The sequence below is a fragment of the Micromonospora sp. WMMD754 genome (assembly GCF_049315235.1).
GTDB classification, from domain to species: domain Bacteria; phylum Actinomycetota; class Actinomycetes; order Mycobacteriales; family Micromonosporaceae; genus Micromonospora; species Micromonospora sediminicola.
Window position 1 is genome coordinate 2,360,992 of sequence record NZ_CP186058.1, and the last position, 223,363, is coordinate 2,584,354.

Genomic DNA, 223,363 nt, shown 5'->3' on the forward strand with positions numbered 1-223,363 from the left:
GGCGTCGACCTGACCGTCGCGGTGGGCGAGTGGGTCACCGTCATCGGACCCAACGGCGCCGGCAAGTCCACCCTGCTGCGCGCCGTCGGCGGTCTGCTCACCGGCGCGGGCGAGGTCGCCCTCTTCGGTACGCCGATCCGCGCGCTGCGTCGCCGTGACCGGGCCCGGGTGGTGGCCACCGTGGCGCAGTCCCCGGTGGTGCCGGCCGGCATGTCGGTCTTCGACTACGTGCTGCTGGGCCGCACCCCGTACATCCCGCCGCTGGGCCGCGAGTCGGCCGCCGACCTCGCCGCCGTCCACGACGTGCTGGACGGGCTGGACCTGGGTGGATTCGGCCGGCGTGAGCTGGCCACCCTCTCCGGCGGGGAGCGGCAGCGGGTCTTCCTGGCCCGGGCCCTGGCCCAGGGCGCCACGCTGCTGCTGCTCGACGAGCCGACCAGCGCGTTGGACATCGGGCACCAGCAGGAGGTGCTGGAACTGGTCGACCAGCTCCGCCGCGAGCACGACCTGACCGTGCTCGCCACCATGCACGACCTCTCCGTCGCCGGCGAGTACGCCGACCGCCTGGTGCTGCTCGCCGACGGTCGGGTGGCCGCCGCCGGCCCACCCGAGGAGGTGCTCACCGAGGACCTCCTGGGCCTCCACTACCGCGCCCACGTCCGCGTCCTCCCCGGCCCGCACGGGCCGCACGTGGTCCCGCTCCGCCGGCGGTAGAAGGAAGGGCCCCTTCTTAACGCCTCCAGTAGAGGAAGGGCCCCCTTTTAACGCCACCTGTTAAGAAGGGGCCCCTCCTTACACGGGGGCGGTCAGCGGAGGGTGGAGACGGAGAAGAGGGCGCCCTGGGGGTCGCGGAGGGCGGCGCTACGGCCGGCCGGGTTGTCGCGGGGCGGGACGAGGATCGTGCCGCCCAGCTCGGTGGCCCGGGCCGCGGTGGCGTCGGCGTCCGCCACCGCGAAGTAGACCGTCCAGTACGCCGGCAGGTCGGCCGGCAGCGGCTCGGCCTGCGGCAGCATGCCGGCGACGATGCGGGCGCCGCAGCGCCACCCGACGTAGGCGACCGGCCCGGTCGGTCGCTCCTCGGGATGCCAGCCGAAGACCAGCGCGTAGAACTCCCGCGCGCCCTCCGGGTCGGGCGTGACCAGTTCGTTCCAGCACATGGCACCGGGCACGTTGAACAGCTCCGCCCCGCGCATCGCCATCGGCTGCCAGACGCTGAACACCGCGCCCGCCGGGTCGGCGAGCACCGCCATCCGGCCCTGCCCGGCGACGTCGAACGGGGAGACCACCACCTGCCCGCCGGCCGCCTCGACCCGGGTGGCCACCAGGTCGGCGTCGTCGGTCGCCACGTACGTCGACCAGATCGGCACCTGGTCCGGCGTGGCGGGCGGTCCGGCGCCGGCGACGGCCTTGCCGTCCTTGAGGAAGACCGTGTAGCCGCCGGCGTCCGGTTCGGTCGAGACCCGTCCGGTCCAGCCGAACAGCTGCGGGTAGAACCGTCTCGCGTCCTCCAGGCCGGGGGTGGCCAGGTCGGTCCAGCAGGGCGTGCCGGGCTCGACGCCGTTCACGGTTGCCCCCTCTCGCCGGGGCGGCCCCCACTGGCCCGCCTGCCGGCATCGTGGCACCGTCGGATCGACCCTCGGGCCGGAACCGGACAAAAGGTCAGCTGAAGCGGCGACCCTCGTCCCGCCGGTAGGCCCAACCGGCCACCGCGGCGAGCGCCACCACCCAGACCACCAGCATCACCAGCGCCCGGGGATCGGGCTGCCAGTCGGTGACGGCCGCCCACATCAGCTCGACGGCGCCCCGGGTCGGCAGGTAGGGGGCGATCGCCTTGATGAAACCGGGTGCGTCGTCCGGCCCGGAGAGCAGGCCGCCGCCGAAGGCGAGTGGGAAGAAGACCACCTGTGCCACCACGATCGCCGCCTTGCTCGGCAGCGAGTAGCCGATCGAGAGGCCGAGCAGCGTGAACGGCACCGAGATCACGGCGACGGCGCCGAGCCCGAGCAGGAACTGCGGCGCGGTCACCCGGGCCGCGGTCGCCACCGCGGCGATCACCACCACCGGGACCATCGACAGGTACGTCAGCACCAGGCCGGCCAGGATTCGCCCGGCCAGCCGCGGCGCCGGCCCGGCCGGCAGGGTCCGGGTGTACGGGTTCCAGGGCTGATCGCGATCCTCGGAGACACCCACGCCGTACTGGAAGATGTTGGCGGTCATCACGGCGAACGTGACCATGGCGGCGGTGGCGTAGCTGGCCCCGGTGGGGTCGTCGCCGGCGAACGGCACCACGAAGAAGAGCATCGAGGCGGCGGGGAAGAACGCACTCCCCACCACGGCCACCGGGACCCGGAGGATCTCCATCAGCTGGTAGCGGGCGTGGACGAGGGCGAGCGGCACGGCGGTCTCCTAGACGGCGGGGGTGGGCGCGGGCCGGTCGTCGGCGGTGATGGCGAGGAACGCCTCCTCCAGCGAGGTGGGGCGGACCTCCAGGTCGCGGAACGCCACGCCGGTGGTGACCAGGTCCCGGACGAGCTGGTCGGCGTCGGCGGTGAGCAGGTGGACGCGCCCGTCGACGCGTTCGGTGGCGACCACCCCGGGCAACGCCGGCAGGTCGTCGGCGACCAGGCTGACCCGGCGCACGCCGACGATGCCGCGGATCGCCGCCACCGAGTCGTCGGCGAGCACCCGGCCGTGGCCGATCACCACCACCCGCTGCGCGAGCGCCTCCACCTCCTCCAGGTAGTGGCTGCTCAGCAGCACCGTGCCGCCCTCGGCGTGGAAGCCCCGGATCGCCTCCCAGAGCGCGTGCCGCGCCTCCACGTCCAACCCGGTGGTCGGCTCGTCCAGCACCACCAGCCGAGGCCGGCCGACGAACGCCAGCGCCACCGCCAGCCGGCGTCGCTGGCCGCCGGAGAGACCGCCGGTCTGCCGGCGCACCTGGTCGGTGAGGCCGAAGCGGTCGAGCAGCTCGCCCCGGGGCACCGGGTCGGGGAAGTGCGCGGAGACGAAGTCGACCACCTCGCCGACCCGCAACGTGCCGGGCAGGCCGGTCTCCTGCGGGGTCACGCCGAGCTGCCGTCGGCTCGCCGGGTCGCGGGGGTCGCCGCCGAGCAGTTCGACCCGGCCGGCGGTGGGGCGGCGCAGCCCCACCAGCAGGTTGATCAGCGTGCTCTTGCCGGCGCCGTTCGGGCCGAGCAGGCCGACCAGCTCCCCGGCCCGGACGGTCAGGTCGACCCGGTCCAGCGCCAGCACCTCGCCGTAGCGGCGGCTCACCTGTTCGGCGTGGGCCAGGATCATCGGCGGACTCCTCGGGCGAAGGAACGTGCCTTCTCTGTCTACCGTGTGCACGCCAGTCGCACCGCCCCCTGCCGGGGTGTGCGCATCACCTAGTCTGGTGGCGCCGTCGAGGGCGACGGTGGTTTCCGACCGGACACTGGGGAGGGTCTGTGACCAGTCCGAGCAGGAATCTCGACGTCCAGCCGGAGGCGCTGACGGCGTTCGCCGCCGCCTCCCGGGACCGGGCCACCCGCTTCCGCGAGCTGCACCGGTTGTTCGGCGACGGGCACGTGGCCCGGCACTCCTTCGGCGTGATGCCCGCGTCGTTCAGCCTCGCCGCCGCGTACACCGAGCAGTTCGAGGCCTGCCTGGAGGGGTTGGCGGACGGCGCCGAGGTGATGGCCGACATCGCCGAGGGGCTGACCGACACCGCCGCCGCCTACACCGGCACGGACGTGGCGACCACCGACATGTTCACGCCGGGCGCCTGAGGGGGCGGGATGAGCACCGAGGCGCTCCAGCGCAACAAGACCTACTTCGAGCAGATCGTGTCGGGCACACCCGATCCGTTCAAGCCGCTCTCCAACGCGGTGCTCTGGCCGTTCGAGCAGCTGCTGGAGCTGGTCGCCGGTGAGCCGGACGACCTGATGCGGGCGGCACAGCTGGCGCTGACCACCGGCGAGGCGGTCCGGCAGATCGCGGGTGACCAGGTCGCCGACCGGGCCCGCCTGCGCGGCGCCTGGGACGGCGACGCGGCGGAGAAGTTCCACGCCTCGATGGAATCCGTCGAGCAGGCGATCGAGGAGCTGGCCAAGGGGCTGGACGGCACCAAGGAGGTGCTGGTCGACGCCGCGAACGCGGCGGTCGACGCGTTCAACCTGCTGGTCGAGCTGATCCTCGAGTTCCTGCTCTGGTTCCTCACCGAGGTCATCATCGCCGCGGTGGCGGCGGCGCTGAGCGCCGGCGTGACGCTGGCCGCCACCGTCGTCCGGGTGCTGGCCAGGCTGGCCACCACCGTCGGTCGCATGGTCAAGATCGTGGCCCGGTTCGCGGAGATCCTCACCAAGCTGGTCACCAAGCTGGAGAAGGTCGCCGAGCTGCTCACCCGCTACCGCAAGCTGGTGATGGAGCTGCGCAAGGCCAAGAAGGCGTACAAGGCGTGGAACAAGTCCGGCTACACGAAGGAGGCGTTCGCGTTCAAGATGAAGCGCACCGCCATCCTGTTCCCGGGCAAGTTCGCGATCAACCAGGCGTCCCCGGTGAACATCCCGGGCATCGGCGGCGCGCTGCTCGACACCGGGGTGGGCCTGCACGACGTCTCCGACGGCCACAAGGACCGCAACTACCTGGTGGACGGCACCTACCGCGAGGACCTCGGCCCGTACACCAAGGGCGTGCAGAACGTGTTCGACTCGATCGTGAACTGAGAGGCAGCCATGACGTTCCCGGCCCTGGACCGGATCGAGGCGCTGGCCCGCAACCTGGACGGGTGGCAGCGTGAGCTCGGCGCGCGGATGGCCGAGCTGGAGCAGAGCAGCGCCGAGGGCGTGAGCGACTCCGGCCTGGTCACCGTCGTGGCCGCCGCCGACGGCAGGATCCTCTCCACCGAGATCAACGCGCGGGCCATGCGCTTCGACTCCTACACGTTGGCCGAGGAGTTGACCGCCGCGGCGAACCGCGCGCAGGAGGCCGCCGCCGCGCGGGTGCGCGAGATCGTCGGCGAGGTGATGGGCAACGCACCGGCCGCGGAGCGCCGCACCGACGACGGCTACGACCACGACCGATACTGAGCCGATGGACGAGACCAGATACCGCGAGCGGATCGACCGGCTCGTCGAGCCGGGCGAGCACGTGCTGGCCCACGCCAAGGCCGATGTCGGCGGAGGGCTGACCCCGCCACCGCCGCCGGAGCCGTCGCCCACCGCCGGGGCCGGCCGGCGGACCGTCGGGTCCGTGCTGCTCAACGTCCTCCTGCCACTGGCCACCTGGGACCGTGGCGACCGCCTGGTCGACCTCGTCGGCTGGGGGATCGCCGGTCGCGGCGCCGCCGGCTCGACCGCCTCCCGCCTGCACCGGGCGATCAATCCGCCCCGCCCGGACGGCGCGGTCCGGGAGACCCTGCTCGCGGTCACCGACCGGCGGCTGCTGGTCTGCCGCACCGGCCCGGTGGCGTTGCTCGGCGGGCGCGATGCCGAGGAGCGGGCACTGGCCGAGACCGAGGTGGCGTGGTCGGCCGCGCGGTCGCAGGTCGCCTCCGCCCGGGTGGGCTGGCACCGGCTCAACCCGAAGCGGCTGCGGATCGATTTCGCCGACGGATCCTGGCTGTCGTTCACCGTGCCGATCGCGGAGTCGGGTCGCCCGCTGCGCGGGGTCGCCGCCGCGCTGTCGGCCTGACCGCTCCGGGACGCGGTCGCCCGACGCCCGTCGGGCCGACGGACGCCGGTCGGCTGACCGATGCCGGTCGGGCTGAGCGATGCCGGTCGGGCCGACGGACGCCGGTCGGGCTGAGCGACGCCGGTCGGGCTGAGCGACGCGGCCGGCAGCCACGGGCGCGGGTGACCGACGTCAGGCGACTCAGCCGGCCAGCGGCGCGGGCAGCGGCTCGCGGTGCAGCACCGCCAGCCCGGAGACGGCCCGGGTCAGCACCACGTAGAGGCGGTGCAGGCCGCGCGGCTCGGCGGCCACGATCGCGGCCGGCTCGACGACCACGACGTGGTCGTACTCCAGGCCCTTGACCAGCGTCGCCGGGACCACGGTGACCCGCGCCGCGGCCTCGACGTCGTCGGCGGTCGCGGTCTCGACGCCCGCCTCGGCGAGGGCCGCGCGGAGGGCGTCCACGGTGGAGTCGGCGGCGATCACACCGACCGAGCCGTCGTGCGCGAGCGCCGCCCGCACCTCGGCCACCGTCGCGGCCGTCAGGTCCTCGGCGGTACGCACGTCGAGCGCGCCGTCGTGGCGCAGCGACCGGGCCGGGGGTACGTCGACGGCGAGCGCGGGCAGCAGCCTGTTCGCGAACGCCACCACGGCGGCCGGCACCCGGAAGCCCACGCTCAGCGGCACCACCGCCGCGTCCGGCTTGCCCAGGTGCGCCAGGGAGTCCCGCCAGTCGGTGGCCGCCCACGGCGCGGTGCCCTGGGCCAGGTCGCCGAGGAGCGTGATCGAGCCGTGCTCGCTGCGCCGGGCGATGGCCCGGCACTGCATCGGGGAGAGGTCCTGCGCCTCGTCGACCACCACGTGCCCGAAGCCGGCGGGCCGCTCCAGCAGCCCGGCCACCTCGTCGACGAGCACCGCGTCCGCGGCGGTCCACCGGGTCGCCTTCGCGGTCCGCGCCACCTTCCCGGAGCGGAACAGCTCCTGTTCCGCTCCGGTGAGCAGGCCGTCGGCGGCGGCGGCGAGCGCGTCGGCGTCGGTGCGCAGCCGGTGCAGCAGCCCCTCCGGGGTGAGCGCCGGCCAGACCGCGTCGAGCAGATCGGTGACCGGCTTGATCCGGCTCATCCGGCGCAGCCAGGCGTCGCTCGGTGACTCCGCCCGGCGTGCCTCGGCCTGGCGTTGCAGCAGTCCCACCACCCGGGCCCGGACCCGTTCCCGGCCGACGGCGTAGGGCAGTCCCTCCTGCCGCGTCTCGGCGACCAGCCGGTGCAGCGGGTCGAGCCCGATCCGCCACCGGAACGAGCCGTCCGAGACCATGATCGGCTCGGTCGGCGTACCGATGTGGGCGTCGACGGCACGGCGCAGCACCTCGGCCATCCGCACGTCGTGCTTGAGCGTCGCGGCGGCCGGGTCATCGACCGCGCGGACCGGCACCCGGGCGACCAGGTCCTCGACCGTGGCCTGCTCGACCTCGACCTCGCCGAGCGCGGGCAGCACCGCCGCGATGTACGACAGGAACGCCCGGTTCGGCCCGACGATCAGTACGCCGGACCGGCGCAGCCGCTCCCGGTGCAGATAGAGCAGGTACGCGGCGCGGTGCAGCCCGACCGCCGTCTTCCCGGTGCCCGGCGCGCCCTGGACGCAGATCGAGTCGGCCAGGTCGGCCCGGACCAGCTCGTCCTGCTCGGGCTGGATGGTGGCGACGATGTCCCGCATCGGGCCGACGCGGGGGCGTTCGATCTCGGCGGTGAGGATCCGGCTGGCGGTGCCGAGTTCCTCACCCCGGTCCAGGTGCTCGTCCTCGAAGCTGGTGAGCACGCCGGCGCTGAACCCGAACCGGCGGCGCACCGCGACGCCCTGCGGGTCGCGGGCGCTGGCCCGGTAGAACGACCGGGAGACCGGGGCCCGCCAGTCCAGCACCAGCGGCTCGCCCCGCTCGTCGGTGACGTGCCGCCGCCCGACGTGGTAGTCCCGCCCCGCGTGGTCCGGGTCCGTCTCGCCGAAGTCGAGCCGCCCGAAGAAGAGCGGGGTGGTGGGGTCGTCGGCCAGCTCCTTGACCCGGCGGGCCATGTGCCGACCGAGCTGCTCGGCGGTGTAGGCGTCGCCGGCCACCTTGTCGCCGGTGGCGAAGAGCGCCTCGGCGCGTTCCCGCATCCGGCGCAACGCGGCGCGGGACGTGTCCAGGTGGGCGCGCTCGGCGGCCAGATCGGCGTCGAGGGTCGTGGCGTCTTCCAGTTCTGTTGCGGGCACTGTGAACTCCCAAGGCTCAACATGATGCTCGCTCGCGTGTCCGGGGCGGTTGGCCTGCTCCCGGCGCGGGGACGTCCGCTGCGGTGCGTGCTCACCGCGGCCGTCGGGCGGCCGTCCACGTTACGGCCCTCCAGCCGCCGGCGCCACCGAATTACGGCTGATGAAAGGTGGCATGATGCCCGGACTGCGGTTCGTTCATCGCCAGGTTGATCTTCCGGTAGGTCCACCGCCCGCCGTCCGGCGCGAAGTAGAGGGCGGTGTTCCACCAGGCGCCGTCGTCGTGCAGCAGTGAGCCGCAGAAGAGGTGGACGGCGTGCTCCCGGGCGAGTGCCGCCAGCCGGGAGATGCCCCGTTCGAGAGCGTGGAGGTCGAGACGCGCCAGGGGGGACAGGTCCGGGGCGTACCCGGAGAGTGCACCCTCGGGCAGGAGCACGATGTCGCCGGGCCGGGCGGTGGCCACGACCTGGGCGATGCCGGTCAGGTTGCGGGCCACGTCCCAACCGGTGGGGACCTGGCCGATGACGACGGACGTCCGCATGGTCGGTGCCCTTTCGACGGTGATCGGACAGCCTAGGCGGCGCTGTGCCGGGGCGTCGTCCCCGAATGTCGGCGGGGACGTGCGGACGGCAATCATGGAGGCATGACGGAGGCGCGGCCCGAGCGGCGCCGGGTGACGATCAGCGACCCGCAGGTGATGCGGGCGCTCGCGCACCCGGCCCGAATGGCGATCATGGAACACCTCAGCGCGGTGGAGGGCGGTGTGACCGCCACCGAGTGCGCCGAGATCGCCGGCCTGTCGCCGAGCGCGACCAGTTACCACCTGCGCGAGCTGGCGAAGTTCGGCCTGGTCCGGGAGGCGCCGGGTCGAGGCGACGCACGGGAGCGGGTGTGGGAGGCGGTCAACGCGTCGTACTCGGTCGACGCGGGGCCGGACGCCGACCCGGACACCCGGGCGGCCGAGGCGGCGCTGGTCGAGGCGCACCTGGTGCGCGACGCCCAGCGGGTCCGGGACTGGCTGCGCCGCGCGCCGGACGAGCCGCGCGAGTGGTACGAGGCGACCTGGCTCAGCGACAGCGTGCTGCTGCTGACTTCGGAGGAGTTGGTCGAGGTCAACCAGGCGATCCAGGCGCTGATCGCGCCCTATCGGCAGCGGGCCCGGACCGATCCGCCGGCTGGGGTTCGCAAGGTCGCGATGCAGTACCGGGCGATGCCGATCGACTGAGCCTGGGTCTTGCGCGCGGCAGGTGTGAAGGAATATTTTCGAAGTATGTCCTTCACATCTGACGGCTCGCGCTGGTCCGACGTCTGGCTGGCCACCGTCGCCCGGGGCGTCTCCAGCTGCGGCGACTTCCTCGCGGCCACCGCGCTCACGCTCGCGCTCCAGTCCGCCGGGGCCGGTGGCCTGGCCGTCTCCGGGCTGCTGCTCGCCGCGACGCTGCCGCTGGTCGCACTCGCCCCGCTGACCGGCCGCCTCGCCGACCGGGTGGACAGCCGGGTCCTGTTGGTCACCGCCGGCCTGGTCCAGGCGGGGATCTGCGTGGCGCTCGCGTACGCGCGGGACCCGGTCCTGGTCATCGCGCTGGTGGCGCTGCTCGCCACCGGGCTCGCGGTCACCCAGCCGGTGCTCGCCGCGTTGGTGCCGGTGATGGTCCGACCCGCGGACCTGCCCCGGGCCGGCGCGCTCAACCAGACCGCCGGCACGCTGGGCGCGCTCGCCGGGCCCGCGCTGGCCGGGCTCCTCGTCGGTCAGTTCGGCACCCGGGTGCCGCTGCTCGTCGACGCGGGCACCTACCTCGCGCTGGTGGTGGCGGGGTTGCTCATCCGTACCCGTCGGGGTGGGCGTGGGTCGACGGCGGCCGGGGCCGCGACGGCGGTCACGCCCGCGTGGCGGCTGCGTCGCGACCCGCTGCTGATGGTGATGGTCGGCAGCGTCGCCGCGGTGGTCGGCGCGGTCGGGGCGATCAACGTGATCGAGGTCTTCTTCATCCGGGAGACGCTGGACAGCTCCACCACCGTGTACGGGCTGGTCACCGGCGCGTGGACGCTGGGCATCGTGGTCGGCGCCTGGGTGTTCGCCCGGGTTGCCCGGCGGCTCGCCGACGACGGCGCGCTGCTCGGGGCCGGGCTGGCGCTGCTCGGCGGCTGCTGCCTGGCGGTGCTCGTCTCGGCGGCGGTGCCGGTGGCGTGGCTGCTCGTGCCGGTCTGGCTGCTGGGCGGCGTGGCCAACGGTGGCAACAACGTCTTCGACCAGCTGCTGCTGGCGCGCCGGGTGCCCGAGGAGGCCCGGGGCCGGGCGTTCGCGGTCTTCGGCGCGGCGGTGCAGGGCGCCGGGATGGGCGGCTTCCTGGTCGGCGGCCTGCTCCTGGAGGTGGCCGGGCCCCGGCCGCTGGTCGCCGGCTGCGGGGTGGCCGGCCTGCTGGTGGTCGTCGCGCTGGCCGGGCCGGTCCGCCGGGCGGTACGCGCCGACCGCGCCGCCGCCCCCGTCGCCGCGCCGTCCCCGGCGGGGGTGGGCGGTTAACCGGGGCCCCCTCCTCTACCGAATGCGTTAACAGGGGGCCCCTCCTTCCCCCCCCGGTGCGGCATGAACCACTTACCGGCCGGCCCGTGGGGCGGGGCGGGGGCGGCGGGGATACGGTCGGGACATGGCCGACCGCATCGCCCGCCCCCGGGTGGGGCACATCCAGTTCCTGAACTGCCTGCCCATCTACTGGGGTCTGATGCGGTCCGGCGCGCTGCTCGACGTCGACCTGCACAAGGACTCGCCGGACCGGCTCAGCGCCGACCTGGTCGCCGGTGACCTCGACATCGGCCCGATCACGCTGGTGGAGTTCCTGAAGCACGCCGACGAGCTGCTGCTCCTGCCCGACCTGGCGGTGGGCAGCGACGGCCCGGTGCTCTCGGTCAACGTGGTGTCCACGAAGCCGCTGGGTGAGCTGGACGGCGCCCGGGTGGCGCTGGGCTCCACCTCGCGTACCGGGGTGCTGCTGGCCCAGATTCTGCTCGCCGAGCGGCACGGGGTGCGCCCGGAATACTTCCGCTGCCCGCCGGACCTGACCCAGATGCTGCTGGAGGCCGACGCCGGGGTGCTGATCGGCGACGTGGCGCTGCGCGCGCTGTACGAGGCGCCGGGCAAGGGCCTCGCGGTGACCGACCTGGGTCAGGCCTGGCACGACTGGACCGGGCTGCCGATGGTGTTCGCGGTCTGGGCGGTACGCCGGGAGTTCGCCGCCGCGCATCCCGGCCTGGTCAAGGAGGTGCACGAGGCGTTCCTGCGTTCGCGTGACCTGTGCCTGGCCGAGCTGGACCAGGTCGCCGAGGCGGCGGCCCGCTGGGAGCCGTTCGACGCGGCCACCCTGGCCACCTACTTCCGCACGCTCGACTTCTCGTTGGGCGAGCGGCAGGTGGCCGGGCTGCGCGAGTTCGCCCGCCGGGCGGCCGCGTACGGGGAGGTGCCGGCGCTGCCGGCGGACGGCCCGGAGTTCTTCCAGGGCTGAGTGCCCGGGGCGCGGGTCAGGTCGCCGGGCGCAGCAGCGCCTCGGTGATCTGCTCGCAGGCCTTCATGCCGTAGTCCCACCCGCCGACGCTGAACGGGCTCTTGACCATCACGCCCATGGTCCAGGTGTCACCGATCGCCAGGCAGTTGACGTGGTATTCCTTTTCCTTCTGCCGGTCGATCCACCCGTTCTTGATGGCGATCTTCTTCTGCTCGCCGGCGGGGAACGCCTTGCGGATGCCGAAGTCGCCGGCGCCGCGGACCAGCCGCATCTCGTTGAGCAGCCACTTCGTCCACTTCGGCCCGGCCGCCCGGCCGTCGTCGATGCAGAGTCCGAGCCGCGCGGTGTCGCGCGGGGAGAGCAGCGTCCGGCTCCAGCCGCCGTCGGCGGCCACCTTGCTGTCGGTCAGCTTGCACATCGAGATGAGCCGCTTGATCGACGCCGCGCTGCCCACGCTCTCGTAGAACTCCTGGGCCCGGGTGTTGTCGCTGTCCCGGATGATCTTCGTGGCGTCGGCCAGCTTGGCGTCGCTCGGGGTCTTGCCCGCCTCGGCGCTGCGGCGCAGGTAGTCGGCGACCACCCACGCCTTGATCAGCGACGCGGTGGTGCTCGTCTCGCCCATGTTCGTCGAGCCGATGATCTTCCCGGTCCGCTTGTCCAGGACGGACCAGGCGTACCAGCCCTTGAGGTCGAGGTCGTCGAGGTCCTGGGCCGCGAACGGCAGGGGTTCCAGGGACGGCGACGGGGCGGGTCGGGGTCGGGCGTTGCGGTCGGTGGGCTGGGTGGTGGACCGGTCGCCGGCCACGTCGGGGTGTGCGGTGGAGGTCGTCCGTAACGGCGAGCCGGGCACCAGCCGCAGCGAGAGGACCAGCAGGCCGACCAGGGCCAGGGCCACGGCGCTGAACGCCAGCGGCCGGCGGTGGCTGCCGGGCCGGCGGCGGGCGCCGGCCATCAGAGCTTCCCGACGGGTTGCTGCGGCACCTTGAGCGCCGCGCCGGGCTGCGGGGTGACGAGCTGCGTGGCGACGCTCGCGCACACCTTGGCGCCGTAGTCGAGGCCGTTCTTCTGCGGGTAGCGCATCATCACGGACAGGGTCCAGTCGTCGGTGATGGCCAGGCAGTTCACGTGCCACTGCACATCGGCCCAGAGCATGGTGAAGCCGTTCTTGATGCTGACCGGCCCCTGCGCCTTCACCGAGGCGGGCAGGCCGTCGATGATGCCCCAACGCCCACCCTGCACGGTGACACTCTTCTGGTCCTTGACGCCGCCCCGGACCTTCGTCATCTCGCTGAGCACGAAGTCGGTCCACTTCGGGCCGGCGGCGCGGCCGTCCCCGATGCACGTGCCCATCCGCACCGCGTCACGCGGCGACATCTGGGTGTACGCCCACTTCGCCGACGTGGATTCGAGCTTCGTGTCGGTCAGCTTGCAGACCTTGATCATCCGTTCGAGCACCGGCCGGCGCTTGCCGGCGTTGTAGAGCGACTCGGCCGCGTTGTCGTTGCTGTCCCGGATGGCGGTGACGACCTGCTGCCGCCGCTGGGCGCTCAGCGGCTTGTCGCCGAGCTGGCGCAGATAGTCGGAGACGATCCACGCCTTGATCATCGACTCGGTCGAGTTCGTGGACGTCATGTTCTTCGCGCCGGTGATCCGGCCCGTCTTGCGGTCCATCAGGGCCCAGGAGAAGAACTCGCCCTTGAAGTTCACCGAGACCGGGGCGTCGGCCAGCGTCGGGGCCGGCGGCGCGGTCGGGCTCGGCGCTGGCACCTGCTGGCCGCCGCCGATGCCGCCGAGGCCGCTTCCGCCGTCGCCGCCGGAGAGCTTCGCGTACGCGGCGGGGACCAGCATGACGCCGCCGATGAGGACCGCCACGATGGCGAGCACCATGGTCACGCGAGGTCGCATGAGTGGGTGAGCTCCAGATGTCTGGCCGGGGGGACCGGCGCTTCCGCATGTCTTCGGCCCCGTCGCCACAAGGCCGGGGGACGGTGGCCTGAGCTGTGGCGATCAACGGCAGCCGATCGGTGTGCCGGGGGAAGTCTACTTCCGGACCGGCCGTACGCCAGACTCCGACGCCCGCCGACTCGCCGGGTGGGCGGGACATTGAACCGCTATGCCGCACTTGGGGGGTTTCATCTTTGGCAAGTGGTCGACGTCACAGACGTTTTCCCAGGTCAGCCGCGACCACGGCGGGCGTCCGCCCGGTCACCGAAGGTGGCCGGGGAATCCTGTTACACCCTCTGGTGTCACGCGTCGCGAGCTGTAACACTGGCCTCATGTATGGCAACGACTTCGCCCCGCCCGAGGACGGTCCGGGCGGCGGCCTGCTCGGCGAGGTGGAGGCCGCGGAGGCGGCGCTGCGCGAGGCGGCGGCGCGCGCCCGGCGCGGCGGCCCGGCACCGGACGAGGACGTCGAGGCGTACTTCACCGACGTCATCGGCGCGGACCAGAAGATCGAGCCCCGGGACTGGATGCCGGAGGCGTACCGCAAGACGCTGATCCGGCAGATCGCCCAGCACGCGCACTCCGAGATCATCGGAATGCAGCCGGAGGGCAACTGGATCAGCCGGGCGCCGTCCCTCAAGCGCAAGGCCATCCTGCTGGCCAAGGTGCAGGACGAGGCCGGCCACGGCCTCTACCTCTACGCCGCCGCCGAGACGCTCGGCATCAGCCGGGACGAGCTGGTGGACCTGCTGCTCGACGGCCGGCAGAAGTACAGCTCGATCTTCAACTACCCGACCCTCACCTGGGCCGACGTCGGGGCCATCGGTTGGCTGGTGGACGGCGCGGCGATCGTCAACCAGGTGCCGCTGTGCCGCTGCTCCTACGGCCCGTACGCCCGGGCCATGATCCGGGTCTGCAAGGAGGAGTCGTTCCACCAGCGGCAGGGCTACGAGATCCTGCACACGCTGGCGCACGGCACCCCGGCCCAGAAGGCGATGGCCCAGGACGCGCTGGACCGCTGGTGGTACCCCTCCCTGGCCATGTTCGGCCCGCCCGACGGGGACTCGACGCACAGCGCGCAGTCCATGGCCTGGAAGATCAAGCGCTTCTCCAACGACGATCTGCGCCAGCGCTTCGTCGACATGTGCGTCGGCCAGGCGGAGGTGCTCGGCCTGACCATTCCGGACCCGGACCTGCGCTGGAACGACGAGCGGCAGGCGTACGACTACACCCAGCCCGACTACGCCGAGCTGATGCGGGTCATCAAGGGTGACGGGCCGTGCAACCGGGAGCGGATGACGCACCGGCGGCGGGCCCACACCGACGGCGCCTGGGTACGGGAGGCCGCCGCGGCGTACGCCGCGAAGCAGGCCCGGACGAAGGAGAAGGTCGCCGCATGAGCAAGGAATCCTCGCCTCTGTGGGAGGTCTTCGTGCGGGCCCGGCGGGGCCTCTCGCACACCCATGTCGGCAGCCTGCACGCGCCCGACGCGGAGCTGGCCCTGCGCAACGCCCGCGACCTCTACACCCGTCGCCAGGAGGGCGTCTCCATCTGGGTGGTGCCGGCGAGCGCGATCACCGCGTCCAGCCCGGACGAGAAGGACGCGTTCTTCGACCCGGCGGCCGACAAGGTCTACCGCCACCCGACGTTCTACGAGGTGCCGGACGGGGTGGCACACCTGTGAGCAGCGTCTTCGGCTTCACGCTCGGCCTCGGTGACGACGCGCTGGTCGCGGCGCAGCGGCTCGGCGAGTGGACCTCCCGCGCGCCGGAGATGGAGGAGGACATCGCGCTGGCCAACATCGCCCTCGACCAGCTCGGCGCGGCCCGGCTGCTGCTCACGTACGCGGGCGAGCTGGAGGGCGCCGGCCGGGACGAGGACGACCTGGCCTACCTGCGCGACGACCGGGAGTTCCGCAACTGCCTGCTGGTCGAGCTGCCCAACGGCGACTTCGGCGTGACCATGGCGAAGCTGTTCTTCCTCGCGGCCTGGCAGCTCCCGCTCTACACCGCGCTGTCCGGTTGCGGGGACGACCGGCTGGCCGCCGTCGGCGCCAAGGCGCGCAAGGAGTCGGCGTACCACCTGGACCACGCCTCGCTCTGGGTGAAGCGCCTCGGCGACGGCACCGACGAGTCGCACCGTCGCATGCAGGACGCGGTGGACGAGGTCTGGCCGTACGTGCACGAGCTGTTCGTCCCGGACCCGGCGGCGCCGGTCGACCCGACCACCCTGCGGGCCGACTTCGACGCCACCGTGGCCGCCGTGCTGGACGAGGCCACGCTGACCCGCCCGGAGACGAGCTGGACGCCGGGTGGCGGCCGGGACGGCGTGCACACCGAACACCTCTCCTACCTGCTGGCCGAGATGCAGGTGCTGCACCGCGCCCACCCCGGAGCGCGCTGGTGAGCGATGTCAGGGCGGCCGTGGCGGCGGTGGTGGATCCGGAGATCCGGGTCATCACCATCGACGAGCTGGGCATCCTGCGCGCGGTCGAGGAGGAGCCCGGCACCGGCCGGGTCCTGGTCACCATCACCCCCACCTACACCGGCTGCCCGGCCATGGACGTGATCCGCGCGGACATCCGCCGCGCCCTCGCCGCGGCCGGGCATCCGGACGCCGAGGTCCGCACGGTCTACAGCCCGGCCTGGAGCACCGACTGGATCTCCGACACCGGCCGGGCCAAGCTCGCCGCCGCCGGCATCGCGCCGCCCGCCCCGCGCGGCGACGACACCGTGGTGCCGCTGACCCTGGCGGTCCGCTGCCCCCGGTGCGGATCGCCGGACACCACGCAGGTCAGCCGGTTCGGCTCCACCGCGTGCAAGGCGTTGTGGCGCTGCCGTTCCTGCTCCGAACCCTTCGACCACCTGAAGGCGCTGTGACTGTCACCATCACCCGGCCGGTCCGCCGCCGGCCGGTCTTCCACCCGTTGCCCGTCGCCGCCGTCGACCGGCTCACCGACGACTCGGTGTCGATCACGTTCGCGGTGCCCGAGGAGCTGCGGGAGACGTTCGCGTTCTCCGCCGGGCAGCACCTCACGGTCCGGCGTCCGGCGAGCGCCGCCGACCCGGAGGCCGGGGAGGCGCGACGGTCGTACTCGATCTGCTCCACGCCGGACGAGCTGGCCCGGCACGGCCGGTTGCGGATCGGGGTGCGCGAGGTCCCGGGCGGGGCCTTCTCCGCGTACGCCTGCGGCGCGCTGCGCGGCGGCGACACCGTCGATGTGCTGCCCCCGCTGGGGCACTTCACCTCCGCGTTCGCGCCGGACCGGGTCCGCCGGTACGGCGCGGTGGTGGCCGGCTCCGGCATCACCCCGGTGCTCGGCCTGGCCGCGACCGCGCTGGCCGTCGAGCCGGGGAGCACCGTCACCCTGGTGTACGGCAACCGCACGGCGAACACGGTGATGTTCGCCGAGGAGCTGGCCGACCTGAAGGACCGCTACCCGACCCGACTGCACCTGGTGCACGTGCTGTCCCGGGAGATGGGGGAGTCGGCGCTGCTGTCCGGGCGGATCGACGCCGACCGGCTGACCCGGCTGCTGGACACCGTCGTGCCCGGCGACGAGATCGAGGAGTGGTTCCTCTGCGGCCCGTACGGGATGGTGGTGGACGCCAAGGCGGTGCTGGCCGGTCGCGGGGTGCCCGACTCGGCGGTGCACACCGAGCTGTTCCACGTGGATGCCCCGCCGGAGCCGGTCCGCCGGGAGACCGACCGGCCCGGCGCCGGCGCCGAGGTGACGATCCTGCTGGACGGCCGCTCGTCGAGCTTCACCATGGGTCGGGACGAGCGGGTGCTGGACGCGGCGCTGCGGGTGCGTGGTGAGCTGCCCTACGCCTGCAAGGGCGGGGTCTGCTCGACCTGCCGGGCCAAGGTGACCGAGGGTGAGGTGACCATGGCGCGCAACTACGCCCTGGAGCCGGACGAGGTCGCCGCCGGCTACGTCCTGACCTGCCAGTCCAGCCCGGTCACCGACAAGTTGACCGTCGACTACGACGCCTAGCGGCAACACCACAAGGTGCCGTGGCGCCGCGACCCCCGAACCCGACGCGGCGCGCCACGTCCATTTCTTGTCCGAACGGTTCGGACAGCGGTAACCTTCAACTGCCAGGGGCACTAGCCCCGTGGAAGTGGACCCGGCAGCCTTCCGGACGGTGGGTGGGCCGGGTCTCGCGCTGTCTGCGCCTCGTCAGACCTGTCGCGACTCACTGACCATGCGACGGATGGAATTCCTCCAGCGCCCGCCTTTGGCCCAGCACCACGCCAGCGCGTCGGGGATGGCCAGCAGGCACTCCTCGTGAGCACGCAGCTGGTCGTAACGCAGCCTCCCGTCCACCCCGTACTTCCTGACCTGCTCGAAGAGCAGGCGTCGATCGGCTTGGAAGGTCGAGTCGTCGCGTTCCAGGACGAGGCGCGCAGCCCCGATCTTTGCCGCGTGCTCCACCAGAGAGACGAGGCATGCCTCGCGAGCGACCCTGGCGTTGCGATGGTGCTTCGCGTCGAAGATGACGGCGTGCGCGGAGAGCGCGAGAAGCCCGTCGACGATCTGACGGCGCCGGTCGTCCCTCTCCTTGTGGCAGTGGATACGGCGTTGGCCGGGCAGGATGAGATCACGAATCGACCGGCGCGCAGCGGTCAGATCGGCCGGGTGCATGACCACGGCGGCGACAAGAAGCCCTCGCTCCTTGGTCTCGTCGACGAAGACGTGCGCGGTCATGGGACGAGGTCGCCTTCCTGTCGCTGCTCAGACCTGGTCAGGCGTTGACGATTTCCCTGATGCGGTCGAGCTTCTGCCGGGCGGTCAGGCCGGCGGGGTTCTTGGTGCCGATGACGTCCAGCTCTGCTCGGACGTCACAGTCGTCCGGCTGTAGGACGGCATCGATCACACGCGCTCGAGGGCCGCCGTCCCGGACGTAGATCCAGACCGTCTGCGACTGCCGTGGCTCGGCGTTGAGCGCCGCGTCGAGCCGGTGGGAGGGGAAGAAGCCGAGGCCGGTCGCCCTGAGTGTGTCGGCGATCTCGGCCAGGACCCAGCGGCCGAGCTTGCGGTAGCCCAATTCGGTCCGCAACTCGCCGAGGGTCGCTTCCGTTAGTCCTCCGTCCGCTCGGCAACGGGCGGCGATGCCTTGAGCGGTTTCCGTCTCGCTCACATCCCACTCCAATGCGTCGATGGATCTCGACAAGATGATGCGAGATGCTGAACATCTTGTCAACGACCACCGAAAATTTTATATCGATCTTGGTAATATGATTGGGCAGGTGGGTTCGGCTCACACCGGAGGGCCCGGTACGGCGGCATCCACTGGTGGCGACGTAGGCTCGGGGATGTGACGGCGAACCGGGAGATCGACGACATCCTGCAACGCGGCGCGGACGGCGGGCGGATCACGCCCGAGGAGGCCCTGCTGCTCTACACCGACGCGCCCTTCCACGCGCTGGGCGAGGCGGCCGACGCGGTCCGGCGCCGCCGCTACCCGGACAACATCGTCACGTACCTGATCGACCGCAACATCAACTACACGAACGTCTGCGTGACGGCGTGCAAGTTCTGCGCGTTCTACCGGGCGCCCAAGCACTCGGAGGGCTGGACCCACCCGACCGAGGAGATCCTGCGCCGCTGCGGCGAGGCGGTCGAGCTGGGCGCCACCCAGGTCATGCTCCAGGGCGGGCACCACCCGGACTACGGCGTGGAGTACTACGAGGAGCTGTTCTCCTCGGTCAAGAAGGCCTACCCGCAGCTCGCCATCCACTCGATCGGGCCGAGCGAGATCCTGCACATGGCGAAGGTCTCCGGCGTGAGCCTGGACGAGGCGATCGCCCGGATCAAGGCCGCCGGCCTGGACTCGATCGCCGGCGCCGGCGCCGAGATGCTGCCGGACCGGCCGCGCAAGGCGATCGCGCCGCTGAAGGAGTCCGGCGCCCGCTGGCTGGAGGTCATGGAGCTGGCGCACCGGCAGGGCCTGGAGTCGACCGCGACCATGATGATGGGCACCGGCGAGACCAACGCCGAGCGGATCGAGCACCTGCGGATGATCCGCGACGTGCAGGACCGCACCGGCGGCTTCCGGGCCTTCATCCCGTGGACCTACCAGCCGGAGAACAACCACCTGAAGGGCCGCACCCAGGCGACCGCGCTGGAATACCTGCGGCTGATCGCGGTGGCCCGGCTCTTCTTCGAGACGGTGCCGCACCTGCAGGCGTCCTGGCTGACCACCGGCAAGGACGTGGGCCAGCTCGCGCTGCACATGGGCGTGGACGACCTCGGTTCGATCATGCTGGAGGAGAACGTCATCTCCTCGGCCGGTGCCCGGCACCGGTCCAACCTGCACGAGCTGATCGGCATGATCCGCTCGGCGGACCGGATCCCGGCCCAGCGCGACACCCTCTACCGCCGGCTCGCGGTGCACCACACGCCCGCCGACGACCCGAGCGACGACCGCGTGGTGTCGCACTTCTCGTCGATCGCGCTGCCCGGCGGCGGCGCCGGGAAGTCACTGCCCCTGGTCGAGGTGAACTGACGCGGCTCCACCGTTCGGCTGGACGGCCCGTCGTTTCCGGTGAAGCTTCGGCGTGGATCTCGACGGGCCCGTCGGCGGGCCGCTAACGTGCCCGCTCGGCACCGTCCATCAGGGCCGCGAGCTGCCAGGTAACAGGTCGGCGGCGACCCGGTCGAGGGCGGTACCGCGCGCCGTCGCGGCGACTACGCTGGCGGCGTCCGGCGGACCGTCGTCCTCCATCGGCCCATGAGGGCCGTTCACATAACGCACCGCGGCAAGGGCGGGATGGGTGACCATCCCGCCCTTGCTGTCGGTGGCGGTCAGTGGGAATTGCAACCGTACGGCGCTGGCGCGTCGATGCGTCGCTCCGGTACCGTCCGTTCGTTCCGTGCCTGATCGGCACGTCCCTACCCCCGGGGGAACCATGACCTTCCGATACCGCTCCACGCTGGCCCGCGCCGGCGTGGTGGCCCTGCTCTCCACCGCCGCGCCGGTCGCGTTCGGCGTGCCGGCGCAGGCGGCCGACCTGGCCGACCTCGTCCTCGCCCCGATCAGCACCGGGCTGGCCAGGGGCGTCGAGGCGGCCCAGGCCAAGCCGGTCAAGTTCACCGTCACCAACGTCGGCACCGCCACCGCCAAGGACGTCAGCGTCCGGGTCAAGGTGGACGATCTCAACCCGAAGCGGGTGGGCTACCTGCGCCCGGCCGGCTGCCGGGTGGTCTCCCCGCAGCTCTTCGACTGCCTCCTGGGCGACGTGCCGGCCGGCACCAGCGAGGACTTCGGCATCCCGCTGTTCAGCACCGGCGGCAAGGGCGACGGCGGCGTGCTGACCGTCGGCGTCTCCACCACCACCCCGCAGCCGAACACCGCCGACGACATCGTCGAGCTACCGATCCGGGTGACCAAGCCGGGTTACGACCTCACCGCCTGGGTGCAGGACATCCAGGACAACGTCGTGGTCAACGGCGCGGTGCGGGACGAGCCGGACCTGAAGCCGGTGCGTCGGGGCAGGACGGTCCCGCTGGACTGGGCGGCCTACAACCACGGCAGCCAGTCGGCCACCGGTGTGGTCTACGGCCTCACGCTGCCCGCCGGGGTCGCCTTCGTCGACCTGCCGGAGGGCTGCGTGCGCCAGGAGGTGCTGGGCAAGCAGCAGGCCGTCTGCGAGGACGCGGGCGCGGTGATCCGGCCCGGCCAGTACTACACCGCCGGGGTCACCGTGCGCGTCGGCGACGACGTGACCGAGACCGTGCTGCACGAGGGCGACTTCTTCGCCTACGGACTGGACCGCGCCGAGGGCACGCCGGACGAGGCGCCCAAGGCCGCCAGCCAGGCGCAACGACGCACCTTCGCCGAGGTCGACGAGCTGGACAACCACACCATCTTCGAGGCCTTCGTCGACCTGTCCGCCGAGCCCACGCCCGGCCCCAGCGGCACTCCGCAGCCGACGCCGACCGCCGAGCCGACCCCGAGCGGCGGCGCGACCGCGGTCCCGACCCCGACCCCGACCGCGGGTGGCGGCAGCGGCGGTGGCTCCGGTGACGGCGGCCTGCCGGTGACCGGTGTGCAGGTGGGCCTGATCGGCGGCATCGGCGCGGTCGTCCTCGCCGCCGGTGCGGCGCTGATGATGCTGTCCCGGCGCCGCAAGGTGGTCCTGGTCGCCCCGACCGAGGAGCGCACCGAGGACTGACCGGAGACGGTTGCCTGACGAGGGCGGGGTGGGCGACCACCCCGCCCTCGTCGCGTACCCGGGGGGAGCCGGGGCCGGCATGGCTGGCAGAGTGGAGGGGTGAGCCGTACCCCGCAGGGCCAGCGCGCCAGCCTGGACAAGCAGCCGCACGAGGTCGCCGCCATGTTCGACGGTGTGGCGGCCCGCTACGACCTGACCAACACCGTGCTCTCCTTCGGGCAGGACCGGTCCTGGCGGCGGGCCACCCGGGCGGCGCTCGGCCTGCGCCCCGGCGAGCGGGTGCTGGACGTGGGCGCCGGCACCGGCGTGTCGACCGAGGAACTGGCCCACTCCGGGGCGTACGCGGTCGGCGCCGACCTGTCGCTGGGCATGCTGCACGCCGGCAAGCGCACCCGCCCGGCGGTGCCGCTGCTGGCCGGGGACGCGCTGCGGCTGCCGTTCGCCGACGCCAGCTTCGACGCGGTGACCATCTCCTTCGCGCTGCGCAACGTGAGTGACACCGACGCCGCGCTGCGCGAGCTGGCCCGGGTGACCCGGCCGGGCGGGCGGCTGGTGGTCTGCGAGTTCAGCACGCCGGTGAACCCGGCGTTCCGCACGGTCTACCTGTCGTACCTGATGCGGTCGCTGCCGGCGGTGGCCCGCGCGGTGTCCAGCAACCCCGACGCCTACGTCTACCTCGCGGAGTCGATCCGGGCCTGGCCGGACCAGGCCGCGCTGGCCGCGCGGATCGGTGCGGCCGGGTGGGGCCGGGTGGCCTGGCGGAACCTGACCGGCGGCGTCGTCGCGCTGCACCGCGCCGTCCGGGACTGATCCCTCGGTCGACTCAAACCGACCATTTCGTGAATATCCGGTTCTGGTCTACTTTGTCCCGTAGGCTCGCCCCCATGACGGGATCGGACCAGGTCGCCACCGACGACGACGCCGCCGAGCTGATCGCCCAGCTCAGGGAGTTGGCCGGGGCGGATCCCGCGGACGTCCGTCAGGTCGTCGCCGAGGTGCTGGCGGCGCTGGACCGCGCGGCCGGGGGCGCGCTGCGCGACCACCTGCCCGAGGCGATCCGGCTCGACGCCGGTCTGGGGCCGGCCACGCCGGCCCGCCCGTGACCGATATCCACATCCTTACCGGCGGGTTTCCGTGAAGTTAGGCACCCCTGGTCGCATACAGGTGTAACGCCGGTCATAGACTCCAACCCGATCGGCTTGTGAAGCATTTCACGAGCATGCGGGAGGAGGCGCGGATGACCGCGGTGGAGAACGACGCCGACGTCATCGTCGTGGGCGCCGGTCCCGGAGGATCGGCCACGGCGTACCACCTGGCGCGGCACGGCGTACGCGTGCTGCTGCTGGAGAAGACGGAGTTTCCCCGGGAGAAGGTCTGCGGCGACGGGCTCACGCCCCGCGCCGTGCGGCAGCTGATCCGGATGGGCGTGGACACCTCGCCCGAGGCCGGCTGGCTGCACAACAAGGGCCTGCGGGTGATCGGCGGTGGGGTACGCCTGGAGCTGGACTGGCCCGACCTGGCCAGCTTCCCCAACTACGGCCTGGTCCGGACCCGGCTCGACTTCGACGACCTGCTCGCCCAGCGGGCCGTCGCCGCCGGCGCGAAGCTGCGCACCGGGGTGAACGTCCTGACCCCGGTGCTGGACGCGGACGACCGGGTGATCGGCGTGCAGGCCGAGGTCGGCCCGGACAAGGAGCCGGCCACCTTCCACGCGCCGCTGGTGGTCGCCGCCGACGGGGTCTCCGGCCGCTTCCCGCTCGCGCTCGGGCTGACCAAGCGGGAGGACCGGCCGATCGGTGTCGCGGTCCGCCGCTACTACCGCTCGCCCGCCAAGCACGACGACGACTACCTGGAGTCCTGGCTGGAGCTGCGGGCCAAGGGCAACGACGCGCTGCTGCCCGGCTACGGCTGGATCTTCGGCCTCGGCGACGGCCGGGTGAACGTCGGCCTGGGCGTGCTCAACTCCTCCTCCGCGTTCGGCAAGACGAACTACCGGCGACTGCTCACCGACTGGCTGGCCAACACCCCGGAGGACTGGGGGATGACCGACGAGGCCAACGCGGAGGGCCCGATCCTCGGCGCCGCGCTGCCGATGGGCTTCAACCGGGTCCCGCACTACACCCGCGGCGTGCTGCTCGTCGGCGACTCCGGCGGCATGGTCAACCCGTTCAACGGTGAGGGCATCGCGTACGCGATGGAGTCCGGCGAGCTGGCCGCGGAGGTCGCGGTGCAGGCGCTCGCCCGCCCGGCCGGCGCGGAGCGGGAGCGGGCGCTGATGGCCTACCCGCAGGAGCTGAAGGCCCGCTTCGGCGGCTACTACCGGCTCGGCGGCATCTTCGTGAAGCTGATCGGCCGGCCCGAGGTGATGCGTCTCGCCACCAAGCACGGCATGCCGCACCCGATGCTGATGCGCTTCGTGCTCAAGCTGCTGGCGAACCTGACCGACCCGCGCGGCGGGGACGCGATGGACCGGGTCATCAACGCGATGACGAAGGCGGCCCCGGCCGTGTAGGAGACCACCGGCCCGGGGGCGTGCCCACGGGACGGACGGAGATCGACCCCCGCCGACCGAGGTCGTGAGGGACGTGAATAGTGTGATTTCGGCCAACCACCGAGGTCAGGGAAGGACGAGCAGGGGACAACGATGACGCTCTCTCCTTACGCACCCATCATCGGGCTGTTCGCCCTCGCCGCGGGGTTCGCGCTGTTCTCCGTGGCCGCCGCCCGATTCGCCGGCCCCCGGCGTCTGAACAAGGCCAAGCTCGAGGCGTACGAGTGTGGCATCGAGCCGAGCCCGCAGCCGGTCGGCGGCGGCCGGTTCCCGATCAAGTTCTACCTGACGGCGATGCTCTTCATCGTCTTCGACATCGAGATCATCTTCCTCTACCCCTGGGCGGTCTCCTTCGACGCCCTGCCGATCTTCGGCTTCGTGGAGATGGTCCTGTTCATCGTCGCGGTCTTCGTCGCCTACGCCTACGTCTGGCGGCGCGGCGGCCTGGACTGGGACTGAGGAGGTAGCAGATGGGCATCGAGGAGAAGCTTCCCTCCGGCGTCCTGCTCACCAGCGTCGAGAAGCTGGTCAACTGGTCGCGGAAGTCGTCCGTCTGGGGCGCCACGTTCGGCCTCGCCTGCTGTGCCATCGAGATGATGGCGGCCGGCGGCCCGCACTACGACATGGGCCGCTGGGGCATGGAGGTCTTCCGCGCCTCGCCCCGGCAGGCCGACCTGATGATCGTCGCCGGCCGGGTCAGCCAGAAGATGGCCCCGGTGCTGCGGCAGATCTACGACCAGATGGCCGAGCCCCGCTGGGTCATCTCGATGGGCGTCTGCGCCAGCAGCGGCGGCATGTTCAACAACTACGCGATCGTGCAGGGCGTCGACCACGTGGTGCCGGTCGACATGTACCTGCCCGGCTGCCCGCCCCGGCCGGAGATGCTCATCGACGCGGTGCTCAAGCTCCGCGAGAAGATCATGTACGAGCCGCTGGGCCCGAACGGTCGCAAGATGCTGGAGGCCCGCAAGGAGCGCGGTGACGTCCCCGTCGTGCCGTACGGCTCGATGCCGTCGTCGTACCGCAACGACAAGGCCCGGCGCGCCGAGTGGACGAAGGCGGTCCGCGAGGGGCGCGAGGAGCAGTTGCGGATCGAGAACTGGATGAAGGCGCAGAACCACCTCCAGACGCAGGGGGGCCCGAAATGACCTCGCCGAACGACCGGAACAACGACGGCGGGGTGCCGGTACCGACCACCCCCGCCGGGGCCAGTTCCACCGCGCCGGCCGAGTACCCGCCGGCCTCCCCGGCCGGCCGGGGCATGTTCGGCAACCAGGGCACCGGCGACGTCTCCGGCTACGGCGGCCTGGTCCGCCAGCGCAAGCCCATCGAGGAGGCCGCCCGGCCGTACGGGAGCTACTTCGACGAGGTGCGGGACGCGCTGGAGGAGGCCTACCCGGCCTTCGGCGACGCGATCGAGAAGGTCGTGGTCGACCGGGGTGAGCTGACCCTGCACGTGCGGCCGGAGCGGATCGCCGAGGTCTGCCAGGTGATGCGCGACGACCTGTCGCTGCGCTTCGAGCTCTGCTCCTCGGTGTCCGGTGTGGACTACCTGGGCGCCGACGAGCGCCGGCTGCACGTGGTCTACCAGTTGACCTCGATGACCTACCGCCGGCAGGTCCGGCTGGAGGCCGCGGTCTCCGCCGAGGACCCGCACCTGCCGAGCGTCACGGCCGTCTACCCGACCGCCGACTGGCAGGAGCGGGAGGCGTACGACATGTTCGGCATCGTCTTCGACGGCCACCCCAACCTGACCCGGATCCTCATGCCGGACGACTGGGAGGGGCACCCCCAGCGCAAGGACTACCCGCTCGGCGGCGTCCCGGTGGAGTACAAGGGCGCCGAGATCCCGCCGCCGGACCGGAGGAGGTCGTACCAGTGACCACGTCGAACTACGCGACCGAGCGCGAGACCACCGAGGGCAAGGTCTTCACCGTCACCGGTGGCGACTGGGACCAGGTCGTCTCCGGCACCGACCCGATCAACGACGAGCGGATCGTCGTCAACATGGGTCCGCAGCACCCGTCCACGCACGGCGTGCTCCGGCTGATCCTGGAGCTGGAGGGCGAGACGGTCCGCGAGGCCCGCTCGGTCGTCGGCTACCTGCACACCGGCATCGAGAAGAACCTGGAGTACCGCAACTGGGTCCAGGGCTCGACGTTCGTGACCCGGATGGACTACCTCTCCCCGATCTTCAACGAGACGGCGTACGCGCTCGCGGTGGAGAAGCTGCTCGGCGTCACCGACGAGGTGACCGAGCGGGCCACCACGATCCGGGTGCTGATGATGGAGCTGAACCGGATCTCCTCGCACCTGGTCTGGCTGGCCACCACCGGCATGGAGCTGGGCGCGATCAACATGATGTTGTACGGCTTCCGCGAGCGGGAGTACATCCTCGACATCTTCGAGACCATCACCGGCCTGCGGATGAACCACGCGTACGTGCGGCCGGGCGGCGTGGCGCAGGACGTGCCGGACGACGCGATCCGCAAGATCCGCGACTTCCTGGCGCTGATGCCGAAGAAGCTCAAGGAGTACGAGAACCTGCTCTCCGGCCAGCCGATCTGGATCGAGCGCACCACGAACGTCGCGGTGCTCGACGTGACCGCCTGCCTGGCGCTCGGCGTGACCGGCCCGGTGCTGCGCTCCGCGGGCCTGGCCTGGGACCTGCGCAAGACCATGCCGTACTGCGGCTACGAGACGTACGAGTTCGACGTGCCGACCCACACCGACGGTGACGTGTGGGGTCGCTACCTGGTCCGACTGGCGGAGATCCGCGAGTCGCTGAAGCTGGTCGAGCAGGCGCTCGACCGGTTGAAGCCGGGCCCGGTGATGGTGTCCGACAAGAAGATCGCCTGGCCGGCGCAGCTCGCCATCGGCGTCGACGGCATGGGCAACTCGCTGGAGCACGTCGCGAAGATCATGGGTCAGTCGATGGAGTCGCTGATCCACCACTTCAAGCTCGTCACCGAGGGTTTCCGGGTTCCGCCGGGCCAGGTGTACGTCGGCATCGAGTCGCCCCGCGGCGAGCTGGGCGTGCACGCGGTGTCCGACGGCGGCACCCGGCCCTACCGGGTGCACTACCGGGAACCGAGCTTCATCAACCTCCAGGCCCTCCCGGCCATGGCCGAGGGTGGCCTGATCGCCGACGTGATCGCCGGCGGCGCCTCGCTGGACCCCGTGATGGGTGGTTGTGACCGATGAGCTTTTCCGAAACGACCCGCGTCCGGGCGCGGGAGATCATCGCCCGGTATCCGGCGGACCGGTCGCGTTCGGCGCTGCTGCCGCTGCTGCACCTGGTCCAGTCCGAGGAGGGTTACGTCTCCCCGGCCGGGGTCGAGTTCTGCGCCGAGGTGCTCGGGCTGAACAAGGCCCAGGTCGGCGCGGTCGCCACCTTCTACACCATGTACAAGCGCAAGCCGAGCGGTGACTACCTGGTCAGCGTCTGCACCAACACCATGTGCGACGTGCTGGGCGGCCAGGCGGTCTACGACACGCTCGCCGAGCACCTGGGCGTCGGGCACGAGGAGACCACCGCCGACGGGAAGATCACCCTGGAGCACGCCGAGTGCCTGGCGGCGTGCGACTACGGCCCGGTGATGACCGTCAACTACGACTTCTTCGACAACGTGGAGCCGCAGGGCGCGCTCGGCGTGGTGCAGGAGTTGCAGGCGGGTGGCCGGCCGATGCCGACCCGGGGCGCGCGGCTCTGCACGCTGAAGGAGATGGCGGTCCAGCTCGCCGGCTTCGCCGACGAGCGGGACGGCGCGGTGGCCGACGGCGGGCCGGGTGCGCCCACGCTGCGCGGCCTGCGCCTGGCCGAGGAGCACGGCATCGCGGTGCCGGGCTTCGACCCGAAGACGCCGATCCGCAGCAAGGCCGAGGCCGACCGGGCCGCCGCCGAGGCCAAGGCGAAGGCCGAGGCCGAGAAGCCGGCCCCCGCGCCGGAGCCGGCCAAGGCCGAGCCGGCCAAGGCCAACACCGCCGGCAACGCGGGCGCGGCCGAGCCGGCGACGCCCGCGGCGGCCAGCGGCAGCACCGCGCCGGATGTGAAGGCGCCGGACGACAAGTCGCCGCAGGTGCGTACCGCCGAGACCCGGCAGCCCGACGCGCGGACCGCGGTGGCGGACGCGCCGGGCACCAAGGTCCCGGTGGACGGCCCGGCGCCGGCGCCGCGCGACGCGCGGGCGGCGGAGGCCGCCGGCGTGGCGGCGAACCCGCCGGCCGGCGACGGCAAGCCCGCCGGCGACGCGGCCGGCGCGCAGGAGCGCAACCTCAAGGAGGCGGAGGCCGGTACGGACGCCGACGGCGCCGACCCGGCGGACGCGAGCGGAACGGGGGTCCGGAAGTGACCACTCCTCGGCCGGAGACGTTGGCCAAGCTCACGCCGGTGCTCACCAAGCGCTGGCTGTCGCCGGACGCCTGGCGGCTCGGCACCTACGAGAAGCTGGACGGCTACGCCGCCCTGCGCAAGGCGCTCAAGGCGCACCCGGACGACCTGATCCAGCTGATCAAGGACTCCGGGCTGCGCGGTCGGGGCGGCGCGGGCTTCCCGACCGGTCTCAAGTGGGGGTTCATCCCGCAGGGCGACGGCAAGCCGCACTACCTGGTGGTGAACGCCGACGAGGGCGAGCCGGGCACCTGCAAGGACCTGCCGCTGATGACGCACGACCCGCACGCGCTGGTCGAGGGCGTGATCATCGCGTCGTACGCGATCCGGGCCAACCGGGCGTACATCTACATCCGCGGCGAGGCCGTGCACGCCGCCCGGCGGCTGCGCAGCGCGGTGGCCGAGGCGTACGCCAAGGGCTACCTCGGCCGGAACATCCTCGGCTCGAAGTTCGACCTGGAGCTGGTGGTGCACTCCGGCGCCGGGGCGTACATCTGCGGCGAGGAGACCGCGCTGCTGGACTCGCTGGAGGGCTTCCGGGGCCAGCCCCGGCTGCGCCCGCCGTTCCCGGCGACCCACGGCCTGTACGCCAGCCCGACCGTGGTCAACAACGTCGGCACCATCGCCAGCGTGCCCTACATCGTGCTGGGCGGCGCGGACTGGTGGAAGACCATGGGCACGGAGAAGTCCTCCGGCCCGATGATCTACTCGCTCTCCGGCCGGATCGCCAACCCCGGCCAGTACGAGTGCTCGATGGGCATCACGTTGCGCGAGCTGATCGAGCTGGCCGGCGGGATGAAGCCCGGACACGAACTGAAGTTCTGGACCCCGGGCGGCTCGTCGACGCCGCTGCTCACCGCCGAGCACCTGGACGTGCCGCTGGACTTCGAGGGGGTGGCGGCGGCCGGCTCGATCCTGGGCACCACGGCCACGCAGATCTTCTCCGACCAGGACTGCCCGGTCTACGCGACCTACCGGTGGCTGGAGTTCTACCACCACGAGTCGTGCGGCAAGTGCACCCCGTGCCGCGAGGGCAACTACTGGATGGTCCGGGTCTACCGGCGGATCCTGTCCGGCCAGGGCACCCACGAGGACCTGGACACCCTGCTCGACACCTGCGACAACATCCTCGGCCGCTCGTTCTGCGGTCTGGGTGACGGTGCGACCAGCTCGGTGACCTCGTCGCTGAAGTACTTCAAGCAGGACTACCTCGACTACATCGAGGGACGTACCGCTCCGAAGCTCTCCGACAAGCAGCTGGTTGGAGCCCACTGATGACGGACGTAGCCAAGCAGACCGAGACCGTCACGCTGACCATCGACGGCGTCGAGGTCACCGCGCCCAAGGGAGCGCTGCTGATCCGGGTCGCCGAGCAGTTGGGCACCGAGATCCCCCGCTTCTGCGACCACCCGCTGCTGGCCCCGGCCGGTGCCTGCCGGCAGTGCCTGGTGGAGGTGGAGGGCCAGCGCAAGCCGGTCGCCTCCTGCACCCAGACCGTCGCCGACGGCATGGTCGTGCGGACCCAGCTCACCTCGCCGGTCGCCAAGAAGGCCCAGGAGGGGGTGATGGAGCTGCTGCTCCTCAACCACCCGCTGGACTGCCCGATGTGCGACAAGGGCGGCGAGTGCCCGCTGCAGAACCAGGCCATGTCCACCGGCCGCACCGACTCCCGCTTCCACGAGCACAAGCGGGAGTACCCGAAGCCGCTGCCGATCAGCACCCAGGTGCTGCTCGACCGCGAGCGCTGCGTGCTCTGCCAGCGGTGCACCCGGTTCTCCGAGGAGATCGCCGGCGACAAGTTCATCGACCTGATGGGACGCTCCTCGCACGAGGAGATCAACATCTACCGGGACGACGCGTACGGTGAGGAGGGCGACGAGGGGGATGTTCCCTTCAACTCGTACTTCTCCGGCAACACCGTGCAGATCTGCCCGGTGGGCGCGCTGACCGGCGCGCAGTACCGCTTCCGGTCCCGCCCGTTCGACCTGGTCTCCTCGCCCAGCGTCTGCGAGCACTGCTCGGCCGGGTGCGCCCAGCGCACCGACTGGCGGCGGGGCAAGGTGCTGCGCCGGCTGGCCGGCGACGACCCGGCGGTGAACGAGGAGTGGAACTGCGACAAGGGCCGCTGGGGCTTCCAGTACACCCGCGCGTTCGACCGGCTCACCACCCCGCTGGTGCGGGACGAGAAGACCGGTGAGCTGCGCGAGGCGTCCTGGAGCGAGGCGTTCGCCCGGGCCGCCGAGGGGCTGCGCGCGGCCCGCGACGGCGGCACCGGCACGGCGGTGCTGACCGGCGGCCGGCTCACCGTCGAGGACGCCTACGCGTACGCGAAGTTCGCCCGGGTGGCGCTGCACACCAACGACATCGACTTCCGGGCCCGCCCGGTCTCCCGCGAGGAGGCCGACTTCCTGGCCAGCAACGTTGCCGGGGTCACCGACGTGACCTACGCGGACGTGGAGAACGCGCCCGCGGTGGTGCTGGTCGGCCTGGAGCCGGAGGAGGAGTGCCCGATCCTCTTCCTGCGGCTGCGCAAGGCGTACCTGAAGAAGAAGCTCACCGTCTACGCGATCGCGCCGTTCGCGACCCGCGGCCTGGAGAAGCTCGGGGCGAAGCTCGCCCGGGTGGTGCCGGGCGAGGAGGCCAGCGTGCTGGCCGAGCACGCCACGGTGGCCGAGGCGCTGGGGCAGCCGGGCGCGATCCTGATCGTCGGCGAGCGGCTGGGCGCGGTGCCCGGCGGACTCTCCGCGGCGGCGGACGTGGCCCGGCGTACCGGAGCCCGCCTGGCCTGGGTGCCGCGGCGCGCGGGTGACCGCGGCGCGGTCGACGCGGGCTGCCTGCCCAACCTGCTCCCCGGCGGTCGCGTGGTGACCGAGCCGGCCGCCCGCGCGGAGCTGGGCGAGGCGTGGGACATCCCGGCCGGGGTCATCCCGAGCCAGGCCGGCCGCGACACCGACGGCATTCTGAACGCGGCGGCCGACGGCCGCCTCGGCGCCCTGGTGGTGGCCGGGGTCGACCCGGCCGACCTGGCCGACCCGCGCCTGGCCGAGACTGCCCTGGACGCGGTGCCGTTCCTGGTCAGCCTGGAACTGCGGATGAGCGCGGTGTCGCGGCGGGCGGACGTGGTCTTCCCGGTCGCCCCCGTGGTCGAGAAGGCCGGCAGCTTCCTCGACTGGGAGGGCCGGCTGCGCACCTTCGAGAAGGTGCTGGACACCGGCGCGATGACCGACGGCCGGGTGCTCGACGCGATCGCGGCGCAGCTCGACGTGCGGCTCGGCGCCGGCGACGTGCCGAGCGTGCGCCGCGAGCTGGGCGCGCTGCCCCGGACCCGGGTCGAGCGGCCGTCCGCGCCCTCGGTCGAGCCGGCCACCGTGCCGCAGCCCGGCCCGGGCCAGGCCGTGCTGGCCACCTGGCACCAGCTCGTCGACCTGGGCAGCCTCACCGACGGCGACGAGCACCTCGCCGGCACCGCCCGCCCGCCGGTGGTCCGGCTGGGCAAGGGCACCGCCGAGGCGCTCGGCGTGGCCGACGGGGACCCGGTCACGGTCGGCACCGACCGCGGCGCGGTCACCCTGCCGGCGGCGATCACCGAGATGCCGGACGGCGTCGTCTGGCTGCCGACCAACTCACCCGGCTCGACCGTACGCCGCAGCCTCGGCGCGACGTCCGGTCACGTCGTCACGGTGACCGCGGCGCCCGTCGCCGCGGACGCCGCCGCGCGCCCGGGTCCGCTCCTCAACACCGGGGGTGTATCCCAGTGAACGCCGTCATCCTCGCGGCGCAGGACCCGACGCTCGCCGACTTCGGCCGGGACCCGTGGTGGCTGGTCCTCGGGAAGATCGTCTTCGCGTTCGCCTTCGGCCTGCTGGCCACGCTGCTCGGCGTCTGGTTCGAGCGGCGGGTCGTCGGCCGGATGGCGGTGCGGCCCGGCCCCAACCAGGTCGGCCCGTTCGGCCTGCTCCAGACGCTCGCGGACGGCCTGAAGATGGCGTTCAAGGAGGACATCCTCCCGCGCGCCGCCGACAAGGTGGTCTTCTTCTTCGCCCCGACCATCTCGGTGATCTCCGCGGTCACCGCGCTGTCGGTGATCCCGTTCGGCCCGAAGGTGAGCATCTTCGGCCACTGGACGCCGCTGCAGGTCACCGACGTGTCGGTGGCGGTGCTGGTGATCCTGGCCTGCTCCTCGATGGGCGTCTACGGCATCGTGCTCGGCGGGTGGGCCTCCGGCTCGACGTACCCGCTGCTCGGCGGTCTCCGGTCCAGCGCCCAGATGATCTCCTACGAGGTCGCGATGGGGCTGAGCATCGTGGCGGTGTTCATGACCGCCGGCACGATGTCGACCAGCGGGATCGTCGCCGCGCAGGGCGACGCCACGCAACTGAGCATCGGCGGGTTCGACCTGCCCGCCCCCGGCTGGTACGCGATCCTGCTGCTGCCCAGCTTCATCATCTTCTTCATCGCCATGGTCGGCGAGACCAACCGGGCGCCGTTCGACCTGCCGGAGGCGGAGTCGGAGCTGGTCGCGGGCTTCATGACGGAGTACAGCTCGCTGAAGTTCGCGCTCTTCATGCTCTCCGAGTACGTGGCGATGGTGACCATGTCGGCGGTCACCACCACGCTGTTCCTCGGCGGCTGGCGGGCCCCCTGGCCGATCACGCTCTGGTCGGGCGCCAACGAGGGTTGGTGGCCGATGCTGTGGTTCTTCGGCAAGGTGATCCTGCTGGTCTTCGTGTTCGTCTGGCTGCGCGGCACGCTGCCCCGGCTCCGCTACGACCAGTTCATGCGGTTCGGCTGGAAGGTTCTGCTGCCGATCAACCTGGTCTGGATCCTGGTGCTCGCCGGGCTGCGCTCGATCGAGGACTGGCAGACCAACGACCGGCTGCTCGCCACCGCCATCGGCGCGGGCGTGCTGCTGCTGGCCACGCTCTTCTGGCCCAGCAAGAAGAAGCAGCCGAAGCCGTCCCCGCAGGAACAGGTGGACAGCCGGCCGTACGGCAGCTTCCCGCTGCCCCCGATGGATCTTCAGGTTCCGCCGAGCCCCCGCACCCGGCGCGTGGTCGCCGAGCGGGAGCCGGCCAACGTCGTCGCCGGCTCGGACTCCAGGGAGGTGTGACGTGGGCGCGATCACCGGAACGTTCAAGGGCTTCGGGGTCACCTTCTCGCACATGTTCAAGAAGGTCGTCACCACCGACTACCCGTTCAAGCCGCCGGTCTCGGCGCCGCGCTACCACGGGCGGCACATCCTCAACCGGCACCCGGACGGGCTGGAGAAGTGCATCGGCTGCGAGCTGTGCGCCTGGGCCTGCCCGGCCGACGCGATCTACGTGGAGGGTGGCGACAACACCGAGGAGCAGCGCTTCTCCCCGGGTGAGCGGTACGCCAGCACCTACCAGATCAACTACGCCCGGTGCATCTTCTGCGGGCTCTGCATCGAGGCCTGCCCGACCCGTTCGCTCACCATGAGCAACGAGTACGAGCTGGCCCGGGACAACCGGCAGGACCTGATCTTCACCAAGGAGCAGTTGCTCGCGCCGCTGCTCGAAGGCATGGAGCAGCCGCCGCACCCGATGCGGCTGGGCGACAGCGAGAAGGACTACTACGTCGGCGCGTTGACCAACCCGGGCACCTCGGCCGGCGCCGAGCACTCGCCGATGGGCCCGGGCCGGTACCAGGTGGAGGAGCACCCCGGCGTGACCTTCCCCGGCGCCGAGCAGGCCGCGCAGCGGTCCGAGGCGGGCAAGGGAGCAGGGGCATGACCACACAGACGGTGCTCGCCGCGGCGGGCGACGTGACCGGGGGTGAGGAGGTCACCTTCTGGATCCTCGCCCCGCTGGCCCTGATCGGGGCGCTCGGCATGGTGTGGGCCCGCAACGCGGTGCACTCCGCGCTCTGGCTGGTGCTGACCATGCTCTGCCTGGGCGTGTTCTACGTGCTCCAGGCCGGGCCGTTCATCGGCATGGTGCAGATCATCGTCTACACCGGCGCGATCATGATGCTCTTCCTGTTCGTGCTGATGCTGGTCGGCCGGGACGCGTCCGACTCGCTGATCGAGACGCTGCGCGGCCAGCGGGTCGCCGCGGTGGTGCTCGGGCTCGGCTTCGCCGGCCTGGTCGGCACCGGCCTCTACCGCGCGCTCGACGGCGTGCGGGCGGCCGGGCTCGACCAGGCGAACGCCGAGGGCAACGTGCAGGGCATCGCCCGGCTGCTCTTCACCAAGTACGTCTTCGCCTTCGAGTTGACCTCGGCGCTGCTGATCACGGCCGCGGTGGGCGCGATGGTGCTGGCGCACGTGGAGCGGCGCAAGGAGGACCGGATGGACCAGGTCGCCACCATGAAGGCGCGGTTCCGGCCCGGCAACTACCCCGGCCCGAAGCCCGGTCCGGGTGTCTTCGCCACCTCCTCCTCGGTGGCCACGCCGGCCCGCCTGCCGGACGGCCGGCTCACCGACCGCGGCATCCCGGAGATCATGCCGGTACGCGAGCTGACGGCCGAGGAGACCGCACTGAAGGGCACGGACAAATGACGCCGGACTACTACCTGATCCTCGCGGCGGTGCTGTTCACCATCGGCGCCGTCGGCGTGCTGGTCCGACGCAACGCCATCGTGCTGTTCATGTGCGTCGAGCTGATGCTCAACGCGGCCAACCTGACGCTCGTCACGTTCAGCCGGATCAACGGTGACCTGAACGGCCAGATCATGGCGTTCTTCGTGATGGTGGTGGCGGCGGCCGAGGTCGTGGTCGGGCTCGCGATCATCATGGCGATCTTCCGGACCCGGCGCTCGGCCAGCGTCGACGACGCCAACCTGCTGAAGTACTGAGGGGTCTGCGGTGGAACAGACTGTGGAATTCGCTACTGCGGATGGCCTGCTGGGCAGCGTCTGGCTGCTGGTGGCGATCCCGCTGGTCAGCGCGGCGGTCCTGCTGCTGCTCGGCCGGCGGGCCGACCGCTGGGGCCACTGGCTGGGCGTGGCGGCCATCGGCGCCGCGTTCGTGCTCGGCCTGACCTACTTCTTCCAGCTGCGCGGTCTGGAGAACAAGCAGGTCGAACAGAGCCTCTGGCAGTTCATCACGGTCGGCGACCTGAAGGTGGACTTCGGTCTGCTCTTCGACCCGCTGGCCGCGGTGTTCGTGCTGCTGATCACCGGGGTGGGTTTCCTCATCCACCTCTACGCCGTGGAGTACATGGCGCACGACGAGGGCCGGCGCCGGTTCTTCGGGTACTTCAACCTGTTCGTCGCCGCCATGCTGCTGCTGGTGCTCGGCAACAACTACGTGATGCTCTACTTCGGCTGGGAGGGCGTCGGCCTGGCGTCGTACCTGCTGATCTCCTTCTGGTACGGCCGGCCCAGCGCGGCCACCGCCGGCAAGAAGGCGTTCCTGATGAACCGGGTCGGCGACGCCGGCCTGGCCATCGGCATCTTCGTCATGTTCGCCATGCTCGGCACCACCCAGTACGACGAGGTGTTCAACGGGGTCGGCTCGCTGACCTCCACCACGGTGCTGGTGCTCGGCCTGCTGCTGCTCCTGGGCGCGGCCGGCAAGTCCGGCCAGTTCCCGCTCCAGGCCTGGCTGCCGGACGCGATGGAAGGCCCGACCCCGGTGTCCGCGCTCATCCACGCGGCCACCATGGTCACCGCGGGCGTCTACCTGATCGCCCGCTCCAACCCGATCTTCTCCGCCAACGAGACGCTCCAGCTCGTGGTGGTCAGCGTCGGCGCGCTCACCCTGCTGATGGGCTGCGTCATCGGCGCGGCGAAGGACGACATCAAGCGGGTGCTGGCCTGGTCCACGGTGAGCCAGATCGGCTACATGTTCCTCGGCGTCGGTCTCGGCGGCGGCGCGTACGCGCTGGCCATCATCCACCTGCTGGCGCACGGCTTCTTCAAGGCCAACATGTTCCTCGGCGCCGGCTCGGTCATGCACGGCATGAACGACCAGGTGGACATCCGCCGCTTCGGCGGACTGTCGAAGTACATGAAGATCACTTGGCTGACGTTCATGATGGGCTGGCTGGCCATCATCGGCATCCCGCCGCTCTCCGGCTACTTCTCCAAGGAGCCGATCATCGCGTCCGCGTTCGAGCGGGAGGGCTGGACCGCCTGGCTGTTCGGCGGGGCGGCGCTCCTCGGTGCCGGACTCACCGCGTTCTACATGACCCGGCTGTTCGTGCTCACGTTCCACGGCCCGAAGCGGTGGACCGAGGACATCGAGCACCCGCACGAGTCGCCGAAGCTCATGACGATCCCGCTGATCCTGCTCGCCGCCGGTTCGGTGGTGGCCGGTGGTCTGATGACGCTCAACGACGGCGTGGTGTCCTGGCTGACCCCGGTGCTCGGCGAGGAGGCGGGCGGCGAGGCGCACGGCGTGCTCTCGCACACCGTGATCACCATCCTCTCGATCCTGATCACCGTGCTCGGAGCCGGGCTGGCCTGGTTCCTGTTCCGCACCGGCACGGCCACCGAGCCGCAGCCGGCCGGCGTGGTGGTCACCGCCGCCCGCCGCAACCTCTACACGGACGCCTTCAACGAGGCGGTCTTCGAGAAGCCGGGCATCTTCCTCACCCGGGCGCTGGTGTTCCTCGACAACCGGGGCGTCGACGGGCTGGTCAACGGCCTCGCCGCCGCCGTGGGTGGGGGCTCGGGCCGGCTCCGGCGGCTGCAGACCGGCTTCGTGCGGTCGTACGCGACCTCGATCCTGACCGGCGCGCTGCTCGTGGTGGCGGCGTTCCTGGCGGTGCAGGCGGGGTGGCTGGCGTGATCGACAGCAACGCGGCCGCCCCCGCCGGCGGGCCACGCAGTCACGACGGAGGTAAGGCCGAATAATGTCCAACTTCCCGTTCCTCTCGGTGCTGACCGTGGCGCCGCTGGTCGGTGCCCTGGTGGTGGCGTTGCTGCCGCGCAGTCGGCCGGACCTGGCCAAGCTGGTGGCGTTCGGCTGGTCGCTGCTGGTGCTGGTGCTCTCGGTGGTGATGTGGTTCGCCTTCTCCGCCGGCGGTGACCGGTTCCAGTTCCGCGAGTCGTACCCGTGGATCCCGAACTGGGGCGTGCGGTTCACCTTCGAGGTGGACGGCATCGCGCTGGTCATGCTGATGCTGATCGCGATCCTGGTGCCGCTGGTGATCCTGGCGTCCTGGCACGACGCCGAGTCGTCCAAGCGCTCTGTGCCCGTCTACTTCGCGCTGCTGCTCGTCCTCGAGTGCACGATGATCGGCGTCTTCGCCGCCGCCGACGTCTTCCTGTTCTACGTGTTCTTCGAGGTCATGCTGGTGCCGATGTACTTCCTGATCGGCAGCTACGGCGGCCACCAGCGGCAGTACGCGGCGGTGAAGTTCTTCCTCTACTCGCTGGTCGGCGGTCTGTTCATGCTGGCCGCGGTGATCGGCCTCTGGGTGGTCGGCGGGAAGACCTTCGACTGGCAGGCGCTGAGCCAGGCGGAGTTCGCCACGAACACCGCCCGCTGGCTGTTCCTCGGCTTCTTCATCGCCTTCGCGATCAAGGCGCCGTTCTTCCCGTTCCACACCTGGCTGCCGGACGCCGGTGGCGCCGCCCCGGCCGGTGCGGCCGCGCTGCTGGTCGGCGTGCTGGACAAGGTCGGCACGTTCGGCATCCTGCGCTACTGCCTCCCGCTGTTCCCGGAGGCGTCGCGCTGGTTCGCGCCGTGGGCGCTGGCGCTGGGGGTCATCGGCATCATCTACGCCGCGCTGCTGGCGGTCGGCCAGAACGACCTGAAGCGACTGGTGTCGTACACCTCGATCGCGCACTTCGGGTTCATCGGCGTGGGCATCTTCGCCTTCACCACCCAGGCCGGCACCGGCGCGGTGCTCTACATGCTCAACCACGGGCTCGCCACCGGCCTGCTCTTCCTGGTGGTCGGCATGCTGATCGCCCGGCGCGGTTCGGCGCTGATCAGCGACTTCGGCGGCGCGGGCAAGCTGGTGCCGGTGCTGGCCGGCGTGCTCTTCTTCGCCGGTCTGGCCTCGCTGGCGCTGCCCGGCACCGCGCCGTTCGTCTCCGAGTTCCTGGTGCTGATCGGCACGTTCACGGTCAACAAGCCGGTCGCGGTGATCGCCACGCTCGGCATCATCCTGGCCGCCGCGTACGTGCTGTGGATGGTGCAGCGCACCACCCAGGGCACGCTGAACCCGGCGCTGACCGAGGTCGAGGGCATGCGTCGGGACCTCACGCTGCGCGAGAAGGTCGTCGTCGCGCCGCTGATCGCGCTGATCGTGCTGCTCGGCTTCTATCCGAAGCCGGTCACCGATGTCATCAACCCCGCCGTCCGGGCGACCATGCAGGACGTCGGCAAGTCCGATCCCGCCCCTGAGGTCGGCAGCGTCCAGGAGGCTTCGAAGTGAGTGAACTGAAGCTGCCGTCGATCGACTACGCGGCGCTCGCTCCCATCCTGATCATGTTGGGCGCGGCTCTGGTCGGCGTCCTGGTCGAGGCGTTCGTGCCGCGCCGCCTGCGCAACGGGGTGCAGCTCGGTCTCGCCCTGCTGGCGGTGCTGGCCGCGATCGCCATGGTGATCCTGAACTCCGACGACCGGCTGATCACCGCCGGTGGCGCGATCGCGGTGGACGGGCCGACGCTGTTCCTCCAGGGCGCCATCCTGGTCCTGGCCGCCATGGCGCTGCTGCTCGTCGGCGAGCGCACGGTGGAGCGGGGCGGCGCCTTCGTGGCGCACGCCGCGGTCACCGCCGAGTCGCCCGAGGACCGCAAGCAGGCCGAGGGTGTCGGCGGCGCCACCGAGGTCTACCCGCTGATGACGTTCGCCATCGGCGGCATGCTGATCTTCGTGGCGGCGAACGACCTGCTGACCATGTTCATCTCGCTCGAGGTCTTCTCGCTGCCGCTCTACCTGCTCTGTGCGCTGGCCCGTCGCCGGCGGCTGCTGAGTCAGGAGGCGGCGATGAAGTACTTCCTGCTCGGCGCGTACGCCTCGGCGTTCTTCCTGTTCGGTGTCGCCCTGATCTACGGCTTCACCTCCGGGATCCCGGGCCGGGGGGCCGGCGTCGACTTCGCCACCGTGCACGCGGCGGTCGGCCAGTCCTCGTCCAGCCAGGTGCTGCTCTTCGCCGGCATGGCGCTGCTCGCCATCGGTCTGCTGTTCAAGGCCGCCGCCGCGCCGTTCCACGTCTGGACGCCCGACGTCTACCAGGGCGCGCCGACGCCGGTGACCGGCTTCATGGCCGCCTGCACCAAGGTCGCCGCGTTCGGCGCGCTGCTGCGGGTCTTCCACGTCGCCTTCGCCGGCGCCGCCTGGGACTTCACCCCGGTGCTCGGCGTGGTGGCGGTGCTGACCATGCTGGTCGGCGCCGTGCTCGCGGTCACCCAGACGGACATCAAGCGCCTGCTGGCGTACTCGTCGATCGCGAACGCCGGCTACCTGCTGGTGGGTGTCCTGGCGCCGACCAAGTCGGGGCTCTCCGGCACGATGTTCTACCTGGCCGCGTACGGCTTCTCGGTGCTCGCCGCGTTCGCCGTGGTGACGCTGGTGCGGGACGCCGACGGCGAGGCCACCCACCTGTCCCGCTGGGCCGGGCTGGGTCGACGCTCGCCGTTCTTCGCGGCGGTCTTCACGTTCATCCTGCTGGCCTTCGCCGGCATCCCGCTCACCAGCGGCTTCACCAGCAAGTTCGCGGTGTTCGGGCCGGCGCTGGAGGCGAACCAGGCGTGGCTGGTGATCGCCGGCGTGCTGACCAGCATGGTGCTGGCGTTCCCGTACCTGCGGGTCGTGGTGATGATGTGGCTCTCCGAGCCGGGCGAGGCGACCCCGACGGTGGCTGTGCCAGGCGCGCTCACCTCCGCGGCCCTGGTCATCGGCGTGCTGGCCACGCTGGTCCTCGGCGTGGTCCCCGGGCCGCTGCTCGACCTGACCACCGGTGCTGCCGAATTCGTTCGATGACGGAACGGATCCTCCGGGGGCCGGTACGCCGTGGCGTGCCGGCCCTCGGCCTCCATCCCCCTCGCCGAGCAGGTCGAACGGGTGTGGCATGGTTGAAGACGTGGTGAACCCGGCTGGCGAGCATTCAGGTCAGTTCGGCGCGCTCGGCCTGCACCTCGCCGACCCGCGCGTCGAAGCCTCCGTGCTGGGCGTGCTCGACCGGGTCGAGGCGCACCTGCGGGCCAGCGTGGCCAGCGCGGACCCACTCGTCACCGAGGCGGCCCGGCACCTGCTCCAGGCCGGCGGCAAGCGGTTCCGCCCGTTGCTGGTGGCGCTGGGCGCCCAGTTCGGCGACCCGGAGGCCGCGCAGGTCGTCCCGGCCGCCGTGGTGATGGAACTCACTCACCTGGCGACGCTCTACCACGACGACGTGATGGACGAGGCGGCCGTGCGGCGGGGCGCCCCGAGCGCCAACTCCCGCTGGACCAACTCGGTGGCCATCCTGGTCGGCGACTACCTCTTCGCCCGGGCCGCGGACATCGCGGCCGACCTGGGCCCGGAGGCGGTCCGGTTGCAGGCGCGCACGTTCGCCCGGCTGGTGCACGGCCAGATCGCCGAGACGGTCGGGCCGCGGGACACCGACCCGGTCGCCCACTACCTGCACGTGATCGCCGAGAAGACCGGTTCGCTGATCGCCACCTCGGCCCGCTTCGGCGGCATGTTCGGCGGCGCGTCCCCCGAGCACATCGAGGCCCTGGCCGGATACGGCGAGATCATCGGGGTGGCGTTCCAGCTCTCCGACGACCTGCTGGACATCGCCAGCGAGTCGGTGGAGTCCGGCAAGACGCCCGGCACCGACCTGCGCGAGGGCGTGCCGACCCTGCCGGTGCTCTACGCGCTCGCCGCCGACGACTCGGACGCGGCCAGCGTGCGGCTGCGGGAGATCCTGGCCACCGGGCCGCTGGTCGACGACGCGCTGCACGCCGAGGCGCTGACCCTGCTCCGCGAGTCCCCGGCGCTCAAGCGCGCCCGGGAGACGGTGCGCAGCTACGCCGAGGACGCCCGCGCCCGCCTCGCCCCGCTCCCCGAGGGCCCGGCCCGCCGCGCGCTGGAATCTCTCTGCGACTACATCGCCGACCGCACCAGCTGACCGGTCCGGCCGCTCCCCGGGCCGCCCGGCCGGATCCGTCGCTCCCGAGCCGGCCGGGCCGGAACACCGAGCTGACGCCGCGGCAAGCGTTCGCCGCCACGGCCCGCTCCGCGGAGGTGGCGGTGAGGGCTGCCGGGTCACCGGGACCAGCGCCCGCGTCGGCTTCTCCACCGTCACGGAACGTAGTCCCCGCAGGGACGAGAACGCGTTTTGCGCGATATACCGCTGAGTCATAAATATGACCAGGCGGTATATCGCACGAATGTGGCGTCTTTCTTGTTGGGGCGGCCGGTCGCCGGCACCCCGCCCCCTTGCGGCGCCAGGGCATCCCAGGGATCACGCCCGCTGGCCCGGTCCGCCCGGTGCAGGCCGCCCGTCCGGGCACGCGCCCGCTCGAAACCAACGCCCACCCGCGCTACGCCGACCCCAGCGCCCACCCCGGCGCAACGCCCACCCCGCGCCACGCCCACCCCGCGCCACGCCCACCCGGCGCTACGCCCACCCCCGGCTACGCCCTACGTCCACCCCGCGCTACGCCCACCCCGGTGCCACGCTCGTTCCGGCCCCTCGGCCCGAAGGCGGCCCCGGGCGCGGCGGGGCGCGGCGCGACACCCCGGGCGGCCCGTGGCAGGTCCCGTCGAACGCGCCGCACTCCCGGAGGGGCCGGTCAGGCGGTGCGGGACAGGCGGCGGGCACCGAGGAGCATGAGCAGGGCGGCCAGGAGCATGGCCACGGCGGCGGTCAGCCACATCGCGGGGTAGCCGGCGGCGCCGGCCACCGTGCCGAGGCCGAGCGGTCCGAGGCTGCCGCCCGCGTACACCCCGGTCTGGGTGATCGAGGTGGCGGCGGCCGGGGCCTGCGGATGGAGGCGGACCACCGCGAAGTTCATCAGCCCGGGCCAGGCCCAGCCGAGACCGAACCCGAGCACCACGCCGGCGACCAGCGGCACCGGGCCGGCCACCGCCAGCAGGACCAGGCCCACGGCGCCGGCCACCAGCAGCCCGGCGATCAACCCGACATGCCCGCTCGCCCGTCGGTCGGCGAACCAACCCACCCCGATCCGCGCGACCACGCACACCGCGCTGCCGAGCGTCAGGGTCAGGCCGGCCAGGGCGGGGGAGAGCCCGCGCGCGGCCGACGAGTCGACCAGGAACGTGCCCAGCGCGTTCGCCGCGGCCGCCGCCAGCGTCGCGGCCAGCCCCACCACCACGAGCGGCCCCCGCCCGCCTCCGCCGCTCCCGGGGGCGGCGCGGCCGTCCCGGTTCCGCTCGGACCGGGGTACGGCCGGGAGCGCGGCCAACGCCGCCCCGGCGGCCGCGACGAAGGCCCAGCGCCATCCCGCGGTGAGCGCGACCGTGGGCACCGCCACGCCCGCCAGCAGGGTGGAGACCGGGATGGCGGCCTGCTTCACGCCGAAGGAGAGGCCCTGCCGCCGCGCCGGCACGTGCGCGGCCAGCGCGGCGTTGCTGGCGAGCTGGCCGAGGGCGTTGGCGGCGGCGCCGACCGCGAGCAGCGCCACCAGCACCGGGTACGACCGGGCCAGCGCCGCCACGGCCAGCAGCGAGCCGGCGGAGAGCAGGATGCCGGCCCGGGCGACCGGGGCCGGCCCGTACCGCTCGACCAGGGCGCCGGAGGGCACCGAGGCCAGGGCGCTGACGCCGAAGTAGACCGAGACCGCCAGGCCCAGGCCGGCGGGGCTGAAGCCCAGCTCGTCGCCGAGCTGCACGGCCAGACCGCCGACCAGGAAGACCGGCAGGACGCAGGCGACGGTGGTGACGGTGGCGCCGGCGCCGACCCGGACCGCTCCGCCGGCCGACGCCGGAGCGGTTCGCGAAATTGTTTCGGTCATCGTCGCCAACCTACGCCTGTCGCGTTTTGGCTGCTGATCGTGTCTGTCGGTGCACGGTGGGTGTCCGGTGATCTGGCATCCTCGATCCGAACAGGCATTTCGCACTCGGCCTGTTTTTCATATGGTGTAAGTCCCCGGCGGCGGAGGTGGTTGTGCGCGACCCCCTGGCGGAACCTTCGGACCTGATCCGCAGCGTCTCCCGCGCGCTTCGAGTGCTCGAGTCGGTCGGCCGTGCGCCGAGAGGGCTCACCGTGAAGCAGATCGCCCGCCGCTGCGAGTTGACCGTCGCCACCACCTACCACCTGGTGCGCACGCTGGCCTACGAGGGCTACGTGATCCGGCGCGAGGACGGGACGTACATCGTCGGGCTGGAGGTGGCCGACCGCTACCGCGAGCTGGTCACCGCGTTCCGGGGGCCGCCCGCGGTGGGCGAGGCGCTGCGGCGCGCCGCCGTGGACACCGGCTGGAGCCACTACCTGGGCCGCTTCGTGGGTGGGCAGGTGGCGGTGACCGCGTCCGCCGAGGGGCCGCGCTCACCGTTCATGGAGGACCTGGTCCCGGGCTTCGACGAGGGCGCACACGCCACCGCGCTCGGCAAGAGCCTGCTCGCCACGCTCACCGCCGAGCAGCGCTTCCGCTACCTGCGCGAATACGGCATGCGCCCGTTCACCACCGCCACCCTGACCACGGTCGAGGCGTTCGAGGCCGACCTGGCCGCCGGCGACCGGCGCGGCATGCAGTTGGAGCTGGGGCAGTTCCGGCAGGGCGTGGCCTGCGCCGCGGTGCTGGTCACCCCGGACAAGGACATCGAGCGGCGGGTGGTGCTGGCCTGCGCCCTGCCGGCCGGCGAGATGATGACCTCCGCCCGGGTGGTCCGCGCGAAGCTGCTCACCGCCGCGCGCTCCATCGCCGACGGGATCGCCACCGAGAACTGATCGGGCCGCCGCCGGTGGGTCCGACGACGGCCCGTCAGCGGGTGGGTCCAGCGTCGGACCCACCCCGGGGATGGCTCAGCTGCCGACCGGGCCCCCGTCGAGGCGCCAGGTGACCACCACGCCGGGCTTGGCGAAGTCGCCGTCCGGCCAGGTGGAGGCCGGGTTCTCCACCGAGGCGCCGGAGATCTCGCCCGGGTGCTGCACGGCCACGAAGACCGACCGGTTGTCCTTGGTGATGAACGGTCCGCAGGTCTCCGCGCCGAGCGGCACCGTGAGGAACTGCTTCAGGTGCCCCCGCTCCGGGCCCTCGACGGCGGTGGCGAAGAGCCCGTCGTTGCTGCCCAGGGCGTTGCCGTCGGTCGAGATCCAGAGGTTGCCGGTGGCGTCGAAGGCGACGTTGTCCGGGCAGGAGATCGGGGAGACCTTCGACTTGTCGTACCCGGCGAAGTAGGTCGAGGCGTCCGCCGGGTCGCCGCAGACGATCGGCAGCGACCAGGCGAAGGTGTCGGCGGTGTTGTCGCCCCGGTCCTCGACCAGCTCCAGGATCTGCCCGTGCTTGTTGGCGTTGCGCGGGTTCGCCTCGTCGGCCGGCGCCTTGCCGGCCTTGCCCCGGTCGGTGTTGTTGGTCAGCGCGACGTAGACCTTGCCGGTGAGCAGGCTCGGCTCGACGTCCTCGGGACGGTCCATCTTGGTCGCGCCGACCTTGTCGCCGGCCAGCCGGGTGAAGGTGAGCACGTCGGCGGCGGTCATGCCGTCGACGTACGAGCGGTTGCCGCTGACCAGCTTGATCCAGCGGCCCCGGCCGCCGAAGCCGCCGTCCGCGGGAAGCGTGCCGCTGCCGTCGATCTCACCCGGGCTGTCGCCGGTCAGCGCCGCGACGTAGAGCGTGCCCGACTCCAGCAGCGTCAGGTTGTGCTTGCGGGCCACCCAGGAGTTGCCCGGCATGAACTTCTTGTCCGAGACGAACTTGTAGAGGTAGTCGAAACGCTCGTCGTCGCCCATGTACGCGACCACGTGCCCGCTGCGGGCCACGATGACGTTCGCGCCCTCGTGCTTCACCCGGCCCAGCGCGGTGTGCTTGCGCGGCCGGGCCTGTGGGTCGAACGGGTCGATCTCGACCACCCAGCCGAACCGGTGCGCCTCGTTCGGGTGCTTCGCCAGGTCGAACCGCTCGTCGGCCCGGTCCCACTTGCGGCTGCCGCTCGGGTAGCGCACGTCGGTGGGGATGCCGTAGCGGGCCAGCTTCGGCTTCAGCTCCTCCGGCGCGCCGTCGCCGCCGACGAAGTACTGGTTGAAGTTCTCCTCGCCGGAGAGCACGGTGCCCCACGGGGTGACGCCGCCGGCGCAGTTGTTCAACGTGCCGACGACCGTGCGGCCCTTCGGGTCGGCGGCGGTCCGCAGCCAGGCCGAGCCGGCGGCCGGGCCGGTCAGCTCGAACTTCGTGGCCAGCGCGGTGACCCGGCGGTTGTACTCCCGCCGGCCGCGCCGTGCCGGCCGCCACTGCCCGGTGTTCTCCACCCGCTCCAGCTCGACCACGGACATGCCGTGGGCGGCCATCGCCACCCGCAGCTGCTCCACGGTCAGCGCGTCCTGGCCGGTGAAGCCGGGGAACATCAGGTCCTCGTTGGTGTACTCGTGGTTGACCACGAGCAGCGCGCGCTTGCGGTCGATCGGCAGCACGCCGACGAAGTCGTTGTTGTAGCCGAACTGCTTGGCCTGCGCGGCGGCGCTCTGGTGGCGCACGTCGAGCGCGGGCGCGCCGGGGACCACCTCGTCACCCCACTTGATGACCACGGCGTGGTCGTACCCGTTCGGCACGACCAGCGTGTCCAGCTTGTTCGGCGGGATCGGCTTGAAGGTCAGCGCGCCGCTGCCCGGGCGTGCGGTCGCGGCGACGGCCTCGTCCGTGCCCGGGGCGGTCGGGGTGGCGGGCGCGGCGGCGGCCGGGGCGGCGCCGGCGAGCGCGCCGGCGGCGGCGCCGCCGAAGCCGAGCACCAGCGCGCCGACCGCGCCGGCCCGGACCACGCCGCGCCGGGTGACCTCGGCGTCGACCAGGTCGCCGAGGTACGGGTTGTCGGTGGGGTTGGGCACCGGGTGGTCGCAGGCGTTGCCGCACCGGTACAGACAGGTCATCGCGTCGCGGCTGCCGTGGCGGGTGCCACCCAGCAGCGGGAGCAGGCGAGGACGGTCGCTCATGAGGTGGAGCCTCCTGATCGGACGTCGGAAGGCGCACACGGGCGATCGGCCCGCGCGCGTACCTGCCGGACGGTGCCAGGGTGCGGTGAGCGGGTGTCGGCCCGAATGTGAACCGGACGTGAACAGCTCCGGCCTGACCTGCGGCTGAACCGTTCGGCGTCACGGCACGTATGGAAGAGCGGACGCACCGCCCGCCACGGGCGGACGCATCGTCGGTCTCCCCGCCGCCGGAAGCGAGGTACCGCCATCAGTGACCACGACGCCCAGCTGCTGCGCGCGCTGCACGACGAGCACGCGGACGCGCTGTTCGCGCACGCCCTGCGACTGGTCAACGGCGATCGGCCGCGCGCCGAGGACCTGGTGCAGGAGACGCTGCTGCGGGCCTGGCGGCACCCGGAGTCGCTGGATCCGCGGCGAGGCTCGGTCCGCGCCTGGCTCTTCACCACGGCGCGGAACCTGGCCATCGACGCGTGGCGTCGCCGCTCGGCCCGGGTCGGCGAGGTCTACACCGACGAACTGCCCGAAACCGCCGAGACGGTCGACGAGACGGAGCGCGCGGTGGAGGCGTGGACGGTGGCCGAGGCGCTCAACCGGCTGAGCCCGACCCACCGCGAGGTGCTGGTCGAGTGCTTCTACCAGGGGCGGTCGGTGGCGGAGGCGGCCGCCCGGCTGGGCGTACCGCCGGGCACGGTGAAGTCGCGCACCCACTATGCGCTGCGCTCACTACGGTTGGTGCTGGCCGAGATGGGGGTGACCGGATGACCCGCTGCGAGTTCGCGCACGACGACGGGGCTTACGTGCTGGGCGCCCTCGCCCCGGCCGAGCGCGCCGCCTACGAGCGGCACCTCGCCGGCTGCGCCGCGTGCCGGGAGGCGGTCGCCGAGATCGCTGTGCTCCCCGGCCTGCTGGGCCGGCTCGATCCGGCCGGGCTGGAGCAGTTCCTGGAGGTCGGGCCGGAGACCAACCGGGTGCCCGCGCTGCTCGACGCCGCGCGGGAGCGGCGGCGCCGCGAGTGGTCCCGCTCCCGCCGGCGGTACGCGGCGACCGCGCTCGCCGCCGCGGTGCTGGCGGTGCTCGCTGGTGTCGGCGTGACGCTGGTCCGGCCGCCGGCCGAGCCGGCCACCCGGCAGGTGGCGCTGACCGCCATGCGACCGGTGGCCGGGACCGCGCCGGTGCACGCCGAGGTGGGGCTGACCGAGACGCCCTGGGGCACCGAGGTCACCATGCACTGCGGCTACGACCGGCGGGCCGGGCACCGCGAGGCGTACACGTTCCGACTGGTGGCGCACGGCCCGGACGGCGCGACGGAGCAGATCGGCTCCTGGCTGGCCGCCCCCGGCGACGACCTGCGCTTCTCCGGCGTCACCCGGTTCACCAGGGGGGAACTGGTCCGCCTGGAGCTGCAACGAGGCACCGAAACCCCCGTCCTCGCCTACGACCTCCGCTGACCCGCCCTCCGCCCCGCACTGCGGCGATCTTGCACTTTGGGCCCTCGGTTCGGGCGCATCACCCCTTTCGTCCGGGCCGGAAGTGCAAGATCAGCGCGTGGGGGTGGGGGTGGGGCGGGGGGTGGCGCGGGTGCGGCGGGTGTTTCGGAGGGCGTCGGCGGTGAAGACCAGGAGGGCCAGCCAGACCAGGGCGAAGCCGGCGAGCCGGGCCGGGGGCATCGGCTCGTGGAAGATCAGCACGCCGCAGCCGAGCTGGAGGATCGGGGCCAGGTACTGCAGCATGCCCACGGTGGACAGCGGCAGCCGGTTCGCCGCGCCGGCGAAGAGCAGCAGGGGGATCGCGGTGGCGGCGCCGGCCAGCACCAGCAGCGCGGTGTGCCCGGCCGAGACGTGTCCGAACGTCGAGTCGCCCCGGGCCGACAGCCACGCCAGGTACGCCAGTGCCGGCAGCGCCAGCACCGCCGACTCGACGAAGAGCCCCTCCACCGCGGGCAACCCGAGCCGCTTCTTGACCAGGCCGTAGCCGGCGAAGCTGAACGCGAGCGTGAGCGCCAGCCAGGGCAGCCGGCCGTAGTCGACGGTGAGGACCGCCACGGCGAGCGCGCCGACGCCCAACGCCGCCCACTGCCCGGGGCGCAGCCGCTCCCGCAGCGCTACCACGCCGAACAGCACCGACACCAGCGGGTTGATGAAATAGCCGAGCGCGGTCTCCACCACCCGGTCGGAGTTCACGCCATAGATGTAGGTGCCCCAGTTGACCGCGATCAGCGCGGCCGCGAGCGCGATGCCGGCCAACGCGCGGGGTCGCCGGGCCAGCGTGCGCAGGAAGCCGACGTGGCGCATCGCGGCCAGCAGCAGCGCCACGAACGCCACCGACCAGACGATCCGGTGCGCCAGGATCTCCACCGGCCCGGCCGGCCGAAGCAGCTTCAGGTAGATCGGGAAGAAACCCCAGAGCAGGTACGCGCCGACGCCGTACAGATAACCGAGGCGGAGCTGGTTCACCCGTCCACCGTAAGGTGCGGATCGGGCTCCTGATCCTTTCCGGTGATGGGCGTCACCCGCTGGTCCAGCTCCATGTAGCGGTCCGCCGCCACCGGCTGGAACCCGAGCTTCCCGTACACCCCGTGCGCGTCCAGCGTGGCCAGCAGGATGCGGCGTACGCCCAGCTCGGCCAGGTGGTCGCGGACGCCGCCGGCCAGCCACGTGCCCAGCCCGCGACCGCGTTCGGCCCGGTCCACGTAGACGTCGCAGAGCCAGGCGAAGGTGGCCCGGTCGGTCACCACCCGGGCGACCGCGACCTGCCGGCCGTCGCCGGGCCGGTAGACGCCGAAGCCGATCGAACCGGCGAACGCGCGGGCGACCGTCTCCCGCTCGCGCCCGAGTGCCCAGTAGGCGTCCGTGGCGAGCCAGGCGTGCACCCGGTCCAGGTCGAGCCGGTCCGGGTCGGTGCTGAGCTGGTAGCCGTCGGCGCGGGTCACTGTGAACACCCGGCCGACGTTAGTGCCGCCGCCCGGGTCGCTCGCCAGCCAATTCCCGCTCGCTGGCCCGGCCGGCGTCGTGGGCGCCGGCCGGGCTCGCCGGGCCTCAGTCGCGGTCGAGGACGGCGCCGAGGATCCAGGTGACGATGCCGACGAAGAGCGCGCCCAGCACCGCCGCCGGCCAGAACCCGTCCACGTGGAAGGGCAGCCCGGCCTCACCGGCGATCCAGCTCGTGAGCAGGAAGAGCAGCCCGTTCACCACCAGCGCGATCAGGCCGAGGGTGAGCAGGTAGAAACCGCAACCCACGGTCTTGATGATCGGCTGGAGCACCGCGTTGACCACACCGAAGATCACCGCGACGAGGACCAGCGTGGTCACCGTCTCGGTGGCCGAATCGGAGTCGAGCGTGATGCCCGGGATCAGCAACGTGGCGAGCCAGAAGGCCACCGCCGTCGTCGCCACCCGGATCAGTAGACCCTTCAGGAAATCCATGGCGGGGATCGTGCCACGCCCGTTCCCCGCGCGGAACCCGTGCGACCGGCTCAGCGGCGGGTCGGACGACCGACCAGCTGCGACTCGACCGGCGTCGGCGAGAGCAGCGCCCAGCGCAGTGCCCGCCGGTTGACCACCGCCACCATGTCGTCGCGGATCCGGGTGAGCCAGTCGGCGGAGCCGCCCAGGCCGAGCGCGGTGCCGGCCAGGGCGGCCTCGGTCGGGTCGAGGGGTTGCAGGACGGCGAGGTCGGCGCGCGCCAGCGTCGGGGCGTCCGCCGGGGTCAGCTCGTCGCGGACCACGAGCACGGACTGCCAGGCCGCCGCCGGACCGACCTCCGGCGGCACCGGGCCGGCGTCGACCACCAGCAGCAGCGGGCGCAGCGGCGACCCGGGCGCGCCGCCGGCCGGCCGCCCCGGCGGGAGCAGCGGCACCCCGCCGGCCGGCGCCCCGAGCCCGCGCACGAACCTCTCCCAGGTGCGCGGCCGCGTGGTCTGCACCGCCACCCGGGCGCCGAGGGCCAGCGCCCGCAACACCAGCAACTGCGCGGCGGGCACCCCGCCGACCAGCACCATCCGGGTCGTCGCGGGCCGGAACAGACGTACGGTGAGCGGGCCGCCGCGGCGGTTCGCGCCCACCACCAGCCCGCACCCCCCGAACGGCAGGTCCAGACCCGTCGGCGGCGACCCGGTCGCGGGCACGCCGGCACCGCCGACCGCCAGTGGCAGGGTCGCGGCCAGCCCGGCCAGGTGCTCGCCGTCCAGTCGCCGCAACTCCGCGCCCGCGTCTCCGGCCACCCGGCGCAGCGCCCGCTCGGCCAGCGTCAGCGCCGGCACGTCGTCGGCGGCGACCCGCACGGTCAACCCGGCCGGCGCCGGTGCGGAGCCGGTGTGCGGGCCGACGCAGAGCGCGACGGTGGTGGCGGTGCCCGGAGTGGCCAGCAATCGGGACAGCAGGCCCCGGGCCGCCTCGCCGCGTGGATCGGGCCACCGGCGCAACCGCCAGGTGGCCTGCGGCAGCCCGCCCACGGTGAGCAGCGGCCACGTCTCCCGGACCGGTGTGCCGGCCTCGTGGTGGGCCATCTCGGCGACCACCCGCAGCGCCGCCGGCGCCCCCAGGGGATGTCCGCCGAGCGGGCCGAGCCGGCGGGCCGTGCGTCGGACGGTGCCGGCGAGCGCCCGCAGCAACTCGTCGTCCGACCAACCGTCGGTCCGGAGCACCCGGATCGCCAGCACGACCCGGGTCCGCCCGGCGATCCGGCCGTCGGTGAGCTGCCGGTAGGACGTGCCGGCCGGACCGGCCGCGACGGCGGGCGTCGGTGCGGGCGACGCCGAGAGGACCAGTTGCAGCCGGACCGGCGGACTCTCCGGACCCGCCGGGGGAAGCAGGTCGAACGGGGACGGCAGGGCCTCCGGGCGGTCGCCGAGCAGATCGTCCGGATCGCCGAGTTCCAGCAGCGCGGTCAGCCCGGCCGCGTCGTGCAGCACGGCGGCGGGCCCGCCGGCCAGTTCCGCGGCCTGCACCACCGTGCCGGGAGCGACCAGGTCGAGCAGCGCCGCCGGATCGGCGGCCGGCGGCAGCGCACGCCGACGGCTCAGGTGGGCGGCGCCGACGCCGAGCCACTCGTGCAGCCAGCGGCCCCGGACCCGCACCCACGCGGCGGGCAGCAGCAGCGTGGCCAGGAGCAGCGCGACGGCGGTCACCACCACGCCGCGCCCGACCGCGGCCACCAGCACGGCCGCCGCGACCTGGGTCGTCACGACCTGACCGGCGCGCACCACCGGTGCGCTCACCCGGGTCCACTGAGGAGGAGCGCTCGGCGAGGGTCGCTCGGTCGTGCTCGCGGTCACCGCACCTCCCCGCCCGGTCCGCCCTGTGACGCCGCCGTGGCTCATGGTAGTGGGAGCGTTGTCCACAGGGGAGGCCCGGGGGGTAGCAGAACTGAAGTGAGACGGCTACCGTCAGCGACGAAATCGTCGTTCGCGCGTCCCGCCGTCCCTCTTCCCCCTCCGGGGACGGCGGGCGCGCACCGGCGAGTCCACGGTGGTCACACGGTGACCGACCACGACCGAGGAGACGAGGTGACGTCCGGGATGTCCCAGACCCAGGCAGAAGCCGCGGTGATGCAGCAGACCGCCGGGAGGTTCGAGCAGGTCGACCAGTCGCTGCAGACCATGTTGAGCGGCCTGATGGCCGAGCTGGAGGTGCTGCAGCAGGCCTGGCGGGGCGCCGGCGGGCGCTCGTTCGAGCAGGTCAAGCAGCAGTGGGCGCAGGACCAGGCGACCCTGCAGCGGGCCCTGCGCGAGACCGCCACGGCGATCCGCACCGCGGGCCGGCACTACGACGTCTCCGACACCGAGGCCGCCGGCCGGGTGGCGGGCACCAACCGCGGCATCCAGCTGCCGCTCTGACCATCGGAAGGATCGAACCCATGGAGCACGGTGTGCTGGTCGTCAACTTCGCCGCCCTGCAACAGGCCGGCGCGGACATCCAACGGGCGCTGACCACTCTGGAGAGCCAGCTCGGGCAGCTCGAACGGGACGCGGCGCCGCTGGTGTCGAGCTGGACCGGCGCGGCGCGGGAGGCGTACGAGCAGCGGCAGGCCCGGTGGCGGGCCGCCTCGCAGGACCTGCAGGCGATGCTGCGGGACATCAAGCTCGCCGTGGAGGACTCCGCGGCCGACTACCTCGACACCGAGAAGCGCAACGCCAACCTGTTCCAGTGAGCCCCGGGCGCGGCCCGGGTGCGGTCCCGGGCCGCGTCCGGTGATCAGGCCGGGCCGGCCGGGTGCCAGCGCCGCCGCGCCCCCCGGGGCAGCACCACGGCCAGCAGCGCCGCCAGCGCCGCCGCCCCGCCGGTCACGCCGGCCACCAGCAGTGCCCGGTCCCGGGCCGTGGCGCGACGGGACCGGCGGTCGAGCGCGGCCGGATCCGGCCGCTCGGCCGGCAACGCCGCGCCGGCACGAGGGCGGGCGGGTGTCTCCCCGGGCGACTCGGTCACCGCGCGGTACGGGTTGAGCACCCCGGCGCCGTAGCCCTCGCCCCGCCCCGGCGCCGGATCGGCGCCGGCCACGATCCGCCCGGCGACCCCGGCCGCGTTCAACCCGGGGCGATACTGCCGCAGCAGCGCCGCGGTGCCGGACACGAAGGGCGTGGCATAGCTGGTCCCCTCCGCCCGGTGGTGGCCCTGCCGGGGCGCCGCCATCAGCACCTCGCTGCCCGGGGCGACCAGGTCGATGTAGGGGCCGGTCTGGGAGAAGGCCGCGCGTGCGCCGTCCCGGCCGATCGCGCCCACGCCGAGCACCCCGTCGTACGCCGCCGGGTACGGTCGGGGGTCGCCGCTGTCGTGCAGGTTGCCGGCGGCGGCCACCACCACCACGTCCCGCCGCACCGCGTAGGCGATCGCGGCCCGGACGGCCGGGTCGTCCGCGTACAGCACGACGGACAGGTTGAGCACGTCGGCGTCGTGGTCCACCGCCCACCGGATCGCCCGGGCGAAGTCGGCCGCGTCGACCGTACGCCCCGACTCCCGCCCCTCGACCACCTGCTGCTCGCTCACCCGTACCGGGAGGACGCGCGCGTCCGGCGCGAGCCCGCGGAAGGCGACGCCGGGGCGCGGCGCGGCGGCGATGATGCTCGCCACGCCGGTGCCGTGCCCGGCGCAGTCCCGGGTGCCGTCGCCCCCCGGGTCGAGGAAGTCGGCGCCGTCGAGCACCCGGCCGGCGAGCTGCGGATGCGACCGGTCGACCCCGGAGTCGACCACCGCGACGACCACGCCGGCGCCGGTCGCGAGCGGGGCGAGCCGGTCCGGCGCGTACCGTTGCTGGGGCCACGGTTGCTCGGCCACCGGGCGGGCGGGCGCCGGCGGCGCCGCGCATCCGGACGGGGCGCGGGCCGCCGCCGGAGCGGCCGGCAGGCCGGCGACGAGGAGGATCGCCAGGGCGGCCAGGGCCGGGCGGACGAGGGGCCGAGACATCGACGACCTCCGTAACGTGTCGACTCCGGAACGGGATGTTAGCGCCTCGCCGAGGTCACGGCCGACCGTCGATGGCCAGGCATTGTGATCTTGTTACCACCTTGTAGGTTGTAGGCGATGCCTGTGGCCTGTTCGCGGAAGGAGAGGTGGCCGTGACCGGATGGGAGCCGGCCACCGAGGCCGAGGTGGCGATGCGGGACGCGCTGCGCGCGCAGGACCAGCAGCAGTACTTCCGCGTACTGACCCGCGTCGATCTGGTGCTGCCGGTCGCCGGCGGCTCGACCGCCGGGTGGGGCACCTGGACCTCCAGGGGTCGCACCCACGTGTTGGCCTTCACCTCCGTCGCCGCGCTACGGGCCAGTCTGGGTGAGAACGCCGGGGCGACGCGCGTCGTGGCATACCCCGACCTGGCCGCCGGCTGGCCCAACCAGGAGTGGTGGTTGGCGGTCGATCCGGGGCTGCCGATCGAGGGCTACCTGCCCGCCTGGTACGTCGCGCAGCTCGCTCGGGGAGACGTCCGGCTGCCCGGGCGGACCATGGGCGCCCGAGCCCGCCTGGATCGGGTGGAGAGCGCGGCCCGGGCCGCCCGCAACGGGGTTCCGGAGACCGCACGGGAGGCGCCGTTCCCCCGGGTACCGGCCGCTCCCGCGCCGCCGCCCCCGGTTCCGCCGACCCGTGGTGGCCGGGTGGCGGAGGCCGAGGAGCCCTCCACCGTGCCGATGCGGACCGTGCCGGTCCTCGGTCGCCGCGTACCCACCGTGCCGCCCCGCCGGAGAACGCCGGAGGCGCCCGAGGCGGGCCGGCCCGGCTCGGGCGACGAGCCCGGCTCCGACGCCCTCGACGGCTGGCTCACCGACCTGCGTCGGCGGCCGGACGAGCCGGACCCCTTCGCCGCCGGACGGGACGCGTCGGTGGACGATCCGCCGGCGGCTCCCGCGCCGCCCCCGGCCCGCTCCTTCTTCGAGCCCTCCTCCGGGCGCTCCAGCCGGCGGCCCTCGCCGCTGGACGCGCCCCGCCGGTCCGCCGAACGGGCGACGCCGCCGTCCCGGTTCGCCGGTGGCCAGCCGTTTCCCCGCCGCCGGCCGCTGAACGAGCCGGTGCGGGAGGATCCGACCCGGGCCTTCCCGATCGGGGCGGACCAGCCGCCGCCGGCATCCCGTCCGGACGACCCGACCCGGCCGTTCCGGCCGGCCCGCCCGGCCGAGGACGCCACCGCCACGCTGCCCCGGCGGCACGCCGGCCCCGCCGCGCCCGCGCCGGACCAGTGGGCCGGGGAGAATCCGGTCGCCGACCTCGCGGAGGCGGAGGAGTTGCCGCCGTCGGTCGCCGAGCCGGTGTCCGCGCCGCCGACGCCTCGGCGTGACTTCACCCCGATCGTCATCGAGGGCACCGTCATCGAGGCCCGCGACCTGACCGAGCCCACACCGGCCTGGTCCCCACCGCGCGCCGATCCCGTGGTCCCGGTTCCGGGTGGCGACGCGGCGGCGGCCTGGGTGGGCGCCACGGACCCGACCGTGCCGCTCCCCGTCGACCCGGTGGTCGACGACACCGCCGATCTCGCCGCCCACCTCGACGCCACCGGCACGGACGAGCCGGTCGACGGCACGTCGCCGTTCGACCGGTCCGGCGTCGGGGACGAGCCGACGACGCCGCTCTCGCCGGCGGCCGCGCCTCCGGTGTCGCTCTTCGAGCCGTCGTCGGGGGCCGCACCCTCGTTCGCGTCGACGGCCCCCTTCGGGTCCACCGCTGCCGAGCCGACGACGGCGTTCGAGACCGCGTCGGCCTTCGAGCCGACGACGGCGTTCGAGACTGCGTCGGCGCAGCCCACGGCAGCGTTCGAGCCGACGACGACGTTCGAGCCCACGGCGGCGTTCGAGCCGACGACGACCTTCGAGCCCACGGCGGCGTTCGAGCCGACGACGACGTTCGAGCCGACGACGCCGTACGGGGCCGCGTCGGCGTTCGGGCCGGAGTCGACGACGGCGTTCGAGTCGCCGGGCTCGGGTGAACCGACGGTGTCGCTGTTCGAGCCGCCGTCGTCGTCGGCCGACCCGACGGTGTCGTTGTTCGAGTCCACGGCCCCGCTCTCCGAGCCGTCGAACGGCGCCCCGGCCCCGCTGTTCGAGCCGCCGACCGAGCCGCTGTTCCCACCCGACCCGTCCCCCGCCGAACCGGACACCACGTCGCTGCTCGGGACGCCGACACCCGAGTCGACGTCGGTGCCGGCCGAGCCTCCGGTGTCGTGGTCCGCCCGCTCCGATGTGGAGGACGGCTCGCCGCGCTCCACCGCCTCCGAGCGGTCGGTCGACGAGCCGACGTCGGCCGGCGCGACGACGCCCCCCGCCGGGCGGCCGGAGTTCGTGCCGGCGAACGAGGTGGAGGAGGAACTGCTCGCCGCCGCCGGCAGCGGAAACACGGACGGCTTCCTCACCACCCTGCTGCTGGCCCGGGTGCTGTTGCCGGTCGCGCCCGAGTCGGTCCCCGGCAGTAGGCCGGGCGACCCCGGCTTCGTCTGGCACACCCGGTCGATCGACGGCGGCACGTACGTCGTGGCCTACACCTCGCCGGAGCGGCTCGCCGAGCACGCCGACGGCCCGGTCGACACCGTACGGGTCAAGTTCGTCCAGCTCATCCGTCGGTGGCCGGACGCCGCCTGGTCGTTCCTGGTCAACCCGGGCAGTCCGGTCGGTGCGGCATACCCGGGGGAGCAGGTTCTCGCGCTCGCCAACTGGGCCGCCGAGGTGGGCCTCGGCGACGAACCGGAGCCTCCCGCCGCCGCGCCGGCCCCGGCGGCCGAGCCCCGACCGGCGGCGCCGCCGACGGACCCGAGCCTGCCGGTGACCATGCAGAAGGCGATCGCGGCGAGCCAGCTCGCCTACTACCTGGAGCGGGGCTACGACCGGGTGTCCGGGTTCGTGCACCGGGCCGGTGAACTGGCCCACCTGCGGACCCCGGCGGAGCTGTACGACGCGCTCGGCCTCGGCCATCCCGGCTCGCCGTTCTCCCGGGACGACGAGGAGGTCTACCTGCTGCGCTGGCCGGCCCACCGGCCCAGCCTCTACCGGATCCCGTACGGCGGGCAGAACGAGGCCGCCATGCGGGCGATGGAGGGCTGGGTGATCGAACGGTCCCCGTTCCGCGGCAACGGCTTCGCGCCGGGGGAGAGCACCGACGTGGTGGCGGAGTTCAAGGTGGACAGTGCCCGGCTGCCGCACGGGGCCGAGCTGTGGCGCGTCGGCGCCGACGCCGCCGCCCGGCTGGTCGCGGTCCTCGACACGGACGCGCTGGTGTGGCGGAAGGCGGACGAGGCGTGACCCGCGACGGGTACGTGGCCCGCTGGCGGGGGCGGGAGTACCAGGCCAGCCCGGACGGGACCGACGTCCGCCTCTACCAGCCCGAACCGGACGACGGTTTCGCCGAGGTACGCCCCGGCCGGTACGTCCGGGTGGTGCCGGCCGCCGAGGTGGAGGACCTGGCGTACGTCCGGACCACCTGCACCTGGCAGGGGCAGCCGTTCATCGTGCTGGCCGAGCACGAGGGCTGGCTGCGTGTGGAGTACACCGGTGGACGCTGGCCGGTGGCCGAGGCGATGGGGTTGGAGGCGTTCGACTTCGGCGTCTACCAGGGGTGGGCGCCCGCGACCGAGGTGGCCGACCTGGGCGAGCAGCGGGTCTGAGTCAGGACTTCGCCCAGCGCAGGATCTCGCCGAGCACCACATCGCGGGCCTCCACGTGCGGGAAGTGGCCCACGTCGTCGAGCAGCCGCCACTCGTACGGGGCGGTGACGTAGCGGCCCGAGCCCTGCGCGGTGCGCGGCAGCGAGGCCCGGTCCAACGCGCCGTGCAGTTGCAGGGTCGGTGTGACCAGTGGCTTCTGCATCAGCTTCACGAACCGGTAACCGTGCAGCCGCAGCACCGAGCGGAACGCCCAGCGGTAGCCCTCCATGGCGCAGAACGCGGCCTGCGGGATCTGCATGGCCACCCGGCAGCAGCGGGCGTAGTCGGCGAAGTCGGGTCCGTCGACCCAGCGCGGCCCGCCCCACCGGCGCAGCATCTCCTCCACCTCGGCGGCGCCGTCCCGGGTCAGCACGTGCTCGTAGCGGGGGAGCTGGAACTTCAGCGTGGCGGTGGCCGAGGTGAACTGGCCGCGCGGGTCGGCGAAGATGGCGGCCCGCAGCCGGAGCGGGTGCGGTGCGCCGAGCACCACGAGCCGTCGGACCAGGGTGGGGTGGAACGAGGCGGCGGTCCAGCCGATGAGCCCGCCCGCGCCGGTGCCGACCACGGTGGCCGACCGTTCGCCGAGCGCGCGGATCAGGCCGGCGACGTCGGCGGCCAGCGTGTAGCCGTCGTACCCCCGGGGTGGCTTGTCGCTCGCGCCGTAGCCGCGCAGGTCGACGGCGACCGCGCGGAAGCCGGCGTCGGCGACCGCCGGGAGCATCTCGCGCCAGGCGTACCAGTATTCCGGGAAGCCGTGCAGGAAGAGCACCATCGGGCCGGTGCCGGCCTCGACGACGTGGAACCGGCTGCCGTTGGCGCCGACGAACCGGTGCGTCCACGGCCCCTCGGGCAGGACGCAGGACTCGTCGGCGAACCCGCCGCGCTGGTCGGTCATGGGGCACAGCCTAGGGCCGGCAGTCGCCCGCCGGCCCCGCAGGTGCCCAGGATCAGGGGATTCTCCGGGAGAACCCGCCGGAGGGCGGGCCGGCGACGGTCGTCGCCGGCCCGCGTCGCTCAGCGGAGGTAGGTGGCGAACACCCGGTTCGCCACCGCGTCGCCGGTGGCCAGGCCGGCGTCGGCGTCCCAGCGGTAGTGCACACCCAGCCAGAGCCGGCTCAGGGCGTTCTCGTTGGCGGCGGCCGAGAAGGAGGTGAAGGTGCGCTGCACCCCGACCGCCTTGGGGTCCTCGGTGGTCGCGGTGAAGGTCACCGCGTCGGTGCCGTAGAACCGCTTCATGATGCCCGCCCAGGCCCCGGCGAAGGTGGCGTGGCCGGAGATGTACGCCGGGAAGTTGGGCGAGAAGTGCGTGCCGTCGGCGGCCGTGGAGAGCGGCTGCCAGGCGGCGTTCGGCGTGGTCGCGGCGTTGCCGTCGTCCTGCGGCTCCTCGATCGCGGTGTCCGGGCGCCACAGGTCGATGGTGGTCTCGTACTTGGCGTCCCAGGCGGCGATGGCCGCGTCGGCCATGGCCATGGCGACCAGCGCGAAGAGCTTGATCGTCGGGGTGCCCTTCGCCTTGGCGATGACCTGGGTGTGGGCGAAGAGCTGGCCCGGGGGCTTGTAGGTGCCGTCCAGGTCGTTGGCCCAGAAGAAGGCCGCCTGGGTCTGGTCCGCCGTGCGGGTCGATCCGGTGGCCGCGCCCAGTTCGCGGACGTCCTTGACCTGGGCCGCGTACGCGCTGCTGGTCAGCATCGTGGTGATGGTGCTGAAGCCACCGGGCAGCGAGGGCCGGAACTGCGAGCCGGAGGTCAGCCCGAACGGCTTCACCCGGCCCCAGTTCGGGCTGGCCGCGCTGGTGCCCGCCTCGGTGGGCCGCCACTGGCCGGCGACGATGGTCGGGGTGTACGCGGTGTTGTTCGCCGAACCGTCGTTCGCTCTGGCGTTGATCATGTTCTGTGCCGCGCCCTCACCGACGCTGGTGCTCCAGCCCTCGGGTCCCGGGGAGCCGACCGGGGGGTAGACCCGCGAGCCCTGGTAGTCGGCGGTGAAGTCTCGGCTGGGGAAGACCGACTGCAGCACCTTGAACGCCGCCATGTCGACGTTCATGTCCACGTCGTAGCTGAAGTTGGGGACCGGGGCGACCCGGGCCAGGTAGGTCGGTCCGCTGGACAGCGAGGCCGAGGCGTCGTACATGGCGAGGTGCATCATGGCGCCGGCCCGGGACAGGACGGTGGGCGGGCCGCCCACGGCCCGGTAGGTCTTGAGCAGGACGTTGTTCCAGTAGATCGTGTGGTCGAATCCGGCCGGTACGGCGGCGGCCGGGGCCTGGACGGCCACCAGCCCTCCGACCAGGGTGACGGCGCTGAGCGCGAGTGCGGCGAGCCGCCGCAGAGACGTCCTTCGCAAGGTGATCCTTCCCCGATGACCGATGGAACTTCCATCGACACACATCGATCATGCGGGGTGCTGGTGGCGCGGCGGCAGGGCAGAGTTGCCCGCGTCCGCAAGCTGCAAGATCAGATCCAGCCGCGTCGGACGGCGGCGATGCCGAGGGTCATCCGGTTGGTGGCCCCGAGCTGTTCCTCCAGCAGCTCGAAGTGGCGCCGGACCCACCGGGTGCTGCGTCCGAGGCTGCGGGCGATCGTGTCGTCCTTCGCCCCGACCGCCGCCAACCGCAGGATCTGGAGCTGAACCTCCGACGGGCGGTCGTCGCCGGTCGAGCGGCGCGCCCCCAGTGGGAGGGCGTCCGCCCAGGCCGCCTCGAAGAGCTGGGCTCCCAGCGCGACCAGCTCCGGGTGGCGCATCAGCAGTCCCGCCGGCCCGGCGGGCTGCTGGAGGGAGAACAACGCGACCCCGTCGGCGAGCTGCATGGTGGTGCCGAGGCGGGGCAGCACCCGGACCCGGTGCGCCGACCGCACCGCCTCCTCGGCCGCCTGCCGGTAGGCGGGATCCTCCAGCCGGGCCTGGCCGACGACGCTGCGATGACCGGCGTCGCCAGGGCTCGGGAGGGGGTGCGCGTGCGGTTCCCGACCGACCCGGTCCCCGTGCAGGAGACGGCAGCCCTCCGTGTCCCGGGCGCACAGCCGCGCGGAGAGCCGGCGGAACTCCCCGGCGTCCGGCACGCCGTCGACCAGGAGCGTGGTGCCCGCCTCCCGGGTCGCGCGGCTGGTCCACCGGGCCAGCTCGGCGCCGGCCTCGGTGAGTTGGCGCTGGGCCCGGTCCAGATCGTGCTGACTGGCGGCGATGGCCTGTCGCAGCTCGTTCAGGAGTGACACGTTCCGGACCGCCGCGGCGTCGCGACCACTGTCGTTCGATGGGTTCTCGGTGTCGTCGGACAACACTTCCGTGGACATGGCCGCCACCCCCGTGGATGACGGGGGCCGGTGGCCGACGTCCTCGTGAGACGGCGGCGTGGCTGGCCCCCGAACCAGACATCCACGAGCATGGTTTCCTGTGTCATCCGGGTCAATGGGCCGTTCTGCCGTTGCCCGCACCGACCGGGTGTGCTTTGGGTGCGCGTGTCCTCACCCGGGGTGATCGGCTACTGGCCGACGACCCGCATCGGTACGCCGGGGCCGCAGTCGACCGAGCGGTCGCGCGAGGCGAGCCGCAGCGTGACGAAGTCGCCCTCGCGCAGCTCACCGGCCTCCGGGCCGTGCACGGCGTACTCCCGTCCGTTCTCGTCGACCAGGCCGTAGCACGGGCCGGGACCGCCACGGGTGATCCATCCGGCGACGACCCCGGTGGGGCGGTTGTCGGTGGGCTTCTTCGGCGGCCCGGCGGGGCGCCGCAGAGTGGGCAGCTCGGTGGCGGAGAGCGGGGTGGGGCGGTCGGCGGGGGCGCCGCTGGCGGCCGGCGCGTCCACCGCCGGGGTGGGCGGCGCGGCCGGTGCGGCAGAGGTGGGCGGCGCGGCCGGGGTGGACGGCCGGGTCTCGTCGGGCACGGATCCTCCGTTCCCGGCGCAGCCGGCGGTGGCGAGCAGTGCCACCGCGAGGGCGGCCGGTAGGGCGGTGCGAGGCGTCACCCGGATGGGACGCGGCCGGGGGTCGGTCGGTTCCCCACCGGAAAGGGCGATGCCCGGGCGGTCAAGCGCCCGGGCATCGCTGTGGTGCGTCGATCCGTTGATCAGGAGATGCGGATCTTCATCGAGGTGCCGTTCTGCTCCACCACGCGGATCTTGACCCCGTTGTTCGGGACCTTGACGCCGTGGTTCGGCAGCTCCGGGAACCAGTACTGCTTGCTGTCGTCGAACACCGGAGCAGCGGCCTGACCGCGGATGTACTGCGGCTGGCTATTGATGTGCAGGGTGAACGAGTCGGCCTTCTTCAGGCTGAACGGCGCGTCGTAGACCTGGACGCGGGCCCGCCAGGGCTGCCCGGTCAGGTTGTAGAGCGGCCGCGGACGCGAGTCGATGTACAGGTTCCGACCCTCACCCGGGTGACCACCCGGGTTGGCCGCCGACGCCGGAGCGGTGTTGTTGTCCGCCCAACGCAGGTTCCAGTACGAGATCAGCAGACCCTCCTGGTACGCGTAGTGGTCCACGTAGTCCGGGCGGGTGTTCGCGTAGCCGAAGTAGTACGGGCCGGTCTTCAGGTACTTGTCGTACGAGACGTACGACCGGTTGCCGGCGATGTAGTAGTTGTCGAACTTACGGGTGTAGGTCTCCTCGACGATGCTCCAGCCGGCGAGGGCCCAGTCGCCCGCACCCGCCTCGGCGCCGTCGCTGAGCAGCGTCTGCCCGTCGGCGGTCACGGTGATGGCGTCACCGAAGAAGCCGCCCTCGGAGACACCGCCGTCCGTCTGGTAGCGGAGCCGGAACTGCACGACCTTGCCGGCGACCGCGTCCATCGGGATGTTGATGTCGACCCACTGGTTGTCACTGGAGCCGTCCAGGGCGAAGCGCCCGGGCGAGATCTCCTTGAGCGCCTTGCCGTTGGCCGTACCGGGGAGCGTGGCCCAGGTCTGACCACCGTCGGTGGACGCCTCGAAGAAGAGGTAGTCGTAGTCCTCTTCGATGCTGTAGCGACCCTTCATCGACAGCGCGGCACTGCTCTTCCCGGTGAGGTCGAGGGTGCGCGTCATCGTGGTGTTCAGGTCGTCCGCGTTGCCCGAGAAGAACTGCTTGGTGCCCTCGAACGGCTTGCCGTTGTCGAAGGTGTACTCGCGCTGCGGAAGCACGACCACGGCAGCCTGCGCCTTGGCCGAGTTGTACTCCTGCGGCCCCAGGTTCAGGGTCCGCTTCTGACCGGCGACGACCGTCTCGTAGTCGAGCCAGCCGAGCTGGAGCTTGTTCCAGGCGCCCAGGTCGCCACCGCGCTCGCCGATGCCACCGTCGTTCTTCGCGCCGAGCCGGCTCTGGGCCATCAGGGTCCAGTGCTCGTTGTTGTTGTCGGCGCTGGTGCCCACGTTGTAGTCGTCCGGCAGACCGAGGTCGTGGCCGTACTCGTGGTAGAAGACGCTGCGGCCGCCGTTCTCCGGCTGGATCGTGTAGTCACCGATCCAGACGCCGGTGTTGCCGATCTGGGTGCCGCCGGCCGGGAAGTTCTCCGGGCCGGTGCTGCCCTGGTCGCTGGCGAACGCGTACCACCGGTGGCTCCAGATGGCGTCCTCACCCTGGTAGGGGTCACCGTCGGCCTGGTCGCCGCCGGCGTGGACGATCTGGAAGTGGTCGATGTAGCCGTCCGACTCGTTGAAGTTGCCGTCGGCGTCGAAGTCGTAACGGTCCCACTGGTCCATCGACTTGACGTCGGCCGCGATCTCCTCGTCGGAGCGACCCTGCGCCTTCTGGTCCTCGACCCACTGGTTGGCGGCGTCGCGGACCAGGGCCCAGGTGTTGGTGCAGACGTTCGAGGCGCACGGGTAGCCGTCGGAACGGCCGTAGCGAGCCTCGTTGTACTTCACCTTCACCCAGTTGGTGACCTCGCCGTCGACGCTGTACCGGCCCGAGGACTGGGCCTCGTAGTACTGCTTCAGCGACTCGTCACCCGGCTTGGTGCCGAAGTACAGCTGCCGGTAGTGATCGGCGCTGAAGTCCGGCTGCCAGACCGTGGAGTTGTCCACCGCCCGGTTGGGCTGGGGGATCTCGTTGACGCGCGGACCGTCGAACCGGGACGGGCCCGGGGTGTCCGGGTCGGTGTCCTGGTCCGGGTAGTTCGGGTGCCGCTCGTCGCCGAACTCCGCAAGGATGACGAAGATCTTGTCAGTCTGCTTGCGGGAGAGCTCGACGTACTGGTCCTTCACGGGACCCTTGCCGGCCCTGGTGCTCTTGGCGGACCTGCCCGCCGCGGCACCCTCGGCAGCCTGCTCGCCAACCTTGACGACCGTGCTGCCGTTGATCTTCTGGGCCTTCGCCCTGCCGGAAAGGACCTCGCTCAGGCCCTCCTGGCGCAGCGCGCGCCGCTTCTCTTCGAGCGGGTTGGGCAGGTCGTGCTCAGCCTGCGCAGGCTCGGCCACCGACGGGGCGGCGGCCGGGAGCTTCGGCGTCGGCGCGGCGCTGGCGGACGTGCCCGCCATGAGCCCCGTCGCGGTCAGCGAAAGCCCGAGCAGACCCACTGCGACTTTGCGCACGTGGTACCTCCGGTGTGAGGGAACCGGCCCAACTGGGGGTACGGGCCGGTGGAACGTCCCACAAGTGGGACCCTTGGTGAACATAGACACTGCTGGGACCGGTGGGAAGATGTGTGCGTCGATTTGTAGCAACTTTTTGTTGGTGACGCCGTTGCCCGTCACACGTCGATCTGTTGCCGACGCGCTGACCAGCGCCGATGCCCACTGAGGTCGGCACAGCGAAGGTCATGGATACAAAAGGGCCGGGAGCGCTTCCGCTCCCGGCCCTTCGGTCTTCCGGCCCGTTCAGCTCATTTTTCGGTCATTCCGGTTCCGGTTTGGCGTCTCCGATTCAGCCCTTCGGCGGAACCACGAACACCGTCGCGTACGCGTTGTCCTTGGCGGCCCGCACGAGCACGATCGAGGTGCCGTACGCGACACCCGCGTCACGCGGGTTGCCGGTGCCGAGCACGATCGCGCCGCCACCCAGCTCCTCGCCGTACCAGTCGGTCGCCGGGGAGCCGTCCGGGTTCACCACCCGGGTCGTGTACTGCTGGTTGCCCCGGGACGGAACGACCACCGAGGCGTCGTTGTCCCGGGCGTACGGCGCGCCGTCCCGGATCTCGATGCCCGGGTACCAGCCCTTGGCGTCGGTGAACGCCCGCACCGGGGACTGCGCCGGGAACTTCGTGCAGTACGCGCTGTACGGCTCGTCCGCCGCCTCCAGGCACTCCTTGAACGGGTACGTCGGCTGGAGCGAGAAGGCCGCGTTGGACGACTGCGGGCGGCTGGGCAGGTTGTCCAGCACCGACGGGTCCTTCTCGGCCGCGGTCCACTTGCGGCGCAGCGGGTCGTTGTGCGAGTCGACGATCAGCAGCCCGCCCTTGGCGCCGTAGCTGGGCAGCGCGGTCATCTGCCCGGTGACGTGGTTGACGTCGCCGAGCTGGGTGTCCCGGTACCAGACCAGCATGCCCGGGGCGTTGTAGGCGATCCGGTCGACCTTCCACGCCTCGTGCGAGTAGACGGTGTCGTAGGCGTACTTCAGGCCCTTGTCGAAGCCGTCGAAGTTGCGCCACTCGGCCAGGTAGTAGTGCGACTTGACCTGGGTGCCCGAGTCGACGTGCCAACCCGCGCCGCTGGTGTCGGTGAAGGTGCCACCGGTCTGGGTCCAGCCGGCGGTGCCGCCCTCGACGTCGTCGCTCCAGGTGGTGGCGCCGCCGCCGGTCACCGAGAAGTCGTCGGCGAACCAGCCGCGCTCCACGAACGCCTCGTCGGTCGCGTACCGCAGGCGCACCTGCACGGTCTGCCCGGCGTACGACGACAGGTCGACGTAGTCGTGCCGCCAGCCGTCGGTGGCGCCGGTCAGGCCGTACTTCTTGTTGCCGAAGTCGACCATCCGCCCGTTCGGGTCGGCGTAGCCGTCGTCGGTGGTGACCAGCGCGCCGGAGGCGTCGTACACCTTGCGTTCGGTCCAGGTGGCGCCGCCGTCGGTCGAGACCTCGACGAAGCCGTAGTCCCAGTCCTCCTCGATGACGTAGTTGTTCCACATCCAGAACTTCGCGTCGGCGGCGTTCGGGACGGTCACCGTCCGGCTCAGCTTGACGTCCGCCCAGTTCTGGTCGGCGCCGGAGTACCACATGTTCCCGCCGCTGTGCGGCTCGGCCAGCGTGATCACCTTGTCCGGCAGGTCGATCTTGATGCCGTCCTCGGTGCCGACCGGCGTACGCGAGGTCTGCCCGAGCTTGACCAGCTTGGCCCGGTCGCCCGGCCCGAACGTCTTCGGCTCGGCCCAGCCGAGCACCCACTTGTCCCAGAGACCCATGTGGGTGGGGAGCGCCTGGAAGATCTCGCCGGAGTGCGAGCCGGACGCCATCAGGTCCCAGAAGTCGACGTCCGAGTCGGCGTTGCCCGAGGTGTCGTAGAGGTCCGGCAGACCGAGGTCGTGCCCGAACTCGTGGGCGAAGACGCCGACGCCGGCGTCCTCCGGCTGCACGATGTAGTTCGACACCTTCAGGTTCGTGCCGGGGATGGTGTAGCCACCGGCCACGGTGGAGGAGTGCGCCCACACCGAGTAGATGCCGACGTCGCCGCCGCCCCGGGACTTGCCCTGGTTGGCGTGCACCAGCACCAGGTGGTCGATCACGCCGTCCGGCTCGTGATAGTTGCCGTCGCCGTCGCGGTCGGCCTGGTCCTCGATGTCGTAGTCGGCCCACGGGAAGTTCGGGTCGGCGGCGGCCAGCGCGTCGATCGCGTCGGTGGCGAGGCGGCCGGCGCCCTGCGGGTTGTCCGGGTGGCCGTTCATCGACTGCTCACGCCCGGCGACCCAGTTGCCGTTCTCGTCCTGGAAGCAGCGCGAGGCCGCGTACCAGCCCTCCGAGTGCGGCACCGTGATCCACGGGCTGGCCTGCCCGTCCACGGTGTACGCGCCCTTGGACATCTCCAGGTACATGTTGTGCATGGTCCGCCCGGCGAGGCTGATGCCCGGCTTGCCGTCCGGCCCCTTGAGGTCCTTGCGGACCCGCTCGGTGATGCCCTTCTTCGTGTAGAGCATCTTGTCGTAGTGGGCCGGCGAGAAGTCCGGCACCCACATCGAGTTGTTGTCCTTGTGCGGCAGCGTGGCCGGGTTCGGGATGGTGTTGTGCCGCGGCCCGTTCTGCACCGTGCCGGGCACGCAGGTGCGGTCCTCGAAGACCGTCTTCGGGACCATCACGTCGGTGAAGTCGTCGTTGGCCTTGTCGTTGAACTCGACAAGCAGCGTCAGCAGCTTGGCGGTCTGGGTGCTCTTGGCCTGCTTGATCTTCCGCGGGCTCTGCCCGGTCCGGATCGACTTGGCCTCCAGCTTCGCCAGCTCCCGCGCGGTCATCGGGTTGCCGCCGGCGTACTTCCGGTCGTAGGCGCGGGCCTCGTCGGCGGGGGAGGAGAAGACCCCGTCCCGACCCTTGGTCTCCTTGCCGCTGGTGTCCGGCTGCACCTCGGGCTCGGCGTAGTTGATGTAGTACTCGTCCGCCCCGATGGTGGCCGGCGCGGACCGGGACGGCTGGGCCGCCGCGCTGCCCGTCACGGTCAGCGACGTGGCCGCGAGGGCGATGGCGGGCAGCGCGACGAGTAGGCGTCTGCGTGCCCTGGACTGCGAAATGGGGAGCATGCCACTCCGTTCGTAGGGAATGGTGAGGGACCGGCCGTCTCAGTGACAGATGTCGAATTCCGCCGGTGCGGCTGAACGTAGTCGACCGGGCGCGGCATAGACAGGGGTGAACAGGCCCTCTGCCCGTTCAGGTCAGTGCCTCCTCCGCCGATCGACCAACCCGGTCCCGGGTACGACGAGGGGCGGGCCGCCGTGGCGACCCGCCCCTGGTGTTCCGCGTCGGTCAGTCCTCGTCGGACTTGCCCCCACCCATCCCCGAGGAGATCATCTCCATCACCGAGGAGTCCTGCAACGTGGTCACGTCACCGAGCGACCGGTTCTCCGCCACATCCCGCAGCAGCCGTCGCATGATCTTGCCGGAGCGCGTCTTCGGCAGCTCCGGCACCAGCATGATCTGCCGTGGCTTGGCGATCGGGCCCAGCGTCTTCGCCACGTGGTTGCGCAGCTCGGCGATGAGCTGCTCGCCCGCGTCACCGGAGGTCTCCGCGCTGCCGCGCGGAATGGCGAACGCGACGATCGCCTGGCCGGTGGTCGGGTCGGTCGCGCCGACCACCGCCGCCTCCGCCACCGACGGGTGGCTCACCAGCGCCGACTCCACCTCCGTGGTGGAGATGTTGTGGCCGGACACCAGCATCACGTCGTCCACCCGGCCGAGCAGCCAGATGTGCCCGTCGTCGTCCTTCTTCGCGCCGTCACCGGCGAAGTAGACCCACTCGTCGCCGGTGTTGGCGCCCGCGCCGAACCGGGACCAGTACGTCTCCAGGAACCGGTTGTCGTCGCCCCAGATGGTCCGCAGCATCGACGGCCACGGCTCCTTGAGCACCAGGTAGCCGCCACCACCGTTGGGCACCGACTGGCCCTGGTCGTCGACCACGTCGGCGACGATGCCGGGCAGCGGGCTCATCGCCGAGCCGGGCTTCGCCTCGGTCACGCCGGGCAGCGGCGAGATCATGATGGCCCCGGTCTCGGTCTGCCACCAGGTGTCGACCACCGGCAGCTCGCCGCGGCCGACGTGCTGCCGGTACCAGATCCACGCCTCCGGGTTGATCGGCTCGCCGACGCTGCCGAGCAGGCGCAGCGACGACAGGTCGTACCCGGCCGGGATGTCCTCGCCCCACTTCATCATGGTGCGGATCAGCGTCGGCGCGGTGTACAGGATGGTCACCTTGTACTTGTCGACGACCTCCCAGAACCGGCCCTTGTGCGGGGTGTCCGGGGTGCCCTCGTACATGACCTGGGTGGCGCCGTTGGAGAGCGGGCCGTAGACGATGTAGGAGTGCCCGGTCACCCAGCCGATGTCGGCGGTGCACCAGTAGACGTCCGTCTCCGGCTTCAGGTCGAACACCGCGTGCATGGTGTACGACGCCTGGGTCAGGTAGCCGCCCGTGGTGTGCAGGATGCCCTTCGGCCGGGCGGTCGTGCCGCTGGTGTAGAGGATGAACAGCGGGTGCTCGGCGTCGAACGGCTGCGCCTCGTGCTCCGGCGACGCCGTCTCCACCGTCTCGTGCCACCAGTGGTCCTTCGCCGACCAGGCGACCTCCTCGCCGGTCCGCCGCACCACCAGCACGTGCTCCACCGACGGGCAGTTCGCCACCGCCTCGTCCACCGTCGGCTTGAGCGCCGACGGCTTGCCCCGGCGGAAGCCGCCGTCCGCGGTGATCACGACCTTGGCGCTGGCGTCCTGGATCCGGTTGGTGAGCGCGTCGGCCGAGAAGCCGCCGAACACCACGCTGTGGGTGGCGCCGATCCGGGCGCAGGCGAGCATCGCCACCGCCGCCTCCGGGATCATCGGCAGGTAGATCGCCACCCGGTCGCCGGCGGTCACGCCCAGCTCGGTCAGCGCGTTCGCCGCCTGACAGGTGAGCTTGTGCAGGTCGGCGTAGGTGACGGTACGGGTGTCGCCCGGCTCACCCTCCCAGTGGATCGCGACCTTGTCGCCGAGGCCCGCCTCGACGTGCCGGTCCAGGCAGTTGTACGCCACGTTGAGCCGGCCACCGGTGAACCACTTCGCGAAGGGCGCGTTCGACCAGTCGAGCACCTGCTCCCACGGCTGGGCCCAGGCCAGCCGGCCGGCCTGGCGCTCCCAGAAGGCGAGCCGGTCGGCGGCCGCCTCGTCGTACGCCTCCGCGGTCACGTTGGCGTTCGCGGCGAGCTCGGCCGGCGGCGGGAACTGGCGCGTCTCGTTCAGCAAGTTGGCCAATGCCTCGCTCATGCGGTGACTCCTTCGTCGCGTGACCTGCGTCTCCTACTCCCGGGAAGGTTAGTCCCGGCCCCGCCGGGCCGCGACCGCCCGCCCCGCTCCGCGCGCTCAGCGGCGCCCCCTCCGCGCTGAGGTGTAAGGAAGGGCCCCCTGTTAACGCTTCCGGTAGAGGAAGGGTCCCCTCTTAACACCCCGGGCGTACGAGGGGCCCGGCGGTCGCTAGCGTGACGATGTGACCACCGATCCGCTCGCCCCGCTGCTCGCGCTCGCCGACGTCGCGCCCGCCGTCGATCGGGCCCGCGACCTGGTCGACCAGGCCCACCGGCACCGGGCGCTGCGCCGCCAGGGCGGGCAGGTCGCCGCCGAGGTCAGCCTCCGTTCGGCAGTGGCCAGCGCCGCGCTGGAGGGCCGCGACCACGACCGCGAGGAGGTACGCGCCGGCACGGTCACGGACCCGGTGCTCCAGGGCGCGCTGCGGGTGGCCGGCGCGCTGCCCGGGCTGAGCGACCTCTGGACCAGGGCCCCCCGGCAGGTGCTGGCCCGGCTGCACGTGCTCGCCGCCCGGGACGTGCTGACCGAGGAGGAACTGGGCCGCCCGGTCGCCGACCCCGTGGTGGCGGCCCGGCTCGACGGCCTCTCCGGCCTGGTGGCCGGGGGCACGAAGGTGCCGCCGCTGGTGCTCGCCGCAGTGGTGCACGGCGAACTGCTCAACCTGCGCCCGTTCCCGGGCCCGTCCGGCGTGGTGGCCCGGGCCGCCGCCCGCCTGGTGCTGATCTCCACCGGGTTCGACCCGCGTGGGCTGGTCGCGGTGGACGTCGGGCACCGCGAGCGGGAACCGGAATACGTCGGCGCGGCCGGCGCGTTCGCCACCGGCACCCCCGACGGCCTGCGCTCCTGGCTGCGCCACTACATGACGGCGGTCGAGGTCGGGGCGGACCAGATCACGCTCATCGGCGACGAGATCCTCGCCGCGTCCTGACCTCCGGCCCGGCGGCCCTCAGGCGGTGGGCGCGGCGGCGCGGGTGCGGCGGTGCCGGCCGTACCAGGCGATGCCGATGGCCACCCCGACGCCCACGCCGAGCGCCGCCGCCGCGACCGGCACCGCCGGTCGCTCGCGCAGCCGGCGGCCCAGCGGGATCGGGTGCCGGAACTCCAGCACCGGCCAGGCGTTCTCCACCGCCAGCTTGCGCAGCGCCCGGTCCGGGTTGACCACCGTCGGATGCCCCACGCACTCCAGCAACGGCCGATCGCTGTACGAGTCGGAGTACGCGTACGAGTCGCTCAGGTCGTAGTCACGCTCCAGGGCCAGCTCGCTGACGCCCTCGACCTTGCTCGGCCCGGCCGCGTAGAACTCGACCTCGCCGCTGTAGCGGCCGTCGACCACGGCCATCCGGGTGGCGATCACGTCGGTGACCCCGAGCAGTTCGCCGATCGGCCGGACCATCTCCTCGCCCGAGGCGGAGACCAGCACCACGTCCCGCCCGGCCGCCTGGTGCTCCTCGATCAGGGCGGCGGCCTCGGCGTACACGTAGGGGTTGATCAGCTCGTGCAGCGTCTCCGCGACGATCTGGCGGACCTGTTCCACCGGCCAGCCCTTGCAGAGCGTGGCCAGGTAGTCCCGGGTCCGGGCCATGGTCTGCTCGTCGGTGCCGCCCAGCCGGAACATCAGCTGCGCGTACGCCGACTTGACCACGTCACGCCGAGTGATCAGCCCATCCCGGTAGAACGGCCGACCGAACGCCAGGGCGCTCGACTTGGCGATGACGGTCTTGTCGAGATCGAAGAAAGCGGCACTGCGGCCCACGGCGCGAAAGTCTAGCCGGACAGGCCCGGTGGAGCCGCCCGGCCGGGGTCAGGAAGACCGAGGTGCACCCGCCGGAGTGACGGCGGTCACATCCGTTGCGGTGGGAATTAGCTTTGCGTGGAGTGAACACCACTCGACGTATAAGGGTCCGCTGCGGCATGCTTGTCCTCACGACAGGAGTTCACGTCCCGTCGCCGCAGGCCCTCGGCGGTTGCACCCCCCGTGACCGCTGAGTCGGTTCGGCTCGACCCCCCCGGAGCCGAACCACAGACGACCCCCGTCTCCCCCCGACGGGGGTCGTCCCTTTCCGGGCTGCACCGCTTGTCGCCTCCCGCCACCGTTACTCCGAAGCCGGGCCGCAGTGGCGGACGGCTGTGATCGCCGGTCCGATCTGTCACATCGTGGCGCGCTGTCTCGACCTCTGGGTGCACGGTTCCGCCGACACCAGGGAGAGGCATCCATGTTCGCCGCGTATGTCACGGTCACCGTCGTCGCCGCCGTCCTCACCGGCTCCGCGGCCGTGACCTATCTGGCCGGCCACCCGTACCCGAAGACCCAGCTGGACATGAAGCGCCTGCCCCACTCGTGGGCGCCGGTGCTGGGCGCGCTGCTCGCGGCGGGTTCGTCGGGGTTGCTGGCCGGGTTCGCCGTGCCGCTGCTGGGCACGCTCGCCGCCGGCGGTCTGGTGCTCTACTTCGTCGGCGCGTTCGTCGCCCACCTGCGGGTGGGCTCCCGCCAACTCGTCGGACCGGCCGTGTTCCTCGCCGTCTCGGTGGCTGCCCTGGTCCTGGGCCTCGGTCACCGCGGCCCGTGGTGATCCGCCGCGTCAGGTGGCAACGGTGGTTGAGCGCGACCGGATGACCCGGGCGGTCGTCAGCGGACCACGGCGCGCAGCGTCTCCCGCGCGGGTTCGAAGCAGACCAGGGCCCGCCCGCGCTCGTCGGTCACCACCCAGGGATGCCCCACGTACGTCTGCTGCCGGTGGGTCTGCCCCGCCTGGAGCACCGCGTACCGGCGGCGTTGGCCGTCGTAGTCGAGCCAGTACACGACGACGGGCGCCGTCCGGGCGTTGACGAAGTCGACGAACGTCTCCGGCCCGCCGCCGCTGGAGCGGAGCGTGGACTCGCGGGACGCCGGGAGCGGGGTGAGTTCACCGGGCCGGGGCGCGGGCGGCCGGGCGCTGGTGACCGACGGCCTCGGCGCCGGTGGGCGGCCGGTCGGGGTGGTGCGGCGGGGCGGTGCCGGCGGCCGGGTCGGCAGCGCGGCGCGGGTGGAGAGCGACACCGGCGCCGGCGAGTACGAGTCGGTCGGCAGCTCGGCCGCCGACGTGGGGTGCTCCGGGGACGCCAGGATCGCCTCGCCGCCGATCGGCGGGGGCAGGTCGGGGCGGCGGGGCATGGCGAAGTAGGTGAGCGCCCCGGCCAGCACCACGACCACGATGCCGACCGCCACGGAGGCGCGCGTGGCCGGTGACAGGTCCCGCAGCCAGGCATCCCTGTCGGCCGGCCGCGCTGCCCGGGCGTGACGCCGGGCGGGCGGGGTTCCGGTGCCGTGCGGTGGATCGGTCATGGCCTCGATTCCACGAGCCGGTGCCGTCCGTGTCGCGGCAGGGGGATCCGATTATGCGCGACGGGCGAGGGCGGACGTCAATGGCTGGCGGTGCCACCCGCCCTGTCCGGTGGGCCCGGGTGGACCGACCGCCCGGCCAGCGCTTTCGGACGATCGCCGCCGTCGGGTCGCGCGCCCGTCCTTAGCAGATCCACTCGTTCGGCGCGGTCTGTCCACAACCACTTCCGTCATCCACAGGGGAGCGCCGGCGGGAGGCGCCGACCCGTCCTGGTGGGCAGGCTCCTGCACGGCACGTCCGAGTCCGACCGATGGAGGCCGCCATGCCGCCCCGCACCCCGCTCCCGCCGTACCGTCGCCTGCCCCTGCTCGTGACGGCCGACGGTGACCTGCTCGACGAACTGCTGCGGCTCGCGGCCGCCGGCGGCACCGAGGTCGAGCTGGCGGCCGACCCGGCCGCCGCGCGGGCGCGCTGGGCGCCGGCCCCGCTGGTGCTGGTCGGCGCCGACCAGGCGGTGGCCTGCCTGCGGGCGCGCCTCCCGCGCCGCCCCCGCACGGTCCTGGTCGGTCGCGCGGGGCAGCTCGACCCGGGTACGGAGCTGGCCGAGTTGCTCGGCGCCGAACACGTGGCGACCCTGCCCGCGGCGGAACCGTGGCTGGTCGACCGGCTCGCCGAGTGCGCGGTCGGGCCGGCCGGAGCGGCTCCAGGACGGGTGGTGGCGGTGCTGGGCGGGCGTGGCGGGGCCGGGGCGAGCGTGCTCGCCGGCGGGCTGGCCGTCAGCGCCGCCCGGGCTCGGCTGCGCACCCTTCTGGTCGACGCCGACCCGTTGGGCGGTGGGCTCGACCTGGTGCTCGGGTGGGAGCAGCTCGACGGGCTGCGTTGGCCCGAGCTGGCCGGCGCCGACGGTCGGGTCGACCCACCGTCACTGGTCCGCGCCCTACCGAGCCGGGGAGATCTGGTGGTGCTCTCGTGGGATCGGGGCGACCTGCGGCACCTGCCGGCCGAGGCGATGGCCGCCACCGTCGACGCCGGCCGGCGCGGGCGCGACGTGGTGGTGCTCGACCTGCCCCGGCACCTGGACGACGCGGCCGTGATCGCCCTCCAGGCCGCGGATCGCGCGTTCCTCGTGGTCCCGGCGGAGCTGCGGGCCACCGCCGCCGCGGCCCGGGTGGCCGCCGCCGCGGCCCCGCACTGCGCCGACCTGGCGGTGATCGTGCGCGGTCCGGCGCCGGGCCGGCTACGCGCGGCCGAGGTGTCCCGCGCACTCGGTCTGCCCCTGGCCGGCACGCTGCGGCCCGAGCCCGGTCTCTGCCGAGGGCTGGAACGGGGCGAGGCCCCGGGCGCCACCGGCAAGGGCCCGCTCGCCGCGCTGTGCCAGCGGCTCGTCGACGAGCTGACCGGCCGGTCCGAGGCGGGTGCGGCGTGACCGGCCCCGCCCGCCCGGCGGAGCTGGCGGTCCGTGTCCGGCACCGGTTCGTCGCCGAGGACGCTCCGGTCACCGCCGCCGCGGTCGTCTCCGCCGTACGCGCCGAGCCGTCCGCCGGTGTGCTCGGCGACACCAGCCTGCTGCGGATCGCCGACCGGGTGCACGACGACCTCGTCGGCGCCGGCCCGCTGGCGCCGCTGCTGGCCGACCCGGAGGTCACCGACGTGCTGGTGAACGGCGTCCGGGTCTGGGTCGACCGGGGGCGGGGGCTGCACCAGGTGGCCGTGCCGCTCGGCACCGTCGACGACGTACGCCGGCTGGCGCAGCGGCTGACCTCGGCCGCCGGTCGCCGGCTGGACGACGCCTCGCCCTTCGCCGACGCGCGGCTGCCCGACGGCACCCGGCTGCACGCGGTGCTGCCGCCGGTGGCGACGGACGGCCCCTACCTCTCGCTGCGCACCTTCCGCCAGCGGCCGTTCACCCTTGACGAACTGGTCGCCCGGGGCACCGTGCCGCGTCCGGTCGCGCCGCTGCTCGACGCCGTGGTCGCCGCCCGGCTCGCGTATCTGGTCAGCGGTGGCACCGGCTCGGGCAAGACCACGCTGCTCAACACGCTGCTCGGGCTGGTGCCCGGCACCGAACGGATCGTGCTGGTGGAGGACGCCGCCGAGCTCCGACCGGTGCATCCGCACGTGATCGGGCTCCAGGCGCGCACCACCAACGTGGAGGGCGTCGGGGCGGTCGGGCTGGGCGACCTGGTCCGGCAGGCGCTCCGGATGCGACCGGACCGGCTGGTGGTCGGCGAGTGTCGGGGCGCCGAGGTGGTCGACCTGCTGGCCGCGTTGAACACCGGCCACGACGGCGGGGCGGGCACGTTGCACGCCAACGCCCCGGCGGACGTGCCGGCCCGACTGGAGGCGCTCGGGATGCTCGGCGGGCTGCCACGGGTGGCGCTGCACGCCCAGGTCGCGGCCGCCCTGCAGGTCGTCCTCCAGGTACGCCGGACCGGCGAGGGTCGGGTGCTCGACTCGATCGGCCTGCTCCTGCCCGAGGGGGCGGACCGGGTGGTGACAGTCGTGCCGGCCTGGACCCGGGGACGGGGTCTCGGCCTGGCCGCGCGGGCCCTCGGCAACCTGTTGCGTGAGCGGGGCGTGTCCGTGCCGCCGATCCTCCGCGTCGCCTGGCCCGGCCCGTCGTGACCGGCGGGCTCTGGCTGGTGGTCGTGCTCCTGGCCGGCGCCGCGGCGACCGTCGCGTGGCCGGCTCGCACCGGCCGGATCCGGCGACGCGCGATCCTCGGCCTGCCGCCCGGCCTCGGACCTTCGCCGGCCGGCGGCCGCACCCCACCGGTGGTCGACCGGGCTGCTGACGCGCAAGGCCGCCGCCAGGCCACCGACCCGCACGCTTCGGGATCCGACCCCGGCCCGGACCCGCACGGGTCGGGATCCGGCCCCGGTCCGGACCCGCACGGGTCGGGATCCGGCCCCGGTCCGGACCCGCACGCTTCGGGACCCGGCCCCGGTCCGACACCCGTCCGGTGGCCGTTCGGTCCGGCGCTCCCCGCCCGGCACGCGTTGCCGCTGGCGGCGCTGCTCGGCGGCGGGACCGGGATGCTGCTCGGCGGCCCGGTGGCCGCACTGGTGCTGGCCGCCTACGGCACGCTCGCGGCCCGGGCGGTGTTGCGACGGCGTACCCGCAGGGCGGCCGACCTCGCGCACCGCCGCGACCTCGACCGGCTCGGCGCGGTCGCCGCCGACCTGCGGGCCGGCCTGCCCGTCGGCGGGGTGCTCGACGACGGTGAGGGGCGTACGGCCCGACTCGCCCGGGCCGCGGTGCGGCTGGCCGACCGGACCGGTGCGCCCCTGGCCGAGTTGCTCGAACGCGTCGAGGCCGATGCCCGCGCGGCTGACCGGGGTCTGGCTTCGGCGGCGGCCCAGGCGGCCGGCGCCCGGGCGACGGCGTGGCTGCTCGCCGCGCTGCCGCTCGGCGGGATCGGTCTCGGCTACGCCATCGGCGTCGACCCGGTGGCGGTGCTCCTGCACACCCCGGTGGGCGGCGGCAGCGCCGTGGCAGCCGTCGTTCTCCAGGTCGGCGGGCTCCTCTGGGCGGAGCGGCTCGGCGCGGGGCCCGGGCGGGCGGCGTGATGCCCCGGCAGGCGGTCGCCGTGGTCTGCCTCGTCGGCGCCGCGGCACTCCTCGGCGTGGCCGGGCCGGTCGTCCGGCCGGTCCGGCGGCTGCGCCGGCTCGCACCCGCTCAGGTGGCGGCCCGTCCGCCGTGGTGGCCGGACCGGGTCCGGCGTGCCGCGATCCTGGGCGGGGCGGCCGTGTCCGTCGTCGTCGGCGGCTGGGCGGGCCTGGTCGCCGGGCTCCTGGCCGGTGTCGCCGCCGACCGTCTGCTGCGCCGGATCGAGCCCCGTGCCGCGCGGGAGCGGCGCCTGCGCGAGATCGCCGACCTGCCGCTCGCCGCCGACCTGCTGGCCGCCGCGCTCCGCGCCGGCGCTCCGGTCGACCGCTCGGCGCTCGCGGTGGCGGAGGCGCTCGGCGGGCCACTCGCGGACCGGCTGGGCCGGGTGGGCCGCACGATGGGCCTGGGCGGTACGGCCGCCGAGGCGTGGGCGCACCTGCGCACCGTCGTCGGGGCGGAAAGCCTGGTCCGGGCGGCGGTCCGCTCCTCGAACAGCGGCGCCGCGCTGGCCGGCGCGCTCACCCGACTCGCCGATGACCTGCGGGCCGAGCGGTCCGTCGCCGCCGAGACGGCGGCCCGGCGCGCGGGTGTGCTCATCGTGCTGCCCCTGGGGCTGTGTTTCCTGCCCGCCTTCATTCTCGCCGGTCTGGTGCCGGTGATCGTCGCCGTCCTCGGCGACGTGCTCTGAACCATCGAGAAAGGACGTACGAGATGCGCAGACTCCTCGCCCGCCTGCGGGGTGACGCCGGCATGAACACCGCGGAGTACGCCGTGGGCACGCTCGCCGCGGTCGCCTTCGCCGGGATCCTGTTGAAGGTGCTCACCTCCGGAAACGTGCAGTCCGCGTTGACCGCGGTGATCGACCGGGCCCTGAAGTGACCGGGCGCCGGTGGGCCGGCCGGCGGTCCGGTCGGCGTACGGGTGCTCCGACGCCTCCGCTGGCCGTCGCGGTGCCGGGTCCCGGCCCGGCCGGTCGGCGGCGCTCGCGGGAGCGCGGATCGTTCACCGCCGAGCTGGCGGCCGGCCTGCCGGCGTTGATGCTCCTTCTCGTCGCCGGGCTCAGCGCGGTCGACGCGGTCACCACCCGGGCGGCGTGTCTCGACGCGGCCCGGGAGGCGGCGCTCGCCGCCGCGCGCGGTGGGTCGGGGTCGACCGTCGGCGCCCGTCACGCCCCCGCCGGCGCGGCGGTGACGGTGAGCGTTGCCGGCGACCAGGTGACCGCGTCCGTCCGGGCGCCGGTCCGGACGTTCGGCGCGCGACTGCCCGGGCTGACCGTGTCGGGTGTCGCGGTGGCCGCCGTGGAACCCGGCACGCCCGGGCCCGTGTCGTGAGGCCGGGAAGGTCGTCGTCTCCGACCCGACACGCGTCGGCCGAGCGGGGCGGCGCGACGGTGTGCCTGCTCGCGATCGGTCTGGTGTTCGTCCTCGTCGGGCTGTTCGGGGCCGGGCTCGGCGCCGCCCGGTGCGCGCGTCACCAGGCTCGCGTCGCGGCCGACTTCGGCGCGCTCGCGGGGGCCGTCCGGGTGCTCGACGGCGTCGACGCCGCCTGTGCGCGGGCTGCCGTGCTGGTCTCGGCCAACGGCGGCCGACTGGCCGCGTGCCGGGTCGACGGGCTCGACCTGATCGTCACGGCTCAGGTGCGGGTGGTGCCCCTGCCCGGGATGGCCCGCGTCGCCGCGGCCACGTCGCGGGCCGGCCCGGTCCGGGCCGTCGACGGGTGAGAACCGGCCCGGCCGGCGGCGCGTGTGGTGGTGCCGCGCCGCCGACCGGGGCGGAGGATCAGCGGGACTGGAGGGCGTCCAGGCCGACCGCCATGGCGATGACCAGCCGACGGTCGATCTGCGGGTGCTGGATGTCGACGACGTACCGGTCGCGCAGGCCCCACTTCTTGTCGACCGAGAACACCGGCTGACCGCCGGCCAGGAAGTCGAAGTGGTAGGGCAGCCAGGAGAGCGAGTCGACGAAGCGGCGCAGCAGCGCGACCGGCAGGCTGCGCTCCTGCCCGGTCGCCGCCGGCAGTCCGGGCTGCTCGACGTGCCAGGTGGAGCGCAGCAGCGACTGGGCGAAGTCCTTGCGGAACAGGCCGATGGGGGTGCCGGCGTGATCGGTCACGTCGTAGGTGGCGCCGAGGTCGAGCCGCTGGCGGGCCTTGAAGCCGAGGAGGGGGTACTGCTTGGTGTCGTCGGTGTAGATGGTCACCTGCTCTTTGAAGGCGAGCCGCTTCTGCTGCGCGAACGCGAGCAGCCCGCCCTCGGAGCCGTCCGGTGCCACGGCGTGCACCTCGTACTGGTTGACCATCATCCGGATCCGCTGACGGACGATGAACCGGTGCTGGGCCTGCAGGTTGTCGAGCGACATCTGATCTCCTTCGAGGGGTCGCCGGAGTCTCGCACAGCGTCGCGACCACCGCCCGCCCGCACGTCGACGCGCCCGCCCGCGCCGGGTCGATGCCCGTCCGCGCCGGGCTGGCGCCTGTCGCGCCCGGGCCGGTCCGGCTCGGCGGGGTGGGCCGTTCGCCCTCCCCCCGCGACCGGTCCGGCCACGCGGTCGAGCGGTGTGGACCCCACCACCGTGGCGAACCGGCAGGTGATGGGGTGGGTGACCACAACGCGCGGTCAGCGTCCGCCGTCGACCGTGGCCTTCATGGCCCAGCTGTTCAGCACCTGGTGGATGCCGCGCAGGCGTTCGTTGATCTGTTCCAGCCGCTCGGCCTGGGCCAGGTTCGCCAGCGCCGTGCCCAGCGCGATCTGCTGGTCCGGGGTGAGGTTCTCCTGGTCGATGGTGTAGAGCAGCTCGACGGTCTCGGCGATCGTGTCGGCCACGGCGGCACCTCCGGCGGGACGGGTCTGGTTTCCTCGGCGCTACCGAAATGATGCATGGAAGCGCTCCCATGCATCAATGCCCCGAGGCTGCCACGCTCATGCACGCGTCCCACCCACCAGACTTCGGTACGGCACTCGCATGATCCACACCGGCTCGGCGATGTGGCGGGGTCGGCGGCCAGTCGATGTCGCCACTTCCCCGAGGTGGCGGCCGGTGAGGCCGGTCAGTCCGAAGCGCCGGACCCGGTGGGTGAGGGGAGAACCGTCCGTTCGCCCTGCCGCGGCAGCGTTCCGCTCCGGCCCGCGCCCGGACCGTCACCCCCCGGCCGGCCCGCGCCCGGACCGTCACCCCCCGGCCGGGCCTCGCCCGGACCGTCGCCCCCGGGCCGGCCCGCGCCGGCCGTGGCGAGGTTGGCGAGCACCACGTCGAGAACCTTGACCGCCTCCGGCTTGGCCAGCGGGTTGTTGCCGTTGCCGCACTTCGGGGACTGGACGCAGGATGGGCAGCCGGTCTCGCACCCGCACTCGACGATCGCGTCCCGGGTGGCGCGCAGCCAGGCGGCGGCCGTCCCGTAGGCCCGCTCGGCGAAACCCGCCCCACCCGGGTGGCCGTCGTAGACGAAGACGGTCGGCGCCTCGGTGTCCGGGTGCAGCGCCGTGGAGAGGCCGCCGATGTCCCACCGGTCGCAGGTCGCCATCAGCGGCAGCAGGCCGATCGCGGCGTGCTCGGCGGCGTGCAGCGCGCCCGGTACGTCCGCCGCCTCCACACCGGCGGCGGCCAGCGACCCGGGGGAGAGTGTGAACCAGACCGCGACGGTGCGCAGCTCCCGCGCGGGCAGGTCCAGCGGGCGGGTGTCGATCACCTCACCGGTGGCGATGCGCCGCCGCTGGTACGACACCACCTGGCTGGTCACGTCCACCTCGCCGAGGAACAGCCCGACCGGGCCGGCGTCGACGTACGAGCGGACCGAGACCACTGACAGCGAGGTGACGTCGCGGGCGTGGGTGGACCAGTCGGGCTCCTCGGCGTGCACGAGCGCGCACCCGTCGGCCAGGTCGAGGGAGTCGACCACGTAGGAGACGCCCTGGTGCAGGTAGACGGCGCCGGTGTGGAGCAGGAAGTGCGCGGACCCGCCGTCGACGGTGCCGAGCAGCCGGCCGGTGGACTCCTCCACCACGCAGACCGGGGCGCCGCCCTCGCCGCGCAGGTCGACCTCGGGGCGTTCCCGATGCCGCCAGTACCAGCCGGTGGGCCGCTGCCGCAGCGCCCCCGCCTCGACCAGCGAGTCCACCGCCTCCTTCGCGCCCTCGCCGAACAGGTCCAGGTCGGCCGGGGTGAGCGGGGCCTCGTGCGCGGCGCAGGCGAGCTGCGGCGCGAGCACGTACGGGTTGGCCGGGTCGAGCACCGTCGCCTCGACCGGCCGCCCGAACAACGCCTCCGGGTGGTGCACCAGGTAGGTGTCGAGCGGGTCGTCCCGGGCCACCAGCACCGCCAGGGCCTCGTCCCCGGAGCGCCCGGCCCGGCCGGCCTGCTGCCAGAGCGACGCCCGGGTGCCCGGCCAGCCGCAGATCAGCACCGCGTCCAGCCCGACCAGGTCGACGCCGAGTTCGAGCGCGTTGGTGGAGGCGAGGCCGAGCAGGTCGCCGTGCAGCAGCGCCCGTTCCAGCTCCCGGCGTTCCTCGCGCAGGTAGCCGGCCCGGTAGGCGGCCACCCGGCCACCCAGCCCGGGCACCGCCTCGTCGAGCGCCCGGCGCGCGTTCGCGGCGACCACCTCGGCGCCCCGGCGGGACCGGACGAACGCGAGCGTGCGTACCCCCTCGACCACGCTGTCGGCGAGCAGGTCGGCGGTCTCCCGCAACGCGGAGCGCCGGACCTGGACGAGGTCGGCGTCGACGGACGCGTCGGTGGGCGGCAGCAGCGGCGGCTCCCAGAGCGCGAACGTCACCCCGCCGCGCGGCGAGGTGTCCTCGGTGACGGCGGTGACGGGCAGGCCGGTGAGCCGCCCGGCCGCCGTCGCCGGGTCACCCGACGTGGCCGAGGCCAGCAAGAAGACGGGGGTACGCCCGAAGCGGGCGCACTGCCGGCGCAACCGCCGCAGCACGTGGGCGACGTGTGAGCCGAAGACGCCCCGGTAGGTGTGGCACTCGTCGACCACCACGTACGCGAGCCGGCGCAGGAAGCCGGACCAGTGCGCGTGCCCGGGCAGGATGCCGTGGTGCAGCATGTCCGGGTTGGTCAGCACGAAGCGGGCGTGCCGGCGGATCCACTCCCGTTCGGCGCGTGGCGTGTCCCCGTCGTAGGTGGCCGGGCGTACCCCGTCCAGCTCCAGGCCGGCGACGGCGCGCAGCTGGTCGGCGGCGAGCGCCTTGGTGGGGGCCAGGTAGAGCACGGTGGCGCGCGGGTCGGCGAGCAGCGTGCCGAGCGCCGGCAGCTGGTAGGCCAGGGACTTGCCGGACGCCGTGCCGGTGGCCACCACGACGTGCTGGCCCGCGTACGCCAGCTCGGCGGCCTCGGCCTGGTGCCGCCACGGGGCGGCGACGCCGCGGCGCGCGAACGCCGCCCGCAGGTCCTCGGGTGCCCAGCCGGGCCACGGGACCGGCTCGCCCGCGCGGGCCGGGACCCGCTCGACATGGGTGACCGGATCGGCGGCGTGCCGCAGCCGCAACCGGTGCAGCAGCTCGGCCGGCGCGCGCCGGGGGCCGGGCCTGTCGTCGGTCACGTCCTGCACTCTCGCACTGGTGTTCGGAATTGGGAACCGCAGGGTGGGGGTATGGGGAGGGCCTTGACCGGTGACCCGAGGGGGTCGCACGGCGGGGATGGTTAGATGCCCAGGAGAGTTTACCGAGGAGGGGCCGATGGAGCTGTCGCTGGCGACCCGCACCGTGGGGGAGCACACGGTGCTCGAGGTCGGCGGTGAGGTGGATGTCTACACCGCCCCCCGCCTGCGTGAACGACTCCTGGAGCTGATCGACGGCGGGGCCCGCCGCGTCGTGGTGGACCTGGGTCGGGTCGACTTCCTCGACTCGACCGGGCTCGGCGTGCTGGTCGGCGCGTTGAAGCGGCTGCGCGCGGCCGGCGGCTCGTTCGCCCTGGTCTGCGACAAGGAGCCGCTGCTCAAGATTTTCCGGATCACCGCACTGGACCAGGTCTTCCCGTTGCACCCGACGGTCGACGCGGCCATCGCCGCCGACACCACCGGCGCGTGATGGCCACCGTCAAGCTGTCCTTCTCCCCGGCCCCGGTGCACGTGCGCACCGCCCGTCTGGTCGGCGTCGCGGTGGCCCGGCGGGCCGGCGTGCGCGAGGACCTGCTCGACGAGGTGCGCCTGGCCATCGGTGAGGCGTGCACCCGGGCGGTGGCGCTGCACCGGCAGTACGGGCTGGCCGAGCCGGTCTACGTGGAGATGTCCGACGGCGGCGGCTACTCGGTGCGGGTGGTGGACCGGGCCCCGATCGAGGCGGGCCTCGGGCTGGCCGCGCTCGGCCCGGACGAGCTGGCGAAGGAGTCGCTCAGCGAGGACGCGCTCACCACCGGGGTGGGCTTCGCCCTGCTCGCCGGTTTCGTGGAGGACCTCCAGGTCCGCCCGGTCGACGACGGTGTCGGCACCGAGGTCCGGATGGCCTGGCCGGCCGGCCGCCCCTGACCCTGTCCGATCGCAGGCCGCGTTCCCCGTCGGGGAGCGCGGCCTCGTCGTGTCGACCGCCCTATATATCAGATTTCCTCGCATAACACAGTTACGAAGATCATCGAGACACGGTGCCCCCTCGGTGTGACCCTCACCACGCCGGAGGGCTACAGTACCCGGGTTGTCAGCAAGTGATCGCTGCCCGCAGCCAGCGGAAACGGGTGGATGGCGCGCGCTGGCGAGTTCGCATCCAGGCGTCGGCCCGTGCGTCTCCACGAGCCGGCGCGAGTGTTCGGTACAGGAGGACATAGATGTCCGGGACCTTGGCCGCCGACGGCGGCGCCCTGTCCCTTACCGGAGCCAACGTGACGTACGTCGTCATCGCCGCGGTCATCGCGCTGGTGGCGCTCGTCTTCGCGGCCGCCCTCACCAGGGCGGTCCTGGCGGCCGGTACGGGAACCACCAACATGCAGGAGATCTCCGGGGCGGTGCAGGAGGGCGCGTCCGCGTACCTGCTGCGGCAGTTCCGCACCCTGGCGATCTTCGTGGTGATCGCCGTCGTGCTGCTCTTCCTGCTGCCGGTGCACGACACCGACGGCAACGAGACCCTGGTGAAGATCGGCCGGTCGGCGTTCTTCGTGGTGGGTGCGCTGTTCAGCGCGTTCATCGGCGGCGCCGGCATGTGGCTGGCCACCCGGGCCAACCTGCGGGTCGCCGCGGCCGCCCGGGAGCGCGAAGGCGGGCGCGAGGGCGCCATGAAGATCGCGTTCCGCACCGGCGGCGTGGTCGGCTTCCTCACCGTCGGCCTCGGCCTGTTCGGCGCGGCGCTGGTCGTCATCCTGTTCCGGGGAGACGCCCCCACCGTGCTGGAGGGCTTCGGCTTCGGCGCCGCGCTGCTGGCCATGTTCATGCGGGTCGGCGGCGGCATCTTCACCAAGGCCGCCGACGTCGGCGCCGACCTGGTCGGCAAGGTCGAGCAGGGCATCCCGGAGGACGACCCGCGCAACGCCGCCACCATCGCCGACAACGTGGGCGACAACGTCGGCGACTGCGCCGGCATGGCCGCCGACCTGTTCGAGTCGTACGCGGTCACGCTGGTCGCCGCGCTGATCCTGGGCCGCGCCGCGTTCGGCGAGGACGGCCTGGTCTTCCCGCTGATCATCTCCACCATCGGCGTGCTGGTCGCGATCGTCGGCGTCTTCATCACCCGGCTGCGCACCAGCGACCGCAACGGCCTGACCGCGATCAACCGGGCCTTCTACCTCTCCGCGGTGATCTCCGCGGTGCTGGTGGCGATCGCCGCGTTCGCGTACCTGCCGGCGACGTTCGGCGAGCTGGAGGGCGGGCTGACCGACGTCGACCGCAACCCGCGGCTGGTGGCCATCGGCGCGGTCGTGATCGGCATCGTGCTGGCCGCCGCGATCCAGGCGCTGACCGGCTACTTCACCGAGACCAACCGGCGCCCGGTGCAGGACATCGGCAAGAGCTCGCAGACCGGCGCGGCCACCGTCATCCTCGCCGGCATCAGCATCGGCCTGGAGTCGGCGGTCTACTCCGCGCTGCTCATCGGCGCCGGCGTGTTCGGCGCGTTCCTGCTCGGCGGCAGCTCCATCACGCTCTCGCTGTTCGCGGTCGCGCTGGCCGGCACCGGCCTGCTCACCACCGTCGGCGTCATCGTCGCCATGGACACGTTCGGCCCGATCTCCGACAACGCGCAGGGCGTGGCCGAGATGTCCGGCGACATCGACGAGCACGGCGCGCGGACGCTGACCGAGCTGGACGCGGTCGGCAACACCACCAAGGCGATCACCAAGGGCATCGCGATCGCCACCGCGGTGCTGGCCGCGACCGCGCTGTTCGGCTCCTACACCGACACCCTGCGGACCTCGTACGCGGACGCGGGTGTGGGCGACGTCGGCACCGAGATCCTCAACGCGCTGAACGTGGCCAACCCGCGCAACCTGGTCGGCCTCATCATCGGCGCCGCGGTGGTCTTCCTCTTCTCCGGCCTGGCCATCAACGCGGTGTCCCGCTCGGCCGGCGCCGTGGTGATGGAGGTACGGCGGCAGTTCCGCGAGCTGCCCGGCATCATGGACCGCACCCAGCGGCCCGAGTACGGCAAGGTCGTGGACATCTGCACCCGGGACGCGCAGCGCGAGCTGATGACCCCCGGCCTGCTGGCCATCCTGGCCCCGATCGCGGTCGGCTTCGGCCTCGGCCCGGGCGCGCTGGCCTCCTACCTGGCCGGCGCCATCGGCGCGGGCACGCTGATGGCGGTCTTCCTGGCCAACTCCGGTGGCGCCTGGGACAACGGCAAGAAGCTGGTCGAGGACGGCGCGTACGGCGGCAAGGGCTCCGAGGCGCACGCCGCCACGGTCATCGGCGACACCGTCGGCGACCCGTTCAAGGACACCGCCGGTCCGGCGATCAACCCGCTGATCAAGGTGATGAACCTGGTCTCGCTGCTGATCGCCCCGGCCGTGGTGGCCTGGAGCGTGGGCGAGGACAAGAACCCCGCGCTGCGCATCACGATCGCCGTGGTGGCCGCGCTGATCATCGCCGCGGCGGTGGTGTTCAGCAAGCGCAAGGGTGTCGCCATGGACAACTCCGACAGCGGTGCGGGCACCCCGGACCAGCGGCCGGAGACGGTCAACGCCTGAGTGACACGACGGTTCCCGGTCGGCCCCGGCCGGCCGGGAACCGTGCCGTCCGGCGGTCCCGTGCACGAAACCTGACCGGTGGCGGTTCCTCCCGGAGGTCGTACGCTGCAACGCATGCGTACGCGCCGGGCGGCAACCGCCGGAAAGCTCACGGTGGTCCTGGCCACGCTGGTTCTCGTCGTCGCCGGGTGCGGTGGTCCCAGCCCGCGCGCCTGGGCGGCGTCGGTCTGCCAGGCGCTCACCCCCTGGCGGGCGGAGATCTCCAAGCTCACCAGCAGCACCCAGCAGCAGATGACCGCGCAGACCACGCCGGCGCAGGCCAGGGAGAACCTGGTCCGGCTGTTCGCCGGCGCCGCAGAGGCCAGCGAGACGGCCCGGCGCAAGGTCGAGGAGGCGGGCGTGCCGGAGGTCGAACACGGCGACGAGGTGTCGGCCGGGTTCCGCGGCTCGCTGAGCAAGATGCGGGACGCGTACGGGCGGGCCCGGGACACCATCGACGGGCTCGACACCGCCCAGGCCGGTCCGTTCTACGACGGCGTGCGCGCCGCCGTGGACACCCTGAACAAGGAGTACGACGCGAGCGCGCTGGACACCAGCAAGCTCAACTCGCCCGAACTGAAAGAGGCCTTCGACGAGGTCCCGGAGTGTCGCTGACCCCTCCCACCCCGAACCCGGCCCGCCAGCCCTCGCTCTTCTCCACCGAGGCGGCCGACCCCGCGCTGGCGGATCTCGCCGGCCTGCTCGCCGGGCCGGGCGAGGTGGTGCGGATGGGCGGCACCGCCCGGATCTCCGTGGTGGTGGACGCCGCCTGGCGGGTGCATGTGCTGGTGGCCGAGCTGGGCGCGCGGGGCGTGCCGGCGAGCTGGGAGCCGACCGGGGACGGCCGGCACCGGGTGCGCACCGCGTACTCGACCACGCTGGCGCCGCTCGCGCGGGCCTGGCTGCGCGGTGCGGCGAAGCGGCCGCCGGCCCGGTTCCACCTGGACGGGCGGCGGCTGCGGCTCTGGGCGGCGGCGGCCGGGACGGCCGAACCGGCCGGGTTCCGGCTCCGGCTCGGCCCGGACGACGAGCCGTGCTGGCCGTCGGTGCGGGCGGCGCTGGCGGCGGTCGGGCTGCCGGCCGCGTTCGTCGAACCGGGCGAGGGCGGGCCCGCCTACCGGATCGGGGGACGCCGGGTGAACCGGCTCGCGGAGCTGGTCGGGGAGCGTCCGCCGGCCGCGCCGGCGGCCGAGTGGCCGGGCCCGCACGGCTGATCCACCGGCGCAACCCCACCGGCTGTCCGATCCCGGACATGCCCGGCGGTGGTTTGGGCCGGAAAACGACCGGTGCCCCCTCCGCCGGGGGTGCGCGATCGTCACAGTGACCCGCCCGGTGCCCTACCCACGGTGTACGGTGGCGCCGTCCGGCAGGGTGCGGCCGGGGCGCCGGGGGAGGCGGCCCGTTTGCCGCCCACGAAACCCGGGACGCGGACGGCGCGTTACGTTGGACATCCGGACCGCCGGCGGTCCGGAGGGGCGAAACACGGCCCGAAGCGGGCATGGCGTAGGAGTGAGGTCGGGGAGAGACGTGCCGAGCAACGCTGGAACCACCCGTCTGGTCATCGTCGAGTCACCGGCGAAGGCCAAGACGATCTCGGGCTACCTCGGCCCGGGGTACGTCGTGGAGGCCAGCTTCGGCCACGTCCGGGACCTGCCCCGCAACGCCGCCGACGTGCCGGCCAAGTACAAGGGTGAGCCCTGGGCCCGGCTCGGCGTCGACGTCGACAACGGCTTCCACGCGCTCTACGTGGTCTCCGCCGACCGCAAGCAGCAGATCAGCAAGCTGGTGAAGCTGGCCAAGGAGGTCGACGAGATCTTCCTGGCCACGGATGAGGACCGCGAGGGCGAGGCGATCGCCTGGCACCTGGTGGAGACGCTCAAGCCCAAGGTGCCGGTCAAGCGGATGGTCTTCCACGAGATCACCAAGCCGGCCATCCAGGCCGCGGTGGCGAACCCCCGGGAGATCGACCGCGACCTGGTGGATGCCCAGGAGGCGCGGCGGATCCTGGACCGGCTCTACGGCTACGAGGTCTCCCCCGTGCTGTGGAAGAAGGTCATGCCGAAGCTCTCGGCGGGCCGGGTGCAGTCCGTGGCGACCCGGATCGTGGTCGAACGGGAGCGCCAGCGGATGGCGTTCCGCACCGCCGAATACTGGGACATCCTGGCCACCCTGGCGGTGGCGAAGCCGGGCGAGGGGCCGCGTACCTTCAACGCCACCCTGGTCGCGCTGAACGGCGACCGGATCGCCACCGGCAAGGACTTCGAGCCGACCACGGGCCGCGTCCGCGCCGGCGCCGGCGTCGTGCACCTCGACGAGAGCGGGGCCCGAGGGCTGGCCGCCCGCCTCGCGGACCGGCCGTTCACGGTCACCCGGGTCGAGGAGAAGCCCTACCGTCGCCGCCCGTACGCGCCGTTCATCACCTCCACGCTCCAGCAGGAGGCGGCCCGCAAGCTGCGGTTCTCGTCGCAGCAGACGATGCGCACCGCGCAGCGCCTGTACGAGAACGGCTACATCACCTACATGCGTACCGACTCGGTGAACCTGTCGGAGACCGCCATCACGGCGGCCCGCCGGCAGATCGTCGAGCTGTACGGCGAGCGCAGCGTGCCGCCGGAGCCGCGCCGGTACACCGGCAAGGTGAAGAACGCCCAGGAGGCGCACGAGGCGATCCGCCCGGCGGGGGACAACTTCCGCACCCCGGGCGACGTGGCCAAGGAGCTGTCCGCCGAGGAGTTCAAGCTCTACGAGCTGATCTGGCGGCGCACCATCGCCTCGCAGATGACCGACGCGGTCGGCTCCAGTGTCTCGGTGCGCATCCGGGCCGTCTCCTCCGCCCAGGAGGAGGCCGACTTCGGCGCCACCGGCAAGACGATCACCGACCCGGGCTTCCTGCGCGCGTACGTCGAGTCGAGCGACGACGAGAACGCCGAGGCGGAGGACGCCGAGCGGCGGCTGCCCACGCTGGTCAAGGACCAGCCGCTGACCGCCGACGAGCTGGCCGCGCAGGGCCACCACACCCAGCCGCCCTCGCGTTACACGGAGGCGTCGCTGGTCAAGGCGCTGGAGGAGCTGGGCATCGGCCGCCCGTCCACCTACGCGTCGATCATGCAGACCATCCAGGACCGCGGATACGTGGTGAAGCGCGGCCAGGCCATGATCCCGTCGTTCCTGGCGTTCGCGGTGATCGGGCTGATGGAGCGGCACTACCCGCGCCTGATCGACTACGACTTCACCGCCAGCATGGAGAACGAACTGGACGAGATCGCCGGCGGCGACCACGCCGCCGTCGACTTCCTCACCTCCTTCTACTTCGGCAGCGCCAACGGCACCGGCGACCAGGCCATCGCGCACGCCGGCGGGCTGAAGAAGCTGGTCACCGAGAACCTCAGCGAGATCGACGCGCGCAGCGTCAACTCCATCCCGCTGTTCACCGACGACGAGGGCCGCGAGGTCGTCGTCCGGGTCGGCCGGTACGGGCCGTACCTCCAGCGCGAACTGCCGGGCGGCGAGCAGGTCACGCCCGCCGGTGAGGGCGAGGAGGGCGGTTCGCAGGGCGACCGGGCGCCGATCCCGGAGGGCCTGGCGCCCGACGAGCTGACCCCGGAGAAGGTGCACGAGCTGTTCCTCGGCGGCGGCGGTGAGCGCAAGCTCGGCGACGACCCGTCGACCGGTGAGCCGATCCTGCTCAAGTCCGGCCGGTTCGGCCCGTACGTGGCCAGCGGCGAGCGCAAGTCGTCGCTGCTGCGCTCGCAGTCGCCGGACAGCCTCACCCTCGACCAGGCGTTGCAGCTGCTCAGCCTGCCCCGGCTGGTCGGCGTGGCCCCGGACGGCGTGGAGGTCTTCGCCAACAACGGTCGCTACGGCCCGTACGTGAAGCGGGGCGAGGAGTTCCGCTCGCTGGAGTCCGAGGACAAGATGTTCACGGTCACCCTCGACGAGGCGCTGGCCCTGCTCGCCGCCCCGAAGACGCGTGGTCGTCGCGCCGCCGCGCCGCCGCTGCGGGAGATGGGCGCCGACCCGCTGACCGAGAAGCCGCTGGTGATCAAGGACGGGCGCTTCGGGCCGTACGTGACCGACGGCGAGTTCAACGCGTCGTTGCGGCGCGGGCAGACGCCGGAGGAGCTGACGCTGGAGCAGGCGTCGGAGATGCTCGCCGAGAAGCGGGCGAAGGGTCCGGCCCCGAAGAAGAAGGCGGCGAAGAAGGCCGCCCCCGCCAAGAAGACCACCGCGGCGAAGAAGACCACGGCGGCGGCGAAGAAGACCACAGCCGCCAAGAAAACCCCCGCGAAAAAGGCCGCCCCCAAAAAGGCGACCTCCACCCCGAAGGAGTGACCTTGGTACGGGGGCGCCCCTGGAGGGGCGGGTCCGTACCAAGATCTCAGCCGGGCCAGCCTGCGGATCGCAGGGCGGCACGTAATTGGGTGAGCACGCGGGTGGGGTCGTTGCGGACGGCCCAGGCGGGGAAGCGGAGTACCCGGTCACCGGTGGCCCAGACGTCGTTCTGCCGCTGCATGTCCGCCCAGGCGCTCTTCGGGTCGAGGTGCTGCCCACCGTCGATCTCCACGTGCACCCGCCACCGCTCGAACCAGACGTCCAGGTAGCGCCGCCGCCCGGTGGCGTCACGCCGGACGACCTGGAGGGACGGTTCGGGTAGACCGGCGCGCCGGACGAGATCGAGGAAGTCGAGTTCGGCGAGGGAATGGGCACCGCCGGCCGCGTCCGTGGCGGTCGCCAGGATCAGCCGACGCCGCCGTGCGCGAGGGAGCCGTTCCAGCACCCGATGCAGGTCGTCGCCCCAGACCAGGCGTTGCTGGAAGCCTGCCGCGATGACGGCCCGTGCCTCCTCGTCGGTCGCCGCCCACTGGGCCGCGTCGACGAGCGAGCGGGCCGGCATGGTCCGGCGGGGCTTGCCGACGTCCAGCACGTCCGACGGCGGCAGTGCGGTGGTGCGGTGGACCCGAACACCTGGCGGCAGGGTTCTCGTCTGGTGCCGGGCGGGCAGCAGAAGATGCACCAGCCGGCTCTGGTAGCGCCGTAGCCCCCACGCCTGTGCTGCGGTGAGTCCACCCAGCGTCGCGGCCGGTCCCGCCGCGAGCACCGCCACCCAATGCCGCTCTCTCGGACCCACCGGCCCGTTGTGGGTGACGTAGACGCGCCGGTGCACCTGCCGCCAGCGCCCGCTGCCGAGCCGGTGCCGAATCGCCTTCTCGGACAGGAACCGTCGAGCCTGCGTCGCTTCGAGCACCCGTTCCTGATGGAACAGCAACCAGCTCAACTCGTCCGCCTCATCCCCCGGCCACTCCACACACGTATCCCACCCCCTGTCCCGTCGTCACTGCTGTCCCTGTGGACAGCCGTCGAGATCTTGGTATGGGAACGCCCCTCAAGGGGCGCCCTCGTACCAAGATCTGGTCAGGAGCCGAGGACCTGGCGGAGGTAGGGGTTTGTGAAGACGTTGTTCGGGTCCAGGCGGGTGCGGACGGACTGGAAGTCGGTGAACCTCGGGTAGGCGGTGGCCAGGGACTCCGCGTTCCGCCAGTGCAGCTTGCCCCAGTGCGGTCGCCCACCCAGCTCGGTCGCCACCTGCTCGAACGCGCGGAAGTACGGCTCGTACGGCATCCCCACGTACTGGTGCACGGCGATGTACGCGGAGTCCCGGCCGAAGGAGTGGGACAGCCAGATGTCGTCGGCGGCGGTGAACCGCACCTCGACCGGGAACAGCACCTTGAACGGCATCCGGTCCACGATCCGGCGCAGCTCGGTCAGCGCGGTGGGCAGCGCGTCGCGGGGCAGCCCGTACTCCATCTCCACGAAGCGGACCCGGCGCGGGGTGCAGAAGACGTGGTCGGAGCGGCCGGTGTAGGTGCGTTCGGTGAGCGCGCGGGCGGAGACGGCGCTGATCCGGGGCGCGAGGGCGGGCACGGCGCGGCCGAGCCGGCAGGCGCCGGCGAAGACGGTGTTGGACAGGAACTCGTCGTCCAGCCAGCCGCGCCAGCGGGGCAGCGGCCGGTCGTCGGCGGGTACCCGGTCGTTTGCCTTGACCTGCACCCGGTCGGTGTAGGGGAACCAGTAGAACTCGGCGTGGTCGTGCCGCTCGTGCAGGCCCGGGAGGTCGTCGAGCACCTCGGCGAGCGGGGCCGGCCGCTCGTGCGCGCGCAGCACGAAGGCGTCCACGCAGCGCAGCGTGACCTCGACCAGCACGCCGACCGCGCCGAGCCCGACCCGGGCGGCGTCGAACACGTCGCGGTGTTCCTCGGCCGAGCAGCGCAGCACCTCACCGGTGCCGGTGACCAGCGTCAGCGCGGTCACGAAGGTGGAGAGGCAACCGAGCCTGCCGCCGGTGCCGTGGGTGCCGGTGGAGAGCGCGCCGGCGATGGTCTGGGCGTCGATGTCGCCGAGGTTGGGCATCGCCAGCCCGTGCCCGGCGAGCAGTTCGTTGAGGGTGTGCAGCGTCATCCCGGCCGGTACGGTGACCAGGCGGCGCGCCACGTCGACGGTGACGTCGGTCTCCAGGTCGGCGAGGTCGAGCCGGTGACCGTCGGCCACGGCGGCGGCGGTGAAGGAGTGACCGCTGCCGATCGCCCGGACCGTCCGGCCGGCGGCGCCGGCCTGGCGGACCGCCTCGGCGACGTCGTCGACCGTCCGGGGACGCGCGGTGAGGAGCGCCGTGCTGTGCTGGTTGCCGGCCCAGTTGGACCAGGCGACGGGGGTACCGGTCATGACGGCCACTCCTCGACATGAATATGAACTGAATTCATATCAGGAACGTTGTGCCTGGTAAATACCGCAATCGAGCCCGGCTCGTTGTACCGGTAGTCACAGACTCGTGACGTGCAGATATGTTCATCCGTCGAAGGGGGGTGGCGCCGAGTGTCCACACCAGCCGCCACGACCGGGCCGCTGCGTCGGGTACCGGTGCAGGGTCGAAGTGTCGCGCGGGTCCAGCGGATGCTGGACGCCTGCGCCGAGCTCGTCGACGAGGTGGGGTACGAGGGGCTGACCACGACCCTGCTCGCCGAGCGTGCCGAGGTGGCGATCGGGTCGGTCTACCAGTTCTTTCCGGACAAGCGGGCGATCGTGCAGGCGTTGACGCTGCGCACCATGGAGTCCTACCTCCAGCGGCTCGACGAGCGGTTCGCCTCGGACGACCTGACCCACTGGTGGGACGGCGTCGACGCGGCGATCGACGAGTACATCTCGATGCACCGCACCGTCCCCGGCTTCCGTACCCTGCACTTCGGCGACGTGGTCGACCTGCACCTGCTGGACGACCAGCGGGACAACAACGGCGTCATCGCGGAGCAGCTCGCCCGCGTGCTCACCGAACGGTTCGGTCTGGCCGGCGTGCCCGACCTGCGGTTCCACCTGGAGGTCGCGGTGGAGGCCGCGGACGCCCTGATCAAGCTGGCGTTCCGCCGGCGCACCGACGGCGACGAGCGGGTGCTGGTCGAGGCGAAGGCGCTCATCCGGGAATACCTGCACCGGCAGGTCGACGCCCCGACGGGGGTCGTCCACCAGGGTTGAGCGGCACGCCGAGCGGCGGGTTCTGCGAGTGCGCCGGGACCCGCCGTCGTCACGTCCCGGCCCGGTCAGAGGAAGGCCCGCCCCTCACCCCGGTAGGTGGGCGCGGTCGCGACCACCGCGTCGCCCTCGACCAGGTGCACCTCGTTGACGTGCTCGCACACCTCACCGGCCTTCGCGTGCCGGAACCACACCCGGTCGCCGACCCGCAGGTCGCTCGCGGCGTCCCCGGCCAGCGGGGTCTGGACCTCGCCCGCACCCTCGGCGCCGAGCAGCGTCAGCCCGGCCGGCAGCCAGGGCCGGGGGAGCCGGCTGTCCGCCGCCGGGCCGGAGGCGATCCAACCGCCGCCGAGCACGGTGGCGATCGCGGGCGTCGGCCGGCGGACCACCGCGCAGGCGAAGAACGCCGCCGGGGTCGGCCGCCAGGCACGGTACGCGTCGAACAGCGTCGGCCCGTAGAGGCCCGAGCCGGCGGTGACCTCGGTGACCGCCGGGTCGGCGCTGGTGGCGGCCACGCTGCCGGTGCCGCCGCCGTTGACGAACTCCAGGTCGGCGTGCTCGCGGACCGCGGCGACCGCCGCCGACCGGCGGGCCAGCAGTTCCCGGTACGACCCGCGCTGGGCGACCCGGATCGCCGACCCGAGCACCGCCTTCCCCGGCGGGGCGTCGCCGAGGCCGGCGATCTGTGCCTCGTACGACATCAGGCCGACCAGCCGGAAGCCCGGCCGGCCGGCGACGGCGGCGGCGAGCGTGCCGGCCGCCCTGGCGCTGTGCACCGGGGAGCGGCGCACGCCGACGTGGACCCGCCCCCGCAGCGGTCGCCAGGAGGCGTCGAGGTCGAGGCAGATCCGCAGGGCGGGGCGGCGGCCGGGCGGGCAGACCCGGTCGATCAGGTCGAGCTGCCCGGCGTCGTCGACCATCAGCGTCACCGCGTCGGCGAGGGCCGGGTCGGCGGCCAGCTCCGCGAGCGCCGCCCGGTGGGCGGTCGGGTACGCCAGCAGCACGTCGTCGCTGACGCCGGTCCGGGCGAGCCAGACCGCCTCGGGCAGGGTGAAGGCCATCACACCGTGCCAGCCGGGGCGCGCGAGCGCGCGGGTCAGCAGCTCGCGGACCCGCACGGACTTGCTCGCCACCCGCAGCGGCTTGCCGCCGGCCCGGCCGACCAGCGCGTCCGCGTTGGCGTCGAACGCGGAGAGATCGACCACCGCGTACGGCGGGTCGAGGTGGGCGGTCGCCCGGTCGAGACGATCGCGAAGTTCGGCACGGTCGATGGCCACGTCTGCACGCTAACTGTCTGGACGGCAATGCGAAATACCCTCGCGTCTGTCCGGGCTGCGGGCGGTGGTCCCGGCGGCCTAGGCTCGGCGAGCAGGTGAATGTCGCGGGGGGCGACGCCCTCTGCGCGACTAGAGTGTTCCACCGGGGATGCCCACATCTGGGCCGGCACGTGGAGGTACGGCCATCGAAAGCCAGAAGAACGGCGAGTCGCCCGGCGTGTCGTCGCCCGGCACACAGGCCGACCGCTCCGGGATCGCCGCCATCCGTTCGGTGCTGCGCATCCGGCCGTTCCGCCGGCTGTGGATCGTGCTCAGCGCGGCCTCCTTCGGCGACTGGCTCGGCCTGCTCGCCACCGCGCTCTTCGCCGCCTCGCAGGTGTCCGGCAGCACCGCCCAGGGCGCGGCCTTCGGTGGCGTGACCGCCATCCGGCTGCTGCCGGCGCTGGTGCTCGGCCCGGTGGCGGGCGTCTTCGCCGACCGGTTCGACCGGCGGTGGACGATGGTCATCTGCGACCTGCTGCGCTTCGTGCTCTTCGCGTCGATCCCGCTCTACGCGCTCACCGGCGCCGCGGGCGGCCTGGTGGTCGGCTGGGCGCTGATCGCCACCTTCCTGATCGAGTCGATCACCCTGATGTGGATCCCGGCCAAGGAGGCGGCGGTCCCCAACCTGATCCCGCGTACCCGGCTGGAGGCGGCCAACCAGCTCACGCTGATCACCACGTACGGCCTGACCCCGGTGGCCGCCGCCGTCGCGCTGGCCGTGCTCGACCGGGGCGTCCGCGGGGCGGTCGGTGGTGACCTGCCCGACTGGGCCGAGCCGGCCCAGCTCGCGCTCTGGTTCAACGCCTTCTCCCGGCTGGCCACCGCGCTCGTGGTGGCGTTCGGGATCAAGGAGATCAGCGAGGCCCAGCGCGGCGAGGGGGAGCGCGCCGAGCAGAGCATGTTCCGCCAGTTCGCCGAGGGCTGGAAGTTCATCGGCCAGACGCCGCTGGTGCGGGGCCTGGTGCTCGGCATCTTCGGCGCCTTCGCCGGCGGCGGCATCGTGGTCGGCACGGCCAAGTTCTTCGCCAACTCGCTCGGCGCCGGCGACGCCGCGTTCTCGCTGCTCTTCGGCGCGATCTTCGTCGGGCTGGCGCTCGGCATCGGGCTCGGCCCGATGATCGTGCGGGACATGTCCCGCCGCCGCTGGTTCGGCATGAGCATCGTGCTGGCCAGCGCATCCGTGCTGGTGCTCGCGTTCGCCATCCACCTGTCCATGGCGATCGTCGGCGCGATCCTGGTCGGCGCCGGCGCCGGCATGGCGTTCCTGGCCGGCACGACGCTGCTCGGCGGCGAGGTCGCCGACGAGGTGCGCGGCCGGGTCTTCGCGGTGGTGCAGATCGGCACCCGGCTGGTGCTGATCCTGGCCATCGCGCTGAGCAGCCTGCTGGTCGGCGTCGGCGGCTCCCGCCAGCTCACCATCGCCGACCTGGGCATCTCGATCTCCTCGACCCGGCTGCTTCTGCTCGCCGCCGGCGCGGCCGGCATCTTCGCCGGGATCAGCGCGTTCGGGCAGATGGACGACAAGAAGGGCGTGCCGGTCCTCGCCGACCTCTGGGGTTCGATCCGGGGCCGCCCGCTGATGCCGGCCGAGCCGTTCGTCTCCAGCGGCCTCTTCGTGGTCTTCGAGGGCGGTGAGGGCGCCGGCAAGTCGACCCAGCTCGCGACGCTCGCCGAGCGGCTGCGCGGCCAGGGTCGGGACGTGGTGGTCACCCGCGAGCCGGGCGCCACCGGGGTCGGCGAACGGATCCGTTCGCTGGTGCTGGGCACCACCCACGACGACACGCCGTCGCCGCGCGCCGAGGCGCTGCTCTACGCCGCCGACCGCGCCCACCACGTGGCCACCGTGGTCCGTCCGGCGCTGGTCCGCGGCGCGGTGGTGGTCAGCGACCGCTACGTCGACTCGTCCCTGGCCTACCAGGGCGCCGGCCGGACGCTGCCGGTCGACGAGGTCTCCTGGCTCTCCTCCTGGGCCACCGGCGGCCTCAAGCCCGACCTGGTGGTCCTGCTCGACGTCGACCCGCGCACCGGCCTGGGTCGGGTGGAGGCCCGCAGCGAGGGCGCCGACCGGCTGGAGGCCGAGTCGCTGGCGTTCCACGAGCGCGTCCGCTACGCCTTCCTCGACCTGGCCGCCGGCGACCCGAAGCGCTACCTGGTGCTGGACGCGTCCCGGCCGGTCGAGGAGATCGCCGACGCGGTCGCCCGGCGGGTGGACGAGTTCCTGGTCGATCCGGCCGCGATCGTGCACCCGCGCCCGGCGCAGGGCCCGGACACCTCGGTCCAGCCCGAGTTATCCGACGCGGAGCTGGTGACGATGGAGCAGACCCGCCGATGACGGACGTCTTCGGTGACCTGGTCGGGCAGGACGAGGCGGTGGCCACGCTGCGGCGGGCCGCCGCCTCGGCCGCCGCGCTGCTGCGTGCCGCCGCGCCCGTCGCGGCCCACGCGGGCGCACCGGCCGGCGCCGGGGACCCCGAGGGGCACGACGGCCTCGACGCGCTCGCCGAGGAGTTCGACGAGCCCGGCGCGGACGGCCCGGTGGCTCCCCCCGCCGCCGACCCGGGCGCCGGGATGACCCACGCCTGGATCTTCACCGGGCCGCCCGGGTCCGGTCGGTCGGTGGCGGCCCGCGCCTTCGCCGCCGCCCTGCAGTGCGTCCACGGCACCGGATGCGGTCGCTGCCCGGGCTGCCACACCACGTTGGCCGGCACGCACGCCGACGTCCGGCTGGTGGTGCCCGAGGGGCTCTCCATCGGCGTCGGCGAGATGCGCGCGCTGGTGCTGCGGGCGGCGAGCACGCCGTCCGGCGGCCGGTGGCAGGTCGTCATCATCGAGGACGCCGACCGGCTGACCGAGGCCGCCGGCAACGCGCTGCTCAAGGCGGTCGAGGAGCCGCCACCACGTACCGTCTTCCTGCTCTGCGCCCCCTCGACCCACCCGGACGACGTCTCCGTGACCATCCGCTCCCGGTGCCGGGTCGTGCCGCTGCGCCAGCCGCACGCCGGCGCGGTGGCCGAGGTGCTGGTCCGCCGGGACGGCATCGCGCCGGACGTCGCCGAGTGGGCCGCGGCGGCCGCGCAGGGGCACGTGGGCCGGGCCCGGCGGTTGGCCCGCGACCCGGAGGCGCGGCAGCGGCGGGACGCCGTGCTCGCGGTGCCGCGCCGGCTCACCGGCGTGGGCGCCGCGTTCGACGCGGCCTCGGCGCTGATCGAGGCCGCCGAGGCGGAGGCCGCCGCCTCGGTCGCGGAGGCCGACGAGGCGGAGCGGGCGGCGCTGCAGACCGCGCTCGGCGCGGGCGGCACCGGCCGGGGCGCCGCCGGCGCCATGCGGGGGGCCGCCGGCCAGCTCAAGGACCTGGAGAAGCGGCAGAAGTCGCGGGCCACCCGGGCCCAGCGGGACGCGCTGGACCGCGCGCTCGTCGACCTCGCCGGTTTCTACCGGGACGCGCTCACCATGGCGCTGCGGGCGCCGGTCGCCCCGGTGCACACCGACACGGCGGCGCTGGCCGGGGCCGGTGCGCAGAAGTGGGAGGCCGAGGGCGCGCTGCGCCGCCTGGAGGCGGTGCTGGAGTGCCGGGCGGCGATCGAGGCGAACGTCAAGCCGCGGATCGCGGTGGAGGCGATGATGCTGTCCCTCTGGCGGGGCTGACCCCACCCCACCCCGGGCCTGTCCACAGGGCATCGACAGGCGCGATTGACGTGCGGTACGGTCCGGTGATGCCGTGGTGACGAAGGCGGCACGCTCAGTAAGGGCGACGCCGGGGGGCCGGCGCCGCCGACCGGCCGGGAGGAGTCCGCCGATGCCGCGGGGGGAGATCGACGAGGCCTGGATCGAGGAGGCGGTGCGGCGCTACCGCCGCATCGAGACCCTGCAGGCCGAGTTCGACCAGGCGGTGGCCACGGTCGAGGTCACCGTCCGCTCACCCGACGGGCTCGTCGAGGTGGTGGTGACCGCCGGCGGGCGGATCACCGACGTGCGTTTCCTCGGCCCGCTGCACCAGCGCAGCCCGCGCGACGTGGCCGGCTCGGTGCAGGCCGCGGTGACCGCCGCCGCCGACGCGGCGCAGTGGGCCCGGGAGAAGCTGCACAACGAGACCTTCGCGGCCTACCGGCCGCTGGCGGGAGCCTGACATGGAGACGCTGCGCGCGCTCGCCGCCCGCCTCGACGAGGCCGGCGCGACCCTCGCCACGCTGGCCCGCACGGTGACCGCCACCGACCCGCCGCACCCCGCGTTCGGCGCCCACGCCGTCGGCCGGCCCGGTGAGGTGGGGCGCGCGCTGCACCGGCAGTGGACCGCCGCCACCGCCGACCGGGCGCGCGAGGCCCAGGCCGCCGCCAACCGGCTGGCCACCGCCGCGGCCGCCCTGCGCAGTGCCGCCGACCGTTACGCGGCGGCCGACGACGCGGTGGCCCGCCGGCTGGCCCGGGAGGCCTGATGGACGCGCTCGACCGCCTGGCCGAGCCGGGCCTCGACCTGCTCGCCCGGGTCGACGCGCTGCTGGCCGCCGGCGCGCCCGAGGGGCACCGGCTCTGGCCGTTGCTGCGCCGGATGCAGGTCCTCCCCGGTGCGGCCGTGCGCGAGTTCCTCGACCTGCACCCCGCGCCGCTGACCGGCGCCGGCCACGCCGTGCGCCGGCTCGTCCGGGGCTACGACGACACCTGCGCCCTGCTCACCGACCAGGTCGCCTGGTCCGGGTCGGCCGCCGCGGCCTACGACGAGGCCCGTGGCGCACTGCTGCGGCACCTCGACGAAGGGCCGGAGAGCCTGGTCGGGCGGCTGGAGTCCACCGCGGGCTACGCCGACGCGCTGGCCGGCTGGGTGGAGAGCAGCCGGGCCGCCCTGGCCCGGGTGCTCGCCGAGGTGCTGGGCTCGGCCGAGGCGGTCACCGTGCACGCGGCCGGTCGCCCGGGCGGCGAGGCGGGCCGGGTCGGGGCGTCGGCGGCGGCGGAGATCGCCACCCGGGTGCTCTCGGTGCTCGGGGTGGCCTACGACGGCGCCGAGACGCTGCTGCGCCAGTGGGGGCCGAGCCTGGCCGAGACGACGTGGCGGGACCGGGCCGCCACCGCGCCGCGCTACGGCGGCACCACCCGGATCGGCTACTGACGGTCCACGGCGTCGCGCGCCGATCCGGCCGTGGCCGGGCATCGGCGGCGACGCCGTGGCCTTCCCCTGCACCCCCCGCAGGTATGCCTTCACTCAACGCGGTCGGCCGGCGTTTGTCCCGCGCCCGGCCCAGGATTCAGCCGTCCGGGCGAGGTGTGGGAGGCGCTTCGGTCGGGTTGATCGGGATGGATCGCTGCGTCGGGTGACCGGACGGCGACCGGTCGGCCGTCCGCCGGCGCGCCTCCGCGTAGGGTGGGCACATGGGCATGCTCTGCGCGGTCAGCTTCAACCGGTACGGGCGCCTCTACTACCTGGACCCGGGCGAGCTGCGCCCGCAGGTGGGCGACCGGGTGCTGGTGCCCACCGACGACGGGCCCGAGGTGGCCGAGTGCGTCTGGGCCGCGCAGTGGGTCACCGAGGACACCGACGGTTTCCCCCGGCTGGCCGGGCTGGCCGGCGACGACGACCTGCGCCGCGACGAGCTGCTGCGCCGGCGCAAGGCCGAGGCGAAGGTGGCCGCCAAGCGGCTGATCCGGGAGCACGGCCTGCCGATGAAGGTGGTCGCCGTCGACCACGTCCTCGCCACGCCGGAGAGCGGCAGCGACCGCACCACCATCTACTTCACCGCGCCGCACCGGGTGGACTTCCGCTCGCTGGTGCGCGACCTGGGCGCGACGCTGCACTGCCGGGTCGAGCTGCGGCAGCTCTCCGCCCGCGACTCCGCGCGGGTGCAGGGCGGCATCGGCTCCTGCGGGCGCGACCTGTGCTGCGCCACCTTCCTCACCGACTTCGAGCCGGTGACGATCCGGATGGCGAAGGACCAGGACCTGCCGCTCAACCCGCTACGGATCTCCGGCGCGTGCGGGCGGCTGATGTGCTGCCTGAAGTACGAGCACCCGCTCTACCAGCGGTTCCAGGAGTCCGCCCCGGCGGTCGGCAGCCGCGTCTCCACCCCCGAGGGCGAGGGCAAGGTGGTCGGCCACAGCGTCCCGCGGGACGCGGTGACGGTCCGGCTGGATGCAGACGGCTCCCGCTGCCAGTGCAGCCGCGCCTCCGTCTGCGCCCCCCGCCAGGCCCACGACCAGCACTACAACACCTCCTCCTGACCTCCCGCCTCCGGCACGGTGCCCGGTCAGCGGAGGGTGACGGGGGGTTCGGCCAGGCGGGGGGTCAGCGGGGTCTTCGGGGTCAGCCAGGGGGCGGTGGGGGAGTCGTCCGGGTTGAGCTGCCAGGCGTGGGCCACCCGGTCCAGGGCGATCGGGTAGATCGTCAAGGTGCCGTCCGGGTCGATCCGGAACCGGAGGAACGCCTTCGAGTCCTCGATGCCCTGGGCGGCGAACAACTCGTTCAGGTTGACCCCGAACGCGCCCGCCACCAGCAGGTAGAGCGCCACGACCTGGCTGGCGACCAGCCCACTTGCCGGACCGTAGAGGACGACCGCGGCGACCGCCGGCCACGGCCACGGCCAGTCGTAGAACGGCAGGTGCAGCCAGACCCAGGTGCCACCGGCCGCCAGCGCCACCTGCGCCACCCCGTGTGTCACGCCGAGGATCCAGTGCCGGGCGTGCCGTTTCCCGCCCGCGCTGGGCGGCTTGGCGAAGAACGCCGCACCCAGCAACGTCACCACCAGCATCGCCACCAACGGCACGCTGAACAGCCGCTGCGCGGTGGAGTCGGCCCGCTGCGCGGCCACCCCGGCCATCGCCAGCATGAGCAGCGTGTGCACCGTGCCGAGCAGGGTGGTGAAGCCCGGGTTCCGGAACGGCAACCGGCCGAAGATGCCCCAGCCGTACCGCCGGGAACGGGCCCGGTCCGGGTAACGGGCGGCCAGGTCGTACTCGCGGGTGCGGCTGGCGCGCCGGGTGAGCGTGTCGCGCGGCGGCACCTCCAACCGCTCCGGCAGGTGGTGGGTGGGGTAGAGGTAGGCGCCGCCGCCACCGCAGGTGATGAGCTGCCGCTCCGGGCCGGCGTAGCGGGCGTAATGGTGCAGGTCGCCGGAGACCAGCACCCGTACCTGCGCCCCGGTGGGCGCGACGATGGTCCGGATGAAGTAGTCGATCGAGTCGTACGCGTTGGGGTGGTCGACGGCCTTGACCCACGTCGGCGCCGGCACCGCCAGGATCACCTTGGACCGCGGGTTGAGCTTGCGGGCGACCTGGTCGAAGTAGGTGAGCTGCGGATCGTCCAGGTACGACCCGGACTGGTCGTCCAGGCCGAGCAGCCACCAGTCCGCCGGCAGCTCGACAGCGAAGTACGAGCGGGACTGGCCGGTGCCCCAGCCGGCGAAGTGCCGGTCCCGGGAGCGCACGAACAGCCGCAGGAACGCGGTGAGTCCGTCGTACCAGTCGTGGTTGCCCGGCACCGCGAAGAGCGTCGGCCGCTCCGGCGGGGCGACCGGCAACGCGGCCTGGTAGGGACCCTTGCACCGGTCCTCGTACGCCTCGTAGCCCGCCGACGGGTAGACCTGGTCGCCGCCCATCACCAGCGTCTGCGCGCGGGGCAGCCGGTGCCCGTCCACCGTCAGCTCCGGCTGCGCCAGCAGGTACGCGATCGAGTAGGTGGCGTCGAAGCCGTCCCCCAGGTCGGCCACGTAGTCGAGCCAGAGCCCGCCGTCCGGCCCGACCTGCCGGAACGTGTCGTCGCCGAAGGCGTTCTGCAGCTCACGCTTGTCCAGGTACGCGCCGAACAGCATGGCGAGCAGCGTCCGCAGGCCGGTGCTGATCAGCAGCAGCGGCGCGAGCCAGGGGACCGGTGGGCGCGGGGTGAAGCCCAGCTCCCGGGGGTCCATGCTCAGCGGGCGGCGGGAGGCCCGCTCGCCCGGGTGCGCCGCGGGGGACGGTCGGGGTGGTTCGTGGTCCTCGCTCACCCGCCGCAGGGTAGTCCGGTCCGGACGGGAAGTCTCTCCCGTACTCGGGCAGATGTGCCCGATGTCCGGTTCTGGTGTAGGGGTATCCCGTTCGGCTTCCGGCGGGGCGTGCCGTACACTTGACGATCGTTGCCGCCTTAGCTCAGTCGGCTAGAGCGACGCACTCGTAATGCGTAGGTCGACGGTTCGATTCCGTCAGGCGGCTCCACGGAAAGGCCCAGGTCACCGGCTTGATTGCCGATCATGACCTGGGCCTTTTGCTTGCAGTCGGAAGGCTGAGCAGCCAAGCGAGCAGCCAACCTACTCACCCGACCACAGCGCCCCCTCCAACCGGGAGGCCGCTTCTCGGGCGATCTCCGGGGCCACATGGGCGTAGATGTTGAGGGTGACGCTGATCTGCGAATGGCCGAGGATCTCCATGACCACGCGGGCGGGTACGCCCTGGGCGAGTAGGACGCTTGCCGCTGTGTGCCGCAGGTCATGAAGACGGACCTGCCGTAAGCCCGCCCGCCGGATGATCTCCCGGAACGATCGGTAGTCGTTGCGGGGGTGGATGGGCGTGCCAACAGCGGTGGCGAAGACCCGGACGCGTACGGACGCTACGCACAGAGCTTGTAAGCGAGACGTCGGCGGGACGACGCCGTTACGGTTGGGCGTTGCCCGGGCGGTGTGCGACGTCCGGGTTGTCGATGTAGGCGGTGGCTTCGAGTTGCTGGCGTTCTTCGGGGGCGAGTTGGCTGTAGTAGGTCCAGAAGGTGCCGAAGGCGTCGCTGAGCGCGGGACCGTAGGCGCTGGTGAGGGCGGCTGTCCTGAGCGTGATGTTGCCGTTGAGGACGGCGCGGGCCATCTCGCGGAGTTCAGGTTGTGGGCTGTCGGCGAGCCGGTCGAGGCTGTCGCGCAGTGCTTTCATGCGGCGGGGGTCATTGCTGGCGATGTCGGTGATGTCGCTCATCGGGTGGCGCCGGCCGCGACGAGGGGATGGTCGTAGCCGTTGCTGCCGGGTAGTGCGGGAAGTTTGACGGATTCGAGGTCGCCGAGCCGGTGGGTCAGGGCGGACCGGAACGCGAGGACGGCGGCGTTGGCGTGTTGGTAGAGCTGTGTGGCTTGGCCCCACAGCTTGAGCATGTTGGCGACTTCAACGGCGGCCACGCCGTAGCCGATGACGGCGCCGACGCCGGTTGCCGCGGTGATGGTTCCGGCGGCGGCGGAGATGCCGGCGATGATGGCCGCGTCGATGAGGCCCTTGATGACGCCGCCGAGCGATTCACCGATGGACCAGACGGAGTCGGCCATGACCTTGTACTCGTGGCCGATGTCGTTGAGCGGCCCCCGCAGGGCGGCGGTGGCGCCGGACAGTTGGGTGAAGTAGCTGTGTGCGGCGTCTCCGGCCTGTCCGTGCCACATCTGGTGCAGGGTCGTGGCGCCGGTCTGGACGTTGAGGGCCAGGTCGTGCAGCGCGTTGCCGGCGTTGGTGAGGACGGGTTGCATGGTGGCGAGGGCTTCCCAGTTGCCGAACATGCGTTCTTGCAGCCAGGAGATCGGGTCGAAGCCGAAGACGGTGTCGAAGCCCTTCATGGCCCAGGACGTGGGACTGATGTAGTCCATCCAGCCAAGGGCGTTGGGCGGTGAGTCCGGTTCCGGTGGCGGGGTGAGACTGCCGGTCACATCGCGCAGGTCGACAAAGGGCGGTGGGGGACAGGCGAGGGTCCTGAGTTCCTCCTCCAGCGCTGTCGGAGGCTGGCAGGGGATGGCACCCGGTAGGGTGCGATCCAGGTCTGATGCTGCCCTGACGTCAGTCTTGCGGTAGTAGCCGGCGGCGGCGGTCAACTCCGGCCCGGAGGCGTCGAGCAGTGCGTTCAGCCGCTTCATCGTGTCCGTGATGACGGTGGTGGCGTGCCGATGGCCGTCGGCGGCGATGGCGATCAGTTCGCCCCCGGTGGCCTCCTGGGTGTGGTTGCCGATGTAGCCGGAGATCGCGGTCGCGTCGCCACTCGCGCGATCCAACTGTCGGGCGTAGTTGACCAGCGCGCCAGGTTCGACGTTGAAGCTCATGGTTAGAGGACCGTGGCGACGAGCACCAGCCCGGCCAGCCCGATCACCACGAGCGCGCTGGATGCCATCAGCAGCCTGACCGCCAACGTGTGCTGGTGACGAGCCGGGTAGTAGACGGCCCCGGCTATCCCAGCCAGAACGAGGACGAGCATCGGGATCAGCCGCAACCCGTCTGCTGCGCCGATGACTGTGGCGAACACGCCGACGAAGCCGAAGAAGATCGCCACGTTGGCGATGGCGTTTCGGAGGTTGGAATACGCGGTGACTTGCAGGTCAGCGACCGCACCCCGGAGGTCCCGCTCGGCTTGCCCTCGCTCCTCAGGGGACATTGACTTACGAGACTTCCGCCGGCTCTTGTTACTCCCTGCCACCATGCGAGTGACGATAGCAACCATCGACCCGATGAGGCTGTCCCCGTATGCCACTCAGAAGGGCGGCGAGGAAGCAGCGAGAGCACCGATCGCGCTAGCCCGGCCTTGCTCAGCGCCACGATCGAACGACGTATCGAAACGCCGACAGGATAGGCCCGGATCCACCCAGCGGGGTTGCGGACAGCCGCCCGAGGCCGCCACACGGACAGACGAGGCGGGCCGGTTGCCTTCCGTCTTTACGTTGGCCTCATGGAGTGGGTAAATACCTACAAGGACTTGCTCGGTGTCGTGATCGCGACCCTGGCCGTGGGCCTGTCACTGAGCACCGTGCTCGTGCAGCGGAGTCAACAGCGACGGGATGCCTACAGGTACATGCACGAGCAACTCATCTCCCCCGAAATACAGCAGGGACGGCGGCTCCTGTTTGACGCCGGAAGATCGCAGCAGCTTCCCGACGATCGTTCCGAGAGCTTTTACCTGATGAACCGCGCAGTTGGCATGTACGACACCCTTGGCTTGTACGTCCGGCGTAAGGTCGTGCCTCGACGCTGGGTCCTTGAGGTGTGGCATCACTCGATACGCGACTCTCGGGCAGGTGCGGAGCTTCTCGCCGCCCATCGACGCACAGCCCATCACGCCTGGTCCCCCTGGCCGCACCTTTGGTATCTGCTAAACCAGGCAGAGCGATACAGAAGCAGGCTGCCGTGTTGCGTGACTCCTCGCAGTCCGCTTCCATCCGCTCAGAGGACGCCCGGGACGTTGGCGTTGCGCCGGCCGGAGCAGCCACGGGAGCAGCCAAGCCTGCGAACGGCGACGGACTCGGCCGGACCGCAGCAGAAGGTCGGCGGGGACCAGGACCACGACGACCACCAGGCCGCGACAGACTCGTAATGCGTAGGTCGACGGTTCGATTCCGTCAGGCGGCTCGGTACGGAAGCCCAGGTCATCGACCTGGGCTTCGCCGTTTCTCAAGGTCCACGAGACCGCCGTCGGGCGTGCCGGTCCGCAGATGGTCCGCGTCCCGCGCCGCGAATGCTGGCCGGTTGGGGACGGCGTCCAGGTCGTCACCGAACAGGCCCGCGTACACGTCCATCGCGACGAGGAAGCCGCGGCGTACGTCAAAGCCATGGAGAAACTCTGGATGGAAGCGGCTACGCGAGGATGCTCGCAAGCTCATCGTGCGGGTGGCTCATGCCCTCGGAGCTAGTCGCTCGATCGCCTGGCGGACGCGTGGGGCAGACCGGGGAGCAGGGGATCTCGCCGATGACAGCCAGTCGCGGGCCCCCGTACCTTGGCGTCATGGCGACTCTTTGGACCTTGGGATGCGATGCCGACGATCCGCAGCGGATAGCTGCCTTCTGGGCGCTCGCCCTCGGCTATGTCAAGGAACCTGGCTTCGACGAGCCCGACAACGCCTCCATCGTCGACCCGGACGGCCAAGGCCCTGCCATGAGCTTCCTGAAGGTGCCCGAGGGCAAGTCCAGCAAGAACCGCATGCATATCGACCTCCGGGTGGCCGGTCCAGGCCCCTGGGACATGGTCGAGCGGGCACGACTGATCCAGCAGAAGGTCCCCGCGTTGGTATCCGCCGGCGCGACGGTAATCCGGGAGGAGTGGTACGGCGACGTGCTCGGTCACGTCGTCATGCAGGACCCCGAGGGCAACGAGTTTTGCGTCGCTTGACGCCACGGCCAGTGCCCGCGATCGGGTATCCAGCTCTGCTACCACTCGCTGGACGGTCCACGACTGCCCGACGAGGAGATCCGCCAGCACTGGCACGCTGCCCGCATGAGTTACGACCTGGCGGTGTGGGAGGGCGATCTGCCCGCCAACGACGAAGCGGCCGGTGAGGCATACGAGGCCCATTATCAGCGGTACTTCGAGAGCGAGGAACAGCCGCCGACGCCGCGAATCCGGGCATACGTCGACGCCGTGGCGGCCCGATGGCCCGACCTGTACGGCCGCGACGCCGAGCTTTACCTCCTGTCGAACGGCCTCATCGATGAGGCGTCCGGCCCCATGGTCTACTTCACGATCCCGTTCAGCCGGTCCGACGAGGTCTCCTCGGAGGCCGCACAGATGGCCGCCGAACACGGGCTCGTCTGCTACGACCCGCAGTGGGAACACCTTCGCCCCGCTGCCGGTCACGACGACTGAACCCGAACTCTCACGGACCGTGGCGAACGGCCAGCCGTATCACTCCGTACAGGACGAGCAGATCGATGATCCAAACGGCCACGGAGGAGAGCAGGTCCCGAGAGGGGATCCCGACGACGACGCGGCTGCCAGCGAAGACAGCGGGGGATCAGTGTGCGATGTCGGGAGGCATTTCCGCTGCCAGGCCGCTGTGTGCCCAGCTCGGTGGGGCGGGCAACTTGATCGGGTATTGCGTAGGGCGACGATTCGATTCCGTCAGGCGGCTCGGTGAAGAAGCCCAGGTCATTGGCCTGGGCTTCGCCGTTTCTCAAGGTCGACAGCGGGCTCGTCAAGGCTGTGGACCGGTGGTGTCGGGCTGGAAGTGTGATCGGGACGGTGCTACTCGCGGCCGACCCAGGTGGCGACGCATGCCTCGTTGCCCTCGGCGTCGGCGAGGATCCACCACTTCGGCGCGTGCGCGTCGGAGACGAGGTGGCCGCCCGCGGCCAGGGCGGCGGCGACGCGGGCCTCGGCTTGATCGTGCGGGACGGCGACATCGAGGTGCATGCGGTTGCGTTGCGGACGCGCCGCGTCCATGTTCTGGAACCCGAAGCCTGGGCCGCGACGTGCCGGGTCGGCCAGGTAGTCGTCGCCGATCTGGCGGTATCCGAGCAGTGCCCGCCAGAACGGCAGCACCTCCGCGCTGACGAGTGCGTCGAGGGTGACGTTGATGAGCTGCACGGCGGTCGGGTCGGCGGGGATGTCCATTGCCCTGGCGGCGGCCGAGATCCGGCGGGCCAGCCCGATGTCGCGCCGGGACAGGGACACGGTGACGCCGGTGGGGCGCAGGTCGATACTCAGGTACTGCTGCTCGGCCTCGCCGGCGAGCCGACCGATCGCATCGACGAGCGCTGTGCCCTCGGCCAGCGAAGCGGTCCGGAAACAGGCCGAGACCACGTGGTAGAGGGATCGCCAGTCCTCGACACCGTCGGCCTCGTGGAACTGCCCGGCGGTGATCTGCGCAGTCATGCCAGCGAAGCTAACAGGGCCGCTGGTGGCCGGGTCAGCGGCCGTGACCGAGCCCCTGAATCGCTTCCCCGGTCGTGCCGCCACTACCAGATGACGACGCCACCACCGACCGCCCTGGCGCGCGTCACGGCGTGCCGCATGGTGGCCAGGTACCGGAGGATCCGATCCGCGTCGTGTCCCGTCGCGGCGGACAGGTGCCCGACGTTCCCCGCCAGGAGCGCGCACTCCTGCTCGAAGGCGTCGAGCTGAGCCGGTGAGACCTGGAGATTCCCGCGATTCTCGACGGTGATGTCCGCCAGTTGCGGCAGGATCGTCGCGCCGAGCCGCCGGGCGGCTGCCGAGCCCCACAGCTGATGGCGAACGCTCTCGGTGCCCACCGCCGTACTGGTTCCCGGCGGATCCGCCACGACGACCCGGCCGGCGTGGGCGGCGTCGTTCGGCACCCACACCGCGATGTCGAGGCTCATTCCGTACTCCCGACGGGTCGGATCACGGCCAGTGTAGGCGGCTTCTGCCCGGTCGCTGGCCGGGCCGGCGGCGAGGGGCGGCCGGATCAACCGTATCGACGCCGGTCGGCGTGTTCTGGGATCGTGGCCGCATGGAGAGCGTGGATCCGGGCGGGCCGCTGACCGACGCGGAGGTCCGGGAGCTGGTGCGGTTGCTGGCCCGGTTCGCGTCGCACGATCTGGACCAGTGGGAGAACTGGCGTGTCGACACCCCGCACGGTCCGGTGTTCATGTCCCTCAGTCGCACGGTGCTGCCGGACTGGCCGGAGGACGCGTTCGTCCCGATCTGGCCCCCGCCCGCGGACCGTCGCCACGGTTGGACGGTGTGGCGCCAGGACGACAACGGCAACCGGTACGAGGTCTCCCGGCACGCCAGCCGGGCGGAGGCGGACTCGACGGCGGCGCGGATGGAGGCCCGGGGCCACAAGCAGACCTACTGGGTCAGCCGATCGGGCTGACCATCGCGCCGGCGAGGGCCGGAGGCCTGCCCGTGCCCGCCCGATGGGCGATCATGGATGGCGTGCAGGACACGGTCGCCGTAGCGCTGATCACCTCCATGTCCACTCTGGCCGCCGCCGGCATGACCGGGGTGATCGGTGCGTGGGCCGCCCGTCGCCAGGTCACGAGCCATCTCACGGGGGCTCGGGAGGAGCGGGCGGAGCAGCGGGCGACGGAGAGGGCGCAGCGGCGCCGGGACGCGTACGTCGGGTTCCTCGGCGCGTGCGACCAGGCGTACCGCAGTCTCGACCGGAACTGGCGGCAGGAGAGTGGGGCGGGCCACGGGGAGACGTACCAGGCGCTGCGCGGTCTCGACGAGGCGTACAACATCGTCCTGCTCGAAGGGCCGGAGGAGGTCGCCCGGGAGGCGGAGCTGGTCACCGCGAGCATCAACGGCGAGTCCCGTGAGCTGCGGCGACTGCTCGGCGAGGCCACCCCGGAGCCGGACGGCGATCCGCCGGCCGACGTCCACGGGCCGCGGCGGCGGACCGCGATCGAGGAACGGGCGAGGCGCCGGGACTCCTTCGTCGACGCCGCCCGGGCCGCGCTGGAGCAGGCCGGGTAGAGCTCGGCGGGCGTCAGGCCGTCCGGTTCCGGTACGCCCGGGGTGAGAGCCCGGTGACCCGCTTGAACGCCACGCTCAGTGCGCTCTCCGAGCCGTACCCGACGGCGCGGGCGATGGTGGCCACGGTGTCCTCGGAGCGGCGGAGCCGGTCGGCGGCCAGCTCGATCCGCCACCCGGTGAGGTACTCCAACGGGCCGCACCCGACCACCTGCTTGAACCGGGCGGCCAGGGTCGAGCGGGACACGGTGGCGGAGCGGGCCACCGCCGCCACGGTCCACGGCCGTTCCGGGTGGGCGTGCATCGCCCGCAGGGCAGGGGCCACCACGGGGTCGGTCAGGCCGGCCAGCCAGCCGGCCGGGGTTCCGTGGTCGAGGTGCAGGCGCAGGATCCGGATCAGCATGACCAGCGCGAGGTGTTCGGCGACCAGCCGCCCGCCGGGGCGACCCTGGCGGAGTTCGGCGTCGATCTCCCCGACCGCCCACCTGACGGTTTCCGCCTCCGGCGTCGTCGCGGGCACGTGGATGACCGGTGGAAGGCCGTCCAGCAGCAGGCCACGGGACCGGTCGGTGAAGGAGAACGCGCCGCCGACCAGCAGGACCTCGTCGCCGGAGCCGGCCCGGGCCGGCCCGTCGGCCGCCGCCCGGAAGATCGGTCCGGCCGGTTCGGCCGACACGTCGGGGTCGCTGGCCAGGGTGTAGCCGACCGGCCGGGTCAGCAGGAAGCAGTCGCCCTCGTCGAGCGGCACCGGCTCCGGCGAGGTGTCCACCCGCAGCAGGCAGCGTCCGCGCCGTACGGCGTTGAACTTGACCCCGGTCGGCGGGTCGAAGCGCACCGCCCAGCGCCCGCCGGCGGACAGGGCGGCCGAGACGTGGCTCGTCGTGTCGAGCAGCGCGAGCACGTCGTCCAGCGGATCCACGCGACCTCCCTCCCTGGACGCCCGCTAAAGAGTGGCGGATTCCAGAGTACGGACAGTCCAGCGGTCCCGCCCCTAGCGTGGAGGTCATGACAGAGACCATCCGACTGAGCACCCCGTTCACGGCCCGCACCACGGCGGCCGAGATCCTCGACGGCGTCGACCTGACCGGCCGCCGGATGATCGTCACGGGCGGAGCCTCCGGTATCGGCACCGAGACGGTCCGGGCGCTCGCCGGCGCGGGCGCGGAGGTCACCGTCGCCACCCGTGCGCCGGCCCGGGCGGAGCCGCTGGTGGCGGAGTTCGCCGGCCGCGTCCACGCCGCCGCGCTCGACCTGGCGGACCTGACCTCGGTGGACGCGTTCCTCGCCGGCTGGGACGGCCCGCTGCACGCGCTGGTCGCCAACGCGGGCGTGATGGCGATTCCCGCCCGGCAGCTCACCGCCGAGGGGTGGGAACTCCAGTTGGCCACCAACTACCTGGGCCACTTCGCGCTCGTCCGGGGCCTGCACCCGTACCTGCGGGCGGCCGGGTCGGCCCGGGTGGTGCTGGTCAGCTCCGGCGCGCACCTGCGGGAGGCGTTCGACTTCGACGACCCGCAGTTCGAGCGGCAGCCGTACGACACCTGGGCCGCGTACGGCCGGTCGAAGACCGCCGAGGTCCTGCTCGCGGTGGGTATCGCCCGTCGGTGGGGCGGCGACGGGATCACCGCCAACGCGTTGAACCCGGGCTTCATCACCACGAACCTCCAGCGCCACATGGACGACGAGACGCTGCGCGCCTTCGGGGCGATGGACGAGGCGGGCAACCGCATCGAGCAGCCCTACTACAAGACGGCCGCCCAGGGGGCGGCGACGTCCGTGCTGCTCGCCGCGTCGCCGCTGGTCGAGGGCGTCACCGGGCGCTACTTCGACGACAACCAGGAGGCCGACGTGGTCGCGGGCGGTCCGGAGGCGACCGGCGGGGTGGCCGCCCATGCCGTCGACCCGGCCGCCGCCGACCGGCTCTGGGAGTACGCGGAGGCGGTGCTCGCCGGCCGCCGGTGACCGGTCACCGCCACCAGCGCGGTTCCCGGATCGGGTGCAGGGTCAGCCCGAGTTCCTCGGCGAACCAGCGACGCAACTGGGTCTCGACGACCAGGTGCTCGCTGGCCGCGTGGGAGACCCCGATCAGGGTCATGGTGGTGGTGGCGGCGAAGGCCCGGACGGCGGCGAACTTGCTGCGCCCGTACTCGCCCTCGATCCGGACGTGCAGCTCGCCGGTGAGGTACGCCTGCGCGCCGAGTCGTTCGGCGAGCGCCATCTGCTCGACGTGGTCGCCGATGCCCCCGACCACCGCCACCCGGGTCACGACGTCCCGGTCGGCGCCCTCGACCTCGACGGTGGTCACGCCGAACAGCTCCCGCGCCCGCCGCACGAGCGTGGCGGAGCTGACCGGTGGGACGTCGGCCACCAGCCCGGCGTGGCCGTCGCCGTACGGCCAGAACCGGTCGACGACGGTGCCGTCCAGCGCCTCCACCGCGGCGGCGGCCGTCCCGACCCGCAGCGAGACGTCCATCGGCGCGTGGCAGGAGTACAGGGAGAGCCCTCGTTCGGCCACGGCCCGCAGCCGCGCCGGGTCGATCGGCACGAAGCCCTCCGCCCAGGTGTCGTCCTCCGGGGAGCCGTTGCGGACGTCGATGGGATGGTGGGTGACCAGCAGGTCACCCGGCTCGGCCACGGCCAGCCAGGCGTCGAGCACCTCGGCCGACGGGAAGCAGGCGCCGTACACGGTTCCGACGTCGGGCCGTCCGCGCCGCATCAACCCGTTGAAGCGCTCGGCGAACCTGGGCTCGACGAAGCTCCGCCAGTCGGTGCCGGCCTCCTCGTGAACGCGGGGCAGGTGGCGGGACATCGCGGTGTCCGGCGGCGCCGTGTCGAGTTCGAACAGGCTGTCCAGGGCGGCGACGATCCGGTTGAGATCCACGCCCCGGAGTCTCGCCGCCCGCGGCGGGAGCGGCAAGCGTGAATACGCGGAACGAAGCGGGCCCGGCGGACACGGCCACGCGGCCGGTCCGCCGGGCCCACTCCGGCAGGGAGGAAGAAAGGTCTATCGCGGACCGACGGCGTCCCGCGAGGCCGGGATCCGCGCCGTCGCCTCCTCGGGCTCGGTCTCCGGCGGCGGCGGTTCCTCGTCGGTGTCCGCACGGTGCCGCGCCGCCGGATCGGGCAGGTCGGCCTCCTCGGACGGGAGTCTGTCCGGAGCGATCGTGCCGCGCCATCCGCCGGACTCCACCTGCCGGCCCTCGATGTACTCCTTGAACCGCGCCAGGTCGGACTCGGCCTGCCGGTCCACCAGGTGCAACCGCTCGCCGGCCTGCTCGACCAGCCCTTCCGGCTCGTACTCCAGGAGCAGGTGGACCTGGGTGCGTTCGGTGTCGAGCGGCGCGAAGCGGACGGTGCCCGCGTTGGTGGTGCCGTCGGTGGCCGCCCAGGCCACCGTCCGGTCCGGCACCTGCTCGACGATGGTGGCGTCCCACTCGCGTTGCACACCCGCGATCTCGGCGATCCAGTGCGTCCGCCGGTCGTCCAACTGGCGCACCTCGCGCACGCCACCCATGAACCGGGGAAACTCCTCGAACTGGGTCCACTGGTTGTACGCGGTGGTGACCGGCACGTCGACGTCGATGGACTTCTCGACCTTCCTGGTCATGACCACTCCTTGTCGTCCCGTCGTCTGCACCGGGATCGGTACCCCCGCAGATCCGGCCCAACCGGACGACCGGAGATCGCCCGCGCGGAGGGTCCGCCACGATCGCCCCGAGGCGACTGGCAGATCATCGGCGGTGACATCGCCGCCGCCGCCGCGATCTTCGCGCCGAAGACGTGACTCAGACGTAGAGCTTGCGGACGTAGTCCGGGCCGTAGTGCCGTTCCAGGTCGGCCAGGCTCTCCGCCACCGCCTCGACCTCCTTGACCAGCCGGGGCCGGGACGGGAGCACGTCGGGCTGCCAGGTCTCCGGCCGCCACAGCTCGGAGCGGAGGAACGCCTTCGCGCAGTGGTAGAAGATCTGCTCGACCGCCACCTCCACGGCGAGCACCGGCCGGTGGCCCTTGACCTCCATGTCGGCGAACCAGGGCGCGTCGCCGACCAGCCGGGCCCGGCCGTTGATCCGCAGCGTGTCGGTGCGGCCGGGGATCAGGAAGATCAGCCCGACGTGCGGGTTGGCCAGGATGTTGCGGTAGCCGTCGGCCCGCCGGTTGCCGGGCCGCTCCGGGATGGCGATGGTGGTGTCGTCGAGCACGAGCGCGAAGCCGGGCGGGTCACCCTTCGGCGAGACGTCGCAGCTGCCGTCCGCGCCGGCGGTGGCGATCAGGCAGAACGGCGAGGCGGCCAGCCACTCCCGGTCGCGGGCGTGCAGCGTACGGCGTTCCTTCGCCACCGCCCGGGGCATCGGCGCGCCCAGCAGGTCGCGGAGTTCCTCGGTGCTGGTGATCTCCCGTGTCGTCACGTCTTCCTCCCCCGTCCGTTGACCTTGACGACGGTTTCGGCCCACGACGGGCCGGGATCCGCCAGGGTCAGCCTAGGAGAGCGCGTCGAGCGCCGGGTTTGCCCCCGGTGCCGACGGGTAGGGACCGGATCGCAGCGCGTGTCCGGACGCGACGGATGGAGGCCGTGATGGAGAGCCGACTCAAGGTGCTCGGCCATCCCGTGCACCCGATGCTGGTGATGTTCCCGGTCGGCCTCTTCGTGACCGCGGTGATCTTCGACCTGATCGACATCGTGGGCGGGCCGGACTTCCTCGGCGAGGTGGCGTACTGGAACGTCACGGTCGGGCTGATCGGCGGCCTGCTGGCCGCGGCGGCCGGCGCCTTCGACCTGCTGGCCCTGCCCACCGGCACCCGCGCGAAGCGGGTCGGGCTCACCCACGCCGCCGCCAACGTGGCGGTGATCCTGCTCTTCGCCGCGGTCTGGGCGGTCCGGCTCAACGCGGACTCTCGGGCGGCCGGCGGCGCGCTGTTCGCGATCGAGGTGGTCGCGGTGGCGATCCTCGGCATCAGCGCGTGGCTCGGCGGGGAGCTGGTCGACCGGCTCGGCGTCGGCGTCGACCCGGAGCACGACCTCAACGCGCCCAGCTCGCTGCGACCCCCCTCGGCCACCCAGCGGATCGGAGACGTGCGATGACGGAACAGCGGGGCTGGCGGGGACGCCAGCAGGGTTGGGACCCGATGGGCGAGTTGCAGTCGCTGCGCTCCGAGCTGAGCCGCCTGGTCGGCGGCCGCTCCGGCACCCCCGACGTGGAGATGGCCGAGACCGCCGACGGCTGGGAGGTGGTCGTCCGGCTGCCCGGCGTGGCGCCCGAGGAGGTGGCCGTCGAGCTGGACGACCGCGAGCTGTGCGTACGCGCCCGCTCGGAGGCCGAGGTCAACGCCGACCAGGGCATCCCCGGCGGGTTCACCACCCGGGGCTTCGAATACCGCGTCGACCTGCCGTCCCGGGTGGACCCGGAGCGGATCGACGCGGTGATGGACCACGGCCTGCTGCGGGTGCACCTGCCCCGGGCGGCCCGGCCCGCGCCGCGCACCATCACCGTCGGCCGCACCGGCCCGCGCGCCGCCTCCGGCCGTACGTCGAGCCCGGCCGATCCGGCCGCCGACCGGGAACTGCACCACCCGGACACCACCGTCGACGAGATCGACAGGCCGTAGGGGTCGCGTGACCAGCCCGACGTCGCCGCGCCGCGACCCGGAGCCGTCGGTCCTCGGCACGGTCGGTGAGCGGGTGCCGGACGTCGAGCGGATCGCCGTGCTGCGTGCCAACGCGCTCGGCGACTTCATCTTCGTGCTGCCGGCGCTGGACGCGCTGCGGGCCGCGTACCCGTCGGCGGAGATCGTGCTGCTCGGCGCGCCGTGGCACGCGGCGCTCTGGCGCGACCGGCCCGGCCCGGTGGACCGGGTGCTGGTGGTGCCGCCCGCGCCCGGCCTCCGGGACCCCGGCCCGGACGAGAGCCCGGCGGACCCGGCGGAGTTCCTGGCCGCCGCCCGGACCGAACGGTTCGACCTGGCGTTGCAGGTGCACGGCGGCGGCGCCAACTCCAATCCGTTCGTCACCGGGCTCGGTGCCCGGGTCACCGCCGGGCTGCGGGCGGACGGCGCGCCGCCGCTGGACCGCTGGTTGCGCTACGTCTACTACCAGCACGAGGTGATCCGCTATCTGGAGGTGGCCGCCCTGGTCGGGGCGCCGGCCACCACGATCACCCCGGCGCTGGCGGTGACCGACGCCGACCGGACCGAGGCCGCCGAGGTGCTCGGCGCGCCCGAACGGCCCCGGGTGGCGCTGCACCCGGGCGCCACCGACACCCGGCGGCGCTGGCCGGCGGAGAGCTTCGCCGAGGTCGCCCGGGCGCTGGCCGGGGACGGGTACGAGGTGCTGGTCACCGGCACCCCGGCCGAGCGGGAGACGGTCGACGCGGTCGTCGCGGCGGCCGGCGTGCCGGTGCGCCCGCAGGTCGGCACGCTCAGCCTCGGCGCGCTGGCCGCGGCCTACGCGGACTGCGCGCTGGTGGTCTCCAACGACACCGGCCCGCTGCACCTGGCCGCCGCGGTGGGCGCGCCCACGGTCGGGATCTTCTGGGTCGGCAACCTGATCAACGGGGCCTCACCGCTGCGCGGCCGGCACCGCCCGATCGCCGCCTGGACCACGCTCTGCCCGGTCTGCGGCGTCGACTGCACGCCGGGGATCTACCCGCACCGCCCGGGCGACGGCGAGTGCCCGCACCGGGTGTCGTTCGTGGCCGACGTGCCGGTCGCCGAGGTGGTGGAGGCGGCCCGGGAGCTGCTCACACCTCCGCCGTCGACTCGCTGAGCACGACCTCCCACGCCTCCACGTCCCGCTCGGTGACAGTGGTCGGCGACTCCAGGTGGTAGGCCCCGCTGGGCAGCACACCGGCGCCGCCGTGGCGCTCCAGCACGGCGAGCTGGGCGGCCACGTCCTCGCCCTGGTGCCGCTCGGGCAGCCGCTCCCAGAAGTCGAAGCCGCCGCACTCGACCAGCTTGGCCCGGTCGTAGAGCACGCAGCCGCCGATCCAGGAGACCTTGTACGCCCGCCACGCGCCCGCCGGCAGGTTCAGCTTCTCGGTGACGTGCAGCAGGTTCGCCGCCGGATGGATCGACGCCCGGTGCCACTCCGGGGTGCCGGGGCGGATCCGCTCCGGCTCCGGCCGGCCCGGCCACTCCTCGTAGTGCCGGTGGCTGTCGGGGCGGACGTCGTCGGCGTAGGAGAGCCCGTGCACGGCGTTGCCGACGAACCCGCAGCCCAGCTCGTCCAGCGCGGTGACCAGGCGGGACAGGGCGCCCGGCTCCAGCCACACGTCGTCGTCGAGGCAGAGCACCGCGTCGGCCGCCGACCGGGACAGCAGGTAGGAGCGGTGCTCGGCCAGCCCGCGTCGGGGCAGCCGCCGGGTCAGCAGCACCGGGTGCCCCCGGTGGCGCAACGCCCGGACCATGGTGGCCGCCGCCGGGTGCGCGTACGCGGGGTCGCCGTCGGACTGGTCGCTGACCACCACCCCGAACCCGGGTACGCCCTCCTGGGCGGCCAGCCCGGAGAGGGTGACCGCCAACTCGGCCGGCCGGTTGCGGGTGGGGATCAGCACGTCCAGCCGACGGGGCCGGCGGAACTGTTCGGGCGTGCCCGGGTCCAGCGGTCGGGTCACGCCGGCCTGCCCTCGCCCACGGCGGGAAGGTGCGGGTCGGGCACGGCCTCACGGTGCTCGCTGGCCGCCTGGGCGCGGATGCGGTCGATGATCGCCGAGGTGGAGCGGTCCGGCACGTACCCGAGGGTGCGCACCTGGCCGCCCAGCCGCCGGACCAGCGGCGCCTCCGGCACCATCTCCGGCGGGTAGTCGCCGCCCTTGACGTAGACGTCCGGGCGGACCGCCTCGATCAGGCGGGCCGGCGAGTCCTCCTCGAACACCACCACGTGGTCGACGCAGGCCAGCGCGGCCAGCAGGGCGATCCGGTCCTCGACCGGGTTGACCGGCCGGTCCGGGCCCTTGAGCCGCCGCACGCTGCCGTCCGAGTTGACCGCCACGATCAGCAGGTCGCCGAGCGCGCGGGCCTGGGTCAGGTAGCGGACGTGCCCGGGGTGCAGCACGTCGAAGCAGCCGTTGGTGAACACCACCGAACGGCCGGCCCGGCGGTGGTCGGCGACGAGCGCGGTCAGCTCCTCGGCGCCGACCAGGGCCGGGTGCCCGGCCTCCTCACCGCCGGTGCCCAGCGCGGCGAGCAGGTCCTCCCGACGGCACACGCAGGTGCCGGTGTCGGCGACCGTGATGGTCGCGGCGAGCTGGGCGAGCTGGGCGGCGGTCGGCAGGCCCGCGTCGGCGGCGAGCGCCAGCGTCATGGCCGCCAGGTACGCGTCCCCGGCGCCCACCGCGTGGCTCGCCGGGACCGGGGTGCTGTGGCTGCGCCGGGGCGAGCCGTCGGCGCCGCCGACCACCGCGCCCTCGGTGTCCAGGGTCACCGCCACCACGTCCGCGCCGGTGTGGGCGCGCAGCTCGGGCAGGCGTGACTCGGCCAGCACCGCCCGGTCCACGCCCTCGCCGGCCGCCGCGTTCACCGTCACCCCGGTGCCGGTGACGCTGAGACCGTCCCCGGTCAACGCCACCCGCTCCTCGCCGGGTGTCGGCTCACCCGTCGGCCCGGCCGGACCGCCGGTGGCGGCCGTCGCGGCGGGCGCTCCGGAGGTCGGGTGCGGGCCGCCCGTGGTCCGCTCGCCGGCCCCGCCGGGTGCGGCGCCCACCACCAGCTCGGACGGGCCGTCGGCCTCCGCCGGGTGGTCGAGGTGCAGGTCGCCGCCGCCGCGGACGGCACCCCGTTCGGCGTGCGCGAAGCCGGCGGCGGCGCGGGCCAGCAGCCGGGTCGCCTCGGCGAAGCTCGGGGTCACCACGGTCGGGTTGAGCCCGCGCCAGTCGGCCAGGTCGTGCGCGTCCAGCGCCACCGTGCCGTACCGGTCCCGGTTGGCGACCAGCCAGGCGCGTACCGCCGAGGGCAGCGCGCCCAGGCCGTAGTCGCAGACCACCAGCGTGAGCGGATGCCCGGCGGCCACCGCGCGCAGCTCCTCGGTGGCGCAGTGCAGCGCGGTCAGCAGGCGGGCCACCCCGTCCTCGTCGAGCGCGTCCTCCGGGCCGCCGGAGTCCTCCCGGAGCAGGATCTGGTTGCCGGCGAGCATCCGCCGCTTGACCGGGGTGGGACGGCCGGGCTGACTCACCGTCCGGTCCCAGACCGCCGCGCGGTCCAGGCAGTCGTGCAGCTCGTCACCGGCCACGTCGGCGCCGACCGGGGCGACCAGCGCGGCCCGCCCGCCGAGGGCGGCGACGTTGACCGCGGTGTTCGCGGCGCCGCCGGCCGCGGAGATCCGGCGGCGCAGGGTGAGGACCGGCGCCGGGGCCTCCCGGCAGAGCCGCTCCGACTCGGCGAACCGCCACTCGTCCAGCATGGCGTCGCCGACGACCAGCACGGGACGCCCCTGCCAGCTCGCCACCACGGTGGCCAGCCGGCGCTCTTCCGCTGCTGCTCCTGCCATGCCCCTCCGGGTCCCCCCGCGCCGACCGGCCAAACCTGCGCGCCGGCCGGGCGGGAGTGCGACGCGGGCCACCGACGGCGTCCGGTTTCGGGGTATCGGCCGGGGGAACCGTGCAGACACACCCCGGAGAGGAGAGAGCAGCATGGCAGCGACACTTCAGGGCAAGCGGATCGCCTTCCTGGCCGCCGACGGCGTCGAGGAGGTCGAGTACACCAAGCCCCGGGAGGCGGTGGAGAACGCCGGCGCCCAGGTGGAGCTGGTCTCCATCGAGTCCGGCTCGATCCAGGCCTTCAACCACCTCGACCACGGCAAGCAGTACCAGGTGGACGTCACCACCAAGGAGGCGGACGCCGGGGCGTACGACGGGTTGGTGCTGCCCGGCGGCGTGGCGAACCCGGACTTCCTGCGGACGGACCCGGAGGCGGTCCGGTTCGTGAAGGCGTTCTTCGACGCCGGCAAGCCGGTCGGGGTGATCTGCCACGGCCCGTGGACGCTGGTCGAGGCGGACGTGGTGCGGGGCCGCACCATCACCTCCTGGCCGAGCCTGCGCACCGACCTCACCAATGCCGGCGCCACCTGGGTCGACCAGGAGGTCGTCACCGACAACGGCCTGGTCAGCAGCCGTAAGCCGGACGACCTGCCGGCGTTCTGCGCCAAGATCGTGGAGGAGTTCGCCGAGGGCCGGCACAGCGCCCGCTGAAACCCGACCACCCACCGGGGGCATGATCCGCCCCCGGTGGGATAGGAAGCGGGATGACCGCCCAGGCCGCTCGTCCCGCCCTGCCCGCCCGCCAGATCCGCCTGCTGATGTTCGGTCTGATGACCGGAATGCTGCTGGCGGCGCTCGACCAGACCATCGTCGGCACCGCGCTGCCCACCATCGTCGGCGAGCTGGGTGGGATCAACCACTACTCCTGGGTGGTGACGGCGTACCTGCTGGCGTCGACCGCCTCGACGCCGCTCTACGGCAAGATGGCCGACCTGTACGGACGCCGGCCGGTCTTCCTCTTCTCGATCGGCACGTTCCTGCTCGGCTCGTTGCTGGCCGGCCTGTCGCAGGACATGACCCAGCTGATCGTCACCCGGGGGGTGCAGGGCCTGGGCGCGGGTGGCCTGATGACGCTGGCGTTCACCATCATCTCGGACGTGGTCTCCCCCCGGGAGCGGGGCCGCTACCAGGGTCTGTTCGGCGCCGTGTTCGGCCTGTCGTCGGTGGCCGGTCCGTTGGTCGGCGGCTACTTCGCGGAGACCAACTGGCGCTGGATCTTCTACATCAACGTGCCGCTGGCGATCCTCGCCATCGTGGTCTGCTGGCACGTCATGCGGCTGGTGCCGTTCCAGCGGCGCGAGCACACGGTCGACTGGGTCGGCGCGGCTCTGCTGGTCGCCGGCGTGAGCTGCCTGCTGCTGGCGCTGAGCTGGGGTGGCAACGAGTACGGCTGGGGCTCTGGCGTGATCGTCGGGCTGTTCGTGGCGGGCGCGGTGCTGGGCGTGCTGTTCCTGCTCCAGGAGGCCCGGACCCGGGAACCGATCCTGCCGCTGCGGCTGTTCCGCAAGCGGACGTTCGCGCTGGCCAACTCGGCCGGCTTCGTGCTCGGTCTGGTGATGTTCGGGTCGATCATCTTCATCCCGCTCTACCTCCAGATCGTCAAGGGCGCCTCGCCGACCCGCAGCGGTCTGCTGATGCTGCCGATGATGGCCGGCATCATCGTCACGTCGATCGTCACCGGCCGGGCGATGAGCCGCATCGGCCGGTACAAGTGGTTCCCGGTGGCCGGCGCGGCCGTGCTGGTGGTCGGCATGCTGCTGTTCCGGCAGCTCCAGGTGGGCACCTCGCTCTGGGCCGCGTTCGGCTACATGGTGGTGATCGGCGTCGGGCTCGGCCTGTGCATGCAGTCGTTGATCCTGGCGGTGCAGAACGCGGTGGACGTCCGCGACCTGGGCGCGGGCACCTCGTCCGCGACGTTCTTCCGGTCGCTGGGCGGGTCGTTCGGGGTGGCGATCCTGGGCGCGGTGCTGTCGTCGCGGCTCACCGCCGAGCTGTCCGACCGGCTGCCGGGCGCGATCGCCCAGCTCCCGCCGCAGCAACGGGCGGCGGTGGCGGCCGGCGGCACGGAGAACATCTCGATCAACGACCCGGCGACCATCCTCGCCCTGCCCGGTCCGGTGCGCGCCGCGATCCAGGCGTCGTTCGTCGAGTCGCTGCACCTGGTCTTCCTGACCACCGGCCTGATCGCCGTGCTGGCGGTGCTGGTCACCCTCGCCATGCCGAACCACCAGCTGCGCGGCGCCGGCCCGCAGGGCTCGACCGGCGGCGCGGACCCGCTGGGTGGGAAGGCCGCCGCGCCGGGCGGCAAGCCGCTGCCGAAGGAGTCGAAGGACGAGGCCGCCGCCGACATGGAGGCGAAGTCGCAGACGATGCTGTGAGCCGCCCTACTTGAGGATCAGGCGGTTGGTCTGCTCGAAGACGTCCAGGTCGGCGAGCGTCTCGTGCACGCTCGACGAGAGCGGGGTCGGGAACTCGTCCGGGTGGAAGAAGCCGGCGTCGGTGGTCTCGTCGGTGAAGCGGGACAGCTCCCCGTCCCACTCGTCGACCCGGAACGCGGTGGTGAAGACCTGGTAGGTGTGCCCGTACATGTTGGTGTGGGTGCGGTCCGGGCCGGTGTAGAGCGCGAACGCGCTGACCCGCAGCGCGCGCAGGCCGATCTCCTCGCGGACCTCCCGGACCGCGCAGTCGGCGATCGACTCGCCCAACTCCATCGCGCCGGCCGGCAGCGCCCACTGGCCGTTGTCGGAGCGCTGGATCAGCAGCACCCGGGCGGCGTTGCCGCGCACCACGGCGCGGGCGCCGACGAACATCAGGGTGCGGTCACCGGCCAGGGCGCGGAGCTGCCCGACGTACGAGTCGGCCCACGAGATGCTCACCCGGACAATCTACGCACCGATCCCGGCCGGGCTCGGCCGATCCGGGGGGTTCCGTTCGTGTGACCGGCGACACTACGTTGTTACCCATGCGTAGCACGATGATGGAAGCCCCCCTCCAGGTCGCCCGGATCCTCGAACACGGCTCCACCGTGCACGGCGCGGCGGAGGTGGTCACCTGGACCGGTGCCGAGCCCCGCCGGATGACGTACGCCGAGGTGGGTCGCGCCGCCGCCCGGCTGGCCCACGCGTTGCGCGACGAGTGCGGCGTGACCGGCGACGAGCGGGTCGCCACGTTCATGTGGAACAACAACGAGCACCTGGTGGCCTACTTCGCGGTGCCGAGCATGGGCGCGGTGCTGCACACGCTCAACATCCGGCTCTTCCCCGACCAGGTCGTCTACATCGCGAACCACGCCGAGGACCGGGTGGTGCTGGTCGACACCACGCTCATCCCGCTGCTCGCCCGGGTGATCGGCGACATGAGCACGGTGCGGCACGTGGTGGTGGTCGGCGGTGGCGACCCGGCCCCGCTGCTGGCCGCGGCCGGCGACCGGATCACCGTGCACCACTGGGACGCACTGCTGGCCGACCGTCCGGACCGCTACGACTGGCCCGAGGTGGACGAGCGCGACGCGGCGGCGCTCTGCTACACCTCCGGGACCACCGGCAACCCCAAGGGCGTGGCCTACTCGCACCGCTCGATCTACCTGCACTCGCTCCAGGTGTGCATGCCGGAGGGCTTCGGCCTCGGCCCGAAGGACCGGGAGCTGGCCATCGTGCCGATGTTCCACGCCATGTCCTGGGGCCTGCCGTACGCGGCGTTCCTCTCCGGCGCCTCGCTGATCATGCCGGACCGCTTCCTCCAGGCCGAGCCGATCGCCGCCATGATCGCGGCCGAGCGGCCCACCCTGGCCGGCGCGGTGCCGACCATCTGGACCGACCTGCTGGCCTACTTGGACAGCCACGACGTGGACACGTCCTCGCTGACGGAGGTGATCGTCGGCGGTTCGGCCTGCCCGCCGGCGCTGATGCACGCGTTCCACGACCGGCACGGCATCGAGGTCATCCACGCCTGGGGCATGACCGAGATGTCCCCGCTCGGCTCGGTCTCCCGCCCGCCGGCCGGCGCGACCGGCGACGACGCGTGGGGCTACCGCTACACCCAGGGCCGGGTGCCGGCCGGCGTGGCCGCGCGGATCGTCGGCCCGCTGGGCGAGCCGCTGCCCGCGGACGGGACGTCCGTGGGCGAGCTGGAGGTCCGCGGGCCGTGGGTGACCGCCCAGTACGTCGGGGACGACGTGCCGGACGAGGAGAAGTTCCGGGACGGCTGGCTGCGTACCGGGGACGTCGGCACGCTCTCGCCGGACGGCTACATCACGCTGACCGACCGCGCGAAGGACGTGATCAAGTCCGGCGGGGAGTGGATCTCGTCGGTCGAGCTGGAGAACGCCCTGATGGCGCACCCGGCGGTGCTGGAGGCCTGCGTGGTGGGCGTGCCGGACGAGCGGTGGGACGAGCGTCCGCTGGCCACCGTGGTGGTCCGCGAGGGCGCCTCGGTCAGCGCGGAGGAGCTGCGCGACTTCCTGGCCACGTCGGTGGCCCGCTGGCAGTTGCCGGAGCGCTGGGCGTTCATCGACGCGGTGCCGAAGACCAGCGTGGGCAAGTTCGACAAGAAGGTGGTGCGCTCGCGGTACGCGGACGGCGGGCTGGAGGTGCGCGAACTGACCGCGCCGTAACACTTTCCGGCGTACCGTCGCCAACACGGGTAGGAACACGATCCCAACGGACATTCCTCCCAGAGGGCGGCCCCGGCGTTCGCACCGCGCCGGGGCCGCCCGTCCGTTACGGGGTGACCCGCACCGTCATTGTTGCGAAACTTGTTCGCCTCTGTCCCGATGTCGGGGAAATCCGGTTGCCTACTCGTCGGCGGTGCTCACGAGCACCTTGCCCACCACGCTGTCCTGCACCGCCTGCTGCGCGGCGGCGGCCTCCGCCAACGGATACCGGTGCAACGGCAGGCCCGCCTGTTCGCCGACCCGGACCGCGCCCTGCGCCACCGCCGCGGCGATGTCGGTGACCGCCTGCGCCTTGGCCACCTTCGGGGCCGTGTAGACCAGCACGAACTGCCAGCGCGCGTTCGGGCCCATCAGGGGCCGGATCGGCAGCGTCACCTCGTCGCCGCCGTCGTCGGCGTACACGCAGACCGCCGCGCCGGTGCGCAGGATCTGCACGTCGGCGGCGGCGTTGCGGGCGGCCGAGACCTCGACGATCGTGTGCACCCCGTCGGGCGCGACCTTGCGGACCTCCTCGACCACGTCCTGCTCGCGATAATTGATCACGAAGTTGGCCCCGGCCGCCGCCGCCAGCTGCGCCTTCTCCGGGCTGCTCACCGTGGTGATCACGCAGGCGTCGGCCCAGCGGGCGAGCTGGATCGCCGCGTTGCCCACCGCGCCCGCCCCGCCCTGCACCAACACCACGTGGTCGCTCAACGCGCCGGCGTGCAGCTTGTCCGGCATGAACTCGCCGGCGGTCAGGCACCGGTGCGCGGTCATGAACGGGATGCCCAGCGCCGCGCCCAGGTCGAACGAGGCCGAGCCGAGCGGCACCGCGTGCCGGACCGGCACCACGGTGTATTCGCTGGCCGTGCCCCAGGGCCGCTGCCAGGCCGCCTCCCAGACCCAGACCCGCTCGCCGATCAGGATCCGGTCCACGCCCTCGCCGACCGCCTCGATCACGCCGGCGCCGTCCTGGTGCGGGATCTGCCAGCCGGCCGGCAGGGGCCACGCCTGGCGGGCCTTCCAGTCGGTCGGGTTCACCCCCGACACCGCCATCCGCACCAGCACCTCGCCGGGGCCGGGCTCCGGCACCGGCCGGTCCACCAGCTGGAGCACCGAGGCGTCCCCGCTGCGCTCGTACACGATCGCCTTCATCGTCGTCCCTCCGCCGTCGTCGTGGGTGCGCTACCCGAAGGTCGCGCGAACATGCCGACCCCGCCTCAGCCCAGCTCCGCCAGCAGTTCCGGGGTGAGCGCGCCGATCGAGGGGAGCAGCACGGCCGCGAGCGCCTCGGCGTCCGGGTCGAGCGGGTACGACCCGTGCGGCACCGCCACCACCCGACAGCCCGCCGCGGCGGCCGAGCGGACACCGTTCGAGGAGTCCTCCACCGCCACGCACCGGCGCGGGTCGACGTCCATCCGCTCGGCCACCGCCAGCCAGACGTCCGGCGCCGGCTTGCCCCGGGCGGTCTCCTCGGTCGACAGCGTTGCGACGAACGCGCCGGCCAGGCCCGTCGCGTCCAGCGCCGCCGCGATCAACCGGCTCGGCGAGGAGCTGGCCAGCCCCAGCGGCCACCGCGCGGCCGTCCGGCGCACGACCCCGTCCGCGCTGTCGATCAGCGGTACGCGTCGCGCGTACCGCTCGGTCATCTCGGCCACCACCTCGGCGGCCACCTGCTCGGCCGACCGGTCGACGCCCAGCTCGTCGCTGAGGTACGCCGCCCACTCGCCGGTGCTCATGCCCATCAGCCGGCGCTGGGTGTCGGGCTGCCAGACGCCGCCGTGCTCGGCCACGTACGCCCGGCGGACCTCCTCCCAGACCGGCTCGGAATCCACGATCACGCCGTCGAGGTCGAAGAGCACCGCGTCCACCATGACGCCATCCTGCCCCAGCCGGCGGCCCGGTTCAGCCCGGCAGGGTCACCCCGGCGGAGCGCTGCGCGGGCAGACCGATCGGGGCCTGCGGCGGGATGATCGTGCGGCACCGGGTGGCGATCGGGTCGAGCAGCTCCCGCAGCCGCGCGGTGCGCTCCGCGCCCAGCGCCCGCCACGGGCCCGACGCGGCCCGGTCGGTGGCGTCCTCGACGCTCCGGAACGTCTCGGTGGCGTGCGCGGTGGGCTCCCGCTCGGGGGTCAGCCACCCCTTCTCGACCAGCCGCTCCTCCGCGGCGGACCACTGCTCGTCGGTCCAGCCCCGGGCCGGCTGGTGGAACTCGCGCGACTGGTCGACCCGGCACCGCCAGGCCACCACCTCGACCGGCTCCAGCCCGGTGGTCACCAGCGCCGCCACGTGCCCGTCGCCCCGGTGTTCGCGCAGCGTCGCGGCCGCCTGCCAGAGGCGGGCCAGCGGGTACTCCCCGCGGGGCAGGGCGGCGTTGACCGCGCCGAGCACCCGACCCGCCGTGTCCACCCGCCCGGCCGCCTCCTCCAGCAGCTCGGCGGCCTCGACGAGGTGGGACTCGGGCAGCTCGTAGGTGAACTCGGCGAGCGCCTGCACCGCACCGGTGAGCCGGGCGCGCAGCGCCTCCTCCGGCGTGGCCAGCCGCCACACCGACGGCAGCGCGCGGGCCACCATCGGCGGCGCGAAGCTGAAGAAGGCGGCCGTGACCGTCGGCGCGTCCACCGGCCCGAGCGGCGCGGCCCGGCCGGCGAAGTAGCCGCGCCAGTAGCCGCGCAGCCCGACCGCCTCGAACGCGGCCCGGGCGCGCGGGTGGAAGTAGGTCACCGCGTGGACCGGCTCGAAGAGCGTCCACATCCGCCGGGCCATCCCGGCATCGTCCAGCGCCGCCACGTTGCACCTCCGCGTCGGTGGGCAGTCGCCGTGGGCGGACGTGCCGCCCACGGTGACCACGAACCTACTGCCGGTGGGTGACCGGGCGGAAGCCTGGAGTGATCTACTGCGCAGCCAGCACGTCGACGACGAAGCGCAGCGGCCCGGCCGGACGGCCGCCCGAGGCGTCGTTGCCGTAGGCCAGGTCGGCCGGGAGGTCCAGCTGCACCCGGCTGCCCACCGGCACGCCGACCAGGCCCTGGTCCCAGCCCTTGATGACCTGGCCCACACCGATCTGGAAGGTGGCCGGCTGGCCGTTGTCCCAGGACGCGTCGAACTGCTTGCCGTCCTTGTAGAACACGCCCACGTAGTTCGTGGTGATGGTCTGGCCGGCCTTCACCGCCGGGCCGGTGCCCTTGACCAGCGTCGTGACGGTCAGCTTCGTCAGGTCACCCGAGCCGGCCTGGACGGTCGGCTTGGTCTTCAGCGCCGGGTCGGTGCCCGCGGGCAGCTCCGGGGCGGGCGGCGCGGCGGGCTCGACCGGGGCGCTGGGGCTGGCCGAGGTGGCGGTGGCGGGCTTGTCGTCGTCCCCGCTGTTCAGCCAGACCAGACCGCCGACCAGGGCCACCACGGCGAGCACGCCGGCGGCCGCGCCGAGCATCGACTGCCGGCGGCGGCGCGCCTCGGCGGCCTTCTTCTCGGCCAGCTGGGCGGCCAACCGCCGCTGTGCCTTGGTGGCCGGGGCCTGGCCCGCCGTCCGGTTCTCCACACGCTCGCTCACGTCGACTCCCTGCAGGTGGGTGGATGCGCGCAAACGGTACCCGCCCACACGCCCACTGTGAGAAAAGGCGGGGGCCCTTCTTAACGCATTCGGTATGGGCGGGGCCCCTTCTTCACACCTCAGTCCTCGACGGGCACCACCATGAAATCGGTGACGAACCTCGCGACCCGGTCGTCCGCGTCCCGGCCGATCCAGGTGCCGTAGCAGCCGTCCCCCCAGCCCGACCAGACCGCCACCACGTTCGCGCCGGTCGCCTCGTCCACGACCGCGTCGACCAGGCCGGGCACCGGACCAGGGGCGGAGCCCCCGTCCCCGGCGATGAAAACCTCCTCGATCCGGTCGTAGTCCCAGTCCTCGATCACGGCGAGAGCGTCGCGGTCGGCGAGCGTGCCGGTGCCGGCGTCCACGCCGTACCCGAAGAAGCCGTCCGGTCCCAGCTCGCTGATGTCCTGGCCGTCGACGACGGCCATCTCCCACCGCGAGACCGGCTCGTCCCGGACGACGACCTCCAGCGCCGCGACCCGCCGGTCGGTTTCGTCGCCGTCGCGGCGGACCGACGACACCCAGGCACGTGCCGGGTAACGGCCGGGGGCGACGGCGACCGTGTACGGGTCGCTCTCCGGGCAGACCAGCGGATCGCACCCCACCAGCCGGCCGGTCGGCAGCACGACCTCACCGGCAGGGTGCGCCTCGATCACGTGCACGGCCGTACCGTCCTCGAACCGGGCGCCGGGGGTGAGCAGCCGCTCGAAGTCTGGGGTGTACGGCATGGGAGGTGTCCTTTCGTCGGCCGACGGCCGGCGGAGCGTACCGGCGGCGGCTGACAATCCACGGAGGTACGTTCTCGACCATGGCGATCCTCACCGAAGAAGATCTGGCCCTGCTCGGCGAGCCGCAGCTCGCGCACGTGGCCACGATCGAGTCCGACGGCACCCCGCACGTCACCCCGGTCTGGGTGGACACCGACGGCGAGCACATCCTGTTCAACACGGCAAAGGGACGGCAGAAGTACCTCAACATGGCGCGCAACCCGGTGGTCGCGGTGTCGGTGGTGGACAAGGCGGACGACTTCCGCACGCTCTGGGTGAAGGGCACCGCCGAGTTCGTCACCGAGGGCGCCGACGAGCACATCGACCGGATGGCGAAGAAGTATCTGAACCAGGACGCGTACCCGTGGCGCCGCCCCGGCGAGGAACGCGTCATCGTGCGCGTCACGCCGACGGAGAAGCTCGGCCGCGGGTGACAAGAGGGGGCCCCGCCTATACCGGAGGCGTTAAGCGGGGGCCCCTCCTTACACCTCAGGCCGTCTTCTTCTTCGCGGCGGTCTTCTTGGCGGGGGTCTTCTTCGCCGCGGTCTTCTTGGCGGCGGTCTTCTTGGCCGGTTCGGCCTTCTTCGCCGCGGTCTTCTTGGCGGGGGCCTTCTTCGCGGCGGTCTTCTTCGCCGAGCGGGCCGACGAGATCGGGGTCGGCTCGGCCCCGCCGCCGGACGGCGCCTCGCCCCGGGCCGCCCGGGCCCGCTCGACCGACGCCTTCAGCGCGGCCATCAGGTCCACCGCGGCGGCCGGCGCTGCCTCTTCCTCCTCCGGCTGCACCACCTCACGGCCCTCGACCTTGGCGTCGATGACCTCCTGCAACGCGGCCCGGTAGTCGTCGGTGAACGCGTCCGGCTCGAACTCGCCGGCCATCGAGTCGATCAGTGAGCTGGCCATCGCCAGCTCCGGCGGGCGGACCTTCAGGTCCTCGTCCAGGAAGCCGAAGTCCGGCCGGCGGATCTCGTCCGGCCAGAGCATGGTGTTGAGCAGCAGCACGCCCTCGCGTACCCGCAGGGTGGCCAGTTGCTCCCGCTGGCGCAGCGCCACCTTGACGATCGCCACCCGCTCCGAGTCGGAGAGCGCGTCGCGCAGCAGCACGTATGGCTTTGTCGCCGAGCCCTCCGGCTCCAGGAAGTAGGCCTTGTTGTAGAGGATCGGGTCGACCTGCTCGGCCGGCACGAACTCCAGCACGTCGATCGCGTGCGAGGTGCTCAACGGCAGGTCCGCGAAGTCCTCGTCGGTGAGGATGACCATCTCGCCGCCGCCGATGTCGTAGCCCTTGGCGATGTCGTCGTAGGTGACCTCCTCGCCGCAGACCGAGCAGGTGCGCTTGTAGCGGATCCGGCCGCCGTCCTCCCGGTGCACCTGGTGGAACCGGATGTCCTTCTCCTCGGTGGCCGAGTAGACCTTCACCCCGATCGACACCAGGCCGAACGACACCGCTCCTTTCCAGATCGCCCGCATCCCGCGCTCCTCTCCCCGGTTGACCACCAGAATCGCAAACGATCGAACGGGACGCACGCGCTTCCGCGCGCAACTACAGTCAGGAGGTGCCCGGCGCGCCGTTGAAGCCGATGCTCGCGATGACCGGGCAGCTCCCGGCCGGTGCCGCGTGGGCGTACGAGTTCAAGTGGGACGGGGTCCGCGCGCTCGCCGACATCTCCCACGGCGACCGGCACTTCTACGCCCGGTCCGGCGTCGAGATCACCACCGCGTACCCGGAACTGCTCAACCTGGCCGAGCAGGTCGACGACGCCCTGCTCGACGGCGAGGTGGTGCTCTTCACCGACGGGCAGCCCTCGTTCACCGCGCTGGCCGAACGGATGCACGTGCGCAACCCGGCCAAGGCGGCGCGGCTGGCGGCGACCGTGCCGGTCACGTACATGATCTTCGACCTGTTGCGGCTCGACGGCGTGGACCTGACCGCCCGGCCCTGGCGGGAGCGGCGGGCGGCGCTGGAGTCGCTCGGGCTCGGCGCGGCCCGGTGGGCGGTGCCGCCGGTCTTCGGCGACGGCCCGGCCACCTACGCGGCGGCCGGCGAGCACGGGCTGGAGGGGGTGATGGCCAAGCGGGTCGAGTCGGCCTACCGGCCCGGGGTGCGCTCGCCGGACTGGGTGAAGGTCAAGCTGGAGGTCACCGGCGACTTCGTGGTCGGCGGCTGGCGACCGGGCGCGCGTCGGATCGGCGGCCTGCTGGTCGGGGTGCCCGGGCCGGACGGGCGGCTCGTCTACCGGGGGCGGGTCGGCGGGGGGATCGGCGCGGCGATCGAGCGGGAGCTGCTGCGCGAGTTGGAGCCGCTGCGTGCCGACGCGTCGCCGTTCGCCGCCGGCGTGCCGCGCGAGGATGCCCGCGGCGCGATCTGGGTATCACCCCGGGTCGTGGTGGAGGTGAAGTACGGCCAGCGCACCCCGGACGGCCGGCTGCGCTTCCCGCGGATCCTGCGCCTGCGCCCGGACAAGCCGCCCGAGGAGGTCGACGATGCCGGCTGACCGCTTCAAGGTCGAGGTCGAGGGGCGCTCGCTGGAGCTGTCCAACCTGGACAAGGTGCTCTTCCCGCAGGCTGGTTTCACCAAGGGCGAGGTGATCGACTACTACACCCGGATCGCCCCGGTGCTGCTGCCGCACCTGCGCGACCGCGCGCTCACCCGGATCCGCTTCCCCAACGGCGTGGACGGCGGCTCGTTCTTCGAGAAGAACGCGCCCGCCGCGACCCCCGGTTGGGTACGCACCGAGAACCTGCCCGCCCCCGGGTCGAGCAAGGGGCGGGAAACCATCGACTACGTGGTCTGCGACGACCTGCCCACGCTGGTCTGGCTGGCCAACCTGGCCGCGCTGGAGCTGCACACGCCGCAGTGGAAGATCGGCGCCCACCCGGACATGATGGTGGTCGACCTGGACCCGGGCGCCCCGGCCGCGCTCAAGCAGTGCTGTCAGGTGGCGCTGCTGATGCGCGACCGGCTCGCGGCCGACGGTGTCGAGGCGTACCCGAAGACGTCGGGGAAGAAGGGCATGCAGCTCTGCTGCCCGATCGCCGGCAGCCAGGACGCCGACGTCGTCTCCGACTACGCCCGGCGCATCGCGCAGGAGCTGGAGAAGGCGCACCCGAAGCTGGTGGTGTCGAAGATGGCGAAGAACCTGCGGCCGGGCAAGGTCTTCATCGACTGGAGCCAGAACAACGCGGCGAAGACCACCGTCGCGCCGTACTCGCTGCGCGCCCAACCGGTGCCCGCCGTCTCCACGCCGCTGACCTGGGACGAGGTCGAGGCCGGCGCGGCCGGCAAGCGCCCGTCGACGAAGCCGTACACGGCCACCGAGGTGCTCAGGCGGGTGGAGAAGCAGGGTGACCTGCTGGCGCCGCTGCTCGACGGCGGTCCCGAGCTGCCCGCCCGCTGAGGCGCCACCACGCGCCGCCGACCAGGAGCAGCACGATCACGCTGATCGCGACGTCACCCACCAGGGCCGCCGCCGGGCCCGCCGGGGAGTAGGTCGGCACCTCGTACGCGAACGCGGCCACGACGAGCACGCTCGCCGAGCCGGCGGCGAGCACCTGCCGCTGTCCCCAGCCGGGCCGCCGGGACCAGCGCGTCAGCAGGACGGCGGTGACCGCGGCGAGCGCGGCCGCGAGCCCGACGCCCGGCCAGCCCGGCACGATGCCGGCCCCCACGTACGCGACCAGCACGACCAGCGCGGGCCACACCGGGTGCGGCGCGGCCGGCGGGCCGGCGTCGGCGTGCGGTCGCCCGGCGTCGGCGTGCGGTCGCCCGGCGTACCGGCGGTGGAGCAGGGCGGCGGTGACCAGGGCCAGCGCCAGGCCGGTGGCGAACGCCAGCTGGACCGGCGCGGCCAGGAAGCCCTTGCGGCCGCCGTCGTCGGCGAAGACCAGCAGGCTGCCGCCGAGCCAGAGCAGCGCGGCCACGACCAGCCCCGGGCGACCCAGCCAGGCCCGCGACCGGCGGCCCGTCCCGAGGTACGACTCGACGAGTGCGATCGACGCGCAGATGGTCAGCGCCACGTGGTTGCCCACGTAGTCGACCGCCTGTCGGGCGCTGAACCCGAGGCCGGGCACGAGCGTCGCCTCGGCGACGGATCGGGTGTCGGCGAACTGGGTGTCGTCGAGGAACCCGGGATTGAACAGCGACTGGTCGACCAGGCCGGCCTGGACCACGCCGAAGGCGGCGGCGAGCAGGACGATCCCGGGCCAGCCCAGCCCGAGCCGCCGGGCCGTCTCGCGGATCAGCAGCGCGGCTCCGCCGTACATCGGGGCGAGCACGAGCACCACGAACGGCATGCCGGTGAGGGTGAATCCGCCCCAGGAGCATTCGGCGGTCCAGGGCGCGAGCAGCAGCAGCGCGACCGCCGGCGCGAGTCGCCGGCGCAGGGGTTCGGTCGTCATGCCCGCACCGTCCCGCAGCCACCCGGCCCGCCGATACGGCCATCGGCCGACCGGGCCCGCGACCAAAGTCGACGGCCGTGGACCCGGCCGGCAGCAGGCCCGGCCTAGAGCGCGAAGAGCAGGGCGGCGTCGACGAGGATGACCACCGCGGTGGCGAAGTGGATGCCGAAGGCGACGGCCCGGGTGCCGCCGTTCCGCAGCACCACGATGGTGTCGCCCAACGGGTTGAGCGCGACGACCAGCATGTACCAGGCGACGGCGTCGGCGCTGGTGAACGCGATCAGCGCGAGGCCGAGCAGGCCGTAGCTGAGGTCGCGCAGGCCCTTGACGGTGAGGTAGGCGGTGCCGCCGCCCGGGGTGGCCGGGACGCCGTAGCCGGCGGCGGAGGCGCGCGGTGCCAGGAGGAACCGGGCGCCGATGAAGACGCAGAAGAGGCTGAGGACGATGGCGAGCCCGTAGGCGACGGGGGTGAGCATGGTCGACTCCGAATCTAGCGACGCTAGGAATGATGGCGACGCTAGCAGAGCATCGACAGGTTGGCTAGCGGTGCTAGAGTCAGGGTCATGTCGATTCAGGCCCGCCGGGAGCGGGAGCGGGCGGAACGCGAACGGGCGATCATCGCCGCCGCCCGGGACCTGGCCGAGTCGGAGGGCTGGGACGCGGTCACCACCCGCCGCCTCGCCGCCGAGATCGAGTACAGCCAGCCCGTGCTCTACAGCCACTTCACGGGCAAGGACGCGATCATGGCGGCGGTCGCCGTGGAGGGCTGCGGCGACCTGGCCGCCGAGCTGGCCGCCGCCCGGGCCGCCGCGACCGACGCGCGGGAGGCGGTGGCCGGCATCGCCACCGCGTACGCCGCCTTCGCCGAACGCCGGCCCGCGCTCTACGACGCGATCTTCACCCTCCCCGTCGCCCTCTCCTTCGCCAGCCAGGACACGCCCGTCGAGCTGGCCCGCGCCTTCGCCGAACTGGCCGAGACGCTGCGGCCGTTCGCCGGAGACGACGACCTGGAGACCTTCACCGAGACGTTCTGGAGCGGGCTGCACGGCCAGGTCACGCTGATGCGCGGCGGCCGGCTGCGGCGGGCGGAACACGAGCGGCGGCTGGCCCTCCTGGTCGACCGGTTCGCCCGGCTAGGGTGAGCGGACCGCCAGGGAGGAGCACGCCCGATGGCCACCCACGCACCAGCCGCCGTCGCGACCGACGAGCCGCTGCTCAGCTACGTCGACGGCGCCACCGGCGAACGCACCGACCTGACCGCGCCGCAGCTGGGTGAGTGGGCGGCCCGCAGCGCCGCGCTGCTCCGCGACGGCTGCCGGCTGCGCCCCGGCGACCGGGTGGCGGTGCTGTTGCCGCCGCACTGGCGTACCGCGGCGGTGCTGATCGGCGCCTGGTCGATCGGGCTGGCGGTCTCCTTCCGGCCCCGCGCGCTGGCCGGGTTGCCGGTGCTGGAGCCGGGGGCGGACCGGCCCTACGACGCGGTGTTCGTGACTCCGGAGCGGCTCGACGACTGGCTGGAGGACGTGCCCGAGGGCACGCACCGCTACCTGGTGGGCACCGGGTCGGGCCCGCTCGACGAGGCGCCGTTGGGTTGGCTGGACTGGTCGGCCGAGGTGCTCCGGCACCCCGCCGACGCGCCGGACCACACCGCCGTCGACCCGGCCGGCCCGGCGACGGCGGACGGCACCAGCTTCGGCGCGTGGCGGCGACTCGCCGCCGAGATCGCCGAGCAGCTGCACCTGCGCCCGGGGGACCGTTTCCTGGTCGACCCCACCGAGCACGAGCACCCCCTCACGTGGCTCCTGGCCCCCCTCTCCGCTCGCGCCACGATCGTCATCCACTCCCCGTCGCGCTGATTTCGCACGTGCCGCCCCTCCGCCGGGGGATCGACGGCCCCTGCCGGCTGCCCGACCGCATGATCGACGGCGCGACGGGGAAGCGGGCCGGATGACGGAGGTGTGGGGAGAGGTTCAGCGGATCGAGGCCGGGGAGCTGAGCGTCGGATACGTCGACGCGGGACCGGCGGACGGGGACGTGGTCGTGCTGCTGCACGGGTGGCCCTACGACATCCACAGCTTCGCCGAGGTCGTGCCCCGGCTGACCGACGCCGGGCGGCGGGTGATCGTGCCCTACCTGCGCGGATTCGGGCCGACCCGGCTCCGGGACGCCGGCGCGCCGCGCAACGGCCAGCCGGCGGCCCTGGCGCAGGACACCCTGGACCTGATGGGCGCGCTCGGGGTGCAACGGGCGACGCTCGCCGGGTTCGACTGGGGCGCACGTACCGCCGACGTGATCGCCGCCCTCCGACCGGAACGCTGCGCCGGGCTGGTCTCGGTGAGCGGCTACCTGATCGCCGGCCAGGAGGCGGGCCGGACGCCCCTGCCCCCGCCGGCGGAACTGTCCTGGTGGTACCAGTTCTACTTCGCCACCGACCGGGGACGCGACGGGTACGACCGCAACCGGCGGGACTTCGTCCGGCTCATCTGGCGGACCGCGTCGCCGCGGTGGCACTTCGACGACGCCACGTTCGACCGGAGCGCGGCCGCGCTGGACAACCCCGACCACGTCGACGTGGTGATCCACAACTACCGGTGGCGGCTCGGGCTCGCCGAGGGCGAGGCGCGGTACGACGAGTGGGAACGGCGGCTGGCGGCCAACCCGGACATCACGGTCCCCACCGTCACGCTCGAGGGCGACGCCAACGGCGCCCCGCACCTCGACCCGTCCGTCTACGCGGCCCGCTTCACCGGCCCGTACGAGCACCGCACCGTGACCGGCGGTATCGGCCACAACCTCCCCCAGGAGGCACCCCGGGACTTCGCCCAGGCCATCCTCGACCTCCCCTGACACCCGCCCCCGCCTCGCCCTGCCCCGTCCCGCTCTCGCCCGCCCTCGGGCTCGCTCGGTATTCGCCGATCTTGGACTTGTGGCACCTGCCAAAGGCTGCGAAGCCGACATTCGAGGCGCCACAATTCCAAGATCGACGGTGGGGTGGTGTGAGGGCGGGGGAATGGGGTTGACCTGGGGGAGGGGGTGGGGCCTACTGCCGGAGGGCCGGGCCGTGGGGTCGGGCGTGACGGCGGTGGGTGACAGGGGTGGACTGTGGACGGGACGGACGGGCTGGTCTGGCGGGAGTTCGGCGACGAGGACCTGCCCGCGCTGACCGGCCTGGTGCAGGCGTGCCTCGCCACCGACGGCGGGTTGCCGCTGTTCGCGCGTACCCCGTTGCTGCGGGCACGGCTGGTGCAGACGCGTACCCACGGCGCCTGGTCCGGTGACGGACCGGTCGCGGCCGTCGGGGTCGGCACCGGGCGGACACCCGCCACCGCCACCGGGCTGGTGCACCCGGCGTGGCGCGGGCGTGGGCTCGGCGGCGCGCTGCTGGACTGGGCGCAGGAGCAGGCGGGCGACGCGGGACTGCTGCACACCACCGAGACGTGGACCGTCGGCGCGGAGGAACTGTTCGACGCGCGCGGCTGGACGCGGACGTTCCTGGAGTGGGTGCTGCGCCACGACCTCGACGCGTTGCCCGACGTCCCCGCGCCGGACGGCGTGACGGTGGAGCGGGCCACGCTCGGGTCGGAGCTGTTCGCCACCTACCGTGCCTCGTTCGCCGACCGGCCCGGCTTCGTCGAGCCCGACGCCGAGGAGTGGTTGGGCGACCTGCGGGACGACGAGGACCACCGGCCGGAACTGACCCTCATCGCACGCGGGCCGGACGGCCACGCGGCCGGTTTCGTCACCGTGCTCGACACCTGGATCGACCAGGTCGGCGTGGTGCCCGCATGGCGGGGCCGGCGGGTCGGGGCATACCTGGTGGCGCGCGTGCTGCGCGGGCTCGCCGGGGCGGGCGCGGACGCCGCGTGGCTCTGCGTCAACGACGACAACCCGGCGGCCGGGCTGTACCGGCGACTCGGCTTCGCCGACGCCGGCCGCCGCGCCCGCCACCTGGCGCCGCTGAGGGCGCGCTGAGTGAGTCGTTTTCGGCATCAGCTCGAAAGGGGGCGGACAGCGGTCCCGCCCCGCACCCCGCGGGGGGTGTTGTGAACGCCGGTGACGTGGTCTTATGTCGGGACGACGACGTCATCGACCCGCAGCTTTGACAACCCCGCGTCGCTACTCCTTTCATGCCTCTCGAAAGGTGCAACGATGCACAGGAAACCGACGATCCACCTGGCGGTGTTCGCCGCTGCCGCCGCCACATTCCTGACCTCCGGGGGAGCGTCCGCCACGGCCGCACCCGTGGGCCCCTCCGCCGAGGTCGCCGCCTGCGAGCCGGGCGCCGACACGCACAGCGTCGCCCGGGTCCGCGAGGGCGCCACCGCCCAGGAGCCGGAGCTCTACTCGAAGAACGAGGCGAACGCGTACGGCGTGATCAAGGACGCCCCGCGCCTGGCCAACGGCAGCGTCACCATCCCTACCGTGTTCCACATGGTCTCGGACCACCCGTTCAGCGCGGCCGAGACGGCCCGCTGGAACACGCTCATCGCCGCGCAGATGACCGTGCTCAACGACTCGTTCGCCGGGCGCACCGCGGCCGACGCCTCGGACACGCCGTTCCGGTTCTCGCTGGTCGACACCACCTGGACCGTCAACAGCGCCTGGTACACGGTGGTGCCCGGGAAGAACGAGCGCGACATGAAGAAGGCGCTCTACACCGGCGACTCCCGCACGCTCAACGTCTACGCGGCGAACATCGGTGACGGGCTGCTTGGCTGGGCGTACTTCCCGAAGGGCTACAACAACGGCCGCGACTACATCGACGGCGTGGTCATGCTCGACGAGTCGATGCCGGGCGGCACCGCCGGCAAGTACGCGCTCGGCGACACGCTGACCCACGAGGTGGGGCACTGGCTGATGCTGGAGCACACGTTCGCGCACGGCTGCTCCGCCTCCGGCGACTTCGTCGCCGACACGCCGCGTGAGGCGGCGCCGCAGTTCAACTGCCCGGTCGGCGCGGACACCTGCACCGCGCCGGGGCTGGACCCGATCCACAACTTCATGGACTACACGCAGGACTCCTGCATGAACATGTTCACCCCCGGCCAGGCCGACCGGATGAGCGACGCCTGGGTCGCCTTCCGCGCCAGCGGCCTCGGCTAACGCGTTCCTTGTAAGGGGCTGGTGGGCTATGTCCCGCCAGCCCCTTTACGTTTCTCCTCATCGCCGGTTGAGCCAGGGCGCGCGTCGCGAGCAGGGCGCGGTGTGGTCGGCCGGCAGGGCACACCGGCCGCCGCCGGGCAGTCGGCGGTCGCAGAAGACCCAGTGGCGTACGCCCTGCTGGTCCTCGGCCGAGACGGTCACCCCACCCGGCTCGACGCGTGCGCTGAGCCGGGCCAGCACCCGGGCGGCGGTCCGGGCGAGGATCCGGGCCCGGAGCAGGTCGGGTGCGGTGACCGGTAAGTGAATCACCCAGCGGTCGCTCATCGGTAACGGTGGTTCGCCGACTGGGCGCTCTGCCAGGCGCGCAGCGCGTTCTTGATCCGTACGTCTTCCTCTTGCACCGCGACTAGGGCGGTCTGCGCGACGGTGAGTTCGTCGGCCACGCGGTGCAGGAAGGTGCGGATCTCGACGGGGTCGGGGCCGCGCCGGCGCACGTTGAAGCACCGCTCACGAATCTGCCAGGGCCGGAGGGGCTGTCTCTGGTTGGCTGCTGCCATCGGTGGTCTTTCCTCGCGTCGGCTCACCAGCCGACGGATCAGGTCGCGCACGGGGGACCGCCCCTCGTCGGGTCGCGTCGAAGTGGAGGGGGCGGCCTCCGCCGGTTGCGGGCGACGGAGACCGCCCCGCCCTGCCACCGCAGCCTCAATCGGCGGTACGGCAGCAGGGCCGCGCCGGGGGAGCGCGGTGGGTGGGGTCTCAGCGGCGATGCGAGACCGGTACGAGAGGCGCCAACCGACCGCAGCAGCACCGCATCACCGAGAGCGACGCTATTGCCACCGAGTCACCTATGTCAAGCATGTCTTCGAGTCAGCTACCCACTTATGTCATTCGTGCTACGTGTGTTGCCTGCGTCGAAACGGCCGATCAATACTGGGTGGGCCAACCGACTGCAAGGGGCCCCACGTGCCTATTCCGCCCACGATGGACGAGCTGCTCGACGCTCTCATGAGGAAAATCAAGGACGGAACGTACCCGCCCGGCTCGCAGCTCCCCTCGGGACGGGCGCTTGCAGACGAGTACGACGTCTCGCAGTCCACGATTAGCCGGGCGGTGGCCAGGTTGCGGCAGCAGGGTGTGCTGGTCGGCCGCCCCGGGCGCGGCGTTTTCGTCGCAGAACCTGGAAGGCGCTGACTAGCTCCGGCTTGTGATCTCGCCCGGCAATGCGCCCACGCCCGCTCAAGGAGGCGAGTCGCTGGCCCAACCGCAGCCGTCACCGACTGTCGGATCCACGACAGGAGGCTGTGGGTAGCGGCGGGTGGACCAACCCGTCATTCGCCTGGAACCACCCCGGCCGTTACTGGTAGTCCTCAGGTCTGCAGCGTGACCTGCGGGTATACAGCAGCCCGAATGGGCGGCTGTTAGGGATCAGTAGAGGTTCGGCAGCTCATCGCAAGCGCAAGGAGGTCAGCTGGGAATGGCCGAATCGGTGGGTGCTTGGGGGTTGCTAACGCAAGCCCTGCCGGTAATGTCCCCGGCACACCTTGTGGGGAGGTGAGGGTGATGCTCATTGGGGCGGAAGTACCGCACGAGGCCGAAGCAGAAGGCTCGAGCAGCACCCTGCCGGACTTCGACGTTGGCTCCGCTCGTTGCTCGTTCTGGTACAGACGCCCTCGCCTGCTTGGAGTACCTAGCCAGCCGACGCGGCCCTCATGAACAGGGCTCGGGTCCGAGGCCTGGGACCGCGTAGGGTGCCAGCGTCATGCCCTCCAAGACAGCAAGGTCAGCAGGTACGCAACCCGATGAAGCCAGCCGACGGTGCAGCAGCCGACAACCATGAGGACACTCTCGACACGAGCCGCAATCTAGAGGGAGGCGCCGAGGACGACACCTTCGTGCCTCTAGTGCGGGATCTGCTGAAGTGGTGCCGTCGTGTCCAAGCACCGCCGGTGCCACCAGAGGTTGTGCCGGGACCGAACGATAAGGAACGCCCCCTACTGGGTGCTCTTGGTGGCATTGCCTCGGCTCTCCTTCGCGATGCACCGGCCGTTAAGACTAACCTGCCTGCGGCGGTAGAATCCTGGATCTCCGGTGCCCCGACGGTTCCTCCGGATCTGGCTGCTCGCTTGGTCACCGCCCTCAAAGGCGAGCAGGATCCATTAGCAGCTGTATATGAGGGTATCGTTGCCGGCCCTCGTCGTCGAAAGTTAGGGACCTTCTTCACGCCCTTTACGGTCAGTGCCTACATGGCGAGGATCGTTCAACACCGACTTACCGTGTCACCGCAGGTTGTCGCTGACCCGGGTGCGGGCGTGGGTGCGTTCACAGAGCTTGCATTCGAAATCTGGCCCCAAGCCAAGATCCATTCAATAGATGTGAACGCAGTCACGTTGGGCCTCCTTGCTGCGCGGCCAGCGCTTAGCGGTGAATCTTCGGCTCGGCTAGAACTGCATCATGAAGACTTTCTAACCTGGCTGGATCAGGCATGGGCAAGTATGCCCAGACCCGGCTTGATCTGGGGTAACCCCCCCTATACGCGGCATCAGGAAATGGATGCAAGAGCAAAACGGCGTTCGCGAGAGGCGGTCGGCCCCTTAGCACCCGGGGGAAGAGCCGGGCTATCAACCTACTTCCTGGCGGCAGCGCTTCATGCACTGAGGGAAGACGACTCCTTATGCTTGCTGCTTCCCTGCAACTGGCTTGAGTCGGATTACGCCTCCTTGCTTCGAGAACATATCTGGGCGTTGAAGTCGCGGAGAGTAGAAATTCATACCTTTCCGCACGATCTTCGGCTCTTTCCTGCGGCACGAGTAACTGCAATGGTTCTCTGGGTCTCGCCAGCCCATGCGCCAGAGCCAGATTTAATCGCATACGATGTCGAGGGAGACCTCCAAACCGGCTTTTCTGCGGCACGCGCACACCGCTGGGATCGAAGAGGACCTGTGCCGCCCAGTCTTGTTGCAGGCAGAGAGCGTCTTCGGCGTGAGGAATCCGGAAGGCGAACGATACCGCTTAATCAGGTCGCAACCGTCCGACGTGGGGTAGCGACTGGCGCAAACTCCTTTTTCTTGCGAACCGACGCCGAAGTGGTCGACCTTCCAGCAGGAACATATGTGCCGGCCGCAACCAGGCTCCGCGATCTCGATAAAGACGTTTTGGATGCGGAGCAACATGCGAGGCTTGGCGTTCTCGGCAGAAGGCGATGGTTGCTGCGCTTGGACGAAAAGGACTGCAATGTTCAAGTGGTGCGGGATCTTGTGGCTGACGGTGAAACTGACGGTGTGAATCAGAAACATCTGTGCAAGACCAGGAAGACTTGGTATTCACTTGAGAAGGTCCCGCCTCCTGACATCTTAGTCGGGCCGATGGGCAAGGAACGTTTCCGGGTGGTACTGAATGCCATAGGTGCTGTTCCCACGAACACCCTTTATGCGGTTCGCCTGCGACGGCGGCCTGTTGAGCCGGAGTTACCCAAGTTGCTGGCTGATTGGCTGCGTAGTGCGGAGGGGCAGTGGGCAATGGCGAGTGTTGCACGTCAACACGGCTTGGGCGTCCTGAAGTTGGAGCCAAGCGACCTCGCGCAAATTCCACTTCCTGACTGGCTTGCGGATCGCCTAGAACCAAGCTACGCCAGACCATCCTCACCGTACACGGAGGGAGACGCGAGTGACTTCCAAGCAGGTCGGTGAGCGCTTCAGCTTCACTGTCGACACCCACCTCTTCCGAGAATTAGGGGAGCTTCTCGTCGGCCGTGAGAGCACGGCTTTGATGGAGTTGATTAAGAACGCGTACGACGCGGATGCTACGCGCGTTACTGTTAGCGGGCGGGGCCTACGCATCAAGGATGAAGGCCGGATCTCAATCATGGATGACGGGATCGGCATGACCCCGGACATCTTTCAAGGGGCGTTCCTACGAATTGCTGGCAGGTATAAGGAGCAGGGTGACCGGAGGAGCCCCAAATTCAGGCGCAGGTATACGGGCGCCAAAGGCGTTGGTCGTCTGTCGGCGCACAAGCTAGCGCGGCGACTGGAGGTAGTTTCCACTCCAAGTGCAGTCGTCCGGGCCGTCATCGAGCCGGGGCGGCCTCGCCGAGGCGTGCGAGCCTTGATTGATTGGGAAGCGCTGGAAGACGATCATGAAACCCTAGAACAGGCCGGAGAGGGCCTGGTCGTCAAACCCTTCATTCCTGGCCCGTCCGACATCCCGGGCACTACTCTGGTACTGAGTGGGCTGCGCCGAAAATGGACGCCCACTGCATTGGAAAACTTCATTGCCGAAGTTTCTTCCGGTTATGCCCCAACTGAACTGCTAAGCCCTCCGCCCGCGGGAGTTGTTCGTGACGGACTTTTGCTGGGCACGATTACACCTTGGACACGAGGGTCGAACGACCCTGGTTTCAGAGTAGTTTTCGATGGCGATCTGGACACGGGCGAAGCTCTCGTGGCGGAGCTCATGCAACGAGCGAACTGGCTCATTGAGATCGAAGCGTCAGCGAGTGGAGTTACATTCGCAATCGAGCCGACCAAGGCCGAGGCGCGAGGGCTTGAGAACCTGCCCCATTACAGGTTCTATATGGATCATCCGGACCCGGCAAATGGTCCCTTTTTCTTAGCGAGGATATACGCTAGGGAGGGGAGCGTTGGGTCTCGTGCATCAGTATTGGGACGCTTCGCTCGGCGTACAAGCGGTATACGGGTCTACGTTGAGGGATTCCGCACCCTCCCATACGGCGACCAGGGTGACGACTGGCTGAGCTTGGACCGGGACTATGCCCGCAAGCCAAGGTCGTTCGACATCGATCTCGATTCCGGTTCGGGGTCCAGTGTGGGGCCCGTGGAGAACGAAGGCTTTCTGACGCTCGGGAACGACCAGTATTTTGGTGGCGTCTTTCTAACGGCCGATGGCGCAGAATCGTTGCGACCGGTCGTTAACCGAGAAGGCTTCCTCCAAAATGCGGCATTCGGGCACCTTCGGGACATCGTGCGGAGCGGGGTCGACCTGTTGACTCGCGTGCGAGCTGCCCGAAACGCCGAGGACAAGAAGCGGCGCCGAGCAGAGATGGCGGCGGATGTCGCAAAGACCACAGAGAGTCCAACGACTCATCCTCGGCGAGACACCCCGTCTTCTGTCCATGCCTCAGTTCGCAGAAGCGAGGAGCCGCCACCCGAGCCGGCTTCAAGTAAAAAAGAAGATCTGGCGATGTCGCTCGCCGTCGTACGGGACGAAGTTCACGACCTTCGCTCTGCCGCCGGGAACCCTGAAGTTCTCCCAAGGGTGGCGAGAATTGAACGGGCGCTGGATCTCCTTGAGGAAGCCTCGCAATACGACGAAGAAGAGGCGACTCTTCGATTGCTTGCCGGCGTCGGGCTTCAACTAGCTGCATTCGTTCATGAAATCAATGGCGTGCTGGGCCTCGCTCGCTCAATCAGAGCGCTGACCGAGGCAGCCCGCTCCTCAACTACGGGCAACCGAAGGCTACCGGCTCTACTGAGAGATGTGGATGCCGCAGCCGATCAGCTCGTACAGTCGCTGGCGCGGCTTGCTAGTTACCTGGTCGATGTCGTCGGGCCCGATTCGAGAAGGCGCCGACGTCGAATTCCGCTCAGTGACGTAGCCGACTCTAGCCTTGCTTTTGTTGCGGGTTCGGCTCGGGAGCGTCAAATCACGATAGAGATAGACATGGCCGAGGACGTCAAGACGCCTCCTGTCTTCCAAGCCGAGTTGACACTCGTCCTAACGAATCTGCTTACAAACGCGATTAAGGCGGCGGAAACCGGAGGGCGCATCGCGGTCAGCGGTCGAGCGGCCCTAGAGGGGGGCGTTCGTATCGTTGTAGAGAATACTGGAATTGCTGTTGATCTGAACGATGCTGAAAGGTGGTTTAGGCCTTTCGAGTCAACAACAGTCAGCGTAGACTCGGTTCTGGGGCAAGGAATGGGTCTCGGGCTACCCATCACTAGAAGGGTGATTTCAGAGTATGGAGGGACGGTGCGATTTGTAAAGGCTGGCAAGGGTTTTATGACAGCGGTCGAGGTCTTTATTCCAGGGCGAAGAGTGCGGCGGTGAAGATGAAGCTCGAGAACGGGTCTCCTCACGTTCTTATCATTGATGACGAAGTGGAACGCGAACGGTCGGTCGCGGACGGCCTCGAAACTCAGGGCCTCGAGATCGAGGTCAAATCGCCAGATAGCGTCACTGAGGATGATCTCCGCGATGCAGATGTGATCTGTGTGGACCAATACTACGACTGGGCCAAGGTGCCGCACCCGGATGAAGCAATTTATTGGCCGCAAGACGGACTCGCCATTGCCGCTGTGGTGGCCGGGCATCTTCGACGCATCGATCACCATGCTGCCATTGCGCTTCGCACCGGCGACCTCGCTCGTCTAGCGAAGAATCTCCCGACCTCTATGCGGGAGCCACTCGTGGCAGCTCAGAACAACATCGACTGGATTCTCTCAAAGGGGGATCCTATGATGGCCCAAAAAATCCGCCAGCTTGGGGCAGCGGTTAAGGGCCTTGCGCCATTGGCTATCGATCCCCGGAGCTGGAACGAAGGTGGAAGGTGGCTGGGTCTACGGGATGAGATCCGGTGGGCTGAGGCGGCCTTGGCTGATGTGCAGATCTCCAGGCCGCCCGAGAACGTGGTCGCCACCTACACATCCGGGACTGCATGGCTCCGCTGGTTCACTCATCGAATACTTCCGTTCCCTACCTTCCTCCTGCCTGTCGAATGGGCCGCTGCCGTACTGAGGCTGACAGCAAAGGACTTCTGGGAGATTTCCAGCTCTGACTCGCCGTTGGGTCGCAAACTTCAGGAGTGTCGGTATGTTGGCCACCTTGGCAGCTTAGTTGGAGAGCGATGGTGGCGCGCGGGCCTAGATGCAGTGGTCGATGACTGTCTTTCGGAAGCGCCTGCCTCCTCAGACGAAGCAGAGGCACTGGCCGAGCAATTCACGCGGCTTCACGGGCGTACGGTACGGACTTTGAACTATGCCAATCCGGTAGTTGCCGTAGATGCCGATTATCGTGTCACAGGCGTTGCGGATGCCTCTAGTTGCCTTCGCCTAGCGCCCGACCTCTGGCCTGTTTTTGCCGAAGAGCCATGGGCTGAACTCGAAGAGATTGAACATGATTCCGAACTGAGGACGATGGTTGCTCGCGGGGACCGCGGCCGAATCGAGGGAGGACTCGTTGACTACCTCTAATGGCTCAGGCACCAATACCTCTGTGCAGGTTGTCTTAGACACTGGTCCACTTCTTTGCTTTGGCCACGTTACCGGAGGTGTGCGCCTACTACTCGGTCGCTACCACGGTCGCATGAACTGGACGCAAGCTGTGGCGGAGGAGATTAGGGGCCACTCGAGAAGAAGGCGAAGCGGTGGAGGCATTGAACTTGCCCAAGCGGCCCAGCGTTGGTTAGGCACGGATGGAAAATCCCTTACCGGGCCCCACGTGATTGAGGACCACGAAGAGGTGGAGAAGGTTCGAAGTCAGGTTCGGGCGGAGTCGCGTCGACCGATTCCTCCTGGGCATTCGGATATGGGTGAGGCGGAAACGTTGGTCTTCGCGAAAGAAGGGTCACACGCCGCCATCATAAATGAGGATGCAGCTCGGCGAGTCGCCGCTAACCTGGGTGTTCGGGTGTGTTGTGCGCTTGACATTCTAATCACCGCATATAATGAACAGCACCTGAACTTGGCGCGACTCAGGCGCCTGTATGAGGAAATGAGGGGAGCTGGAATTGATTGCGGTGATGTGCTTCCGAGTGATCCGGGGCGGATTCGCCGCTGGGTGAACAAGGCCCCCGCCTGACTAGCGTGTCGCCGTCAGCAAGCGCGTCGGCCATGGCAGGTGTGACTGCGGTTCAGGCCGTCGCGCGTGTAGCAGCAGAGGTCATGCTGTGCGGCGGTGGCGGCGCGGCGGATGGCCCGGCTGAAGCGTCCTGGGAGGTCGAGTCGGCCGGCCGGTACACTCCGCTGCGCTGCCCCCGTTGGGTGGCAGCACCGCTCTAGTCCACGCTTGGCAGCTTTGGTCCCAGCACGTCATCCGCGTCGACGATCGTGTACGCGTACCCCTGCTCCGCCAGGAACCGCTGCCGGTGCGCCGCGTACTCCGTATCGATCGTGTCCCGGGAGACGACGGTGTAGAAGTGCGCCTGGCGCCCGTCGGCCTTCGGCCGTAGCACCCGTCCCAGCCGCTGCGCCTCTTCCTGCCGCGACCCGAACGTCCCGGACACCTGGATCGCCACCGCCGCCTCCGGCAGGTCGATCGAGAAATTGCCGACCTTGGAGATCACCAGGGTGCGCACCTCGCCCGAGCGGAACGCGTCGAACAGCCGCTCGCGCTCCTTGTTCGTGGTCGAGCCCTGCACGATCGGCGCGTCCAGGTATTCCCCGAGCTGGTGCAACTGGTCGAGGAACCCACCGATGACGAGGACCTGCTCGTCCGGGTGCCGCTCCACCAGCGCCCGGACCACCGGCAGCTTCGTGCGGGCGGTCGCCGCCATCCGATAGCGCTCCTCCGCCTCCGCCGTCGCGTACGCCATCCGCTCCGCGTCGGTCAGCGTCACCCGTACCTCGGTGCACTCCGCCGGGGCGATCCAGCCCTGCTGCTCGATGTCCTTCCACGGCGCGTCGTACCGCTTCGGGCCGATCAGGCTGAACACGTCACCCTCCCGGCCGTCCTCGCGTACCAGCGTCGCGGTGAGGCCGAGCCGGCGACGGGCCTGGAGGTCCGCCGTGAAGCGGAAGATCGGCGCGGGCAGCAGGTGCACCTCGTCGTAGACGACCAGGCCCCAGTCGCGGGCCCCGAACAGGTCCAGGTGGGTGAACGCGCCGCCGCGCCGCGAGGTGAGCACCTGGTACGTGGCGATGGTGACCGGGCGGATCTCCTTGCGCTCGCCCGAGTACTCGCCGATCTCCTCCTCGGTCAACGAGGTGCGGGCGATCAGTTCCCGCTTCCACTGCCGTCCCGCCACCGTGTTCGTCACCAGGATCAGCGTGGTCGCCTTCGCCTCGGCCATCGCCGCCGCGCCGACGAGCGTCTTGCCGGCGCCGCAGGGCAGCACGACCACCCCGGACCCGCCGGCCCAGAACGCCTCGACGGCTTCCCGCTGGTACGACCGCAGCGTCCACGGCCTGCCGCCGTCCTTGCCGGACTCGGCCAGCTCGATCGGGTGCGCCTCGCCGTCCACGTACCCGGCCAGGTCTTCCGCCGGCCAGCCCAGCTTGAGCAGCGCCTGCTTGAGCCGGCCCCGCTCGGACGGGTGCACCGCGATGGTGTCGTCGTCGAGCTTCGCGCCGAGCATGCCGGCGAGCTTCTTGCTCTTCGCCACCTCGATCAGGACCACCCGGTCCAGCGCGCGCAGCACCAGCCCGTGCACCGGATCGTTGGCGAGCTGGAGCCGGCCGTACCGGTCCATCGTCTCCGCCACGTCCACCAACAGCCCGTGCGGCACCGGGTAGCGGGAGTACTTGATCAGGGAGTCGACCACGCCCTCGGCGTCGTGGCCGGCGGCCCGCGCGTTCCACAGGCCCAGTGGGGTGAGCCGGTAGGTGTGCACGTGCTCGGGGGAACGCTCCAACTCGGCGAAGGGCGCGATGGCCATCCGGCAGGCCTGCGCGTCCGGGTGGTCGATCTCCAGCAGCAGCGTCTTGTCCGACTGCACGATCAGTGGTCCACCGCTCACGCCAGGGTCCTCTCGCATCGCCCGGAATCTCTGCCCGCACCACAGCTGACCTGCCGAAGGCGGACCATCCAGTGTTACACGCCGGGGACGGTCCGAAAAAAGTCTTGCTGGACAGGCAACGTCATACTCGTCCCACACGTCTAGCAAGCGGGACAACTGTCCAGGGAGGGCCCATGCAGCGTGTCCGGTTTCTCGCCCGGGTCGCCGGCCTGGCGGTGGTCGTGCTGGTCGGCGTCGGCGCGTGCGCGCTCGATCCGCAGCCGGAAGGCGCCGGGGTCACCACCCCCGCACCGGTCGGGCTGACGGAGGGAGCATCGGGGGCGAGCGCGCCGCCCACGTCCGAACGGCCGGCGACGTCCCCGTCGGCGCAGCCGAGCCGGACGGCCACGCCGAAACCCTCCCGGTCGCCCGGGGCGACCGCCTCCCCGAAGCCCACGCCGAAGCCGAGCCGGTCCAGCGGATGCCCGCAGGGGGAGCACCAGCGGGCCGTGGAGAGCTACCTGAGCCGGCTGGGCGGTTTCGGGACGCTGACCGTGGACGGCGCGCAGTCCGCCGCCGACTGCGCCGCGATCAAGAAGTTCCAGAGCCGGTACGGCATCAGCCCGGCCTCCGGTCGCGCCGGCCCCACCACGTACGACGTGGCGAAGCGGCTGGCGAGCACCGACGTGTCGCGCTGCCGGGCCGGTTCCCGGCTCACCTTCTGCGTCGACCTGACCCGGCAGACCGTGTGGGCGATGCGCGGCGGCACGGTGGTGATGGGCCCGACGGTCACCCGCACCGGCATGTCCGGCTACGCCACGCCGGCCGGCACCTACTCGGTGGGGCGGAAGAACCCGCGCGAGTGGTCCAACCCGTACGAGGTGTGGCTGCCCTACTGGCAGCAGTTCAACGGCGGGATCGGCTTCCACGAGACCACCACCTACCTGCACAACGGGGCGATCGGCTCGCACGGCTGCGTCAACCTGCTGCACCGCGACGCGGTACGCCTCTGGGAGTTGGGCTCGGTCGGCACCCGCGTGGTGGTGGTCGGCCGCCGCCCCGGCACCTGAGCCCCGCCCCGCCCGCACCCGTGACCGGACCGCCCGGATCAGGGTTTTAACCCCTGTCCGCGCGATCCGCTCGGTGTCACGCTGGAAGCCGGGTCCACCACGGGGCGGGGAGGGGCTGACATGACCGTCGACCAGGACGTGCTTCCCGAGGACGAGCGGACGCGGCAGCACGAGGTCTCCACGGCGGTGATGGTCGGCTACGCGGCCGCCGCCGCCGGCGTGTTCGGCTGGTTCCTGTTCGGGCTGCTGGTGCAGCGGCAGGGCTTCGTCGACTCGGTCGGGGAGTCCGCCGGCGCGGCCTTCGCGCTGCTGCTGGCCGTCTCGGTGATCGGCACGTTGCGCCGCAACGGGGAGTGACGCCTCACTCCTCCAACACGGCGGCCGTGATCCGGTGCAGCGCGAAGGTGTGCAGCATCTCGGTGCGGTCGTCCTCGGCGCGCAGGTAACCGGCGCCGATCGAGACCGGCCGCACCAGCCGGGACGCGGTCGCCCCGTGCGCGTCGACGTAGCCCACCCAGACCAGCGCCCGGTCCCGTACCGCCTGCTGGAGCACCGCCAACGCGTCGCCGTGCCCGGGCACCGGCGTCGGACCGCCGGGCGGCGTGCCACCGCGGACCACGGCCGGCGCCCGCCGCGCCGCCCGGGCCGCCGCGTCGCCCCGGCGGATCTGTTCGACCACGCCGAGCAGGCGGGGCATCGGCAGCTTCGGCGTGGCCAGCGGGTCCACCGGGCGTCCGGTGACCGGCGTCCGGGCCGGCGCCCGCCGGGTCTTCGGCCGGGCCAGCACCGTCGCTCCGCTGGCGTCCTCGGGCACCGGCGCGTAGCCGGCGTCGCGCAGCGCGAGCAGCATCCGGTTGACCTGGTACGGGGTGACCAGCACCGTGGGCGCCAGCCGGCGGAACGCCAACGACTCCAGCCGACGGTCCGACTGGACCTCGGTGAGCAGCGCCTCGTCGTCGCTGCGCACGTAGCCACCGGCCGAGCCGACGCGCAGCCCGCCGTGCTTGCGCGCCACGTCGTCCACCAGGTAGGTGAGGCCCTGCGGCACCGGGGTACGCGACCGGCGGCGGAACAGCGCGTGCAGGTCGTCAGCGGTGTAGCCGGCGTCCAGCGCCCGCCGGACGCTGGCCGTGGTGACCCGGTGCACGCTCGCCCCGCCCGCCGACTCGTGCTCGGCCACCACGTCCAGCTCGGCGGCGAGCGCCGGGTCGGGCGGACCGGGCACCACCACGGTCAGGTCGGCCTGCACCAGGACGTGGTCGACCGGAGCGGGCAGCAGCCCGTCCAGCGCACGCACCGCCGTCGACGGATCACCCGACTCCGCGTCGGAGCGCAGCCCGAGCGGGTCGTCACCCCGCTCGTCGGCGTCGTTCAGCTCGGCCAGCAGCAGCCGCCCGTACGAGGTGAGCGCACCGAGCCCGGTCACGCCGAGCCGGGCGGCCTCGGCCAGCACCTCCCGGTGCGCCGCCTCGCGGCCCCGGGCCCGCCGGGGCGCCCGCCAGTCGAGCAGCTCCAGCACCTCGTCGGGGGTCGGCGCGGTGCCCTGCGGCAGGTCGGCGAGCACGGCGAGCACCGCGCGCCGGGCGGCCGGCGCCCCGGCCCGTTCCGCCTCGGCCGAGAGCACCGAGATCGGGCGGTCCCGGTCGTCCCGCTGCCCGACCAGGCCCACCTGGCGGGTCATCGCCAGCCAGGCGCGGGCGAGTTGCTCCCAGCGTTGGGCGAGCGACGCGGCACGCCACACCTCGTACCCGCCGGTGGGCAGGATCTGCTGGTCACCGCCGTACCGGGTGCCGGCCCCGCCGGTCAGCTCCAGCTCGCCGACGAGCCCCGCCGCGTACGCCACCTCGAACAGCAGCGCGGTGGTCGGCTCGTCCTGGCCGAGACCGCGGGCGAGTCGGCGCAGGTCGCGCACGCCCACCCCGCCGGAGCGCAGCACCGGCGCCGGCTCGACGACCAGCGCCTCCAGCAGCGTCTCGGTGTGCCGGACCACCTCCATGGTCTGCCCGGCGCCGGCCGAGTCGACGGCCTTGACCTCGCGGGGCGGGCCGGAGACCAGCGGCGGGCTGGTGCGCAGCGGGCCGAGCGGGCCGGCGTCGCGGCGCAGCACCAGCCCCACCTCGCGGGGCAGCTCGACGGTGCCGCCCTTGCCGCCGGACATCCGCACCAGCAGCCGGTGCTCGACCAGCCAGCGGATCGGTGAGCCGGTGGGCGCGCCGCCGTTGACCAGGTCGGGCGGGAGCACGTCCTCGCCCCCGGTGGCGGGCGTCTCCAGCGCGCCCGGCGCCACCGTGCCGACCGGTGGGCCGGCGGCGAGCCGGTCCAGGACCGCCCGGGCCGAGGGCGGCGCGGCGAGCAGCGTCCGCCGCAGCTTCGCCGGGTCCGCGCAGAGGGCCGCCGCGCGCGCGTCCAGCTCCGCCGCCGGCCGGCCGAGCCCCGCCGGGTACGGGGACACCTCGTCGACGCCGCCCACCACGCACAGGTCGTGCTCGGGGCCGTAGAGCAGGAACCGGGCCCGGAGCCGGTCCACCGCGGCGCGGACCGCGGTCGGGGCGGGCGGGTGCGGCCCGGCGGTGGCCATGGCCAGGATCTGGTCGGTGGAGGTGGCGCCCTCGGGGCCCCGGGTCAGCCGGGCGGCGTCGAGGATCTGCAGGGTGAACTGGTCCAGCCCGTCGAGCGCCCGGGCCACGGAGACCCGGGACTGGGCGCGCAGGGCGAGGGCGGACACGTCGGCCGGCACCGGCACGACGAGGTCCGGCCGCAGCTGGAGCAGCGCGGCCAGGGAATCGTCGGGAAGGGCCCGCAGGTGGTCGGCGAGTGAGGTGGTCATCGTCGTACCACGCTAGCCCGCTGGGTAGGTTCTCGGCATGTCTCCGCTGATGGTCGGCTTCGACCTCGACATGACCCTGGTCGACTCCCGCCCCGGCATCGCCGCGGCCTTCCGGGCGCTGACCGCGCGCACCGGCGTGCCGGTCGACGAGGAGCTGGCCGTCTCCCGGCTGGGTCCGCCGCTGCGCACCGAGCTGGCGTACTGGTTCCCGCCGGAGCGGGTCGAGGAGGCGGTGACGCTCTACCGGGAGCTCTACCCCGCGTACGCGATCACCCCGACCGTGCCGATGCCGGGCGCGGCGGCGGCCCTGCGGGCGGTGCACGCGCGCGGCGGTCGGACGATGGTGGTGACGGCCAAGATCGGGCGGCTGGCGCAGCTGCACCTGGACCACCTCGGCCTGCCGGTCGACGAGCTGGCCGGTGACCTGTTCGCCGAGCAGAAGGCGACCGCGTTGCGCGAGCACGGGGCGACGCTCTACGTGGGTGACCACGTGGCCGACATGGCCGCGGCGCGGGCGGCCGGAATCCCCGGCGTGGCGGTGGCGACCGGCCACTGCACGCCGGACGAGCTGAGCGCCGCTGGCGCGGAGATGGTGCTGGATGATCTCGCCGAATTCCCGGCGGCGGTCGACCGGATCATCGGGCTAGCCTTGGAGGGGTAGACGGTTCGAGTGGAGCGGGGTTCGACAGGTGCCGACGGGTCGAGTGAAGTGGTACGACGCGGCCAAGGGATACGGGTTCGTCACCAGTGACGAGGGTGGCGACGTGTTCCTGCCGAAGGGCGCGCTACCGGCGGGTGTCGCCGACCTGAAGGGTGGTCAGCGGGTCGATTTCAGCGTGGTGGACAGCCGGCGGGGCGCCCAGGCGATGGGGGTCAAGCTGCTGGAGGCGCCGCCGTCCGTGGCGGAGCTGCGCCGGCGACCGGCCGAGGAGCTGCACGGCCTGGTCGAAGACATGATCAAGGTGCTGGAGGCGAAGGTCCAGCCGGACCTGCGCCGGGGCCGCTTCCCGGATCGCCGGACCGCGCAGAAGATCGCTCAGCTGGTCCACGCGGTGGCGCGCGAGCTGGAGGTCTGAGGGACGAGCCCGGCGTCGGCGGCCCGGCCCAGCAGTGCCTCCACGGCGGCGAAGCCGGCCTCACCCAGGTCGGCGGTGAACTCGTTGACGTAGAGGCCGATGTGCCGGTCCACCACGTCGGGCTCCATCTCCTGCGCGTGCGCGAGGACGTACTCGCGGCTGGCCTCGGGGTCGGCCCAGGCCTGCCGCACCGACTCGCGGATCCAGGCGGCGGCCTCGACCGGGTCCACCGCGCCGCGGCGGGCCAGGATCGCGCCGAGCGGGATCGGCAGGCCGGTGTCGCCCTCCCACCACTCACCCAGGTCGACCAGGGCGGTCAGCCCGTGGCGCGGGTAGGTGAAGCGCGCCTCGTGGATCACCAGCCCGGCGTCGTACCGGCCGGCGGCCACGCCCGGCATGATCTCGTGGAACGGCACCACCTCGATCCGCGCCGGCGCCTGGTCCGCAGCCCAGAGCCGGAACAGCAGGTACGCCGTGGTCCGCTCACCGGGCACCGCGACGGTCGCGCCGGACAGGTCGGCCCGGTCGCCCCGGGTCAGCACCAGCGGCCCGCAGCCCCGGCCCAGCGCGCCTCCGCAGGGCAGCAGGTGGTAGTCGTCGAGCAGCCACGGCAGCGCCGCGTAGCTGACCTTCACCAGGTCGAACGCTCCCCGCTCGGCGGCCGTGTTGGTGACGTCCACGTCCGCGTAGGTCACCTCGACCGGCGGTGCGCCCGGCACCCGGCCGTGCACCAGCGCGTCGAAGACGAACGTGTCGTTGGGGCAGGGGGAGATCGCCAGGGAGAGCGCCACGCCCCCACCGTAACCCCGGCCGCGTCGTCGGCTGCCACCCCGGCTGTCCGGGTGTGACCGGCGGAGCTGCGGACCGTTGGTTCCAGGGCCGGCGGTCGCCCGTCCGGCGGCCCGGCCGGATCCTGGTCGTGCGCCTAGAAACTTGATGACGTGGGCGAGTCAGCCGCTGCCCTGCGCCCCGCCCCGCTTGGCCCGAGTCATCCCCGTCATCAAGTTCCTAGTCAGCCCGAAGGACACCCTCATCCCCAGGAGCACCGCTTTTCCACATGGTTATCCACAGGTGGACGTGCGGGGTGGATGGCTGCGGTGCCCACCGTCGACCATGTCGTCGTGAGTGACCCTGGGCAGGCCATCGATCTGGGGGCGACGCTGCGGGCGTTGCGCCGGGCGGCCGACCTCAGCCAGCGCGAGCTGGCGGCGAGGTCCGGGGTACCGCAGGCGACCCTTGCGCGCATCGAGTCCGGGCGGTCGACCGGGCCGAACTTTCGCACGGTCGAGCGGCTGGTGGCCGCGGCCGCCGGTCGGATCACCATCGCGGGGCGACCGGCCGGTCCGGGCGACGCGACGGGTGCCGCGACGGGCGCCGCGACGGCGGCCGGGGTGCTGACCGCGGTGCCGCAGCAGGGGCTGCGCGACGCTGCCGGTCGGCACTGCCCCGCGCACCTGGACGCCCGGGAGGTGCGCGAGCCCAAGGACTGGCCCGGTGCCTGGTGGGCGCACTGGTCGAGCCTGGGGAGCGGCTCGCGGACGCCGCTGCCCGCCGTCACCTACCGGATCGACCGCGATCGGCGGGACCGCGACCGGCACCGGGAGTGGGTGCGTCGGGAGCACCGGGTCCGGCGGCACCTGCACCCGGTGCTCCCGACGACCTCCTGGCGGTTCGTCGCCGAGTTGCCCGACGGCACGCTTGTCGGCGAGTTGCACGCGCACGAGCCCGGCGACGGGTCGTTCGAGGCGGATCCGTCGCCGGACGGGTGTCAGATCGTGGTGGACGGGCTGCGGGTCGCGCCGGCATACCGGCTGCTCGGGATCGGTCGGGCGTTGGTCGCCGCGCTGACCGCCGAGATGGCCCGGCGCGACGTGCGGTCGGCCCGTGTCGTCGCGGAGGGGGAGGGCGCGCGTTTTCTGTGGCTCTGCGGGTTCGAGGTCGAGTCGTGGTCGGCGGCGGTGATGAGATTCGAGCGGCCGGTCAGCGGAGCGCGGCCGCGGCGGTGGTGAGCGCGGTGAACGCCTCGCGCATGCGCCACGAGCTGCGGTCCCGGGGGCCGACCGGGTTCGAGATCGTCCGCAGCTCGGCGAAGGGGACGCCGGCCTGGGCGGCGGCGACGGCGACGCCGTACCCCTCCATGGCCTCGGCCACGGCGTCGGGGTGCCGGTCGGTGAGGGCCGCGGTGCTCTCGGCGGTGCCGGTCACCGTGCTGACCGTGAGCACCGTGCCGACGGTGGCCGCCGGCAGGGCGGCGCGCAGCGCGCCCAGCAGGCCCGGGTCGGCGGGCACGACGCGGCCGCCGCCCAGCAGCTCCGGGGGCATGCCCAGGTCCTCGACCGGGATGAACCCGGCCGGCGACTCGGCGCCCAGGTCGGCGGCGACGCTGCGGTCGGCCAGCACGGTGCCGCCGACGGCGACCCGGCCGACGAAGCCGCCGGCGATGCCGGCGCTGACCACCGCCCGGTACGGCTGCCCGGCCGCCTCGGCCAGCGCCAGCATCCGTGCGGTGGCGGCGCCGGCGACCGCCGGGCCGACCCCGACCGGCAGCACCGTCACGCCCGCACCGGTGAGGCCGGCGCGGACCGCCTCGGCCTCGGCGGGCACCGCCGTGACCACCAGCAACCCGGTCACGCCACCGGCCCCCGGGGGTCGCGCCGGGTCTCGTCCTCCGCCGTGCCCGGCCCGCCGACCGACGAGGAGGGGCGGTAGATGTGGAATCCGGGCGGCGCGAGCCCGTCGTCGTCCGGTCGCGGTTCGACGCGCTGCGGCGCCGGCGAGGTCGGGGCCGGGTCGTCGAACGAGGTCGGGGCCGACTCGTCGGGGCGGCTGACCGGCTCTGCGTCCGGCTCGTCGGCGCCCAGTTCGTCGTCGCCCAGCGGCCGGCCGGCCAGGTGCTCACCGCGCAGCCGGCCGGCGACCAGCACCCCGCGCAGGGCCACCAGCGAGGCCACGGCGGCGGCGACCGCCACGCCGATCAGGCCGGTGAACGGCACCAGCCCGAGCCCGCCGCCGGCCACGAAGGCGAGCATCAGCGCGGTCTCCGAGTGCGCGAAGGAGCTGGCCCGCAGCCGCTCCGGGATGCGTTCCTGGATCGAGGCGTCCACCGCCAGCTTGGCGATCCCGCTCATCAGCGCGGCCACCAGGCAGAGCAGCGCCACCATCGGCAGCGAGAACTTGAGCGTGGCGAGCACCGCCACGCCGGCGACGACGATCGTGCCGCTGGACTGGATCGCGGTCGGGCGGTGGATGCGCAGCCGGGTGCCGAGCGCGGTGGCCAGGAAGGTGCCCACCGCGAGCGCACCGCCGACCAGGCCCAGCGCGGCCTGCGCACCCAGCTCCCGACCGAAGAAGTCGGTGGTCAGGTCGCCGCCCTTGATGGCGAACGCGAGGAAGAGCAGCAGGAAGCCGTAGAGCCCGCGCAACGCCGCCGCGCCGATCAGCGTGGCGATCACCAGCCGGCCGGCCGGGCGCCCCCGGCCCAGCGGGCGTTCGCCGTCGCGGCGGCGCATCGCCCGCAGCGGGTGCGGCAGCCGCTCCGGCGGCTCCGAGTCGGCCTTCGGCGGCAGCCGGAGCGAGATCACCATGCCGATCAGGAAGATCACCGAGGCGACCCGCAGCGGCCACTGCGGCCCGAACCAGAACGCGGCCAGGCCGATCGGGGCCACCAGCGCGCCGGCCACCGTGCCGTAGACGCTGGCCCGCGCCCCGACCTGGGACAGCCCCAGCCCGTCGGGAAGCAGTCGGGGCACCGCGGCGGAGCGGGCCACGCCGTACGCGCGGGAGAGCGCGAGCACCCCGAACGCGGCCGGGTAGAGCCCGAAGCCGCCGATGTAGTCGGAGATCAACCAGGCCAGGAAGGCCCGGCCGAGCATGGTCGCCGCCAGGGCGTAGCGGCGGCCGTGGCGGAAGTGGTCGAGCAGCGGCCCGACCACCGGGGCGAGCATGGCGAACGGGACCATGGTCACCAACAGGTAGAGCGCGACCTTGTTGCGCGCCTCACCCAGCGGTACGTCGAAGAAGATCGTCCCGGCCAGGCCGATGGCGATCAGCGTGTCGCCGGCGCAGGAGAGCGCGTGCAGGTCGAAGAGGCGGACCATGCCCACCTCGTTGCCGGCGCTGCGGGCCCGGGCGGTGCCGGCCCGGCGGGTCATCCAGCGCCCACCGTGCACCGAGCCCCGCAGCAGCAGCCGGGTGGCGCGGATGCCGGTGCCGACGGTCCGCCCGAGAAAGGAGCGGCCGGAGCGGGAGGACAGCGCCATGTGTCCCATCCTCGCCCATCTGCTCCGCGCGCGCCGCATCACCCGGAGAGAACGACTCCGGGGAGTGCCTGTCACCGTTCCACGGGCATGGGGAACAATGGACCGGTGACCAGGCCCGCCTCCGCCCGCGCTCCCCGGCTCGACCAGGTCTGCGCCGCCGCCGTCGAAGTGGCCCGCGACGCCATCACCGAGGTGGAGCCGACCGACGTCGGCGACCACCTCCAGGCCGTCGCCGAGGGCGACCGGGTCGTCACCCACTACTTCGACTGCCGGATGGCCGGCTACCGCGGCTGGCGCTGGGCCGTCACGGTGACCCGGGTGCCGCGCAGCAAGCACGTCACCATCTGCGAGACGGTGCTGCTGCCCGGCCCCGACGCGCTGCTCGCCCCGGGCTGGCTGCCCTGGCAGGAGCGGCTCAAGCCGGGCGACCTCGGCCCGGGCGACCTGCTGCCCACCCCGGCCGACGACGAGCGGCTCGCCCCCGGCTACCTGCTCTCCGACGACCCGGCCGTGGAGGAGACCTCCTGGGAGCTGGGCCTCGGCCGGGCCCGGGTGCTGTCCCGCGAGGGACGCGCCGACACCGCCCAGCGTTGGTACGACGGCGACCACGGGCCGGACGCCCCGATCTCGACCGCCGCCCCGGCCGCCGCCCGCTGCGGCACCTGCGGCTTCTATCTGCCGCTGGCCGGTGCGCTCCGGCTGGCCTTCGGCGCCTGCGGCAACTTCTTCGCCCCGGACGACGGCCGGGTGGTCAGCGCCGACCACGGCTGTGGCGCGCACTCGGAGACGTTGGTCGAGGCGGCGGCCGAGACGCCGGTCGACGAGCTGCCCACGGTCTACGACGACAGCGCGGTCGAGGCCATGTCGGTCAGCCGCGCCCCGGGCTCGGTGGAGGCGGCCGAGCCGGCGGAGCCGTACGGCCACCCCTGACCGGTCAGCGCTGAGCTTCGGCGGCCGCGCGGCGGCGACGCCGGTTGGCGTCGTGCCGCATCATCGTGGCCAGCCCGGGAAAGCCCCACAGGAAACCGGCGAGGCAGGTCCAGAGCCAGTTCTGGTGACCGTGCGCGGTGAGCCAGTCGCGGAAGAAGAGCAGCAGCACCAGGCCGGCCACCGCCCAGGCGATCAGCCCGGCGACGGCGAACGGCACCATCGGCGGGTCGAGCGGCTCGGGCCGCGGCTGCTGCTCTCGGGGCACCGGTCCAGCGTACGTGATCGTCCTTCCCTGCCCGCTGGGTGATCTGGGACGATGCGCGCGACAAAACCGGTCGATGAACACGATGAGGACCCGATGTCCATTGCTCCGCCGCCGGATCACGGCACGCCGCCCGACCCCGCGCATCCGCGCAACGCGTTCGACCGCTACTTCGAGATCTCCGCCCGCCGGTCCACCACCGGCCGGGAGATCCGGGGCGGGTTCGCGACGTTCTTCACGATGGCGTACATCGTGGTGTTGAACCCGCTGATCCTCGGCGGCGCGGAGGATGCCGACGGGCGCACGCTGGCCATCCCGGCGCTGGCCGCGGCCACCGCGCTGGTCGCCGGTCTGATGACCATCCTGATGGGGGTGGTGGCCCGGTTCCCGATCGCGCTGGCCGCCGGGCTGGGCGTGAACGCGCTGGTCGCCTTCGAGATCGCGCCGCAGATGACCTGGGCGGACGCGATGGGCCTGGTGGTCATCGAGGGTGTGCTGATCGGCATCCTGGTGCTCACCGGGCTGCGTACCGCGGTGTTCCGGTCCGTGCCGACGCAGCTCAAGACCGCGATCGGCGTCGGCATCGGCCTGTTCCTGACCATCATCGGGCTGGTCGACGCCGGCTTCGTGCGGCGGGTGCCGGACGCGGCGAACAGCACGGTGCCGGTCGGGCTGGGCATCAACGGCAAGATCGTCAGCTGGCCGATGCTGGTCTTCGTGGTGGGCCTGCTGATCACGGTGGTGCTGGTGGTCCGCCGGGTCCGCGGCGCGATCCTGATCGGCATCCTGGCCTCCACCGTGCTGGCCGTCGTGGTCGAGGCGATCGGCAACATCGGCCCGTCCTTCGTCGACGGCAAGCCGAACCCGAAGGGCTGGGCGCTGAACGTGCCCGAGCTGCCGAAGCAGGTGGTGGACCTGCCGGACCTGTCGCTGCTGGGCAACTTCAACGTGCTGGACTCGTGGACCCGGGTCGGCTGGCTGGTCCCGCTGATGTTCGTCTTCACGCTGCTGATCACGGACTTCTTCGACACCATGGGCACGATGGTCGCGATCGGCCAGGAGGGGGACATGCTCGACGAGCAGGGCACCCCGCCGCGCGCCAAGGAGATCCTGCTGGTCGACTCGATCGCCGCCGCCGCGGGTGGCGCGGCCTCGGTGTCGAGCAACACCTCGTACATCGAGAGCGCGGCCGGGGTCGGGGAGGGCGCCCGGACCGGCGTGGCCAACCTGGTCACCGGCGCCCTGTTCCTGCTGGCCATGTTCCTGGCGCCGCTGTCGGCGATCGTGCCGTTCGAGGCCGCGTCGACCGCGCTGGTGGTGGTCGGCTTCCTGATGATGACGGCGGTCCGCACGATCGACTGGACCGACTACGAGATCGCCATTCCGGCGTTCCTCACCATCGTGCTGATGCCGTTCACCTACTCGATCTCGAACGGCATCGGGGCCGGCGTGATCAGCTACGTGCTGGTGAAGCTGGCGAAGGGCAAGGCGCGGGAGGTCCACCCCCTGCTGTACGGCGTGGCCGCGCTCTTCGTCCTCTATTTCCTGCGCGGGCCGATCGAGTCCGTGCTGCTCTGACGCTGGTGAGCCTGGTCATAACGCATGTCGTTAGCCAGGCTCATTAGTTAAGCTAACGAGTGTGACGGAGCGGACGGTGACGGCGAAACGCGTGCCACCGGCGCAGCTGGCCCCCCAGCTGCGAGATGCGATCACCCGACTCAACCGGCGGGTCCGACAGGCCCGGCCGGTCGGCGACCTCACGGTCACCCAGCTGTCGGCGCTCACCAGCCTCAGGCTGGCGGGCGCCCTCACGCCCCGGGAACTGGCCGACGTCGAACGGGTGCAGCCGCCCACGATGACGAAGATCGTCGCGAAGTTGGAGGAGCGGGGCCTCGTGCAGCGCACCCCCCACCCGACCGACGGACGGCAGGTCATCCTGGCGGCGACCGAGGGGGGACGGGCCGTGCTCGACCAGTTCGAGCGGGCCCGCAACGAGTGGCTGGCCAGCCGGCTGGCCGCGCTCAGCGAGGAGGAACGCGACACGCTACGGCGGGCCGCGGACATCCTTCAGGCAATCGCCCGCGCCTGACGCCGCGTCGCGCGGTTCGCTTCGTCCGTTGTGGATGAGGCGTACCCGACGCGAGGAGGCGCACCTAGAGTGCAGGCCAAGCTGAGCACGATGTTCCAGTCCCTACGAGTCCGTAACTACCGACTCTTCGCCACCGGGCAGCTGATCAAACTGATCGGCGTCTGGATGATGTTCATCGCCCAGGACTGGCTCGTCCTCGAGCTCAGCGACAACTCCGCGACCGCGCTCGGCGTGGTCACCGCGTTGCAGTTCACCCCCGTACTCCTGCTCACCCTGCTCTCCGGCCGGCTCGCCGACCGCTACGACAAGCGGATGCTGCTCTTCGTCGCCAACGCGTTCTGGACCGTGCTGGCGCTCGGCATGAGCCTGCTGGTCGTCACCGGCGTCGTGCAGCTCTGGCACGTCTTCGCGTTCGCCGCCCTGCTCGGCGTCGCCAACGCGGTGGAGACCCCGGTCCGGCAGGCGTTCGTCTCCGAGCTGGTCGGCATGCCGCTGCTGCCGAACGCGCTCTCGCTCAACGCGGCCGTGTTCAACTCCGCCCGGATCGTCGGCCCTGCCGTCGCCGGCCTGGCCATCGCCGCGTTCGACGTCGGCCCGGTCTTCCTGGTCACCGCGCTCAGCTCGATCGCCCCGCTGGTCAACGTCGTCCGGATGCGCCCGCAGGAGCTGCACCGCAAGGACCTGCCGCCGGCCGGCGAGCGGGACCAGGCGCGGGTGGTGGACGGCCTCCGCTACGTGGCGCGCCGCCCCGACATCCTGCTGCCGATGGTCGTCATGTCGGTGATCGGAATGAGCCTGTTCAACTTCCAGCTCACCCTCGCCGCGCTGGCCAAGACCGTGTTCCACACCGGCGCCGCCTCGTTCGGCCTGTTCAGCACCGCGCTGGCGGTCGGCGCGCTGGTCGGCGCGCTCGCCGGGACCGGCCGGCGCAGCCGGCCCTCGGTCTGGCTGGTGCTCGGCGCGGCGATCGGCTGCGCCAGCTTCGGCACCCTGGTCGGGCTCGCGCCGGCGTACTGGATGGTGGTCTCGCTCCTGCTGCCCACCGGGTTCTTCATGGTCTTCTTCGCCCAGGCCGCCAACCAGCGCGTGCAGCTCGGCGTCGACGCCTCCTTCCGGGGACGGGTGATGGCGCTGTGGGTGCTGGTGTTCCTGGGGACGAACCCGGTCGGCGCGCCGATCATCGGGTGGGTGGCCGAGCGGTTCGGCGCCGGCGCGAGCATCTGGATGGGTGGCCTGATCTCACTGGCCGCCGCGCTGCTGGCGCTCACCTGGCAGCTGCGCCGCTCCGGCGCCCGGCTGCGGATGCGGGTGCTGCCGATGCCCCGCTTCTACGTGGTGTCCCCCGGGGCCGAGTGAAAGGAGGGGCCCCCTCTTAACGCATTCGGTAGAGGAGGGGCCCCCTTTTAACACCCGTACCAGTCGGATTCCCGGAACGGGTGGCAGCCGGGTGCGGCAGGGCTTAGCGTCGATGTGTGGGATTGGGGCAGGAGCTGCTACTCGCGCTGACGATCCTCGCCGTCTGCTGCCTGCCCGCCCTGATCGCGCTGGTCTTCTGCGCCGACGAGATCCTCGACCGGATCGCCTGCGGCTGGGCCGACTGGCGCGACCGACGCCGCGAACGCCGCACCATCGCCCGACTCGACCGGGCCATCGAGGCCGAGGCGCTGACCCGCGACATCGACCTCACCGAGTTCGACCGGGAGGGCCGCCGCCCGCTGGAGCAGCTCGCCACCGACCTGCGCCGGCTCGGCGGCCACCGGCTCGCCGCCGCCGACCGCTCGGTGGTGTGGCACGGCGCGGTCATCGAGGCGTACGACGAGCGGCTGCGGGCCGCCTGCCGGGCCCTGGGCATCGCCGAGCATCTAACCGAGCTGGACGGCGTCGACCGGGAGATCGAACGGGTACGCGTCGAGGGGTTGCTGCACGCCGCCGGGCTGACCCTGCCCGCCGCGCGTGCGGCGCACCACCAGCGGCACCGCTGACCGGGTGCGCCTCTTCGCGGCGGTCTACCCGCCCCCGGCGGCGGTCGCCGACCTGGCCCGGCGGATCACCGGGCTGCGCGTCGGCGCCGCCTCAGCCGCCGGCGTCAAGGTGCGGCTCGCCGACCCGGATCACCTGCACCTGACGCTGGCCTTCCTCGGCGAGGTGCCGGACGACCGGCTGGTCGACGTCGAGAGCGCGCTCGGGCTGGCCGCGCAGGCGTTCCGCGACGGCCGGGCCGGCCCACCTCGGCTGCGCCTCGGCGGTGGCGGCAGCTTCGGTCAGGGACACTCCACGGTGCTGTGGGTGGACGTGCGGGGTGAGGCCGACGCGCTGGACACGCTCGCCCGGTTGGTGCGCGACGGGCTGCGTCGGGCCGAGCTGCCCCACGACGACAAGCCGTTCCGGGCCCACCTGACCATCGCCCGTCCCGGTGACCGGGACGCCGCCGCCGACGTCCGCGCCGACCGCGAGGATCTGCACAGGTACGAGGGTCCGGAGTGGCCGGCCGACGAGCTGGTCCTGGTCCGCAGCCACCTCGGGCGGAACGCTCGCCACACCCGCCTCGCCGCCTGGCCGCTGTGACAGCTCGCCGCCGGCATCCGCAGCGTTGAGCTGCCCGCTGCCCGCTGCCCGCTGCCCGCTGCCCGTCATGCGGCGCCGTGTTAACAAGGGCCCCCGCCTATACCGGAGGCGTTAAGCGGGGGCCCTTCCTTGCACCTACCAGGCCCAGGCCTCGGGGCCGGGGCCGCCGTTGCCGACGGGCGGGAACAGCTCGTCGAGGCGGGTGAGGGTGGGGTCGTCCAGGTGCACGTCGAGGGCGCCGAGATTGCGGTCGAGTTGGTCCATGGTGCGCGGGCCGACGATCGGGGCGGTCACGCCCGGCCGGGACAGCAGCCACGCCAGCGCCACGTCGGCCGGGTCCTGGCCCAGGTCCGCGCAGAGCTTCTCGTACGCCTCGATGGTCATCCGGTGCTCGGCCAGCGCGTCGGCCGAGCGGCCGCTGGCGCCCCGGGCCGCGCTGCCGTCGGCCATCTTGCGGATGATTCCGGAGAGCAGCCCGCCGTGCAGCGGCGACCAGGGGATGATGCCCAGGCCGTAGTGCTGCGCGGCCGGGATCACCTCCAGCTCGACGTGCCGGGTGAGCAGGTTGTAGATGGACTGCTCGGAGACGAGGCCGAGGAAGTTGCGCTTCCCGGCGGCGGCCTGAGCCTGGGCGATGTGCCAGCCGGCGAAGTTGGACGACCCGACGTAGAGCACCTTGCCCTGGGCGACCAGCGTCTCCATCGCCTGCCAGATCTCCTCCCACGGCGTGGTCCGGGAGACGTGATGCATCTGGTAGAGGTCGATGGTGTCGGTCTGGAGCCGCCGCAGCGAGTCCTCACAGGCCCGGATGATGTGCCGGGCGCTCAGGCCCTGGTCGTTGGGCCACTCGCCCATCTTGCCGTAGACCTTCGTGGCCAGGACGACCTTGTCGCGCCGCCCGCCGCCCTGGGCGAACCAGCGGCCGACGATCTGCTCGGTCACGCCCTCGCCGAGCTTCCAGCCGTAGACGTTCGCGGTGTCGAAGAAGTTGATCCCGTGTTCGAGCGCCCGGTCCATGATGGCGAAGCTGTCCGGCTCGTCGGTCTGCGGCCCGAAGTTCATCGTGCCGAGGCAGAGCCGGCTCACCGACAGGCCGGTGCGTCCCAGGTTCGTGTACTCCATAGGTCCACCCTGGCACGCGGGCACTTCGAGTGCCTTGTCGACGAGCCAGGGTGGACCGGAGGATCAGGAGGACTCGCGGGCCGCCGGGCCGCTGCCGAACAGCACGTCGTCCCAGCTCGGGAGCCGTTTGCGCGGCTTGCCGGCGGCGTCGGTGGACTCGTTGCCCGAGCCGCCGGACGCCGCCGCCGGACCGGTGCGCCGGGGCCGCAGCACGGCCAGCGACGGCACGGCCGGGACCTCCTTCGGCGCGTCCGAGTCGTCGTCGAACGCCGAACCCTGCCCGCCGCCGAGCAGCGCGGCGGCACCACCGGCGACCGCCCGCTGGCGGGGGGCGTCCGACCCGGCCAACGCGGCCGGGGACCGGGTGTCGAGGCCACGGCCGGACGTGCCGCCGAGCGGCCGGTCCAGCGAGGCGAGCAGCGCGTCCCGGCCGGCGCGGATCGGGTCCCGCCCCGGACGGGCGTGGTCGGACGCGGCCGGCAGGCCGTGCCCGCCCCGGCTCGGCTCGCCCCGCGACGGGCCGGGCAGCGCGTGGCCGCCCCGCTCCGGCGCCGGCTCCTGGCCGAGGATCGGCGTCGGACGCTCGGCGCACAGGTATTGCGCCATGTCGTCGTGCGGGGCGACGTTCTGCCGGGTCTTGTCGAGATCCCAGACCGCCTGGGCGGTGGCCTTGCCGGACGGCCAGGTGGCGATGATCCGCCAGGTGCCGTCGTCGCGACGGTAGGCGTCCCAGGAGATCTTCTCGGTGTCGATCCCGTGCTGGGCCAGCCGACCGTTGACCACCTCGGCCAGCGGGGTGGGCTTCTCCGCGCCCTTGAGCCGGGTGCGGCGGGCGTGCTGGGCGAGCATGGCCCGCTCCTGGAGCACCGGGCCGGCGTAGCGCAGCACCCGGTCGACCGGCACGCCGGCGATGCGGGCCACGTCCTCGGCGGACTCGCCGGAGCGGATCCGGGCCTGGATGTCGCGCGGGGACAGGGACGGCGTCGGGTCGGTGGCGGACGGCACCACGGCGAGCGGGGGCGCGCCCGGCTCGGCGTGCAGCGCCGAGGCGATGCGCTCGTCGATGGGCAACGCGAGCAGGCGCCCCACCTCGTCGGCGAGCACCAGGGCCTGGCCGTCCTCGGAGAGGGCGACGAAGCGTACTGGGCGCATGGGCTTGCCTCCGTCCCGCTTCGCTGGCCGTCACGCCACGGGAGCCGGCCACCCGGGCGTCTCGCACCACCGTACGCTCATCTACCCGGACATGGGGACTGCGACACCCCGGCATGTCGCGACTGAGCTGCGGCAATGATCACGGTGGGTGGCCGCCGGAGCCCCGACGACCACCCACCGTGACGGAACGATCAGAGTCGCTCTACCACGTAGTCGATGGACGCGGTGAGCGCCTCGACGTCGGCCGGCTCGACGGCCGGGAAGAGCGCCACCCGCAGCTGGTTGCGGCCGAGCTTGCGGTAGGGCTCGGTGTCGACGATGCCGTTGGCGCGCAGCGCCTTGGCGATCGCGGTGGCGTCCACCCCGTCGGCGAAGTCGACGGTGGCGACCACGTTGGAGCGCAGCGCCGGGTCCGACACGAACGGGGTGGCGAACGACGAGCGCTCGGCCCAGCCGTACACGATGCCGGCGCTCTCGGCGGTGCGCTTGGCCGCCCAGGCCAGCCCGCCCTGGGAGTTCATCCAGTCGGTCTGCTCGGCGGCCAGGAAGATGGTCGCCAGCGCGGGCGTGTTGTACGTCTGCTCCAGCCGCGAGTTGTCGATCGCGGTGACCAGGTCGAGGAAGGCCGGGATGTAGCGGCCCGAGGACTTGATCTCGGTGGCCCGGGCGAGCGCGGCCGGCGACATCAGCGCCAGCCAGAGGCCGCCGTCGGAGCCGAAGCACTTCTGCGGGGCGAAGTAGTAGACGTCGGTCTCGCCGACGTTGACGTCCAGCCCGCCGGCGCCGGAGGTGGCGTCGACCAGCAGCAGCGAGCCCTCGTCGGCGCCCGGCACCCGGCTGATCGGCACCGCCACGCCGGTCGAGGTCTCGTTGTGCGGGGTGGCGTAGACGTCCACGCCCGCCTCGGCGACCAGGGACGGCGCGCTGCCCGCCTCGGACTTGCGCACGGTCGGCTCGCCCAGGAACGGAGCGTCGGAGACCGACTTGGCGAACTTGGCGCCGAACTCGCCGAAGCTGGCGAACTGGGCCCGGTCACGGATCAGGCCGAACGTGGCGACCTCCCAGAACGCGGTGGTGCCGCCGTTGCCGATCACCACCTCGTACCCCTCGGGGAGGGAGAAGAACTCGGCCAGGCCGCGGCGCAGCCGGGCGACCTGGTCCCGGACCGTCTTCTGCCGGTGCGACGTGCCCAGGTAGCTGGTGGCGACGTCGGCGAGCGCGGAGACCGCGGCCGGACGGACCTTGGAAGGCCCGCAGCCGAAGCGTCCGTCGGCGGGCCTGAGGTCGTCGGGAATCCGGATGGTCGGTGCGTCAGCCACGGTTGTCTCGATCCTTCCGCATGGGCGAGGGCGGGCCCTTTCCTGCGGGCGCGGACCGGCGACCGGCTCGTGCGTCGGGCGCACGGGACGGCCGGGATCCGAACCCGGCCGGCAGCGCTGCCGGCCTTCATCCTCGCACCCGACCGGTCGCGACCGGCCGCTGGTCCCACGCCCGGCCCTGAGGCGTACGCCACAGCGCGGGCGTCAAGAAGGGGCCCCGCCTAGGCGGAATGCGTTAAGCAGGGGCCCCTCCTTGCACCTCAGACGCCGTGGGGGATGGCGTCCCAGCCCTCGACCTGCTGCGGCTTGCGGGTGCCCGGGCCGACGTAGGTGGCGGACGGGCGGACCAGCCGCTGGAGCTTCTTCTGCTCCAGGATGTGCGCGGACCAGCCGCCCATCCGGGCGCAGGTGAACATCGAGGTGAACATGTGCGCCGGCACCTCGGCGAAGTCCAGCACCACGGCCGACCAGAACTCGACGTTGGTGGCGAGGACGCGGTCCGGGCGGCGGGCCTGAAGCTCGGCCAGGGCGGCCTTCTCCAGCGCCTCGGCCACCTCGAAGCGGGGCGCGCCCAGCTCCTTGGCGGTGCGCCGGAGCACGCGGGCGCGCGGGTCCTCGGCCCGGTAGACCCGGTGCCCGAAGCCCATCAGCCGCTCGCCCCGGTCGAGCACGCCCTTGACGTAGCCCTCGGCGTCGCCGCTGCGCTCGACCGCCTCCAGCATGGTGAGCACCCGCGACGGCGCGCCGCCGTGCAGCGGGCCGGAGAGCGCGCCGATGCCGGAGGAGATGCAGGCCGCGGCGTCCGCGCCGGTGGAGGCGACGATCCGGGCGGTGAAGGTGGAGGCGTTCAGGCCGTGCTCGGCGGCCGAGATGAAGTAGGCGTCGACGGCCTTGACGTGCCGCGGGTCGGGCTCGCCCCGCCAGCGCTTCATGAACCGCTCGACGATCGTCTCGGCCTTGTCGATCTCCTTCTGCGGCACGGCCGGCAGGCCCAGCCCGCGCGCCGACTGGGCGACGAAGGAGAGCGCGGTGACCGACACCCGGGCCAGGTCCTCGCGGGCCTGCTCGTCGGAGATGTCGAGGAGCTGGTTGAGACCCCAGTACGGGGCCAGCATGGCGACCGCGGACTGCACGTCGACGCGGATGTCGCCGGAGTGCACCGGCACCGGGAACGGCTCGGCCGGCGGCAGGCCGGGGCCGAACCGGCCGTCCACCAGCAGCGCCCAGACGTTGCCGAAGGAGACCTGGCCGATCAGATCCTCGATGTCCACGCCCCGGTAGCGCAGCGATCCGCCCGCGCGGTCGGGTTCGGCGATCTCGGTCTCGAAGGCTACGACGCCTTCGAGGCCCGGCTTGAAATCGGACATGTCGTCTCCTGGCTTGGGCTCGGTGCGCCCGGGCGGACCGATCCGGCCCCGCAGCTCAGGCGACCCTCAGGGATGTGGTTCGTGACATCTTGCCCGGTGGGTAACCAGGTGCGCGACCCGCGGGCGGTGTGCGCCACGTGACATCCCCGCCGGTGGACACGCGGGCGGGGAGGAGAAGACTGGGTGGCGGGGCCTGGCCAGCGTCGGGGGACGCGGGCGCGCCCGGGAGAGGAACGGCGAGAGTGACAGGCGACACACCCGCCCCGGCCGGCATGCGTAACGAGTACGCCGCCGACCTGGGCCTTTCCGAGCCGGACCTGGCGCCGGACTGGCACACCCAGTTCGGCCGCTGGTTCGCCGACGCGGTGGCCCACCCGCTGCCCGAGCCGAACGCGATGGTGGTGGGCACCGCCGACGCCGAGGGCCGGCCCAGCGGACGCACGGTGCTGCTCAAGGGGTACGACCCGGAGGGGTTCGTCTTCTTCACCAACTACCGCTCGCGCAAGGGCGTCGAGGCGACCGCCAACCCGTGGGCCAGCCTGGTCTTCCCCTGGTTCCCGATGCAGCGGCAGGTCACCGTCACCGGCCGGGTGGAGCGGGTCGACCGGGCCGAGACCGAGGCGTACTTCGCCGGCCGGCCGCGCGGCTCCCAGCTCGGGGCGTGGGCCAGCACCCAGTCCGAGGTGGTGCCGGACCGCGCCGCGCTGGACGCGGCGTACCGGGCGGCGGCGGAGCGGTTCGCCGGGGTGGAGCCGATCCCCGCGCCGCCGCACTGGGGCGGCTTCCGGGTCCGCCCGGAGACGGTGGAGTTCTGGCAGGGCCGGGCCGGCCGGCTGCACGACCGGCTGCGCTTCCGGCGTACCGGCGACGGGGTCTGGGTCGTCGAGCGGCTCGCACCGTGACGGAGGTCACCAGGACCCGGCCGCGCGGGGCGCGCCGCTGGGCGATCGACCTGCGCCCGCTGGGCGTGCCCGCGTACCGGCGGGTGTGGCTCGGCAACGCGGTGGCGATGTTCGGCTTCCAGTTCACCGCCGTCGCGGTGCCGGTGGAGATGTTCGACCTGACCGGCGGCTCGTTCTGGGTCGGCCTGCTGGGCATCGCCGGGTTCGTGCCGCTGCTGGTCTTCGGGTTGTGGGGCGGAGCGGTCGCCGACGCGCGGGACCGGCGGCGGGTGCTGCTCGCCGCCGGCGCCCTGCTCTGGGCCGCCACGCTGGGGCTGCTGGTGCAGTCACTGGCCGGGGCGGGCAGTCCGATGCTGCTCCTGCTGCTGGTGGCCGTGCAGACGGTGGCGTTCGCGATCACCTCGCCGGCCCGCAGCGCGATCCTGCCCCGGCTGGTGCCGGCCGAGCTGGTCCCGGCCGCCACCACGCTGAACTACACCACGTTCACCGCCGCGGCCGTCTTCGGCCCGCTCGCCGCCGGCCTGATCTTCGCCGCCTGGCGGGTCGAGGTGGCGCTGCCCATCGCGTACGGGGTGGACGCGCTGCTGTTCACCGTCTCGCTCTGGGCCACCCTGCGGCTGCCGGCGATGCCACCGGAGCCGGACCCGGACGGCGGCGTCCGCAAGGCCGGGCTGGCCAGCATCGTCGACGGTTTCCGCTACCTGGCCACCACGCCGGTGCTGCTGCTCTCGTTCGCCATCGACCTGATCGCGATGATCCTGGCGATGCCGCGGGCGCTCTTCCCGGAGCTGGCGCAGGAGCGGTTCGGCGGCGGCGCGGCGGTCGGCTGGCTCTACAGCTCGATCGCCATCGGCGCGATGCTGGGCGGCCTCACCTCCGGCTGGATCGGCCGGGTCCGCCGGCAGGGGCTGGCGCTCACCGTGGCCGTGGTCGGCTGGGGCGTGGCGATCGCGTGCGCCGGCCTGGCCGGCCAGCTCTGGCTGGCGGTGCTGCTGCTCGGTGTGGCCGGCGCCGCCGACCTGGTCAGCGCGACGCTGCGGCAGTCGATGCTGCTGGTCTACGCGCCGGACCGGATGCGCGGCCGGCTCCAGGGCGTGAACACGGTGGTGGTGGCCGGTGGGCCACGGCTGGGCGACCTGCGGGCCGGCACCATGGCCGCCGGTTTCGGCACCGGGTTCGCCATGGTCGGCGGCGGTCTCGCGGCGGCCGTGCTCGCGACGCTGCTGGTCGTGGCGTTCCCCGCGCTGCTGCGCTATCGCGCGACCACCCACGCCGACGACGGTCGCTGACGGTAGGGTCCCGGACATGGGGATCGACGTGCAGCCACCGTCCGGGACACAGTGGACCATCGCCGCCGACGGCCACGAGGCCGTCGTGGTGGAGGTGGGCGGTGGGCTGCGGGCCTACCGGCACGACGGCCGGGACTACCTCGACGGGTACGCCGAGGACGAGCTCTGCCCCGGCTCGGCCGGGCACGTGCTCGCCCCCTGGCCGAACCGGATCCGCGACGGCGTCTACACGTTCGGGGACCGCTCGTTCCAGCTCGACCTGACCGAGCCGGAGCGGCACAACGCCCTGCACGGCCTGGTCAACTGGGTCCGGTGGGAGCTGGTCGAACGGTCGGCGGAGAGCGTCACGCTCGGCTACGACCTGCCGCCCACCCCCGGCTACCCGTGGGCGCTGCGGCTGCGCAGCCGGTGGAGCGTCGGCCCGGAGGGTCTGCGCGCCGAGCACGAGGTGACGAACCTGTCCGCCGAGCCGGCGCCGTTCGGCTTCTCCGTGCACCCCTACTTCCAGCTGCCCAAGGTCGGCGTGGACGAGCTGCTGATGCGCGTACCGGGGCGGAGCCGGGTGCAGGTGGACGGCCGGCTGCTGCCGGTGGCGGCGAGCGCGGTGAGCGGCACCGAGTTCGACTTCACCGCCCCCCGCCCGATCGGTGACCTGGTGCTCGACATGGCCTTCGGCGACGTGGAGCGGGAGGCCGACGGCGGCTCGGCGGTGACGCTCGGCGCGCCGGACGGCTCGTCGTCGCTGCGGATCTGGGCGGACCGCGAGTTCGGCTGGTGGCAGGTCTTCACCGGCGACACGCTCGGCGGCGAGCGGCACCGTCGGTCGGTCGCGGTGGAGCCGATGACCTGCCCGCCGGACGCGTTCCGGTCCGGGCGGGACCTGATCACGCTCGACGCCGGCCAGACGTGGCGGGGCGTCTGGGGCGTCCGGCCGGCGGCCTGACCGTGGAGTTCGCCGAGGTCGTCCGGCGACGCCGGATGGTGCGCAACTACGACCCGGACCGGCCGGTGCCGCCCGAGGTGGTGGACCGGCTGCTGGCACACGCGCTGCGGGCGCCGTCGGCCGGGTTCGCGCAGGGCTGGGGCTTCCTGGTGTTGGAGGAGCCGGCCGACCGGGCGCGGTTCTGGTCGGCGGCGACGCCGGACGGCGGCGGCCGGGAGCGCTGGCTGACCGGCATGCGCCGGGCCCCGCTGATCGTGGTGCCGCACGCCAACCGGGACGCCTACCTCGACCGGTACGCCGAGCCGGACAAGGGTTGGGCGGACCGCGCCGAGGAACGCTGGCCGGTGCCCTACTGGTACGTGGACACCGGCTTCGCCGCGCTGATGATGCTGCTCACCGCCGTGGACGAGGGGTTGGGCGCCTGTTTCTTCGGCATCCCGCCGCAGCGGACCGGGGCGTACCGGGAGGCGTTCGGGGTACCGCCGGAGCTGCACCCGATCGGCGCGATCACCATTGGTTACCGAGCCGTCGACCACCGGTCACCGTCGCTGCGCCGGGGGCGGCGTCCGGTGCAGGATGTGGTCCGGCGGGGACGGTGGAGTTGAGCGGTTAGGCTGGCAGGCACATCGTCAGCCGGGCCTGGGGGAGGAGAGCGCGCCGTGATCTTCAGGGCGGTCCGGGACGGTCGTCCCTACCCGGAGCACAACTTCACGCTGAAGCAGTGGGCCGAGATCCCACCGCGCCCGCTGCGGCTGGACCAGCTCATCACCACCAAGCGGGAGCTGGCGCTGGACAAGCTGCTCGCGGAGGACTCCACCTTCTACGGCGACCTCTTCCCGCACGTGGTGCAGTGGAACGGCGGGCTCTACCTGGAGGACGGCCTGCACCGGGCGCTGCGCGCCGCGCTCCAGCAACGCAACCAGATCCACGCGCGGGTGCTGGTCCTCGGCGACCAGGGCGAGTGACGCCCGCCTGAGGCTTGGTTAAGGTGACGCCATGACTCCTCTCGACCTGCTCGACATCGACGCGTCGCTGAGCGAGGAGGAGCGGCAGATCCGCGCCGTCGTGCGCCAGCTCGTGACCGACCGGGTACGCCCGCACGTCGCCGGGTGGTACGAGGACGGCGAGGTGCCGGCCCGCGAGCTGGCCCGCGAGTTCGGCAAGCTGGGCCTGCTCGGCATGCACCTGACCGGGTACGGCTGCGCCGGCGCGTCCGCCGTCGCGTACGGGCTGGCCTGCCTGGAGCTGGAGGCCGGCGACTCCGGCGTCCGTTCGCTGGTGTCGGTGCAGGGGTCGCTGGCCATGTACGCGATCTGGCGTTTCGGCAGCGAGGAGCAGAAGCAGCGGTGGCTTCCGGCCATGGCGACCGGCGAGGCGATCGGCTGCTTCGGGCTGACCGAGCCGGACCACGGCTCCGACCCGGCGTCGATGGCCACCCGCGCCCGCCGTGACGGCGACGACTGGATCCTCACCGGCGGCAAGATGTGGATCACCAACGCGCCGATCGCCGACGTCGCCGTGATCTGGGCGCGCACCGACGACGGTGTGCGCGGCTTCGCCGTACCGATGGACACGCCGGGGGTGACGGCGCGCGAGATCCGGCACAAGATGTCGCTGCGCGCGTCGCTGACCGGCGAGATCACCCTCGACGACGTGCGGCTGCCGGCGGACGCCCAGCTGCCCGGCGCGACCGGCCTGAAGGCGCCGCTGAGCTGCCTGACCGAGGCCCGCCACGGCATCGTCTGGGGCGCGCTCGGCGCGGCCCGCGACTGCCTGGAGACCGCCCTGGGGTACGCGACCACGCGCACCCAGTTCGGCCGGCCGCTGGCCGGCTTCCAGCTCACCCAGGCCAAGCTCGCCGACATGGCCGTGGAGTGGAACAAGGGCATGCTGCTCGCGCTGCACCTGGGCCGGCTGGCCGAGGCCGGGAAGCTGCGCCCCGAGCAGGTCAGCGTGGGCAAGCTGAACAACGTGCGGGAGGCGCTGGCCATCGCCCGGCAGTGCCGCACGATCCTCGGCGCGAACGGCGTATCGGGGGAATATCCGGTGATGCGGCACGCCAACAACCTGGAGAGCGTGCTCACCTACGAGGGCACCTCGGAAATCCACCAGCTGGTCATCGGGCAGCGGCTGACCGGGCTCTCCGCCTTCGCCTGACGAGCGGGTTCACCCGATCGGGTCGCTCGACGAGCGACTGTCGCACGGTGCCCGTACCGTCATAGTCAGTCGATGTGTCGGACGAGGACGGTGAGGGGCGATGGCCCGCGACGGTGACATCAACCAGCCCACCAGGGAGTTCCCGGAATACCCGACCAGCGAGTCCCTGCGCGACCGGGCGGATTCTCCGCTCGACCCCGAGCCGGGTGGTCGGGCACCGGGCGGCGGCCCGGCACGCGGTCTGCTCTGGGTGCTCGGCGCGGCCGCGCTGGCGGTGGTGGTGCTGCTCGGCGTGCAGGCGACCGGCCTGCTGCCCGACTTCCGCAACCCGTTCGCCAAGGAGCAGACCGACCGCAGCCAGCCGCCGTTGCTCAAGTCGATCCGTGACCTGAGCCGCTACGTCGCCGCGGAGGGCAACTTCCAGGTGGTGGTCGACGTGCAGAACGACCGGCGCAACGTGCCCGACTTCCTGCTCAACGAGCGCACGCTCTTCGTCGGGGCCGGCCGGGTCGAGGCGTACGTCGACTTCACGAAGATCGCCGACGGCGCCGTGGTGGTCTCCGACGACGGCAAGTCCGTCGAGATCAAGCTGCCCGCGCCGCAGCTCGGCGAGACCGATCTGGACATGGACAAGAGCTACGTCTTCGCCGAGGAGCGGGGCCTGATCAACCGGCTCAACGACCTGGTGTCCGGCGACCCCAACCGGCAGCAGCAGGTCTACAAGCTGGCCGAGGACCGGATCACCGCCGCCGCCCGGGACAGCGGGCTCGGCGCGCGGGCCGAGGCGAACACCCGCAAGATGCTGGAGGGGCTGCTCCGCTCCCTCGGCTACGAGAAGGTGACAGTCACCTACACGGCACCCTGACCTGTCACGACGCGCCCCGCCCCGGTCGTTCCGGAGCGGGGCGCCGTCGTGTCCGCCACCCGCTCCGGCCGCCGCGCGGCGGCCTGTCCCGTCCCCGCCACCCCAGGCTCAGCGTGTCGGCCCCGCCACCCCCGGCTCAGCCGCGCCGCCCCAGGGCCCTGGGCCCCGACGGCGCGGTCCTGGCATCCCGGGCCCTGGCCGCTCGGCATCCCGGCGGCTCGGCCCTGGCGTCGACGGGGGGGGCACATGAGTTCAGAGCGATATACCGCTGAGTCACAAATATGACCCAGCGGTATATCGGTCTTCGGGGGAATCGACCAGTGACTCACTACGGACAGTGACCCGGCTTCCCGCCACCCGTGCTCCGTAGGCCGCGCAGCTCGGGCCGGGCGGCGTCGGGTCAGCGGGTGGCGAGGTAGCGGTCCTCGTTCGGCATCAGGATCCACAGGACCAGGTAGACGATCACCTGGGTGCCGGGCAGTAGCAACGACAGCAGAAACAGCAGCCGGACCATGCCGGCCGACATGCCGAACCGCTGCCCCAGGCCGGCGCAGACACCGGCGATCATGCGCCCCTGGCGGGGCCGGACCAGTTTGCGACTCATCGTCGTCTCCCACTTCTGCGGCGATCCGCCGCGCTGATTCCACGGTAGAAAGGGGTGCGCGCCGCGCCCTCGGCCCCGAGGAGGATCGGCGACCCGGGCACCCGTAGGTGCTTACCCCGGCGCACCCCCGCCGACGCGTCCACCGACACTCGTCGATGCGTGCCGTGGGGCTGGCTGCTCGGGTCCTTCAGCGCGGGCCGCGGGGCGCATGTGGCGGGGTGGGGCGGGTAGTGAGCTGGGGAGGTAGGCTCGCCGGTCGGGCGCCCACACCCCGGGCGCCGGGCCGTCGAACCCGCCGAGCGGGCACACGGCGCGCACCGGTTCGGATCCGCACAACGGGGACGACGGCGAGGAAAGTGCAGCCATGATCAGTGTTTTCGATCTTTTCAGCGTCGGTATCGGGCCGTCCAGCTCGCACACCGTCGGGCCGATGCGGGCCGCCCGGACGTTCGTGGCGGGCCTCAAGGCCGACGGGCAGCTGGCCGACGTGACCCGGGTGCAGGCGGAGCTGTTCGGCTCGCTCGGCGCCACCGGCCACGGTCACGGCAGCGACCGCGCGGTGCTGCTCGGGCTGGAGGGCGAGGCCCCGGAGACGGTCGACACCGACACGGTCGGGCCGCGGGTGGAGCGGATCCGCGCCGAGCGGCGGCTCCGCCTGGTCGGCAGCCAGGAGATCGACTTCGACCCGGACCGTGACCTCATGCTGCACCGGCGGCGCTCGTTGCCGTACCACCCGAACGGGATGACGTTCGCGGCGTTCGACGCGGCCGGGAACGAGGTGCGTACGCGCACCTACTACTCGGTGGGCGGCGGGTTCGTGGTGGACGAGGCGGCCGCCGGGGCGGACCGGATCAAGCCGGACAGCACGCGGGTGAGGCACCCGTTCCTCACCGGCGCGGAGCTGCTCGACGTCACCACCCGCACCGGCCTGTCGATCAGCGAGGTGATGCTCGCCAACGAGCTGTCCTGGCGCAGTGAGGCGGACGTGCGCGCGGGGCTGCTGGAGATCTGGCGGGTGATGCGCGAGTGCGTGGAGAACGGGTGCACCCGCGACGGCGTACTCCCGGGTGGGTTGAAGGTCCGCCGCCGCGCGGCCGAGCTGCGGCGCGGCCTGGAGGCGGAGGGCGAGGGCAGCGACCCGCTGCGGGCCATGGACTGGGTGACGCTGTTCGCGCTCGCGGTCAACGAGGAGAACGCGGCCGGCGGGCGGGTGGTCACCGCGCCGACGAACGGGGCCGCCGGGATCATCCCGGCCGTGCTGCACTACTACACCCGGTTCGTCCCGGGCGCCTCCGAGGAGGGGGTGGTGCGGTTCCTGCTGGCCGCCGGCGCGATCGGCGTGCTGTTCAAGGAGAACGCCTCGATCTCCGGCGCGGAGGTCGGCTGCCAGGGTGAGGTCGGCTCGGCGTGCTCGATGGCGGCGGCCGGGCTGGCCGAGGCGCTGGGTGGCACGCCGGAGCAGGTGGAGAACGCGGCCGAGATCGGCATGGAGCACAACCTCGGGCTCACCTGCGACCCGGTCGGTGGCCTGGTGCAGATCCCGTGCATCGAGCGCAACGCGGTGGCCAGCATCAAGGCGATCACGGCGGCCCGGCTGGCGCTGCGCGGCGACGGGGTGCACCACGTGTCGCTGGACAAGGTCATCAAGACCATGCGGGAGACCGGCGCCGACATGAAGGTCAAGTACAAGGAGACGGCGCGGGGCGGCCTCGCGGTCAACGTGATCGAGTGCTGACCCCGTTGGGGTGACCCCCGGGTCGACGGCCGCCACGCCGACGACGAACGGCGCGACGATGGCCCGGTGACGTCCGCCGTCGCGGCGCTCTGGTCCGCCCGCACCTCGCTGCGCATCCTGGTCCGGCGGGATCTCGCGGTGAAGTACCAGCAGTCGCTGCTGGGCTACTTCTGGTCGCTGATCGAGCCGCTGGGCATGGGCCTGATCTACTGGTTCGTCTTCGGCGTGCTCTATTCCGGCGCCACCCGACGGCACCTGGGCGAGGCGGCCGGTTCGTACCCGCTGTTCCTGATCACCGGGATCTTCGCCTGGATGTGGGCCAGTTCGGCGCTGACCGAGGCGGCCAACGCGCTCACCGGGCAGTCCCGGCTGATCACCACGATGAACCTGCCCCGACCGATCTTCCCGATCGGGCGGGTCGCCGGCCGGTTCGCCGAGTATCTGGCCGGCCTGCCGATCCTGGTCGCCGTCGCGGCGCTCTACGCGGCCCACGGGAAGATCCGCCCGGGGTGGAACCTGCTCGCCCTGCCGCTGGCCGTCGCGGTGCAGTTCACGCTGCTGGTGGGCCTGGCCCTGCTGCTGTCGGCGGGCAACGTGCTGATGCGGGACATCGAGCGGACCATGCGGCTGGTGATCCGGGTGCTGTTCTACGCCACCCCGATCATCTATCCGCTGAACCTGGTCCGGGACTCCGGCATGCCGGGCTGGCTCAAGGTCGCGTACGAGCTGAACCCGCTGGTCGGGATCTTCCAGTTGCACCACGCGATCTGGTACCCGGACGAGTTCCCGGACGCCCGGCTGCTCACCGTCACGGTGGTGGGCAGCGGGCTCGTCCTGGTGCTCGGCTGGTGGGCGTTCCACCGCCTCGAACCGGCCGTGCTGAAGGAACTCTGAATGACGGCGATCATCGAGGCGGACGGGCTGGGCATCCGGTTCGTCCGCAACCGGCGCCGCCAACTGCGGCTGCGGGAGCTGATCGTGCACCGGGGCGCCCGCGACCCGGACGCCGGCCGGTTCTGGCCGCTGCGCGACCTGTCGTTCCGGGTCGAGCCGGGTGAGACGGTCGGCGTGGTGGGGCGCAACGGCACCGGCAAGAGCACGCTGCTGCGACTGATCGCCGGGGTGCTCATCCCGGACGAGGGCACGATCGCGGTGCGCGGCCGGGTGGCGCCGCTGCTGGAACTCTCCGCCGGCTTCTCCGGCGACCTGACCGGCCGGGAGAACCTCTACCTGGTGGGCGGGCTGCACGGGCTCTCCCCGGCCTACCTGCGGCAGCACTTCGACGAGATCGTCTCGTTCGCCGGTGAGCAGGTGGAACGCGCCATCGACACGTCGGTGCGGCACTACTCGTCCGGGATGAAGGTGCGGCTCGGTTTCGCGGTGATCGCGCACCTGCCGCACCCGGTGCTGTTGGTGGACGAGGTGACCGCGGTCGGGGACGCGGAGTTCCGCGCGAAGTGCTATGCGACCATCGAGCGACTTCTCGCGGAAGGGCGCACGCTGGTGCTGGTGTCACACAACGACAAGGACCTCACCCGGTTCTGCCGTCGGGGGCTCTACCTCGACGCCGGACGACTGATCGTCGACGGGACGATCGACGAGGCGCTGGCCGCCTACGCCGACGCGGCGCAGCGGTGACGCTCGCGATCGTGCTCGCCGCCGGACCGGCGGCGGGCCGCCCCACCGAGGACGGGGAACCGCCGGCCGACCGGCTGGCCGCGCAGTGGCGCCGGGCCGGGGCGGACGACGTGCGGATCGCCGCCGACCTGGCCGAGCTGGCCGACCTGGTGGCCGGCGCGACCGGCCCGGTGCTGGTCAGCGGCGTCGACCTGATGGCGCACACGGCCGTACTGAAGCACCTCGCGACCAGCCCGGTCGGGCCGACGGTGGCGCTGGTGCTCACCGATCCGCCGGCGGCCGGGCAGGCGACGGTGCGCGAGGAGCGCGGGCAGGTGGTCGAGGCCGGCGCGGTCGCGGACGCGACCGGCGTGTTCGGCGGCGCGCTGCGGGTCGGCCCGGCCGACCTGCCGGCCCTCGCCGAGGCCGCCCGTCGGGCCGCGGGCGGCATCCCCGCTCCGGCGTCCGCGCCGGACCCGCGACCGACCGAAACGGCGTCCGCGCCCGGGGCCGGCGTCGCCGGGGGCGGGCCGCTCGCCGACCTGGACCGGCTGGTGGCCGACCTCGCCGCCCGGGGCACCCTGATCTTCGCCCACCGGGTACGCCTGCTCGTGGCGCACCGGGCCGGCGACGCGGCGCAGCGCCGGGCCGCCGAGGCGCAGGTGGCGGCGGTCGACGAGGACCGGGCCGAGCTGAAGCTGTCGGTGAAGGAGCGGGACGACTTCTTCACCACGTTCTTCGTCAGCACCTGGTCGCCGTACGTGACGAAGGCCGCCGCCCGGATCGGCATCGGCCCGACCGGCGTGACCATGGTGTCGGTGGCGTTCGCGGTGGCGGCGGCGGTGCTGTTCGGCGTCGGCGGCCGGCCCGCGCTGGTGGCCGGCGCGGTCCTGCTCTACCTGGGCTTCGTGCTCGACTGCGTGGACGGGCAGTTGGCCCGCTACACCCGGCACTTCAGCGCCTGGGGCGGCTGGCTGGACACCATGGCCGACCGGTTCAAGGAGTACGTGGTCTACGCCGGCCTCGGCTACGGGGCCACGCAGGCCGGGTTCCGGTACGGGTGGGCGCTGGCGCTGGCCGCGATGACGGTACAGACCGTGCGGCACATGACCGACACCTGGTACGGCGCGCTGCACGACGAGGCGGCGCGCCGGCCGAAGGTGGTGACCGGGGACGCGGGCGGCATCGGCGGGAAGCTGAACGCGGCGTCGACCCGGGTGCAGGCGGACACCGGCTCGGTCTCGTACTGGCTGAAGCGGACGGTGGTGTTTCCGATCGGCGAGCGGTGGGCGCTGATCGCGTTGGCCGCCGCGCTGTTCGGCCCGCTGGTGGCGCTCTGCGCGGTGCTGGTCTGGGGGACGCTGGCGTTCGCGTACACCGGGGCGTTGCGGACGCTGCGGGCGCGCTGGATGCGGGTGCCGGTGCTGACCACGGTCGACACCGGCCTGCACCGCGACGACGGCCTGCTGACCCGGACGCTGCCGGCCGCGCGCCGGCCGCTGCTGGTGGCGGTGGTGGCCGCGCTCGGTGCGGCGGCGCTGCTGGTCTGGGCGCTGTGGGCGGTGCACGGCGGGCGGGACCTGCCCGGCTGGGCGGCGGTCTTCGTCCTCGTGCTGCTGCTGGGCGCCGCGCAGGGCGCGCGGGCGCCGCACGCCGGGGCGCTGGACTGGCTGGTGCCGGCCGCGCTGCGGGCCGCCGAGTATCTCTTCGCCATCGCGGTCGGGGTGGCCGGGCGCGCGCCGGCCTGGCTGATCTTCGGGTACGTCCTGGTGCTCACGCTGCACCACTACGACCTGACCGCCCGGCTGGAGAAGCGACAGGCGGCGCCGCCGCTGCATGCCGCCACGCTGGGCTGGGAGGGGCGCTCCCTGCTGCTGGGGATCGCGCTGATCGCCGGAATTGTGAGTATCGCTCTGGCTACACTCGGTACGTACCTTCTTGTGGTTTTCGTCGCGAGTGTGGTCCTCGCCTGGGTGGTCCTGCCGGCCCGTGCCCGTGGGGGTGTGCGCTCGCCGGGCTGACGGAGGGCGGGTCGGGATGACGCTGATCAGCTTCGTCGTGCCGGCCTACCGGGTGCAGGGCTACCTGCGGGAGTGTCTCGACTCGATCCTCGACCAGCCGTTCGGCGACCTCGAGGTGATCGGGGTGGACGACGCCTCCCCGGACGACAGCGGCGAGATCCTGGCCGAGTACGCGGCCCGCGACCCCCGGGTCCACCCGGTCCGATTGGCGGAGAACGTCGGGCTCGGTCCGGCCCGCAACATCGGGCTGGACCGGGCCGTCGGCGAGTACGTGTGGTTCGTCGACGGGGACGACTGGCTGGTGCCCGGTTGCCTGCCGCACGTCGCCGACCGGCTCCGCGACACTCGCCCGGACGTGCTGCTGGTGGACCACGTCCGGGCGCACTGGAACAACGTCGGCACCCGCAGCGCCATGCGCGACGTCTTCCCGGAGCCGCCCGGCGCGACCACGTTCGCGCTGCGGGACCGGCCGGAGACGTTGCGGCTGCTGCACACCGCCTGGAACCGCCTGGTCCGCCGGGAGTTCCTGGTCGAACGCGGGCTCCGCTTCGAGCCGGGCTGGTACGAGGACGTGTCGTTCAGCTATCCGGCGTTGATGGCCGCCGACCGGATCGGGGTGCTGGACCGGGTCTGCGTGAACTACCGGCAGCGCCGCACCGGGGCGATCACCCGGACCCGGGGCGACCGGCACTTCGAGGTGTTCGCCCAGTGGCACCGGGTGTTCCGGCTGATGGACCGGTGGGGGCCGGCGGTGGCCGGGCTGCGGCCGGCGATCTTCGAGCGGATGGTCTGGCACCACCTGACCGTGCTCGGCAACGGCGACCGGATCGCGCCCGAACTGCGGGCCCCGTTCTTCGCCCAGATGCACGCCGACTACGTCCGCTTCCGGCCGCCCGAGGGCTATCCGGTTCCGCCGGGCGTGGAGGGGCTCAAGCACCGCCTGGTGGCGGCCGGTCGGTGGCGGACGTTCAGCGCGTTGCGCGAGGCGCACCAGGCGGGGGAGGTCGCCCGGCGGACCGCCGTGGGAGCCCGCCGGCGGGTGGCGCCGGTGGTCCGGCGTACCGCCCGGCGGGCCCGGGACACCGCGTTGCGCGAGTACTACCGGGCCGAGCTGCGCCGGCCGATCGACCCGATGCTGGCGGTCTACGCGGCCTACTGGTACCGCGGTTACTCGTGCAACCCGGCCGCGGTCTACGAGGCCGCGCGACGGCTCGCGCCGCAGGTGCGCGGGGTGTGGATCGTGCGGCGGGACCGGGTGGCCGCGTTGCCGCCGGGGGTGGAGTACGTGGTCGCCGGGACGCGGGAGTACCACCGGGTGCTGGCCCGGGCGCACTGGCTGGTCAACAACGTCAACTTCCCGGACTTCGTCCGCAAGCGCCAGGGGTCGGTGCACGTGCAGACCCACCACGGCACGCCGGTCAAGGTGATGGGGCTGGACCAGCAGCGCTACCCGGTCGGCGCGATGGGGATGAACTTCGCCGGGCTGCTGCGCCGGGTGGACCGCTGGGACTACAGCATCACCTCGAACAGCTTCTCGACGCAGATGTGGGAGCGGGCGTACCCGGCGGACTACACCACGCTGGAGGTCGGCTACCCGCGCAACGACCGGCTGGTCCGGGCGACGCCCGAGGAGTGCCGCCGGGCCCGCGCCGCGCTCGGCCTGGGACCCGACGAGTACGTGGTGCTCTACGCGCCGACGCACCGCGAGCACCTGCCCGGCTGGCGGCCACCGTTCGACCCGGACCGGATGCGCGACGTGCTCGGCCCCGCCGGACGGCTGCTGATGCGCAGCCACTACTTCCACGACCGGGAGCGTCACCCGGGGGGACCGGCGGCGGACGGCGTGCTGGACGTGAGCGCCCACGACCGGGTGGAGGACCTCTATCTGGCCGCCGACGTGCTGGTCACCGACTACTCCTCGGCGATGTTCGACTATGGCGTGCTGGACCGGCCGATCGTGGTCTACGCCCCGGACTGGGACGCCTACCGGGTGGCCCGGGGCGTCTACTTCGACCTGCTCGCCGAGCCACCGGGTGCGGTGGCGGTGGACTTTCCCGGGCTGCTCGACGTGTTCCGCTCCGGCGCGATCGACGACGAGACGGCCCGGCGGGCGCGGGCGGCGTTCCGGGACCGGTTCTGCGCGCTCGACGACGGGCGCGCCGCCGAGCGGGTGGTGCGGCGGGTCTTTCTTCACGAACCGGCGTGAAAAACGGTTACTGGCCGGTCACTTAACTGTGGGGCCCGGCGAATACCGCTTAATAGGACTGTCACGAGACGAACATGGCACGTTTACCCGATGTGCGGATCCGATGATCCTGGTCACAGTCATTGCCGGGTTCGGGCGAGCGACTGGGGAGGTGACGGTGACCACCGTCGCGCTCAAGGATGTCACCAAGGTGTTCCAGGACGGAACGATCGCGGTCGACACCATCAATCTGGACGTCAACGACGGCGAGTTCATGGTGCTGCTAGGCCCGTCGGGCTGCGGCAAGTCCACCGTGCTGCGGATGGTGGCCGGGCTGGAGGATCCCACCTCCGGCGCGGTCATGCTCGGTGGTGAACTCGCCAACGACCTGCCGCCGCGGGACCGGAAGATCGCCATGGTCTTCCAGGACTTCGCGCTCTATCCGCACATGACCGTCGGTGACAACATCGGCTTCCCGTTGCGGCTCTCCGGCGTCGAGCCCGGGCCGCGCGGCGAGCGGATCCAGGACGTGGCCGGCGCGCTGGGCATCGGCGACGTGCTCGCGCGCAAGCCCAGCCAGCTCTCCGGCGGCCAGCGGCAGCGGGTCGCCATGGGCCGGGCGATAGTGCGCCGCCCCGGCCTCTTCCTGATGGACGAACCGCTGTCCAACCTGGACAGCGGACTTCGCGCCGAACTGCGGGCGGAGATCTCCGGCCTCACCCGCGAGCTGGGCGTCACCACCATCTACGTCACCCACGACCAGGCCGAGGCGCTCACCATGGCCGACCGGGTCGCCATCATGCGCAAGGGCGTGCTCCAGGACGTGGGCACCCCCACCCAGGTGTACGGCCGGCCGGCCACGCTCTACGTCGCCGCCTTCCTGGGCAGCCCCCGGATGAACCTGCTGGAGGCGTCCGTCTACGTCCACCTCGACCGGTACGTCGCGCTGAACCTCGGTGAGCAGGCGCTCTACCTGCCCTGGGACGACATCCGCAGCCGGGCCGTGGCGCACTACCACGGCGAGCGGATCGTGGTCGGCATGCGGGCCGAGGCGCTCACCCCGGTCGCCCCGGACACCCCGGGCGACGTGCTGCACGGCCGGATCCGCTACCTGGAGCACCACGGCCACGAGTCGCTGGCCTTCCTCGACATCGGCGCCACCGCGATCGTGGTCGACGAGATGGGCACCCCGGTCGAGCGGGCCGCTCCCGGGCAGCGCAGCCTGCGCCGGTTCGGTCAGGTGATGCAGCGGCTGACCGGTCGCGCGGCGGAGTCCGCGCCCGCCGCGGCCCCCGCGCCCAACGGCGGTGGCGGTGGCAACCGCACCAGCGTGCTGCCCGACCCGGGCCGGCACCACCGCCGCCCGGCGGAGCTGGCGGTGCGGCTGGCGCCGTACCCGCAGGTGGCCTCCGGGCACCCGCTCGCGGTGCAGGTGCGGATGGACGCGCTGCACTTCTTCGACGAGCGCGGCGACCGCATCGACGTCGGCTGGCGCTGAGACGTAAGGAGGGGCCCCCTGTTAACGCATTCTGCATAGGAGGGGCCCCTGTTAACACCCCTTCAGGCCGGCGAAGACAACAGTGAGTGTGCGGGCCTGCAGGTGGTCGTCCCACCCGCCGTGCAGGGCGCCCTGACACAGGCTGGCCAGCAGCGCCATCACCTCCGGCAGCCGGACCGACGCATCTACCGCCCCGGCGTCCTGGGCCTGGGTCAGCAGCCGCCCCACCGCGTCCGAGAGGTGGCCCACCGCGTCCGGAACCCGGATGTCGATCCCGGATCCGGCGAGCAGGTCGACGGCGGTCTTCTTCGCCGCGGCCTGAGCCACGACATGCCCGAAGAACGCGAAGAGGTCGCGTTCGCCGGCGTCCTCGACCAGCTGCGCGAGCAGCCGCTTCATGATCGCGGCAAGCAGGTCGTCCTTGGTGGGGAAGTGGCGGAAGACCGTGCCGATGGCGAGGCCGGCCCGCCGGGCGACCTCCTCGGTGGAGGCGCGCGTGCCGAACTCGGCGAAGACCGTCTCGGCGGCGTCGAGGATGCGTGCCCGGTTGCGCTGCGCGTCGGCGCGTAGCGGCGATCCCTCTATCAAAGTGAGTCCCCACTCATTATTGTCGGAGGCAAGTCGAGTCATCGCTCATTATTCAGGAGGCGGACATGACGCCCACCGAGATCTTCGACCGCATGCGCGCCCGGTGGCTCGCGAACCTGCCCACCTACGAGGCGGACTCCCTCGCCGACGACGTGGTGGTCGAGACGCCGTTCGCCGCACCCGGCCACCCGACGCGCACCGAGGGGAAGCAGCAGGTCCTCGACTGGACCCGAGCCGGTCGGGCGGAGTTCCCGGTCCGGTTCGACGACTGCCGCAACGTGGTCGTGCACGAGACCGTCGACCCCGACGTGATCGTGGTCGAATACGAGCTGGTCGGCACGCACACGACGACCGGGGTGACCGCTTCGGCGCCGTTCATCGGGGTGCTGCGGACGCGGGACGGCAAGCTCGCCCACTGGCGCGAGTACCAGCACACGCTCGCCATCGCAGGCCATGCTGCCTCCTCGATGACGCCTACCACCCGCCGGGTGGCGCGACGATCGGGCGTCGGTGCGGGCCCCAGGCGACGAACCGGGTGAACATCTCGGTCGGCGACGGCGCGTCGTCGGGATTGAGCCGGTAGAGGTCGCGCGTCGCCTCGTAGAGCAGCCCGCACAGGTAGATGGCCAGGCCGATCCGGTTGTCCTCGTACTCGTTCCTGAGCAGCAGGCGGGCCAGCGGGCACGGCCACGGCCGGCCGCAGGCCCGGCAGCACCACATCGGACGCAGCGGCGTGTGCGGCGTGGCGTGCAGGGGGTACGGGCGGGGGCGGTCCGCCGCCGGCCCGTCCGGTGGCTGCCCGAGCTGATGGCTGATCACGGACGCTCCTCTCGGTAGCGGGAACCGGACGAGTTCGGCTCCACTGCGTGACAGTGTCGTCACCGCGTGGCTAGGGTCGGAAGGCGTTCCGCCCCCACCGTCCCGGCCGTCCGACCGGCCGACTTCCGTGTGCAGCCGTGTGCAGAGGTGTGCAGATGATCCGTGTGCCGTTGTGGGACCTCTTCGCCGGTGAGCTGCGGCGGCTACGCACGGATGCGGGGCTGACCCAGGAGGCGCTGGGCGAGCGGGTGAGCTATTCCGCCTCGCTGGTCGCGGCCGTCGAGCAGTGTCGCCGCGCGCCGCGCGCCGAGTTCACCGAGCGTTGCGACGAGGTGTTGAACGGCGGCGGCCTGCTGGTCCGCATCCGGGACGCGCTGATGCAGGAGGCGCTGATGCCGTGGTTCCGCGAGTGGGTGAGCATCGAGCAGGAGGCTGCCTCACTGCGTAGCTTCGAGCCGCTTGTTGTTCCCGGGTTGTTGCAGACCGAGGAGTACATCCGCGCACTGCATGAGGGTGCGAGTCCACTCGTCGGTGAAGCGATGGAGCAGCAGGTAGCCGCTCGACTGGCCCGGCAGCCGGTGTTGGACCGTCCCGCGCCGCCACAGTTCGTGGCGGTGCTCGATCATTCGGTCCTGGCCCGCCCGGTCGGAGGGCCGAAGGTGATGCGGGAGCAGTTGGAGCATCTGGTCGAGATGGGCCGCCGACCGCGCATCCACCTGCACCTGGTCCCGGAGACGGTCGGTGCCTATCCCGGGCTCAACGGCGCGTTCGTGCTCGCCACCCCTGCCGACGGCGACGACGTGGGCTACCTCGATAACCAGTTGCACGGCACCATTGTGGAGCGGACCGTGGACGTAAACTCGCTGCGGCAGACCTGGGAGTCCGTCCGCGCGGAGGCGATGCCGCACGGGGCGACCCTGGCGGCGATCTCGGAGGCGGCGAAACGATGGAGCTGACCGGCGCGACCTGGCGCAAGAGCACCCGCAGCAGCGGCAACTCCGGCAACTGCGTCGAGGTGGCCGACAACCTGCCCGGCGTCGTCGGCGTCCGCGACAGCAAGGACCGGCAGGGGCCGGCGCTGACGTTCACGCCGTCGAGCTGGGCGGCGTTCGTCGCGCGCACCAAGCGCTCCTGACGCGTCGGGCGAGCGTCAGCAGGAACTCAACCGGTCGATCGGAATCGTCATGCTCGCGCTCAGGACCATGGCGAGCACGGAGACCGCGAGCCACGGCCAGGGGTTCGGGAAATGACTCCACCTGCCGCCCCAGGCGAGCGCGACGGACAGGGCCGCCGCCAGCAGCATCACCACGCTGAGCAGGAAGAGGACGATCCTCGCCTGTTGGAACGAGTCGGCCGTGTCGTTCGGACACGGTGCGGTGGGCGCGAGGAACGGCAGGCAACTGAGGCAGCCGAGCAGGGTGAGCAGTCCCGACAGCACGGTGACCACCGTCGCTGCCGTCGTCGCCGCGCGGGATCGCATTGCTCGGACGGTAGGCACCGAAGGTCTCGCGGGTGACACGACCGGACAACGGTGTCGGTCTCACCCGGCGGTGGTGGTCCGCTGTTCCGGCGCGAACGGCCACTCCTCGAAGGACCTGCACCGACCGTCCTCGGCGAACCGCATGATCCACAGATCCTGCCACTCCTGGTCGGCGGGGTCGCCGTAGCGCACCTGCACCCGGGCCACCCCGGTGTCGCCGTCGACGGCGATGATCTCGGCGGTCATCTCGAAGACCTCATCGGGTCCTTCGCGTTCGCTCTCCCACATCCGGGCGATGGCGGGGAGGCCGACGACCGGCTCCCGGTACGGCCCCTGCCGGTAGGTCGCATCGGCCGTGAAGATCGAGTCGAGCGCCGCCGTTCCCGGTGTCCGCCACGCCTGTTCGTACGCCGCGATCCAGTCGGCCACCCGCATCCTGTCCATGGTCGCCAGCTTGCCACCCGAGGAGCGCGGCGCGCGGGAGGTCCGGGTCTGCCAGGTCGGCTGGCGCGGGTCGTCGTTCTGCACGACGACGTCGGCGCGCTCCGTCGGGCGGGCCCGGGAGAAGTAGAGCCGCTGGGCGGGGAGGTAGCGCTCGCGCCACCGCCGGTCCACGTCGGCCCGGGACGAGACGTGGCGCTCCCGGACCACCGCACGATCGACGGTCCGGTCGGGCGCGGTCGACACGAAGACGCGCAGCTCCCACCGGTCGATCAGTTCCGGCCGCAGGAGGAAGACGCCGTCGACGACCAGCACGGCGTCGGCGGGGGCGGTCACGACCGGCGGGGCCAGCACCGTGTCGGTGCGGTGGTCGTAGACCGCGTGCTGGAAGCGTCGGTCCCCACCCGGGCCGAGCGGATCGAGCAGAACTCGGCGCAGCGCCCGGTGGTCGTGGGTGTCGACGTAGCAGCCCTCGGCCGAGTACTCGCCGCGCCGGTAGCGCAGCGCCCTGGGGAAGAGGAAGTCGTCGACGGTCGCCCGGACGACGGTCCGGCCCCGTGCGCGCAGGACCGCCGCCAGCTCGTCGGCGAGCGTGGTCTTGCCGGCGGCGGGCGGCCCGTCGACGGCGACCCGGACCGGGTGCGCCACGGCGACGGAGCCGACCGCGTCGGCCAGGCGGCCGAGCAGCTCCGCCCGCGTGCCTCGGCCCATGTCAGCCCGGTCCCCCTTCTCACTACAGGTACGGTCGCGTGATCAACTCGATCGCGTGGCCCGCGGGATCCTTGAAGTAGAAACCGCGACCGCCGTGCTCGGTGTTGGTTTCCCCCGGCCGTTTCATCTGCGGGTCGGCCCAGTACGTGATGCCTCGCGCCTCGATGTGCCTCAGGCACGTCGCGAACAACTCGTCGTCGACGAGGAAGGCGTAGTGCTGCATCTGGATGTCCACCGGCGGCTCGGCGAACTGGAGCAGCACACCTCCGTCCAGCAGGACATTGACGAACGGCCCCCAGGAGGGTGCTTCCGGAAGCTGGAACAGTTCCCGGTAGAACGCCGCCGACGCGTTCTTGTCCCTGGCAGCGATGATGGTGTGGTTGAACGCGACTGTCATCCGTACCGTCCTTCCGGTCGATCCGAAGACCCGAACGGAAGCCCATGCGCCCACCAGCCGTACCGCTGAGGTAGCCGGAACCTCCATGGGTAGGCCCATCTGGGGCGCGGGCGAAGGCTAACACAGCGCGAAAGCGCGCTACCGACCGTCATGTTCCACGCCGATGGCGGACGGCGCGGGGGTCAGACCCGGCTCGACGCGGGGCAGGAGCAGACTGACCATGGCGATGGCCACGCCCAGCCCGGCCGCCATGAGGAAGACCAGGTCGTAACCGGCGGCGAGGGCGGCTGCCAGGGCTGTCCCCTCGGCCTCCGCCGCGGCTCGGGTGCTGGCGGCCGTCGCCAGCACCGCCAGGCCGACCGAACCGCCCACCTGGCTGGCGGTGCTGGCCAGGCCGCCGATCGTTCCCGCGTCCGTCGCGGGGGTGTCCGCGGTTGCCGCGGCCATCAGGGTGGGGAAGGTCAAGCCGATGCCGGCCGCGACGAGCAGCGTGGGCCCGAGCACGCCGGCGACGTAACCGGTGTCGGCGTGCGTCTGGGCGAGCCAGCCGAAGCCTGCCACGGAAAAGGCGCAGCCGGTCAGCACGAGCGGACGTACGCCGGAGCGAGGCAGCAGCGCGGCCGCCCATCGCGCGATCACGACGAACGCCACCGCCGCCGGCGTCTGCCCGAGCCCGGCATGCAGCGCGTCGTAGCCGAGCGCGTTCTGCAGGGCCAGCGACGTGAAGTACCACATCGCGATGGTGATCCCTCCGAACAGCAGCAGCATCACGTTGCCGATGGCCACCGTGCGGATGGTGAACAGCCGCAGGGGCATCATCGGGAACGCGGCGAGGCGTGCCTCCACCGTGGTGAAGACGGCGAGCAGGAGCAGACCCGCCACGATCGGCCCGAGAACCGGTCGGGCCGACCAGCCGTGATCCGCGCTCTGCATCACCCCGTAGATCAGTGCGGCGAGCCCTGCCGTCCCCGTGACCGCTCCCGCGAGATCGAAGGGCCCGCGTCGAACGGATCGTGGTCGGGCCAGGGACATCAGGGCCACCACGATGAGCGCCACGCCGATCGGTACGTTGATGAGGAAGACCCATCGCCACGACAACCCGGTGGTGAGGAGCCCACCCGCCACGGCGCCGGCCATGCCGCCGACCCCACCTGAGGCTGACCATGCGCCGAATGCCCGGGCGCGGGCCCGCGCGTCGGGGAAACTGGTATTGATCACTGCCAGCGTCGCCGGGGCCAGCATGGCCGCCCCTATGCCCTGCACGACGCGGGACGCCACGAGCACCTCGGAAGCGGTCGCCAGGCCGCCCACCAGACTCGGGACGGAGAACGACAGCAGCCCGGCGACCAGCATCCGACGGTGGCCGAGGAGGTCCGCCGCGCGGCCGCCCAGCAGCATGAAGCCGGCGAAGGTGAGCAGGTAGCCGTTCACCACCCAGGCGAGCCCGGTGGGGGTGAAGGCGAGATCCCGCTGGATCGAGGGCAGGGCGACGTTCACGATGGACGCGTCCAGGATCACCATGAACTGGCAGGCACACACCAGTGCGAGGACCACCCGGCCGGAGCCGGTGACCGGCCGCTCCCGCCGGGTCGTGGTGCCGATGCTCGTCACGCCCTCCTCCGGTGCCGGTCCGCCGTTCACGCGGTCCGCAGCCTTGTCTCGTTCCCGGAGAGATCGGCGGTCCGGTCGCCGCCTTCCAGGAGCCGGATCGCCGTTCGGGCCAGCCGCCGTCCCTGGTGCCGGGCGGCCTCCAGGGTCGCGACGTCGGGGCCGTTCCCGGTCGGTCCGGTCACCGACGACGTGCCATAGGGGTTGCCCCCGGCGGCGTACACGGCCGGATCGGTGAACCCGGGCGGGACGATGAGCGATCCCCAGTGGTAGAAGACGTTGCTCAGCGACAGGATCGTCGCCTCGCTGCCGCCGTGCCGGTTGAACGCCGAGGTGAAGGCGGTCACCGGCTTGTCGGCCAGTTTCCCTTCGCGCCACAGTCCGCCGGCCTGGTCGATGAACTGCTTGAGCTGGGCGGCCGGCGCGCCGAAGCGGGTCGGCGTGCCGAACGCGTAGGCGTCGGCCCAGGCCAGGTCCTCGATCGAGGCTTCGGTGGTCGACGTGGCGGCGGTGACGTGGCGGCGCCACTGCGGGTTCTGGTCGATCGCACTGGCGGGCGCCAACTCGGCGACGCGGCGCAGCCGTACGACGGCCCCGGTCGCAGCGGCGCCCTCGGCGACGGCCTGCGCGAGTGTGTGCACGGTCCCGGTGGCGCTGTAGTAGATGACGGCGACCTTCGCGGTCATGCGGTGCTCCTCGGACTGTTACGATTGGTTATCCGCATAATGTTATGCGGATAACTAAAGTGTCAAGGAGTGCCCGTGGACTTCGCGTACGCCGACGCCCTCAACCAGGCCATCCGCCTGCTGAGCCTGCGCCACCGGGCCAGGGCGGCCACGCTGCTGGCCCCGCTCGGCCTGCATCCCGGCCAGGAGGCGCTCCTGCTCGAACTCGACCGGACCGGTCCGCGAATCCAGGCCCAGCTCAGCGACGCCCTCGGGTGCGAGCCGCCCAGCGTCACGCTGATGACCCGCAAGCTCGAAGTCAGCGGTCACATCCGTCGCAAGCCCGCTCCGGCGGACAAGCGCGCCAGCATCGTCGAACTCACCGAGAGCGGCAGAGCTTTGGCCGAGCAGATCAAGCACCTGTGGCGCGGCCTGGCGGAGGAGACCGTCGCCGGGCTGCCGGCCGAAACGGCGGCTGAGCTACCCGGCATCCTCAACGCCATGACCAACAACGTGGACACCCGGCGCTCCGCCGGCCACCCCGCTGCCGACGCGGTCTGAGCGCGGACTCGCAACACGGTCGGCCGCGAATAGTGGCGGATGCCCCTCGTGCCCCACGCACCAGACCCGGTGGCCGCGGCGACAACTCGCTTGCCCGGACGTCGGCCGGGAGATTGACTGCTCGACATGCCGTCCCCCTCCCCGGTCCTCGTCGCCGGTACGGGTCGTTCGGGAACGTCACGGATCGCCGACATCATCGGCGAACATCCGCTGATTCACCGGATCCCCATGGAGACCAGGTTCCTCGTCGACCCCGGTGGCCTGCGGGACCTGACCGACGCGCTCAGCGACCGGTACGACCCGGTCGTGGCCGAGGACGCCCTGCGCCGACTCGGCGAATTCCTCACCGTGCGACTGCCCGGCCGGCGGGACGATCGTGGCAGGACCGTCCCCGAGTTGGTCGGCGAGCGGCGCTACCGGGACGCCGTACACCAGCTCTGGCCCCAGTTGATCGCGGAAGCGTACGACGAACCCGCGCCCCCGGAGGGGTTCGGGAACGGCGACCGGCCCGCGGGACCGTTCGCGCCGGTGAGTCGCCGGCGGGTGCTGCCCCGATACTTCCGTGACCGGAGCGAACTGGTGGCGATCCTCCGGGGCCTGGTCGACACCCTGTTCGGTGGGGCGGCTGCCGACGCGGGCAAACCGACCTGGTGCGAGAAGACGCCGTTCAACCTGCTCAACATGGACTTCCTCGGGGAGTTGGTGCCCGAGGCGACCATCGTGCACATCACGCGCCACCCGGTCTCGGTGCTCGCCTCCCACCTGGACCAGCCGTGGGCGCCGCCGACCGTGGACGGCGTGCTCGCCTACCTCAAGCCGGTCTACCACCGGTGGCTGACCTGGAAGCAGACGGCCGACCTGGCGGGCCGGCGCTACGTCGAGGTGAAGGCGGAGGACCTGGCGGCCGACTGGCCCGGGCAGCGGCGCGCCCTGTTCGAACGGCTCGGGGTGGACGACGTGGTCACCGCGTCCACGTTCCGGTCGCACCGGCTGACGCATCGCGCCGACCAGTTCGACGAGGAGACCCGCAGATCCATCGAGGAAGCTCTCGGCCCGGTCATCCCCGCCATGGGATACGAGTACGGCACGGCTTCCTGACCTGACCCGAGCGGGACCGGGCCCTCACCCGGGACGGCCGGCCCGGTCGGGTCACGTCCTGCGGCGCAGTTCCCGGAGCACGCCGTGCCGTCGCAGCGCCCACGCCAGCCGCCGCGCGCTCGGGTGCCGGACGAACAGCACGGCCGCCCGGCGGATCAGGCCGAACCGGTTGTCGCTCACCTGGTCGTCGACCGCCCGCCAGATCAGCTCGCGCACGGCGGCGCTGTCCAGCACGGCCCGCACCTCGCGCCGTACCGCGGGGTCTTCCGCCGCCGACGTGACGGCGGTGACCCGGGCCGGCCGGTCGGCGATCGGCTCCACCGCCGCGGCGACGAGCGGCCGGCGTACGGTGTCCCGCTCCAGCAGCAGCAACACCGCCTCCCGGACCTCGGTGGTCTCCAGGCCGGAGCGCAGCAGGCCCAGCAGGCTCCGCTCGACCTCGCGGTCGCGGTCCGGGAGCGACAGCGCGGCCAGCAGGACGGTCACCTCGTCGAGGTCGACGAGGTGGCGCAGCCCGTCGCGGAACTCCGGCAGGGCCCAGGCCACCGTCAGCCCGCGTGCGAGATCGCGGTTCATGGGCGTCTGGCTACCCGGAGGCGGCGGTCGCCGAAACGCCGTGCGGGCATTGCCATGTTGGTTAACTGGTGTTCTACTGAACCATAACAATCTGACGGAGGGTCACCAGGGTGATCAACTTTCATGTCGACCGGTCCAGCAGCGTCCCCGCGTACGCCCAGCTGGTCCGCCAGGTCCGCGACGCGCTGCGGATCGGGACGTTGCGACCCGGGGACCAACTCCCCACCGTGCGCAGCGTGGTGACGTCGTGCACGGTCAACCCGACCACCGTGCTCAAGGCCTACCGGGAGCTGGAGCTGTCCGGCCTGGTGGAGGCGCGGCAGGGCGCGGGCACGTTCGTCAGCGGGACGCTCGGCCACGCGGATCCGCACGTCATGGCCCGCCTGCGGGGCAGCCTGGCCCGCTGGCTCGGCCAGGCCCGGGAGGCCGGCCTGGAGGACGAGGACGTCCAGGCGCTGCTCGCGTCGGTGATCGGGGAGAACGCGGCGCTCCGGAACAGGGAGGGCGCGGCGTGAGCGGCCAGCCGGTCGCCGTCGAGGCCCGCGACCTGAGCCGGCGCTACGGCGCGGTGTGGGCGCTGCGGGAGTGCGACTTCGCGCTGCCGACGAACCGGATCGTCGCGCTGGTCGGCGCGAACGGCGCGGGCAAGTCGACGCTGCTGAGCATCATCGCCGGCACCCTGTCGGCGACCGGCGGCACGCTGCTCGTGCACGGCCGGCCGGTGGCGCGGGGCCGGTCCACCGACGGGGGGAGCAGGGTCGCGATCCTGGCTCAGGACAAGCCGCTCTACCGCGACTTCACCGTGTCGGACATGCTCCGCTTCGGCCGGTCGACCAACCGCGTGTGGGACCAGCGGCGCGCGCTGTCGTGGCTGAGGCGCTTCGACGTCCCCCTGGACCGGCGCTGCGGCAAGCTTTCCGGTGGGCAGCGGGCGCAGGTCGCGCTGGCGGTCGCGCTCGGCTCCCGCCCGGCGGTGCTGCTGCTGGACGAACCCCTCGCCAACCTGGACCCGGTGGCCCGCACCGAGGTGACCGGCGAGTTGATGGCGGAGGCCGCAGACGACGACATGACCGTCATGCTGTCGACCCACATCATCGCCGAGCTGAGTGGCGTCGGTGACCACCTGCTGCTGCTCGACGCGGGCCGGCCCGTGCTCACCGGCGACGTCGAGGACCTCCTCGACGGCCACGTCCGGATGACCGGACCCCGCGCCGACGAACCACCCGGCCCGGGCACTGTGGTCCAGGCGCAGCACACCGAACGCCAGTCCACCTTCGTCCTCCGGCGGCCGGCGGCACCGACGGCGCACGCCGTCGTGGCACCCGGCTGGACCGTCCAGCCCGTCGCCCTGGACGAGCTGATCCTGACCTACCTCCGGGCGTCGTCCCGGGCGCCGCACGAGCGGGAGGCAGCCGCATGAGCCAGGTGACCCGGGCGTCCGCCGCCACGAACCGCCAGGACGACCTGGGGTACGCCGGTGGCGTACGCGGTCTGCTCTGGCTGACCTGGCGTCAGCACCGCTGGACCCTGATCGGCACGCTGGTCCTGGCCGCGGTCCTGGTGGGCTGGATGACCTACCTGTCGGTGGAGCTGACCAGCCTGTGGCACCAGTGCCACGAGACGTTCTGCCCGGAGGACTCGCCGCAGGGCCGGCGGCTCGGCGGATCGTCCCCCCTGGTCATGACCCTGGCCGCCCTGTCGTTGGTGGTGCAGTGGATGCCGCTGCTGATCGGTGCGTTCGTCGGCGTCCCGGTGCTGACCAGGGAACACGAGCAGCGCACCCTGCTGCTGGCCTGGAGTCAGGACGTCTCCCCGCAGCGCTGGCTGTGGACCAGGCTGACAGTGCTCGGCCTGTTCGTGGCGGCCGTGACCAGTGCCGTCGCCGTCGTCAGCGACCGCCTGGAGCGACTCCAGGCCCTGGTCGCCCCGGTGAGCCTGTTCGAGCACGGGCCGTTCATCAACACCGCGATGCTGCCGGCCGTGATCAGCCTGTGCTGGTTCGCGGTCGGCGTCGCACTCGGCGCCGCGATCAGGCGTACGCTCCCCGCCGTGTTCGCCGTGGCGGCGGGTTTCGTCGGCCTGACCTACCTGGTCAAGTGGCGCTATCCCACCCTGAGGGAGCCGTTGTCCGCGCACCGGCCCATCGGCGGGCCGAACCTCGACGTGCTGCGCGACAACGCCCTGGTCGTCAAGGGTGGGCTGATCAGCTATGGATTGGACGGGCCGTCCGGCGCGTTCGACGCCTCGGGGCGCGAGCTGAGCGGCGTCGAGCTGCAACAGCTCTGCCCGCCCGACAACGGCACCGGCCGGACGTTCGTCTGCTTCGCCGAGCACCACCTCCAGCAGCACCTGCAATACCAGCCGGGCAGCCGGATCCCCGAGTTCCACCTGATCGTCGCCGGCGGCTACCTGGGCCTGACCGCGCTGGCGCTCCTGGTCGTCTGGTGGCTCGTCCGCCGCACCGACCTCAGCGCGGGTTGACCCTCAGGTCCCGGTGGGGCGCGGGGTGAAGAAGCGGACGATGTCGTCGGCGGCGGTGGGGGACAGCATCATCGCGTGCACCCGAGCCGACATCTCGGCGATCGGGCGGATCCGGGCGAACATCGCCTCCTCGTACGCCCGGAGCGCCGCGTCGGGGTCGGCGGGTGCGGCAACCAGGCGGGCGGCGAGGTCGGCGGCGTCGCGCATCGCCTGGTTGGCGCCCTCGCCGACCGGTGGCAGGAGGTGCGCGGCGTCACCGATGAGGGTCACGCCCGGGCGGTGGGCCCAGCGGATGTCGGTGGACATGGCCTCGATGGTGCGGGGCGTCGGCGGGTCGTCCGCGGCGTCGATGAGCGCGGTGAGGCGGGGGTGCCAGCCGTCGAACAGGTCGAGCACGGCGCGCTTGCTGCGATAGGCCCCGGCCGGGTGGCCCACCGCCGGCAGCGAGACGCCGACGCGGATGCGACCGTCGCCGAGGCGTTGCGCGGACAGGACCTGCCGCGCGCCCATGCCCCAGAGGTTGCCGGGACCGACCATCTCGGCGACCTCCGGGTGGTCCCGGTCCGCGTCCCGGATCGTCAGCTCCACCAGGGTGGAGATGGCGGACGGCGTGGCGTCGGTCAGCAGCGACCGGACGACCGAGCGAGCGCCGTCCGCGCCGATCAGGAGGTCGCAGTCGGCGCGGTGGCCGCCGTCGAACGTCAGCCCGAAGCCGCCGGCGGGGTGCGGCGACACGGCGACGAGCCGCCGGTGCCAGGTCACCGCGTCGGCGGGGAGCGAGTCGAGCAGGAGGTCCCGGAGCGCCCCGCGGTCGATCTCGGGGCGGCCGGCGAAGGAGCCCGGATCCGGCCTGTGGTGCACGAGGGTGCGTCCGGCCGGGTCGAGGATGCGGTGTTCCTCGCCCTGCGGTCGCGCCTCGGACCGGAAGCGCTCGGTCAGCCCCGCGTCGGCCAGGGCCCGCTGCCCCGACTCCGGGTGCAGGTCGAGCGAACCGCCCGGGGCCCGTGCGGACCGGGTCGCCTCACGTTCGTAGACCACGGCGCCGATGCCGTGCCGGTGCAGGATCCGGGCCAGCGTCAGGCCGCCCAGGCCGCCGCCGACGATCGCGATGCGCATCCGCGCCTCCCTTGCCGTACACTGTATTTCGTGGATACACCGTACGGTAGCGTGCCGTTGCCGGTCTGGGAACGGCCCGAGCCCCGGCCGCGGGCGACGCCGGTGCCACTGACCCGCGCGCAGATCGCCGACGCCGCCGTCCGACTCGCCGACGCGGCCGGCCTGGAAGGGTTGTCGGTCCGCAAGCTGGCCAAGGAGCTGGGCGTCGGGCCGATGCGGCTCTACGACTACGTAGCGAACCGGTCCGAACTGCTCGACCTGATGGTCGACGCCGTCTACGCCCAGATCGCCGACGCCGACCGGCACGCCGGGTGGCGCGACACGGTGCTGGCGGTCATGCGCCGGACCCGCGCCGCCGCGCTCGACCACGAATGGTTCCCCGACCTGCTCGGCGCGCGGCCCCACCTGGGGCCGCACGCGCTCGCCGTGGCCGAGACGACCGCCGCGGCGCTCAGCCAGGCCCCGGGGGTACGCGACGTGGACGACCTCCAGCGGGCCCTCGGCGCGCTCAACGCGTTCCTCGTCGGTGCGCTCCGCCGGGAGATCGCCGAGCGGCGCACCGCCCGCGCGACCGGCGCCGACCTGTCCGCCTGGCAGGCCGCGCACGGCCCCTACCTGACCCGCATGCTCGACACCGGCCGCTATCCCACCGTGGCCCGTCTCGTCGTCGACGGCGCCCACCTCGACGCCGAGGACACCTTCCACCGCAACCTGACCACCGTCCTGGACGGCGTCGCCGGCATGGAGCACCCGGCCTGATCCGCCGAACCGAAGGAGCGGAGGGCCGGGCTTGCCCGTGTTGTTACTGGCGAGTAGCGTTCGGGCATGTCCATCGACTCTCGCCAGGTGGCGGCCGGTCTCCTCGAAGCCGTGCCGTTCGCCCGCACGCTCGGAATCGAAATCGTCGAGGTGGCGCCCGAGGCCGAGGGCGGGGTCCGGGCCGTGGTCCGCCTCCCCGACGACCCGGCGCACCGCAACCACGTGGGCGGCCCGCACGCCGGCGCCATGTTCACGCTGGGCGAGACCGCCTCCGGTGCGGTGGTCCTGGCCGCGTTCGGGCAGGTGCTCGACCGGGCCGTACCCCTGGCCGTGACCGCGACCATCCGCTACCTCAAGGTGGCGATGGGGCCGGTGCGGGCCACCGCGCGGCTCGGGCGTCCGCCCGCCGACGTGCTGGCCGAGCTGGACGGCGGCACGCGGCCCGAGTTCCCGGTCGAGGTGGAGATCGGCACCGAGGACGGCACCGTCACCTCCGCACTCACCGTCACCTGGACGCTGCGCCCCAACCGCTGAGCCGGTGAATCGGGTTTGCCCGGCCGACGGCCTGGATAGATTCAGGCAATGCTGGGCCTACCCGCGCACGTGACCGCGTGTCTCTTCGATCTGGACGGTGTGCTGACGCAGACCGCCAAGGTGCACAACGCCGCCTGGGCCGAGACGTTCGACGCGTTCCTGCGACGCCGGTCGGCCGAGACCGGCGAGCCGTTCCGCCCGTTCGACAGCGGACCGGACTACAACCGGTACGTGGACGGAAAGCCCCGCGCCGACGGCGTGCGATCGTTCCTGGCCTCACGCGGCATCACGCTGCCCGAGGGCGCGCCGGACGACCCGCCGGAAGCGGACACCGTCAACGGCATCGGCAACCGGAAGAACGTCGTGCTGCTCCAACGGATCGAGCACGACGGGGTCGAGGTCTACGACGGCTCGGTGCGCTACCTGGAGGCCGCGACCCGGGCCGGGCTGCGCCGGGCGGTCGTCTCGGCCAGCGCCAACTGCGCCGCCGTGGTGCACGCCGCCGGGCTGGACCGCTGGCTGGAGGCCCGGGTGGACGGGGTGGTCGCCCGCGAACGCGGGCTGCGGGGCAAGCCGCACCCGGACACGTTCCTCCAGGGCGCGCGGCTGCTCGGCGTCGAACCGGCGAACGCCGCCGTCTTCGAGGACGCGCTCGCCGGAGTGGCCGCCGGGAAGGCCGGCGGCTTCGGGTACGTGGTCGGCGTCGACCGGGTCGGCCAGGCCGACGAGCTGCGCGCACACGGCGCCGACGTGGTGGTCACCGACCTCGCCGACCTGCTCGCCCCGGAGCCGGCCGCGTGATCCGGGAGCGGGCGTACCCGGTCGAGCCCTGGCACATCCGCGAGGTGCGCCTCGACATGGACGTGCTGGCCCAGTCCGAGTCGGTCTTCGCGCTCTCCAACGGGCACATCGGCCTGCGCGGCAACCTCGACGAAGGGGAGCCGCACGGCCTGCCCGGCACCTACCTGAACTCGTTCTACGAGCTGCGTCCGCTGCCGTACGCGGAGGCCGGCTTCGGCTTTCCCGAGTCCGGGCAGACCATCGTCAACGTCACCAACGGCAAGCTGATCCGGCTGCTCGTCGACGACGAGCCGCTCGACGTCCGCTACGGCGAGCTGCTCGCCCACGAGCGGGTCCTCGACCTGCGCGCCGGCACGCTCCAGCGGGAGGTGCACTGGCGCTCACCCGCCGGCCGCGAGGTCAAGGTCCGCAGCACCCGGCTGGTGTCCTTCACCCACCGCTCGGTCGCGATGATCAACTACGAGGTGGAGGCGGTCGACGGGCCGCTGCGGCTGATCCTCCAGTCCGAGCTGGTGGCGAACGAGTCGCTGCCGCCGCAGAGCCGCGACCCCCGGGTCGCCGCCGTCCTCGAATCGCCGTTGCAGGCCGAGGAGGAGCTGACCACCGACGACGGTGGCCTGCTCATCCACCGCACCAAGGTCAGCGGCCTGCGGGTCGCCGCCGCGATGGGGCACGACGTGCACGGCCCGGAACGCACCACCATCGAGTCCGAGGGCTACCAGGACTGGGTCCGCACCACCATCGGCTGCGTGCTCAAGCCCGGCGAGAAGCTGCGGGTGGTCAAGTACCTGACGTACGGCTGGTCCAGCCGCCGGTCGCTGCCGGCGCTGCGCGACCAGGTCGGCGCCGCGCTGTCCTCCGCCCGCCTCGACGGCTGGGACGGAATGCGCCGGGCGCAGCGGGAATACCTGGACACGTTCTGGGACGCCGCCGACGTGCGGGTGGAGGGCGACCCGGAGGTCCAGCAGGCCGTCCGGTTCGGGCTGTTCCACGTGCTCCAGGCCGGCGCCCGCGCGGAACGGCGGCCGATCTCCGCCAAGGGCCTCACCGGCCCCGGGTACGACGGGCACGCGTTCTGGGACACCGAGATGTTCGTGCTGCCGGTGCTCACGTACACCCAGCCGGGCGCGGTGCGGGACGCGTTGCAGTGGCGCTACGCCACCCTCGCCCAGGCGCAGGAGCGGGCCCGCACCCTCAACCTCGACGGCGCCGCCTTCCCGTGGCGCACCATCGAGGGGCCCGAGTCGTCCGCGTACTGGCCGGCGGGGACCGCCGCGTTCCACATCGCCGCCGACATCGCCGACGCGCTGCGCCGTTACGTGCTGGTCACCGGCGACGAGGCGCTGGAACGGGAGATCGGGCTGGAACTGCTGGTGGAGACCGCCCGGCTGTGGCGGTCGCTCGGCCACCACGACCGCGCCGGCCGGTTCCACATCGACGGGGTGACCGGCCCGGACGAGTACACCGCGGTGAAGAACGACAACGTCTACACCAACCTGATGGCCCAGCGGAACCTGCTCACCGCCGCCGACTGCGCGATGCGCTACCGGGACCAGGCGCTCGACCTCGGCGTCACCGAGGAGGAGGCCGCCGCCTGGCGGGACGCCGCGAACGACATGCACGTCCCGTACGACGCGGACATCGACGTGCACGAGCAGGTGGAGGGCTTCACCCGGTTGCAGGAGTGGGACTTCGAGCACACGCCGCCGGAGAAGTATCCGCTGCTGCTGCACTACCCGTACTTCGACCTGTACCGCAAGCAGGTGGTCAAGCAGGCCGACCTGGTGCTGGCCATGCACTGGCGGGGCGACGCGTTCAGCCCCGCCGAGAAGCTGCGCAACTTCACCTACTACGAGCGGCGCACCGTCCGCGACTCGTCGCTGAGCGCCTGCACGCAGGCGGTGCTGGCGGCCGAGGTCGGCTTCCCCGAGCTGGCCCACCGCTACCTGCGCGAGGCCGCGCTGATGGACCTGCACGACCTCAACGAGAACACCCGCGACGGGGTGCACATGGCGTCCCTGGCCGGCGCCTGGATCGCGCTCGTCGCCGGCTTCGGCGGGCTGCGCGACCACGACGGGACGCTCTCCTTCACGCCCCGGCTCTCCAGCCGGCTCAGCCGCCTGGAGTTCTCGCTCCAGTGGCGGTCCATGCGGTTGCGGGTCGACGTCCGGCCGCACCAGACCACCTACTCGCTGCGCAACGGCGGCCCCGACACGGTGCTGGACCTGCTGCACCACGGCCAGCCGCTGCGGGTCACCTGCGCCCGACCGGTCACCGTGCCGGTGCCGCCGGCCCACCCGTCCGGCCCGCAGCCGGAACAGCCGCAGGGTCGGGCTCCGCTGATGCACCTGCCGGAACACCTGAGCTGAGCGGCCCCACCGTTCTTGTCGGCGGGGCCGCCCGGTGCCCGTACCTCAGAACTGAGGGCCGTTGGACGGACGCCCGCCGGCGTCCCGCGGCGCGGTCGCGCGCGGGTCGTCGGAGGTACGCGCCACGGCGGCGCGGTCGGCCCACTCCGGCGAGCGCTCCAACTCCTGCTTACGGCGTTCCTGGTCGCTGAGTTCCCGCTCCCGGGACCTGTCCTTCTTCGCCATCGGAGATCCTCGCGATCGGTCGGGGTCCGTGGTCACCCCGCGGGTTCCCGCCCGGCGGCGGCTCAACCGTCCAGGTGACCGGTGAAGCTCTGCCGGAGGTGGTTCTTCGGCCGCGAACCGACGATGGAGCCGACCACCTCGCCGCCGCGGAAGACCAGCATCGTCGGGGCGGACATCACCTGGTAGGCCCGCGTGGTGGCCGGATTCTCGTCGGTGTTGACGGTCACGAAGCGCAACGCGTCACCGAACTCCTCGGCCAGCTCGGCCAGGTGCCTCGACACCACCCGGCAGGGCGGGCACCACTCGGCCCAGAAGTCGACCACCACCGGCCGGTCGGCGGCCAGCACGGCGGTCGCGAACGTGGCGTCCGTGACCGCCGTCAACCGGCCGGTCTGCGTGTCCTGAGGCATGTTTCCTCCCGATGGGCGATCGCGCGGGCGAGCTGGTCGTGCAGCCGGCGGCGGACCAGGCCGAGCCGGTCGAGGTAGTCGTCCACCTCGGCCAGCTTGCGGCGCAGCACGGCCACCGAGTCGGGACAGACGTCGCCGGAGTCGTGGCCGGCGCGCAGGCAGGCGACGAACGGCCGGATGTCGTCCAGACCGAACCCGATCGCCAGCAGGGAGCGGATCTCGTGCACGACGCGCAGCTCCGCCTCGTCGTAGACCCGGTATCCGTTGGCCGACCGGCGCGGCCGGACCAGCCCCTGCGTCTCGTAGTAGCGCAGGGTCCGGGCGCTCGTACCGGCCCGCTCCGCCAGCTCACCGATCCGCATGGGCGTTCCCCCGTCCGTCTCTGGTGCCGACGCTAAACCTTGCCGCCGACGTCAAGGCAACCCCGCCGACCAGTCGACAGGACGCGTCACCTGCCCTGCGCACGGCAAGGTGGGGATGCGCGGTCACCGTCAGTAGCGAGCTCGTAGGGCGATCGCCGAATGACCGATATACCGCTGAGTCATTTTCATGACCCAGCGGTATATCGGTCGGAGGTGACGTGTCGCCGCGCGAGCCGGGGCCGTCGGCATGTGGCCAGTGGGCCGAGGGCCGGCCGCGAGTCGGGTCCCGCCGCGAGTCGTTCGTGCTATCAGCTCGAAAGGCGGTGCGAACCCTGTCCTCGTCCGAGCCGGGCAGCCCGGCCCGGTCGCGGGCCACGTCAGGTTCGATGCGGAGTCGGGCCGCCGCCGCACGGCGGAGCTGAGGGTCGACCTCATGATCGCGGGAGAGGGGGGTATGGGGGACCGGGGGTGAGGGGTGTGCGTGAGGTTTCGGTACCGGTTGTCGAGGGTGGGCTGGTGGGGGACGTGTCGGTGCCCTCGGGGGCCGGCGGGGTGGTGCTGTTCGCGCACGGGAGCGGCAGCTCCCGGCACAGTCCGCGCAACGTCGCGGTCGGGCAGGCGCTGAACGCGCGCGGGCTCGCCACCGTGCTGGTGGACCTGCTGACCGTCGACGAGGAGGCGCGCGACGAGGTCACCGCGGAGCTGCGCTTCGACATCGGGATGCTCGCCGAGCGGCTGGCCGGGATCGTCGACTGGATGAGTGCCGACCCGGAACTCGGGCGGCTCCCGATCGGGCTATTCGGCGCCAGCACCGGGGCGGCCGCCGCCCTGGTCGCGGCCGCGACCAGACCCGAGCGGGTGGGCGCGGTGGTCTCCCGGGGCGGCCGGCCGGATCTGGCGGGCAGCTCCCTGTCGGCGGTACGCGCGCCGACGCTGCTGCTCGTCGGCGGGCTGGACGAGCAGGTGATCGTGCTCAACGAGCAGGCCCGGGACGCGCTCGGCGAAGTGGCGGAGCTGCGGATCGTGCCCGGCGCCACGCACCTGTTCGAGGAGCCCGGCACGCTGGAGCAGGTGGCCGACCAGGCCGGCGCCTGGTTCGTCACCCACCTGCGCCAGCCGCACCCGGCCTGACGTCAGCCGGTGGCCTCGGCCCGGCGGGTGACCTCGCCGGAGCGGTGCCGTTGCACGGTGTCCAGCACCCGCCAGAGCACGGCGGCGATCGGCACCGAGACGAATGCGCCGGCCACCCCGGCGACCAGCGTGCCGGCGGTGACCACGACCAGGATGACCGCCGGGTGCAGCTGCACCTGCCGCCGCATCACCAGCGGCTCCAGCAGGTTGCCCTCGATCTGCTGCACGGCGATCACCGCGGCCAGCGTGAGCAGCGCCGTGGTGGGACCGTTGGCGGCCAGCGCGACCAGCACCGCCACCGCGCCGGCGACGGTGGCGCCGATGATCGGCACGAACCCGCCGAGGAACGTGATCAGGGCCAGTGGCAGCGCCAGCGGGACGCGCAGCACGACCAGCGCCAGCCCGATGCCGAGGGCGTCGATCGCCGCGATGATCATCGTGCCCCGGCTGTACGCGCCGAGCGTCCGCCAGCCGGCCCGGCCCGCCTTCGCGGTCAGGTCGCGGCGCGGACCGGCCATCCGGCGCAACACCCAGTGCCACATCGAGCGGCCGTCCTTGAGCAGGAAGAAGAGCAGCACCAACCCGAGCAGCAGCGAGCCGACCGCCTCGGCCGCCTTGCGCGCACCCGCGACCGGGTCGGGCGCACTGCCACTCAAACCCTGCCGAACCTGCTCGACCAGCCGGTCGAGCTGCTGGTCGCTCACCGGGAGGGTGGAGGTGACGAAGTCGCGGCTGCGTTGCAGGCCCTCGTCGAGCTGCTGGCTCAACTCGCCGAACTGGCTGGCGGTGAGGTTCCAGACCAGGGCGCCGACGCCGACCAGGACGCCGAGCAGCAGCAGGATGGAGAGCAGGGCGGCGAGCGCGGCCGGCACCCGCAGCCGGCGCAGCCGGACCAGGACCGGGTCGAGCAGCGCGGTCAGGAAGAGCGTGCCGGCCAGGGCCACGGCCAGCGGCGCCAGCAGCACCGCGACCTTCCCGAGCAGCCACAGCCCGGCCGCGATCACCAGGAGGCAGGCGCTCCAGGTGACCGCCGTGCGTACCGGCCAGGGCAGGCCGGCCCAGGTCTGCCGGGGGCCGGTCGTCGGGGCCGGCCGCGTCGGCCCGGTGGTACCAGCGTCGTCGTCCACGTCGCCTCCTCGATCGTGGCCGTTGGTACCCGACGCGCGCGAATCCGACACCCGGGCGGTGACCACCCGTCCGGTGTTTGTGCCCCCGGCCCCAGGGAAGGCTTTCAACGTACCGAAGGGAGAACCGACATGAGCGACTTCATGGACAAGGCCAAGGACTTCGCCGACAAGCACGACGAGCAGGTCGACAAGGGGCTGGACAAGGCCGGCGACATGGCCGACCAGCGCACCGGCGGCGAGTACGACCAGCAGATCGACAAGGGCGTCGACATGGCGCAGCAGCGCACCGGCGAGGGCGACACCGGCCGCTGACCACACGACGGATCACGGGCCGGCCTCCACGCGGAGGCCGGCCCGTTCGGGTCCGGTGGTCAGGAGCTGTAACCGCGGCCGGCGATCCAGTTGGCCAGCTCGGTCACGTCCATCCAGTACGTCGGCTCGTCCGGTCGGGCCGGGTCGGCGATCAGCACCGTGTCGCCGTCGTCCTCGTACCGCACGACGGTCAGGTAGTGGCCCGGGTAGCTGTGCTCCACCCCGTCGACGTCCCGCGCGCCGCCCAGGATGTTCGCCACCACCGGCCGGTCCGCGTCCACGGCGGCCCGGATGTCCGCGCGCAGGCGCTCGACCTGCTCCCGGGTGGCCACGTCGTCGCGGATCTCGGTGGTCTTGTACTTGCCGCCGGTGTACTCGTTCAGCACCCGGGTGATGTCGATGGCCGAGTCGGTGCCGTTCTCGGTGGTGCCCAGCTTGGCCGCCAACTCGTCCTGGCTGACGTCCTTGCCCTCGGCCGACAGCGCGATCCGGGTCGAGGCCGGACCGCAGTAGAAGAAGTTCGGCTGCGCCTGGTACTCGAAGTCGGCGCTGCGGTCGCCCTTGCCCTTCACCGGGGCCGGGGCGGCGTGGGCGGCGGCCGGACCCGCCACGGCGCTGCCGGCGGCGGCCAGGCCGGCGACGGAGAGCAGGCACCTACGGATGATCGGGTTCATGGCGAGGCTCCATTCGGGGGTCGACGCTCCGGTCGGGGAGACGCGGCACCGGGAGTGGCGCTCGGCGTACGGAGAGTGCAACCGCCCTGCTCGGTCGCCCATTTCCGGCCGTGGTCGGGGCCACGGCGGAACCGGACAGACGACGCGCCCGGGCCTCAGTCGGGCAGGCTGCCGAGCAGTCGGGTCACCGCGATCTCGATGACCACCCGCTCGGGATTCGGGCGCGGCGTGCGGTAACGCTCGGCGTACCGGCGCTCGGCCTCGGCCACCGACCCCGGGTCGCGGCGCACCACCGCCCGGCCCTCCACGGTGAGCCACCAGCGGCCGTCGACCTGGCACACCGCCACCGGCATGCCGGCCGCGCCGGCCGCCGCCACGTGCCGCGCCTTCGCCGAACCACCCGAGGTGATCACACGGGCCAGGCCCGCACCGGGGTCGAAGGTCACCCCGACCGGTACGACGTGCGGGGTGCCGTCGGCCCGCAGCGTGGTCAGCGTGGCGAGGTGCCGGTCGGCGAAGAAGCGGGCGACCCGCTGGTCGTGCGGATCCAACCGGTGGTCGCCGGGCATGCCGTCTCCTCGCTCGCCGTGCTCCTGTCGAGCTGATGATCGGTCATCGACGCGGCGTGGCACCCGGCGGGGCGGGCAGTGTGGCGGCCGGGGCGGGACCCGCCGCGCGCTGCGCCGCCCGGTGCTTCGCGGCCAGCCGGCCGAGGTAGAACAGCGCGCCGGCCAGCACGCCCATGTCGTCCAGGTAGATCGGGTCGGGGAGCAGGTCCACCGGCAGGATCGTGTAGATCAACGCGCCGTAGAACGCGACCTTGCCACCGGCGCCGAGCGCACCGAGCATGCGGCGGGTACGGACCACCCGGACGGCGAGCAGCACCGCCCCGACCAGCGTTGCCGCCGCGACGACGGCGGCGAGTGCGACCAGCACCCAGGCTTCACGGGACACACCACCACGCTAGCCGAGCCGGGCCGGCGCCGCCCGACGGTCAGTACGCCGCCACGGCCGCCCGGCCCCGGGCCACCGGGCTCAGCTCCCGGGTGATCTCGGCACCCACCGCCCCGGTCGGCAGCTCCCGGGTCGTCTCCGGCCCGGCGAAGCCCACGATGGAGAGTGCGGCCTGCGGCTCGGCGACCGGGTGCAACGCCGCGAACGCCTCCTCGCGCAGGCTCCGCGCGGCGGCCGCGGCCGTCTCGGCGGCCCGCCAGGCGGCCTGTTCCCGCTCGGTGGCGGCGCGGTGGCGGGCGGCCAGGTTGTCCCGGACCAGGCGACGCAGCAGCAGTTCCTGCTCCACCGGGTGCCGGCTCGGATCCCAGCCGTTCCCGCCGAGGATGTCGCTGAGCTGCCGCACGGTGATCTCCTTGCGCCACTGGGCGTCGAGCGCCGCCCGGTGCAGCCAGCGCTCCCGGTCCGCGTACTCGGCCGGGGTGCGGGCGGTCCGGGGCAGCGGCAGCGCCGCGGCGGCGGCCAGCCGGTCCACGTCCTTCTCCGCCGCCTGCCAGGACCGCCACGCCTCCTCGGCCTCGTCCTGGGCGGCCAGCCACTCGGTGCGGCTCCGCTCGGCGGTGGTCGCCGCGCGGGACGCGGCCACGGCCACCTCGGCCGCGTACCGGCGGCGTTCCCGGGCCCGCTCGCGGGCCTGCTCGGCCAGGTCGATGCTGCTCGGTCGGGCGGCCTCGCTGATCCGCTCGCCGAACACCGAACGGAACCGGGTCGGGCGGACGACCAGCGCGGCGACCACGACGGCCGCCACCGCGAGCAGGGCCAGCCAGATCACGGCGGCGGCGGGGACGTCCGGCAGGACGGTGGAGAAGACGGTCTGCATCACCAGCACCTCGGGTGGAACGTTCGACGATCGACGGTTGGGGCCCGGGAGGCCGGGCGGGGTGCGTCGCGGTTGACGCGACGGGACGCGCGGCAGGGCGGGGCGTGTCGGGGCGTACCGGAGGGGTGGTCCGGTCAGGCGCGCGGCGGCCCGCGCCGGGCGATCGCGGCGCGACCCGGCTCGGTGGCGGCCAGGACCCCGACTGCCGCGACGACCGGCACGGCCGCGTCGGCGGACGGGTCGGCGACGGCCGGACCCGTGGTCGGGGAGGTGACGGAGCGCGGGGCGGTCTCGGCGGCGACCGGCGCGGCGAGGGCCGTGGCGGCGTCGGCGGCGAAACCCGCGGGCGCGGCGAGTGCCGGCCCGACGGCGGTGGTCGGGGACGCCTCGACCGCCGTGACGGCGGACCGCGCGGGCGCGGCCGGGGCGGGCGCGGCGGTCAGCCCCTGGAGGCCGGCGACGAGCACCAGGCTGGCCACGGCGGTGCGGGCGATCCGGCGCAGCGTCGCCGTCCAGGTGGACGGGGTGAACGCTACGGGCAGCACCGTCTCAACCTATCGGGTGATGCCGACTCCCGCAGCTCGAGGATCTTGCGGGTTACGTGAGCCGGCCCACGGGTCGCTGTGGACGGACCTTCTTCTTCGCTCCGGGACGCCCCGCCGGATGCATCGACGAGGATGACATTGTCGATAGTTTTCCGCCGTCCCGGTCGGGCACACTTCCGCCGTCGAGCCCCCGATCGCGAGGAGAAGCCATGGGAGCACGCCGCACCACGACGGCGCTGGTCGCCGCGCTGGCCGCCACCGTCACCGCACTGGGCGCCACCCCGGCACAGGCCGCGGCCACCGCTGTCGACACCGGGCCGCTGCGCCCGGTGGCCGACGTCGACGTGAACCGGTACGCGGGCGACTGGTACCAGGTGGCCGCGATCCCGCAGTGGTTCGAGATCCAGTGCTTCAAGAACGTCAAGGCCCGGTACGACGTCCAGGCCGACGGCACGGTCGGCGTCCGCAACACCTGCCGGACGATCGTCGGCACCACCAGCACGGTCACCGGACGCGCGCGGAGCGAGAATCCGCCCGCCGACTCGGCGCTGACCGTCTCCTTCATCAACCTCGGCGGTCGGTGGATCTACCTGGGCGGCCCGAACTACGTGGTGATCGGGCTCGACCCCGACTACCGCTGGGCGGTCGTCGGCGACCCCGACCGCAGCAGCGGATTCGTGCTGTCCCGGGAACCGTCGCTGGACGCGGGGCAGCTCGCCGACGTCAAGGCGACGCTCGCCGACAACGGCTACGACCTCTGCGACTTCCGCACCACCCGACAGGACGGCGGCGCCCGGGCCGGCGCCTTCTGCTGACCGGTGACGACGACCCGCCCGGCTCCTGGGTTGCCGGGCGGGTCGTCAACTCACTCGACCCGCAGGCCGTCCGGGCGGGTGAGCCGCCACAGCACCGGCAGGCTCGCCGCCGTCACCAGCACCACGACCGCCGCGCCAAGGCTCGTGCCGAGCCCGACCACCGGCCAGCTCAGCACCACCGGCGCGCCGACCATGACGAGCAGGACCGCGCCGGTCACCGTACCGACACCGGCCGCGAGCACCAGACCGACGAGCACCGGTACGCCCGTCTGGGCGAGCACGGACCAGCCCAGCACCCGTCGGGGGGTGCCCACCGCGACCAGGGCGGCCAGCAGCGGTCGCCGGTCCCGAAGCTGTTCCAGGACGCCGACCAGCAGGCTGATCCCCAGCAGCAGCAGAGTGATCACGGCGCCGGCGGTCAGCCCGGTCCGCACCTTGGTGAAGCCCGGGTCCTCCTGCACCGCCCGGAACTCCAGCACCTGCCCGATCGGCGGATCGATCGCCGCCACCGTGGCGCGCACCCGCTCCACGGCGTCCCGGTCGGCCGGGTCGAAGGTGAGCAGCGCGGTGGCGTTCAGGTGGCGTGCCGGCAGGCCGGCGGCGGCCGTCGGGGTGAGCAGCAGCGCGGACTGCGCCCGGCCACCCGTCGGGTCGGTGCGGGCGGGCACGATCCGGGTCGCCGCGGGGATGGTCCAGTCCTCGTCCAGGCGGATCCGGCCGCCGGGCTCGACGCCCGCCTCGGGGTCGCCGGAGCGGGCGAGGAACACGTCGCCGTCCGCGCACCCGTCCACCTCGGCGTACTCGGCCAGGGCCGCGCAGTCGCCGATCCGTACCGTCACGACCGCGTTCGGGTTCGTGTTCCCCGCCGGGGCGGCGGCGGTGGACAGCGTGGCCGCGCTGCCGGTCACTCCCTCGACGGCGGCGAGCCGGTCCAGCGCGGCGCGCGGATCGGCGACAGCCGGGAGGTTCACCATCGCCTGGGCGCGCGTGAGGTCCTGACCGGACGGCCGACGGAACTCGTCCTGCACGCCGGCGATCAGCATCTGCAACCCGATCGTGCCGGCCACCGCCACCGCCACCCCGCTCACCAGGCGGGCCGAGGTGGCGCTGTCCAGCTGGAGCCGACGTACCGCGAGCTGCCAGGCCGGCGGGCCGCCGCGCAGCGGCCGCACCACCAGGTCGACCAGCCACGGCAGCACCGTGACGGTGCCGGCCAGCAGCAGTACCGCGCCCGCCGCGATCCGCCAGTCGGCGGTCGGCGCCGGCCCGGACCCGGTCGACGGATAGAGCAGCCCGAGCCCGACGACGGGCAGCAGCAGCCGCCACCAGAGCCGGCGGCGTGCCGGGCGACCCCGACGGGTCACGCCGAGCGGTTCCACGGCGACCCGGCGCAGCGCGAGCAGCGCCACCGCGACCGCGAGCGCCGGCACGGCCAGCACCACCAGCGCCACCAGGGGGACCGCCGGTCGCAGGTCCGCCGGGTAGAAGCTGTAGTCGGCGAACGAGACGAACCAGGCGAGCTGCCGGCCGGCGAGGAACAGCCCGCCGCCCACCACCAGGCCAAGCAGCGCGGCGGCGGTCGCCTCCCCGGCCGCGATCCGCCGCACCATGCCGTGGTCGGCGCCGAGCAGCCGGACGGCGGCGAGCCGTCGGTCCCGTTGGTCGCCGCCGAAGCGGACGGCGGCGCCGAGGAACACCACCACCGGCAGCAGCAGCACCACGAACACGACCACCACCAGCAGGTTGAGCGTGGGACCCAGCTCCTCGCCCTGGCCGCCACCACCGAACCGGTCCACGCGGCCCGCCCACTCCTCGGTCAGGTCGGCCCGGCCCGCGTACCAGGCCAGCTCGTCCGGGCCGGAGAGGCCGTCGGCGCCGATGACGCCGACCACCCGGGCGCCGCCGAGACGGGCGGCGAGCAGCGGCCCGTCCGGCGAGTCGAGCACGGCACGCAGCGCCGGTGAGACGACCGCCTCACCCGGGCCGGGCAGGGCCGTCAGGCCGGGTGGCACGGGAGCGTCCGGGCCCTCGGGGCGGACCAGCCAGCCCCGCACGGTGCGCTGCCGGAACTGGCTGTCGGCGTGCAGGACCAGCAGGGTGTCCGGACCGGCGGGCGGTGCGGCGTCGACGAACGGCTCGCTCCTCGCGGTGGTGCGTTCGCCGCGGCTGTCGATCGCCCCCGGCACCGCGGCGGCGAGCAGCAGCATGGCCACGCCCACCCCGACGCCGAGCGCGGTGAGCAGCGTGCGCGTCCATCCGGAACGCCCGCCGGTGGCCGCCATCCGCGCGCCCATCAACAGGTCGCCGAGGCCGGCGCCGACCGGTCGGCGCGGCACGGTCGCGGTCACGCCACCTGCTCCAGGCTGCGGGTCCGGCCGTCGCGGACCACCACCTCCCGGTCGGAGTACGCCGCCACCCGGGTCTCGTGCGTCACCAGCAGCACCGCCGCTCCGGTCTCCCGGGCGGCACCGGCGAGCAGGCGCATCACCCGCTCGCCGTTGAGCGAGTCCAGCGCGCCGGTGGGCTCGTCGGCGAAGACCACCCGGGGTGCGGTGACCAGCGCCCGGGCCACCGCGACCCGTTGCCCCTGACCGCCGGAGACCTCACCCGGCCGCTTGCCGGCCACGTCCGCCACCTCGAGACGGTCCAGCCACTCCCGGGCCCGCCGCTCCGCCGCACGCCGGGCGACCCGTTCCAGCCGTAGCGGCAACGCGACGTTCTCCAGGCAGGTCAGCTCCGGTACGAGCTGCCCGAACTGGAAGACGAAACCGAACTCCCGGCGGCGCAGGGCGCTGCGCTCGGCGTCCGACATGGCGGTCAGGTCGGCGCCCCGGTAGCGCACCCGGCCGGTGTCCGGCGGCACGATTCCGGCGAGACAGTGGAGCAACGTCGACTTGCCGGACCCGGACGGCCCCATCACGGCCACCACCTCACCGGCCGCGACGGCCAGCGACGCGCCGGCGAGCGCCGGGGTCGGGCCGAAGGAGCGGTGCAGGTCCTCCGCCACCAGCAGTGCGTCCGCGCTCATCGGCCGACCTCCCGGGCCAGCTGGTCGAGTCGGGACGCGGTCAGCTCCAGCCAGCGCAGGTCCGCCTCCAGGTGAAACAGTGCGTGGTCGCAGACGAGCTGGTCGGCCAGGTCGCCTCGGGTCTTGCGCCGGGTCAGTTCCCGCATCAGCCGCAGGTGTTCGGCGCGCTGGACGTCGAGCAGGTCCGCGGCCGGGCGGCCGGTCAGCAGCGCGAGCACCACCTTGCTGTAGAGCACGCTGTGCAGGTAGGGCTCCGGCTTCTCCGGCTGGGCGAGCCACCGCCCCACGTCGGTGACACCGGCCTCGGTGATCGCGTACCGCTTGCGCTCCGGGCCTTCGCCGGGCTCGACGGAGTCGACCTCGACGAGTCCGTTGCGCAGCAGCCGGGACAGCGTGGAGTAGACCTGCCCGTAGGCGAGCGGACGGGCCTGGCCGAAGCGCTCGTCGTAGGCCCGCTTCAGGTCGTAGCCGTGTCGTGGGCTGGCTTGCAGCAGCCCGAGGAAGGTGTGACCGATCGACATGACCGGGACTATACACAGTATGTATACGCTCTAGGTATACCTGCCCGTCCGACAGCGAACGGCGCGGCTCCCGCCGGGGGAGCCGCGCCGTTCGTCCGTGTCCGGGTCAGATGCCGCCGAGCACCGGCGGCGGGGCCGACCCGCCGTCGCCCCAGACCATCTCGTCCTCGGTGAGCCAGGTCAGCCGGCCCTCCGACTCGTCGTCGTCGGCGCCGCGCCCGCCCAGCACGCCGTTGCGGCCGGCCATGGCGGGCCGTCCGGTGGCGCCGGCGCTGCGGCCGGTGGACCTGCCCTCGCCGTCGACGGTGAGGCCGCGACCGGAGGTGAGCCGCCCGGTGCCGGCGGCCGAGCGGTTCTCCGCGCCGGGCACGCCGCCGAGTCGCCCGGAGGACGCCGCGTTCGTGGGGCCCGTCCCGGCCAACGAGCCGGTGCTCAGCACGCCGGGGCCGCCGTAGAGCGTGCCGCCGCCCCCGCCGGCCGTCATCGTCGGGTTGGCGCTGCCGGGACCGAAGCCCGGGCCGCCACCGATCTGCGGACCGCCGGTGGTGGCGGTGAGCGGGCCGGCGCCGGCCAGCGAGGTGCCGGTCGGGTCGACCGTGCCGCCGGTCGTCACGGAACCCGGCGCGCCCGTGCCGGGGTGGCCGCCGGGGACGTCGCCGCCCGGGCCGCCGTCGCCGGGGGTGCCACTGGTCGGGGCGGTGTGGTGCACGCCCGAGGTGGTCGCGGTGCCGTTCGCGCCCGGGCCGAAGCTGCCCAGGCTCGGGCCGGCCGACGGCGTCCGCACCGACGGGCCGTGCTGCAGCGTCGGATCGCTGCCGCCCGGATGGCGGAACAAGTCGTCGGGTGGCGGCTCCGGCACCACGATCCGGCCGTACGCCGAGAAGTCGTAGCCCTCGGCCAGCTTCGCCACGACCTGCACCATCCGCTGGTGGGCCTTCTCCTGCTCGGCCTCGTCCTGCTGGTGGCCGACGATGCCGCCGATCAGCGCGCCGGGGGCACCGCCGATCAGGAAACCCTTGCCGGCGCCGGAGAGCAGCTTGTCGTTGTCGTCGGTCTTCTCCGGGCTCTCCGCCTTGGCCTGGGCGGTGCGCAGCTCGACGGCCATCATGTCGAGGCCCTGTCGGACACCCGTCATGCCCTCGGCCAGGTTGCCGGAGTAGCCGACCACCATGTCGAGCCGGCGGTGGAACTCGCGGGCGGCGTCACCGGTCCAGGTCTTCGCCAGCGCGTCCAGGTCGGCGGCGAGGTCGCGACCGAGATCGTCGAGGGTGCCCTTGAGCGACGTCCACTGGGCGCTGAGGCCCTCGATCTGCAACGGGTCGCCGGCGTTGACGCCCTGGTAGAGCTCCTCGTGGCTGACGTGCTCGTAACGCTGGGTGTATTCAGACACGCGGATCCTCCTTCGGCTGCTTCATCGCCTCGTTGAGCCCGGAGAGGGCGGCGGCGACGTCGGCCGCGACGGCGGCGTTGCGGGCCTCGGCGGTCTTGTAGTTCGTCATGATCGTGTGGGTCGCCTCGCGGGCGGCCAGGATCGCCCGGCGCAGTCGATCGACGTGGTTGACGTAGCTCTGGTGCGTCTCGGAGTAGCGACGGGAGTTGTCGGTCGCGTCGGCGAACGTGCCGAGTGCCGGCGGGCGGCACTGCATCTCGGTGTTGAGCTTGCGCAACACCGACTCCGCCTCGTGCAGACGTCGCTCGAGCCGCTGGTGAAAGTCCTCCAAGGACAGTACGTCGACTGTCGTGCGCCCCGTCATGGCTGCATCCCCGTAGTCATCGTCCGGAACCGTTGGCCATGCTCAGGTTAGTCGAACCGGACCAACCCGGGCGACCCGTCGTCGCCCTCCTCCACTTCGGACCTGTCGCCCCTCGCTCAACCGCCCTGGACCTGGGCCGCCCCGCCGCCCGTCGAGGGGGTCGCGCCGGCCGTCGGGGTGTCCGCCGCATCGAAGTACGCCAACGCGTCCTGCCGGGCCAGCGTCGGGCCGGTCGGCACCAGCGCCAGCAGCGAGGCGGGCACCGCCAGCGGGGTCACGTCGCCGTAGCCGAGCGCGCTCCTCGCGTCGCCCCCGGCGGCGCCGAGCGGGTAGCGGATCCCCTGCGCGGTGATCAGGTAGATCGTCGAGCCGGCCGCCGGCTTGCCGCTCTCGCCGGCCGTCGCCTGCACGAGCACGCCCTTTCCGCCGGGCAGCAGCACGCTCTCGGCGGTGCGGACGGCGTCCCGGGCGCCCTGCCGTGCCGGCATCGCGGTCGTCCCGGCCAGCTCGGCCGGCGGCGAGTCGAAGACCTCCAGCGTGGTGGTCGGCGGCTGACCGGCCGGCCCCGAGCGGTAGGTGGCGCAGAGCACCGTGCGCCCGGGGCGGACGTCGTGCAGCGTCGGCGTCCGGGCCGGCAGCCCGTCGGCGTCCAGCCGCTGGTCGGTGAGGAGCCGGCCCGCCTCGTCCGCCGTGATCTCGGTCACCGTGCCCCCGCCGCCGAGCAGCAGGCGGGCGGTGACCTCCCGGATCGTGGCCAGACCCTGCCGGGTCAGCACGTAGTACTGGCCGGCGGCCTGGTAGACCTGACCGATCCGGGCCGGCCGGTCGGCGACAGTCAGCCCGCTCGGCCCGCCGTCCCCGTCGATCGCGGGCTTGCGCAGCGCCGGGCCCACCGGCACCGCGTTGAGCAACTGCTGCCCGACGGTGAGGTTGGTGGCACCCGCCATCTGCAACGCCACCAGCGCCTGCTCGTCACCGACCACGCGCAGGCGGGCGCCACCGGTGAGCAGGTAGCGCGCGTCGCTGGTGCGGACCAGGACGGCCCGGTCGGTGAGCGGGGTGCCGCCGGGCAGTGGGCGGTCGACCACCAGGCGGGTGGTGGAGCGCTGCGGGTCGTTCGGGTCGGGCACGTCGCAGATCGACCACGGCAGCCCGACCAGGGACTTGCGGTCCGGCAGGTCGTCCGGCGCGCCCACGATGCCCACCATCCGGCCCCGCGGCCGGTCCTTGATGGAGGCCTGCGACATGGTGCGGACCGTCGCCGACGCGTCGTTCACGATCAGCCGGGCCGAGGCGTAGTTGAGCGTCGGGTGCAGCACCTGGTCTTCGCCGAAGTAGTAGGTGGCGCCGGTCTCCCGCTCGATCACCACGGTGTTCGCCTCGAGCGGCGCGGAGTTGCTGGTGAGCTGCCCGTACGCGCCCACGCCGCCGAGCACCACGGCCGCGGCGACGACGCTGCCGAACACCGCCATGCCGAGGCGGCGCATCGGCAGGTCGTTGGTCTCCGGGTCGCCGGAGAGCAGCGCGGAGACGATGCGGCGGGTGACGAAGCGGTACGCCTGCACCTGATCGCGGCGGGTCCGCATGACTAACCTCCGGCGGGGGTGGGTCCGCGGCGATCAGGTCCGAACAGCGCCGCGGGCTTCCCTACGATAAGGGGCCGTCGGGGGTCTGCCGGGACCCCGTCCGCCACCCGACGACGCACCCCGCCGGCGGATGCCCAGGATGTCCAGAAGGGACGCTCACCGATGACGCAGCTCCAGGCGCCACCCGGTCGTACGGCCACCGCCCCCGCCGTGCCGGCGGACCGGCCGGTCACCCCGGCGGACCGGCGCCGGCGCGGCCGACTCGGTCCGGTCGTCGTCGGCCAGCTCGTGGTGGTGGAGTGCGCGGCGCTCGCGGTCTGGTTCGCCACCGCCGGCCCGACCTGGCTGCTCGCCGTGGTCGCCGGGCTGGCGCTGCTGGCCGTGGTGGCCGCGTTCGCCCGCCGGGGCGGCCGCTGGTGGTACGAGGACCTGATGCTCCGCCGCCGGCTGCGTCGACGTCGGGACCGGTCCCGGGGCGCGGTGCCCGGCGGTGACCCGCGGCTGGCCGCGCTCGCCCCCGAGCTGACCGTGGTGGAGCTGACCGAACGCGGCACCCGTCTCGGCATCGGGCAGGACGACCGGGGCTGGTTCGCCGCCCTGGCGCTGACCGGCCGACCCGGCGCGCCCGCCGGGTCGATCGAGGCGTCGACGGTGGACCGGGCGCTCGCCGTGCTGGCCGACTTCACCGGCCCGGTCACCCAGACCCAGGTGGTCTCGCACACCCTGGTCTGGTACCCGGCTCCCGGCGCGCCGCCCGCGGCGCACCGCACCGTGTGGGTGGCACTGCGACTGTCGGTGGGGGACGCGCGCGCCGAGACGGTGAGCCGTGGCGGCGGCCTGCGCGGCGTGCACCGCACGGTCGCGGCCGGGGTGGGCCGGCTCGGCAAGGCGCTCACCGCCGCCGGCCTCGGCCACCGGGTGCTCGGCCGGGACGAGCTGCACGCGGCGGTGGTCTCCGGGGCCGGCCTCGACCTGGCGCCGGAGTCCCCGGTCGAGACCTGGACCAGCCTGCGCGGGGGCGGCTGGACCCAGCGCTGCCTGGCCCTGCGGGTCCGCCCCACCGGCTCGCTGGGCGCGTTGGTGGACGCGGTCACCTCGACCTCCGCGCCCTCGCACACCGTCGCGGCCGTGGTGCTCCCCGGCGGCCGGCGGGTCCCGCCGCTGCTGCGCGTGGCGGCCATGGACGGGCACGCCGAGGCGCTGGTGAAGGTCGTGCGGGACATGGCCCGGCGGGCCGGTGTGCCGGCCCGCCCGCTGGACGGCCAGCACGGCCCCGGCGTCTACGCCACCGCGCCGGTCGGCACCGCGATGGGCACCGTCACGGTCGAAGGTTGACGATCCAGCCGTACATGCCGCAGACCCAGACGGCCAGCGGCACCAGCGCGACGATCAGCAGGATCTCGACGATGTCGAGGGTGCGGCCCCAGACCGGGGAGATCCGCTTGCCGGCCACGGTGAGGCCGTAGACCAGGCTGATCACGGCAACCACGGTCAGGCCGCCCAGGACCAGCCCGAGCCGGACCGGCGTCGAGCCGGCCGCGAAGACCGCCAGGGCGGTGAGGCCGAGGCCGACGGTGCCGGCGAGCAGCACCGGGGTGCGCTGGCCCCGGCCGAGGAACGGGCGCGCCCGCAGCAGTGACAGCAGGGCCAGCACCAGGCAGAGCAGGACGGCCGGGAGCCGGCCGTCGAGCGCGAGCACCACCTCGCCGCCGAGCACCAGCAGCGAGACGGTCCAGAGCAGGCCGGTGAGGAATCCGTCGGCGCGCTCGCTGTCGCGCAGCACCGACGGCCCGTCCACCGACTCGGTGTCGGTCTTCAGGTCCTCCGGGCCGGTCGGGATCGACGGCACCGGCAGTCGGGCCAGTCGGTAGGCGAGCATCGGCAGCGCGGGCAGCGCGCCGAAGGCCACCGTCGCCACCACCGCCGCCGAGGCCGCCGCGCCGATGCCGAAGGCCAGGCTGAGCACCGCGCCGAGACCGACGGCCGCGCCCACGCCCACCGCGCCGAGGAACAGCGGCAGCCGGTCGCCGACGGCGAGCGCGGCCACCGCGCCGAAGACCACCACCGCGGTGGCGGCGAGCAGCACGTGCGGGCCGGCCAGGTCGTCGAGCGGCCGGTCCCCGGCGAGCACGAGCAGGCCGCCGACCGCCGCGTAGCCGACGCCGACCAGGGCCAGCACCGCACCGGTACGGCTGTCGCCGGCCGCCCGGGACAGCACGGCGGCGCCGACGAGCAGGGCGACCGCGACCACCAGGGCGGCCAGCGCGCCGGGGAGTTGCGGCGGCCCGGTGAACAGCGCCGCGACCGCGCCCGCGGCCAGCGTCGACCCGGCGAGGAGGACGGCGAACGAGCGCGTGGTGCCCACCTGCCAGGCGCCGGCCCGCTGGGTGGTGGAGGTGGCGACCGCGTCCACCACGTCGTCGAAGACGATCTCGGGTGCGGTGGCGGCCCGGGGGTTGAAGTAGAGCACCTCACCGTCGCGGACGCCGAGCTGCGCGGCGGTGCGGCCACCGTCGAGCGGCTGCCCGCCCAGCCGGGACAGGCTCCAACCGCCGTGCCGCACACCCTCGTCGGCGAGGTCCTCGCCGGCGTAGCGCAGCAGCGTGGGCAGCAGGTCGGCCAGCGGCACGTCGGACGGCAGCGCCAGATCCATCCTGGTGCGCGGCGCCACGATGGTGATCCGGCTCAGCCCGCCGGTCGCCGCCTTCGTCGCCACTGTGGCCTCCTCGTGCTCGCCCTACGATCCACCCGGCCGTCGGCGTCGCCCCCACGGGTCCACGACGCCTCCGGGAGATTACCTACGATGGCGGTCGCACAGGTTGCCCACCCGACGCTCACCGGCGGTGGCAGACCACGATCACTGCCACTTCTGGGGAGGGGAGAGCCGTGAGTACGGTGGTGTTCCGCCGACTTCCGCGTCAACCGGGACCCGCGCTGCCGCGCGGCGAGGTCCTGCTGGAGTCCCCGCCCGAGCTGCCGGAGCCGCAGGCCAAGGGCATGGGGCAGGTGTTGATGATCCTGCCGATGCTCTGCGGCGTCGGCGCGATGGCCTTCCTCTACGCCGGCCGTGGCGGCGGCATGATGACGTACGTCGCCGGTGGCCTGTTCGGGGTGTCCATGTTGGGCATGGCGATCGGCACGCTCGGCAACGGCGGCAACGACAAGGCGGAGCTGAACGCCCAGCGGCGCGACTACATGCGCTACCTGGCGCAGATGCGCAAGCGCACCCGGCGGGCGGCCGAGCAGCAGCGCGCCGCGATGACCTGGCGGCACCCGGAGCCCGACGCGCTCTGGTCGATCGCCGCCTCGCGCCGGCTGTGGGAGCGGCGGATCACCGAGGACGACTTCGGCGAGGTGCGGATCGCGCTCGGCCCGCAACGGCTGGCGGTGGAGATCGTGCCGCCGGAGACCAAGCCGGTGGAGGACCTGGAGCCGATGAGCGCGATCGCGCTGCGCCGGTTCGTCCGGGCCCACTCCAGCGTGCCCGACCTGCCCACCGCCCTGTCGCTGCGCGCGTTCAGCCGGATCGCGTTGCGCGGCGACCGCGAGCCGGTGCTCGACCTGGCCCGGGCGGCGCTGGGTCAGCTGGTCACCTTCCACGCCCCGGAGGACCTGCTGGTCGTCGTGGTGGCCGCACCGGACCGGCAGCCGGTCTGGGACTGGGCGAAGTGGCTGCCGCACGCCCAGCACCCGGGGCGTACGGACGCGGCGGGCGCGCGCCGGATGGTCTTCGCCAGCCTGGCCGAGGCCGAGTCGGCGCTCGCCAACGAGCTGGGCGGCCGACCCCGGTTCGCCCCGGAGGCGAAGCCGCTCACCACCGCGCCGCACGTGGTGGTGGTGCTCGACGGCGGCGAGGTCTCGGCGACCTGCGCGCTGACCGGCGCGGGGCTGCTCGGCACGACCGTGTTCGACCTGTCCGGCGCGGTCCCCCGGGACGCCGGCCGGTGGCTGCTCTGCCTGGACGCCGGCGACGGCAGCGGGCTCGACCTGGTGCGCGGCCCCACCTCCTCCCGGCTCGGCCGGCCGGACCGGCTGTCGCTGGCGGCGGCCGAGGGGCTGGCCCGGCAGATCGCCCCGTTCCGGCTGTCCCAGCAGCAGGGCGCCAGCACCGAGGAGCCGCTGGCCCGCAGCATGGAGCTGCCCGACCTGCTCGGCGTCGGCGACGCCGCCACCGTGGACACCCGGCAGACCTGGCGCCCGCGCGGCCACCGGGACCGGCTGCGCATCCCGCTCGGCCTGGGGCCGGACGGCAACGTGGTCGAGCTGGACTTCAAGGAGTCCGCGCACGAGGGCATGGGCCCGCACGGCCTGGTCATCGGCGCGACCGGTTCCGGCAAGAGCGAACTGCTGCGTACGGTGGTCGCGGCGCTGGCCGTGACGCACTCGTCGGAGGAGCTCAACTTCGTCCTGGTCGACTTCAAGGGTGGCGCCACGTTCGCGTCGCTGGACGCGTTGCCGCACACCAGCGCCGTGATCACCAACCTCTCCGACGAGCTGCCGCTGGTCGACCGCATGCGGGACGCGCTGGCCGGCGAGATGAACCGCCGCCAGGAGGTGCTGCGGGCGTCGGGCAACTACGTGTCCCGCTACGACTACGAGAAGGCGCGCGCGGCCGGTGAGCCGCTGGAGCCGATGCCCAGCCTGCTCATCATCTGCGACGAGTTCTCCGAGCTGCTGGCCGCCAAGCCGGACTTCATCGACCTGTTCGTGATGATCGGCCGGCTGGGCCGGTCGCTCGGCGTGCACCTGCTGCTCGCCTCGCAGCGACTGGAGGAGGGCAAGCTGCGCGGTCTGGACACGCACCTGTCGTACCGGATCGGTCTGCGGACCTTCTCGGCGGTGGAGAGCCGGATCGTGCTCGGTGTGCCGGACGCCTACGAGCTGCCGAGCGCGCCGGGCCACGGCTACCTGAAGACCGACACCGCCACCATGCTGCGGTTCCGTGCCGCCTACGTCTCCGGCCCCTACCGGGCGCCGGGGCAGACGCAGCGCTCCAGCCGGGCGCAGGTGCAGCGCCGGATCGTCCCGTACGGCATCGACTACGTGCCGGTGCCGAAGCTGCCGACCCCGGCGGAGACCGCGCCCGAGCCGGAGCAGACCGGTGACGGCAAGGCGGTGGCCATGCTGGACGTCCTGATCGACCAGCTCAAGGGCCGGGGCCGGCCGGCGCACCAGGTCTGGCTGCCGCCGCTGGCGGAGCCGTCCGGGCTGGCCGAGCTGCTGCCCAAGCTGAGCGTGCACCCGACGTTCGGCCTGACCACCGCGGACTGGCCGGGCCGGGGCCGGCTCGCGGTGCCGGTCGGCATCGTCGACCGGCCGTACGAGCAGCGTCGGGACCCGATGATGGTCGACCTCTCCGGCGCCGGTGGCAACGTGGTGATCGTCGGCGCCTCGCTGAGCGGCAAGAGCACCATGCTGCGCTCGATGCTGGCCTCCCTCGCGCTCACCCACACGCCGCGTGAGGTGCAGTTCTTCTGCCTCGACTTCGGCGGCGGCGCGCTGCGCAGCCTGGACGGGCTGCCGCACACCTCCGGCGTGGCCGGTCGGCGCGACACCGAGGCGGTCCGGCGGACCGTCGCCGAGGTGGTCGCCGTGATCGACGAGCGGGAGAACCGGTTCACCCAGCACGGCATCGACTCGGTGGCGAGCTACCGCCGGCGGCGGGCCGCCGGGGAGTTCGCCGACGACCCGTTCGGGGACGTCTTCCTCGTGGTGGACGGCTGGAACACGCTGCGCCAGGAGTACGAGGAGCTGGAGCAGACCATCACCAACCTGGCCAACCGGGGGCTGGGCTTCGGCGTGCACGTGGTGATCACGGCCGTGCGCTGGGCGGAGATCCGGATCAACATGCGGGACCTGCTCGGCACCAAGCTGGAGCTGCGGCTCGGTGACCCGTCCGAGTCGGAGATCGACCGGCGGGCCGCGCAGAACGTGCCGGTCGGTTCGCCGGGTCGGGGCCTGACCCGGGACAAGCTGCACTTCCTCACCGCGGTCTCGCGGATCGACGGCAAGCGCGACATCGAGGACCTGACCGAGGCGTCGGTCGCGCTGGCCGGCCACGTGGCGGCGAACTGGCCGGGCCGGCCCGCGCCGAAGGTGCGGCTGTTGCCGCGCAAGCTGGCGCTGACCGACCTGGCCCAGGTGGTCGACCGGTCCGCCCCGGGCATCCCGATCGGGGTCAACGAGTCGGCGCTCGCCCCGGTCTACCTGGACCTGGCGAGCGAGCCGCACCTGACCGTCTTCGGTGACGCCGAGTGCGGCAAGACCAACCTGCTGCGGCTGATCGCCCGGGGGATCGCCGAGCGCTACACGCCGGCCCAGGCGCGGCTGGTCATCGCCGACTACCGGCGCGGCCTGCTGGGGGCGGTCGAGGGCGACCACCTGCTCGACTACGCGCCGTCCAACCAGGTGTTCAGCCAGGGCCTCGGCTCCATCCGCAGCGCGTTGCAGAACCGGCTGCCCGGCCCGGACGTGACCACCGCGCAGCTGCGCGACCGCAGCTGGTGGAAGGGGCCGGAGCTCTACATCCTGGTGGACGACTACGACCTGGTCGCCTCCGGCGGCAACAACCCGCTCAGCGCGCTGCACGAGCTGCTGCCCCAGGCGCGGGACATCGGCCTGCACCTGATCATCACGCGGCGGGTGGGCGGCGTGGCCCGGGCCCTCTACGAGCCGGTGCTGCAACGCCTGCGCGAACTGGACTCGCCGGGCCTGCTGATGTCGGGCAGCCGGGAGGAGGGTGCGGTGTTCGGCAACCTGCGGCCGACCCCGCAGCCGCCGGGCCGGGGCACCCTGGTCCGCCGCCGCGACGGCCAGCAGCTGATCCAGACCGCCTGGACGGAGCCGGCCTGACCGGGCACCGTCCAACTCGTACGGTCCACGCCGGATCGCGGTGTCCTGTCGGAATTCGACGATGGGAAGGGAGGGCTGCGCGGGTTGGACGTCGTCCGCTACGGTTCGGATGAAGTGTCCGTCGGTGGGGTGTGTTCGCCTTGCCGCGGGGGAGGGGCGCGGCGGAACCGCCGCCACTAGATGACGGAAGGGTGTGAAGCATGGCGTTCGAGGTCAGTGCAGCGACTCTGCACACCGCCGCGAGTGACGTGCGGTCCACGCGCAGCGACGTCGACGGCGAGCTCAAGAAGCTGTGGAACGTGGTCGACGACCTGGCCATGGCCTGGAAGGGCCAGGCCTCCACGGGCTTCCAGGGCCTGATGAACCGCTGGACCGAGGACACGGCGAAGCTGCTCACGGCGATGGACAACATCGCGGACCTGCTCGACAAGTCCGGCACCACGCACCAGGTCAACGACGAAGAGCAGCAGCAGATGCTGGACAAGTTCCACGCTGCGCTCAACCCGTGATCCGCGAAGACAGGCAGAGGAGGAATCGATGAGCATCAAGGTTGACTACGCTGTCCTCGAGAGCAGCAACCAGCAGATGCAGGCCATCTCGCGGACCATCGACGAGAAGCTGGACACGCTGCGGTCGATGCTGAGCAAGCTCGAGTGGGAGGGCCAGGACCGGGTCGCCTACGAGCAGCACCAGGCCCAGTGGGACGCTGCCGTGCGGGACATCAACAAGGTCCTCAACGAGATCGGCGGCGCGGTGGGCATCGCGCGCGAGAACTACATGACCACGGAGATGAGCAACTCCAAGGTCTGGGGCAACTGACCCGACCGGTCAACGACGGCTCCGCTCCGGCTCGCGCCGGGCGGAGCCGCTGCGTTTTCCCGTGCGGTGGGGAGGCGGCGCCCTCCCGGGAGGTGACGGGGCCGGGTCAGGCGCCACGGGGGAGGTCGCGACGGCCGGGGCGCCAGCCGCGTCGCCGCCCGCGTACCAGGATCGGGCGCAGCGTGAGCAGGACGCCGGCCAGCAGCCCGCCGACGACGGCGACCCAGATCGCGACCGTGCGCTGCCAGGCCAGTGGGTCGGCGGCCGGCGCCGGCGGCGGCATCGCGCCCAGTGGGGGGTCGTCGCGGGTGCCCAGCAGGTTCGTCACCGCCCGGTAGGGATTGACCATCCCGTAGCCCACCTCGGTGTTGTGCCCGTCGGGCGGGTTGTCCGCCGTGCGGGTCAACCGGTAGGCCACCTCCTCGGGGCTGATCTCGGGGTGCGCGGCCCGCACCAGCGCGGCCACCCCCGAGACGTACGCGGTGGCGAAGCTCGTCCCGCCCTGCGGCTCGGCGCGGTAGCCGGCACCCTGCGGGGCGGGGCCGACGATGTTCAGGCCCGGGCCGGCGATGTCCACGTAGTCCGCGCTGACCGAGCTGCCCACGTGGCCGCCCTGCTCGTCGATGCCGGCGACGGCGATGACCCCCGGGTACGCCGCGGGGTAGGCCGGCCGGTCCTCCCGGTTCTCCTGCCGGTTGCCGGCGGAGGCCACCACGATCACGCCCTTGCCCAGGGCGTAGGTGACGGCCGACCGGAGGGCCGGGTCGTCGAGCGTGACCAGGGACAGATTGATCACGTCGGCGTCGTGGTCGACCGCCCAGCGGATCGCCCGGCCGATCTCGCCCGGCACGTCCGGGTCGAAGTTCTCCTTGTTCTCGGCCAGCACGCGCAGTGGCAGGATGCGGGCCTCGGGCGCGATGCCGGTGTACGGCGAGCCGGTGCCCTCCCGGCCGGCGATGATGCCCGCCACCATGGTGCCGTGACCGACCAGGTCGCACTGCCCGCGCAGGTGGACCAACTGGTTGAAGTCCTCGCCCGGCAGCACCCGGCCGCGCAGCAACGGGTGGCTCGGCGAGACGCCGGAGTCGACCACCGCGACCGTGACGCCCTGCCCCTTGCCGACCCGCCAGGCGGCGGCCGGGTCGAGCCGGCTCAGCGCCCAGGGCATCTCGGTGGGGGCCGGGCCGCCGGTGGGCCCGCACGCGGGCGCCGCGACCGCCGGCGTCGGCACCGCCAGCGTGCCGCCGACCAGGGCGGCGAGCGCCGCTCCGCACAGGACGGACCTGATCCGGTGTCCGGCACGGACGCGCCCC

The 223,363-nt window shown here is 72.7% G+C and carries 220 protein-coding genes, 1 tRNA gene and 4 pseudogenes (2 of these 225 running past the window's edge); 131 read left to right on the forward strand and 94 right to left on the reverse strand.

The window, feature by feature from the left end; genetic code table 11:
- Window positions 1–714, forward strand: the 3' portion of a protein-coding gene (locus tag ACN27B_RS11490; protein ID WP_422745923.1) for an ABC transporter ATP-binding protein. The gene continues 51 nt to the left of window position 1, outside the view; 714 of the gene's 765 nt are visible here — the last part of the coding sequence; the start codon falls outside the window, past its left edge; it ends in the stop codon at window positions 712–714.
- Between the two features lie 92 nt (window positions 715–806).
- On the opposite strand, the gene ACN27B_RS11495 is transcribed toward ACN27B_RS11490, so the two are convergent.
- From ACN27B_RS11495 to ACN27B_RS11505, 3 genes are all read right to left on the reverse strand, one after another.
- The gene (locus ACN27B_RS11495) at window positions 807–1,565 is read right to left on the reverse strand and encodes a VOC family protein (RefSeq protein WP_422744871.1); all 759 of its coding nucleotides are present in this window, start codon (window positions 1,563–1,565) and stop codon (window positions 807–809) included.
- Window positions 1,566–1,659: 94 nt separating this feature from the next.
- A complete protein-coding gene (locus ACN27B_RS11500; protein WP_091565198.1) occupies window positions 1,660–2,397 on the reverse strand; it encodes an ABC transporter permease in 738 nt (245 codons plus the stop codon).
- Between the two features lie 9 nt (window positions 2,398–2,406).
- Window positions 2,407–3,297, reverse strand: coding sequence for an ABC transporter ATP-binding protein (locus ACN27B_RS11505; protein ID WP_422744873.1), 891 nt, complete (start codon window positions 3,295–3,297; stop codon window positions 2,407–2,409).
- A 149-nt stretch (window positions 3,298–3,446) separates the two neighbouring features.
- Here ACN27B_RS11505 and ACN27B_RS11510 point away from each other — a divergent pair, with 149 nt between their 5' ends.
- The 4 genes from ACN27B_RS11510 to ACN27B_RS11525 are packed head-to-tail and all read left to right on the forward strand — an operon-like array spanning window position 3,447 to window position 5,670.
- Window positions 3,447–3,767 (forward strand): type VII secretion target, encoded by a 321-nt coding sequence (locus tag ACN27B_RS11510; RefSeq protein WP_422744875.1) that lies wholly within the window; start codon window positions 3,447–3,449, stop codon window positions 3,765–3,767.
- Between the two features lie 9 nt (window positions 3,768–3,776).
- Window positions 3,777–4,703 carry a WXG100 family type VII secretion target gene (locus tag ACN27B_RS11515; RefSeq protein WP_422744877.1) on the forward strand — a complete coding sequence of 309 codons (927 nt, stop codon included), beginning with the start codon at window positions 3,777–3,779 and terminating at the stop codon, window positions 4,701–4,703.
- 9 nt (window positions 4,704–4,712) lie between these two features.
- A complete protein-coding gene (locus ACN27B_RS11520) occupies window positions 4,713–5,066 on the forward strand; it encodes a YbaB/EbfC family nucleoid-associated protein (protein ID WP_099162937.1) in 354 nt (117 codons plus the stop codon).
- A gap of 4 nt (window positions 5,067–5,070) precedes the next feature.
- A complete protein-coding gene (locus ACN27B_RS11525) occupies window positions 5,071–5,670 on the forward strand; it encodes a hypothetical protein (RefSeq protein ID WP_099162936.1) in 600 nt (199 codons plus the stop codon).
- Between the two features lie 180 nt (window positions 5,671–5,850).
- On the opposite strand, the gene ACN27B_RS11530 is transcribed toward ACN27B_RS11525, so the two are convergent.
- A complete protein-coding gene (locus ACN27B_RS11530) occupies window positions 5,851–7,896 on the reverse strand; it encodes a HelD family protein (RefSeq protein WP_422744880.1) in 2,046 nt (681 codons plus the stop codon).
- Between the two features lie 151 nt (window positions 7,897–8,047).
- Entirely contained in the window at window positions 8,048–8,434 is a 387-nt protein-coding gene (locus tag ACN27B_RS11535; protein ID WP_422744882.1) for a nitrilase-related carbon-nitrogen hydrolase, read from the reverse strand.
- 102 nt (window positions 8,435–8,536) lie between these two features.
- On the opposite strand from ACN27B_RS11535, the gene ACN27B_RS11540 reads away from it, so the two are divergent.
- The 3 genes from ACN27B_RS11540 to ACN27B_RS11550 all read left to right on the forward strand — a co-directional run bounded on the left by ACN27B_RS11540 (window position 8,537) and on the right by ACN27B_RS11550 (window position 11,390).
- Window positions 8,537–9,118: an ArsR/SmtB family transcription factor gene (locus tag ACN27B_RS11540; RefSeq protein WP_396820891.1), complete on the forward strand. Its 582-nt coding sequence runs from the start codon at window positions 8,537–8,539 to the stop codon at window positions 9,116–9,118.
- A 45-nt stretch (window positions 9,119–9,163) separates the two neighbouring features.
- Complete coding sequence (locus ACN27B_RS11545) at window positions 9,164–10,414, forward strand: MFS transporter (RefSeq protein ID WP_422744884.1); 1,251 nt, start codon at window positions 9,164–9,166, stop codon at window positions 10,412–10,414.
- A 124-nt stretch (window positions 10,415–10,538) separates the two neighbouring features.
- A complete protein-coding gene (locus ACN27B_RS11550) occupies window positions 10,539–11,390 on the forward strand; it encodes a menaquinone biosynthetic enzyme MqnA/MqnD family protein (protein WP_099162931.1) in 852 nt (283 codons plus the stop codon).
- A gap of 16 nt (window positions 11,391–11,406) precedes the next feature.
- On the opposite strand, the gene ACN27B_RS11555 is transcribed toward ACN27B_RS11550, so the two are convergent.
- Window positions 11,407–12,342, reverse strand: coding sequence for a hypothetical protein (locus ACN27B_RS11555; RefSeq protein WP_091565176.1), 936 nt, complete (start codon window positions 12,340–12,342; stop codon window positions 11,407–11,409).
- Window positions 12,342–13,295 (reverse strand): hypothetical protein, encoded by a 954-nt coding sequence (locus tag ACN27B_RS11560; RefSeq protein ID WP_099162929.1) that lies wholly within the window; start codon window positions 13,293–13,295, stop codon window positions 12,342–12,344. Before ACN27B_RS11560 ends, ACN27B_RS11555 begins: the two co-directional genes overlap by 1 nt.
- 371 nt (window positions 13,296–13,666) lie before the next feature.
- Here ACN27B_RS11560 and paaA point away from each other — a divergent pair, with 371 nt between their 5' ends.
- Genes paaA through paaE form a run of 5 tightly spaced genes read left to right on the forward strand, consistent with a single transcriptional unit; the run spans window position 13,667 to window position 17,331 of the window.
- Window positions 13,667–14,734: a 1,2-phenylacetyl-CoA epoxidase subunit PaaA gene (paaA, locus tag ACN27B_RS11565; protein ID WP_099162928.1), complete on the forward strand. Its 1,068-nt coding sequence runs from the start codon at window positions 13,667–13,669 to the stop codon at window positions 14,732–14,734.
- Window positions 14,731–15,018 carry a 1,2-phenylacetyl-CoA epoxidase subunit PaaB gene (gene paaB, locus ACN27B_RS11570; protein ID WP_088959289.1) on the forward strand — a complete coding sequence of 96 codons (288 nt, stop codon included), beginning with the start codon at window positions 14,731–14,733 and terminating at the stop codon, window positions 15,016–15,018. Before paaA ends, paaB begins: the two co-directional genes overlap by 4 nt.
- Window positions 15,015–15,740 (forward strand): 1,2-phenylacetyl-CoA epoxidase subunit PaaC, encoded by a 726-nt coding sequence (paaC, locus tag ACN27B_RS11575; protein WP_099162927.1) that lies wholly within the window; start codon window positions 15,015–15,017, stop codon window positions 15,738–15,740. The genes paaB and paaC overlap by 4 nt, the downstream gene beginning before the upstream one ends.
- On the forward strand, window positions 15,737–16,213 hold the full coding sequence (paaD, locus tag ACN27B_RS11580; protein WP_091565162.1) for a 1,2-phenylacetyl-CoA epoxidase subunit PaaD: 477 nt from the start codon (window positions 15,737–15,739) through the stop codon (window positions 16,211–16,213). Before paaC ends, paaD begins: the two co-directional genes overlap by 4 nt.
- Complete coding sequence (gene paaE / locus ACN27B_RS11585) at window positions 16,210–17,331, forward strand: 1,2-phenylacetyl-CoA epoxidase subunit PaaE (protein ID WP_099162925.1); 1,122 nt, start codon at window positions 16,210–16,212, stop codon at window positions 17,329–17,331. The genes paaD and paaE overlap by 4 nt, the downstream gene beginning before the upstream one ends.
- 186 nt (window positions 17,332–17,517) lie before the next feature.
- Here paaE and ACN27B_RS11590 read toward each other — a convergent pair whose 3' ends face one another.
- Together ACN27B_RS11590 and ACN27B_RS11595 are read right to left on the reverse strand one after the other, a co-directional pair.
- Window positions 17,518–18,045, reverse strand: a complete 528-nt coding sequence (locus tag ACN27B_RS11590; RefSeq protein WP_422744889.1) for a hypothetical protein — start codon at window positions 18,043–18,045, stop codon at window positions 17,518–17,520.
- Between the two features lie 37 nt (window positions 18,046–18,082).
- Window positions 18,083–18,478, reverse strand: coding sequence for a hypothetical protein (locus ACN27B_RS11595; RefSeq protein WP_355517011.1), 396 nt, complete (start codon window positions 18,476–18,478; stop codon window positions 18,083–18,085).
- Window positions 18,479–18,497: 19 nt separating this feature from the next.
- Between ACN27B_RS11595 and ACN27B_RS11600 the strand changes: the two genes are divergently transcribed.
- The 21 genes and pseudogenes from ACN27B_RS11600 (at window position 18,498) to ACN27B_RS11700 (ending at window position 41,487) form a co-directional block, all read left to right on the forward strand.
- Window positions 18,498–18,659: a hypothetical protein gene (locus ACN27B_RS11600; protein WP_422744891.1), complete on the forward strand. Its 162-nt coding sequence runs from the start codon at window positions 18,498–18,500 to the stop codon at window positions 18,657–18,659.
- Window positions 18,656–19,846 carry a cyclic dehypoxanthinyl futalosine synthase gene (gene mqnC / locus ACN27B_RS11605; RefSeq protein WP_091565148.1) on the forward strand — a complete coding sequence of 397 codons (1,191 nt, stop codon included), beginning with the start codon at window positions 18,656–18,658 and terminating at the stop codon, window positions 19,844–19,846. The genes ACN27B_RS11600 and mqnC overlap by 4 nt, the downstream gene beginning before the upstream one ends.
- Window positions 19,847–20,249: 403 nt before the next feature.
- Window positions 20,250–21,515: a cell wall anchor protein gene (locus ACN27B_RS11610; protein ID WP_422744893.1), complete on the forward strand. Its 1,266-nt coding sequence runs from the start codon at window positions 20,250–20,252 to the stop codon at window positions 21,513–21,515.
- Window positions 21,516–21,614: 99 nt separating this feature from the next.
- A complete protein-coding gene (locus ACN27B_RS11615; protein WP_091565145.1) occupies window positions 21,615–22,325 on the forward strand; it encodes a demethylmenaquinone methyltransferase in 711 nt (236 codons plus the stop codon).
- A gap of 74 nt (window positions 22,326–22,399) precedes the next feature.
- The gene (locus ACN27B_RS11620; protein WP_091565146.1) at window positions 22,400–22,618 is read left to right on the forward strand and encodes a hypothetical protein; all 219 of its coding nucleotides are present in this window, start codon (window positions 22,400–22,402) and stop codon (window positions 22,616–22,618) included.
- A 134-nt stretch (window positions 22,619–22,752) separates the two neighbouring features.
- Window positions 22,753–24,027, forward strand: a complete 1,275-nt coding sequence (locus tag ACN27B_RS11625; RefSeq protein ID WP_098746117.1) for a geranylgeranyl reductase family protein — start codon at window positions 22,753–22,755, stop codon at window positions 24,025–24,027.
- Between the two features lie 132 nt (window positions 24,028–24,159).
- Complete coding sequence (locus ACN27B_RS11630) at window positions 24,160–24,525, forward strand: NADH-quinone oxidoreductase subunit A (RefSeq protein WP_073834101.1); 366 nt, start codon at window positions 24,160–24,162, stop codon at window positions 24,523–24,525.
- A gap of 11 nt (window positions 24,526–24,536) precedes the next feature.
- Window positions 24,537–25,214, forward strand: coding sequence for a NuoB/complex I 20 kDa subunit family protein (locus tag ACN27B_RS11635; RefSeq protein WP_091062855.1), 678 nt, complete (start codon window positions 24,537–24,539; stop codon window positions 25,212–25,214).
- Complete coding sequence (locus tag ACN27B_RS11640) at window positions 25,211–25,948, forward strand: NADH-quinone oxidoreductase subunit C (protein ID WP_099162920.1); 738 nt, start codon at window positions 25,211–25,213, stop codon at window positions 25,946–25,948. The genes ACN27B_RS11635 and ACN27B_RS11640 overlap by 4 nt, the downstream gene beginning before the upstream one ends.
- Window positions 25,945–27,270 (forward strand): NADH-quinone oxidoreductase subunit D, encoded by a 1,326-nt coding sequence (locus ACN27B_RS11645; protein WP_091583700.1) that lies wholly within the window; start codon window positions 25,945–25,947, stop codon window positions 27,268–27,270. The genes ACN27B_RS11640 and ACN27B_RS11645 overlap by 4 nt, the downstream gene beginning before the upstream one ends.
- Window positions 27,267–28,112, forward strand: a pseudogene (gene nuoE, locus ACN27B_RS11650) (NADH-quinone oxidoreductase subunit NuoE); the annotation flags it as partial. The gene ACN27B_RS11645 and the pseudogene nuoE, both read left to right, overlap by 4 nt.
- A gap of 302 nt (window positions 28,113–28,414) precedes the next feature.
- On the forward strand, window positions 28,415–29,731 hold the full coding sequence (gene nuoF, locus ACN27B_RS11655; protein WP_099162918.1) for an NADH-quinone oxidoreductase subunit NuoF: 1,317 nt from the start codon (window positions 28,415–28,417) through the stop codon (window positions 29,729–29,731).
- Entirely contained in the window at window positions 29,731–32,214 is a 2,484-nt protein-coding gene (locus ACN27B_RS11660) for an NADH-quinone oxidoreductase subunit G (RefSeq protein ID WP_099162917.1), read from the forward strand. The genes nuoF and ACN27B_RS11660 overlap by 1 nt, the downstream gene beginning before the upstream one ends.
- The gene (gene nuoH, locus ACN27B_RS11665) at window positions 32,211–33,566 is read left to right on the forward strand and encodes an NADH-quinone oxidoreductase subunit NuoH (protein WP_099162916.1); all 1,356 of its coding nucleotides are present in this window, start codon (window positions 32,211–32,213) and stop codon (window positions 33,564–33,566) included. The genes ACN27B_RS11660 and nuoH overlap by 4 nt, the downstream gene beginning before the upstream one ends.
- Before the next feature lies 1 nt (window position 33,567).
- Entirely contained in the window at window positions 33,568–34,209 is a 642-nt protein-coding gene (gene nuoI / locus ACN27B_RS11670) for an NADH-quinone oxidoreductase subunit NuoI (protein WP_091583682.1), read from the forward strand.
- Complete coding sequence (locus ACN27B_RS11675) at window positions 34,206–34,976, forward strand: NADH-quinone oxidoreductase subunit J (RefSeq protein WP_099162915.1); 771 nt, start codon at window positions 34,206–34,208, stop codon at window positions 34,974–34,976. Before nuoI ends, ACN27B_RS11675 begins: the two co-directional genes overlap by 4 nt.
- The gene (gene nuoK, locus ACN27B_RS11680) at window positions 34,973–35,272 is read left to right on the forward strand and encodes an NADH-quinone oxidoreductase subunit NuoK (RefSeq protein ID WP_089154544.1); all 300 of its coding nucleotides are present in this window, start codon (window positions 34,973–34,975) and stop codon (window positions 35,270–35,272) included. Before ACN27B_RS11675 ends, nuoK begins: the two co-directional genes overlap by 4 nt.
- Before the next feature lie 10 nt (window positions 35,273–35,282).
- Complete coding sequence (nuoL, locus tag ACN27B_RS11685) at window positions 35,283–37,211, forward strand: NADH-quinone oxidoreductase subunit L (protein ID WP_099162914.1); 1,929 nt, start codon at window positions 35,283–35,285, stop codon at window positions 37,209–37,211.
- Window positions 37,212–37,275: 64 nt separating this feature from the next.
- A complete protein-coding gene (locus tag ACN27B_RS11690) occupies window positions 37,276–38,808 on the forward strand; it encodes an NADH-quinone oxidoreductase subunit M (protein ID WP_422744900.1) in 1,533 nt (510 codons plus the stop codon).
- Window positions 38,805–40,358 carry an NADH-quinone oxidoreductase subunit NuoN gene (nuoN, locus tag ACN27B_RS11695; protein WP_091583667.1) on the forward strand — a complete coding sequence of 518 codons (1,554 nt, stop codon included), beginning with the start codon at window positions 38,805–38,807 and terminating at the stop codon, window positions 40,356–40,358. Before ACN27B_RS11690 ends, nuoN begins: the two co-directional genes overlap by 4 nt.
- A gap of 88 nt (window positions 40,359–40,446) precedes the next feature.
- Window positions 40,447–41,487: a polyprenyl synthetase family protein gene (locus ACN27B_RS11700; protein ID WP_091583663.1), complete on the forward strand. Its 1,041-nt coding sequence runs from the start codon at window positions 40,447–40,449 to the stop codon at window positions 41,485–41,487.
- Window positions 41,488–42,154: 667 nt separating this feature from the next.
- On the opposite strand, the gene ACN27B_RS11705 is transcribed toward ACN27B_RS11700, so the two are convergent.
- On the reverse strand, window positions 42,155–43,336 hold the full coding sequence (locus ACN27B_RS11705; protein WP_099162912.1) for an MFS transporter: 1,182 nt from the start codon (window positions 43,334–43,336) through the stop codon (window positions 42,155–42,157).
- 152 nt (window positions 43,337–43,488) lie between these two features.
- Here ACN27B_RS11705 and ACN27B_RS11710 point away from each other — a divergent pair, with 152 nt between their 5' ends.
- The gene (locus ACN27B_RS11710) at window positions 43,489–44,271 is read left to right on the forward strand and encodes an IclR family transcriptional regulator (protein ID WP_091583655.1); all 783 of its coding nucleotides are present in this window, start codon (window positions 43,489–43,491) and stop codon (window positions 44,269–44,271) included.
- Between the two features lie 75 nt (window positions 44,272–44,346).
- On the opposite strand, the gene ACN27B_RS11715 is transcribed toward ACN27B_RS11710, so the two are convergent.
- Complete coding sequence (locus ACN27B_RS11715; RefSeq protein WP_422744903.1) at window positions 44,347–46,467, reverse strand: PhoX family protein; 2,121 nt, start codon at window positions 46,465–46,467, stop codon at window positions 44,347–44,349.
- A gap of 246 nt (window positions 46,468–46,713) precedes the next feature.
- Here ACN27B_RS11715 and ACN27B_RS11720 point away from each other — a divergent pair, with 246 nt between their 5' ends.
- Both ACN27B_RS11720 and ACN27B_RS11725 read left to right on the forward strand, forming a co-directional pair.
- Window positions 46,714–47,229 (forward strand): sigma-70 family RNA polymerase sigma factor, encoded by a 516-nt coding sequence (locus ACN27B_RS11720; protein ID WP_091583649.1) that lies wholly within the window; start codon window positions 46,714–46,716, stop codon window positions 47,227–47,229.
- Entirely contained in the window at window positions 47,226–47,915 is a 690-nt protein-coding gene (locus ACN27B_RS11725) for an anti-sigma factor family protein (RefSeq protein ID WP_422744905.1), read from the forward strand. Before ACN27B_RS11720 ends, ACN27B_RS11725 begins: the two co-directional genes overlap by 4 nt.
- 90 nt (window positions 47,916–48,005) lie before the next feature.
- Here ACN27B_RS11725 and rarD read toward each other — a convergent pair whose 3' ends face one another.
- The 4 genes from rarD to eccE form a co-directional block, all read right to left on the reverse strand.
- On the reverse strand, window positions 48,006–48,920 hold the full coding sequence (gene rarD, locus ACN27B_RS11730; protein ID WP_422744907.1) for an EamA family transporter RarD: 915 nt from the start codon (window positions 48,918–48,920) through the stop codon (window positions 48,006–48,008).
- Window positions 48,917–49,405 carry a GNAT family N-acetyltransferase gene (locus ACN27B_RS11735; protein ID WP_099162908.1) on the reverse strand — a complete coding sequence of 163 codons (489 nt, stop codon included), beginning with the start codon at window positions 49,403–49,405 and terminating at the stop codon, window positions 48,917–48,919. The genes rarD and ACN27B_RS11735 overlap by 4 nt, the downstream gene beginning before the upstream one ends.
- 97 nt (window positions 49,406–49,502) lie before the next feature.
- The gene (locus ACN27B_RS11740; RefSeq protein ID WP_091583634.1) at window positions 49,503–49,889 is read right to left on the reverse strand and encodes a phage holin family protein; all 387 of its coding nucleotides are present in this window, start codon (window positions 49,887–49,889) and stop codon (window positions 49,503–49,505) included.
- Between the two features lie 50 nt (window positions 49,890–49,939).
- A complete protein-coding gene (gene eccE / locus ACN27B_RS11745) occupies window positions 49,940–51,784 on the reverse strand; it encodes a type VII secretion protein EccE (RefSeq protein ID WP_422744910.1) in 1,845 nt (614 codons plus the stop codon).
- Window positions 51,785–51,982: 198 nt separating this feature from the next.
- Between eccE and ACN27B_RS11750 the strand changes: the two genes are divergently transcribed.
- On the forward strand, window positions 51,983–52,300 hold the full coding sequence (locus tag ACN27B_RS11750) for a WXG100 family type VII secretion target (protein WP_091584343.1): 318 nt from the start codon (window positions 51,983–51,985) through the stop codon (window positions 52,298–52,300).
- Between the two features lie 20 nt (window positions 52,301–52,320).
- Window positions 52,321–52,614 carry a WXG100 family type VII secretion target gene (locus ACN27B_RS11755; protein ID WP_099162906.1) on the forward strand — a complete coding sequence of 98 codons (294 nt, stop codon included), beginning with the start codon at window positions 52,321–52,323 and terminating at the stop codon, window positions 52,612–52,614.
- 44 nt (window positions 52,615–52,658) lie between these two features.
- Here ACN27B_RS11755 and mycP (ACN27B_RS11760) read toward each other — a convergent pair whose 3' ends face one another.
- Window positions 52,659–53,864, reverse strand: coding sequence for a type VII secretion-associated serine protease mycosin (gene mycP / locus ACN27B_RS11760; RefSeq protein ID WP_422744912.1), 1,206 nt, complete (start codon window positions 53,862–53,864; stop codon window positions 52,659–52,661).
- A 152-nt stretch (window positions 53,865–54,016) separates the two neighbouring features.
- Here mycP (ACN27B_RS11760) and ACN27B_RS11765 point away from each other — a divergent pair, with 152 nt between their 5' ends.
- Both ACN27B_RS11765 and ACN27B_RS11770 read left to right on the forward strand, forming a co-directional pair.
- Window positions 54,017–57,178, forward strand: a complete 3,162-nt coding sequence (locus ACN27B_RS11765; protein ID WP_422744914.1) for an SseB family protein — start codon at window positions 54,017–54,019, stop codon at window positions 57,176–57,178.
- Complete coding sequence (locus ACN27B_RS11770; protein WP_098744019.1) at window positions 57,175–57,540, forward strand: hypothetical protein; 366 nt, start codon at window positions 57,175–57,177, stop codon at window positions 57,538–57,540. Before ACN27B_RS11765 ends, ACN27B_RS11770 begins: the two co-directional genes overlap by 4 nt.
- A gap of 1 nt (window position 57,541) precedes the next feature.
- Here the strand turns inward: ACN27B_RS11770 and ACN27B_RS11775 are convergent, their stop codons facing one another.
- From ACN27B_RS11775 to acs, 7 genes are all read right to left on the reverse strand, one after another.
- Window positions 57,542–58,474, reverse strand: coding sequence for an alpha/beta fold hydrolase (locus ACN27B_RS11775; protein WP_099162904.1), 933 nt, complete (start codon window positions 58,472–58,474; stop codon window positions 57,542–57,544).
- Between the two features lie 119 nt (window positions 58,475–58,593).
- Window positions 58,594–59,922 (reverse strand): phosphatase PAP2 family protein, encoded by a 1,329-nt coding sequence (locus ACN27B_RS11780; protein ID WP_422744916.1) that lies wholly within the window; start codon window positions 59,920–59,922, stop codon window positions 58,594–58,596.
- A 110-nt stretch (window positions 59,923–60,032) separates the two neighbouring features.
- Complete coding sequence (locus ACN27B_RS11785) at window positions 60,033–60,869, reverse strand: helix-turn-helix transcriptional regulator (RefSeq protein ID WP_157779149.1); 837 nt, start codon at window positions 60,867–60,869, stop codon at window positions 60,033–60,035.
- A 188-nt stretch (window positions 60,870–61,057) separates the two neighbouring features.
- On the reverse strand, window positions 61,058–61,459 hold the full coding sequence (locus tag ACN27B_RS11790; RefSeq protein ID WP_422744919.1) for a hypothetical protein: 402 nt from the start codon (window positions 61,457–61,459) through the stop codon (window positions 61,058–61,060).
- Between the two features lie 182 nt (window positions 61,460–61,641).
- Window positions 61,642–64,068 carry an immune inhibitor A domain-containing protein gene (locus ACN27B_RS11795; protein ID WP_422745927.1) on the reverse strand — a complete coding sequence of 809 codons (2,427 nt, stop codon included), beginning with the start codon at window positions 64,066–64,068 and terminating at the stop codon, window positions 61,642–61,644.
- Between the two features lie 346 nt (window positions 64,069–64,414).
- On the reverse strand, window positions 64,415–67,207 hold the full coding sequence (locus ACN27B_RS11800; protein WP_422744921.1) for an immune inhibitor A domain-containing protein: 2,793 nt from the start codon (window positions 67,205–67,207) through the stop codon (window positions 64,415–64,417).
- 223 nt (window positions 67,208–67,430) lie between these two features.
- Window positions 67,431–69,419, reverse strand: coding sequence for an acetate--CoA ligase (acs, locus tag ACN27B_RS11805; RefSeq protein WP_422744923.1), 1,989 nt, complete (start codon window positions 69,417–69,419; stop codon window positions 67,431–67,433).
- A gap of 220 nt (window positions 69,420–69,639) precedes the next feature.
- Here acs and ACN27B_RS11810 point away from each other — a divergent pair, with 220 nt between their 5' ends.
- Window positions 69,640–70,386, forward strand: coding sequence for an oxidoreductase (locus ACN27B_RS11810; protein WP_099162898.1), 747 nt, complete (start codon window positions 69,640–69,642; stop codon window positions 70,384–70,386).
- An 18-nt stretch (window positions 70,387–70,404) separates the two neighbouring features.
- Here ACN27B_RS11810 and ACN27B_RS11815 read toward each other — a convergent pair whose 3' ends face one another.
- Window positions 70,405–71,211 (reverse strand): HAD family hydrolase, encoded by an 807-nt coding sequence (locus ACN27B_RS11815; protein WP_099162897.1) that lies wholly within the window; start codon window positions 71,209–71,211, stop codon window positions 70,405–70,407.
- Window positions 71,212–71,671: 460 nt separating this feature from the next.
- Here ACN27B_RS11815 and ACN27B_RS11820 point away from each other — a divergent pair, with 460 nt between their 5' ends.
- Entirely contained in the window at window positions 71,672–72,028 is a 357-nt protein-coding gene (locus ACN27B_RS11820; protein ID WP_422744926.1) for a DoxX family protein, read from the forward strand.
- 56 nt (window positions 72,029–72,084) lie between these two features.
- On the opposite strand, the gene ACN27B_RS11825 is transcribed toward ACN27B_RS11820, so the two are convergent.
- Window positions 72,085–72,780, reverse strand: a complete 696-nt coding sequence (locus tag ACN27B_RS11825; RefSeq protein WP_099162881.1) for a hypothetical protein — start codon at window positions 72,778–72,780, stop codon at window positions 72,085–72,087.
- Window positions 72,781–73,100: 320 nt separating this feature from the next.
- Here ACN27B_RS11825 and ssd point away from each other — a divergent pair, with 320 nt between their 5' ends.
- The 7 genes from ssd (at window position 73,101) to ACN27B_RS11860 (ending at window position 78,107) form a co-directional block, all read left to right on the forward strand.
- Window positions 73,101–74,204 carry a septum site-determining protein Ssd gene (gene ssd, locus ACN27B_RS11830; protein WP_099164811.1) on the forward strand — a complete coding sequence of 368 codons (1,104 nt, stop codon included), beginning with the start codon at window positions 73,101–73,103 and terminating at the stop codon, window positions 74,202–74,204.
- Window positions 74,201–75,403, forward strand: coding sequence for a TadA family conjugal transfer-associated ATPase (locus ACN27B_RS11835; RefSeq protein WP_422744928.1), 1,203 nt, complete (start codon window positions 74,201–74,203; stop codon window positions 75,401–75,403). The genes ssd and ACN27B_RS11835 overlap by 4 nt, the downstream gene beginning before the upstream one ends.
- On the forward strand, window positions 75,400–76,347 hold the full coding sequence (locus ACN27B_RS11840) for a hypothetical protein (protein WP_422744930.1): 948 nt from the start codon (window positions 75,400–75,402) through the stop codon (window positions 76,345–76,347). Before ACN27B_RS11835 ends, ACN27B_RS11840 begins: the two co-directional genes overlap by 4 nt.
- Window positions 76,347–77,075 (forward strand): type II secretion system F family protein, encoded by a 729-nt coding sequence (locus ACN27B_RS11845; RefSeq protein WP_422745930.1) that lies wholly within the window; start codon window positions 76,347–76,349, stop codon window positions 77,073–77,075. Before ACN27B_RS11840 ends, ACN27B_RS11845 begins: the two co-directional genes overlap by 1 nt.
- 23 nt (window positions 77,076–77,098) lie before the next feature.
- A complete protein-coding gene (locus tag ACN27B_RS11850; protein ID WP_091062778.1) occupies window positions 77,099–77,266 on the forward strand; it encodes a DUF4244 domain-containing protein in 168 nt (55 codons plus the stop codon).
- 71 nt (window positions 77,267–77,337) lie between these two features.
- The gene (locus tag ACN27B_RS11855) at window positions 77,338–77,718 is read left to right on the forward strand and encodes a TadE family type IV pilus minor pilin (RefSeq protein WP_422744932.1); all 381 of its coding nucleotides are present in this window, start codon (window positions 77,338–77,340) and stop codon (window positions 77,716–77,718) included.
- Window positions 77,715–78,107 carry an Rv3654c family TadE-like protein gene (locus tag ACN27B_RS11860; RefSeq protein WP_422744934.1) on the forward strand — a complete coding sequence of 131 codons (393 nt, stop codon included), beginning with the start codon at window positions 77,715–77,717 and terminating at the stop codon, window positions 78,105–78,107. The genes ACN27B_RS11855 and ACN27B_RS11860 overlap by 4 nt, the downstream gene beginning before the upstream one ends.
- A gap of 58 nt (window positions 78,108–78,165) precedes the next feature.
- Here ACN27B_RS11860 and ACN27B_RS11865 read toward each other — a convergent pair whose 3' ends face one another.
- The 3 genes from ACN27B_RS11865 to ACN27B_RS11875 form a co-directional block, all read right to left on the reverse strand.
- Window positions 78,166–78,744 carry a hypothetical protein gene (locus ACN27B_RS11865; protein ID WP_099162876.1) on the reverse strand — a complete coding sequence of 193 codons (579 nt, stop codon included), beginning with the start codon at window positions 78,742–78,744 and terminating at the stop codon, window positions 78,166–78,168.
- 257 nt (window positions 78,745–79,001) lie between these two features.
- Complete coding sequence (locus ACN27B_RS11870) at window positions 79,002–79,208, reverse strand: hypothetical protein (protein ID WP_099162875.1); 207 nt, start codon at window positions 79,206–79,208, stop codon at window positions 79,002–79,004.
- A gap of 224 nt (window positions 79,209–79,432) precedes the next feature.
- Window positions 79,433–81,928, reverse strand: a complete 2,496-nt coding sequence (locus ACN27B_RS11875; protein ID WP_422744936.1) for a DEAD/DEAH box helicase — start codon at window positions 81,926–81,928, stop codon at window positions 79,433–79,435.
- Between the two features lie 136 nt (window positions 81,929–82,064).
- Between ACN27B_RS11875 and ACN27B_RS11880 the strand changes: the two genes are divergently transcribed.
- The 6 genes from ACN27B_RS11880 to topA all read left to right on the forward strand — a co-directional run bounded on the left by ACN27B_RS11880 (window position 82,065) and on the right by topA (window position 89,865).
- Window positions 82,065–82,415, forward strand: a complete 351-nt coding sequence (locus ACN27B_RS11880; protein WP_396754047.1) for an STAS domain-containing protein — start codon at window positions 82,065–82,067, stop codon at window positions 82,413–82,415.
- The gene (locus ACN27B_RS11885; protein ID WP_422744938.1) at window positions 82,415–82,852 is read left to right on the forward strand and encodes an ATP-binding protein; all 438 of its coding nucleotides are present in this window, start codon (window positions 82,415–82,417) and stop codon (window positions 82,850–82,852) included. Before ACN27B_RS11880 ends, ACN27B_RS11885 begins: the two co-directional genes overlap by 1 nt.
- Window positions 82,853–83,145: 293 nt before the next feature.
- Complete coding sequence (locus tag ACN27B_RS11890) at window positions 83,146–85,494, forward strand: sodium-translocating pyrophosphatase (protein WP_091583561.1); 2,349 nt, start codon at window positions 83,146–83,148, stop codon at window positions 85,492–85,494.
- A 114-nt stretch (window positions 85,495–85,608) separates the two neighbouring features.
- Entirely contained in the window at window positions 85,609–86,148 is a 540-nt protein-coding gene (locus ACN27B_RS11895; protein ID WP_099162871.1) for a hypothetical protein, read from the forward strand.
- Window positions 86,139–86,747: a hypothetical protein gene (locus ACN27B_RS11900; protein WP_099162870.1), complete on the forward strand. Its 609-nt coding sequence runs from the start codon at window positions 86,139–86,141 to the stop codon at window positions 86,745–86,747. The genes ACN27B_RS11895 and ACN27B_RS11900 overlap by 10 nt, the downstream gene beginning before the upstream one ends.
- A 313-nt stretch (window positions 86,748–87,060) precedes the next feature.
- Complete coding sequence (gene topA / locus ACN27B_RS11905; protein WP_396820854.1) at window positions 87,061–89,865, forward strand: type I DNA topoisomerase; 2,805 nt, start codon at window positions 87,061–87,063, stop codon at window positions 89,863–89,865.
- Window positions 89,866–89,911: 46 nt separating this feature from the next.
- On the opposite strand, the gene ACN27B_RS11910 is transcribed toward topA, so the two are convergent.
- Both ACN27B_RS11910 and ACN27B_RS11915 read right to left on the reverse strand, forming a co-directional pair.
- Complete coding sequence (locus ACN27B_RS11910; protein WP_422744941.1) at window positions 89,912–90,838, reverse strand: DUF559 domain-containing protein; 927 nt, start codon at window positions 90,836–90,838, stop codon at window positions 89,912–89,914.
- Window positions 90,839–90,945: 107 nt separating this feature from the next.
- Window positions 90,946–92,262 (reverse strand): D-arabinono-1,4-lactone oxidase, encoded by a 1,317-nt coding sequence (locus ACN27B_RS11915; RefSeq protein ID WP_422744943.1) that lies wholly within the window; start codon window positions 92,260–92,262, stop codon window positions 90,946–90,948.
- Window positions 92,263–92,481: 219 nt separating this feature from the next.
- On the opposite strand from ACN27B_RS11915, the gene ACN27B_RS11920 reads away from it, so the two are divergent.
- A complete protein-coding gene (locus tag ACN27B_RS11920; protein ID WP_091583544.1) occupies window positions 92,482–93,057 on the forward strand; it encodes a TetR family transcriptional regulator in 576 nt (191 codons plus the stop codon).
- A gap of 65 nt (window positions 93,058–93,122) precedes the next feature.
- Here the strand turns inward: ACN27B_RS11920 and ACN27B_RS11925 are convergent, their stop codons facing one another.
- Window positions 93,123–94,331 (reverse strand): amino acid deaminase/aldolase, encoded by a 1,209-nt coding sequence (locus ACN27B_RS11925; RefSeq protein ID WP_099162867.1) that lies wholly within the window; start codon window positions 94,329–94,331, stop codon window positions 93,123–93,125.
- A 307-nt stretch (window positions 94,332–94,638) separates the two neighbouring features.
- On the opposite strand from ACN27B_RS11925, the gene tmk reads away from it, so the two are divergent.
- The 6 genes from tmk to ACN27B_RS11955 all read left to right on the forward strand — a co-directional run bounded on the left by tmk (window position 94,639) and on the right by ACN27B_RS11955 (window position 100,580).
- The gene (gene tmk / locus ACN27B_RS11930; protein ID WP_253866753.1) at window positions 94,639–96,705 is read left to right on the forward strand and encodes a dTMP kinase; all 2,067 of its coding nucleotides are present in this window, start codon (window positions 94,639–94,641) and stop codon (window positions 96,703–96,705) included.
- The gene (locus tag ACN27B_RS11935; RefSeq protein ID WP_422744945.1) at window positions 96,702–98,018 is read left to right on the forward strand and encodes a DNA polymerase III subunit delta'; all 1,317 of its coding nucleotides are present in this window, start codon (window positions 96,702–96,704) and stop codon (window positions 98,016–98,018) included. The genes tmk and ACN27B_RS11935 overlap by 4 nt, the downstream gene beginning before the upstream one ends.
- 151 nt (window positions 98,019–98,169) lie before the next feature.
- Complete coding sequence (locus tag ACN27B_RS11940) at window positions 98,170–98,499, forward strand: YbaB/EbfC family nucleoid-associated protein (protein ID WP_099162865.1); 330 nt, start codon at window positions 98,170–98,172, stop codon at window positions 98,497–98,499.
- Between the two features lies 1 nt (window position 98,500).
- Window positions 98,501–98,806: a hypothetical protein gene (locus ACN27B_RS11945; protein WP_099162864.1), complete on the forward strand. Its 306-nt coding sequence runs from the start codon at window positions 98,501–98,503 to the stop codon at window positions 98,804–98,806.
- Window positions 98,806–99,474 carry a hypothetical protein gene (locus ACN27B_RS11950; RefSeq protein ID WP_099162863.1) on the forward strand — a complete coding sequence of 223 codons (669 nt, stop codon included), beginning with the start codon at window positions 98,806–98,808 and terminating at the stop codon, window positions 99,472–99,474. The genes ACN27B_RS11945 and ACN27B_RS11950 overlap by 1 nt, the downstream gene beginning before the upstream one ends.
- Window positions 99,475–99,734: 260 nt before the next feature.
- Window positions 99,735–100,580 (forward strand): PSP1 domain-containing protein, encoded by an 846-nt coding sequence (locus ACN27B_RS11955; protein WP_422744948.1) that lies wholly within the window; start codon window positions 99,735–99,737, stop codon window positions 100,578–100,580.
- 26 nt (window positions 100,581–100,606) lie between these two features.
- On the opposite strand, the gene ACN27B_RS11960 is transcribed toward ACN27B_RS11955, so the two are convergent.
- The gene (locus ACN27B_RS11960; RefSeq protein WP_422744950.1) at window positions 100,607–102,340 is read right to left on the reverse strand and encodes a metallophosphoesterase family protein; all 1,734 of its coding nucleotides are present in this window, start codon (window positions 102,338–102,340) and stop codon (window positions 100,607–100,609) included.
- A gap of 131 nt (window positions 102,341–102,471) precedes the next feature.
- Between ACN27B_RS11960 and ACN27B_RS11965 the strand changes: the two genes are divergently transcribed.
- Window positions 102,472–102,548, forward strand: a tRNA-Thr gene (locus ACN27B_RS11965).
- Window positions 102,549–102,640: 92 nt separating this feature from the next.
- On the opposite strand, the gene ACN27B_RS11970 is transcribed toward ACN27B_RS11965, so the two are convergent.
- The 5 genes from ACN27B_RS11970 to ACN27B_RS11990 all read right to left on the reverse strand — a co-directional run bounded on the left by ACN27B_RS11970 (window position 102,641) and on the right by ACN27B_RS11990 (window position 105,381).
- Complete coding sequence (locus tag ACN27B_RS11970; RefSeq protein WP_422745935.1) at window positions 102,641–102,949, reverse strand: site-specific integrase; 309 nt, start codon at window positions 102,947–102,949, stop codon at window positions 102,641–102,643.
- A 34-nt stretch (window positions 102,950–102,983) separates the two neighbouring features.
- Window positions 102,984–103,292, reverse strand: a complete 309-nt coding sequence (locus ACN27B_RS11975; protein WP_422744952.1) for a hypothetical protein — start codon at window positions 103,290–103,292, stop codon at window positions 102,984–102,986.
- Window positions 103,289–104,392 carry a WXG100 family type VII secretion target gene (locus ACN27B_RS11980; protein WP_422744954.1) on the reverse strand — a complete coding sequence of 368 codons (1,104 nt, stop codon included), beginning with the start codon at window positions 104,390–104,392 and terminating at the stop codon, window positions 103,289–103,291. Before ACN27B_RS11980 ends, ACN27B_RS11975 begins: the two co-directional genes overlap by 4 nt.
- 2 nt (window positions 104,393–104,394) lie before the next feature.
- Entirely contained in the window at window positions 104,395–104,619 is a 225-nt protein-coding gene (locus tag ACN27B_RS11985; protein WP_422744956.1) for a hypothetical protein, read from the reverse strand.
- 459 nt (window positions 104,620–105,078) lie between these two features.
- On the reverse strand, window positions 105,079–105,381 hold the full coding sequence (locus ACN27B_RS11990) for a hypothetical protein (protein ID WP_157779144.1): 303 nt from the start codon (window positions 105,379–105,381) through the stop codon (window positions 105,079–105,081).
- 681 nt (window positions 105,382–106,062) lie between these two features.
- On the opposite strand from ACN27B_RS11990, the gene ACN27B_RS11995 reads away from it, so the two are divergent.
- Window positions 106,063–106,446: a VOC family protein gene (locus ACN27B_RS11995; RefSeq protein WP_099164807.1), complete on the forward strand. Its 384-nt coding sequence runs from the start codon at window positions 106,063–106,065 to the stop codon at window positions 106,444–106,446.
- Between the two features lie 105 nt (window positions 106,447–106,551).
- Complete coding sequence (locus ACN27B_RS12000; RefSeq protein WP_099162857.1) at window positions 106,552–106,920, forward strand: hypothetical protein; 369 nt, start codon at window positions 106,552–106,554, stop codon at window positions 106,918–106,920.
- Between the two features lie 378 nt (window positions 106,921–107,298).
- Here ACN27B_RS12000 and ACN27B_RS12005 read toward each other — a convergent pair whose 3' ends face one another.
- Both ACN27B_RS12005 and ACN27B_RS12010 read right to left on the reverse strand, forming a co-directional pair.
- On the reverse strand, window positions 107,299–107,928 hold the full coding sequence (locus ACN27B_RS12005) for a VOC family protein (RefSeq protein ID WP_422744959.1): 630 nt from the start codon (window positions 107,926–107,928) through the stop codon (window positions 107,299–107,301).
- An 83-nt stretch (window positions 107,929–108,011) separates the two neighbouring features.
- Entirely contained in the window at window positions 108,012–108,395 is a 384-nt protein-coding gene (locus ACN27B_RS12010) for a hypothetical protein (RefSeq protein ID WP_253865997.1), read from the reverse strand.
- Between the two features lie 131 nt (window positions 108,396–108,526).
- Between ACN27B_RS12010 and ACN27B_RS12015 the strand changes: the two genes are divergently transcribed.
- Window positions 108,527–108,892 (forward strand): hypothetical protein, encoded by a 366-nt coding sequence (locus tag ACN27B_RS12015; RefSeq protein WP_157779143.1) that lies wholly within the window; start codon window positions 108,527–108,529, stop codon window positions 108,890–108,892.
- 62 nt (window positions 108,893–108,954) lie between these two features.
- Window positions 108,955–109,497 carry a hypothetical protein gene (locus ACN27B_RS12020; protein WP_422744961.1) on the forward strand — a complete coding sequence of 181 codons (543 nt, stop codon included), beginning with the start codon at window positions 108,955–108,957 and terminating at the stop codon, window positions 109,495–109,497.
- A 13-nt stretch (window positions 109,498–109,510) separates the two neighbouring features.
- Here the strand turns inward: ACN27B_RS12020 and ACN27B_RS12025 are convergent, their stop codons facing one another.
- On the reverse strand, window positions 109,511–110,413 hold the full coding sequence (locus ACN27B_RS12025; protein WP_422744963.1) for a cupin domain-containing protein: 903 nt from the start codon (window positions 110,411–110,413) through the stop codon (window positions 109,511–109,513).
- 86 nt (window positions 110,414–110,499) lie between these two features.
- Here ACN27B_RS12025 and ACN27B_RS12030 point away from each other — a divergent pair, with 86 nt between their 5' ends.
- Window positions 110,500–111,456 carry an SDR family NAD(P)-dependent oxidoreductase gene (locus ACN27B_RS12030; protein ID WP_422744965.1) on the forward strand — a complete coding sequence of 319 codons (957 nt, stop codon included), beginning with the start codon at window positions 110,500–110,502 and terminating at the stop codon, window positions 111,454–111,456.
- Window positions 111,457–111,460: 4 nt separating this feature from the next.
- Here ACN27B_RS12030 and ACN27B_RS12035 read toward each other — a convergent pair whose 3' ends face one another.
- The 3 genes and pseudogenes from ACN27B_RS12035 to ACN27B_RS12045 all read right to left on the reverse strand — a co-directional run bounded on the left by ACN27B_RS12035 (window position 111,461) and on the right by ACN27B_RS12045 (window position 113,900).
- Window positions 111,461–112,375, reverse strand: coding sequence for a Nif3-like dinuclear metal center hexameric protein (locus ACN27B_RS12035; protein WP_099162853.1), 915 nt, complete (start codon window positions 112,373–112,375; stop codon window positions 111,461–111,463).
- 279 nt (window positions 112,376–112,654) lie between these two features.
- Window positions 112,655–113,101: pseudogene (locus tag ACN27B_RS12040) on the reverse strand (SRPBCC family protein); the annotation flags it as partial.
- Window positions 113,102–113,279: 178 nt separating this feature from the next.
- On the reverse strand, window positions 113,280–113,900 hold the full coding sequence (locus ACN27B_RS12045) for a pyridoxamine 5'-phosphate oxidase family protein (RefSeq protein WP_422744967.1): 621 nt from the start codon (window positions 113,898–113,900) through the stop codon (window positions 113,280–113,282).
- Between the two features lie 167 nt (window positions 113,901–114,067).
- Between ACN27B_RS12045 and ACN27B_RS12050 the strand changes: the two genes are divergently transcribed.
- The 3 genes from ACN27B_RS12050 to ACN27B_RS12060 all read left to right on the forward strand — a co-directional run bounded on the left by ACN27B_RS12050 (window position 114,068) and on the right by ACN27B_RS12060 (window position 116,254).
- On the forward strand, window positions 114,068–114,574 hold the full coding sequence (locus ACN27B_RS12050; RefSeq protein WP_099164804.1) for a DUF2231 domain-containing protein: 507 nt from the start codon (window positions 114,068–114,070) through the stop codon (window positions 114,572–114,574).
- The gene (locus ACN27B_RS12055; protein ID WP_396820834.1) at window positions 114,571–115,098 is read left to right on the forward strand and encodes an Hsp20/alpha crystallin family protein; all 528 of its coding nucleotides are present in this window, start codon (window positions 114,571–114,573) and stop codon (window positions 115,096–115,098) included. Before ACN27B_RS12050 ends, ACN27B_RS12055 begins: the two co-directional genes overlap by 4 nt.
- A gap of 73 nt (window positions 115,099–115,171) precedes the next feature.
- A complete protein-coding gene (locus tag ACN27B_RS12060; RefSeq protein ID WP_422745938.1) occupies window positions 115,172–116,254 on the forward strand; it encodes a glycosyltransferase family 9 protein in 1,083 nt (360 codons plus the stop codon).
- On the opposite strand, the gene ACN27B_RS12065 is transcribed toward ACN27B_RS12060, so the two are convergent.
- Together ACN27B_RS12065 and rfaE2 are read right to left on the reverse strand one after the other, a co-directional pair.
- Window positions 116,229–117,101 (reverse strand): glycosyltransferase, encoded by an 873-nt coding sequence (locus ACN27B_RS12065; RefSeq protein WP_099162848.1) that lies wholly within the window; start codon window positions 117,099–117,101, stop codon window positions 116,229–116,231. The two genes, ACN27B_RS12060 and ACN27B_RS12065, sit on opposite strands and share 26 nt — an antisense overlap.
- Window positions 117,098–118,972 carry a D-glycero-beta-D-manno-heptose 1-phosphate adenylyltransferase gene (rfaE2, locus tag ACN27B_RS12070; RefSeq protein ID WP_253865995.1) on the reverse strand — a complete coding sequence of 625 codons (1,875 nt, stop codon included), beginning with the start codon at window positions 118,970–118,972 and terminating at the stop codon, window positions 117,098–117,100. Before rfaE2 ends, ACN27B_RS12065 begins: the two co-directional genes overlap by 4 nt.
- Window positions 118,973–119,114: 142 nt before the next feature.
- Between rfaE2 and ACN27B_RS12075 the strand changes: the two genes are divergently transcribed.
- Both ACN27B_RS12075 and ACN27B_RS12080 read left to right on the forward strand, forming a co-directional pair.
- Entirely contained in the window at window positions 119,115–119,672 is a 558-nt protein-coding gene (locus ACN27B_RS12075; RefSeq protein WP_099162847.1) for a type 1 glutamine amidotransferase domain-containing protein, read from the forward strand.
- Between the two features lie 53 nt (window positions 119,673–119,725).
- Entirely contained in the window at window positions 119,726–121,399 is a 1,674-nt protein-coding gene (locus ACN27B_RS12080) for an MDR family MFS transporter (RefSeq protein WP_091583402.1), read from the forward strand.
- 6 nt (window positions 121,400–121,405) lie between these two features.
- Here the strand turns inward: ACN27B_RS12080 and ACN27B_RS12085 are convergent, their stop codons facing one another.
- Window positions 121,406–121,897 (reverse strand): NUDIX domain-containing protein, encoded by a 492-nt coding sequence (locus ACN27B_RS12085; RefSeq protein WP_422744971.1) that lies wholly within the window; start codon window positions 121,895–121,897, stop codon window positions 121,406–121,408.
- Between the two features lie 86 nt (window positions 121,898–121,983).
- Between ACN27B_RS12085 and ACN27B_RS12090 the strand changes: the two genes are divergently transcribed.
- Window positions 121,984–123,633 carry a fatty acid--CoA ligase gene (locus ACN27B_RS12090; protein ID WP_422744973.1) on the forward strand — a complete coding sequence of 550 codons (1,650 nt, stop codon included), beginning with the start codon at window positions 121,984–121,986 and terminating at the stop codon, window positions 123,631–123,633.
- A gap of 180 nt (window positions 123,634–123,813) precedes the next feature.
- On the opposite strand, the gene ACN27B_RS12095 is transcribed toward ACN27B_RS12090, so the two are convergent.
- From ACN27B_RS12095 to ACN27B_RS12115, 5 genes are all read right to left on the reverse strand, one after another.
- Window positions 123,814–124,827, reverse strand: coding sequence for an NADPH:quinone reductase (locus tag ACN27B_RS12095; RefSeq protein ID WP_099162845.1), 1,014 nt, complete (start codon window positions 124,825–124,827; stop codon window positions 123,814–123,816).
- A gap of 65 nt (window positions 124,828–124,892) precedes the next feature.
- Window positions 124,893–125,546, reverse strand: coding sequence for an HAD family hydrolase (locus tag ACN27B_RS12100; RefSeq protein ID WP_422744975.1), 654 nt, complete (start codon window positions 125,544–125,546; stop codon window positions 124,893–124,895).
- Between the two features lie 31 nt (window positions 125,547–125,577).
- Window positions 125,578–126,438, reverse strand: coding sequence for an SCO6745 family protein (locus tag ACN27B_RS12105; protein ID WP_422745941.1), 861 nt, complete (start codon window positions 126,436–126,438; stop codon window positions 125,578–125,580).
- A 127-nt stretch (window positions 126,439–126,565) separates the two neighbouring features.
- Window positions 126,566–127,255, reverse strand: coding sequence for an FKBP-type peptidyl-prolyl cis-trans isomerase (locus tag ACN27B_RS12110; protein WP_371682305.1), 690 nt, complete (start codon window positions 127,253–127,255; stop codon window positions 126,566–126,568).
- A gap of 86 nt (window positions 127,256–127,341) precedes the next feature.
- Entirely contained in the window at window positions 127,342–127,992 is a 651-nt protein-coding gene (locus ACN27B_RS12115) for a DUF4241 domain-containing protein (RefSeq protein ID WP_422744977.1), read from the reverse strand.
- Between the two features lie 80 nt (window positions 127,993–128,072).
- On the opposite strand from ACN27B_RS12115, the gene ACN27B_RS12120 reads away from it, so the two are divergent.
- On the forward strand, window positions 128,073–128,465 hold the full coding sequence (locus ACN27B_RS12120; protein ID WP_091583372.1) for a PPOX class F420-dependent oxidoreductase: 393 nt from the start codon (window positions 128,073–128,075) through the stop codon (window positions 128,463–128,465).
- 55 nt (window positions 128,466–128,520) lie between these two features.
- Here the strand turns inward: ACN27B_RS12120 and ACN27B_RS12125 are convergent, their stop codons facing one another.
- The gene (locus tag ACN27B_RS12125; protein ID WP_099164803.1) at window positions 128,521–129,498 is read right to left on the reverse strand and encodes a Ku protein; all 978 of its coding nucleotides are present in this window, start codon (window positions 129,496–129,498) and stop codon (window positions 128,521–128,523) included.
- A gap of 86 nt (window positions 129,499–129,584) precedes the next feature.
- Here ACN27B_RS12125 and ligD (ACN27B_RS12130) point away from each other — a divergent pair, with 86 nt between their 5' ends.
- On the forward strand, window positions 129,585–130,523 hold the full coding sequence (gene ligD / locus ACN27B_RS12130; protein ID WP_422744980.1) for a non-homologous end-joining DNA ligase: 939 nt from the start codon (window positions 129,585–129,587) through the stop codon (window positions 130,521–130,523).
- Window positions 130,513–131,427 carry a non-homologous end-joining DNA ligase gene (gene ligD, locus ACN27B_RS12135; RefSeq protein ID WP_099162839.1) on the forward strand — a complete coding sequence of 305 codons (915 nt, stop codon included), beginning with the start codon at window positions 130,513–130,515 and terminating at the stop codon, window positions 131,425–131,427. The genes ligD (ACN27B_RS12130) and ligD (ACN27B_RS12135) overlap by 11 nt, the downstream gene beginning before the upstream one ends.
- Here ligD (ACN27B_RS12135) and ACN27B_RS12140 read toward each other — a convergent pair.
- Window positions 131,354–132,427: a hypothetical protein gene (locus ACN27B_RS12140; protein ID WP_099162838.1), complete on the reverse strand. Its 1,074-nt coding sequence runs from the start codon at window positions 132,425–132,427 to the stop codon at window positions 131,354–131,356. The genes ligD (ACN27B_RS12135) and ACN27B_RS12140 overlap by 74 nt on opposite strands.
- Window positions 132,428–132,531: 104 nt before the next feature.
- The gene (locus tag ACN27B_RS12145; RefSeq protein WP_099162837.1) at window positions 132,532–132,903 is read right to left on the reverse strand and encodes a DUF4267 domain-containing protein; all 372 of its coding nucleotides are present in this window, start codon (window positions 132,901–132,903) and stop codon (window positions 132,532–132,534) included.
- 87 nt (window positions 132,904–132,990) lie between these two features.
- Here ACN27B_RS12145 and ACN27B_RS12150 point away from each other — a divergent pair, with 87 nt between their 5' ends.
- The 5 genes from ACN27B_RS12150 (at window position 132,991) to ACN27B_RS12170 (ending at window position 137,530) form a co-directional block, all read left to right on the forward strand.
- The gene (locus tag ACN27B_RS12150; protein ID WP_099162836.1) at window positions 132,991–133,569 is read left to right on the forward strand and encodes a TetR/AcrR family transcriptional regulator; all 579 of its coding nucleotides are present in this window, start codon (window positions 132,991–132,993) and stop codon (window positions 133,567–133,569) included.
- A gap of 27 nt (window positions 133,570–133,596) precedes the next feature.
- Complete coding sequence (locus ACN27B_RS12155) at window positions 133,597–134,283, forward strand: TIGR03089 family protein (protein ID WP_422744983.1); 687 nt, start codon at window positions 133,597–133,599, stop codon at window positions 134,281–134,283.
- 91 nt (window positions 134,284–134,374) lie between these two features.
- Window positions 134,375–135,274, forward strand: coding sequence for an alpha/beta fold hydrolase (locus ACN27B_RS12160; protein WP_422744985.1), 900 nt, complete (start codon window positions 134,375–134,377; stop codon window positions 135,272–135,274).
- A gap of 255 nt (window positions 135,275–135,529) precedes the next feature.
- Window positions 135,530–136,399, forward strand: a complete 870-nt coding sequence (locus ACN27B_RS12165) for a GNAT family N-acetyltransferase (protein WP_422744987.1) — start codon at window positions 135,530–135,532, stop codon at window positions 136,397–136,399.
- Window positions 136,400–136,576: 177 nt separating this feature from the next.
- Window positions 136,577–137,530 (forward strand): zinc metalloprotease, encoded by a 954-nt coding sequence (locus tag ACN27B_RS12170; protein WP_422744989.1) that lies wholly within the window; start codon window positions 136,577–136,579, stop codon window positions 137,528–137,530.
- A gap of 57 nt (window positions 137,531–137,587) precedes the next feature.
- On the opposite strand, the gene ACN27B_RS12175 is transcribed toward ACN27B_RS12170, so the two are convergent.
- Together ACN27B_RS12175 and ACN27B_RS12180 are read right to left on the reverse strand one after the other, a co-directional pair.
- Complete coding sequence (locus ACN27B_RS12175; RefSeq protein WP_238447883.1) at window positions 137,588–137,854, reverse strand: hypothetical protein; 267 nt, start codon at window positions 137,852–137,854, stop codon at window positions 137,588–137,590.
- Window positions 137,851–138,087 carry a DivIVA domain-containing protein gene (locus ACN27B_RS12180; protein WP_422745944.1) on the reverse strand — a complete coding sequence of 79 codons (237 nt, stop codon included), beginning with the start codon at window positions 138,085–138,087 and terminating at the stop codon, window positions 137,851–137,853. The genes ACN27B_RS12175 and ACN27B_RS12180 overlap by 4 nt, the downstream gene beginning before the upstream one ends.
- Window positions 138,088–138,511: 424 nt before the next feature.
- On the opposite strand from ACN27B_RS12180, the gene ACN27B_RS12185 reads away from it, so the two are divergent.
- From ACN27B_RS12185 to ACN27B_RS12205, 5 genes and pseudogenes are all read left to right on the forward strand, one after another.
- Window positions 138,512–138,721 (forward strand): winged helix-turn-helix domain-containing protein, encoded by a 210-nt coding sequence (locus ACN27B_RS12185; protein WP_422744991.1) that lies wholly within the window; start codon window positions 138,512–138,514, stop codon window positions 138,719–138,721.
- A 608-nt stretch (window positions 138,722–139,329) separates the two neighbouring features.
- Window positions 139,330–140,292 (forward strand): annotated as a pseudogene (locus ACN27B_RS12190) (N-6 DNA methylase); the annotation flags it as partial.
- Between the two features lie 303 nt (window positions 140,293–140,595).
- Window positions 140,596–141,216, forward strand: a complete 621-nt coding sequence (locus ACN27B_RS12195; protein WP_422746155.1) for a hypothetical protein — start codon at window positions 140,596–140,598, stop codon at window positions 141,214–141,216.
- Complete coding sequence (locus ACN27B_RS12200; protein WP_422744993.1) at window positions 141,194–143,596, forward strand: ATP-binding protein; 2,403 nt, start codon at window positions 141,194–141,196, stop codon at window positions 143,594–143,596. The genes ACN27B_RS12195 and ACN27B_RS12200 overlap by 23 nt, the downstream gene beginning before the upstream one ends.
- On the forward strand, window positions 143,593–144,738 hold the full coding sequence (locus ACN27B_RS12205; RefSeq protein ID WP_422744995.1) for a hypothetical protein: 1,146 nt from the start codon (window positions 143,593–143,595) through the stop codon (window positions 144,736–144,738). Before ACN27B_RS12200 ends, ACN27B_RS12205 begins: the two co-directional genes overlap by 4 nt.
- A gap of 803 nt (window positions 144,739–145,541) precedes the next feature.
- On the opposite strand, the gene ACN27B_RS12210 is transcribed toward ACN27B_RS12205, so the two are convergent.
- Complete coding sequence (locus ACN27B_RS12210) at window positions 145,542–147,221, reverse strand: DNA repair helicase XPB (protein ID WP_422744997.1); 1,680 nt, start codon at window positions 147,219–147,221, stop codon at window positions 145,542–145,544.
- Window positions 147,222–147,394: 173 nt separating this feature from the next.
- Between ACN27B_RS12210 and ACN27B_RS12215 the strand changes: the two genes are divergently transcribed.
- Both ACN27B_RS12215 and ACN27B_RS12220 read left to right on the forward strand, forming a co-directional pair.
- Window positions 147,395–148,270 (forward strand): L,D-transpeptidase family protein, encoded by an 876-nt coding sequence (locus tag ACN27B_RS12215; protein WP_099162830.1) that lies wholly within the window; start codon window positions 147,395–147,397, stop codon window positions 148,268–148,270.
- A 120-nt stretch (window positions 148,271–148,390) separates the two neighbouring features.
- The gene (locus tag ACN27B_RS12220) at window positions 148,391–148,627 is read left to right on the forward strand and encodes a hypothetical protein (protein ID WP_099162829.1); all 237 of its coding nucleotides are present in this window, start codon (window positions 148,391–148,393) and stop codon (window positions 148,625–148,627) included.
- A gap of 4 nt (window positions 148,628–148,631) precedes the next feature.
- On the opposite strand, the gene ACN27B_RS12225 is transcribed toward ACN27B_RS12220, so the two are convergent.
- Window positions 148,632–151,097: a helicase-associated domain-containing protein gene (locus tag ACN27B_RS12225; protein WP_422745000.1), complete on the reverse strand. Its 2,466-nt coding sequence runs from the start codon at window positions 151,095–151,097 to the stop codon at window positions 148,632–148,634.
- Between the two features lie 37 nt (window positions 151,098–151,134).
- Here ACN27B_RS12225 and ACN27B_RS12230 point away from each other — a divergent pair, with 37 nt between their 5' ends.
- A complete protein-coding gene (locus ACN27B_RS12230; protein ID WP_099162827.1) occupies window positions 151,135–151,758 on the forward strand; it encodes an HAD family hydrolase in 624 nt (207 codons plus the stop codon).
- 28 nt (window positions 151,759–151,786) lie between these two features.
- Window positions 151,787–152,173, forward strand: a complete 387-nt coding sequence (locus tag ACN27B_RS12235) for a cold-shock protein (RefSeq protein WP_091583311.1) — start codon at window positions 151,787–151,789, stop codon at window positions 152,171–152,173.
- Here ACN27B_RS12235 and ACN27B_RS12240 read toward each other — a convergent pair.
- Window positions 152,134–152,964 (reverse strand): 1,4-dihydroxy-6-naphthoate synthase, encoded by an 831-nt coding sequence (locus tag ACN27B_RS12240; RefSeq protein WP_091584294.1) that lies wholly within the window; start codon window positions 152,962–152,964, stop codon window positions 152,134–152,136. The two genes, ACN27B_RS12235 and ACN27B_RS12240, sit on opposite strands and share 40 nt — an antisense overlap.
- Before the next feature lie 330 nt (window positions 152,965–153,294).
- Here ACN27B_RS12240 and ACN27B_RS12245 point away from each other — a divergent pair, with 330 nt between their 5' ends.
- Entirely contained in the window at window positions 153,295–154,182 is an 888-nt protein-coding gene (locus tag ACN27B_RS12245; protein WP_422745003.1) for a GNAT family N-acetyltransferase, read from the forward strand.
- On the opposite strand, the gene ACN27B_RS12250 is transcribed toward ACN27B_RS12245, so the two are convergent.
- Both ACN27B_RS12250 and ACN27B_RS12255 read right to left on the reverse strand, forming a co-directional pair.
- Window positions 154,154–154,804 (reverse strand): futalosine hydrolase, encoded by a 651-nt coding sequence (locus tag ACN27B_RS12250; protein WP_422745005.1) that lies wholly within the window; start codon window positions 154,802–154,804, stop codon window positions 154,154–154,156. The genes ACN27B_RS12245 and ACN27B_RS12250 overlap by 29 nt on opposite strands.
- Window positions 154,801–156,432, reverse strand: a complete 1,632-nt coding sequence (locus ACN27B_RS12255) for an MFS transporter (RefSeq protein ID WP_099162824.1) — start codon at window positions 156,430–156,432, stop codon at window positions 154,801–154,803. The genes ACN27B_RS12250 and ACN27B_RS12255 overlap by 4 nt, the downstream gene beginning before the upstream one ends.
- A gap of 87 nt (window positions 156,433–156,519) precedes the next feature.
- Between ACN27B_RS12255 and ACN27B_RS12260 the strand changes: the two genes are divergently transcribed.
- A complete protein-coding gene (locus ACN27B_RS12260) occupies window positions 156,520–157,362 on the forward strand; it encodes a DUF3027 domain-containing protein (protein WP_099162823.1) in 843 nt (280 codons plus the stop codon).
- A 4-nt stretch (window positions 157,363–157,366) separates the two neighbouring features.
- Here the strand turns inward: ACN27B_RS12260 and ACN27B_RS12265 are convergent, their stop codons facing one another.
- Complete coding sequence (locus tag ACN27B_RS12265; protein WP_371682304.1) at window positions 157,367–157,582, reverse strand: DUF2530 domain-containing protein; 216 nt, start codon at window positions 157,580–157,582, stop codon at window positions 157,367–157,369.
- Between the two features lie 138 nt (window positions 157,583–157,720).
- Between ACN27B_RS12265 and ACN27B_RS12270 the strand changes: the two genes are divergently transcribed.
- From ACN27B_RS12270 to thpR, 5 genes are all read left to right on the forward strand, one after another.
- Entirely contained in the window at window positions 157,721–159,202 is a 1,482-nt protein-coding gene (locus tag ACN27B_RS12270) for an NCS2 family permease (RefSeq protein WP_099162821.1), read from the forward strand.
- 61 nt (window positions 159,203–159,263) lie between these two features.
- Window positions 159,264–159,713: a MarR family winged helix-turn-helix transcriptional regulator gene (locus tag ACN27B_RS12275; protein WP_172967863.1), complete on the forward strand. Its 450-nt coding sequence runs from the start codon at window positions 159,264–159,266 to the stop codon at window positions 159,711–159,713.
- 69 nt (window positions 159,714–159,782) lie between these two features.
- Entirely contained in the window at window positions 159,783–161,069 is a 1,287-nt protein-coding gene (locus ACN27B_RS12280; protein ID WP_396820816.1) for an MFS transporter, read from the forward strand.
- A 116-nt stretch (window positions 161,070–161,185) separates the two neighbouring features.
- Complete coding sequence (locus ACN27B_RS12285; RefSeq protein ID WP_422745009.1) at window positions 161,186–161,695, forward strand: hypothetical protein; 510 nt, start codon at window positions 161,186–161,188, stop codon at window positions 161,693–161,695.
- Window positions 161,696–161,699: 4 nt separating this feature from the next.
- Window positions 161,700–162,278 carry an RNA 2',3'-cyclic phosphodiesterase gene (gene thpR, locus ACN27B_RS12290; protein ID WP_422745946.1) on the forward strand — a complete coding sequence of 193 codons (579 nt, stop codon included), beginning with the start codon at window positions 161,700–161,702 and terminating at the stop codon, window positions 162,276–162,278.
- Between the two features lie 135 nt (window positions 162,279–162,413).
- Here thpR and ACN27B_RS12295 read toward each other — a convergent pair whose 3' ends face one another.
- The 4 genes from ACN27B_RS12295 to ACN27B_RS12310 all read right to left on the reverse strand — a co-directional run bounded on the left by ACN27B_RS12295 (window position 162,414) and on the right by ACN27B_RS12310 (window position 167,238).
- Window positions 162,414–163,400 carry an aldo/keto reductase gene (locus ACN27B_RS12295; RefSeq protein ID WP_099162819.1) on the reverse strand — a complete coding sequence of 329 codons (987 nt, stop codon included), beginning with the start codon at window positions 163,398–163,400 and terminating at the stop codon, window positions 162,414–162,416.
- 63 nt (window positions 163,401–163,463) lie between these two features.
- On the reverse strand, window positions 163,464–164,552 hold the full coding sequence (gene sepH / locus ACN27B_RS12300; protein ID WP_091583270.1) for a septation protein SepH: 1,089 nt from the start codon (window positions 164,550–164,552) through the stop codon (window positions 163,464–163,466).
- 191 nt (window positions 164,553–164,743) lie between these two features.
- Window positions 164,744–165,871 (reverse strand): phosphoserine transaminase, encoded by a 1,128-nt coding sequence (gene serC, locus ACN27B_RS12305; RefSeq protein WP_098743950.1) that lies wholly within the window; start codon window positions 165,869–165,871, stop codon window positions 164,744–164,746.
- Window positions 165,872–166,131: 260 nt separating this feature from the next.
- Complete coding sequence (locus ACN27B_RS12310; RefSeq protein WP_091583263.1) at window positions 166,132–167,238, reverse strand: citrate synthase 2; 1,107 nt, start codon at window positions 167,236–167,238, stop codon at window positions 166,132–166,134.
- Window positions 167,239–167,510: 272 nt separating this feature from the next.
- Here ACN27B_RS12310 and pdxH point away from each other — a divergent pair, with 272 nt between their 5' ends.
- The 7 genes from pdxH to ACN27B_RS12345 all read left to right on the forward strand — a co-directional run bounded on the left by pdxH (window position 167,511) and on the right by ACN27B_RS12345 (window position 173,394).
- Complete coding sequence (pdxH, locus tag ACN27B_RS12315) at window positions 167,511–168,140, forward strand: pyridoxamine 5'-phosphate oxidase (protein ID WP_422745948.1); 630 nt, start codon at window positions 167,511–167,513, stop codon at window positions 168,138–168,140.
- Window positions 168,137–169,429, forward strand: a complete 1,293-nt coding sequence (locus ACN27B_RS12320; protein ID WP_422745012.1) for an MFS transporter — start codon at window positions 168,137–168,139, stop codon at window positions 169,427–169,429. Before pdxH ends, ACN27B_RS12320 begins: the two co-directional genes overlap by 4 nt.
- Window positions 169,430–169,445: 16 nt before the next feature.
- A complete protein-coding gene (locus ACN27B_RS12325; RefSeq protein WP_099162815.1) occupies window positions 169,446–170,372 on the forward strand; it encodes an aldose 1-epimerase family protein in 927 nt (308 codons plus the stop codon).
- Window positions 170,373–170,374: 2 nt separating this feature from the next.
- Window positions 170,375–170,977, forward strand: coding sequence for a nitroreductase family protein (locus tag ACN27B_RS12330; protein ID WP_099164800.1), 603 nt, complete (start codon window positions 170,375–170,377; stop codon window positions 170,975–170,977).
- Window positions 170,978–171,031: 54 nt separating this feature from the next.
- A complete protein-coding gene (locus tag ACN27B_RS12335; RefSeq protein ID WP_089154454.1) occupies window positions 171,032–171,337 on the forward strand; it encodes a type II toxin-antitoxin system VapB family antitoxin in 306 nt (101 codons plus the stop codon).
- A 31-nt stretch (window positions 171,338–171,368) separates the two neighbouring features.
- Window positions 171,369–172,529 (forward strand): acyl-CoA dehydrogenase family protein, encoded by a 1,161-nt coding sequence (locus ACN27B_RS12340; protein ID WP_357625810.1) that lies wholly within the window; start codon window positions 171,369–171,371, stop codon window positions 172,527–172,529.
- A 100-nt stretch (window positions 172,530–172,629) separates the two neighbouring features.
- Window positions 172,630–173,394, forward strand: coding sequence for a DUF4230 domain-containing protein (locus ACN27B_RS12345; protein WP_099162813.1), 765 nt, complete (start codon window positions 172,630–172,632; stop codon window positions 173,392–173,394).
- Between the two features lie 400 nt (window positions 173,395–173,794).
- Here the strand turns inward: ACN27B_RS12345 and ACN27B_RS12350 are convergent, their stop codons facing one another.
- Entirely contained in the window at window positions 173,795–173,998 is a 204-nt protein-coding gene (locus ACN27B_RS12350; protein ID WP_026267959.1) for a PspC domain-containing protein, read from the reverse strand.
- Between the two features lie 364 nt (window positions 173,999–174,362).
- On the opposite strand from ACN27B_RS12350, the gene ACN27B_RS12355 reads away from it, so the two are divergent.
- The 6 genes from ACN27B_RS12355 (at window position 174,363) to ACN27B_RS12380 (ending at window position 183,054) form a co-directional block, all read left to right on the forward strand.
- Window positions 174,363–175,733 carry an L-serine ammonia-lyase gene (locus ACN27B_RS12355; protein WP_099162812.1) on the forward strand — a complete coding sequence of 457 codons (1,371 nt, stop codon included), beginning with the start codon at window positions 174,363–174,365 and terminating at the stop codon, window positions 175,731–175,733.
- 66 nt (window positions 175,734–175,799) lie between these two features.
- Window positions 175,800–176,627 carry an ABC transporter permease gene (locus tag ACN27B_RS12360; RefSeq protein ID WP_099162811.1) on the forward strand — a complete coding sequence of 276 codons (828 nt, stop codon included), beginning with the start codon at window positions 175,800–175,802 and terminating at the stop codon, window positions 176,625–176,627.
- Entirely contained in the window at window positions 176,628–177,371 is a 744-nt protein-coding gene (locus tag ACN27B_RS12365; protein ID WP_355516766.1) for an ABC transporter ATP-binding protein, read from the forward strand.
- Window positions 177,368–179,371 carry a DUF5941 domain-containing protein gene (locus ACN27B_RS12370; RefSeq protein WP_422745019.1) on the forward strand — a complete coding sequence of 668 codons (2,004 nt, stop codon included), beginning with the start codon at window positions 177,368–177,370 and terminating at the stop codon, window positions 179,369–179,371. The genes ACN27B_RS12365 and ACN27B_RS12370 overlap by 4 nt, the downstream gene beginning before the upstream one ends.
- 16 nt (window positions 179,372–179,387) lie before the next feature.
- A complete protein-coding gene (locus tag ACN27B_RS12375; protein WP_422745021.1) occupies window positions 179,388–181,577 on the forward strand; it encodes a bifunctional glycosyltransferase/CDP-glycerol:glycerophosphate glycerophosphotransferase in 2,190 nt (729 codons plus the stop codon).
- Window positions 181,578–181,734: 157 nt separating this feature from the next.
- On the forward strand, window positions 181,735–183,054 hold the full coding sequence (locus ACN27B_RS12380) for an ABC transporter ATP-binding protein (protein WP_091584281.1): 1,320 nt from the start codon (window positions 181,735–181,737) through the stop codon (window positions 183,052–183,054).
- Window positions 183,055–183,105: 51 nt separating this feature from the next.
- Here ACN27B_RS12380 and ACN27B_RS12385 read toward each other — a convergent pair whose 3' ends face one another.
- Window positions 183,106–183,642, reverse strand: coding sequence for a TetR family transcriptional regulator (locus ACN27B_RS12385; protein WP_422745023.1), 537 nt, complete (start codon window positions 183,640–183,642; stop codon window positions 183,106–183,108).
- A 65-nt stretch (window positions 183,643–183,707) separates the two neighbouring features.
- Between ACN27B_RS12385 and ACN27B_RS12390 the strand changes: the two genes are divergently transcribed.
- Entirely contained in the window at window positions 183,708–184,181 is a 474-nt protein-coding gene (locus tag ACN27B_RS12390; protein ID WP_422745025.1) for a nuclear transport factor 2 family protein, read from the forward strand.
- Here ACN27B_RS12390 and ACN27B_RS12395 read toward each other — a convergent pair.
- Window positions 184,117–184,461, reverse strand: coding sequence for a hypothetical protein (locus tag ACN27B_RS12395; RefSeq protein WP_099162805.1), 345 nt, complete (start codon window positions 184,459–184,461; stop codon window positions 184,117–184,119). The two genes, ACN27B_RS12390 and ACN27B_RS12395, sit on opposite strands and share 65 nt — an antisense overlap.
- A gap of 155 nt (window positions 184,462–184,616) precedes the next feature.
- On the opposite strand from ACN27B_RS12395, the gene ACN27B_RS12400 reads away from it, so the two are divergent.
- Together ACN27B_RS12400 and ACN27B_RS12405 are read left to right on the forward strand one after the other, a co-directional pair.
- Window positions 184,617–185,417: a helix-turn-helix domain-containing protein gene (locus tag ACN27B_RS12400; RefSeq protein WP_422745027.1), complete on the forward strand. Its 801-nt coding sequence runs from the start codon at window positions 184,617–184,619 to the stop codon at window positions 185,415–185,417.
- Entirely contained in the window at window positions 185,408–185,596 is a 189-nt protein-coding gene (locus ACN27B_RS12405) for a DUF397 domain-containing protein (protein WP_422745029.1), read from the forward strand. Before ACN27B_RS12400 ends, ACN27B_RS12405 begins: the two co-directional genes overlap by 10 nt.
- Window positions 185,597–185,611: 15 nt before the next feature.
- Here ACN27B_RS12405 and ACN27B_RS12410 read toward each other — a convergent pair whose 3' ends face one another.
- The 6 genes and pseudogenes from ACN27B_RS12410 to wrbA form a co-directional block, all read right to left on the reverse strand.
- Window positions 185,612–185,941 carry a hypothetical protein gene (locus tag ACN27B_RS12410; protein WP_422745031.1) on the reverse strand — a complete coding sequence of 110 codons (330 nt, stop codon included), beginning with the start codon at window positions 185,939–185,941 and terminating at the stop codon, window positions 185,612–185,614.
- 60 nt (window positions 185,942–186,001) lie between these two features.
- On the reverse strand, window positions 186,002–186,385 hold the full coding sequence (locus ACN27B_RS12415; RefSeq protein WP_422745951.1) for a nuclear transport factor 2 family protein: 384 nt from the start codon (window positions 186,383–186,385) through the stop codon (window positions 186,002–186,004).
- A gap of 42 nt (window positions 186,386–186,427) precedes the next feature.
- Window positions 186,428–187,093 (reverse strand): annotated as a pseudogene (locus ACN27B_RS12420) (hypothetical protein); the annotation flags it as partial.
- A 22-nt stretch (window positions 187,094–187,115) separates the two neighbouring features.
- Window positions 187,116–187,490, reverse strand: a complete 375-nt coding sequence (locus ACN27B_RS12425) for a VOC family protein (protein WP_422745033.1) — start codon at window positions 187,488–187,490, stop codon at window positions 187,116–187,118.
- A 138-nt stretch (window positions 187,491–187,628) separates the two neighbouring features.
- Window positions 187,629–189,101: an MFS transporter gene (locus tag ACN27B_RS12430; protein ID WP_422745035.1), complete on the reverse strand. Its 1,473-nt coding sequence runs from the start codon at window positions 189,099–189,101 to the stop codon at window positions 187,629–187,631.
- Window positions 189,102–189,127: 26 nt separating this feature from the next.
- Entirely contained in the window at window positions 189,128–189,784 is a 657-nt protein-coding gene (gene wrbA / locus ACN27B_RS12435; protein ID WP_422745037.1) for an NAD(P)H:quinone oxidoreductase, read from the reverse strand.
- Window positions 189,785–189,859: 75 nt separating this feature from the next.
- Here wrbA and ACN27B_RS12440 point away from each other — a divergent pair, with 75 nt between their 5' ends.
- Both ACN27B_RS12440 and ACN27B_RS12445 read left to right on the forward strand, forming a co-directional pair.
- Window positions 189,860–190,324 (forward strand): MarR family winged helix-turn-helix transcriptional regulator, encoded by a 465-nt coding sequence (locus ACN27B_RS12440; protein WP_422745039.1) that lies wholly within the window; start codon window positions 189,860–189,862, stop codon window positions 190,322–190,324.
- A 228-nt stretch (window positions 190,325–190,552) separates the two neighbouring features.
- On the forward strand, window positions 190,553–191,422 hold the full coding sequence (locus ACN27B_RS12445) for a sulfotransferase family protein (protein WP_422745041.1): 870 nt from the start codon (window positions 190,553–190,555) through the stop codon (window positions 191,420–191,422).
- A 51-nt stretch (window positions 191,423–191,473) separates the two neighbouring features.
- On the opposite strand, the gene ACN27B_RS12450 is transcribed toward ACN27B_RS12445, so the two are convergent.
- Entirely contained in the window at window positions 191,474–191,998 is a 525-nt protein-coding gene (locus ACN27B_RS12450; protein ID WP_422745043.1) for a hypothetical protein, read from the reverse strand.
- Between the two features lie 110 nt (window positions 191,999–192,108).
- On the opposite strand from ACN27B_RS12450, the gene ACN27B_RS12455 reads away from it, so the two are divergent.
- Genes ACN27B_RS12455 through ACN27B_RS12465 form a run of 3 tightly spaced genes read left to right on the forward strand, consistent with a single transcriptional unit; the run spans window position 192,109 to window position 194,479 of the window.
- The gene (locus ACN27B_RS12455) at window positions 192,109–192,513 is read left to right on the forward strand and encodes a GntR family transcriptional regulator (RefSeq protein WP_422745045.1); all 405 of its coding nucleotides are present in this window, start codon (window positions 192,109–192,111) and stop codon (window positions 192,511–192,513) included.
- On the forward strand, window positions 192,510–193,418 hold the full coding sequence (locus ACN27B_RS12460; RefSeq protein WP_422745047.1) for an ABC transporter ATP-binding protein: 909 nt from the start codon (window positions 192,510–192,512) through the stop codon (window positions 193,416–193,418). The genes ACN27B_RS12455 and ACN27B_RS12460 overlap by 4 nt, the downstream gene beginning before the upstream one ends.
- Window positions 193,415–194,479, forward strand: a complete 1,065-nt coding sequence (locus ACN27B_RS12465; protein ID WP_422745049.1) for an ABC transporter permease — start codon at window positions 193,415–193,417, stop codon at window positions 194,477–194,479. Before ACN27B_RS12460 ends, ACN27B_RS12465 begins: the two co-directional genes overlap by 4 nt.
- A gap of 3 nt (window positions 194,480–194,482) precedes the next feature.
- On the opposite strand, the gene ACN27B_RS12470 is transcribed toward ACN27B_RS12465, so the two are convergent.
- On the reverse strand, window positions 194,483–195,595 hold the full coding sequence (locus ACN27B_RS12470) for an FAD-dependent oxidoreductase (protein ID WP_422745051.1): 1,113 nt from the start codon (window positions 195,593–195,595) through the stop codon (window positions 194,483–194,485).
- A gap of 30 nt (window positions 195,596–195,625) precedes the next feature.
- Here ACN27B_RS12470 and ACN27B_RS12475 point away from each other — a divergent pair, with 30 nt between their 5' ends.
- From ACN27B_RS12475 to ACN27B_RS12490, 4 genes are all read left to right on the forward strand, one after another.
- Complete coding sequence (locus ACN27B_RS12475; protein ID WP_253865989.1) at window positions 195,626–196,354, forward strand: TetR/AcrR family transcriptional regulator; 729 nt, start codon at window positions 195,626–195,628, stop codon at window positions 196,352–196,354.
- Window positions 196,355–196,420: 66 nt separating this feature from the next.
- Window positions 196,421–196,888: a DUF4442 domain-containing protein gene (locus ACN27B_RS12480; protein ID WP_422745054.1), complete on the forward strand. Its 468-nt coding sequence runs from the start codon at window positions 196,421–196,423 to the stop codon at window positions 196,886–196,888.
- 48 nt (window positions 196,889–196,936) lie between these two features.
- The gene (locus ACN27B_RS12485) at window positions 196,937–197,689 is read left to right on the forward strand and encodes a beta-phosphoglucomutase family hydrolase (protein ID WP_099162793.1); all 753 of its coding nucleotides are present in this window, start codon (window positions 196,937–196,939) and stop codon (window positions 197,687–197,689) included.
- Window positions 197,686–200,058, forward strand: a complete 2,373-nt coding sequence (locus ACN27B_RS12490; RefSeq protein ID WP_098743918.1) for a glycoside hydrolase family 65 protein — start codon at window positions 197,686–197,688, stop codon at window positions 200,056–200,058. The genes ACN27B_RS12485 and ACN27B_RS12490 overlap by 4 nt, the downstream gene beginning before the upstream one ends.
- Window positions 200,059–200,103: 45 nt before the next feature.
- On the opposite strand, the gene ACN27B_RS12495 is transcribed toward ACN27B_RS12490, so the two are convergent.
- From ACN27B_RS12495 to ACN27B_RS12505, 3 genes are all read right to left on the reverse strand, one after another.
- Window positions 200,104–200,283, reverse strand: a complete 180-nt coding sequence (locus ACN27B_RS12495) for a hypothetical protein (RefSeq protein ID WP_091583174.1) — start codon at window positions 200,281–200,283, stop codon at window positions 200,104–200,106.
- 62 nt (window positions 200,284–200,345) lie between these two features.
- Window positions 200,346–200,693, reverse strand: coding sequence for a thioredoxin (gene trxA / locus ACN27B_RS12500; protein WP_099162792.1), 348 nt, complete (start codon window positions 200,691–200,693; stop codon window positions 200,346–200,348).
- The gene (locus ACN27B_RS12505; RefSeq protein WP_099162791.1) at window positions 200,663–201,055 is read right to left on the reverse strand and encodes a MerR family transcriptional regulator; all 393 of its coding nucleotides are present in this window, start codon (window positions 201,053–201,055) and stop codon (window positions 200,663–200,665) included. The genes trxA and ACN27B_RS12505 overlap by 31 nt, the downstream gene beginning before the upstream one ends.
- A 468-nt stretch (window positions 201,056–201,523) precedes the next feature.
- Between ACN27B_RS12505 and ACN27B_RS12510 the strand changes: the two genes are divergently transcribed.
- Complete coding sequence (locus tag ACN27B_RS12510; protein ID WP_091583165.1) at window positions 201,524–202,186, forward strand: dienelactone hydrolase family protein; 663 nt, start codon at window positions 201,524–201,526, stop codon at window positions 202,184–202,186.
- A 2-nt stretch (window positions 202,187–202,188) separates the two neighbouring features.
- On the opposite strand, the gene ACN27B_RS12515 is transcribed toward ACN27B_RS12510, so the two are convergent.
- Window positions 202,189–203,313, reverse strand: coding sequence for an AI-2E family transporter (locus tag ACN27B_RS12515; RefSeq protein WP_099162790.1), 1,125 nt, complete (start codon window positions 203,311–203,313; stop codon window positions 202,189–202,191).
- A 129-nt stretch (window positions 203,314–203,442) separates the two neighbouring features.
- Between ACN27B_RS12515 and ACN27B_RS12520 the strand changes: the two genes are divergently transcribed.
- Complete coding sequence (locus ACN27B_RS12520; protein WP_422745058.1) at window positions 203,443–203,625, forward strand: antitoxin; 183 nt, start codon at window positions 203,443–203,445, stop codon at window positions 203,623–203,625.
- Window positions 203,626–203,684: 59 nt separating this feature from the next.
- On the opposite strand, the gene ACN27B_RS12525 is transcribed toward ACN27B_RS12520, so the two are convergent.
- The 5 genes from ACN27B_RS12525 to ACN27B_RS12545 form a co-directional block, all read right to left on the reverse strand.
- Complete coding sequence (locus ACN27B_RS12525; protein WP_099162789.1) at window positions 203,685–204,299, reverse strand: C39 family peptidase; 615 nt, start codon at window positions 204,297–204,299, stop codon at window positions 203,685–203,687.
- Window positions 204,300–204,454: 155 nt separating this feature from the next.
- Entirely contained in the window at window positions 204,455–204,868 is a 414-nt protein-coding gene (locus tag ACN27B_RS12530) for a pyridoxamine 5'-phosphate oxidase family protein (protein WP_422745061.1), read from the reverse strand.
- A 43-nt stretch (window positions 204,869–204,911) separates the two neighbouring features.
- On the reverse strand, window positions 204,912–205,253 hold the full coding sequence (locus ACN27B_RS12535; RefSeq protein ID WP_091583148.1) for a YkvA family protein: 342 nt from the start codon (window positions 205,251–205,253) through the stop codon (window positions 204,912–204,914).
- A gap of 40 nt (window positions 205,254–205,293) precedes the next feature.
- A complete protein-coding gene (locus tag ACN27B_RS12540) occupies window positions 205,294–206,130 on the reverse strand; it encodes a hypothetical protein (protein ID WP_422745063.1) in 837 nt (278 codons plus the stop codon).
- 134 nt (window positions 206,131–206,264) lie between these two features.
- The gene (locus ACN27B_RS12545; RefSeq protein ID WP_157779140.1) at window positions 206,265–206,675 is read right to left on the reverse strand and encodes a hypothetical protein; all 411 of its coding nucleotides are present in this window, start codon (window positions 206,673–206,675) and stop codon (window positions 206,265–206,267) included.
- A gap of 209 nt (window positions 206,676–206,884) precedes the next feature.
- Between ACN27B_RS12545 and ACN27B_RS12550 the strand changes: the two genes are divergently transcribed.
- The gene (locus ACN27B_RS12550; protein ID WP_099162786.1) at window positions 206,885–207,490 is read left to right on the forward strand and encodes a lipocalin family protein; all 606 of its coding nucleotides are present in this window, start codon (window positions 206,885–206,887) and stop codon (window positions 207,488–207,490) included.
- Between the two features lie 50 nt (window positions 207,491–207,540).
- On the opposite strand, the gene ACN27B_RS12555 is transcribed toward ACN27B_RS12550, so the two are convergent.
- From ACN27B_RS12555 to eccB, 6 genes are all read right to left on the reverse strand, one after another.
- A complete protein-coding gene (locus tag ACN27B_RS12555) occupies window positions 207,541–209,838 on the reverse strand; it encodes an FtsX-like permease family protein (protein ID WP_216642281.1) in 2,298 nt (765 codons plus the stop codon).
- Window positions 209,835–210,518 (reverse strand): ABC transporter ATP-binding protein, encoded by a 684-nt coding sequence (locus ACN27B_RS12560; protein WP_099162785.1) that lies wholly within the window; start codon window positions 210,516–210,518, stop codon window positions 209,835–209,837. The genes ACN27B_RS12555 and ACN27B_RS12560 overlap by 4 nt, the downstream gene beginning before the upstream one ends.
- The gene (locus ACN27B_RS12565; protein ID WP_099162784.1) at window positions 210,515–211,039 is read right to left on the reverse strand and encodes a PadR family transcriptional regulator; all 525 of its coding nucleotides are present in this window, start codon (window positions 211,037–211,039) and stop codon (window positions 210,515–210,517) included. The genes ACN27B_RS12560 and ACN27B_RS12565 overlap by 4 nt, the downstream gene beginning before the upstream one ends.
- A 106-nt stretch (window positions 211,040–211,145) precedes the next feature.
- A complete protein-coding gene (locus ACN27B_RS12570) occupies window positions 211,146–212,429 on the reverse strand; it encodes a WXG100 family type VII secretion target (RefSeq protein ID WP_422745067.1) in 1,284 nt (427 codons plus the stop codon).
- Complete coding sequence (locus ACN27B_RS12575; protein ID WP_099162782.1) at window positions 212,422–212,793, reverse strand: hypothetical protein; 372 nt, start codon at window positions 212,791–212,793, stop codon at window positions 212,422–212,424. Before ACN27B_RS12575 ends, ACN27B_RS12570 begins: the two co-directional genes overlap by 8 nt.
- A 116-nt stretch (window positions 212,794–212,909) precedes the next feature.
- The gene (gene eccB, locus ACN27B_RS12580; protein WP_422745069.1) at window positions 212,910–214,379 is read right to left on the reverse strand and encodes a type VII secretion protein EccB; all 1,470 of its coding nucleotides are present in this window, start codon (window positions 214,377–214,379) and stop codon (window positions 212,910–212,912) included.
- Window positions 214,380–214,541: 162 nt separating this feature from the next.
- Between eccB and ACN27B_RS12585 the strand changes: the two genes are divergently transcribed.
- A complete protein-coding gene (locus tag ACN27B_RS12585) occupies window positions 214,542–215,714 on the forward strand; it encodes a type VII secretion protein EccE (RefSeq protein WP_099162780.1) in 1,173 nt (390 codons plus the stop codon).
- On the opposite strand, the gene eccD is transcribed toward ACN27B_RS12585, so the two are convergent.
- Window positions 215,698–217,095, reverse strand: a complete 1,398-nt coding sequence (gene eccD, locus ACN27B_RS12590) for a type VII secretion integral membrane protein EccD (protein WP_098743903.1) — start codon at window positions 217,093–217,095, stop codon at window positions 215,698–215,700. The two genes, ACN27B_RS12585 and eccD, sit on opposite strands and share 17 nt — an antisense overlap.
- A gap of 170 nt (window positions 217,096–217,265) precedes the next feature.
- Between eccD and eccCa the strand changes: the two genes are divergently transcribed.
- The 3 genes from eccCa to ACN27B_RS12605 all read left to right on the forward strand — a co-directional run bounded on the left by eccCa (window position 217,266) and on the right by ACN27B_RS12605 (window position 222,050).
- Window positions 217,266–221,231: a type VII secretion protein EccCa gene (eccCa, locus tag ACN27B_RS12595; RefSeq protein WP_099162779.1), complete on the forward strand. Its 3,966-nt coding sequence runs from the start codon at window positions 217,266–217,268 to the stop codon at window positions 221,229–221,231.
- Between the two features lie 200 nt (window positions 221,232–221,431).
- Window positions 221,432–221,740: a WXG100 family type VII secretion target gene (locus ACN27B_RS12600; protein ID WP_091583107.1), complete on the forward strand. Its 309-nt coding sequence runs from the start codon at window positions 221,432–221,434 to the stop codon at window positions 221,738–221,740.
- Between the two features lie 28 nt (window positions 221,741–221,768).
- The gene (locus ACN27B_RS12605; RefSeq protein ID WP_099162778.1) at window positions 221,769–222,050 is read left to right on the forward strand and encodes a WXG100 family type VII secretion target; all 282 of its coding nucleotides are present in this window, start codon (window positions 221,769–221,771) and stop codon (window positions 222,048–222,050) included.
- A 106-nt stretch (window positions 222,051–222,156) separates the two neighbouring features.
- On the opposite strand, the gene mycP (ACN27B_RS12610) is transcribed toward ACN27B_RS12605, so the two are convergent.
- Window positions 222,157–223,363 carry the 3' portion of a type VII secretion-associated serine protease mycosin gene (gene mycP / locus ACN27B_RS12610; protein WP_422745073.1) on the reverse strand. The gene runs 32 nt beyond the window's last position, so the window shows 1,207 of its 1,239 coding nt (coding positions 33–1,239); the start codon falls outside the window, past its right edge — the gene reads right to left on this strand; it ends in the stop codon at window positions 222,157–222,159.

Coding starts and splice junctions, on each gene's coding strand:
- ACN27B_RS11505 (WP_422744873.1), bottom strand. CDS start 3,297: ATGATCCTGGCCCACGCCGAACAGGTGAGCCGCCGCTACGGCGAGGTG.
- ACN27B_RS11515 (WP_422744877.1), top strand. CDS start 3,777: ATGAGCACCGAGGCGCTCCAGCGCAACAAGACCTACTTCGAGCAGATC.
- ACN27B_RS11520 (WP_099162937.1), top strand. CDS start 4,713: ATGACGTTCCCGGCCCTGGACCGGATCGAGGCGCTGGCCCGCAACCTG.
- ACN27B_RS11525 (WP_099162936.1), top strand. CDS start 5,071: ATGGACGAGACCAGATACCGCGAGCGGATCGACCGGCTCGTCGAGCCG.
- ACN27B_RS11535 (WP_422744882.1), bottom strand. CDS start 8,434: ATGCGGACGTCCGTCGTCATCGGCCAGGTCCCCACCGGTTGGGACGTG.
- ACN27B_RS11540 (WP_396820891.1), top strand. CDS start 8,537: ATGACGGAGGCGCGGCCCGAGCGGCGCCGGGTGACGATCAGCGACCCG.
- ACN27B_RS11545 (WP_422744884.1), top strand. CDS start 9,164: ATGTCCTTCACATCTGACGGCTCGCGCTGGTCCGACGTCTGGCTGGCC.
- ACN27B_RS11550 (WP_099162931.1), top strand. CDS start 10,539: ATGGCCGACCGCATCGCCCGCCCCCGGGTGGGGCACATCCAGTTCCTG.
- ACN27B_RS11555 (WP_091565176.1), bottom strand. CDS start 12,342: ATGGCCGGCGCCCGCCGCCGGCCCGGCAGCCACCGCCGGCCGCTGGCG.
- ACN27B_RS11560 (WP_099162929.1), bottom strand. CDS start 13,295: ATGCGACCTCGCGTGACCATGGTGCTCGCCATCGTGGCGGTCCTCATC.
- paaA (WP_099162928.1), top strand. CDS start 13,667: ATGTATGGCAACGACTTCGCCCCGCCCGAGGACGGTCCGGGCGGCGGC.
- paaB (WP_088959289.1), top strand. CDS start 14,731: ATGAGCAAGGAATCCTCGCCTCTGTGGGAGGTCTTCGTGCGGGCCCGG.
- ACN27B_RS11590 (WP_422744889.1), bottom strand. CDS start 18,045: ATGACCGCGCACGTCTTCGTCGACGAGACCAAGGAGCGAGGGCTTCTT.
- ACN27B_RS11600 (WP_422744891.1), top strand. CDS start 18,498: ATGGATCTCGACAAGATGATGCGAGATGCTGAACATCTTGTCAACGAC.
- ACN27B_RS11610 (WP_422744893.1), top strand. CDS start 20,250: ATGACCTTCCGATACCGCTCCACGCTGGCCCGCGCCGGCGTGGTGGCC.
- ACN27B_RS11620 (WP_091565146.1), top strand. CDS start 22,400: ATGACGGGATCGGACCAGGTCGCCACCGACGACGACGCCGCCGAGCTG.
- ACN27B_RS11625 (WP_098746117.1), top strand. CDS start 22,753: ATGACCGCGGTGGAGAACGACGCCGACGTCATCGTCGTGGGCGCCGGT.
- ACN27B_RS11630 (WP_073834101.1), top strand. CDS start 24,160: ATGACGCTCTCTCCTTACGCACCCATCATCGGGCTGTTCGCCCTCGCC.
- ACN27B_RS11635 (WP_091062855.1), top strand. CDS start 24,537: ATGGGCATCGAGGAGAAGCTTCCCTCCGGCGTCCTGCTCACCAGCGTC.
- ACN27B_RS11640 (WP_099162920.1), top strand. CDS start 25,211: ATGACCTCGCCGAACGACCGGAACAACGACGGCGGGGTGCCGGTACCG.
- ACN27B_RS11660 (WP_099162917.1), top strand. CDS start 29,731: ATGACGGACGTAGCCAAGCAGACCGAGACCGTCACGCTGACCATCGAC.
- ACN27B_RS11675 (WP_099162915.1), top strand. CDS start 34,206: ATGACCACACAGACGGTGCTCGCCGCGGCGGGCGACGTGACCGGGGGT.
- nuoK (WP_089154544.1), top strand. CDS start 34,973: ATGACGCCGGACTACTACCTGATCCTCGCGGCGGTGCTGTTCACCATC.
- ACN27B_RS11690 (WP_422744900.1), top strand. CDS start 37,276: ATGTCCAACTTCCCGTTCCTCTCGGTGCTGACCGTGGCGCCGCTGGTC.
- ACN27B_RS11700 (WP_091583663.1), top strand. CDS start 40,447: ATGGTTGAAGACGTGGTGAACCCGGCTGGCGAGCATTCAGGTCAGTTC.
- ACN27B_RS11705 (WP_099162912.1), bottom strand. CDS start 43,336: ATGACCGAAACAATTTCGCGAACCGCTCCGGCGTCGGCCGGCGGAGCG.
- ACN27B_RS11715 (WP_422744903.1), bottom strand. CDS start 46,467: ATGAGCGACCGTCCTCGCCTGCTCCCGCTGCTGGGTGGCACCCGCCAC.
- ACN27B_RS11725 (WP_422744905.1), top strand. CDS start 47,226: ATGACCCGCTGCGAGTTCGCGCACGACGACGGGGCTTACGTGCTGGGC.
- ACN27B_RS11740 (WP_091583634.1), bottom strand. CDS start 49,889: ATGGATTTCCTGAAGGGTCTACTGATCCGGGTGGCGACGACGGCGGTG.
- eccE (WP_422744910.1), bottom strand. CDS start 51,784: ATGAGCCACGGCGGCGTCACAGGGCGGACCGGGCGGGGAGGTGCGGTG.
- ACN27B_RS11750 (WP_091584343.1), top strand. CDS start 51,983: ATGTCCCAGACCCAGGCAGAAGCCGCGGTGATGCAGCAGACCGCCGGG.
- ACN27B_RS11755 (WP_099162906.1), top strand. CDS start 52,321: ATGGAGCACGGTGTGCTGGTCGTCAACTTCGCCGCCCTGCAACAGGCC.
- mycP (WP_422744912.1), bottom strand. CDS start 53,864: ATGTCTCGGCCCCTCGTCCGCCCGGCCCTGGCCGCCCTGGCGATCCTC.
- ACN27B_RS11775 (WP_099162904.1), bottom strand. CDS start 58,474: ATGACCGACCAGCGCGGCGGGTTCGCCGACGAGTCCTGCGTCCTGCCC.
- ACN27B_RS11785 (WP_157779149.1), bottom strand. CDS start 60,869: ATGTCCACGGAAGTGTTGTCCGACGACACCGAGAACCCATCGAACGAC.
- ACN27B_RS11800 (WP_422744921.1), bottom strand. CDS start 67,207: ATGCTCCCCATTTCGCAGTCCAGGGCACGCAGACGCCTACTCGTCGCG.
- acs (WP_422744923.1), bottom strand. CDS start 69,419: ATGAGCGAGGCATTGGCCAACTTGCTGAACGAGACGCGCCAGTTCCCG.
- ACN27B_RS11820 (WP_422744926.1), top strand. CDS start 71,672: ATGTTCGCCGCGTATGTCACGGTCACCGTCGTCGCCGCCGTCCTCACC.
- ACN27B_RS11825 (WP_099162881.1), bottom strand. CDS start 72,780: ATGACCGATCCACCGCACGGCACCGGAACCCCGCCCGCCCGGCGTCAC.
- ssd (WP_099164811.1), top strand. CDS start 73,101: ATGCCGCCCCGCACCCCGCTCCCGCCGTACCGTCGCCTGCCCCTGCTC.
- ACN27B_RS11845 (WP_422745930.1), top strand. CDS start 76,347: ATGCCCCGGCAGGCGGTCGCCGTGGTCTGCCTCGTCGGCGCCGCGGCA.
- ACN27B_RS11850 (WP_091062778.1), top strand. CDS start 77,099: ATGCGCAGACTCCTCGCCCGCCTGCGGGGTGACGCCGGCATGAACACC.
- ACN27B_RS11865 (WP_099162876.1), bottom strand. CDS start 78,744: ATGTCGCTCGACAACCTGCAGGCCCAGCACCGGTTCATCGTCCGTCAG.
- ACN27B_RS11880 (WP_396754047.1), top strand. CDS start 82,065: ATGGAGCTGTCGCTGGCGACCCGCACCGTGGGGGAGCACACGGTGCTC.
- ACN27B_RS11885 (WP_422744938.1), top strand. CDS start 82,415: ATGGCCACCGTCAAGCTGTCCTTCTCCCCGGCCCCGGTGCACGTGCGC.
- ACN27B_RS11890 (WP_091583561.1), top strand. CDS start 83,146: ATGTCCGGGACCTTGGCCGCCGACGGCGGCGCCCTGTCCCTTACCGGA.
- ACN27B_RS11895 (WP_099162871.1), top strand. CDS start 85,609: ATGCGTACGCGCCGGGCGGCAACCGCCGGAAAGCTCACGGTGGTCCTG.
- ACN27B_RS11920 (WP_091583544.1), top strand. CDS start 92,482: ATGCTGGACGCCTGCGCCGAGCTCGTCGACGAGGTGGGGTACGAGGGG.
- ACN27B_RS11935 (WP_422744945.1), top strand. CDS start 96,702: ATGACGGACGTCTTCGGTGACCTGGTCGGGCAGGACGAGGCGGTGGCC.
- ACN27B_RS11940 (WP_099162865.1), top strand. CDS start 98,170: ATGCCGCGGGGGGAGATCGACGAGGCCTGGATCGAGGAGGCGGTGCGG.
- ACN27B_RS11945 (WP_099162864.1), top strand. CDS start 98,501: ATGGAGACGCTGCGCGCGCTCGCCGCCCGCCTCGACGAGGCCGGCGCG.
- ACN27B_RS11950 (WP_099162863.1), top strand. CDS start 98,806: ATGGACGCGCTCGACCGCCTGGCCGAGCCGGGCCTCGACCTGCTCGCC.
- ACN27B_RS11955 (WP_422744948.1), top strand. CDS start 99,735: ATGGGCATGCTCTGCGCGGTCAGCTTCAACCGGTACGGGCGCCTCTAC.
- ACN27B_RS11975 (WP_422744952.1), bottom strand. CDS start 103,292: ATGAGCGACATCACCGACATCGCCAGCAATGACCCCCGCCGCATGAAA.
- ACN27B_RS11980 (WP_422744954.1), bottom strand. CDS start 104,392: ATGAGCTTCAACGTCGAACCTGGCGCGCTGGTCAACTACGCCCGACAG.
- ACN27B_RS11990 (WP_157779144.1), bottom strand. CDS start 105,381: ATGGGCGGCGAGAAGCTCCGCACCTGCCCGAGAGTCGCGTATCGAGTG.
- ACN27B_RS11995 (WP_099164807.1), top strand. CDS start 106,063: ATGGCGACTCTTTGGACCTTGGGATGCGATGCCGACGATCCGCAGCGG.
- ACN27B_RS12000 (WP_099162857.1), top strand. CDS start 106,552: ATGAGTTACGACCTGGCGGTGTGGGAGGGCGATCTGCCCGCCAACGAC.
- ACN27B_RS12005 (WP_422744959.1), bottom strand. CDS start 107,928: ATGACTGCGCAGATCACCGCCGGGCAGTTCCACGAGGCCGACGGTGTC.
- ACN27B_RS12010 (WP_253865997.1), bottom strand. CDS start 108,395: ATGAGCCTCGACATCGCGGTGTGGGTGCCGAACGACGCCGCCCACGCC.
- ACN27B_RS12015 (WP_157779143.1), top strand. CDS start 108,527: ATGGAGAGCGTGGATCCGGGCGGGCCGCTGACCGACGCGGAGGTCCGG.
- ACN27B_RS12030 (WP_422744965.1), top strand. CDS start 110,500: ATGACAGAGACCATCCGACTGAGCACCCCGTTCACGGCCCGCACCACG.
- ACN27B_RS12050 (WP_099164804.1), top strand. CDS start 114,068: ATGGAGAGCCGACTCAAGGTGCTCGGCCATCCCGTGCACCCGATGCTG.
- ACN27B_RS12055 (WP_396820834.1), top strand. CDS start 114,571: ATGACGGAACAGCGGGGCTGGCGGGGACGCCAGCAGGGTTGGGACCCG.
- rfaE2 (WP_253865995.1), bottom strand. CDS start 118,972: ATGGCAGGAGCAGCAGCGGAAGAGCGCCGGCTGGCCACCGTGGTGGCG.
- ACN27B_RS12075 (WP_099162847.1), top strand. CDS start 119,115: ATGGCAGCGACACTTCAGGGCAAGCGGATCGCCTTCCTGGCCGCCGAC.
- ACN27B_RS12080 (WP_091583402.1), top strand. CDS start 119,726: ATGACCGCCCAGGCCGCTCGTCCCGCCCTGCCCGCCCGCCAGATCCGC.
- ACN27B_RS12090 (WP_422744973.1), top strand. CDS start 121,984: ATGCGTAGCACGATGATGGAAGCCCCCCTCCAGGTCGCCCGGATCCTC.
- ACN27B_RS12095 (WP_099162845.1), bottom strand. CDS start 124,827: ATGAAGGCGATCGTGTACGAGCGCAGCGGGGACGCCTCGGTGCTCCAG.
- ACN27B_RS12100 (WP_422744975.1), bottom strand. CDS start 125,546: ATGGTGGACGCGGTGCTCTTCGACCTCGACGGCGTGATCGTGGATTCC.
- ACN27B_RS12105 (WP_422745941.1), bottom strand. CDS start 126,438: ATGGCCCGGCGGATGTGGACGCTCTTCGAGCCGGTCCACGCGGTGACC.
- ACN27B_RS12115 (WP_422744977.1), bottom strand. CDS start 127,992: ATGCCGTACACCCCAGACTTCGAGCGGCTGCTCACCCCCGGCGCCCGG.
- ACN27B_RS12120 (WP_091583372.1), top strand. CDS start 128,073: ATGGCGATCCTCACCGAAGAAGATCTGGCCCTGCTCGGCGAGCCGCAG.
- ACN27B_RS12125 (WP_099164803.1), bottom strand. CDS start 129,498: ATGCGGGCGATCTGGAAAGGAGCGGTGTCGTTCGGCCTGGTGTCGATC.
- ligD (WP_099162839.1), top strand. CDS start 130,513: ATGCCGGCTGACCGCTTCAAGGTCGAGGTCGAGGGGCGCTCGCTGGAG.
- ACN27B_RS12140 (WP_099162838.1), bottom strand. CDS start 132,427: ATGACGACCGAACCCCTGCGCCGGCGACTCGCGCCGGCGGTCGCGCTG.
- ACN27B_RS12145 (WP_099162837.1), bottom strand. CDS start 132,903: ATGCTCACCCCCGTCGCCTACGGGCTCGCCATCGTCCTCAGCCTCTTC.
- ACN27B_RS12150 (WP_099162836.1), top strand. CDS start 132,991: ATGTCGATTCAGGCCCGCCGGGAGCGGGAGCGGGCGGAACGCGAACGG.
- ACN27B_RS12155 (WP_422744983.1), top strand. CDS start 133,597: ATGGCCACCCACGCACCAGCCGCCGTCGCGACCGACGAGCCGCTGCTC.
- ACN27B_RS12160 (WP_422744985.1), top strand. CDS start 134,375: ATGACGGAGGTGTGGGGAGAGGTTCAGCGGATCGAGGCCGGGGAGCTG.
- ACN27B_RS12170 (WP_422744989.1), top strand. CDS start 136,577: ATGCACAGGAAACCGACGATCCACCTGGCGGTGTTCGCCGCTGCCGCC.
- ACN27B_RS12175 (WP_238447883.1), bottom strand. CDS start 137,854: ATGAGCGACCGCTGGGTGATTCACTTACCGGTCACCGCACCCGACCTG.
- ACN27B_RS12180 (WP_422745944.1), bottom strand. CDS start 138,087: ATGGCAGCAGCCAACCAGAGACAGCCCCTCCGGCCCTGGCAGATTCGT.
- ACN27B_RS12185 (WP_422744991.1), top strand. CDS start 138,512: ATGGACGAGCTGCTCGACGCTCTCATGAGGAAAATCAAGGACGGAACG.
- ACN27B_RS12215 (WP_099162830.1), top strand. CDS start 147,395: ATGCAGCGTGTCCGGTTTCTCGCCCGGGTCGCCGGCCTGGCGGTGGTC.
- ACN27B_RS12220 (WP_099162829.1), top strand. CDS start 148,391: ATGACCGTCGACCAGGACGTGCTTCCCGAGGACGAGCGGACGCGGCAG.
- ACN27B_RS12225 (WP_422745000.1), bottom strand. CDS start 151,097: ATGACCACCTCACTCGCCGACCACCTGCGGGCCCTTCCCGACGATTCC.
- ACN27B_RS12230 (WP_099162827.1), top strand. CDS start 151,135: ATGTCTCCGCTGATGGTCGGCTTCGACCTCGACATGACCCTGGTCGAC.
- ACN27B_RS12255 (WP_099162824.1), bottom strand. CDS start 156,432: ATGGCGCTGTCCTCCCGCTCCGGCCGCTCCTTTCTCGGGCGGACCGTC.
- ACN27B_RS12260 (WP_099162823.1), top strand. CDS start 156,520: ATGGGGAACAATGGACCGGTGACCAGGCCCGCCTCCGCCCGCGCTCCC.
- ACN27B_RS12265 (WP_371682304.1), bottom strand. CDS start 157,582: ATGGTGCCGTTCGCCGTCGCCGGGCTGATCGCCTGGGCGGTGGCCGGC.
- ACN27B_RS12270 (WP_099162821.1), top strand. CDS start 157,721: ATGTCCATTGCTCCGCCGCCGGATCACGGCACGCCGCCCGACCCCGCG.
- ACN27B_RS12295 (WP_099162819.1), bottom strand. CDS start 163,400: ATGGAGTACACGAACCTGGGACGCACCGGCCTGTCGGTGAGCCGGCTC.
- sepH (WP_091583270.1), bottom strand. CDS start 164,552: ATGCGCCCAGTACGCTTCGTCGCCCTCTCCGAGGACGGCCAGGCCCTG.
- ACN27B_RS12310 (WP_091583263.1), bottom strand. CDS start 167,238: ATGTCCGATTTCAAGCCGGGCCTCGAAGGCGTCGTAGCCTTCGAGACC.
- pdxH (WP_422745948.1), top strand. CDS start 167,511: ATGCGTAACGAGTACGCCGCCGACCTGGGCCTTTCCGAGCCGGACCTG.
- ACN27B_RS12325 (WP_099162815.1), top strand. CDS start 169,446: ATGGGGATCGACGTGCAGCCACCGTCCGGGACACAGTGGACCATCGCC.
- ACN27B_RS12340 (WP_357625810.1), top strand. CDS start 171,369: ATGACTCCTCTCGACCTGCTCGACATCGACGCGTCGCTGAGCGAGGAG.
- ACN27B_RS12345 (WP_099162813.1), top strand. CDS start 172,630: ATGGCCCGCGACGGTGACATCAACCAGCCCACCAGGGAGTTCCCGGAA.
- ACN27B_RS12350 (WP_026267959.1), bottom strand. CDS start 173,998: ATGAGTCGCAAACTGGTCCGGCCCCGCCAGGGGCGCATGATCGCCGGT.
- ACN27B_RS12355 (WP_099162812.1), top strand. CDS start 174,363: ATGATCAGTGTTTTCGATCTTTTCAGCGTCGGTATCGGGCCGTCCAGC.
- ACN27B_RS12365 (WP_355516766.1), top strand. CDS start 176,628: ATGACGGCGATCATCGAGGCGGACGGGCTGGGCATCCGGTTCGTCCGC.
- ACN27B_RS12375 (WP_422745021.1), top strand. CDS start 179,388: ATGACGCTGATCAGCTTCGTCGTGCCGGCCTACCGGGTGCAGGGCTAC.
- ACN27B_RS12390 (WP_422745025.1), top strand. CDS start 183,708: ATGACGCCCACCGAGATCTTCGACCGCATGCGCGCCCGGTGGCTCGCG.
- ACN27B_RS12400 (WP_422745027.1), top strand. CDS start 184,617: ATGATCCGTGTGCCGTTGTGGGACCTCTTCGCCGGTGAGCTGCGGCGG.
- ACN27B_RS12405 (WP_422745029.1), top strand. CDS start 185,408: ATGGAGCTGACCGGCGCGACCTGGCGCAAGAGCACCCGCAGCAGCGGC.
- ACN27B_RS12410 (WP_422745031.1), bottom strand. CDS start 185,941: ATGCGATCCCGCGCGGCGACGACGGCAGCGACGGTGGTCACCGTGCTG.
- ACN27B_RS12415 (WP_422745951.1), bottom strand. CDS start 186,385: ATGGACAGGATGCGGGTGGCCGACTGGATCGCGGCGTACGAACAGGCG.
- ACN27B_RS12425 (WP_422745033.1), bottom strand. CDS start 187,490: ATGACAGTCGCGTTCAACCACACCATCATCGCTGCCAGGGACAAGAAC.
- wrbA (WP_422745037.1), bottom strand. CDS start 189,784: ATGACCGCGAAGGTCGCCGTCATCTACTACAGCGCCACCGGGACCGTG.
- ACN27B_RS12445 (WP_422745041.1), top strand. CDS start 190,553: ATGGAGACCAGGTTCCTCGTCGACCCCGGTGGCCTGCGGGACCTGACC.
- ACN27B_RS12450 (WP_422745043.1), bottom strand. CDS start 191,998: ATGAACCGCGATCTCGCACGCGGGCTGACGGTGGCCTGGGCCCTGCCG.
- ACN27B_RS12465 (WP_422745049.1), top strand. CDS start 193,415: ATGAGCCAGGTGACCCGGGCGTCCGCCGCCACGAACCGCCAGGACGAC.
- ACN27B_RS12470 (WP_422745051.1), bottom strand. CDS start 195,595: ATGCGCATCGCGATCGTCGGCGGCGGCCTGGGCGGCCTGACGCTGGCC.
- ACN27B_RS12480 (WP_422745054.1), top strand. CDS start 196,421: ATGTCCATCGACTCTCGCCAGGTGGCGGCCGGTCTCCTCGAAGCCGTG.
- ACN27B_RS12485 (WP_099162793.1), top strand. CDS start 196,937: ATGCTGGGCCTACCCGCGCACGTGACCGCGTGTCTCTTCGATCTGGAC.
- ACN27B_RS12495 (WP_091583174.1), bottom strand. CDS start 200,283: ATGGCGAAGAAGGACAGGTCCCGGGAGCGGGAACTCAGCGACCAGGAA.
- trxA (WP_099162792.1), bottom strand. CDS start 200,693: ATGCCTCAGGACACGCAGACCGGCCGGTTGACGGCGGTCACGGACGCC.
- ACN27B_RS12505 (WP_099162791.1), bottom strand. CDS start 201,055: ATGCGGATCGGTGAGCTGGCGGAGCGGGCCGGTACGAGCGCCCGGACC.
- ACN27B_RS12520 (WP_422745058.1), top strand. CDS start 203,443: ATGAGCGACTTCATGGACAAGGCCAAGGACTTCGCCGACAAGCACGAC.
- ACN27B_RS12525 (WP_099162789.1), bottom strand. CDS start 204,299: ATGAACCCGATCATCCGTAGGTGCCTGCTCTCCGTCGCCGGCCTGGCC.
- ACN27B_RS12530 (WP_422745061.1), bottom strand. CDS start 204,868: ATGCCCGGCGACCACCGGTTGGATCCGCACGACCAGCGGGTCGCCCGC.
- ACN27B_RS12540 (WP_422745063.1), bottom strand. CDS start 206,130: ATGCAGACCGTCTTCTCCACCGTCCTGCCGGACGTCCCCGCCGCCGCC.
- ACN27B_RS12550 (WP_099162786.1), top strand. CDS start 206,885: ATGGGAGCACGCCGCACCACGACGGCGCTGGTCGCCGCGCTGGCCGCC.
- ACN27B_RS12560 (WP_099162785.1), bottom strand. CDS start 210,518: ATGAGCGCGGACGCACTGCTGGTGGCGGAGGACCTGCACCGCTCCTTC.
- ACN27B_RS12565 (WP_099162784.1), bottom strand. CDS start 211,039: ATGTCGATCGGTCACACCTTCCTCGGGCTGCTGCAAGCCAGCCCACGA.
- ACN27B_RS12575 (WP_099162782.1), bottom strand. CDS start 212,793: ATGACGGGGCGCACGACAGTCGACGTACTGTCCTTGGAGGACTTTCAC.
- eccB (WP_422745069.1), bottom strand. CDS start 214,379: ATGCGGACCCGCCGCGATCAGGTGCAGGCGTACCGCTTCGTCACCCGC.
- ACN27B_RS12585 (WP_099162780.1), top strand. CDS start 214,542: ATGACGCAGCTCCAGGCGCCACCCGGTCGTACGGCCACCGCCCCCGCC.
- ACN27B_RS12600 (WP_091583107.1), top strand. CDS start 221,432: ATGGCGTTCGAGGTCAGTGCAGCGACTCTGCACACCGCCGCGAGTGAC.
- ACN27B_RS12605 (WP_099162778.1), top strand. CDS start 221,769: ATGAGCATCAAGGTTGACTACGCTGTCCTCGAGAGCAGCAACCAGCAG.